The 217,005-nt window shown below is 63.7% G+C and carries 247 protein-coding genes, 2 tRNA genes, 3 pseudogenes and 2 riboswitches (2 of these 254 cut by a window edge); of the genes and pseudogenes, 123 read left to right on the top strand and 129 right to left on the bottom strand.

Annotation, left to right across the window (positions count from 1 at the left end; all coding sequences use genetic code 11):
• The 4 genes from LB529_RS01830 to LB529_RS01815 all read right to left on the bottom strand — a co-directional run.
• Positions 1–105, bottom strand: the beginning of a protein-coding gene (locus tag LB529_RS01830; RefSeq protein WP_411962412.1) for a dihydrofolate reductase family protein. Its footprint begins 282 nt before the window's first position; 105 of the gene's 387 nt are visible here — the first part of the coding sequence; it begins with the start codon at positions 103–105; the stop codon falls past the left edge of the window.
• Positions 106–209: 104 nt separating this feature from the next.
• The gene (locus LB529_RS01825; protein ID WP_224709992.1) at positions 210–464 is read right to left on the bottom strand and encodes a DUF2934 domain-containing protein; all 255 of its coding nucleotides are present in this window, start codon (positions 462–464) and stop codon (positions 210–212) included.
• A gap of 107 nt (positions 465–571) precedes the next feature.
• A complete protein-coding gene (locus tag LB529_RS01820; protein WP_095768291.1) occupies positions 572–781 on the bottom strand; it encodes a hypothetical protein in 210 nt (69 codons plus the stop codon).
• Positions 782–909: 128 nt separating this feature from the next.
• Positions 910–1,209: a DUF1236 domain-containing protein gene (locus tag LB529_RS01815; protein WP_140541659.1), complete on the bottom strand. Its 300-nt coding sequence runs from the start codon at positions 1,207–1,209 to the stop codon at positions 910–912.
• 215 nt (positions 1,210–1,424) lie between these two features.
• On the opposite strand from LB529_RS01815, the gene LB529_RS01810 reads away from it, so the two are divergent.
• On the top strand, positions 1,425–1,775 hold the full coding sequence (locus tag LB529_RS01810; protein ID WP_095768289.1) for a DUF982 domain-containing protein: 351 nt from the start codon (positions 1,425–1,427) through the stop codon (positions 1,773–1,775).
• 202 nt (positions 1,776–1,977) lie between these two features.
• Here the strand turns inward: LB529_RS01810 and LB529_RS01805 are convergent, their stop codons facing one another.
• The gene (locus LB529_RS01805) at positions 1,978–2,199 is read right to left on the bottom strand and encodes a hypothetical protein (protein WP_140541743.1); all 222 of its coding nucleotides are present in this window, start codon (positions 2,197–2,199) and stop codon (positions 1,978–1,980) included.
• 215 nt (positions 2,200–2,414) lie between these two features.
• Complete coding sequence (locus LB529_RS01800) at positions 2,415–2,714, bottom strand: DUF1236 domain-containing protein (protein ID WP_224529617.1); 300 nt, start codon at positions 2,712–2,714, stop codon at positions 2,415–2,417.
• A gap of 250 nt (positions 2,715–2,964) precedes the next feature.
• On the opposite strand from LB529_RS01800, the gene LB529_RS01795 reads away from it, so the two are divergent.
• Positions 2,965–3,858 (top strand): DUF1236 domain-containing protein, encoded by an 894-nt coding sequence (locus tag LB529_RS01795; RefSeq protein WP_224709991.1) that lies wholly within the window; start codon positions 2,965–2,967, stop codon positions 3,856–3,858.
• Positions 3,859–4,143: 285 nt separating this feature from the next.
• Positions 4,144–4,491: an exopolysaccharide production repressor protein gene (locus LB529_RS01790; protein ID WP_224529620.1), complete on the top strand. Its 348-nt coding sequence runs from the start codon at positions 4,144–4,146 to the stop codon at positions 4,489–4,491.
• A gap of 297 nt (positions 4,492–4,788) precedes the next feature.
• Here the strand turns inward: LB529_RS01790 and LB529_RS01785 are convergent, their stop codons facing one another.
• Positions 4,789–5,196 (bottom strand): hypothetical protein, encoded by a 408-nt coding sequence (locus LB529_RS01785; protein ID WP_140845421.1) that lies wholly within the window; start codon positions 5,194–5,196, stop codon positions 4,789–4,791.
• Positions 5,197–5,543: 347 nt separating this feature from the next.
• Positions 5,544–6,038: a cytochrome b gene (locus LB529_RS01780; protein WP_224630373.1), complete on the bottom strand. Its 495-nt coding sequence runs from the start codon at positions 6,036–6,038 to the stop codon at positions 5,544–5,546.
• A 243-nt stretch (positions 6,039–6,281) separates the two neighbouring features.
• Between LB529_RS01780 and LB529_RS01775 the strand changes: the two genes are divergently transcribed.
• The gene (locus LB529_RS01775; protein WP_224529647.1) at positions 6,282–6,824 is read left to right on the top strand and encodes a J domain-containing protein; all 543 of its coding nucleotides are present in this window, start codon (positions 6,282–6,284) and stop codon (positions 6,822–6,824) included.
• Between the two features lie 639 nt (positions 6,825–7,463).
• Here the strand turns inward: LB529_RS01775 and LB529_RS01770 are convergent.
• The 6 genes from LB529_RS01770 to LB529_RS01745 all read right to left on the bottom strand — a co-directional run bounded on the left by LB529_RS01770 (position 7,464) and on the right by LB529_RS01745 (position 11,505).
• Entirely contained in the window at positions 7,464–8,306 is an 843-nt protein-coding gene (locus LB529_RS01770; RefSeq protein WP_181174878.1) for a hypothetical protein, read from the bottom strand.
• A gap of 324 nt (positions 8,307–8,630) precedes the next feature.
• Positions 8,631–8,882 carry a hypothetical protein gene (locus tag LB529_RS01765; protein ID WP_224548515.1) on the bottom strand — a complete coding sequence of 84 codons (252 nt, stop codon included), beginning with the start codon at positions 8,880–8,882 and terminating at the stop codon, positions 8,631–8,633.
• Between the two features lie 119 nt (positions 8,883–9,001).
• Complete coding sequence (locus LB529_RS01760; protein WP_224709990.1) at positions 9,002–9,331, bottom strand: hypothetical protein; 330 nt, start codon at positions 9,329–9,331, stop codon at positions 9,002–9,004.
• A 71-nt stretch (positions 9,332–9,402) separates the two neighbouring features.
• On the bottom strand, positions 9,403–9,819 hold the full coding sequence (locus tag LB529_RS01755; RefSeq protein WP_224709989.1) for a TadE/TadG family type IV pilus assembly protein: 417 nt from the start codon (positions 9,817–9,819) through the stop codon (positions 9,403–9,405).
• Entirely contained in the window at positions 9,809–10,258 is a 450-nt protein-coding gene (locus LB529_RS01750) for a TadE/TadG family type IV pilus assembly protein (RefSeq protein WP_224548500.1), read from the bottom strand. Before LB529_RS01750 ends, LB529_RS01755 begins: the two co-directional genes overlap by 11 nt.
• Positions 10,255–11,505 carry a pilus assembly protein TadG-related protein gene (locus tag LB529_RS01745; protein WP_224709988.1) on the bottom strand — a complete coding sequence of 417 codons (1,251 nt, stop codon included), beginning with the start codon at positions 11,503–11,505 and terminating at the stop codon, positions 10,255–10,257. Before LB529_RS01745 ends, LB529_RS01750 begins: the two co-directional genes overlap by 4 nt.
• A 280-nt stretch (positions 11,506–11,785) precedes the next feature.
• Here LB529_RS01745 and LB529_RS01740 point away from each other — a divergent pair, with 280 nt between their 5' ends.
• Complete coding sequence (locus LB529_RS01740; RefSeq protein ID WP_224709987.1) at positions 11,786–13,003, top strand: TadE/TadG family type IV pilus assembly protein; 1,218 nt, start codon at positions 11,786–11,788, stop codon at positions 13,001–13,003.
• Between the two features lie 39 nt (positions 13,004–13,042).
• Here the strand turns inward: LB529_RS01740 and LB529_RS01735 are convergent, their stop codons facing one another.
• Positions 13,043–13,273: a hypothetical protein gene (locus LB529_RS01735; protein WP_140845461.1), complete on the bottom strand. Its 231-nt coding sequence runs from the start codon at positions 13,271–13,273 to the stop codon at positions 13,043–13,045.
• Between the two features lie 72 nt (positions 13,274–13,345).
• A complete protein-coding gene (locus LB529_RS01730) occupies positions 13,346–13,579 on the bottom strand; it encodes a polymerase (RefSeq protein WP_140845413.1) in 234 nt (77 codons plus the stop codon).
• Between the two features lie 379 nt (positions 13,580–13,958).
• On the opposite strand from LB529_RS01730, the gene LB529_RS01725 reads away from it, so the two are divergent.
• From LB529_RS01725 to LB529_RS01710, 4 genes are all read left to right on the top strand, one after another.
• Entirely contained in the window at positions 13,959–14,339 is a 381-nt protein-coding gene (locus LB529_RS01725) for a cupin domain-containing protein (protein ID WP_224709986.1), read from the top strand.
• Between the two features lie 270 nt (positions 14,340–14,609).
• On the top strand, positions 14,610–15,872 hold the full coding sequence (gene dinB, locus LB529_RS01720) for a DNA polymerase IV (RefSeq protein ID WP_224709985.1): 1,263 nt from the start codon (positions 14,610–14,612) through the stop codon (positions 15,870–15,872).
• A gap of 224 nt (positions 15,873–16,096) precedes the next feature.
• Positions 16,097–17,335: a patatin-like phospholipase family protein gene (locus tag LB529_RS01715; RefSeq protein ID WP_224709984.1), complete on the top strand. Its 1,239-nt coding sequence runs from the start codon at positions 16,097–16,099 to the stop codon at positions 17,333–17,335.
• A 161-nt stretch (positions 17,336–17,496) separates the two neighbouring features.
• Positions 17,497–18,201, top strand: coding sequence for an SDR family oxidoreductase (locus LB529_RS01710; protein WP_224709983.1), 705 nt, complete (start codon positions 17,497–17,499; stop codon positions 18,199–18,201).
• A 38-nt stretch (positions 18,202–18,239) separates the two neighbouring features.
• On the opposite strand, the gene LB529_RS01705 is transcribed toward LB529_RS01710, so the two are convergent.
• Entirely contained in the window at positions 18,240–18,470 is a 231-nt protein-coding gene (locus tag LB529_RS01705; RefSeq protein WP_095768274.1) for a hypothetical protein, read from the bottom strand.
• Between the two features lie 156 nt (positions 18,471–18,626).
• Positions 18,627–19,070: an SRPBCC family protein gene (locus LB529_RS01700; protein WP_095768273.1), complete on the bottom strand. Its 444-nt coding sequence runs from the start codon at positions 19,068–19,070 to the stop codon at positions 18,627–18,629.
• Positions 19,071–19,643: 573 nt separating this feature from the next.
• Between LB529_RS01700 and LB529_RS01695 the strand changes: the two genes are divergently transcribed.
• Genes LB529_RS01695 through LB529_RS01685 form a run of 3 tightly spaced genes read left to right on the top strand, consistent with a single transcriptional unit; the run spans position 19,644 to position 24,139 of the window.
• Entirely contained in the window at positions 19,644–21,068 is a 1,425-nt protein-coding gene (locus LB529_RS01695) for a family 16 glycosylhydrolase (protein WP_224709982.1), read from the top strand.
• Positions 21,069–21,080: 12 nt separating this feature from the next.
• Entirely contained in the window at positions 21,081–22,826 is a 1,746-nt protein-coding gene (locus LB529_RS01690; protein WP_224709981.1) for a type I secretion system permease/ATPase, read from the top strand.
• Positions 22,823–24,139: an HlyD family type I secretion periplasmic adaptor subunit gene (locus LB529_RS01685; RefSeq protein ID WP_224709980.1), complete on the top strand. Its 1,317-nt coding sequence runs from the start codon at positions 22,823–22,825 to the stop codon at positions 24,137–24,139. The genes LB529_RS01690 and LB529_RS01685 overlap by 4 nt, the downstream gene beginning before the upstream one ends.
• A gap of 116 nt (positions 24,140–24,255) precedes the next feature.
• Here the strand turns inward: LB529_RS01685 and LB529_RS01680 are convergent, their stop codons facing one another.
• The 4 genes from LB529_RS01680 to LB529_RS01665 are packed head-to-tail and all read right to left on the bottom strand — an operon-like array spanning position 24,256 to position 29,313.
• Positions 24,256–26,034: an ABC transporter ATP-binding protein gene (locus LB529_RS01680; RefSeq protein ID WP_224709979.1), complete on the bottom strand. Its 1,779-nt coding sequence runs from the start codon at positions 26,032–26,034 to the stop codon at positions 24,256–24,258.
• Positions 26,031–27,050 (bottom strand): glycosyltransferase family 2 protein, encoded by a 1,020-nt coding sequence (locus LB529_RS01675; protein WP_224709978.1) that lies wholly within the window; start codon positions 27,048–27,050, stop codon positions 26,031–26,033. Before LB529_RS01675 ends, LB529_RS01680 begins: the two co-directional genes overlap by 4 nt.
• Positions 27,047–28,156: a glycosyltransferase family 2 protein gene (locus LB529_RS01670; RefSeq protein ID WP_224709977.1), complete on the bottom strand. Its 1,110-nt coding sequence runs from the start codon at positions 28,154–28,156 to the stop codon at positions 27,047–27,049. Before LB529_RS01670 ends, LB529_RS01675 begins: the two co-directional genes overlap by 4 nt.
• 2 nt (positions 28,157–28,158) lie before the next feature.
• A complete protein-coding gene (locus LB529_RS01665) occupies positions 28,159–29,313 on the bottom strand; it encodes an acyltransferase family protein (protein ID WP_224710117.1) in 1,155 nt (384 codons plus the stop codon).
• Positions 29,314–29,770: 457 nt separating this feature from the next.
• Here LB529_RS01665 and LB529_RS01660 point away from each other — a divergent pair, with 457 nt between their 5' ends.
• Genes LB529_RS01660 through LB529_RS01645 form a run of 4 tightly spaced genes read left to right on the top strand, consistent with a single transcriptional unit; the run spans position 29,771 to position 33,780 of the window.
• A complete protein-coding gene (locus LB529_RS01660) occupies positions 29,771–30,649 on the top strand; it encodes an ABC transporter permease (RefSeq protein ID WP_140700386.1) in 879 nt (292 codons plus the stop codon).
• Positions 30,646–31,488 carry an ABC transporter permease gene (locus tag LB529_RS01655; protein WP_224709976.1) on the top strand — a complete coding sequence of 281 codons (843 nt, stop codon included), beginning with the start codon at positions 30,646–30,648 and terminating at the stop codon, positions 31,486–31,488. The genes LB529_RS01660 and LB529_RS01655 overlap by 4 nt, the downstream gene beginning before the upstream one ends.
• A complete protein-coding gene (locus LB529_RS01650) occupies positions 31,485–32,627 on the top strand; it encodes an ABC transporter substrate-binding protein (protein WP_224529705.1) in 1,143 nt (380 codons plus the stop codon). The genes LB529_RS01655 and LB529_RS01650 overlap by 4 nt, the downstream gene beginning before the upstream one ends.
• Entirely contained in the window at positions 32,620–33,780 is a 1,161-nt protein-coding gene (locus tag LB529_RS01645) for an ABC transporter ATP-binding protein (protein WP_224709975.1), read from the top strand. Before LB529_RS01650 ends, LB529_RS01645 begins: the two co-directional genes overlap by 8 nt.
• A 32-nt stretch (positions 33,781–33,812) precedes the next feature.
• On the opposite strand, the gene LB529_RS01640 is transcribed toward LB529_RS01645, so the two are convergent.
• Positions 33,813–34,154 carry a hypothetical protein gene (locus LB529_RS01640; protein WP_224709974.1) on the bottom strand — a complete coding sequence of 114 codons (342 nt, stop codon included), beginning with the start codon at positions 34,152–34,154 and terminating at the stop codon, positions 33,813–33,815.
• A 188-nt stretch (positions 34,155–34,342) separates the two neighbouring features.
• Here LB529_RS01640 and LB529_RS01635 point away from each other — a divergent pair, with 188 nt between their 5' ends.
• From LB529_RS01635 to LB529_RS01615, 5 genes are all read left to right on the top strand, one after another.
• Positions 34,343–34,588 (top strand): DUF1127 domain-containing protein, encoded by a 246-nt coding sequence (locus LB529_RS01635; RefSeq protein WP_224709973.1) that lies wholly within the window; start codon positions 34,343–34,345, stop codon positions 34,586–34,588.
• 237 nt (positions 34,589–34,825) lie between these two features.
• Positions 34,826–35,404, top strand: coding sequence for an OsmC family protein (locus tag LB529_RS01630; protein ID WP_224529713.1), 579 nt, complete (start codon positions 34,826–34,828; stop codon positions 35,402–35,404).
• 57 nt (positions 35,405–35,461) lie between these two features.
• Positions 35,462–36,688, top strand: a complete 1,227-nt coding sequence (locus LB529_RS01625) for a flavin-containing monooxygenase (protein ID WP_224709972.1) — start codon at positions 35,462–35,464, stop codon at positions 36,686–36,688.
• Positions 36,689–36,699: 11 nt separating this feature from the next.
• Positions 36,700–37,977 carry an NAD(P)/FAD-dependent oxidoreductase gene (locus LB529_RS01620; RefSeq protein ID WP_224709971.1) on the top strand — a complete coding sequence of 426 codons (1,278 nt, stop codon included), beginning with the start codon at positions 36,700–36,702 and terminating at the stop codon, positions 37,975–37,977.
• On the top strand, positions 37,974–38,429 hold the full coding sequence (locus LB529_RS01615; RefSeq protein WP_224639850.1) for a MaoC family dehydratase: 456 nt from the start codon (positions 37,974–37,976) through the stop codon (positions 38,427–38,429). Before LB529_RS01620 ends, LB529_RS01615 begins: the two co-directional genes overlap by 4 nt.
• A gap of 19 nt (positions 38,430–38,448) precedes the next feature.
• Here the strand turns inward: LB529_RS01615 and LB529_RS01610 are convergent, their stop codons facing one another.
• The 5 genes from LB529_RS01610 to LB529_RS01590 all read right to left on the bottom strand — a co-directional run bounded on the left by LB529_RS01610 (position 38,449) and on the right by LB529_RS01590 (position 44,251).
• Positions 38,449–40,002, bottom strand: coding sequence for an alpha/beta fold hydrolase (locus tag LB529_RS01610; RefSeq protein ID WP_224709970.1), 1,554 nt, complete (start codon positions 40,000–40,002; stop codon positions 38,449–38,451).
• Between the two features lie 184 nt (positions 40,003–40,186).
• The gene (locus LB529_RS01605) at positions 40,187–41,143 is read right to left on the bottom strand and encodes a DMT family transporter (RefSeq protein ID WP_224709969.1); all 957 of its coding nucleotides are present in this window, start codon (positions 41,141–41,143) and stop codon (positions 40,187–40,189) included.
• A gap of 104 nt (positions 41,144–41,247) precedes the next feature.
• Positions 41,248–41,529 (bottom strand): hypothetical protein, encoded by a 282-nt coding sequence (locus LB529_RS01600; protein WP_224630349.1) that lies wholly within the window; start codon positions 41,527–41,529, stop codon positions 41,248–41,250.
• Positions 41,530–41,741: 212 nt separating this feature from the next.
• Entirely contained in the window at positions 41,742–42,914 is a 1,173-nt protein-coding gene (locus LB529_RS01595; protein ID WP_224709968.1) for an NAD(P)/FAD-dependent oxidoreductase, read from the bottom strand.
• A 17-nt stretch (positions 42,915–42,931) separates the two neighbouring features.
• Positions 42,932–44,251 (bottom strand): aspartate aminotransferase family protein, encoded by a 1,320-nt coding sequence (locus LB529_RS01590; RefSeq protein ID WP_224709967.1) that lies wholly within the window; start codon positions 44,249–44,251, stop codon positions 42,932–42,934.
• Between the two features lie 588 nt (positions 44,252–44,839).
• On the opposite strand from LB529_RS01590, the gene LB529_RS01585 reads away from it, so the two are divergent.
• Together LB529_RS01585 and LB529_RS01580 are read left to right on the top strand one after the other, a co-directional pair.
• A complete protein-coding gene (locus LB529_RS01585) occupies positions 44,840–45,685 on the top strand; it encodes a hypothetical protein (protein ID WP_224709966.1) in 846 nt (281 codons plus the stop codon).
• 57 nt (positions 45,686–45,742) lie between these two features.
• Positions 45,743–46,513 (top strand): hypothetical protein, encoded by a 771-nt coding sequence (locus LB529_RS01580; RefSeq protein ID WP_224709965.1) that lies wholly within the window; start codon positions 45,743–45,745, stop codon positions 46,511–46,513.
• Between the two features lie 33 nt (positions 46,514–46,546).
• Here the strand turns inward: LB529_RS01580 and LB529_RS01575 are convergent, their stop codons facing one another.
• A complete protein-coding gene (locus tag LB529_RS01575; RefSeq protein ID WP_224709964.1) occupies positions 46,547–47,527 on the bottom strand; it encodes a GlxA family transcriptional regulator in 981 nt (326 codons plus the stop codon).
• Between the two features lie 302 nt (positions 47,528–47,829).
• Between LB529_RS01575 and LB529_RS01570 the strand changes: the two genes are divergently transcribed.
• The 6 genes from LB529_RS01570 to LB529_RS01545 all read left to right on the top strand — a co-directional run bounded on the left by LB529_RS01570 (position 47,830) and on the right by LB529_RS01545 (position 53,475).
• Positions 47,830–48,690 carry an FAD binding domain-containing protein gene (locus LB529_RS01570; protein WP_224709963.1) on the top strand — a complete coding sequence of 287 codons (861 nt, stop codon included), beginning with the start codon at positions 47,830–47,832 and terminating at the stop codon, positions 48,688–48,690.
• Positions 48,690–49,166, top strand: a complete 477-nt coding sequence (locus LB529_RS01565; RefSeq protein ID WP_095768250.1) for a (2Fe-2S)-binding protein — start codon at positions 48,690–48,692, stop codon at positions 49,164–49,166. The genes LB529_RS01570 and LB529_RS01565 overlap by 1 nt, the downstream gene beginning before the upstream one ends.
• A gap of 2 nt (positions 49,167–49,168) precedes the next feature.
• Positions 49,169–51,433, top strand: coding sequence for a xanthine dehydrogenase family protein molybdopterin-binding subunit (locus LB529_RS01560; protein WP_224709962.1), 2,265 nt, complete (start codon positions 49,169–49,171; stop codon positions 51,431–51,433).
• 172 nt (positions 51,434–51,605) lie between these two features.
• Positions 51,606–51,851: a MoaD/ThiS family protein gene (locus LB529_RS01555; RefSeq protein ID WP_095768248.1), complete on the top strand. Its 246-nt coding sequence runs from the start codon at positions 51,606–51,608 to the stop codon at positions 51,849–51,851.
• A gap of 975 nt (positions 51,852–52,826) precedes the next feature.
• On the top strand, positions 52,827–53,003 hold the full coding sequence (locus tag LB529_RS01550; protein ID WP_224548393.1) for a hypothetical protein: 177 nt from the start codon (positions 52,827–52,829) through the stop codon (positions 53,001–53,003).
• Between the two features lie 283 nt (positions 53,004–53,286).
• Positions 53,287–53,475 (top strand): hypothetical protein, encoded by a 189-nt coding sequence (locus LB529_RS01545; RefSeq protein WP_224709961.1) that lies wholly within the window; start codon positions 53,287–53,289, stop codon positions 53,473–53,475.
• Between the two features lie 182 nt (positions 53,476–53,657).
• On the opposite strand, the gene LB529_RS01540 is transcribed toward LB529_RS01545, so the two are convergent.
• The gene (locus tag LB529_RS01540) at positions 53,658–57,095 is read right to left on the bottom strand and encodes a class I SAM-dependent DNA methyltransferase (protein ID WP_224709960.1); all 3,438 of its coding nucleotides are present in this window, start codon (positions 57,093–57,095) and stop codon (positions 53,658–53,660) included.
• 306 nt (positions 57,096–57,401) lie between these two features.
• On the opposite strand from LB529_RS01540, the gene LB529_RS01535 reads away from it, so the two are divergent.
• A complete protein-coding gene (locus LB529_RS01535) occupies positions 57,402–57,845 on the top strand; it encodes a hypothetical protein (protein WP_224709959.1) in 444 nt (147 codons plus the stop codon).
• A gap of 49 nt (positions 57,846–57,894) precedes the next feature.
• On the opposite strand, the gene LB529_RS01530 is transcribed toward LB529_RS01535, so the two are convergent.
• From LB529_RS01530 to LB529_RS01520, 3 genes are all read right to left on the bottom strand, one after another.
• On the bottom strand, positions 57,895–58,317 hold the full coding sequence (locus LB529_RS01530; protein ID WP_224709958.1) for a DOPA 4,5-dioxygenase family protein: 423 nt from the start codon (positions 58,315–58,317) through the stop codon (positions 57,895–57,897).
• 584 nt (positions 58,318–58,901) lie between these two features.
• Complete coding sequence (locus LB529_RS01525; protein WP_224709957.1) at positions 58,902–61,037, bottom strand: ABC transporter ATP-binding protein/permease; 2,136 nt, start codon at positions 61,035–61,037, stop codon at positions 58,902–58,904.
• Between the two features lie 108 nt (positions 61,038–61,145).
• Entirely contained in the window at positions 61,146–63,068 is a 1,923-nt protein-coding gene (locus LB529_RS01520; protein ID WP_224524658.1) for a putative bifunctional diguanylate cyclase/phosphodiesterase, read from the bottom strand.
• 415 nt (positions 63,069–63,483) lie between these two features.
• On the opposite strand from LB529_RS01520, the gene LB529_RS01515 reads away from it, so the two are divergent.
• The 4 genes from LB529_RS01515 (at position 63,484) to LB529_RS01500 (ending at position 65,799) form a co-directional block, all read left to right on the top strand.
• A complete protein-coding gene (locus tag LB529_RS01515) occupies positions 63,484–64,632 on the top strand; it encodes an amidohydrolase (protein ID WP_224709956.1) in 1,149 nt (382 codons plus the stop codon).
• A 41-nt stretch (positions 64,633–64,673) separates the two neighbouring features.
• Positions 64,674–65,231, top strand: a complete 558-nt coding sequence (locus LB529_RS01510; RefSeq protein WP_224709955.1) for a DNA-3-methyladenine glycosylase — start codon at positions 64,674–64,676, stop codon at positions 65,229–65,231.
• Positions 65,232–65,313: 82 nt separating this feature from the next.
• Complete coding sequence (locus LB529_RS01505; protein WP_224607495.1) at positions 65,314–65,613, top strand: DUF2934 domain-containing protein; 300 nt, start codon at positions 65,314–65,316, stop codon at positions 65,611–65,613.
• A 6-nt stretch (positions 65,614–65,619) separates the two neighbouring features.
• Positions 65,620–65,799 carry a hypothetical protein gene (locus LB529_RS01500; protein WP_224709954.1) on the top strand — a complete coding sequence of 60 codons (180 nt, stop codon included), beginning with the start codon at positions 65,620–65,622 and terminating at the stop codon, positions 65,797–65,799.
• Positions 65,800–65,853: 54 nt separating this feature from the next.
• Here LB529_RS01500 and LB529_RS01495 read toward each other — a convergent pair whose 3' ends face one another.
• The gene (locus LB529_RS01495; protein ID WP_224709953.1) at positions 65,854–66,168 is read right to left on the bottom strand and encodes an EthD family reductase; all 315 of its coding nucleotides are present in this window, start codon (positions 66,166–66,168) and stop codon (positions 65,854–65,856) included.
• Between the two features lie 201 nt (positions 66,169–66,369).
• Here LB529_RS01495 and LB529_RS01490 point away from each other — a divergent pair, with 201 nt between their 5' ends.
• Positions 66,370–66,729, top strand: coding sequence for a hypothetical protein (locus LB529_RS01490; protein ID WP_224709952.1), 360 nt, complete (start codon positions 66,370–66,372; stop codon positions 66,727–66,729).
• A 21-nt stretch (positions 66,730–66,750) separates the two neighbouring features.
• On the opposite strand, the gene LB529_RS01485 is transcribed toward LB529_RS01490, so the two are convergent.
• Entirely contained in the window at positions 66,751–67,362 is a 612-nt protein-coding gene (locus LB529_RS01485; RefSeq protein ID WP_224709951.1) for a dihydrofolate reductase family protein, read from the bottom strand.
• Between the two features lies 1 nt (position 67,363).
• Positions 67,364–67,894, bottom strand: coding sequence for a cupin (locus tag LB529_RS01480; RefSeq protein ID WP_224709950.1), 531 nt, complete (start codon positions 67,892–67,894; stop codon positions 67,364–67,366).
• Between the two features lie 80 nt (positions 67,895–67,974).
• Here LB529_RS01480 and LB529_RS28935 point away from each other — a divergent pair, with 80 nt between their 5' ends.
• The 8 genes from LB529_RS28935 (at position 67,975) to LB529_RS01445 (ending at position 75,464) form a co-directional block, all read left to right on the top strand.
• Positions 67,975–68,097 (top strand): hypothetical protein, encoded by a 123-nt coding sequence (locus LB529_RS28935; protein ID WP_263497044.1) that lies wholly within the window; start codon positions 67,975–67,977, stop codon positions 68,095–68,097.
• A 129-nt stretch (positions 68,098–68,226) separates the two neighbouring features.
• On the top strand, positions 68,227–68,805 hold the full coding sequence (locus tag LB529_RS01475) for a TetR/AcrR family transcriptional regulator (protein WP_224709949.1): 579 nt from the start codon (positions 68,227–68,229) through the stop codon (positions 68,803–68,805).
• 38 nt (positions 68,806–68,843) lie between these two features.
• Positions 68,844–70,142, top strand: a complete 1,299-nt coding sequence (gene fabF / locus LB529_RS01470) for a beta-ketoacyl-ACP synthase II (protein WP_224709948.1) — start codon at positions 68,844–68,846, stop codon at positions 70,140–70,142.
• 57 nt (positions 70,143–70,199) lie between these two features.
• The gene (locus tag LB529_RS01465; RefSeq protein ID WP_224709947.1) at positions 70,200–71,015 is read left to right on the top strand and encodes an oxidoreductase; all 816 of its coding nucleotides are present in this window, start codon (positions 70,200–70,202) and stop codon (positions 71,013–71,015) included.
• Positions 71,016–71,161: 146 nt separating this feature from the next.
• Positions 71,162–71,890 (top strand): sulfotransferase, encoded by a 729-nt coding sequence (locus LB529_RS01460; protein ID WP_318012539.1) that lies wholly within the window; start codon positions 71,162–71,164, stop codon positions 71,888–71,890.
• Positions 71,891–72,313: 423 nt separating this feature from the next.
• On the top strand, positions 72,314–73,141 hold the full coding sequence (locus LB529_RS01455) for a transporter substrate-binding domain-containing protein (protein ID WP_140847683.1): 828 nt from the start codon (positions 72,314–72,316) through the stop codon (positions 73,139–73,141).
• A gap of 51 nt (positions 73,142–73,192) precedes the next feature.
• On the top strand, positions 73,193–74,473 hold the full coding sequence (locus tag LB529_RS01450) for an NAD(P)/FAD-dependent oxidoreductase (protein WP_224709946.1): 1,281 nt from the start codon (positions 73,193–73,195) through the stop codon (positions 74,471–74,473).
• A gap of 19 nt (positions 74,474–74,492) precedes the next feature.
• On the top strand, positions 74,493–75,464 hold the full coding sequence (locus LB529_RS01445; protein ID WP_224638408.1) for an amino acid ABC transporter permease: 972 nt from the start codon (positions 74,493–74,495) through the stop codon (positions 75,462–75,464).
• A gap of 3 nt (positions 75,465–75,467) precedes the next feature.
• Here LB529_RS01445 and LB529_RS01440 read toward each other — a convergent pair whose 3' ends face one another.
• Positions 75,468–76,280: a PfkB family carbohydrate kinase gene (locus LB529_RS01440; RefSeq protein WP_224709945.1), complete on the bottom strand. Its 813-nt coding sequence runs from the start codon at positions 76,278–76,280 to the stop codon at positions 75,468–75,470.
• A gap of 38 nt (positions 76,281–76,318) precedes the next feature.
• A complete protein-coding gene (locus LB529_RS01435) occupies positions 76,319–77,332 on the bottom strand; it encodes an SIS domain-containing protein (RefSeq protein WP_224710115.1) in 1,014 nt (337 codons plus the stop codon).
• 184 nt (positions 77,333–77,516) lie between these two features.
• On the opposite strand from LB529_RS01435, the gene LB529_RS01430 reads away from it, so the two are divergent.
• The gene (locus tag LB529_RS01430) at positions 77,517–78,248 is read left to right on the top strand and encodes a GntR family transcriptional regulator (RefSeq protein ID WP_318012365.1); all 732 of its coding nucleotides are present in this window, start codon (positions 77,517–77,519) and stop codon (positions 78,246–78,248) included.
• A 58-nt stretch (positions 78,249–78,306) separates the two neighbouring features.
• On the opposite strand, the gene LB529_RS01425 is transcribed toward LB529_RS01430, so the two are convergent.
• From LB529_RS01425 to LB529_RS01415, 3 genes are all read right to left on the bottom strand, one after another.
• Positions 78,307–78,672, bottom strand: coding sequence for a hypothetical protein (locus tag LB529_RS01425; protein ID WP_140847696.1), 366 nt, complete (start codon positions 78,670–78,672; stop codon positions 78,307–78,309).
• 130 nt (positions 78,673–78,802) lie between these two features.
• A complete protein-coding gene (locus LB529_RS01420) occupies positions 78,803–79,549 on the bottom strand; it encodes an SDR family oxidoreductase (RefSeq protein ID WP_224709944.1) in 747 nt (248 codons plus the stop codon).
• 34 nt (positions 79,550–79,583) lie between these two features.
• Complete coding sequence (locus LB529_RS01415) at positions 79,584–80,045, bottom strand: VOC family protein (protein ID WP_224709943.1); 462 nt, start codon at positions 80,043–80,045, stop codon at positions 79,584–79,586.
• Positions 80,046–80,180: 135 nt separating this feature from the next.
• Here LB529_RS01415 and LB529_RS01410 point away from each other — a divergent pair, with 135 nt between their 5' ends.
• The 10 genes from LB529_RS01410 (at position 80,181) to LB529_RS01365 (ending at position 89,549) form a co-directional block, all read left to right on the top strand.
• On the top strand, positions 80,181–81,068 hold the full coding sequence (locus tag LB529_RS01410) for a transcriptional regulator GcvA (protein ID WP_224709942.1): 888 nt from the start codon (positions 80,181–80,183) through the stop codon (positions 81,066–81,068).
• Positions 81,069–81,579: 511 nt separating this feature from the next.
• The gene (locus LB529_RS01405; RefSeq protein WP_095768463.1) at positions 81,580–81,807 is read left to right on the top strand and encodes a hypothetical protein; all 228 of its coding nucleotides are present in this window, start codon (positions 81,580–81,582) and stop codon (positions 81,805–81,807) included.
• Positions 81,808–82,119: 312 nt separating this feature from the next.
• Positions 82,120–83,118, top strand: a complete 999-nt coding sequence (locus LB529_RS01400) for a L,D-transpeptidase (RefSeq protein ID WP_224709941.1) — start codon at positions 82,120–82,122, stop codon at positions 83,116–83,118.
• 145 nt (positions 83,119–83,263) lie between these two features.
• Entirely contained in the window at positions 83,264–85,702 is a 2,439-nt protein-coding gene (locus LB529_RS01395) for an FAD-dependent oxidoreductase (protein ID WP_224709940.1), read from the top strand.
• Between the two features lie 53 nt (positions 85,703–85,755).
• Entirely contained in the window at positions 85,756–86,865 is a 1,110-nt protein-coding gene (locus tag LB529_RS01390; protein ID WP_224634570.1) for a mandelate racemase/muconate lactonizing enzyme family protein, read from the top strand.
• Positions 86,866–87,271: 406 nt separating this feature from the next.
• Positions 87,272–87,601: a DUF2934 domain-containing protein gene (locus LB529_RS01385; protein ID WP_224524699.1), complete on the top strand. Its 330-nt coding sequence runs from the start codon at positions 87,272–87,274 to the stop codon at positions 87,599–87,601.
• Positions 87,602–87,910: 309 nt separating this feature from the next.
• Entirely contained in the window at positions 87,911–88,228 is a 318-nt protein-coding gene (locus LB529_RS01380) for an ArsR/SmtB family transcription factor (RefSeq protein WP_224709939.1), read from the top strand.
• Positions 88,225–88,710: an SRPBCC family protein gene (locus tag LB529_RS01375; RefSeq protein ID WP_140847962.1), complete on the top strand. Its 486-nt coding sequence runs from the start codon at positions 88,225–88,227 to the stop codon at positions 88,708–88,710. The genes LB529_RS01380 and LB529_RS01375 overlap by 4 nt, the downstream gene beginning before the upstream one ends.
• Before the next feature lie 59 nt (positions 88,711–88,769).
• Positions 88,770–89,183, top strand: coding sequence for an MAPEG family protein (locus LB529_RS01370; RefSeq protein ID WP_224709938.1), 414 nt, complete (start codon positions 88,770–88,772; stop codon positions 89,181–89,183).
• A gap of 81 nt (positions 89,184–89,264) precedes the next feature.
• On the top strand, positions 89,265–89,549 hold the full coding sequence (locus tag LB529_RS01365) for a photosystem reaction center subunit H (protein WP_095770076.1): 285 nt from the start codon (positions 89,265–89,267) through the stop codon (positions 89,547–89,549).
• A gap of 212 nt (positions 89,550–89,761) precedes the next feature.
• Here the strand turns inward: LB529_RS01365 and LB529_RS01360 are convergent, their stop codons facing one another.
• The 4 genes from LB529_RS01360 to LB529_RS01345 are packed head-to-tail and all read right to left on the bottom strand — an operon-like array spanning position 89,762 to position 92,452.
• On the bottom strand, positions 89,762–90,949 hold the full coding sequence (locus tag LB529_RS01360) for an MFS transporter (RefSeq protein WP_224709937.1): 1,188 nt from the start codon (positions 90,947–90,949) through the stop codon (positions 89,762–89,764).
• Entirely contained in the window at positions 90,950–91,363 is a 414-nt protein-coding gene (arsC, locus tag LB529_RS01355) for an arsenate reductase (glutaredoxin) (protein WP_140544977.1), read from the bottom strand.
• Positions 91,360–92,052 (bottom strand): aquaporin, encoded by a 693-nt coding sequence (locus LB529_RS01350; protein ID WP_224709936.1) that lies wholly within the window; start codon positions 92,050–92,052, stop codon positions 91,360–91,362. The genes arsC and LB529_RS01350 overlap by 4 nt, the downstream gene beginning before the upstream one ends.
• Before the next feature lie 49 nt (positions 92,053–92,101).
• Positions 92,102–92,452: an ArsR/SmtB family transcription factor gene (locus LB529_RS01345; RefSeq protein ID WP_224709935.1), complete on the bottom strand. Its 351-nt coding sequence runs from the start codon at positions 92,450–92,452 to the stop codon at positions 92,102–92,104.
• Between the two features lie 42 nt (positions 92,453–92,494).
• Between LB529_RS01345 and LB529_RS01340 the strand changes: the two genes are divergently transcribed.
• Together LB529_RS01340 and LB529_RS01335 are read left to right on the top strand one after the other, a co-directional pair.
• Positions 92,495–93,019, top strand: coding sequence for a DUF6428 family protein (locus tag LB529_RS01340; protein WP_411962411.1), 525 nt, complete (start codon positions 92,495–92,497; stop codon positions 93,017–93,019).
• A gap of 271 nt (positions 93,020–93,290) precedes the next feature.
• Positions 93,291–93,758 (top strand): methyltransferase family protein, encoded by a 468-nt coding sequence (locus LB529_RS01335; protein WP_224709933.1) that lies wholly within the window; start codon positions 93,291–93,293, stop codon positions 93,756–93,758.
• 3 nt (positions 93,759–93,761) lie between these two features.
• On the opposite strand, the gene LB529_RS01330 is transcribed toward LB529_RS01335, so the two are convergent.
• Together LB529_RS01330 and LB529_RS01325 are read right to left on the bottom strand one after the other, a co-directional pair.
• Positions 93,762–94,034 (bottom strand): PilZ domain-containing protein, encoded by a 273-nt coding sequence (locus tag LB529_RS01330; RefSeq protein WP_140846743.1) that lies wholly within the window; start codon positions 94,032–94,034, stop codon positions 93,762–93,764.
• A gap of 151 nt (positions 94,035–94,185) precedes the next feature.
• A complete protein-coding gene (locus LB529_RS01325; protein ID WP_224709932.1) occupies positions 94,186–94,758 on the bottom strand; it encodes a histidine phosphatase family protein in 573 nt (190 codons plus the stop codon).
• Between the two features lie 83 nt (positions 94,759–94,841).
• Positions 94,842–94,991, top strand: a riboswitch (adenosylcobalamin (AdoCbl) riboswitch).
• On the opposite strand from LB529_RS01325, the gene LB529_RS01320 reads away from it, so the two are divergent.
• The 3 genes from LB529_RS01320 to LB529_RS01310 all read left to right on the top strand — a co-directional run bounded on the left by LB529_RS01320 (position 94,983) and on the right by LB529_RS01310 (position 96,885).
• Positions 94,983–95,192, top strand: a complete 210-nt coding sequence (locus LB529_RS01320; protein WP_095770085.1) for a CbtB domain-containing protein — start codon at positions 94,983–94,985, stop codon at positions 95,190–95,192. It overlaps the preceding riboswitch by 9 nt.
• A 220-nt stretch (positions 95,193–95,412) precedes the next feature.
• Positions 95,413–96,153 (top strand): CbtA family protein, encoded by a 741-nt coding sequence (locus LB529_RS01315; RefSeq protein ID WP_224709931.1) that lies wholly within the window; start codon positions 95,413–95,415, stop codon positions 96,151–96,153.
• A 252-nt stretch (positions 96,154–96,405) separates the two neighbouring features.
• Entirely contained in the window at positions 96,406–96,885 is a 480-nt protein-coding gene (locus LB529_RS01310; protein WP_224709930.1) for a hypothetical protein, read from the top strand.
• A gap of 14 nt (positions 96,886–96,899) precedes the next feature.
• On the opposite strand, the gene LB529_RS01305 is transcribed toward LB529_RS01310, so the two are convergent.
• From LB529_RS01305 to LB529_RS01295, 3 genes are all read right to left on the bottom strand, one after another.
• Entirely contained in the window at positions 96,900–97,547 is a 648-nt protein-coding gene (locus tag LB529_RS01305) for a dienelactone hydrolase family protein (protein WP_224709929.1), read from the bottom strand.
• A gap of 74 nt (positions 97,548–97,621) precedes the next feature.
• Positions 97,622–98,947 carry a cation diffusion facilitator family transporter gene (locus LB529_RS01300; RefSeq protein WP_224709928.1) on the bottom strand — a complete coding sequence of 442 codons (1,326 nt, stop codon included), beginning with the start codon at positions 98,945–98,947 and terminating at the stop codon, positions 97,622–97,624.
• 7 nt (positions 98,948–98,954) lie between these two features.
• Entirely contained in the window at positions 98,955–99,221 is a 267-nt protein-coding gene (locus LB529_RS01295) for a metal-sensing transcriptional repressor (RefSeq protein WP_318012314.1), read from the bottom strand.
• 309 nt (positions 99,222–99,530) lie between these two features.
• On the opposite strand from LB529_RS01295, the gene LB529_RS01290 reads away from it, so the two are divergent.
• On the top strand, positions 99,531–99,866 hold the full coding sequence (locus LB529_RS01290) for a hypothetical protein (RefSeq protein ID WP_140846805.1): 336 nt from the start codon (positions 99,531–99,533) through the stop codon (positions 99,864–99,866).
• 48 nt (positions 99,867–99,914) lie between these two features.
• On the opposite strand, the gene LB529_RS01285 is transcribed toward LB529_RS01290, so the two are convergent.
• On the bottom strand, positions 99,915–100,064 hold the full coding sequence (locus tag LB529_RS01285) for a hypothetical protein (protein WP_095770090.1): 150 nt from the start codon (positions 100,062–100,064) through the stop codon (positions 99,915–99,917).
• A gap of 248 nt (positions 100,065–100,312) precedes the next feature.
• Here LB529_RS01285 and LB529_RS01280 point away from each other — a divergent pair, with 248 nt between their 5' ends.
• The 3 genes from LB529_RS01280 to LB529_RS01270 all read left to right on the top strand — a co-directional run bounded on the left by LB529_RS01280 (position 100,313) and on the right by LB529_RS01270 (position 101,246).
• A complete protein-coding gene (locus LB529_RS01280; RefSeq protein WP_036258067.1) occupies positions 100,313–100,495 on the top strand; it encodes a hypothetical protein in 183 nt (60 codons plus the stop codon).
• Positions 100,496–100,554: 59 nt separating this feature from the next.
• Positions 100,555–100,935 carry a YkvA family protein gene (locus LB529_RS01275; protein ID WP_224607402.1) on the top strand — a complete coding sequence of 127 codons (381 nt, stop codon included), beginning with the start codon at positions 100,555–100,557 and terminating at the stop codon, positions 100,933–100,935.
• Between the two features lie 155 nt (positions 100,936–101,090).
• Positions 101,091–101,246, top strand: a complete 156-nt coding sequence (locus LB529_RS01270) for a hypothetical protein (protein ID WP_224709927.1) — start codon at positions 101,091–101,093, stop codon at positions 101,244–101,246.
• 21 nt (positions 101,247–101,267) lie between these two features.
• Here LB529_RS01270 and LB529_RS01265 read toward each other — a convergent pair whose 3' ends face one another.
• The gene (locus tag LB529_RS01265) at positions 101,268–101,483 is read right to left on the bottom strand and encodes a hypothetical protein (RefSeq protein ID WP_224543958.1); all 216 of its coding nucleotides are present in this window, start codon (positions 101,481–101,483) and stop codon (positions 101,268–101,270) included.
• 394 nt (positions 101,484–101,877) lie between these two features.
• Positions 101,878–102,063, bottom strand: a complete 186-nt coding sequence (locus tag LB529_RS01260) for a hypothetical protein (protein WP_224543959.1) — start codon at positions 102,061–102,063, stop codon at positions 101,878–101,880.
• Between the two features lie 560 nt (positions 102,064–102,623).
• Between LB529_RS01260 and LB529_RS01255 the strand changes: the two genes are divergently transcribed.
• Together LB529_RS01255 and LB529_RS01250 are read left to right on the top strand one after the other, a co-directional pair.
• Entirely contained in the window at positions 102,624–104,021 is a 1,398-nt protein-coding gene (locus tag LB529_RS01255; RefSeq protein WP_224607395.1) for a sensor histidine kinase, read from the top strand.
• Positions 104,018–104,662, top strand: a complete 645-nt coding sequence (locus tag LB529_RS01250) for a response regulator (RefSeq protein ID WP_224524745.1) — start codon at positions 104,018–104,020, stop codon at positions 104,660–104,662. Before LB529_RS01255 ends, LB529_RS01250 begins: the two co-directional genes overlap by 4 nt.
• Before the next feature lie 141 nt (positions 104,663–104,803).
• On the opposite strand, the gene LB529_RS01245 is transcribed toward LB529_RS01250, so the two are convergent.
• A complete protein-coding gene (locus LB529_RS01245) occupies positions 104,804–105,310 on the bottom strand; it encodes a hypothetical protein (protein WP_224633252.1) in 507 nt (168 codons plus the stop codon).
• Positions 105,311–105,427: 117 nt separating this feature from the next.
• Between LB529_RS01245 and LB529_RS01240 the strand changes: the two genes are divergently transcribed.
• Positions 105,428–105,658 (top strand): hypothetical protein, encoded by a 231-nt coding sequence (locus tag LB529_RS01240; RefSeq protein WP_224709926.1) that lies wholly within the window; start codon positions 105,428–105,430, stop codon positions 105,656–105,658.
• A 483-nt stretch (positions 105,659–106,141) separates the two neighbouring features.
• Here the strand turns inward: LB529_RS01240 and LB529_RS01235 are convergent, their stop codons facing one another.
• From LB529_RS01235 to minC, 5 genes are all read right to left on the bottom strand, one after another.
• Positions 106,142–106,648, bottom strand: a complete 507-nt coding sequence (locus tag LB529_RS01235; protein WP_095770097.1) for a hypothetical protein — start codon at positions 106,646–106,648, stop codon at positions 106,142–106,144.
• Positions 106,649–107,035: 387 nt separating this feature from the next.
• Positions 107,036–107,923: an EamA family transporter gene (locus tag LB529_RS01230; RefSeq protein WP_224633250.1), complete on the bottom strand. Its 888-nt coding sequence runs from the start codon at positions 107,921–107,923 to the stop codon at positions 107,036–107,038.
• Positions 107,924–108,261: 338 nt separating this feature from the next.
• Complete coding sequence (minE, locus tag LB529_RS01225; protein WP_042638296.1) at positions 108,262–108,534, bottom strand: cell division topological specificity factor MinE; 273 nt, start codon at positions 108,532–108,534, stop codon at positions 108,262–108,264.
• Positions 108,531–109,346 (bottom strand): septum site-determining protein MinD, encoded by an 816-nt coding sequence (minD, locus tag LB529_RS01220; RefSeq protein WP_095770099.1) that lies wholly within the window; start codon positions 109,344–109,346, stop codon positions 108,531–108,533. The genes minE and minD overlap by 4 nt, the downstream gene beginning before the upstream one ends.
• Before the next feature lie 162 nt (positions 109,347–109,508).
• Positions 109,509–110,399: a septum site-determining protein MinC gene (gene minC / locus LB529_RS01215; RefSeq protein WP_224709925.1), complete on the bottom strand. Its 891-nt coding sequence runs from the start codon at positions 110,397–110,399 to the stop codon at positions 109,509–109,511.
• Positions 110,400–110,660: 261 nt separating this feature from the next.
• Here minC and LB529_RS01210 point away from each other — a divergent pair, with 261 nt between their 5' ends.
• Together LB529_RS01210 and LB529_RS01205 are read left to right on the top strand one after the other, a co-directional pair.
• Complete coding sequence (locus LB529_RS01210; RefSeq protein ID WP_224709924.1) at positions 110,661–111,101, top strand: hypothetical protein; 441 nt, start codon at positions 110,661–110,663, stop codon at positions 111,099–111,101.
• 340 nt (positions 111,102–111,441) lie between these two features.
• Positions 111,442–111,690 (top strand): DUF982 domain-containing protein, encoded by a 249-nt coding sequence (locus tag LB529_RS01205; RefSeq protein WP_095770102.1) that lies wholly within the window; start codon positions 111,442–111,444, stop codon positions 111,688–111,690.
• A 203-nt stretch (positions 111,691–111,893) separates the two neighbouring features.
• Here LB529_RS01205 and LB529_RS01200 read toward each other — a convergent pair whose 3' ends face one another.
• The 8 genes from LB529_RS01200 to LB529_RS01165 form a co-directional block, all read right to left on the bottom strand.
• On the bottom strand, positions 111,894–112,043 hold the full coding sequence (locus LB529_RS01200; RefSeq protein WP_181181241.1) for a hypothetical protein: 150 nt from the start codon (positions 112,041–112,043) through the stop codon (positions 111,894–111,896).
• A 118-nt stretch (positions 112,044–112,161) separates the two neighbouring features.
• Entirely contained in the window at positions 112,162–112,350 is a 189-nt protein-coding gene (locus tag LB529_RS01195) for a hypothetical protein (protein WP_224709923.1), read from the bottom strand.
• 74 nt (positions 112,351–112,424) lie between these two features.
• Positions 112,425–112,697, bottom strand: a complete 273-nt coding sequence (locus LB529_RS01190; RefSeq protein ID WP_140846928.1) for a DUF1488 domain-containing protein — start codon at positions 112,695–112,697, stop codon at positions 112,425–112,427.
• Positions 112,694–113,011 (bottom strand): hypothetical protein, encoded by a 318-nt coding sequence (locus tag LB529_RS01185; protein ID WP_224709922.1) that lies wholly within the window; start codon positions 113,009–113,011, stop codon positions 112,694–112,696. The genes LB529_RS01190 and LB529_RS01185 overlap by 4 nt, the downstream gene beginning before the upstream one ends.
• 8 nt (positions 113,012–113,019) lie before the next feature.
• Entirely contained in the window at positions 113,020–113,256 is a 237-nt protein-coding gene (locus LB529_RS01180) for a hypothetical protein (RefSeq protein ID WP_140846944.1), read from the bottom strand.
• 66 nt (positions 113,257–113,322) lie between these two features.
• Positions 113,323–113,679: a hypothetical protein gene (locus LB529_RS01175; protein WP_224610459.1), complete on the bottom strand. Its 357-nt coding sequence runs from the start codon at positions 113,677–113,679 to the stop codon at positions 113,323–113,325.
• 811 nt (positions 113,680–114,490) lie between these two features.
• Positions 114,491–116,062 (bottom strand): FAD-dependent oxidoreductase, encoded by a 1,572-nt coding sequence (locus tag LB529_RS01170; protein WP_224709921.1) that lies wholly within the window; start codon positions 116,060–116,062, stop codon positions 114,491–114,493.
• 91 nt (positions 116,063–116,153) lie between these two features.
• Positions 116,154–117,026, bottom strand: a complete 873-nt coding sequence (locus tag LB529_RS01165) for a ferritin-like domain-containing protein (protein WP_224709920.1) — start codon at positions 117,024–117,026, stop codon at positions 116,154–116,156.
• 199 nt (positions 117,027–117,225) lie between these two features.
• Here LB529_RS01165 and LB529_RS01160 point away from each other — a divergent pair, with 199 nt between their 5' ends.
• A complete protein-coding gene (locus LB529_RS01160; protein WP_224709919.1) occupies positions 117,226–118,605 on the top strand; it encodes an FAD-binding oxidoreductase in 1,380 nt (459 codons plus the stop codon).
• A gap of 101 nt (positions 118,606–118,706) precedes the next feature.
• Here the strand turns inward: LB529_RS01160 and LB529_RS01155 are convergent, their stop codons facing one another.
• The 3 genes and pseudogenes from LB529_RS01155 to LB529_RS01145 all read right to left on the bottom strand — a co-directional run bounded on the left by LB529_RS01155 (position 118,707) and on the right by LB529_RS01145 (position 121,675).
• Entirely contained in the window at positions 118,707–119,564 is an 858-nt protein-coding gene (locus LB529_RS01155) for a BA14K family protein (RefSeq protein WP_224709918.1), read from the bottom strand.
• 376 nt (positions 119,565–119,940) lie between these two features.
• Positions 119,941–121,043: pseudogene (locus LB529_RS01150) on the bottom strand (KamA family radical SAM protein).
• Between the two features lie 242 nt (positions 121,044–121,285).
• Positions 121,286–121,675, bottom strand: coding sequence for a VOC family protein (locus tag LB529_RS01145; RefSeq protein ID WP_095767204.1), 390 nt, complete (start codon positions 121,673–121,675; stop codon positions 121,286–121,288).
• 136 nt (positions 121,676–121,811) lie between these two features.
• Here LB529_RS01145 and LB529_RS01140 point away from each other — a divergent pair, with 136 nt between their 5' ends.
• The 3 genes from LB529_RS01140 (at position 121,812) to LB529_RS01130 (ending at position 125,463) form a co-directional block, all read left to right on the top strand.
• Positions 121,812–122,618, top strand: coding sequence for a helix-turn-helix transcriptional regulator (locus LB529_RS01140; protein WP_224709917.1), 807 nt, complete (start codon positions 121,812–121,814; stop codon positions 122,616–122,618).
• A 198-nt stretch (positions 122,619–122,816) separates the two neighbouring features.
• A complete protein-coding gene (locus LB529_RS01135; RefSeq protein WP_224709916.1) occupies positions 122,817–124,478 on the top strand; it encodes an acyl-CoA synthetase in 1,662 nt (553 codons plus the stop codon).
• A 91-nt stretch (positions 124,479–124,569) separates the two neighbouring features.
• Positions 124,570–125,463 carry a hypothetical protein gene (locus LB529_RS01130; RefSeq protein ID WP_224709915.1) on the top strand — a complete coding sequence of 298 codons (894 nt, stop codon included), beginning with the start codon at positions 124,570–124,572 and terminating at the stop codon, positions 125,461–125,463.
• Positions 125,464–125,570: 107 nt separating this feature from the next.
• On the opposite strand, the gene LB529_RS01125 is transcribed toward LB529_RS01130, so the two are convergent.
• From LB529_RS01125 to LB529_RS01105, 5 genes are all read right to left on the bottom strand, one after another.
• Entirely contained in the window at positions 125,571–126,995 is a 1,425-nt protein-coding gene (locus LB529_RS01125; RefSeq protein WP_095767142.1) for a hypothetical protein, read from the bottom strand.
• A 443-nt stretch (positions 126,996–127,438) separates the two neighbouring features.
• Positions 127,439–127,948: an Hsp20/alpha crystallin family protein gene (locus LB529_RS01120; protein WP_224513219.1), complete on the bottom strand. Its 510-nt coding sequence runs from the start codon at positions 127,946–127,948 to the stop codon at positions 127,439–127,441.
• An 88-nt stretch (positions 127,949–128,036) separates the two neighbouring features.
• Positions 128,037–128,513, bottom strand: a complete 477-nt coding sequence (locus LB529_RS01115; RefSeq protein WP_224709914.1) for an Hsp20 family protein — start codon at positions 128,511–128,513, stop codon at positions 128,037–128,039.
• Between the two features lie 242 nt (positions 128,514–128,755).
• Positions 128,756–129,028, bottom strand: a complete 273-nt coding sequence (locus LB529_RS01110) for an usg protein (protein WP_140546471.1) — start codon at positions 129,026–129,028, stop codon at positions 128,756–128,758.
• A gap of 13 nt (positions 129,029–129,041) precedes the next feature.
• On the bottom strand, positions 129,042–129,389 hold the full coding sequence (locus LB529_RS01105; RefSeq protein ID WP_224524793.1) for a hypothetical protein: 348 nt from the start codon (positions 129,387–129,389) through the stop codon (positions 129,042–129,044).
• A 330-nt stretch (positions 129,390–129,719) separates the two neighbouring features.
• Here LB529_RS01105 and groES point away from each other — a divergent pair, with 330 nt between their 5' ends.
• The 6 genes from groES (at position 129,720) to htpG (ending at position 134,709) form a co-directional block, all read left to right on the top strand.
• Positions 129,720–130,034, top strand: a complete 315-nt coding sequence (gene groES / locus LB529_RS01100; protein ID WP_224709913.1) for a co-chaperone GroES — start codon at positions 129,720–129,722, stop codon at positions 130,032–130,034.
• Positions 130,035–130,095: 61 nt separating this feature from the next.
• Positions 130,096–131,724 (top strand): chaperonin GroEL, encoded by a 1,629-nt coding sequence (gene groL / locus LB529_RS01095; RefSeq protein ID WP_095767138.1) that lies wholly within the window; start codon positions 130,096–130,098, stop codon positions 131,722–131,724.
• 76 nt (positions 131,725–131,800) lie between these two features.
• On the top strand, positions 131,801–132,013 hold the full coding sequence (locus tag LB529_RS01090; protein ID WP_224709912.1) for a hypothetical protein: 213 nt from the start codon (positions 131,801–131,803) through the stop codon (positions 132,011–132,013).
• 61 nt (positions 132,014–132,074) lie between these two features.
• Positions 132,075–132,473: a helix-turn-helix domain-containing protein gene (locus LB529_RS01085; protein ID WP_224627700.1), complete on the top strand. Its 399-nt coding sequence runs from the start codon at positions 132,075–132,077 to the stop codon at positions 132,471–132,473.
• The gene (locus tag LB529_RS01080; RefSeq protein WP_224709911.1) at positions 132,454–132,756 is read left to right on the top strand and encodes a DUF982 domain-containing protein; all 303 of its coding nucleotides are present in this window, start codon (positions 132,454–132,456) and stop codon (positions 132,754–132,756) included. Before LB529_RS01085 ends, LB529_RS01080 begins: the two co-directional genes overlap by 20 nt.
• 60 nt (positions 132,757–132,816) lie before the next feature.
• Positions 132,817–134,709, top strand: coding sequence for a molecular chaperone HtpG (htpG, locus tag LB529_RS01075; protein ID WP_224709910.1), 1,893 nt, complete (start codon positions 132,817–132,819; stop codon positions 134,707–134,709).
• A gap of 58 nt (positions 134,710–134,767) precedes the next feature.
• On the opposite strand, the gene LB529_RS01070 is transcribed toward htpG, so the two are convergent.
• Complete coding sequence (locus LB529_RS01070; protein ID WP_224709909.1) at positions 134,768–136,390, bottom strand: ABC-F family ATP-binding cassette domain-containing protein; 1,623 nt, start codon at positions 136,388–136,390, stop codon at positions 134,768–134,770.
• A gap of 217 nt (positions 136,391–136,607) precedes the next feature.
• On the opposite strand from LB529_RS01070, the gene LB529_RS01065 reads away from it, so the two are divergent.
• Positions 136,608–136,934 (top strand): GYD domain-containing protein, encoded by a 327-nt coding sequence (locus LB529_RS01065; RefSeq protein ID WP_224524808.1) that lies wholly within the window; start codon positions 136,608–136,610, stop codon positions 136,932–136,934.
• A gap of 24 nt (positions 136,935–136,958) precedes the next feature.
• On the opposite strand, the gene LB529_RS01060 is transcribed toward LB529_RS01065, so the two are convergent.
• From LB529_RS01060 to LB529_RS01045, 4 genes are all read right to left on the bottom strand, one after another.
• Positions 136,959–137,702 carry a 2OG-Fe(II) oxygenase gene (locus tag LB529_RS01060; protein ID WP_140846994.1) on the bottom strand — a complete coding sequence of 248 codons (744 nt, stop codon included), beginning with the start codon at positions 137,700–137,702 and terminating at the stop codon, positions 136,959–136,961.
• 261 nt (positions 137,703–137,963) lie between these two features.
• On the bottom strand, positions 137,964–138,488 hold the full coding sequence (locus tag LB529_RS01055; protein ID WP_224709908.1) for a hypothetical protein: 525 nt from the start codon (positions 138,486–138,488) through the stop codon (positions 137,964–137,966).
• A gap of 5 nt (positions 138,489–138,493) precedes the next feature.
• Positions 138,494–138,916: an OsmC family protein gene (locus LB529_RS01050; protein ID WP_140846122.1), complete on the bottom strand. Its 423-nt coding sequence runs from the start codon at positions 138,914–138,916 to the stop codon at positions 138,494–138,496.
• A 231-nt stretch (positions 138,917–139,147) separates the two neighbouring features.
• Positions 139,148–140,680: an acid phosphatase gene (locus LB529_RS01045; RefSeq protein WP_224709907.1), complete on the bottom strand. Its 1,533-nt coding sequence runs from the start codon at positions 140,678–140,680 to the stop codon at positions 139,148–139,150.
• A gap of 261 nt (positions 140,681–140,941) precedes the next feature.
• Between LB529_RS01045 and LB529_RS01040 the strand changes: the two genes are divergently transcribed.
• Together LB529_RS01040 and LB529_RS01035 are read left to right on the top strand one after the other, a co-directional pair.
• Complete coding sequence (locus tag LB529_RS01040) at positions 140,942–142,153, top strand: cytochrome-c peroxidase (protein ID WP_224710114.1); 1,212 nt, start codon at positions 140,942–140,944, stop codon at positions 142,151–142,153.
• A 138-nt stretch (positions 142,154–142,291) separates the two neighbouring features.
• Positions 142,292–142,543, top strand: coding sequence for a hypothetical protein (locus tag LB529_RS01035; protein WP_095767128.1), 252 nt, complete (start codon positions 142,292–142,294; stop codon positions 142,541–142,543).
• Between the two features lie 54 nt (positions 142,544–142,597).
• On the opposite strand, the gene LB529_RS01030 is transcribed toward LB529_RS01035, so the two are convergent.
• Together LB529_RS01030 and LB529_RS01025 are read right to left on the bottom strand one after the other, a co-directional pair.
• The gene (locus LB529_RS01030) at positions 142,598–143,185 is read right to left on the bottom strand and encodes a dihydrofolate reductase family protein (protein WP_224709906.1); all 588 of its coding nucleotides are present in this window, start codon (positions 143,183–143,185) and stop codon (positions 142,598–142,600) included.
• A 15-nt stretch (positions 143,186–143,200) separates the two neighbouring features.
• Complete coding sequence (locus tag LB529_RS01025; RefSeq protein ID WP_224709905.1) at positions 143,201–144,088, bottom strand: NmrA family NAD(P)-binding protein; 888 nt, start codon at positions 144,086–144,088, stop codon at positions 143,201–143,203.
• Between the two features lie 97 nt (positions 144,089–144,185).
• On the opposite strand from LB529_RS01025, the gene LB529_RS01020 reads away from it, so the two are divergent.
• Positions 144,186–144,602 carry a winged helix-turn-helix transcriptional regulator gene (locus LB529_RS01020; RefSeq protein ID WP_095767125.1) on the top strand — a complete coding sequence of 139 codons (417 nt, stop codon included), beginning with the start codon at positions 144,186–144,188 and terminating at the stop codon, positions 144,600–144,602.
• 48 nt (positions 144,603–144,650) lie between these two features.
• Here the strand turns inward: LB529_RS01020 and LB529_RS01015 are convergent, their stop codons facing one another.
• From LB529_RS01015 to LB529_RS01000, 4 genes are all read right to left on the bottom strand, one after another.
• A complete protein-coding gene (locus LB529_RS01015; RefSeq protein WP_141245335.1) occupies positions 144,651–144,866 on the bottom strand; it encodes a hypothetical protein in 216 nt (71 codons plus the stop codon).
• A gap of 539 nt (positions 144,867–145,405) precedes the next feature.
• Positions 145,406–145,552 (bottom strand): hypothetical protein, encoded by a 147-nt coding sequence (locus tag LB529_RS01010; protein ID WP_095767122.1) that lies wholly within the window; start codon positions 145,550–145,552, stop codon positions 145,406–145,408.
• A gap of 150 nt (positions 145,553–145,702) precedes the next feature.
• Positions 145,703–145,936 carry a hypothetical protein gene (locus tag LB529_RS01005; RefSeq protein WP_224709904.1) on the bottom strand — a complete coding sequence of 78 codons (234 nt, stop codon included), beginning with the start codon at positions 145,934–145,936 and terminating at the stop codon, positions 145,703–145,705.
• A 402-nt stretch (positions 145,937–146,338) separates the two neighbouring features.
• Positions 146,339–146,761 carry a hypothetical protein gene (locus LB529_RS01000; protein ID WP_224709903.1) on the bottom strand — a complete coding sequence of 141 codons (423 nt, stop codon included), beginning with the start codon at positions 146,759–146,761 and terminating at the stop codon, positions 146,339–146,341.
• Between the two features lie 224 nt (positions 146,762–146,985).
• Here LB529_RS01000 and LB529_RS00995 point away from each other — a divergent pair, with 224 nt between their 5' ends.
• On the top strand, positions 146,986–147,147 hold the full coding sequence (locus LB529_RS00995; RefSeq protein ID WP_224709902.1) for a hypothetical protein: 162 nt from the start codon (positions 146,986–146,988) through the stop codon (positions 147,145–147,147).
• A 219-nt stretch (positions 147,148–147,366) separates the two neighbouring features.
• Here LB529_RS00995 and LB529_RS00990 read toward each other — a convergent pair whose 3' ends face one another.
• Positions 147,367–147,930, bottom strand: a complete 564-nt coding sequence (locus LB529_RS00990; protein WP_224709901.1) for a cytochrome c — start codon at positions 147,928–147,930, stop codon at positions 147,367–147,369.
• Positions 147,927–149,435, bottom strand: a complete 1,509-nt coding sequence (locus tag LB529_RS00985; protein WP_224709900.1) for a multicopper oxidase family protein — start codon at positions 149,433–149,435, stop codon at positions 147,927–147,929. The genes LB529_RS00990 and LB529_RS00985 overlap by 4 nt, the downstream gene beginning before the upstream one ends.
• A 189-nt stretch (positions 149,436–149,624) precedes the next feature.
• Here LB529_RS00985 and LB529_RS00980 point away from each other — a divergent pair, with 189 nt between their 5' ends.
• The 4 genes from LB529_RS00980 to LB529_RS00965 all read left to right on the top strand — a co-directional run bounded on the left by LB529_RS00980 (position 149,625) and on the right by LB529_RS00965 (position 155,805).
• Positions 149,625–151,481: a DUF4396 domain-containing protein gene (locus LB529_RS00980; RefSeq protein WP_224709899.1), complete on the top strand. Its 1,857-nt coding sequence runs from the start codon at positions 149,625–149,627 to the stop codon at positions 151,479–151,481.
• A gap of 231 nt (positions 151,482–151,712) precedes the next feature.
• Complete coding sequence (locus tag LB529_RS00975; protein ID WP_224709898.1) at positions 151,713–152,177, top strand: DUF2231 domain-containing protein; 465 nt, start codon at positions 151,713–151,715, stop codon at positions 152,175–152,177.
• 610 nt (positions 152,178–152,787) lie between these two features.
• Positions 152,788–154,314 (top strand): tlde1 domain-containing protein, encoded by a 1,527-nt coding sequence (locus LB529_RS00970; protein WP_224709897.1) that lies wholly within the window; start codon positions 152,788–152,790, stop codon positions 154,312–154,314.
• Between the two features lie 249 nt (positions 154,315–154,563).
• A complete protein-coding gene (locus LB529_RS00965; protein WP_224709896.1) occupies positions 154,564–155,805 on the top strand; it encodes a glycosyltransferase in 1,242 nt (413 codons plus the stop codon).
• Between the two features lie 2 nt (positions 155,806–155,807).
• On the opposite strand, the gene LB529_RS00960 is transcribed toward LB529_RS00965, so the two are convergent.
• Entirely contained in the window at positions 155,808–156,566 is a 759-nt protein-coding gene (locus LB529_RS00960) for a DUF4239 domain-containing protein (RefSeq protein ID WP_224543998.1), read from the bottom strand.
• A 201-nt stretch (positions 156,567–156,767) separates the two neighbouring features.
• Here LB529_RS00960 and LB529_RS00955 point away from each other — a divergent pair, with 201 nt between their 5' ends.
• Both LB529_RS00955 and LB529_RS00950 read left to right on the top strand, forming a co-directional pair.
• Positions 156,768–157,553 (top strand): ThuA domain-containing protein, encoded by a 786-nt coding sequence (locus tag LB529_RS00955; protein WP_224709895.1) that lies wholly within the window; start codon positions 156,768–156,770, stop codon positions 157,551–157,553.
• 100 nt (positions 157,554–157,653) lie between these two features.
• On the top strand, positions 157,654–158,712 hold the full coding sequence (locus LB529_RS00950) for a Gfo/Idh/MocA family protein (RefSeq protein ID WP_224709894.1): 1,059 nt from the start codon (positions 157,654–157,656) through the stop codon (positions 158,710–158,712).
• A gap of 140 nt (positions 158,713–158,852) precedes the next feature.
• Here the strand turns inward: LB529_RS00950 and LB529_RS00945 are convergent, their stop codons facing one another.
• From LB529_RS00945 to LB529_RS00935, 3 genes are all read right to left on the bottom strand, one after another.
• Positions 158,853–159,575 (bottom strand): 3-keto-5-aminohexanoate cleavage protein, encoded by a 723-nt coding sequence (locus LB529_RS00945; protein WP_224544001.1) that lies wholly within the window; start codon positions 159,573–159,575, stop codon positions 158,853–158,855.
• 171 nt (positions 159,576–159,746) lie between these two features.
• Positions 159,747–160,679, bottom strand: coding sequence for a dimethylarginine dimethylaminohydrolase family protein (locus LB529_RS00940; protein ID WP_224544002.1), 933 nt, complete (start codon positions 160,677–160,679; stop codon positions 159,747–159,749).
• Between the two features lie 30 nt (positions 160,680–160,709).
• Entirely contained in the window at positions 160,710–162,302 is a 1,593-nt protein-coding gene (locus tag LB529_RS00935; RefSeq protein WP_224544003.1) for an amidohydrolase, read from the bottom strand.
• An 82-nt stretch (positions 162,303–162,384) separates the two neighbouring features.
• Here LB529_RS00935 and LB529_RS00930 point away from each other — a divergent pair, with 82 nt between their 5' ends.
• The 5 genes from LB529_RS00930 to LB529_RS00910 all read left to right on the top strand — a co-directional run bounded on the left by LB529_RS00930 (position 162,385) and on the right by LB529_RS00910 (position 167,357).
• A complete protein-coding gene (locus LB529_RS00930; RefSeq protein ID WP_095767109.1) occupies positions 162,385–163,281 on the top strand; it encodes a LysR substrate-binding domain-containing protein in 897 nt (298 codons plus the stop codon).
• A gap of 129 nt (positions 163,282–163,410) precedes the next feature.
• The gene (locus tag LB529_RS00925; RefSeq protein ID WP_224524848.1) at positions 163,411–164,505 is read left to right on the top strand and encodes an ABC transporter ATP-binding protein; all 1,095 of its coding nucleotides are present in this window, start codon (positions 163,411–163,413) and stop codon (positions 164,503–164,505) included.
• Between the two features lie 69 nt (positions 164,506–164,574).
• Positions 164,575–165,690: an ABC transporter substrate-binding protein gene (locus LB529_RS00920; protein ID WP_224633206.1), complete on the top strand. Its 1,116-nt coding sequence runs from the start codon at positions 164,575–164,577 to the stop codon at positions 165,688–165,690.
• Between the two features lie 21 nt (positions 165,691–165,711).
• Positions 165,712–166,545, top strand: coding sequence for an ABC transporter permease (locus tag LB529_RS00915; RefSeq protein ID WP_095767106.1), 834 nt, complete (start codon positions 165,712–165,714; stop codon positions 166,543–166,545).
• 5 nt (positions 166,546–166,550) lie between these two features.
• Entirely contained in the window at positions 166,551–167,357 is an 807-nt protein-coding gene (locus LB529_RS00910) for an ABC transporter permease (protein ID WP_224709893.1), read from the top strand.
• A 416-nt stretch (positions 167,358–167,773) separates the two neighbouring features.
• Here LB529_RS00910 and LB529_RS00905 read toward each other — a convergent pair whose 3' ends face one another.
• Positions 167,774–168,133, bottom strand: a complete 360-nt coding sequence (locus tag LB529_RS00905; protein ID WP_095767198.1) for an ArsR/SmtB family transcription factor — start codon at positions 168,131–168,133, stop codon at positions 167,774–167,776.
• A 430-nt stretch (positions 168,134–168,563) separates the two neighbouring features.
• Between LB529_RS00905 and LB529_RS00900 the strand changes: the two genes are divergently transcribed.
• The 3 genes from LB529_RS00900 (at position 168,564) to LB529_RS00890 (ending at position 169,582) form a co-directional block, all read left to right on the top strand.
• Positions 168,564–168,758 carry a hypothetical protein gene (locus LB529_RS00900; RefSeq protein ID WP_095767104.1) on the top strand — a complete coding sequence of 65 codons (195 nt, stop codon included), beginning with the start codon at positions 168,564–168,566 and terminating at the stop codon, positions 168,756–168,758.
• A 107-nt stretch (positions 168,759–168,865) separates the two neighbouring features.
• Complete coding sequence (locus tag LB529_RS00895; RefSeq protein WP_224709892.1) at positions 168,866–169,210, top strand: DUF982 domain-containing protein; 345 nt, start codon at positions 168,866–168,868, stop codon at positions 169,208–169,210.
• A 129-nt stretch (positions 169,211–169,339) separates the two neighbouring features.
• Entirely contained in the window at positions 169,340–169,582 is a 243-nt protein-coding gene (locus tag LB529_RS00890) for a DUF982 domain-containing protein (RefSeq protein WP_095767102.1), read from the top strand.
• Positions 169,583–169,687: 105 nt separating this feature from the next.
• Here LB529_RS00890 and LB529_RS00885 read toward each other — a convergent pair whose 3' ends face one another.
• Together LB529_RS00885 and LB529_RS29120 are read right to left on the bottom strand one after the other, a co-directional pair.
• Positions 169,688–170,647 carry a glycosyltransferase family 8 protein gene (locus LB529_RS00885; protein ID WP_224524858.1) on the bottom strand — a complete coding sequence of 320 codons (960 nt, stop codon included), beginning with the start codon at positions 170,645–170,647 and terminating at the stop codon, positions 169,688–169,690.
• A gap of 20 nt (positions 170,648–170,667) precedes the next feature.
• Positions 170,668–171,249, bottom strand: a complete 582-nt coding sequence (locus LB529_RS29120) for a CatB-related O-acetyltransferase (RefSeq protein WP_318011872.1) — start codon at positions 171,247–171,249, stop codon at positions 170,668–170,670.
• 169 nt (positions 171,250–171,418) lie between these two features.
• Here LB529_RS29120 and LB529_RS00875 point away from each other — a divergent pair, with 169 nt between their 5' ends.
• Positions 171,419–172,204: a hypothetical protein gene (locus LB529_RS00875; RefSeq protein ID WP_224524863.1), complete on the top strand. Its 786-nt coding sequence runs from the start codon at positions 171,419–171,421 to the stop codon at positions 172,202–172,204.
• Positions 172,205–172,219: 15 nt separating this feature from the next.
• Here the strand turns inward: LB529_RS00875 and LB529_RS00870 are convergent, their stop codons facing one another.
• Positions 172,220–173,062 carry an FkbM family methyltransferase gene (locus LB529_RS00870; protein ID WP_224524866.1) on the bottom strand — a complete coding sequence of 281 codons (843 nt, stop codon included), beginning with the start codon at positions 173,060–173,062 and terminating at the stop codon, positions 172,220–172,222.
• 141 nt (positions 173,063–173,203) lie between these two features.
• Here LB529_RS00870 and LB529_RS00865 point away from each other — a divergent pair, with 141 nt between their 5' ends.
• Positions 173,204–174,130 (top strand): hypothetical protein, encoded by a 927-nt coding sequence (locus LB529_RS00865; protein ID WP_224524869.1) that lies wholly within the window; start codon positions 173,204–173,206, stop codon positions 174,128–174,130.
• A 93-nt stretch (positions 174,131–174,223) separates the two neighbouring features.
• On the top strand, positions 174,224–174,412 hold the full coding sequence (locus LB529_RS00860) for a hypothetical protein (protein ID WP_095816414.1): 189 nt from the start codon (positions 174,224–174,226) through the stop codon (positions 174,410–174,412).
• Between the two features lie 24 nt (positions 174,413–174,436).
• Here LB529_RS00860 and LB529_RS00855 read toward each other — a convergent pair.
• Together LB529_RS00855 and LB529_RS00850 are read right to left on the bottom strand one after the other, a co-directional pair.
• Positions 174,437–174,513 (bottom strand) — tRNA-Arg (locus tag LB529_RS00855).
• Between the two features lie 55 nt (positions 174,514–174,568).
• The gene (locus LB529_RS00850) at positions 174,569–174,874 is read right to left on the bottom strand and encodes an ETC complex I subunit (RefSeq protein ID WP_095767098.1); all 306 of its coding nucleotides are present in this window, start codon (positions 174,872–174,874) and stop codon (positions 174,569–174,571) included.
• A 248-nt stretch (positions 174,875–175,122) separates the two neighbouring features.
• On the opposite strand from LB529_RS00850, the pseudogene LB529_RS29180 reads away from it, so the two are divergent.
• From LB529_RS29180 to LB529_RS00825, 5 genes and pseudogenes are all read left to right on the top strand, one after another.
• Positions 175,123–175,683: pseudogene (locus LB529_RS29180) on the top strand (NADPH-dependent FMN reductase); the annotation flags it as partial.
• Positions 175,657–176,091 (top strand): nuclear transport factor 2 family protein, encoded by a 435-nt coding sequence (locus LB529_RS29175; protein ID WP_176477007.1) that lies wholly within the window; start codon positions 175,657–175,659, stop codon positions 176,089–176,091. The pseudogene LB529_RS29180 and the gene LB529_RS29175, both read left to right, overlap by 27 nt.
• 135 nt (positions 176,092–176,226) lie before the next feature.
• Complete coding sequence (locus LB529_RS00835; RefSeq protein ID WP_224627782.1) at positions 176,227–177,402, top strand: flavin-containing monooxygenase; 1,176 nt, start codon at positions 176,227–176,229, stop codon at positions 177,400–177,402.
• Positions 177,403–177,476: 74 nt separating this feature from the next.
• Positions 177,477–177,553 (top strand) — tRNA-Pro (locus LB529_RS00830).
• A 65-nt stretch (positions 177,554–177,618) separates the two neighbouring features.
• Complete coding sequence (locus LB529_RS00825) at positions 177,619–178,341, top strand: hypothetical protein (protein ID WP_141245331.1); 723 nt, start codon at positions 177,619–177,621, stop codon at positions 178,339–178,341.
• A gap of 16 nt (positions 178,342–178,357) precedes the next feature.
• Here LB529_RS00825 and LB529_RS00820 read toward each other — a convergent pair whose 3' ends face one another.
• The 5 genes from LB529_RS00820 to LB529_RS00800 all read right to left on the bottom strand — a co-directional run bounded on the left by LB529_RS00820 (position 178,358) and on the right by LB529_RS00800 (position 181,951).
• Positions 178,358–178,741 carry a type II toxin-antitoxin system VapC family toxin gene (locus LB529_RS00820; protein ID WP_140846093.1) on the bottom strand — a complete coding sequence of 128 codons (384 nt, stop codon included), beginning with the start codon at positions 178,739–178,741 and terminating at the stop codon, positions 178,358–178,360.
• Entirely contained in the window at positions 178,738–178,995 is a 258-nt protein-coding gene (locus tag LB529_RS00815) for a type II toxin-antitoxin system Phd/YefM family antitoxin (protein ID WP_140846092.1), read from the bottom strand. Before LB529_RS00815 ends, LB529_RS00820 begins: the two co-directional genes overlap by 4 nt.
• 473 nt (positions 178,996–179,468) lie before the next feature.
• The gene (gene hdaA / locus LB529_RS00810) at positions 179,469–180,173 is read right to left on the bottom strand and encodes a DnaA regulatory inactivator HdaA (RefSeq protein ID WP_224709890.1); all 705 of its coding nucleotides are present in this window, start codon (positions 180,171–180,173) and stop codon (positions 179,469–179,471) included.
• A gap of 1 nt (position 180,174) precedes the next feature.
• Positions 180,175–181,422 (bottom strand): AI-2E family transporter, encoded by a 1,248-nt coding sequence (locus LB529_RS00805; protein ID WP_411909027.1) that lies wholly within the window; start codon positions 181,420–181,422, stop codon positions 180,175–180,177.
• Positions 181,334–181,951, bottom strand: coding sequence for a CDP-alcohol phosphatidyltransferase family protein (locus tag LB529_RS00800; RefSeq protein ID WP_224709889.1), 618 nt, complete (start codon positions 181,949–181,951; stop codon positions 181,334–181,336). The genes LB529_RS00805 and LB529_RS00800 overlap by 89 nt, the downstream gene beginning before the upstream one ends.
• Before the next feature lie 377 nt (positions 181,952–182,328).
• Between LB529_RS00800 and purM the strand changes: the two genes are divergently transcribed.
• From purM to LB529_RS00785, 3 genes are read left to right on the top strand one after another with little or no spacing between them, the layout of a single operon-like run.
• Complete coding sequence (gene purM / locus LB529_RS00795; protein WP_095767195.1) at positions 182,329–183,408, top strand: phosphoribosylformylglycinamidine cyclo-ligase; 1,080 nt, start codon at positions 182,329–182,331, stop codon at positions 183,406–183,408.
• Positions 183,405–184,112, top strand: coding sequence for a phosphoribosylglycinamide formyltransferase (purN, locus tag LB529_RS00790; RefSeq protein ID WP_224709888.1), 708 nt, complete (start codon positions 183,405–183,407; stop codon positions 184,110–184,112). Before purM ends, purN begins: the two co-directional genes overlap by 4 nt.
• Before the next feature lie 8 nt (positions 184,113–184,120).
• Complete coding sequence (locus tag LB529_RS00785) at positions 184,121–184,636, top strand: SixA phosphatase family protein (protein WP_140846086.1); 516 nt, start codon at positions 184,121–184,123, stop codon at positions 184,634–184,636.
• Between the two features lie 70 nt (positions 184,637–184,706).
• On the opposite strand, the gene LB529_RS00780 is transcribed toward LB529_RS00785, so the two are convergent.
• The 3 genes from LB529_RS00780 to LB529_RS00770 form a co-directional block, all read right to left on the bottom strand.
• The gene (locus tag LB529_RS00780; RefSeq protein ID WP_140846085.1) at positions 184,707–184,955 is read right to left on the bottom strand and encodes a DUF680 domain-containing protein; all 249 of its coding nucleotides are present in this window, start codon (positions 184,953–184,955) and stop codon (positions 184,707–184,709) included.
• 273 nt (positions 184,956–185,228) lie between these two features.
• Positions 185,229–185,435: a DUF680 domain-containing protein gene (locus tag LB529_RS00775; RefSeq protein ID WP_095767086.1), complete on the bottom strand. Its 207-nt coding sequence runs from the start codon at positions 185,433–185,435 to the stop codon at positions 185,229–185,231.
• A gap of 56 nt (positions 185,436–185,491) precedes the next feature.
• Entirely contained in the window at positions 185,492–185,731 is a 240-nt protein-coding gene (locus tag LB529_RS00770; RefSeq protein ID WP_095767085.1) for a DUF680 domain-containing protein, read from the bottom strand.
• A gap of 480 nt (positions 185,732–186,211) precedes the next feature.
• Here LB529_RS00770 and LB529_RS00765 point away from each other — a divergent pair, with 480 nt between their 5' ends.
• On the top strand, positions 186,212–186,889 hold the full coding sequence (locus LB529_RS00765; RefSeq protein WP_224709887.1) for a response regulator: 678 nt from the start codon (positions 186,212–186,214) through the stop codon (positions 186,887–186,889).
• The gene (locus LB529_RS00760; protein ID WP_224544016.1) at positions 186,886–188,253 is read left to right on the top strand and encodes a sensor histidine kinase; all 1,368 of its coding nucleotides are present in this window, start codon (positions 186,886–186,888) and stop codon (positions 188,251–188,253) included. The genes LB529_RS00765 and LB529_RS00760 overlap by 4 nt, the downstream gene beginning before the upstream one ends.
• Before the next feature lie 315 nt (positions 188,254–188,568).
• On the opposite strand, the gene LB529_RS00755 is transcribed toward LB529_RS00760, so the two are convergent.
• The 6 genes from LB529_RS00755 to LB529_RS00730 form a co-directional block, all read right to left on the bottom strand.
• Complete coding sequence (locus tag LB529_RS00755) at positions 188,569–188,859, bottom strand: type II toxin-antitoxin system ParD family antitoxin (protein ID WP_140846080.1); 291 nt, start codon at positions 188,857–188,859, stop codon at positions 188,569–188,571.
• A 100-nt stretch (positions 188,860–188,959) separates the two neighbouring features.
• Positions 188,960–189,835, bottom strand: coding sequence for an ABC transporter permease (locus tag LB529_RS00750; RefSeq protein WP_140846079.1), 876 nt, complete (start codon positions 189,833–189,835; stop codon positions 188,960–188,962).
• Between the two features lie 13 nt (positions 189,836–189,848).
• The gene (locus tag LB529_RS00745; RefSeq protein WP_095767079.1) at positions 189,849–190,703 is read right to left on the bottom strand and encodes an ABC transporter ATP-binding protein; all 855 of its coding nucleotides are present in this window, start codon (positions 190,701–190,703) and stop codon (positions 189,849–189,851) included.
• A gap of 159 nt (positions 190,704–190,862) precedes the next feature.
• Positions 190,863–191,822, bottom strand: a complete 960-nt coding sequence (locus tag LB529_RS00740) for an ABC transporter substrate-binding protein (protein ID WP_224638422.1) — start codon at positions 191,820–191,822, stop codon at positions 190,863–190,865.
• A 218-nt stretch (positions 191,823–192,040) separates the two neighbouring features.
• On the bottom strand, positions 192,041–192,817 hold the full coding sequence (gene dapB, locus LB529_RS00735) for a 4-hydroxy-tetrahydrodipicolinate reductase (RefSeq protein ID WP_224633188.1): 777 nt from the start codon (positions 192,815–192,817) through the stop codon (positions 192,041–192,043).
• Positions 192,818–193,012: 195 nt separating this feature from the next.
• Positions 193,013–194,500 carry a winged helix-turn-helix domain-containing tetratricopeptide repeat protein gene (locus LB529_RS00730; RefSeq protein ID WP_224709886.1) on the bottom strand — a complete coding sequence of 496 codons (1,488 nt, stop codon included), beginning with the start codon at positions 194,498–194,500 and terminating at the stop codon, positions 193,013–193,015.
• Between the two features lie 170 nt (positions 194,501–194,670).
• Here LB529_RS00730 and LB529_RS00725 point away from each other — a divergent pair, with 170 nt between their 5' ends.
• Entirely contained in the window at positions 194,671–194,883 is a 213-nt protein-coding gene (locus LB529_RS00725) for a hypothetical protein (RefSeq protein ID WP_224709885.1), read from the top strand.
• A 32-nt stretch (positions 194,884–194,915) separates the two neighbouring features.
• Here LB529_RS00725 and LB529_RS00720 read toward each other — a convergent pair whose 3' ends face one another.
• Together LB529_RS00720 and LB529_RS00715 are read right to left on the bottom strand one after the other, a co-directional pair.
• Positions 194,916–197,021, bottom strand: a complete 2,106-nt coding sequence (locus LB529_RS00720; RefSeq protein ID WP_224709884.1) for a molybdopterin oxidoreductase family protein — start codon at positions 197,019–197,021, stop codon at positions 194,916–194,918.
• An 84-nt stretch (positions 197,022–197,105) separates the two neighbouring features.
• The gene (locus LB529_RS00715; protein WP_224709883.1) at positions 197,106–198,983 is read right to left on the bottom strand and encodes an ABC-F family ATP-binding cassette domain-containing protein; all 1,878 of its coding nucleotides are present in this window, start codon (positions 198,981–198,983) and stop codon (positions 197,106–197,108) included.
• A 136-nt stretch (positions 198,984–199,119) separates the two neighbouring features.
• Here LB529_RS00715 and LB529_RS00710 point away from each other — a divergent pair, with 136 nt between their 5' ends.
• From LB529_RS00710 to LB529_RS00700, 3 genes are all read left to right on the top strand, one after another.
• On the top strand, positions 199,120–199,356 hold the full coding sequence (locus LB529_RS00710; RefSeq protein ID WP_224709882.1) for a hypothetical protein: 237 nt from the start codon (positions 199,120–199,122) through the stop codon (positions 199,354–199,356).
• Between the two features lie 201 nt (positions 199,357–199,557).
• Positions 199,558–200,268, top strand: coding sequence for a lysozyme inhibitor LprI family protein (locus tag LB529_RS00705; RefSeq protein WP_224709881.1), 711 nt, complete (start codon positions 199,558–199,560; stop codon positions 200,266–200,268).
• Positions 200,269–200,558: 290 nt separating this feature from the next.
• Positions 200,559–200,759, top strand: a complete 201-nt coding sequence (locus LB529_RS00700) for a hypothetical protein (protein WP_095767070.1) — start codon at positions 200,559–200,561, stop codon at positions 200,757–200,759.
• 115 nt (positions 200,760–200,874) lie between these two features.
• Here LB529_RS00700 and LB529_RS00695 read toward each other — a convergent pair whose 3' ends face one another.
• From LB529_RS00695 to LB529_RS00675, 5 genes are all read right to left on the bottom strand, one after another.
• Positions 200,875–201,171 (bottom strand): hypothetical protein, encoded by a 297-nt coding sequence (locus LB529_RS00695; RefSeq protein WP_224709880.1) that lies wholly within the window; start codon positions 201,169–201,171, stop codon positions 200,875–200,877.
• 3 nt (positions 201,172–201,174) lie between these two features.
• Positions 201,175–201,624 (bottom strand): MucR family transcriptional regulator, encoded by a 450-nt coding sequence (locus LB529_RS00690; protein WP_095767194.1) that lies wholly within the window; start codon positions 201,622–201,624, stop codon positions 201,175–201,177.
• A 356-nt stretch (positions 201,625–201,980) separates the two neighbouring features.
• The gene (locus LB529_RS00685) at positions 201,981–202,202 is read right to left on the bottom strand and encodes a hypothetical protein (RefSeq protein ID WP_224524908.1); all 222 of its coding nucleotides are present in this window, start codon (positions 202,200–202,202) and stop codon (positions 201,981–201,983) included.
• Positions 202,183–203,232, bottom strand: a complete 1,050-nt coding sequence (locus LB529_RS00680) for a DMT family transporter (RefSeq protein ID WP_224710113.1) — start codon at positions 203,230–203,232, stop codon at positions 202,183–202,185. Before LB529_RS00680 ends, LB529_RS00685 begins: the two co-directional genes overlap by 20 nt.
• 59 nt (positions 203,233–203,291) lie before the next feature.
• On the bottom strand, positions 203,292–204,125 hold the full coding sequence (locus LB529_RS00675; RefSeq protein ID WP_224627644.1) for a hypothetical protein: 834 nt from the start codon (positions 204,123–204,125) through the stop codon (positions 203,292–203,294).
• A 113-nt stretch (positions 204,126–204,238) separates the two neighbouring features.
• On the opposite strand from LB529_RS00675, the gene LB529_RS00670 reads away from it, so the two are divergent.
• A complete protein-coding gene (locus LB529_RS00670) occupies positions 204,239–205,207 on the top strand; it encodes a LysR substrate-binding domain-containing protein (RefSeq protein ID WP_140846067.1) in 969 nt (322 codons plus the stop codon).
• A gap of 268 nt (positions 205,208–205,475) precedes the next feature.
• Here LB529_RS00670 and LB529_RS00665 read toward each other — a convergent pair whose 3' ends face one another.
• Positions 205,476–205,658 (bottom strand): hypothetical protein, encoded by a 183-nt coding sequence (locus tag LB529_RS00665; RefSeq protein WP_140846066.1) that lies wholly within the window; start codon positions 205,656–205,658, stop codon positions 205,476–205,478.
• A 134-nt stretch (positions 205,659–205,792) separates the two neighbouring features.
• Here LB529_RS00665 and LB529_RS00660 point away from each other — a divergent pair, with 134 nt between their 5' ends.
• The 3 genes from LB529_RS00660 (at position 205,793) to LB529_RS00650 (ending at position 208,673) form a co-directional block, all read left to right on the top strand.
• Entirely contained in the window at positions 205,793–205,960 is a 168-nt protein-coding gene (locus tag LB529_RS00660) for a hypothetical protein (RefSeq protein WP_181165039.1), read from the top strand.
• 145 nt (positions 205,961–206,105) lie between these two features.
• On the top strand, positions 206,106–208,187 hold the full coding sequence (locus LB529_RS00655; protein WP_224709879.1) for an ATP-dependent helicase: 2,082 nt from the start codon (positions 206,106–206,108) through the stop codon (positions 208,185–208,187).
• A gap of 183 nt (positions 208,188–208,370) precedes the next feature.
• Complete coding sequence (locus tag LB529_RS00650; RefSeq protein WP_224544031.1) at positions 208,371–208,673, top strand: DUF982 domain-containing protein; 303 nt, start codon at positions 208,371–208,373, stop codon at positions 208,671–208,673.
• 63 nt (positions 208,674–208,736) lie between these two features.
• Here LB529_RS00650 and LB529_RS00645 read toward each other — a convergent pair whose 3' ends face one another.
• Complete coding sequence (locus LB529_RS00645) at positions 208,737–209,552, bottom strand: sterol desaturase family protein (RefSeq protein ID WP_224709878.1); 816 nt, start codon at positions 209,550–209,552, stop codon at positions 208,737–208,739.
• Positions 209,553–209,793: 241 nt separating this feature from the next.
• Here LB529_RS00645 and LB529_RS00640 point away from each other — a divergent pair, with 241 nt between their 5' ends.
• Entirely contained in the window at positions 209,794–210,213 is a 420-nt protein-coding gene (locus LB529_RS00640) for a hypothetical protein (RefSeq protein ID WP_224709877.1), read from the top strand.
• Between the two features lie 8 nt (positions 210,214–210,221).
• Here LB529_RS00640 and LB529_RS00635 read toward each other — a convergent pair whose 3' ends face one another.
• From LB529_RS00635 to LB529_RS00625, 3 genes are all read right to left on the bottom strand, one after another.
• Positions 210,222–211,007: a GGDEF domain-containing protein gene (locus tag LB529_RS00635; protein ID WP_095767192.1), complete on the bottom strand. Its 786-nt coding sequence runs from the start codon at positions 211,005–211,007 to the stop codon at positions 210,222–210,224.
• Between the two features lie 379 nt (positions 211,008–211,386).
• Positions 211,387–212,199: a hypothetical protein gene (locus tag LB529_RS00630; protein WP_224710126.1), complete on the bottom strand. Its 813-nt coding sequence runs from the start codon at positions 212,197–212,199 to the stop codon at positions 211,387–211,389.
• 209 nt (positions 212,200–212,408) lie between these two features.
• On the bottom strand, positions 212,409–212,918 hold the full coding sequence (locus LB529_RS00625) for a DinB family protein (protein ID WP_224524924.1): 510 nt from the start codon (positions 212,916–212,918) through the stop codon (positions 212,409–212,411).
• A gap of 61 nt (positions 212,919–212,979) precedes the next feature.
• On the opposite strand from LB529_RS00625, the gene LB529_RS00620 reads away from it, so the two are divergent.
• Together LB529_RS00620 and LB529_RS00615 are read left to right on the top strand one after the other, a co-directional pair.
• Positions 212,980–213,672, top strand: coding sequence for a glutathione S-transferase family protein (locus LB529_RS00620; RefSeq protein ID WP_224709876.1), 693 nt, complete (start codon positions 212,980–212,982; stop codon positions 213,670–213,672).
• Positions 213,673–213,696: 24 nt separating this feature from the next.
• Positions 213,697–213,993: a DUF1905 domain-containing protein gene (locus tag LB529_RS00615; protein ID WP_224709875.1), complete on the top strand. Its 297-nt coding sequence runs from the start codon at positions 213,697–213,699 to the stop codon at positions 213,991–213,993.
• Between the two features lie 53 nt (positions 213,994–214,046).
• Here the strand turns inward: LB529_RS00615 and LB529_RS00610 are convergent, their stop codons facing one another.
• On the bottom strand, positions 214,047–214,280 hold the full coding sequence (locus tag LB529_RS00610) for a hypothetical protein (protein WP_140842289.1): 234 nt from the start codon (positions 214,278–214,280) through the stop codon (positions 214,047–214,049).
• Positions 214,281–214,437: 157 nt separating this feature from the next.
• Here LB529_RS00610 and ndk point away from each other — a divergent pair, with 157 nt between their 5' ends.
• Positions 214,438–214,860 (top strand): nucleoside-diphosphate kinase, encoded by a 423-nt coding sequence (gene ndk, locus LB529_RS00605; protein WP_224709874.1) that lies wholly within the window; start codon positions 214,438–214,440, stop codon positions 214,858–214,860.
• A 163-nt stretch (positions 214,861–215,023) separates the two neighbouring features.
• Positions 215,024–215,272, top strand: a complete 249-nt coding sequence (locus LB529_RS00600) for a hypothetical protein (protein ID WP_224709873.1) — start codon at positions 215,024–215,026, stop codon at positions 215,270–215,272.
• On the opposite strand, the gene LB529_RS00595 is transcribed toward LB529_RS00600, so the two are convergent.
• The 4 genes and pseudogenes from LB529_RS00595 to LB529_RS00580 all read right to left on the bottom strand — a co-directional run.
• Positions 215,247–215,591 (bottom strand): DUF190 domain-containing protein, encoded by a 345-nt coding sequence (locus tag LB529_RS00595; RefSeq protein ID WP_140700021.1) that lies wholly within the window; start codon positions 215,589–215,591, stop codon positions 215,247–215,249. The genes LB529_RS00600 and LB529_RS00595 overlap by 26 nt on opposite strands.
• A gap of 32 nt (positions 215,592–215,623) precedes the next feature.
• Entirely contained in the window at positions 215,624–216,046 is a 423-nt protein-coding gene (gene crcB / locus LB529_RS00590) for a fluoride efflux transporter CrcB (protein ID WP_411962410.1), read from the bottom strand.
• 126 nt (positions 216,047–216,172) lie between these two features.
• A pseudogene (gene crcB / locus LB529_RS00585) lies at positions 216,173–216,562 on the bottom strand (fluoride efflux transporter CrcB); the annotation flags it as partial.
• A 98-nt stretch (positions 216,563–216,660) separates the two neighbouring features.
• Positions 216,661–216,722, bottom strand: a riboswitch (Fluoride riboswitch).
• Between the two features lie 220 nt (positions 216,723–216,942).
• On the bottom strand, positions 216,943–217,005 hold the 3' end of the coding sequence (locus LB529_RS00580) for a hypothetical protein (protein ID WP_224709871.1). 207 nt of this gene lie beyond the right edge of the window; 63 of the gene's 270 nt are visible here — the last part of the coding sequence; the start codon falls outside the window, past its right edge; the stop codon is at positions 216,943–216,945.

Here is a 217,005-nt window from a genome sequence, read left to right as displayed (position 1 = left end):
TGCGATCGAGCTTCCACCGCTTGAGCTCTGCCGTTCAGGAAAACCGCCCGTCGACATTCCTACCGGCCCTACGACATATCCGTCGACCGACATGGTCATGATCAAGACGGCTTTGCGTATGGTCGGTATAGCCTCCGGGCACAGTTCTCACACGGAGCGTCGCACCGTCACATGATCCGGTGGAAAGGGGTGCAGGCCTTGGCTGGCGGTCAGCCCTTGGTCTTCTTGGCGGGGGACTTTGCCTTGGCCGGGCCCTTGGCGGGCTTCTCCGCCTTGGCCGCTTTCGGCTTGTCGGCCTTGGCGGCGGCGGCCTTTTTCGGGCTCTTGGCTTTCGGCTTGCCGGCCGCATCGACTTCGGCCGTCGCCTGGTCCCAATGCTCCTTATGAGCGCCTTCGGGCCGGCCGGTCTGCTCCCAGATCTCGTGCGCGCGCTGGCGAATGCGTTCGTGCCTGTCGTCCGTCACTGTCGCCTCCTGATGTTGGGACGGTTCCCCGGCGCGAACATTAGCCGAATTTTCGCGTGTCGTCTTCGGTATCACGAACAAGCGACCGACCTGGACGGCAATTTCGCTCAGTGTCCGTCGGTGACGACCGCGATGCCCAGATGCGCTGCCTTTTTTGTAATCAATCCGGCTAAATCCGCGTCAGAGCGGTCGGTCCCCGTGCGCTGGCGCAGCAGGGTAATCGCCTCGTGCATCGACAGCAGGCCAGTCCTATGTTCGGCCAAAAGCTTGTCGACTTGGCGTGCGATGTCAGGTGATTCGACGTGTGGATGATGCATGGCAACGACTCCTTCCGCGCTTCGTTGCCTCCCAAACCACTGCCCTATCTTAGGCCTTATGCCCGGATGCGAAAAGAGCCCGATCCTTGTCCAGTGCTTCGGAGGATCGGGCTCTTCCAGGGCTGGATCTACTCGATCACCTGAACAACGCGGCGCGTGCCGGGATCGATCAGCACGGTATGGTCGTTGACGACCGCATAGCGGTACTGGACGTCCGGAACCTGCTGCAACTCGACGGTGTCAGGCACGGTCGAGCCGACGCCAAGCTCAAGGCCGAGCACATTGACCGAGGCGATCGGATGCTTGTGAACATATTCCTTGACCACGGTCTGCTGCTCGGGGGTGACGATCACCTCGTCCGCGGCCGCGATGCCGATGCCGGCCATCAGAGCCAAGCCGGCGACAGCTGGAATGAGGGTGGTTTTCATCGTTTCTCTCCTGTTGCGTTGGTGAGCTCCGCCCTGCCTCCGCAGGGGCGGAAACACGAGCAGGTCGAACATGGGAGCTCCCGGGGCAAACGCCGCCGGCAGGGTGTTGTTCCGTCAGCGGCGACTAAATGATTTGGCGGAACCTTCGCATCGGCTCCGCATTTGGAAGGCATTGAAACTGCCCAAGTCTTTGAAATCCTAAGGATGCCGCAGTCATGCAGGAAGGCTCCATCAGAAGCGACATCGAACTTCGCCCCCCCGTGGCCATCGCGGTGGGTGCCGGCTTCAAGCGCGAGATCGCCTCTCTTACCGCGATGCAGAACTTTCTCAAGGAATGGCCCCAGGCCATGCGGGGCGGCAGCTACGCCAATGCATTCCGCGCCTGTGAGGCGGCGCGGAGCGGAGAGATCGATCTGGACAAGGCGCGACAGGCGTTCCTGGTCTTCGCGCGGAAGGCCGGGATCGAATGGACGGGCGCCGATCCCGTCGCGGTGCTGCGCGAAGCAAAGATCAGGCGAATCCGGGCACGCGAAAGCCGGGCACCAAACCGGCACGTGCCTGGCTAGGCCCAGCCTCGACGCGTTCGGCACACCATGTGATCGGCGTTGTCCTGCAAGGTGATCGGCGTTGTTATGCAAGTTTTGGGATTTGCCGGCCGATCCTGGGAGGAAGCTCGGCGCCTCCTGGCGTCCATCGTGCCTGCCGACCGCCGCCTTCCCGGCTGACGGTCGGGCTGAAACGATCCGGGATCTCGACTGGTAGCCGCTGTCAGTTCGGTGCCGATTCGCCCAGCGCCTCGGCAACGAAGGACGCAGCGATCAGATCGTCGGCCTCAATGCGTAGGGAGCCCTCGCCGCCCCCCATGATCGCCGCGACCTTCTGGAAAGCCTTCATTTCATGCTCGGTGATCCGGGCGTCTTGCATCCTGGCTTTGAGATGGGCAACACGCATCCCGAGCGAACGGGATGTTCCGATTTCTCGTTTCGACATGTTGGTAAACTCCTCCTCGCCCCGCCGTACTGTTCGCCACCGCCCGTATTTTCACGTTGCCACTGGTTTGTGTTGTCTATGAGACAACGTGAACCAGAGCCGGTAACTCAAGCGCTGAGGGAAGGTTCCGTTAGCACATGGTAACAAAATAATAATCGGTTAATGGCCCGTCGCCGTAACCAGGCGGCGGGCCATCCGATTTGATGCGCTATCGATCAATCGAGGACCTTGACGATCTTGCGGGTACCGGGGTCGACGATCACCGTCCGGTTATCGACGACGACGTAACGGTATTTGACGTTGGGCACTTCATGTAATTCGACCGTGTCGGGAAGCGTGCTGCCGATATTCAGCTCGACGCCCGGAACCTTCACCGAGGCCAACGGCTGTTTATGCACGTATTCCTTGATCACGGTTTCCTGCTCCGGCGCGATCACGACATCCTGCGCGGCAGCCGCGCCGATACCAGCAAGCAGCAGGAAGCCAGCGGCGGCGGAGGTGAGGTGCATTTTCATTGGTCGTCTCTCCTATGTGGATCTGAATCGAATCGCCTGAATGCTGCGCCTGCGATTTTCCACAGCGGGTCGGCATTGCCGTAACGCCGTTCGCCTACCCTTGTTCCTGCAAAACTGGACCGGTGCCTGCAAAAACAACCGCCGCCGTGTTCCGCGACCATCGCTTCCGACCGTGGCACCAATTTCGGAACAATGCGTTTCGGGCTGGGTTACCCATGCGAAGGGACCGACTTTCCGAGGAGAAAATCCAATGAAACATCTGCTGATCACAAGCATGATCGCGCTCGGCGTCGGTTGCGGCGCCGCGATGGCGCAGACCGAGTCCGCGCAGCCGAGCGGCGGCGACAATAATTGCACGGCCGGGACGGCCGATTGCCAAAAGGGCGGCAAGGCGGGCGGCCAGGCTCAGGGTGAGATGAAGTCGCAAACCCAGCAGAACGCCCAGGGCAAGGCTGGCGCAAACACCGAAGAGCAGGCTCAAGGCAAGACCAAGATGAAGACCGAAGAGCAGGCTCAGGGTCAGTCAGGCGCCAACACTGACCAGAACGCCCAGGACAACACACAGCTGAAGAAGAAGCAGCAGGCGCAGGGCAAGACTGGCACCAGCACCGAACAGAACGCCCAGGGCACCACCAAGATGCAGACTGAGCAGAACGCCCAGGGCAAGACCGGTACGACCACCCAGCAGAATGCCCAGAACAAGACGAAGACCCAGACCGACCAGCAGGCTCAGGGTAAGACCGGCACGACCACCGAGCAGAACGCTCAGGGCACCACCAAGATGCAGACTGAGCAGAACGCGCAGGGCAAGACCGGTACGACCACCCAGCAGAACGCCCAGGGCAACACCAACGTCGAGACCGACCAGAACAAGACGGCGTCGATCAATAACGTGACGGTGGAACAGAGGACGCAGATCACGCAGGTCATTCATGAGAGCCATGTCGAACCGGTTCGCGACGTTAGCTTCGACATCTCCGTCGGCGTCGAGGTGCCGCGCCACAAGGTGCGTCTGCACCGTCTGCCGGCCCGGATCGTCAAGATCGTTCCGGCTTATGAAAACTATGAGTATTTCGTCTTGGCCGATGGACGCATCGTCATCGTCGACCCGGACACCTACAAGATCGTAGTGATCCTGAGCTGATCCGGTCAGCATAGCGGATAAGGGCCCGCCCAGGCGGCGGGCCTTTCTGCGTGGAGAGGCATCTTAAACCCGGCAGGCAGTCGCCCGCATGCGCTGCGGTCCATTAGGCATGACTTGAATGTCGCCGGCTCGGGAACGATCCGGCGCAATTGCCAGTTGTCACAGCGGAAGTCCTGCGCCCGTGGTCCCTGTCGGGGCCGGACGAAAGGGCAATGGGGCCGCCGGCAAACCGTTCAAGCTTGCGGTCCACTCGGAAAAGGTGCATGGGTCAAAATGGGTAGAGATATGGGCGAGATCGCTGATGGCCGAATATGGTCGCGGCGCTCGGTTGGGCAAATGTATTTTCCGCAGTTTCTTGTGGGAATGGTTGGCACGCTTCTAGTGATCCTCGGCTGGACCTTCATGTCCACGGGATCTGTCTGGATGGCGATCGGTTGGACATTCCTGGCGGCCGTGGCTCTGCAGGCCGGCTATTTCGTGGCCGTGCTCTGGCTCGTGCACAGTGAGACCCGCGTAACCGACGAAGGCAAAGCGGACGTAAGCGCGGCACCCGCCAAGATGCCCGGACCGTTCGAGCGCGATGGCATCATCCACGCCCTCATCTTGCGGCTGTTCCCGAAACTGCTTCCCTGATCGCTTTGCGTCGGTTCCGGCCGCGGACCGATCATCTATTGCTTGTCGACAGGCATCCACGCCGCAATAGCCCGGCACGTTGCCTCTTCAATTCGACCGCAAAGGCCATGCTTCACCTCGGCGCCAGGGCCCGAGGCGCCATCCGTTGCATCGGAGCCGATAGACCGCCACTAGCTTTGCATCAGCGATGGGCCGCCATCAACAAAATCGATGCGGCGCAACCAAACGCCGGCTGCAGCTCTCCTTGATCGGAGGCTGTAGCCGGCGCGCCTGAAATCCCTGCTCGGTTTCGCCCAGCTAGCGCGCGGTGGCCGGTGAGGCCGAGCGCACCGTTTCCGTCGACGAGAAGACGACGAAGCCGAAGACCAGCACCGCGGCGGCCACGATCAGCGAGCCGATTGCCACGACCGGCTCGATCTCCGGGTGGCCTCCCGCCAGCATCCAGTAGAGCGCCGGCAGCATGATCACGATGCCGACCGTATAGAGGCCGTAATGGATCATGGCGATGCGGCGCTCGGCCTTGGCCGGGTTGAGCGCATAGTAGCCGCCGAAAATGGCGCTGGTGACCCAGCCAAGAAGGTTGATGTGAGCATGCGCCGGAAAGGCACCGTGATCGCCCGAAATCGCCATCTGTAGTCCGGCGGCGACGCCCAGGACGAGAAAGACGATGGCCGTCTTGAAGAAGAGTTCCGATACCCGTGGCATTTGTTGTCCTCCCAATGCCTCTGTAAACCCGACTCTGCGCAGTCTACATCGTGCGAGCGATATTAGCCATGACGCACCTAAGTCGGTGCGGCCTTCGGGCGAAAGCCGCGAGGTTTGGCGGCGGTTTTGCAAAAAATGGCTCGCCTCTTTCGAAGCGAGCCGAAAAGGGAGCCGGGCTTGAGGTCGGCTCCATCCAGGTTGCCACCTGAATTCCAAGCAGAGCTAGCGTAACAAAGCTCGGAATTTATTCCACCGCAACGGGGCAAAGGTTTTTCCGACACGCGGCCGCTAGCCTTTGCCGATCGGCCATCGCACAGAAGACGCCGCCGGCCCGCATATCTCCCCAATCAGCCGGCGGGCGAAAGCATGCGCTTCAGCGTCCCGTCCCTCAGCCAGAACTGATGGTAGAGCGCCGCCACGACGTGGACAGCGATCATCACGATGAATGCCGGCTTGGCAAGCGAATGAATGTCACCCCAAGGGTCGCCCAGATAGAACGCCAGAAGCCCGATTGCCGGCGTTGCCAGCAACAGCACATAGAACAGGCCGTGCGATACATGCGCGGCGACCCGCATCCATCTCGATCCATGACCGGCGGGGGCCGGCGCGCCGGATACCAGCCTGAGGACCAGTCGAACAAGCACAAGCGCAAGAACAGACAGGCCGACCCAGTAATGAGCTGAGCCCAGCGCCTGGTCGGTGGCCGATACCGGCTGGCCGTCTTCGGCGGCGTCCACGACGACCGTCATGCTCTCACCGAAGAAGAGCTGAAATAAAACCAGCGCTGCAATCAGCCAATGCAGCGCGATCTGAAAAATTGAATATCCACGTCTGGTTTCCATCGCGACCGTTCCCTGAATACAAGGCGTCCCACGCCTTAACGTTGCTGAATAGTCGCGAGGACGATGGCCGAATTTGGCTCGAAAGCTCCCGTAATTGTGGCCACAATCTTACATTTTCGTATGGCGAGCATTCGCGCCGGCCTTGGCGGTTCGAGACTAGGACCGGCACCTTGCAAGCGCGCAGCATTTGGGCAATGCTTGGGCCTGGGGGAGTGGTTTCCGTAATTTCGGAAGCGCGATTACATGTTCATCGACTACTACGAAGTTCTGGAAATAAGCCCGAACGCCAATTCCGAGACCATCGAGCGGATTTTCCGCTACTTTGCCATGCGCTATCACCCCGACAATCGGGAAACCGGCAATGAATCGCGCTTCAGCGAGATCGTTGAAGCCAACAATACACTCCGCGACCCCGTCAAGCGGGCTCAATACGATATCCTTTACCGCGAGCATCTGGGTCTTCGTCATGAACTCACCGAGGGAGCGCGCGACGGCGGCGGCATGGAGCGCGATTCCGTCATCCAGGCCAACCTGCTGTCGCTTCTCTATGTGAGGCGCCGGCGGGACGTCAACAATCCGGGCATCGGCGACGACGAACTCGAGCGCCTGTCCGGTTGCCCCCGCGAGCACCTGGAGTTCCACCTGTGGTACCTCAAGTCGAAGGGCTTCATCGGCAGGACGGAGAACGGCACGTTCGCGATCACCGTGGAAGGCATAGATCACGCCGGGGTTAAGCAGGGCCGGAATCGCCCTGACGCCACCCGCCTGCTCGATCACGCCGAATGAGCCGGTTTGCGTCGCCCTGATCGTCAAAGGTCCGCCTGCTGGCCTGAACCAGCGGCGGGCACGACGAAGGAACAGCTACATCCCGCAGGAATCGACCGTCCTCCTCTCCTCACCTCCCCGTATCTGGGCGGTTCCACCGGGGCCGCGGAGCATGCCATGCGCCTTGGAGGGCAGAACAGCGTCGGTGACTTAGGCACTGTGCGCCCTCGAACACAAGGCGACTGAGGTCTGGCGCACTGCCGCAATTGGCACGGCTTGCGACGGCAAATGCAGTCGCGAATGCAGGCACCGCTGGAGCTTGCTCTTGTGTGACGCAGTCCGTTCCTGGCCGGTGCGAGATCAAAGGGATTGCCTGCCCGCCGTGCCGGCGATAAACATGTCGCAGCACGATATATTATCCCGCGGCGCGCAGTAGAGCGTCCGCAAGCCGGCGTCTCGGTTTCGACCGCCGGCCACCCGGAAAACAGGTGGCAACCTGGTGCGGGATCAGCACCCGGCAATGGCGCTCCCGCTTTGGCTCGTCTCGACTGAGGCGAGCCATTTTTCTGCCGGAGACGGCGCGCCCGTCGCCCTGTCAACAAAAAACCGCCGGGCGAGGCCCGGCGGCTTTCGCTCGCCCTCCGGTCGGTTCGTCCGGCCTTATGGGGTTGTTGTGGTTGTCGCCGTGGCCGCGGCTTGCGCGTCGATCTTGCCCGCCAAAGTATCCTTGGCCCAGGCGGTGACGTCGGCGTCGACTGGCTTGTTGGCCATGTCGGCAAGGGCAGCGTCCAGCGACGCATCGGTGGGAGGCGGCGCGTTGTCAACCGCGGCCTGCGCATCGGCGATCGCCTGGGCATCAGTGGTGCTGATCGTGGCGTTCTGGGCGTCAATCTGTCCCTGAACGTCGGCGATCTGCGCATCGAGAGCCGCCTGCTGTTCGGGCGTGAAGCCGGTTGTGTCGGTCGCGTTGAGGTCGGCGAGTTGCTGAGTGAGGTCGGCGAGCTTGCTCTGGTCGGCGGCCAGTTGGGCGTTTGCCGCGTCGAGGTTGGCCTGGGCGTTCTTGGCTGCCGCGGCCTGCGTCACGTAAGCCTGGACGCCGGCGAACTTCTTGCTCTTGGAATTCATATAAGCGTTGATGTTGCGCTGCAGCGAGTTCAGCCGGCCGAGCTTGGCGTGAATGTTCTTGTCCTTGGGCGTGGCAGACGTGGTCGTATCGTCAGTCGTCGCGTCATCGGTCGAGTTGTCATCCGACGCGCTGGCATCGGCGCTCTTGTTGTGGCCCGGAGCCGAGGCCGAGTTGCCGTGCGAGGCGCCGCTCTTGCCGCTGCCCCCGCCATTTCCATGACCGCCACCATTACCGTTACCGCCGCCGTTTCCGTTGCCGCCGCCATGGCTGCCGCCATTGCCGTGGCCGCCGCCGTTACCGCCGGCGCCCGCAAGCGCGGGGGCGGTCGCAAGCGCGAGAATGGCCAGGGATGCCAGAAGTGTCTTTCGCAATGTCATTGTGCTTCTCCGCAGATGAATCGTCACTATGGCCCAACCGCTAGGCAGCCTCTTATGAGAATTTCCTAATGGCGTCGGATAAACTTTAAGCAACTGCGGTCGCGAAATGAGAGCATAGCCGCGGCCTCTCCGCAATTTTCCCAAAACACCAGGTTAACCCGTTGAAATTTAACGTAAATACAAAGGGCTTAGCATCTGTGGGCCGTTTGGAACAAAGAAGGCCCTTGTCTCGCCAGACCATGGTCCCAAGAGGCAATTGCCGCCGCGACAATCCCCTGCAATCGGGATCACCTGCGCCTTTGGAACCCTGCCGAAAGGTCGGGGTTAAACAAGCGAAGGGACGTTGCCTAAAAGGACAGTCACCATGAAACGAATTCTTCTCGTTGCCGCCTTTGTTGCTTTGTCCGGTGGTCTGGCGACGGCGCAGTCGGGCACGACATCGGGCAGCTCATCGACATCGTCATCCACCACAACGACGATGCCCAGCAGCCAGGGCACAGACACGACCACGACGAACTCGACCAATTCGAATTCAGCGAAGGACTGCGCGCCTGGGCAACAGACCGGCAGTGCCAAGCAGGCGGCCCCTGGCCAACAGGATACGAGCGCCAAATCCAACGCTCCCGGCCAGATGAAAACCACAACGGAAGGCTGCTAGCCACCAGGCACAAGCGGGCCTGGCTTTTTGCCGGCCATCAAGCGGAAGGATTTGGATCTTCCGTGCCATCAGTCTCGGTCGGCGTGCCGGTTGCCGTCTCCGGCTCCTGACCCTCGCCCGAACCGGTCGGGGAAAGCACGGTCAGGTCCATTCGGGCGATCCGGGATGCGGATTTTCCTTGGGCATTCGGCTCGCCTATGTCCGTCTCAAAGACCGAGGCTTTCGCGAGGTGGCCGACGCTTTCGGCGCGCTTGCCCGGGAAAGTTTCCGACGCCTGGGGTCTGCTCGCTTGATGCACGGCGCCTGGGCCGTGCTGGCTTCCAACAAGAGAGGTCATGGCTGCGCTCCTGATATTGGATGGCAGCAACCCCTAGCATTCCTGGCTGGCGCCAGCCTTGCAGCTTTTTAGAGAATCCTAAGGTACATCCGTTCGTCCCCCTAGCTGCTGACCAGGGGCACGGCTACCGAGGTAGTGTAGCTGATCGGGTAATTGCTGAAATAGGGAAAGCTGATGACAAAGGCATAGCTGGCGTTGACATGTGCCATGCGGAACCCGCCGCTCGCCGGATCGGTGGTGATGGTGACGTTCACATTCCGCAGGCCAAGCGCCTGAAGCTTCTGTGTGGCGATGACCTGGATGTCGGCCTGCGTCAGCGTGTTGTTGAGCTGCAGGGAGCGCGCCGAGGCTTCGAGCGCGTAGCGCACGCTGGATACGCTGTTCATCGACCAGCCGAAGGCGAAGATGCCGAACAGGAGCATGATGAGAAAAGGCGCGACCAGGGCGAATTCGAGACCGGCGCCGCCCGCCTCATTAGCCGCAAATGCCGAAAGCCGGAGCCTTTGTTTAGCGCACACGGACCACCTGCACATGGCCGATCGCGGTATTGTCTGGGTATGGACCAAAGGTGAAGGGCGGGATCCAGGTGCCGGATGCCTGAATCTGGACGTAGACGGACGGCGCTTTCGGTCCACTGCATAAGGTCGACGCATCGACCACGGTGGTCCCACACTTATAGATGCGACTAATCGTAACCTGCGCGTCGGAAGGCTTGTTCTCCCAGCTCGCCAGCGCGACAGTCTGGGTCGCGCTGTCGTCAGCGGAGCCAGCCATCACGAGGTTGGCCGCCGTTTTCACACCGGCGCGCATCGACAGCGAACCCGCGACATAGGACCAGCCGTCCATGATTCCGAGCAAGGCCGCGCACAAGACGGGCAAAACAAACGCGAGTTCCACCGCGGCGATGCCCGATTCATCGCGAATGGCTGGCATCAATCGACGGGCAGCGGATTTCACTCGACCACCGCAACCGACTGAGCGGCCGGGATGTCCTTCATCCCGAGGCTCGAGCAGTCCTGGTTGATGGTCGAGTTGCCCGACCACTGGATGGTATCGGCAACGACCTGGGTGCAGCCATTCACGCCCGAGAAATTGCCGAGATAGTTGACCTGTTGCCTGGGGAAGTAGATCGCGCCGGTCAAAAGCGAAGTCGCGGTGCCGTTGAAGGTGCTCTGCGCGGCGGTCCCCGTCCGGTCGCCATAGAACAGCACGCCGGAATAGGTGCCCGTAGTCGGGGCGGCCAGCGTCACGGTGGCGTTGCCGTTCATGCTGACAGTGTTGCTGCCGGCCATGAAGATCGTAACGTCGCTGCCTTGGATGACGGCACCCGCATTGATCTTCAAGTCGCCCTGGACGACGTAGACACCGGGGGAAAGCGTGATGTTGCCGTTGAGGCTCATGCCGCTGCAGTAGGTCCCGGGCTGGATCGTTTGCGTCGTCTTGTTGCCGTTGATCTTCTGGCATGGGGTCGTGGTCGCGGGAGCCGGCAAGCTGGCGAACGGATCGGCCGCCGGCAGCGCCTGGGTGATCGGGGCCTTGCAGACCATCGGCACCGGATTGTTCAGCACGACGCCGCCGGCCGAAATCAGGCAATCGGCCTGAAGCCCCGCCGACCCCTGCACCTTGATGGCATCGTTGGCGATCGAATTCGCCATGATGACGCAGCCGGCCAGTTTGACGCTGGTGCTGCCGGAGAAAAGTGCTGCCTGGGAGGCCGACGGATTGAGCGCTTCGATGCAAGCTTTGGAGGCGTCGGTGATCAGCGCCACCGCCCTCGCCCGCTCCGGTACTTTTGTCTGAGTGAAGATGGACGTGAAGATCCGGTCGAGATCCTGGTTGAGGATGACCTCGACCGCCTTCTTGGCCGTGTTCGGTCCCGACGCCGGCGGGGTGTTGACGACAATGGTGCCCGCACCAAGGCCATTCGAGGCGGCCGATGACGCGGCGGCGGCGGTGATGGCATCCGTGTTGGATCCGGCGATCTTTTCCAACGCGCCGGCATAGGCGGCCGCGTCGGCGATCGCCTGCAGCTTCAGGCTCGAATAGTACCAGTAGGAGGTCTCGACGCCGAGCCCGGCGCCGCCGACGACGACCGGCAGGGTGAGCGCGAAAATGGTGGCGACATTGCCGCTCTTGCCTTCGCAAAAGCGTCGAGAGCCGCGTCGAGAAAAAAGATTTCTGATGAACCGACCTGAAAAGGCCATGGCCGAGCGCACCCAAGCTATCCCAGCCGTTACGTCATCATCGCCGTATGAACGAATGCCTAATTATTTCGCTCGATTTTTGCCGGTGGGACCCTAGCGCTCCGCTGCCCCCGCCTTGCGCCGCACACACTAAGACTTAAGGCCCATAAAGCCTCGGACTTAAGGTTTAAGCGTCGGTAAAACCGTGCATTTTAGCTCTCTCTGCATTTTATCTATTTTGGAAATCGACCGTAGAGACGGCGCGCATATCACTCTCGGACATATGACGAGGGCGAGCTCCATGTTGGGACGTTTTTTGGCATCGAGGCGCGGCAACTTTGCGATCGCAGCCGCGGTCGCCATGGTGCCGCTTATGCTTGGCGTGGCGGCATCCATCGACCTGATAGGCACGAGCGACGACGCCGCGCAGTTGCAGAACTCGCTGGACGCGGCCGGCTTGGCGATCGGCACGAAATACCTGCCAGGCATGTCGGCAAGCGACGTGCAGCAACTCGGCCAGACCTTCTTCGCCGCCAATATGAGCGCAGCCGACGCGCAGGAACTATCGGGCAGCCTCGCCGCCTTCCAGGCCAGCGCGAGCGGCGATCCGGGCGCCTATTTCATTTCGCTGTCGTCGAGCATCAGCCGGCCGGCCTTCGTCGCCGGCATGCCGGCCTGGCAGGCGACGCGCACCGCCTCGGTCAAGCTCAAACCCGGCGCGCAAGCCTGCGTGCTCGCGCTCAATCAGCACGCCGACGGCGCGGTCAACCTGCAGGGCTCGACCAATGTGGCGATGAACGGCTGCGTGATCGCGGCCAATTCAGACGCGCCCGACGCCGTCAATCGCGGCGGCTCGGCGATCGTCAGCGCCGGCTGCGTCTCGACAGTCGGCGGCACGCAAGGGCTGACGCCGCCAAACGCCACGCTTTCCTGCGGCGCGCCGCATGAGAACCAGTATGCTTCGTTCGATCCGCTGGCCGACGTCGTTCCTCCCGCCTATACGCTGTGCCTGCCGGTGCCCAATGGCAAAACGGTGACGCTCTCGCCGGGTACCTATTGCGACAAGACCTTGTCGGGAAAGATCACCCTCAATCCGGGCACCTACATCATGCGCAATGTCACCATAAAGCCGGGCGGCAACGGCAGCCTGAGCGGCCAGGGCGTGACGATCTTCCTGATGGAGAACTCACAGCTCTATATCAACGCCAACGAACAGGTGAACCTGTCGCCGCCCACCAGCGGCCCCTACGCCGGAATCACCGTCTACCAGGCTCACGGCAACACCCAGGCGCTGACGCTGAACGGCGGATCGGGCTCCGTGGTCAGCGGCTTTATCTACGCCCCGGACGCCGTCATCACCTATGCCGGAAATTCGGACATGAACGCCCAGGGCAGTTGCCTGCGGCTGGTCGGCGATACGATCTCGATGACGGGGAACTCGGCCGTGAAGTCGGATTGCACGGCCGAACTCGGAGGCCGGGCGGCGTATGCGGGCCGGATGATCACCCTGGCGAAATGAGCACCAACCTCCTCCGCCAGGAGGAGGACGAGATTGCGCCTAGCCGACAATATCCGCGCCCGCTCGCTCGTCGAAGAGCACGGCGCAGCCGCGCTTGAGCGCGACCTGCGTCAAGGCGTTGGCCGCATCCTCATCCGACGAGACGAAATCGCCGGTCAGGACGCGCAACTCCTCGACGGCCCTCGACATCGGCACGATACGGCCGGCCGAACGGTCGCTCACGCAGGCGTCGATGACGCACAGAAGATCGATGAGTTCGAAATTGTCCATGGCGGCCTCCGCCAGCGCCATCCCTTCGCTCCGTCAACGGCCCGGGGCGCGGACTGGTTCCCGCGCCCGGCTTCATCCGCGCGGCCTGGCGGGCGCGAGCTTGAGGTCGAAGCGGGCCGGCAGGCATGGCTCGAGGCAGGCTCGGCGCAGCGATCCGGTCGCAATCGTATCGACCGGGAGAAGGATCACCATACGGGCCTGGCGCTCGGGCCAGAGCGGCCTGCCGAAGACGAAGAAGACGCCGCCGACCAGGCCGGCCAGAAGCAGTGCGGCAAACAGATTGGCGATCATCTTACCGGGTTGCACGGCCCTCAACTCCAGGAGCGGTTTCAGGGAAAGGCGTGCCCGCCATATCGCAGGAATAGCGGGCACGCCGTGGTCAACCGCCGATGAAGGGACTTTGTCCGGCGGCTTGCTAGCCAATGATTTTGGTGCCGTCGTTGTTTCCTGAAAATAGGCGTGTCGGGCCTCTGCGTTCGTGCGATGGGACTTCGGTCCGAAGATGGCCCGGGACCGTCGCCCGAGGGCCTGGAATATCCACCTTCCACGACAATGCGCCAAGCGTTCGGCTGAGCTCGCGGTCACCTCTATTAATTAGCAATCGCTCATAATAAGGCTTATGAATACACTCGCGGTCGCCGACGATCGCAACGTCAGGCGCCGCTTCACACATGGGAGGGATACCATGGCCGAAGTTGCAATGAAGGTGACGAAACTCGAATCCAGATCGCACAACAATCCCGACGAGGTCCGCGCGCCCGCAAAGACGCGTGTCGAGATCGTCCGGCTCCCGGGCTATACGCTCGGGCGAATGAACATGCAGCCGGGCTGGAAATGGTCCGAATGTGTGAAGCCGGTGGTCAAGACCGACAGCTGCCAGGTCTCGCATGTCGGCTATGCCGTGTCCGGCTCGATCACCGTACGGATGACCGACGGCACGCAAAAGACCATCGAGGCCGGCACTTCCTACACCATCCCGCCCGGCCACGACGCCTGGGTGGAAGGCAACCAGCCGTTCCAATGCATCGAGGTGCTGAGCGCCGAAGAATACGCCAAGCCGGCATAGCGCAGACAGTCGCAATTTACGTTCAGAAGCGAAGGAGGGATCGCCTCGCGAGGCGATCCCTCCTCAGCCTGCGGCGGCGTGTCCCGCGCAAAGGTCATTCGCACAACCGGCGCTCTATCTGTGGCTGCGCCCCCAGTTGTGGAAACCTGCACGGCCAAGCGTGGTGGCTTGACAGAGAGCTTCTTTTGTTCTCTTTATGTTCCGTTAATTCCCCTTACAAAAGACGCAGCTAATGCTGCAATGCCACACAAATGGCCATGGGAGCGCGCGATGGCCGCCACGAACACCGCCGCGGCCGCCACCATCCTGCATGCCGACCTCGACGCCTTCTACGCCTCGGTCGAGCAACTGCTAGATCCGTCATTGCGTGGCAAGCCGATCGCCGTCGGCGGAGGCGTGGTGCTGGCGGCCTCCTATGAGGCGAAAATCTTTGGCGTGCGCGGCGGCATGCCGGGCCGCAAAGCGCGCGAGCTCTGCCCTCAGCTCATCTTCGTCGGCGGTCATTTTTCTGAATACCAGCGCCTCGGCGACGCCGCGATCAAGGTGCTCGACGATTTCACGCCGGCGGTCGAGCGCATCTCGATCGACGAGGCTTTTGCCGACGTCGCCGGCTGCACGCATCTGTTCGGATCACCGCAAGAGATCGCGCGAAAAATCCGCGAGCGGGTGAAGGCCGAGCTCGGTCTGCCGATCTCGATCGGCGTGGCGCGGACGAAGCATCTGGCCAAGATCGCCTCGCAGGTAGCCAAGCCCGACGGGCTGGTGGTGGTCGAGCCCGACAGCGAGCTCGCCTTCCTGCACGACCTGCCTGTCACGCTGATGTGGGGTGTCGGCCCGGCGACCAAGGCCAGGCTGGCCGAGATCGGTGTCGAGACGATCGGGCAATTGGCGCGCACCCATAGCGGGGCGCTGGAGCGGCTGATCGGCCATGCCGCCGGCCAGAAGCTTGCCGCGCTCGCCTGGAACCGCGACCCGCGAAAACTCGAGGCACACCGCCGCGCGCATTCTGCCGGCGCGCAATCGGCGCTCGGCAGGAAGCCGGCAGTGCCGCGCGTCTTCGTGCCGACGCTCCTGCATCTGGCCGACCGCGTGGCCAGCCGGTTGCGCGCCAAGGACCGGCCCGGGCGCACAGTGACGGTGCGGGTTCGCTTCGCTGATCTGCGCGCTGTGAGCCGCTCGATCACGCTCGACCAGCCGATCCAGGCGACCGCGATGCTGGCGGAGATCGCCGAGGAACTGGTGCGCGGCGTGCTTGCCGCCCATCCGGGCGAGAGGGACATCTCGCTGCTCGCCATCTCTGTCTCGCATCTGGAGGAGCGTGCCGAGCTGCAGCTCGAACTGCCGCTCGGGCTGGCGGACGAGAAGCTGAGGCCCGGCAGCTGCAAAGGCCTGGCGCGCTTCGGCGCCGACCGGGCGGTGGACAAGATCCGCCAGCGCTTCGGCAAGGAGGCGGTCGGCTACGGCACGGTAGCGCTGGAAGGTCCGCGCTCGGTGCCGGATGGGTTTAGGGAATTGGCCGAGAAGGAGCTGTGAGTGGCTGAGGCATCTCCTCTGACGCCATTGGAGATTGACGAAAGCCTACGCGCCGTCCGTGCGCTGCGTACCAACCGCTTCGGGTAATCTCCCCGTCCGTCGGCGCGGGCCGATTTCCAATCTGTGAAGGTACGCGTTCCCCCCACTTGCAAGAATGTCGGTGCTGGGCTCGATTGCGCAAAGCCAGGCTTAAGGACGCCGGACGGACAGGCAAGGGGGCCGCGATGGAGCCGATTGCGGCTGGATCACCACCGGACGCGGATGGCAGCGCGCCCGAACGCTATGATCTCGGCCTCTGCCTGTCGGGCGGCGGCTACCGCGCCATGCTGTTTCATGCCGGCGCGCTATGCCGCCTCAACGAGGCCGGGCTGCTCCAGAAACTCGACATGGTAAGCTCGGTCTCGGGCGGCTCGATAGCCGCCGGGCTGCTGGCGGTGCTTTGGCCGCGTTTCGCCTTCGTCAACGGTGTCGCCGCCAATTTCGATATCTATCTGGACAGGATACTGGAGTTCTCGCAGGTCTTCCTCGACGCGCCGTCGATCTTCAAGGGCCTGCTCAACCCGTTTTCCGGCGCGGCGCGCGAAGTCGCCGCCTGCTACGAGAGACATTTGTTCGACGGCTCAAGGCCGATGCTGAAGAGCCTGCCGGAAAAACCCTGGTTCGTGTTCTGCTCCAGCAATCTCGGCACCGGCTCGCTGTTCCGGCTGTCGCGGCGCTACATCGCCGACTATCGCATCGGCGTCGCCTACCAGGCCGACCTGCCGGTGGCTCTCGCGGTTGCCGCCTCCTCGGCCTTTCCGCCTTTCCTGTCGCCGCTGCGGCTCGACCTCACGCCCTTCGCGTGGAAGAACGACAAGCTCGACCCCTCTGTCGGCCCGCCGGTGCCGCCTTCGCGCGCCGTGCTCACCGATGGCGGCGTCTACGACAATCACGGCATCGAGCCGGCGCTGAAACGCTGCCGCTGGCTGCTGGTCAGCGACGCCGGCGCGCCGTGGCAGGCTTCGAGCGCCGGCTATCGGAACTGGTTCTCGCAGTTGAAACGCGTGCTCGACACCACCGACAACCAGGTGCGCTCGCTCAGGCGCCGGGATCTGGTGGCGCGCTTCCAGGCGGCCAAGGACGCCGACGATCGTGGCCTGGCCAATGACGCGACCCGGCCCGGCTATGCGGCGACGCGCGGCGTCTTCTGGTCGATCGCCAGCAAGCCCGACACGGCCGAGCCGGCCTTCGTGCAAACCGCCGCCACCGCACCTGCCGATATCGGCACCTCGCTGCATTTCCTGGGCAGCGAAGAGACGGTCGATTTGGTGAACTGGGGCTATTGCGCCGCCGACCAGGCGCTGCGGGGCTGGTACGAGCCGGCAGTGGCTGCTGGCAAGGGCGTGCCGCTGAAAGCGGGCGACGTGAAGCCCGGCCGCTGCGCGCGAGTGTCGAGGATGGTGATGAGTGGCTTCAAGGTTTGAGGGTGCTCGAACTGCCAATTTCCCCCTTGTGGGGGAGATTGGCAGTTCCGCCGCCCTCGCCAATTATCAATCGCCTTGGCGCAATCCAATCCGGTTCATCCCCTGCCCAGCGCATGCTAACAGGATCACTTTCAACCCAAACACCCGGGATGGACAGCGACATGGCGATAGACAAAGTAGCTTTGGTGACGGCGGGCGGCAGCGGCATGGGCGCAGCGGCGGCCAGACGCCTGGCGGCGGACGGATTCAAGGTCGGCGTGCTGTCCTCTTCCGGCAAAGGCGAAGCGCTGGGCAAGGAGCTCGGCGGCTTCGGCGTCACCGGCTCCAACCAGTCGAATGAGGATCTGAAGCGCCTTACCGATGGCGCGGTGGAACGCTGGGGCCGCATCGACGTGCTGGTCAACAGCGCCGGCCACGGGCCGCGTGCGCAGATCATCGAGATTAGCGACGAGGACTGGCACAAGGGCATCGACACCTATTTCCTCAACGCCGTGCGCCCGACCCGGCTGGTGACGCCGGTGATGCAGAAGCAGAAGGGTGGCGTTATCATCAATATCTCGACCGCTTGGACGTTCGAGCCGAGCGCGATGTTCCCGACGTCGGCCGTGGCGCGCGCCGGGCTTGCCGCCTACACCAAGATCTTCGCCGACACTTATGCCCCCGACAACATCCGCATGAACAATGTGCTGCCGGGCTGGATCGACAGCTTGCCGGCGACGAACGAGCGCCGCGACAGCGTGCCGATGAAGCGCTACGGCACTTCGGATGAGATCGCCGCGACGATCTCGTTCCTGGCCTCAGACGGAGCCGGCTACATCACCGGACAGAACATCCGCGTCGATGGCGGCATCACAAGAGCAGTGTGAAAGGAGCGGTGTGAGGCAAAGAGGACGCCGCCCCTAGATCATCCGGGCCTGCGGGAATTGAGAACCCACAGAAAGACTATCGAGGCGACCAGGACGATCGAATTGCCGACCACGATGTTCCAAAAGCGTGTCGGATCGTCCGCCAGAGCGACCCAATGCAACTTGCCGCGGACTTCGCCTGTCTTGATGCCGCAGGCAATGTTGTAGATCGCGATGGCGGCGAGCGCCGCCATCAGGACAAACAGGTCATTGTTCTTGTTGCGATCCATGGAAGCGGCTTTAACAGCACTTGGTGAAATTTTACTTACCTTGGGTAAGGCGGCGGCCGGAAGACCGACCGCCGCCCGCTCTCATCTTGACGCAATTCCAGAAGGTTACGGCGAAGGCGCCGGAACCTACGCACTTTTCCTGGAATTGCTCCGACCTTACTGGTTGATCTCGGGCTCGACGAGCTTGGCCAGGTTGCGCAGCGATTCCTGCCAGCCGAGATAGCAGGCCTCGGCGGGGATGGCGTCCGGGATGCCGGCCTGGGTGATGTTGACCTCGGTGCCTACCGAAACCTTCTTAAGGATCACGGTCACCTCTATCTGGCCCGGCAGGTTGGGATCGTCGAAGCGGTCCGTGTAGCGCAGGCGCTCGCTCGGAACCAGCTCGACAAATTCGCCGCCGAAGGAATGGCTGTCGCCGGTGGTGAAGTTGCGGAAGGACATCTTGTAGGCGCCGCCGACCTTGCCCTCGAACTCGTGGACCGTGCAAGTAAAACCGTTTGGCGGCAGCCATTTCGCCAGCGCATCGGCCTCGACGAACGCGCGGTAAACCTTCTCCGGCTTGGTCGCCAGGACGCGGTGCAGTTGAATGGTGCTCGGCATGTCTCGATATCCTCTCTTCGTTGATCGATGCCCCAAGGACGGGCAGCCCTCAGCCGATCCGACAGAGGCTGTCAAATTTTGTGGCCCGCGGCTACCCTGCCACCCTTGCAGCGGAGGCTGCGGACATGAGCGCTTCGATCAGGCTGGGCATCGTCGGCGGCGCGGGCTGGCTGGGCGCAATGTGACGCGATGTGCGACGTCGTTGGCCATCGCTGTTCGTTCGGTCGATCGCTTTGTCGAGCAAACCGAAATCGGATTCCGGCTCGAATATCCAACGTCGAACATATGGCGACTCAGCCCTTGCTCACCGCGCGCAGCCGCGCTGGTCGATTGCGGTCACGCGCGGCATCTTGCCCATATTTCAGCATGAGCCTCGCAATATTGAGTAAAATTGAGTAATTCGAGGTGTAATTATCCCGCATAAATTGTATTAGAAACCCCTTGTTATGTCTATTTCTAATCATTATCGATCAGCGGTAATTTTTTATCTGTACTGTGACGCGAATCCTTGGAACCATAGGCCGGCTTGCAGGTTGGCCTGAAAATCAGCCGCCACCAAGAAAGGAGTGTCCGATGGGTTTCGTCGTCAACGCGGTAGGCGTTCCTCTTTATTATAGCGGCGCTTCCAACCATTGGTTTTCGGCAACGTCCGGACCGACATTCAACGGCAGCAGCGGCAACGACTCAATCTGGGCTTCCAGCGGCGTCAACGTCACCATGTATGGCGGCCAAGGCGACGACATCTATTACCTCTATTCGGCGGGCAACAAGGTGGTCGAGTACGCCGGACAGGGCATCGACACGATCAACACATGGATGAGCTACACGCTGCCGGACAATGTCGAGAACCTCGTCGTCACCAACGCCCACAACTATGCCTTCGGCAATGCGCTAGATAACATCATCACCGCCAAGGCGGGCGGCCAGACGATCGACGGCGGGGCGGGCAACGATGTGCTGATCGATGGCGGCGGCGGCGCGGATGTTTTCATCATCGCGAAGGGCAACGGCAGCGACTCGATCGTCAATTTCGCCTCGAACGATGCTGTGCGGCTCGATGGTTACGAATTCACTTCGTTCGCCGCCGTCCACAACGCCATGATCCAGGCGGGGCCTAATGTGGTGCTGAACCTCGGATCGGGCGAAATCCTCGAATTCAAGAACACCACGATCGACAAATTCCAGCCCAACCAGTTCCAGCTGCCGATCGACAAATCCGGCATGACGCTGTCCTTCAGCGACGAGTTCAACACGCTGAACCTGCACAACAGCCAGGGCGGCACCTGGGATACCAACTTCTGGTGGGGGGCTCCGAACGGCAGCACGCTGACGCGCAATGGCGAGCTGCAGTGGTATATCGACGCCAATTACGCCCCGACCAGCTCGGTGCATCCGTTCAGCGTGCAGGACGGGGTCCTCACCATCACCGCGGCGCAGGCGCCGGCCGACATCAAGCCGCTGATCAACAATTACGAATACACCTCCGGCATCCTGACCACGCATGACTCCTTCTCGCAGACCTATGGCTATTTCGAAATGAGGGCCGACTTGCCGGAACACGCCGGCGCCTGGCCGGCCTTCTGGCTGCTGCCGGAAGACGGCTCCTGGCCGCCGGAGCTGGACGTGATGGAGATGTACGGGCAGAAACCGAATTCGCTGCTGATGACCGCGCACACCAATCAGACGGGCCAGCACACCACGGTCGGATCCACCGTGAACGTCATGGACACCGCCGGCTTCCATACCTATGGTCTGCTGTGGACCCCGGACAAGCTGGTCTGGACCTATGACGGCGTGCAGGTCGCGCAAGCGGCGACTCCGTCGGACATGAACAAGCCGATGTACATGCTGGTCGATCTCGCGATCGGCGGACAAGCCGGCGCGCCGCCCGACCATCTCGCCACGCCGGCCCAGATGAAGATCGACTATATCCACGCCTATACGCTGGATGAGCTGCAGCAGAGCCATTTGAACGTCACGGGCGAACACACAGCCTAGGCGGTCGAGCCAATGTCACAGGAGAGCGCTCCGGGTGCGATCAGGCAGGCCGGCGTGCGGCCGATGTTCCTGCGCGCCGTAACCGATGTCGGGCTGTTCTCGCTGCTCATCAACCTTCTGCTCCTGGTCATCCCGCTCTACCTGCTCCAGGTCTATGACCGGGTGCTGCCCTCCTCCAGCGTCGAGACGCTCGTCTATCTGTCGGTCATCGCGGTCGCGGCGCTCGGTTTCCTCGGCTTTCTCGACGCCGTCCGAGCCGTCTACACGCAGCGCGTCGCGGCGACGGTCAATGACAGGCTTGGCGCAAGAGCGTTCGCCGCTTCGCTCGGTTCCGGCAATGCGCCGTCGCCCCTCACCGACCTTGCCTCGGTCTGCGCCTTCATCCGCTCGCGCGGTGTCTCGGTGCTGTTCGACCTGCCCTTTGCGCCGGTCTTCCTCGCCCTGCTCTACCTGATCCATCCGCTGTTGTTCTGGGTCACGCTCGGCGGCGAGGCGCTGCTCGTCGTGCTGGTCTTCGCCAACCAGCTTGCCATCGGCAGGAACGATGCGCTCTCGGCGGAGCGTTCGGCCTTGGCCAGCCGGGCCGAGCAGGTCTTTGCCCGCAACGCCGACACGCTGCGCGCCATGGGCATGGTGGAAAACGCCGCGCGCGCCTGGGGCCGGCATGTGGCGGAAGCGCTTGTCCTGCACGACCGTTCGGCCGGCGCCAACGCCGTCTTCAGCGGCGCTTCGAGAGCGCTGCGCATGATGCTCCAGCTGGCGATCCTCGGCACCGGCGCCTGGCTGGTGCTCAAGGGCGAGATGACGGCCGGCATGATCTTCGCCTCCTCGCTCGTGTCGTCGCGCGCGCTGCAGCCGCTCGACCAATTGATCGGCTCCTGGCGGCAGCTCGGTGAGGCGAGGCGTGCCTGGACGCGGCTGGGGACCGCGCTCGCGGCGCAACCGGCAGAGACGCGCAAGCTCGTCTTGCCCGACCCGACCGGTGCGATTTCGGCGCAGGATCTTTTCTTCATTGCGCCAAATGCCGCCTTTGGCGTCGAACCGATTCTCAAGCGATTGAGTTTCGCGATTCAGGCCGGCGAAGCGGTGGCGATCGTCGGCCCGAGCGGTGCCGGAAAGTCGACGCTGGCGCGGCTGCTCGTCGGGGCCGCCCAGCCGAGCGGCGGTACGATCAGGATCGACGGCGCGGAGCTCAGGACGTGGGACGAAAACCAGCTCGGCCGGCATATCGGCTATCTGGCGCAGGAGGTCGAGCTTTTCCCCGGCTCGATCGCCCACAACATCGCCCGCTTCGACGCGCAGGCCGATGACGCCGCGATCGTGGAGGCGGCAAAGCGCGCTGAGGCGCATGAGCTGATCCTTTCGCTGCGTGACGGCTATCAGACGATGATCGCCGGGACGCTGTCGGGCGGCGAACGGCAGCGGATCGGACTGGCGCGCGCTTTCTACGGCAATCCGCGCATCCTGGTGCTGGATGAGCCGAGCACGCATCTCGACGGCGCCGGAGAGACGGCACTGGAAACGGTGCTCGCGGCGGCCCGCGCTGCGGGCGTCACCACGATCGTGATCACGCATCGCCCTTCGATCGCCACGGCTTGCGACCGTGTGATGGTCTTGCGCGGCGGCGCGATCGAGGCGTTCGGACCGAGCGCCGAGGTGCTGCGCCAGCCGGGCAAGCAGCGGAACACGGTGGTCACAGGATCGTTCGCGCCGACCATCCGCGCCTCGCACGGCATCGCCACGGGTCCTGGACGATGACGCAGAGCCTCATCCTCGAAAGCCGCCCGCGCACCGACTTCCGGCGCACGGCCTTCGCCGGCTATGCGGCGACCGCGCTGATGGTCGGCGGCTTCGGTTATTGGGCGGCGAGTGCGCCGCTGGCAGGCGCGGTGATCACGCAAGGCACGATCGCGGCGACCAGCGGCAACATCCTCATCCAGCATCGCGAGGGCGGTATCATCAGGCAGTTGCTGGTGCATGAAGGCGACCGCGTGCGGGGGGGCCAGGACCTCATCCTGCTCGACCGGACCGCCGCGGAAGCCGATCTCAACCGGCTGACAAGACAATGGATCGCGCTCAAGGCAAGCGCGGCGCGGCTGGAGGCCGAGCGCGACGGCCTAGCCACGCTGGCGCCGATCGCCGACCCCGCGCCGGCGCCGTTCCAGCAGGATTTCGAAAACCTCATCCGCGAGCAGCAGAAGGAATTCGACGCCAAGCTTGCGCGATTCCGGTCGGAGCAGTCGATCCTGGCGCAGCGCGTCGCCATGCATCGCGAGTCGGTCAAAGGGCTGAACGCGCAGAAGGCCGCAATCGAGCAGCAGGCCGAGGTGGTGAAGAAGGAGCTCGGCATCAAGACCGACCTTCTGAACCGGGGCCTTACCGACCGCAGGGAATATTCGCAGCTTTTGCGCTCGGAGGCCGACCTCGTCGGCCAAGCCGGCGCGCTCGAGGCGGACCTCGCCTCGGCCAGCACGCAGATCGTGGAAGCGGTGGCGCAGACCGAGCGCGCCACGACGCAGCGCGTCGAAGAAGCGCTGACGAAGCTCGACGATGTGCGCATCAACCTCGCCGACATCGAGGAGCGGATGCGCGCCGCGCAAGCGGTGCTGAAGCGCACGACGATCACTGCGCCGGCGGCGGGCATCGTCGTCTCCTCGACCTACAATTCGCAAGGCAGCGTGGTCGCACCCGGCGAAAAGATCATGGAGATCCTGCCCACGACCTCGGGCCTGGTGGTCGACGCCAGGCTGCGGCCGAAGGACATCGACCAGGTGCATGTCGGCCAGCAGGCAAAGCTCCGGCTGTCGGCGCTCAACGCGCGCCTGACGCCGGAAGTCCCGGCGACGGTGAGCGAGATCTCTGCCGACCGGTTGATCGACGAGGCCACCCACGAACCCTATTTCCGTGCCAGGCTGAAAATCGCTGATGCCCTGCCCCCCGGCGTGAAGGCGGACCAGCTCTATCCCGGCACCCCGGTCGACACCTTCATCAGCACCGGCAACCGGACCTTCTTCGAATATCTGGTACGCCCGATGATGGACTCGTTCGCACGGGCGTTCAGGGAAAGGTAGGGCAGCCCTTCCGGCCGCCTCGGAACGCCGCTTGGCGCCAGAACCGTCCTCGCTTCGGCACATAGGAGGAGGAAGTGATGACGAAGAAGATGCGGGCGAGCCCCTGCTCGGGCTCCTCATTCCGGCCGATACAACTCATCCATACTAAGCTTCGCCATCTCAGTGAACGGCGCCTGTTTCTTCACTCTACCATGCTCCAGGATCACCAGGTCGTCGCAGAACGAGATGGTGCTGCGGTGGTGGCTGATGACGATCGTGGTGCGGCGGCCGGCGCGCGACTTCAGCGTCTCGACGATCGCCGCTTCCGAAAGCCCATCCACCGCGTTGGTGGCCTCGTCGAGGATCAATATGTCGGGGTCGCGTACAAGAGCGCGGGCGAGCGCGATGCGCTGCCTTTGCCCCGCCGAAAGGTTCACCCCGCGATAGCCGACCACCGTCTGGTAGCCTTGCGGTAGCGTTTCGATGAAGCCGTGCGCCTCGGCAAGCTCGGCGGCGCGGCGGGCCTCCTCGAACGTCGCCGTGTCCTTGCCATAGGTGATATTGTCGAGGATCGTACCGTCGACCAGCTCCAGCTCCTGGCTGGCCAGAGCGATGTGGCGGCGCCAGTCGGCCGGGTCGATCTCGCCGAGCGGCGCGCCGTCGACGAGGATCTTGCCTGCATCCGGCTCGACGAAGCGACAGAGCAGGTTGACGATCGTCGTTTTGCCGGCGCCGGAGCGGCCGATCAACGCCGTCGAGTGCCCGCTCACGATGTCAAAGCTTGCCGCGCGCAGCACCGCCGCGCGCTGCTCCTCATTGGCATAGCTGAAGCTCACGCCCTCGAAGGCGATTTTTTTCGTCAAGGTGGCGAACTGCCGGCTGCCCTCGGGCGGCGCGGGCTTGCCATCGGGATCGAGCAGCCAGGTCACCTCTTCCAGCGAGCCGGAAAGACCCTGCAACTGGCTCCAGGTCATCTGCAAGGTTCTGACATGCGGCTGCAGGCGGTAGAGCAGGATGAGGAAGGCGGCGACCAGCGGGAAACTCAAGCCCGCAAGCCAGGCGCCGATCACCACCGCCAGGAACAGCATGGCGTGCAGAACTTCGGTCAGCGGCCCCAGCGCGCCCTGGCGGTTTGAGAGCAGGAAGGCCGCGCGCCGCACGCCGTCGGATGCCTTTTCGAACGCCGCCTTCTCACGCGCCTCCTGGCCGAAGATGCGGATCAGCCGGCCAGCATGGACGAGATGCAGCATTTGCGAGGCCAAGGCGCTGTTGCGCGCCGAAACATTGCGGCTGGGTGCCCTGAGATGCGCCGACAGCGCCATATGCGCCGCTTGCACCAGCGCCAGCCCCAGCATTACCAGGAGCGTCATCGGCCACGAGAGCAGCAACAAAAAGGCGAGCAGGATGAGCGCCGCCGAGGCGCTGACGATCGCGCTGAGCATACCCTGGATGGCATCCGACGCCCGCCAGGATTCGCTGGAGATGATGTTGAGCAAGCGGCCCGGGCTTTGCCTGAGAAAGAAGGAATAGCCGACATTGAGCAGCCGCTCGGCCAAGGCGCCGCGTATCGCTTGGCTCGCCTTGCCGTAGATATGAGCGGTCAGCACCGAATTGGCGAAGGCGAGGAGGTTCTTGAGCAGGATCGAGCCGAGGATAGCGGCCGAAATCGCAATCAGCCGCTCACGCTCGCCTAGCCCGGCGCCGACCTTCTGCAGGAGAGCGGAGAGGCCGGCCATGCCGGTCGTCTCGCCACGGCCCATGATGATGCCAAGCAGCGGGATGATCAGGCCGATGCCGAGCCCTTCGAGCGCGGCACTTGCAAGTCCGAGCACGACGACGAGGGGCATCAGGCCGAGCTGACGCCGTCCGAGCGCGCGCTGCAATATCGACAAGATAGGGGCTTTGGGTTCGATCATCGCGCGCCGGCCTCGGCCCTGGCCTCGGTGGTTTCCTGAGCGGGCCGCTCCTGCCGGTCAGGCCGCCCGGCCAGCACCAGGGCCATGAACTTCGCCGCGCCCGCCAGGTTCATCAGCACGATCGGCCAGTGCGACAGGCTGAGCTCCTGGTCGAAACGCGGACCGCCGAAGAGCTCGCGCGTGGCCGCCCGCGTTGCCCAGTAAAAGTGACGAAGCAGCCACGGGGCGCGGCGCATATGTTTCAGGCAGAGCGCACCGTTGCCGAAATGATAGTCGCGGTGCAGCCGTTCGATCGCCCCGCGGTCGCGCCTTCCATGATGGTGGAAGATCGTCATATCCGGCACATACTCCACCGCCATGCCGGCCAGCATGGCGCGCACCAGGTAATCCGTATCCTCGGCCGAGCGCAGCGCTCCGCCGGCGCCGAAGCGTTCGTCGAAGGGACCGATCAAGGCGGCAACATCGCGATGCATGGTCATGTTGCAGCCGAGCACGAAGCCGCCCGGATGGACGGCGCGCGTCAGCCGCTTGCGCTTTTCGCAGCGATTGATGGTGAAGGGCAGGTCCCCGGCGTCGCCGATCTCGACGCGGCCGCCGCGGATCAGCCATTTCTCGCCACTCGCATAATGCCGCTCGAGATCGACGAGATAGTCGCGGTCGAGCCGGCAATCGTCGTCGACGAAGACCAGCACGCGCCCGCGCGCCCGCGCCATCCCGGCATTGCGCGCCGCCGCCAGTCCGGGCCGTGGCTCACAGATAGCCGTCAGCACTATATCGGACGCCGTGGCGATCCGCGAGAGATAGTCGGCCGTACCGTCGCGCGAGCCATTGTCGACCACCACCAGCTCGGCGGCGAAGGCAGGATGCGTCCGGCAGGCGGCGCGGATCGAATCGATGCAGGACTTCAGCACCGCCGCGCGATCACGCGTGCAGACGATGAAGGAGACCTCAGGCCGCTGGTTCGGGCCGGGAGGCGAGTGTAGATGCTGCAGCAGCGGATGGCGATCGGCGTTCATGCCGCCCCCATCCGATAAGGCGCAAGCACGGACGCCGCCGGCGCGGATTTGAAGCGATAGGCGATCCTGTCCGCGCGTTTGCCAGCCCATATCGAAGCCTGGCTCAGCCAGGGCGCCCAGGCGCCGGCGCGCAGCGCGTATTTCTCGCGGCGGCGGATGACGTCCCACTTCGCCGTCAGCGTCAGCAACTCATGCGCCAACGCCGGCCGCTGCTGGTCGTTGACGAGCTGGTAGAGGAAATAGAACAGGTTCAGCGCGCCGGCGTCGAAGCTCGGCCGCGATGCAGCCGGCAACTCGGCGATCCGCTCCTCCAGGCTGCGGATGAACACGGCCGCGCGGCGCACCGTATCGAACGAAACACTATCGCCAATGGCGCGCAGATCCTGCGTTTCGTCCGCCAGCCCCTCGCGCTCGAGATTTTCGCCGACAATCCGGAGGTGCGTGCGCCGCATCTCGCTTGTATGCAAGCTGGTCACGCTGCCGGGATGCAGGCGGTAGACGAGCAGGCTTTCCGGCATCAGCGCCGCCGGATAGCGGTCGGCCAGCCGCCGGAAGAGATCGAAATCCTCGGCATGCCGGTAGCGGCCATCGTAATACAGGTCTGCCTCGCCGATGACCCGCCGGTTGTAGACCACCGTCGGGTGCATGAAGATCGTGAAGAACTTCGACAGCACCGGGAGGAGACCGAGGCGGAACACCGGATCCACCCTGCCCCGTGCGACGCGGCCGTGCAGCAGCGTGTCGACAAGCGAGCCGCAGAAGCCGAGTTCGGGCCGCGCGGCAAACAGGGCCGCCTGGCGCGACAGGCGCCAAGGATAGGCAAAGTCGTCGGCATCCATCCGCGCCACCAACTCGCCCCGGGCGATTGACAGCCCCTCGTTGAGGCTGGCGACGAGGCCGCGATTCTCGCGCGAGATTATGGCTACGCGGCCGTCCGCCTTGCGGAAGCGCTCCAGGATTTCCAGCGACCTGTCGGTCGATCCGTCATTGATGGCGATGATTTCGAGCCGGTCGTAGTCCTGCCGCAGGATCGATTGGATTGCAGCGCCGACATAGAGCTCGGCATTGTAGATCGGCAGCACGACGGAGATGAGCGGGCGTATCATTGTCAGCTCCGGTCCGTCGGCTGCAGATCGAGCGCCGCTTCCGCGCCGGGATATGTGGCGCCGAACCGCCGGGTCTCGCTCGGCGCACGAGCGCGTGGCCGCGCGATATAGGGAAAATAGTGCTTGAAGCTGTTGAGCGGCTTTTCGAACAGCGCCCAGGACAGCGAGGCGACAATCAGCGTGGCGGCGCCCGCGACCAGGAAGCGGCCCGGCCCCTCCTCCGAGACGTTGAGCGGGATCCACGGCTGCGCCTTTACGGTGTAAGCGAGGAGGATCGCGTGATAGAGATAGACGCCGTAGCTGATGCGGCCGAGGAAAAGCAGCGGAGGCAGTTCGGCCAGCCAGCCGAGCGTGCCGGGAAGGCCGTTCGAGCACATCGAGACGATCGCCACCAACGGCACCAGCGGCAGCACCTGCACCAGGAGCCAGCGCGGCCATTCCCATGTCGAGTTCGCCGGCCCCGGATCGGACAAGACGACGAGTAGGAAGAGCGCCACGAAGGCCGGCCAGCCGAACCGCATCCAACGCGGCACGCCGGCGCCCCTGGCGCGACGTACGGCAAGGAGCGCGCCGCAGGCAAGCGCATCCATCGAGGCCGGCGGCAACAGGTCTCGGGCCAGCGCCGGGTTGGCGGCGATCGGCCAGTAGAAGCGGTAGGCGAGCGAGAAGCAGATGAGGCCAATGGTGATCGCCTCGATGCGCCTGCGCGGCGCCAGGAGCACGATCAGCGGCCAGGCGATGTAGAACTGCTCCTCGATGCTGAGGCTCCAGAAATGGCAAAGCAGCCAGGGCGTCCAGTCGTTGCGATGCGCGTACCAGAAGTTCGACAGATAGAGCGCGTGCCAGACGAGCGACGATCCAGCCTGCTCAAGATCGGTAAACCAGACGAAGGCCAGTACCGCGAAATAGGGCGGGAATATTCGGATCGCGCGCCTGGCATAGAAGGAGCGCAGCGCCGATCCAGCCGCGAATTGATCGGCGTCGCGCGCCTCTAGCAAAAGCCTGGTGATCAGGAAGCCGGAAAGCACGAAGAACAGCCGCACTCCGAGATGGCCAAGGAAGGACGTGCCGCCGGGCGCGAAGAAATGCGAATAAAGCACAAGCGTGACGGCAGCAGCCCGGAGCGCGTCAAGCTGGAGGTCGCGACCGCCGGGCATCATTCGCAGCCGCTGGTGCTGACGACATGGCCCGGGCCGGCGGCCGCAACATCCGTGCCGGTCAACGGAAAACGCAAGCGTGCCGACTCCTAAACCGTATATTCGCCTACGCTAAAGGACTGCGGCACAAAATGGTGCGGTGCAACACAGAATAGTTATCAGCCTGAATGAAAACGTGACCGTTCGTTCCAGGAAATGACACGTCTATGCCGCTATTCTGCCTTTTTTGGCGAAGCGGCAGGCTCCAACCAATGCGGATGCATCAAGCTCTTCGAAGCTTTTGGAGAACCGCTCAGACAACGCCACAATGTAGCCCGGCGACATACCAAAAGGGGTTACCCTCCTCGGTTCCATCTCTCTGGCTCAATCACCGCCTGTAGACATCGCGGCGGCAATGAAACAATCTTCACTGCGGGAACAAAAGCGCTTCGAAGAAAGCGCGGACCTTCGGGTGCGCATGAAAAATCGATGGACCTTGTACGATCCACGCCTGGCCTGGATGCTCGTTGCACCGGTGCTTCTGCTGCTGATCTTCTTCCTGGTGCTGCCGATCGCGGTGATGGCGGCCTATACGTTCTTCACCTTCGTCACTGCCGGCGTCGAAACCAGCGCGCTGACCACCGCCAACTGGCAGGAATTCTTCACCGACAGTTATTATTCCGGCTTCCTGCTGAAGACGTTGAGGGTCGGCGCGATCACCGCGCTGCTGTGCGGCGTGCTCGGCTACTTCCCGGCCTATTTCATCTGGGCGACGAGCTTCAGGCACAAATGGCTGCTCTTGCTCCTGCTCATCGTGCCGTTCTGGATCAGCTTCACCATCCGCACCTTTTCCTGGATCAACATCCTTGGCGAACAGGGCGTCATCAACGTCGCGCTGCTCAAAATGGGCATCATCAACGCGCCGCTGCCGATGCTCTACAACGAAGGCGCGGTGATCCTGGGGCTGCTGCATTTCCTCCTGCCCTACATGATCCTCAACGTCTATGTCAGCCTCGAGGGCATCGACCGAACGCTGATCTCGGCGGCCCGCTCGATGGGCTGCACCAGTGCGCAGGCGTTCCGCGAGGTAACGTTGCCCCTTTCCTTGCCGGGTCTCGCGGCGGGCCTGCTGCTCTGCTTCGTGCTGGCGGCCGGCAGCTATGTGACGCCGCAGTTGCTCGGCTCGGGCCGCGACGCGCTGTTCGGCAACCTGATCTACGACACCATCATGAGCGAATTGAACTGGCCGATGGGCGCAACGTTGTCGATCGTGCTGTTCCTCGTGCTCGGCTTCTTCGCCGCCATCTACACCCGCTACATGGGCATGTCGCAGATCGTGAAGGGGTTGGGCGGATGAAGGCTGCGCGGCCGAACAACGAGGGCAAATGGGCCTGGCGGCTGACCGGCTTCGTCACGCTCTGCGTCTACATCTTTATGTTCGCGCCGATCGTGGCGACCGTCATCCTGTCGTTTAACGCCTCGATGTTCGGCGGCTTCCCGATGACCGGCTTTTCGCTGCAATGGTACGCCAAGCTGATGAATAATGACGCGGTGCTCGCGGCCTTCCGCACCTCGCTGTGGATCGCGCTGGTCACCGCCGCCGTCACCACGGCAATAGGCGTCGTCACGGCCTTCGCGCTGGCGCGCTTCGACTTCCGCGGCAAGCAGGCGCTGAGCACGCTGGTGATCCTGCCGGCGCTGGTGCCGGAAACCATTCTCGGCGTCGGTCTTCTGGTGCTGATGAAGGCGATCGACCAGCCGCGCACAATGCTGCTCCTGGTGCTCGGCCATATCCTGCTTGCGGTGCCCTATGTGGTGCTGATCGCGCAGGCGCGCATGATCGGCATAAGGCGCGTCTATGAGGAGGCGGCGCTCTCGCTCGGCGCCTCGCGCTTCTCGTCCTTCCGCGAGATCACGCTGCCGCTGCTCATCCCGGCGGTCGTCGGTGGCGCGCTGCTCGCCTTCACCATTTCGTTCGACAACACGTCGGCCAGCCTGTTCTGGCGGCCGGCAGGTGTCGAGACCATGCCCACCCAAATCCTTTCGATGCTGAAAATTTCGATCAGCCCGGAGATCAACGCGCTCGGCACTGTGATGATTGTGGTGACCGTCGGCATCCCGCTGATCGGCGGGGTGCTAATGCAAGGCCTGACAAAACTGAGAAGACGCGGCGAACCCAAGGAGGAAGCACGATGAAACTGACCACCACCAAGCGGCTGGAGCGGCTGCACGACCGCTATGTCAACGGCGATCTCAGCCGACGGACGTTCCTGAGCCTGACGGCGGCTGCCGCGGCCTCGGCCGGCCTCTCCATGCCATGGATGAGCCGGGCGCTTGCCGCGGTCGAGCAGGTGCGCTTCGACGGCTGGGGCGGAACGGTGCAGGACGCGATCGACAAATATGCCTTCCAGCCCTACACGGCCAAGACCAAGATCAAGGTGGTGCAGGGCACGTTCGGCGACGAGAACGAGATCATCACCAAGATCAAGACGGCCAAGCCCGGCGACTTCCAGATCGTCCATTCGTCCGGCGTCAACTACTACATCAAATATATCAATGCCGGGATGAACTCGGAGATCAACGAGGCCAACATTCCCAACATGGCGAATGTGCTGCAGCCGATGATCGAGCCGTTCCGCAAGCTGACGCCGAAGCTGTCGGCCGTGCCTTACGACTACGGCACCACCGGCATCGCCTACAACACCAAGGTGATCTCGCCGGAGGAAGCCAAGGAAAAGGGCGCCGGACTTCTGCTCGACAAGAAATATGCCGGCAAGGTCGGCGGCTATTCCGACATGACCACCCGCGTCTGGTACGCGGCTCTCGCCACCGGACAAGATCCCAACAATCTCAAGGACATGGACGCGATCTGGGCCAAGGTGCGCGAGACGCGCGATCTCGCCAAGAAGTTCTGGAGCTCCGGCGCGGAGTTGATGGACCTGCTCTCCAAGGGAGAGATCGTGGTGACCGACGCCTGGTCGGGCCGCGTCGCGGCGCTGCAGGACCAGGGCCACCCGATCGGCTATCTCGATCCAGCCGGCTCCTATGCCTGGATGGAGGACATGCTGATCCTGAAAGGCTCGCCGATGGCCGAGTGCGAGGAGCTGATCAACTTCATGCTCGATCCGGCGACCTCGATCGCGGTGGCCGAAGGCCAGAGCTATCCGCCGTCGCTCGACCCGAACAAGGTCAAGCTCACCGACAAGATCGCGAAGCTGCCGGCTTTCGATCCGACCGGCACGATGAAGGCGTTGACCTTCGCCGATCCGGTCTATTGGGCGACCAACGAGGACGCCTGGACCAAGCAGTGGAACAGGATCTCGAAAGGTGCCTGACAGCCAGGGCACGACACTCAATCCCCGGCCGGCCTCGGCCGGGGCGGAAGGCGCGAGCGCGGGCGCCGGGGCGAGCAGCCCGGCGGTCGAGTTCCGCAACATCGACATCGCCTACGGCAAGTTCGTCGCGGTACGCGATTTCTCACTGTCGATCGGCAAGGGCAGCTTCGTCACGCTGCTCGGCCCTTCGGGCTGCGGCAAGACGACGATCCTGCGCTCCATCGCGGGGCTGGTCGATATTTCTGCCGGCCAGATCATGATCGGCGGCCGGCGGGTCGACGACGTGCCGATCTACAAGCGCAACATCGGACTGGTGTTCCAGAGCTATGCGCTGTTTCCGCACAAGAGCGTGTTCGACAATGTCGCCTTCGGGCTGAAATACCGCAACGTCGCCAAGCCCGAGATCAAGCGCAAGGTCGGCCAGGCGCTCGACATGGTGCGGCTGCCGGGCAGCGAGAAGAAACTGCCCTCGCAATTGTCGGGCGGCCAGCAGCAGCGCATTGCGCTGGCGCGCGCCATCGTCTTCGAGCCGCAGGTGCTTCTGCTCGATGAGCCGCTCTCAGCGCTCGACGCCAACATGCGCGAGGAGATGCGCGTCGAGATCAAGAAGATCCAGAAGGAAACCGGCATCACCGCCATCTTCGTCACGCACGACCAGGAAGAAGCGCTGTCGATGTCGGACCGCATCGTGGTGATGAATGCCGGCTCAGCCGAGCAGGTCGGCACGCCGGAAGAGGTCTATGAGCGGCCGGCCACCGCCTTCGTCGCCGACTTCCTCGGCAAGGCCAACATGCTGTCAGGCACGGCGAGCCGATCCGACGGGCCGACCATTGTCACGCTGACCAGCGGCCAGACGATCAATGTCCTGTCACCCAGGCCGCTGCCGCAGGGAAGCGCCGTTACCGTCGTGGTGCGGCCGCAGAAACTCGCGGTGGGCGCCAAGGCGAGCGCCAACCGGTTGCCCGGCCGGATCGTGTCGGCCTCCTATCTCGGCGGCAGCGCCATTTACGAGGTCGACATCGGCGGCAAGGCGAATATCCGCGCCAACGCCCCGATCGATGGTCGCGTGCTGCGCGAAGGAGAAGCGATCGAACTCGGCTTCGACGCCGACGACTGCGTTTTGCTGGACGAGGCCGGGCTGCGGATTTCCTGAGGGCCGCGACTGCTGCTGCCCCGCAAAGTGCCTCAGTTTGAATTTTCAGGGAACAACACAATAGATCGGTCGCCATGATCAACATGCAGGCGACCGGTCGCGTGGTTCAGCCTCAAGTGATACAAATAAGGCACCGACATCCCCTCGGGAAGCGCGCCGGCTTGTTCCATTCGTCCGAGTTCGGCCATGGATTTTCGCAAAATCTTCTCGATCTCGGACGTGCGGCGACTGCGCTCGGCGAATAGAGACCGTTCGAGCAACTCGGGGCGGCGGTTGGCCACGGCCGCGAACAGTACTCTGAGATCGTCATAAGATCGGCCATCAAGTTGCTCCAACGCGGCAACAAACGGCTCAAGCAGGCGATGCCGCCTCATTCCTCGCGCTCTCTTCTATACGACCCGCGCGTCCCCAGCCGCGCTAACTCGATGTTTCTGCAAGCCTACAAAATCTCTATTTCCACGGCAATTTCGACGCCCGCTCCAACGCTCGTTCCCCCGGTCGTAAGCCACAAGTCCGCCCATCGACGACGCGAACGGTCGCGCCGCAAAAGATGGAGACGACGATGACGACTTTGGAACACACCGCCCATGAAACCAGCCGATCGGGTCTCGGCCCGATCAATTTTGCCGGCCGTGCGCTGCGCCTTGTCTACCGTGCAATGAGGATGCGCAGCGACCGCGCCGCCATGCAGGCCATGCCCGACTATCTGCTCAAGGACATGGGTATCGCCCGTTCTGAAATCGATCATTACACCTCGATGCGCTACGCCTCCGACGCCGGCGGGATGGACATCCGCAACGCCCACTGACCGCGCATGGCGATCGTCGCCACGCCGTCGACAGGCCCCGGGCTTCCCCACGCCCGGGGCTGTTGCGTTCCGGCGCATTCGGGTCAAGACACTTCGTTTCAAACGATACGCCCGACGCAATTTCCACGGTAGGCGTATGAAAAATTCCACGGTCTCATCCACTCTCGTTCAAACGCTCCATCGGCAAACAGAGGCCGTCACGGCAACCAAGCCGCAAACGAACCTTTGGAGATGAAGATGCAACCCAACACCAAACCTGCACGGCTTCCGCTCAATGGCGTCGACACGCCGAACCTTTTGGCGACGATCAATTTCGTCGCCGGGCAGCCGGAGCTGGCCAAGTTCCAGTTCCGTGCTCACAACGAGTGGATCGAGGGCACGCACAGCAAGACCGTCATGAACGGCTTCTTCGGCGCAGGACAGGAGCAGAAGCACGAGAAGCCGCATTATGCCGATGCCGATCACCCGGCGATCTTGTGCGGCGCCGACAATGCGCCGACCCCGGTCGAGTGGCTGCTGCACGGGCTGGCGGGCTGCCTGATGGCGGGCGTCGCCAACATCGCCGCCGCGCGCGGCATCAAGCTCACCAAGGTGAAATGCTCGGTCGACGGCGACATCGACCTGCGCGGTATTCTCGGCATCTCCGACGAGGTCCGCAATGGTTTCCAGAACATCCAGGTGTCGTTCGAGATCGAAGGCGACGCGCCGGCCGAAAAGCTCCAGCAGCTGGTCGAGCAGTCGCGCGCCCGTTCGGCCGTGTTCGACGTGCTGACCAAGGGCGTGCCGGTCACCGTCGGCATCAAGACCATCCAGTAAGCCGGCCGGCGGTCCGGAGCCGATCCGGGCCGCCGCCGCCCGAGACGGAAATGAACCATGAGACGCTCGGACGTCGTCATCATCGGCGCGGGCCAGGCCGGGCTCGCGCTCAGCCATTGCCTCGGCCAGGCCGGGATCGACCATGCCGTGCTGGAGCGCGGCCGCATCGGCGAGCGCTGGCGTTCGCAGAGCTGGCGCTCGCTCAGGCTGCTCACGCCGAACTGGCTGAACGCCCTGCCCGGCTCGCCCTACGGGGGCGGAGATCCGGACGGCTTCATGACCAAGGAGGCTTTCGTGGAAAGCCTGGAACGCTACGCCTGGCAATGGAATGCACCCGTCGAGACCAATGTCGAGGTCATCGCTGCCAGGCGGACCGTCGAAGGCTTTGCCTTGCGCACCAGCGCCGGCGAGCTGTTGGCGCGAGCGGTCGTCGTCGCGACGGGACATTGCGACCGGCCGGTCATCCCTTTTTCGGCTGAGATGCTTTGCGGGCCGCTCAGCGTCCACGCTTCGCAATATCGCTCGCCCGGCGAGCTGCCGGGCGGCGGTGTGCTGGTTGTCGGCGCCTCGTCCTCCGGCGTGCAGATCGCCGACGAGCTCGTCCGCGCCGGGCGGCGCGTGGTGCTTTCGGTCGGCAAGCATACGCGCCTGCCCAGAACATGGCGCGGCCAGGATATCTTCTTCTGGCTTTGCGAAATGGGCTTGATGGCACAGCGCCTGGAAGACCTCGCCGATCCGGAAGGCGCCCGGCGCCAGCCATCGCTGCAGCTCGCCGGCCGGCCGGACAGGGCAGATGTCGACCTCGCCACGCTGCAGGCGCTCGGCGTGGAACTCACCGGGCGGGTGCATGGCGTCGGCGACCGCGAGATCGGCTTCGCCGGCGATCTTGGCCAGCACATCGCGGCAGCCGAAGCGAAGCAGGCGCGCCTACTCGACCAGATCGACCGCTTCGCGGGTATGGCGACACCGTACCGGCCCGAGCCGGTGGCGACGCCGGCGACGTGCGCGGTGCGGCTTTCGCTGACGGACGGATCGATCCGCAGCATCGTCTGGGCAACCGGCTATGCGCGCTCGTTCGGCTGGCTGGAGCCGCTGGCGCTCGGCGCCGATGGCGAGCTGGCGCATCAGGGCGGCGCCACCAGCGTGCCGGGTCTCTACGCGCTCGGCTTCCGCTTTCTGCGCAAACGCGATTCCAACTTCATCGGCGGCGTCGGCGCGGATGCCGAGGCGATCGCCGCTGAAATCTCCCGTTATCTCGATTGCAACGGCCGCAAGGCGGCCTGAGGACATTGAACATGGCAAACAACCTCATCTCCCTGATGGCCGCTCCGAAGCATGGCCATTACGACGCTATCGTCGTTGGCGCGCGCTGCGCGGGCGCGGCGACGGCGATGCTGCTTGCGCGCGCCGGCCTCAAGGTGCTTGCGATCGACCGCAAGCCTTATGGATCCGACACGCTGTCGACGCATGCGCTGATGCGACCGGCCGTGTTGCAGCTTTGGCGCTGGGGTCTGCTCGAGCCGCTGCTCAAAGCCGGCACGCCGCTCATCGAGACGACGACCTTCCATTATGGCGACGAGGAGATCACCATCCCCCTTGCCGCTAGCTCGGACCTCCCCGGCCTCATCGCGCCGCGGCGCACCGTGCTCGACCGCATCCTGGTCGATGCGGCGCGCAGGGCCGGCGCGGAGGTCCTGCACGAGGTCGCGGTCGGCGGTCTTTTTGCCGACACGCGTGGCCGCGTGCGCGGCATCGAGATCCGCGCCGCCGGCCGTACTGCCGTGCGGGTCAGCGCCGATATCGTCGTCGGCGCCGATGGCATCGGCTCGCTGGTGGCAAAATGCGTCGACGCCCAGCCCTTGCGGCGCGGCGCGGTGTCGGCTGCCCATGTCTATGGCTATGCGCCAGTCGAGCCGGGCGCCGGCTATCACTGGTACTTCCGCGACGGGATCGCCGGCTCGTTAATCCCGACCAATGACAGCCTCGCCTGCATCGTCGCTTCGGTGCCGACAGGCCTGTTCGACCAGCGCTTCCGCCTCGGCCACGCCCGCGCCCGGATGGATGTGCTCGAGACGCTTTCCCCGACACTGGCAGCACAGGCGGCCCGGGCACCCAAGGATGCGCGCCTGCAGGCGTTCCGCGGCGTGCCGGGCTATATCCGCCAGCCGCACGGCCCGGGCTGGGCGCTGGTGGGCGACGCCGGCTTCTTCCGCGATCCGATCACCTCGCACGGCATTTCCGACGCGCTGCGCGACGCCGAGAGCCTCGCGCGGGCAATCCTCAGTGGGTCCGAGGCAGCATTCGCGGTCTGGCAGCAGCAGCGCGACATGATCGCCAACCAGATCCTCGACACCACGGACGCCATCGCCGGCTTCGATTGGACGCTTGACGATCTCGGCGAGCGGCATCGCCGATTCAGCGCCGTCCTGAAGGCCGAGGTGCAGGCGCTGGCCGGGCAGCCCATTCCGGCCCGCCGCGCTGCCGCATCGAAGCCCTCGACCTATCGAGCGCCGGCCAACGAGGACGAGCCGCCGGCCGAGCTTTCCCGCAATCGAACCGGAGCAAGACCATGACTGTGCCTGTGATGAAGGACGGGTGGGTCGGTGTCATCAAGGGCCGGCCAAAGGTGGGCGCCTTTGCTGAACGCTCGCGGCGCACGCAGCCGCAGGATATCGATGCCTTTGCCGAGATGACCGGCGACCGTAATCCGCTGCATTACGACAAGGCGCTGGCCGAGGCTTCTGTGTTCGGCAAGCTCATCGTGCAGGGCGGCGTCACTTCCGGCATCCTGAACGCGGTGGTGGCGGAAGACCTCCCCGGCCCCGGCTCGGTGTTCCTCGAAGTGTCGTGGAAATTCGTCAAGGCCGTCGGCGTTGGCGAACTGATCACCGGCCGCGTCGAGGTCAAGGAGGTGCGCGCCGACAAGCCGATCACGAAACTGGAGACATCGGTGCGCAACGAAGCGGGCGAGCTTTGCCTCACCGGCACCGCGACGGTGTTCACCGTGCCGCTCATCAGCGGCTGAGCGCTTCGCAAGTACCTGGTTATCCGCCCGTCGTCTCGGCGATGAAGGCGCGGACGTGGTCGATGAACTCCTCGAAGGCGGGCTCGCCTTCGAGGAGGATGTGGTTCTGGCTATCGAGCTCGATGAAGCGCGCGCCGGGAATGCCGGCCGCCATGGTGCGGCCCGACTCCACCGGCGCCACGTTGTCGTCGCGCGCGTGCAGCACCAAAGTTGGCACACGCACCTTTTCCAGCAAGTCGCTGACATCGATCACCGAAAAGGCGTTCTGAAGACGCCAGGCATCGTCGGGCGAGACGGTGCGCAGCATCAAATCGTCCATCCAGGCGAAATGCTCGTGCGTGGCGCCGGGAATGAACATGGAGCAGAAGGCCTGGCGAAACATCGGGTTCGGCTTGCCCCAGCTCTCGCGCATCAGTGTCGCCACGGCCTCGCGCGTCGCGATCTCGCCCGCGTCGCCGCGCGCCCGCCAGCCTTTCACGTAGCCGCCGTAGAGGATCATGCCCGACACTCTCTCGGGGTGGCGGATGGCATAGGCGATCGAAACCGCGCAGCTCTGCGACAGGCCGAGCAAGGTGAAGCGGTCGAGCCCGGTTGCGTCGACTACGCATTCGAGATCCGACACCATGGTTTCGAACGAGATGTCGACGACGTGCCTTTGCGACAGGCCATTGCAGCGCTCGTCATAGCGCACAAGGCGGTTCTGGCGCGACAGTTCCCGCATCCAATGCCGCCAGATCGGGCTGTCCCAGTCGAAGGTGAGATGCGACATCCAGTGCGCGGCGCGCAGGATCGCCGGGCCACTGCCGGTGCTGGCATGGGCGAGCCTGGTGCCGTCGAGAGCCCGGCAGAACTGCACGGCGCGGCCGGGATCCTGCGGCGACGCAGCAGGCCTCGACGGCGCCTGCCGCGGCTTGGACGAAGCAGGTTGCTGCGCGCGGCCGGTGGCTTGGGCGGCGACCGACCGGACCTTCTCCTCCAGCGCCTCGATCTCGGCGGCGATGCTGGCGTCGTCGGGTGCCAGGCGGCGCAGGCGCCGGGCGAACGGCAGCGCGCGTCGCGGCTCATTCCCCAGGCGCTCGACCAGCTCGCGCAGGATGCCAAGCTCGACGATCTCGACCTCGCTGGCGATGGCCTGTCGCCAGGCTTCATAGTCGAAGCAGCGTTCGAGCGAGAGATCGGCGAGAAAGCCGCCTCGGATCGAGGACAGGGCGGCTTCGAGCTCCTCGGTCGAGCGTGATGAAAGATCGGCCTTCACCAGCGGCGCCAGCCGCGCATAGTCCGTCTCGACATTGAGCGCGACAGCATTGCGATCGGCGGCAAGAACGGATTCGTCGGCGCCCAGCACCTGGCGGATCTTGGACAGGCTCCAGCGCAAGGCGCCGCGCGGATCGTCCGGGATGTCCCAGAATATCTCGCACAGCCGCTCGCGCTGGTGCTGCCTGGCGGTGACGGCGAGGTAGGCGAGCAGCGCCCGCGTCTTGCGCGATGGCGGCAGGTGAAGCGGCTCGCCGTCGCGCGTGACCTGAAAATCGCCAAGCACGCGCAGTTCCAGCATGTGCTGACCGCCGTTCATGCGTCCACGCGCTTGTCGATCGCCATGATCCCCTTCGGCCTTGGCCGACGCTGCGAAGGGGCAGCCAATAGCAAAATTGGCTAATTTAGGAAAGCTTGGTCCGGACGGCTCACCGCCCAAGGAACCGGATCGACTTGGCGGCTCGGGCAGCCGCATATGTCTATCAAGGGACGTGGCCGCTCGTTCACGCCTTTGCCGGAACCGGCCTCGACTTGATCGCCGTCGCCAGCACGACCCCGACCACGATGAAGGCCGCGCCGAGCAGATCGTAATCGTGCAGGCTCTCGCCGAGCAGCAGGTAGGCGAGCACGGCGACGAACAGGGTCTGCAGATAGAGCAACATGCTTGCCCGGCTGGCGCCGAGGGTCTCCACGCTTTGGTTATAGAGATAGTACATCAGCGCGCCGCCGGGACCCGCCAGATAGGCAAGCGCGAGAAGGCCGTCGGCATTCAAGGCGGAGCGCTCGTCGTTGACGATTTCCCAAAGGTGGAACGGCAGCGCCACCAGCGCGCCGGCGCCAAGCAGAAGGACCACCAGCGGCAGGAGCTCGAGGCCGAATTTCGAGCGGCGCAGCAGCACCGTATAGAGCGCCCAGCAGAAGGCGCTGCCGACGATCCACAATTCGCCGATGTTGAAGCGCAGTTGCACCAGCGCGTCCAGCTCGCCATGCGCGACAATCACAAGCATGCCGGCAAGTGCTGCAACCGCGCCGAGCGACTTCCAGAGTCCGAGCGGCTCGCCCAGCACGAGACGCGCCAGCACCATGGTCATGATCGGCGACATCGCCATGATGATGCCGGCCGTGGCGGCGTCGGTGTCGTTCAGACCATGGTAGATCATCCCTTGGCAGAGCGTCAGGCCGATGGCGCCGACGGCGACGATCTCCAGCGGCCGCGATTTGAGCAGCGCCAGCATCGCGCCGTGATGGCGGTGCACGATCGGCAAAAGAATGAGGCAGGCGAGCGCCAGCCGCCAGAAGCATAGCCCCCAGGGCGGCATTTCCGGCGCCACCCATTTGGCCGCGATATAGACGCCGGCCGAAAGCAACCAGCACAAGGCAGCGGCGGGATAACCAGCCAGCGACGGTATCGCTCGGGCGACCGGCGCTTCCGCCGGATGCGCTATCGGTATCGCCTGCATCGCATGTCCCCCACTCCATGAAGGTCAGCCCAGTCGCGGCCGACAGTCTATCTCATGACGGGAGTGTTACATAGCCGGCCCGGCAAAAGCGCACGCGGCAAGGATCAATGCGACGTGTCGCCGGCCATATGCAGAAGATCCCATGCCGAGCCGACGCGACCGTGGAACTGCGATGCGAAGCGTTTGGCCTCGATGTCCTCGAGGCCGTCCTCGACAAGGGCCTCGATGCTCCGCCGCAGCAAGGCGAGCTGCATCTGCCGCGCATGTCTTGCGTCGGTTTCGCGCATGATGGCCGTGACGTGATATGCCACGACCGGCTGGCCAAGACAGGACAGGAGCGCGCCTGACCCTGCCGTCGCTGCAGTAACTGCTTCCTCGATATTCATTCCGGCGCTCCTCATCAAAAGATGCTGGGCGCCTCCCCGGCAGAATGGCGACGGTGTCAGTCGCTTCTTTTCTCATTTCGGCCGTCGTGAATTCTTCGCTCGCGGCCGAAATCAGTATCCTCCAGAACCCTATTAAAGGCGACCGGATAGTTAATCGATGGTTAACGGGGACGCTCGCATCTTACGCGTCAGGGGCCAGCTTGATGCATCGGTCAGTGACCGAGGACGTTGCGCTCGGCCGACGGCGCCAGGCTCTGCGAACCGGGCACCGAAACCGGCGCACCCTGAAGCACCCAGTCGGCCGCGATCTGGCCGATCACAGGGGCGAGCTGGATGCCATAGCCGCCGGCGCCGGCAGCGGTGATCAGCGTCGGCTCCGAGGCATCGAATGGTCCGACGAAGGGGCGATGGTCGGCGGTGACGGGATAAAGGCCCGCCCACCCCCGGCCGAGTCGCGCGCCCGGCAGGTCGGGCACGCGTTCCAAAAGCAGCTCGGCCAGATCGACCTTCGACTGCTCCTCGCACTGGTCGTTGTAATTGTCGGGGTCCTCCGGCGCGATCGAATTCACTTTGTGGATTTCGGCGATCAGCTCGCCTGGTTTTTCGTGGCGGAAGTTGAGCCCGCTGCCTTCGCCGTTCACGAGGTCCATCACCATCGGCATCGTGTAGCCGAGCGGCTCGTCAAGATGGATGACGACGGCCTCGTGGCGCTCGGGCCAGATGTGGAGGCGCTGGCCGAAAAGCGCGGCGACCTGCGGCGCCCAGGCGCCGCCCGCATTGACCACGACATCGCAATCGATCAGTCGTCGCTCGCGATCGACCGGGCCGCCATCGGTTTCCAGCGTGTAGCCGCCCGGGCGCCGTTGCACCCCGACCAGCTTGCGGTACTGACGGATTTCGCCCCCGTTGGCGCGGATGATGCCCGCAAGGAAATTGCACATCTCATGCGGATCGAGAAAACCGTTGTCGGGCCCGAACAATCCGCCTTCGAGGCCGTCGGGATTGATGTGCGGAACGATTTCCGTGAGTTCGTTGGCATGGATCAGGCGCGAACTAAGACCCGCTTCGCCCTGAACCTCGACCGATTTGGCGAAGAGCTCCATCTGGGCGGGCGTGCGGGCCAGCCGCAGATAGCCGATATGATTGAAACGAAGCCCCTCGCCTTCCCATTCGCGGAACCGGCGCAGCGAATGGACGCGCAGCATGATCTCGAACGGGTCGGTGAATTGCGATCCGACGACGCCGACTGACCGGCCGCTCGACCCGGACGCAATCGACTGCGTTTCGAGCACGGTCACGCGCGCGCCCTGCTCGACGAGGTTGAGCGCCGTGCACATGCCCAGCGTGCCGGCTCCGATCACCACGACATGAGGAGAAGCTGTCATCTGTGGTCCGCCTGCTTTCACGACTGCGCGGCGACGTCGCCCAAGGTCTCGTCGATCGCTTGAAGAATGGCGCTGGCATCTTCCTCGGTCATCGGCGTCGACAGCGCGAACAGGCCGTAGCTGGCGGACAGGACGCCGCGACCAACCAAACCCTTGTGGAAGGTGTCGAACTTCCTGTGCTCGACCGGCCCTGGGTAGATCGAGCGGTAATCCGTGACGGGATGCGACGTGAAATGAACCTTGAACAGCGAGCCAAGGCCGACGCATTGGCCGGCAAGCCCATGCTTTTCGAATGAGGCGGTAATCCCTTCGCGCAACGATGCGCCAAGCCGATCAAGATGGGCAAAACTTTCTTTCGTCAGCGCCCGCATCGAGGCAAGGCCGGCGCGCATGGTCACCGGATTGGCGGTGAAGGTGCCGCCATGCGGCAGTGCGGGCTTGCCTGCGGTCGGATCGAACACCGCCATGATATCGGCGCGCCCGCCGACGGCGCCGACTGGAAAGCCGCCGCCAATGATCTTGCCCAGCGCCGTCAGGTCGGGCTCAATGCCCCACAGCCCTTGCGCGCCAGACCATCCCAGCCGAAACGAGATCACCTCGTCGAAGATGACGAGCGCACCTGCGGCATGGGCGATCTCGACCATGGCGTGGAGGTAGTCGCGGCGCGCCGGTATGAGGCCGGCACGGTTGGGCATCGGGTCGATCAGCACCGCCGCGATGTTGTCACCCTCGGTGGCGAAGACGGCGCGCAGTGCCTCGCTGTCGTTGAAGGGCACGGCGATCACGTCCTCCAGCACGCCGCGCGGCGTGCCCCTGGCATAGGGCGTGGATCTCGGCAGATCGCCCCAATTGGCGGGCGATGAGTCCAGGCTGACTTCGGCGAAATCGTAGGATCCGTGATAGGCGCCTTCGATCTTGACGATCTTCGGCCGCGCGGTGAAGGCGCGCGCAGCCTTGATCGCCATCATCACACCCTCGGTGCCGGAGTTGGTGAAGCGGATCTGGTCGACGGAGGGCAGCCGCTCGACCAGCAGCTCGGCAAGCTCGATCTCGCTCAGCGTCGGGGCGCCGAAAGCGGTGCCGAAGGGCAGCTGCTCGACGACGGCCGCGGTGACATCGGGATGCGCGTAGCCATGGATCATCGCGGTGAAATTGTTGATGCAGTCGTAATAGGCATTGCCGTCGACGTCCCAGACCCTGCACCCCTCGCCGCGCGCGGCGTAGATCGGAAACGGATCGACGAAAACCGTAGTGCGCGTATTGCCACCCGGCATCACCTTCCTGGCGCGCTCGAACAGGGTTTTCGATCCAAGCATGGCGTCGGGATAATGCGGCATGGCGTTCCGAAGGCGAATTCGACTGTTGAAACAGCGGCGCGCTGCTCGTCACGAAGCTACGGCTCGTTTGCGCGCCGGCGCAATCGGCCAGACCGGTCATGCGACCCAACCAGGGTCATCGCGGACCCTCATCATTTTGCGCAGCAGCAACCGCGCGCTTAGACTGCCCGACATTGATCAGCTCGCCATCGAGAAGTTCTGCTTCGAGACGATCAATCATGACATCTAGTCCATTTGGATGATGCATCCTGCCCCTAAAGGCGTACCTGGTATAAGCAGCCCGTCAACTGCGCAAAATACAAGTTGTCCAAGCTGTAGATGGAGTTCAACACGGAGCGAACCGCCAAGACCGAGAATCTTAATTTTGCGCACGCACAGCCGCTATGACGTGTTTCTTGAGCATCGCGAAGAATACCGGCAGACAGAGGACCGTGGCCAGTGACGTCCATACATGGATCTTACGAGGAGTTCGAAGACGACCCGCGCCCGGCGTGGGTTCGCTTCAGCATGCGCCACTGGAGGTGGAGCGCCATTCCCGGATGCATCCTCCTCTTGGCGGCGGTATCTCCCCCAGACAACAGCGCCGAAATGCAGCAACAGATCGCGGCGGCGCGAGGCGAACTGGCGTCGACAAAAGCGCAACTGGGCCTGAGTCAGGATGCCGAGCGCACAGCAAGCGCCCAGGCAAGGCTGTTGGCCAGCACCTCCGCACAGCAGACAAAGGCCCTGAGAGAGGCGAACCAAAGCAACGGAATCCTCAAACTCGATCTGGAAGCGGCGCAGCGCGTCATCAAAGACCTGAAGGCACAGTTGATTTCTGCAAACGAAGCACGCAACGCTGTGGAAGCGTCCCTGGCCGAGGCAAATCAATCGGTTGCCGAAGAGCGCCATAAGGTCGAACAATTCGAGCACGAACTCGCCATGGCTCGCCAGGCCGGCGAGGCCGATCAGAAACGCGCAAATTTGGCTGCGGCCGAGCGGGCCACCGCCCTAAGGGACCTCCAGCTGGCGGTTGCTGCCGCAAAGCATGTCAACCAGGTGTTGGATCTGGAACACACGCGCGCGGTTTCGGCCGCAAGCGATGCCGATGACGCCCGTCGGGAAAGAGACGCTGCGAAGCAGGCGTCTGCCGACTTGAGCGCAGCGCTGGAGCAGGAGCGGCAAAAGCTGACCGACATGTCCGTCGCTCTCACCGCTGCGCGAAAGGCGATCGATCTCGTCAAGGCGCAAAGTGCGCGCCGCACAGCGCAGATGGAGCGCGCGCCCGGGTCGCGTTCCGCCGCGGTTCCACTTGCCAGCCAGAATGGCCAAGCTGTCCGCCGAACAGGCTTGCAGGATAAGAACAGAGCGAAGATCCCAAGATCACCGAAACGGGTTCTGGTGGCGACGACGATCACTCTCCCCGACGCGTTGCTTCCGACCCCGCCTCGATGATGATGGTCAGCAGTACATTTGGATTGGCACGAACGCATGCCCAGGAGGGGTCCTGAAATGGGCAAATACGTGGCGGTCGCCCTGATGATCGCAGCCGCTACCGGACCGGCGGCCGCCCTTGATGTCGGCGGTGGCGGCAAGGTCGGCGGCATTGGCGTCGGCGCTGGACTGGGCGCCGGCTCACAAGGTGTCTCCGCTGGCTTGGGGGCAAGTGTCGGCGGCTTGGGCGGCGCAAGCGTTGGCGCGTCGGTGAGCTCAGGCGGCGTCAGCGTTGGCGCGTCGGCAGGCGCAGGAGGAGCAAGCCTTAGCGCGTCCGCAAACGCTGGTACCGGGTCCATCGGCGCCAGCGTTTCGACGGGTGACGCTGCAGGCAGCGCAAGCGCGGGCGTGTCGACGGGTGCCGGCACGGCAACGTCAGGCACCGGGGATACCGCGCCCCCCGACAACCCCACCGTTTTCTCTGCAAAAAGCGCAACAGCCGCGATCAGCCTGCCATCCGTCCTCAAACCTTCCAGCGCACGTGGCGGGGAGTTCGGGCGGTTTGGAGCGGGGTATCCTTTTGCGCCCCTTGTATCGCTGAAAGCGAAGCCAGGCACGCCGCCCAAAGTCGTGAGCGCTTGCCGCGCGGCGATCATGTCGGCCACGACGCCGCTTGGTGCTGTGCGCGTATACGCGGTCAGCGCCGGTCCGATGCGCCAACGCAAAGCCGGTCTGGCGGCGCCGATCGAGGTGCGAATAAACTATGCGCTTCCAGGCGGCATCCAAGTGCGACAAGCGAAGGTCCTGTGTCGCCTTGGTGCGACGGGGAAAGTCATCGCCGTGACATAGAGACCAGCTTGCCGAGGTCGTCCACAGGGACCGCTACTTGGCAACGTCATTCACCAAAACCCGATTCGGGTGCCTGAGATTGGTCGGCGTGATGCCGGCCTGTTGGCGAAAGACACGGCTGAAATGGCCGGCATTGGCAAAGCCGCAGCGATAGGCGATCTCGCCGATCGCGAGGTCGCTGCCTTCCAGCAGCGATCTGGCATAGTGAACCCTGAGCGCCAGATAGGCGGCCATCGGGCCGATGCCGAGCTCGGCGCCGAACAAGCGCTCGAGCTGGCGGCGCGAGCAGTTCTGCCTGGCGGCGATCTCGGCGATCGGGATCGGCTCCTGCAGATTGCTTTCCATCAGAAGCAGCGCCCGCTTCACCGCGCGGCTCGCGGCCGCTGGAAAAAGATCGCCGACCGGCTGCACGTCGCGGCTGGAGCGGATGCGGTCGAGCACGAGGATCTTGGCCGCCTTCTCCGCCGCCTTCCGGCCGATGAATTGCGAGACGAAATAGCCGGCAAGGTCGGCCGCGCCCGTGCCGCCGGCGCAGGTGGCGCGGCCGCGGTCGACGGAATAGAGGCTGTCGGCATGGGCGTTCACATCGGGGAACTCGGCGCGAAAATCCTTGATGTGGAACCAGCTGACCGCGGCGCTGTAGCCGTCGAGCAGGCCGTAGCGCGCCAGCACGAAGCTGCCGGTGCAGAGCGCGGTGAGCGGCACGCCCTTCTGCGCGGCGCGCAACAGGAACGCCTCCTTTTCCGAACTCAGCTTGCGGCTGGTGTCGAGCAGGCCGCCGACCACCACGACATTGTCGAAATCCTCCGGATTGCCCATCGCTCTCGTCGGCAGCAATTCGACGCCGCAGCTGGCGCGGATCGGCAGGCCGCGCTCGCCGACGATCTCCCAGTCGAACTCGATCCTGCGGCTGCGGTCGCCCTCGTCGCCGGCGAGTCTCAGCGTGTCGATGAACAGCGACAGCGGCGACAAGGTGAAATCGCGCACCAAAAGAAATGCGAACTTCTTGGCCATGCTTTTGCGAGCCGACGCCCCCTGCCTTGTCTCAAAGCCATTTTCGACCATTCCGCACGGTCGGCGCTGCTTCGCCAACGCCGCCACGCAGGCAATAGGCGACGCGCGTGGCGTTAATCGCATGAATGGCTCCGCCTGGGCGATTGCCGCATCCGGCTCTGTCGCGCGGTCTGCCCCTGGCCTGCCCTCTGGGCGCATCTGGAATAGGGCTCTGGCCCAACCCGGACATGCACGAACGGGATGGCCATTATAACCAGACGCTTTATAACGGGCGATCCGATTATGACCACCAAGGGGAGACGATGCGTTACATACGTCCGCTTTCAATCGAAGATGCCGTTGGCGAGCTCGCCAAGGCAGTAGGCCCGGCCGCGATCCTGGCCGGGGGCAGCGACCTTTTGGTGAGGATGAAGGGCGGCTTCATCGAGCCCGAGCTGATCGTCGACATCAAGGCGATCGGCGGCCTGGCCGACATCACCGAAACGGCCGACGGTTTCCGGATCGGCGCCGCGGTGCCCTGCGCGGTGCTGGGCGAGAACAAGGCGCTCAAGCAGGCATGGCCCGGCGTCGTCGAGGCGGCTAACCTGATCGGCTCCAAGCAGGTGCAGGGCCGCTGCACCATCACCGGCAATCTGTGCAACGCCTCGCCCGCCGCCGACAGCGTGCCGGCGCTGGTCGCGGCCGCGGCACAAGCGGTCGTCGCCGGGCCTTCGGGCAAGCGCACGATCGCCGTGGAAGCCGTGCCGACGGGACCCGGCCGCACATCTTTGGCCAAGGGCGAGATCATCGAGGCGATCCTGCTCGACAAGCGGCCTGACCATGCGGGCGACGCCTATCTGCGCTTCATTCCGCGCACCGAAATGGACATCGCGGTGGTGAGCGCCGGCGTCAACCTGACGCTGGATGACAAGGGCGCGATCAAGACTGCCCGCGTGGCGCTCGGCGCCGCCGCACCCACGGTGCTGCTGGTCGAGGAAGCCGGGCAAGTGCTGGTCGGCTCGAAGCTCGACGAAGAAACGCTGGAGCGGCTGGCGAAGATCTGCGCCGGCGCTTGCCGCCCGATCGACGACAAGCGCGGCACCATCGAATTCAGACGGAAAGTCGCGGGCGTGCTGGCACAGAGAGCCGCAACGACCGCCTACAAGCGTGCGGGAGGCAAATAATGGCCGGTATAGCTGTATCAACCACGATCAACGGCGACGCCGTCGAATATCTGTGCCAGCCCGATGAGACGCTGCTGGACGTGCTGCGCGACCGGCTGGGGCTGACCGGCGCCAAGGAAGGCTGCGGCACCGGCGACTGCGGCGCCTGCAGCGTCATCGTCGACGGCAGGCTGGTCTGCTCCTGCCTGGTGCTGGGCGCGGAAGCCGAGGGCCGCAAGGTCGAGACCATCGAAGGCATGGCGCATGGCGACCAGCTGCATCCGCTGCAGCAGAAGTTTCTGGAGCATGCGGCCTTGCAATGCGGCATCTGCACGCCGGGCTTCCTGATCGCGGCCAAGGACCTGCTGGAGAAGAACCCCTCGCCCACCGAGGAGGAAATCCGCTTCGGGCTGGCCGGCAATCTCTGCCGCTGCACCGGCTATGACAAGATCGTACGCGCCGTCCAGGATGCGGCAAACGTGATGAAGGGAGCCTGATCATGAACTTCGATCCGCGCTACTCCGGACGCAATTTCTCCTCGGTCGGCACGCGACCGGTCCGCCCCGACGGCGTCGACAAGGTGACGGGACGCGCCCGCTATGGCGCCGACTTCAACATGGCTGGCCAGCTGGTCGGCCGGATTCTGCGCAGCTCGCACGCGCATGCGGTGATCAAAAGCATCGATACGTCGAAGGCGGAAAAGCTCGCCGGCGTGAAGGCGGTGATCACGGCCAAGGACTTGCCCGACCTCACCGACGGCGATGCCGCCATGTACGACATCCTCGACAACTGCATGGCGCGCAAGAAGGCGCTCTATGACGGCCATGCGGTGGCCGCGGTGGCGGCGATCGACGCCCGCACCGCCCGCCAGGCGCTGAAGCTGATCGAGGTCGACTATGAGGTGCTGCCGCATGTCACCGATGTCGACGAGGCAGCCCAGCACCACGCGCCGCTGATCAACGACCAGGTCTATACCGAGGGCCTGGAGGAAAAGCCGGCCAAGCCCTCCAACGTCACCAAGCGCACCCAGTTCGGCCATGGCGATGTCCACAAGGGTTTCGCCGAGGCCGATTTCATCGTCGAGCGCTCGTTCAAGACCGAGCAGACGCATCAGGGCTATATCGAGCCGCATGCCTGCGTTGCGAGCGTCAACCCGGACGGTACGGCGGAGCTCTGGGTCTGCACGCAGGGCCATTTCGTCTATCGCCAGCATTGCGCCCAGCTGCTTGGGCTCGAAGCCTCGAAGCTGCGCGTCACCTCGTCGGAGATCGGCGGCGGCTTCGGCGGCAAGACCCATGTCTGGGCCGAGCCGGTGGCGCTGGCGCTGTCGCGCAAGGCCGGCCGCCCCGTAAAACTGGTGATGACCCGCGACGAGGTTTTTCGCGCCTCGGGCCCAACCAGCGCCACCTCGATCGACGTCAAGATCGGCGCCAGGAAGGACGGCACGATCACCGCGGCGGAAGCGACGCTGCGCTACAGCTGCGGCCCCTATGCCGGCTCCTGGGCCGAGATCGGCGCCATGACGGCCTTCGCCTGCTACAAGCTCGAGAACGTCAAGACGGTCGGCTACGAAGTGCTGGTCAACCGGCCCAAAACCGCGGCCTATCGCGCGCCCTCCGCGCCGATGGCCGCCTTTGCCGTGGAAAGCGCGGTGGACGAGCTCGCCAAGGAGCTCGGCATGGATGCGGTGGACTTCCGCATCAAGAACGCCGCGCAGGAAGGCACGCGCTCGTCCTACGGCCCGGTCTACGGACCGATCGGCATCGGGCCGACGCTGGAGGCGGTGAAGAGCCATCCGCACATGAAGGCGCCGTTGAAAGCCAACCAGGGACGCGGCATGGCCTGCGGCTTCTGGTTCAACTTCGGCGGCCAGACCTGCACGGATCTGAACATCGGCATGGACGGCACGGTCTCGCTGGCCGTCGGCACCGTCGATGTCGGCGGGTCCCGCGCCTCGCTGTCGCTGGTGGCGGCGGAGGAGCTCGGCATCGACTACTCCAACGTCAAGGCGATCGTCGCCGACACGTCTTCGCTGGGCTACAACGACATGACCGACGGCAGCCGCGGCACCTTCTCCTCTTCGATGGCGACGATCTCGGCCGCCCGCAACGCGATCAAGATCCTCAAGGATCGCGCCGCGCAGATGTGGGATATCCCGGTGGAGGACGTTACCTGGGAAAAGGGCCATGCGATCGCCAAGGGCGAGAAATATGGCAACCTCTCGCCGCTGTCGCTGAAGGACATCGCGGCCAAGTCGGGCACGACCGGCGGGCCGATCGCCGGCCATAGCGAGCTCGTCGCCGACGGCGCCGGCGTCTCCTTCGCCACCCATATCTGCGACGTCGAGGTCGACCCCGAGACCGGCTCGACCAGGGTGATCCGCTACACGGTGGTGCAGGACGCCGGCAAGGCGGTGCACCCGACCTATGTCGAGGGCCAGTACCAGGGCGGCGCCGCGCAAGGCATCGGCTGGGCGCTCAACGAGGAGTATATCTACGGCAAGGACGGGCGGCTGCAGAACGCCGGCTTCCTCGACTACCGCATCCCGGTCTGCTCCGACCTGCCGATGATCGACACGCAGATCCTGGAAATCCCCAATCCCAACCACCCCTATGGCGTGCGCGGCGTGGGCGAAACCTCGATCGTGCCGCCGCTGGCGGCGATCGCCAACGCGGTGTCGAACGCGGTCGGCGTGCGCATGACCCACATCCCGATGTCGCCGCCGCGCATCCTGGCGGCGCTGGAGGCGGAGCGGGAGGGCTGAGAGGTATCCAAGCTAGGGCAAGGTGTGTTGAGATTCAGGTCAGGCCGAGCCGAGAATGATGGCTTCCGAGAACCGGAGCGGAGCGTACTTGACGTACGTGAGCACCGGAAGCGCAGGAAGCCGTCATTCGCAGGCGGGCCTCACCTGAATATCGATACACCTTGAGGCGCTGATGGTCGAGGTCACCCTCTGGGGCTCGCTCAGCGCCGTCGCCGGCGGCAAGGCCAAGCACGAGATCGAGGCCAAGGACATCAGGGAGCTGTTCCGCAAGCTGGCGGAACAGTATCCCGGGATCGAGCCGTGGATCGATCGGGGAATCGCCGTGGCGATCGACGGGACGATCTATCGGGATACGTGGAGCAAGGAACTGCCGGAGGGGGCGGAGATTTTCCTGCTGCCACGGTTGGCCGGGGGGTGAATGAACCGGCGGCTGGCCGTCACACGCCCACCATTGGCTGTCGAGCCCCTCACGCAGTTCCCGCTGCTGTTTGATTTCGGCGACGGGCGGCGAAGAATGCATCGACAGAACTGCAGCAGCACGCAGGCGCCCAGACATAGGCGAAGATATCCGCAGCCACCTCCAGCCGCGGGTTTCCTTGGCTGGCGCCATGATATTGGCACTGTCGAATTTGAAACCGGCATGTCTGGCGACCGTGCCGGCCGCTTGGGGCTTACCGTCTAAGCCCGAAAAAGCTCAAGATGGCGAGAATGACGACGACGAGGCCGATGAGATAGATAATGCTGTGCATGGCAGGTCCTCCTATGGAGGATTAATAATTAGCATGCACTAATGTTCCCGGCGGGCGGCTGCTCCAAGCGTCCTTCGTTCGGCAGGCGCCCTCCGTTCCCGCCGATCAGGCCCGGCTCGCGGACACCACCCGCTTTCGAGCCGCTCATGACTATCGGGCTGTTATCGGTTTGGCCGGTCTTCGCGCACGACGTTGTAGAGAAGAAGCCCCGCGGTCAAAGACACGACCGCACCCAGCATGTCGGGTCCGGTCAGCCCCGAATAGTACACAAAAGCGAATGCCAACTCGGCCATGGTTCCACCTGCAATCCTTGCTGAGAGAACCCTTAGGGCGCGCTAATGTTCCTATGGTTCGGAATGGATCTGAAAGGTCCAGACCCCGCCTGCCCACGATAGGCGCCGAAGAACGTTGGGTTCCACAGATGGGCCCTCTCTCCGACTGAGGTCCCATTCGCCAGCGCATTGGTCCATCGCGCGAAACATAATCCCTGCAATCTCATTAGGGCTGCGCTGACGAGCAATCAGTCCCTTCATCGTCAGTTGGCTGGATCGCCCGCCACCTGCTCCCAGGTGGTGGGCATCCGAAGAAAGAACAGGGGCTGGGGACAGAGGTGGACAATGTCGATTTCCGAGGAGTTGCGGGACGTGAGTCTTCGCTATGAATGCCCGAATTGCCGCCGGCCGATCATCAGGAACGGTTCATGGTTCAAGTCGGTGAGCACCTTCCGGTGCGATGCCTGCAAGACCAAGCTCAGGCTTGGCTATTCGGCCAAGCTGGCGCTTTTCGAACGCCACGGCAAGGCGGCGTTTTCGGGGGTGTGACCTATGCGGATGAGTTCCCGCGAACCCTTTGCCGAGCAGCAGCTTCCATTCCGAGAGCGGTGGGAGATGCCCCCGACGGCCGTAAACGACAACAGCGCGCTCCATCACCGCGATCTTTCCATCCTCGTCCCGGCCGATGACGGTCTAGCAAAGGTTGCCGCGAAAGCGGAGCGGATGGGCATTGCGGCAGCCGTAGTCATCAGCCTTTTCATCGGGCCGGTCGTGTTCACGTGCCTGATGCTGAGCGTGTGGAACGCAGCGTTGGACAGCAACGGAGGCAAGCATGATCGAGACTTCCAGGATCCTGGAAACCAAGGTGGCGGGCTTGCAAGACAGGCTGAGGGAAGCCAAGCTCAGCATGGATGACATGCTGGCCTTTCAAAAGGTCGCGGACGTGCTGGACAATGGCCATGGCGGCATCGACATCGACGACCTGATCGCGCTTTCCTTTGTGGTGGAGGAGGAAGGTTGAGGGCGTGGGCGGGGCCGGTCTAATCTGGTTGAAGTCACCCATTGGGGCTCGTTCAGCGCCGGCGGCACGGCCAAGCACGAGATCGAGGCCAAGGACATCAGGGAGCTGTTCCGCAGGCTGGCGGAACAGTATCCGATTTGAGCCGTGGATCGATAAGGGCGATAGGTGCCACCGCAGAACATTTATGCCGCTCGGAAGAAGCTCTTTCCAGCGTCGTAGCTTTCTGCTTGGCCGAGCCGGACCAAAGACTGCAAAACGTCTTGCACATCAGAAAGGGCCCTTTCTGGAGATGCGAACGTTGCGGCAATTTCCTCCGCCGAAAGAGGTGCTTTAGCCCGACCCATAATGTCGAGCACGGCCTGAGCCTGCTCCACGCGTGCGGCAGGAAATGCTGCTCGTCGACCCAGCGTTTTAGCAGAGAGAATCGCCTGCACGCGGTCCCCACGATGTGCTAAAGGCCCAACCCTTTCGATCTGATACTCCGGACGCAACCATTTGATGAAGCCGCGCCGCTCTTCACTGACTCGAGTTTCGTTTAACTGCACAAGGCCACTGAGGATTTGCTCGACGTCAGTACCAACCTGCCATCCGTAGGACTTCAGAACCGCGGAATCGAGCCGGTCATGGAGTTCCCGTAGGATGAGAACAAGGCCACGGTTTCGGATGTCCAGGTCCTTACGAGATAGGCGAGTACCCGCGACAACGGATTCCAGGACGTTGTAAAGCAGTGTCAAGGTTATGTCGGGATGTTCCGCAAGAACCCGTTTGCGTGTTTCGTCAAGTTCCTCTGCAATCGCAGCGATCTCAATTCGAGCAGACGCGGTAGCGTCAGGAAAGGGGAATGGATCGAAGCACTTGGATTTTACATAGACGGGATCGTTCCCAACTCCTAGCCGGCCGCCGGTAGCCAGAGCCCAAGCCACATGTACACGTGATGACAGCACGCCGAGCGAGAAAGCGTCATCGAGCGCTATTACCACTAGCTTGTTGTCTGGAAGCACCTTGCCGTCGATGAACTGAAATATCCGATGCTTCATCGTTTCCACGGTGCCGATGTAACGAGGCAGACCTTCGATAGCGGGCCTGAGTTCCCGTCGAGGCTCACCGAACCACCACCATTTCTCTCGATACGAAGCACGATTGTTTCGGTCCCGCTCTGGCTTCACGGTAGCTAAGAGGTGCTGATAGATTTCCGGAAAGTTCCGTCTAACTTCATCAGACGAAGTGCCGAACAAGTCTATCACCATCACTCCGCGCGGCCGCGATGTCAGATCCTTGCCGTTGCGGTATTCACGGACATATTTGTCAAGGCCGGGTCGCCTTCCAAGACCGAGTTCAACCGCCTTCTCTTTCGCGACGATGAAGCCACCGCCCATCAATTGAACGCCTCGATAGCCAATTGCGCTGTTACTAACAAGGTCTTTGGTTTTGTCTGTATTCGTGCCGATCGACAGGTCAGCATTGATCCTGCCCTCGCGCTCAAAGAACTCAATTGAGGGCTCATCGGTATCGAGACCTTCTTCGCGGGTAACGATGCGTACCGCACCATCTCGCTCGCCGACTTCAGCTACGGTCATCGCGATCCTGACTGCGGCAGCATCCTTCGACGCCTTGGTCCAAGGATGATTCGGAATGGCGAGAACAAGTGAAATTGCTGGGGTGCCCTGCAGATATCTCTCAAGTACGCGCCGCTGAAATACTTGAGTTATGGAGTTCGTTGTGACGAAGCCAAAGCGACGCAGTCGAGTACTTCTCCTGGTCAGCAGATCCGCTGAGCGGTCCCACCAGTACATGACGAAATCTGCCGCAGGGTTCATCTGCGGATTGGCGGCCCACAGGGCTTCGGCATAACCACTCCCAAGCCGCCCACGAATATCCTTTCCGCCGATAAACGGTGGATTCCCGACGATGAAGTCGGCTTCCGGCCAGTCCGCGCTAATTGCGTTCGGATAGACGTAGACCTCGTTACCTTGACCGTCAGCCACAGGCCTTCCCGCCCCGTCGCGCTTTAGCTGCGGGTGCGGATAGCCTGACCAAGTGAGCAGTGCGTCCTTCGCTTGGACATGGTCGCTACTCCCCAATACAGGTTCAGGGGGCATAGTGGAGCGGGTTCGCATGTGCCACTGGATAAATCCTATCCACAGGACCAGTTCAGCGATCTCGACGGCTCGCTTATTCAGTTCCATGCCGAAGAACTGTTCCGGCTTCACGGAGATATGCTCAACCCGAGCGATAGCCTCATCGCCTCCGATGTCATGCAGTTGCTTAAGCGCCTCGCCCTCCAACTGTTTCATGCGACGCAGAGCAACATAGAGGAAATTCCCTGTACCGCATGCCGGGTCGAGCACCCGTACCGACGCCAGGCGGCGCAGGAAATCTTCTATCTCGCGAATAGCGGCCGCCGTAGAACCATCGCGGATTTCGCGAGCGGCGGCAGATTGATGACCGATCCAATCTTTAGTTAGTGGCTCGATGATAGTTGCGTCGACAACCCTTTCGACATAGGCGCGCGGCGTGTAATGCGCTCCCAAACGCTTTCGTTCACCGGGGTCTAGCGCCTGCTCGAAGAGCGCACCGAATATAGCTGGCTCCAAATCACGCCAATCTGCGTCCGATGCATCGCGAAGCAAACGTATTTCGCCCTCCATAAGCGGGAGGGATGCGGCATTCTTAAATAGCTTGCCATTAAACCGAAGCAACCTCTCGCCGATCCCGGGGGAATAGTCTCCGCGATCCATGTGTCGCCAGAGGTCATCAATTTCAAAGGTAAACCGCTTGGGATCGTCGAGGCACTTCGTGAGAAGCTCGGTGAAGCCCTTCTTGCGAAGAAGGCCAACGTCTTCAACGAACATCGTGAAAAGACAACGCATGAGGAAGACGGCAACGCTGCGAGCTTCAAAGCCGCGTCCCCCGAGGGCCTTGGATATTTCAGCGAGCCGCCCGGCAATCTCGCGAGTGACTTTCGCTGTCCTCTGTGCAGGATCCAAGGATTGGGGCTGTTCCCATACAGCACGAAGAAGCTCCCGTGTCTCAGGGTTTGTCAGTTGACCAAGCTCGATCCGGAACTGTCGCGCATCGGGAAACTGCGCATAGTGGCGCCCATGACCAGAAAAATCGGCGTACAGTTCGATAGCGCGTCCCACATCGCAGGCGATGATAAACGGCGGATAAGGGTGATCCGCCGGCAGAGACGCGGCATATCGCTCTGCCTGCCGGCGCGCTTGAACCATAACGTGGTCGAGGCCCGACGATGCGTCGCCTAGAAGACTGTTTTCTGCCGTTGCGAATAAGTCAGCCTGGCCTTCTGCTTCAGCTTTCTTGCCGCCACGTAGGCGGCTCTGCTTTGCCTCCAGAATAAAGCAGCCACGTTTATAGAGATCGATACGACCTGCCTCCGTCGTGCCATCTGGGCGCTTTCGTTCGACGCGCCGTTCGAATACATAGTCGTTGAAATCATGCGCAGCCAAAGCCGGGTCGGGTCTTTCTACCCCAATCAGGTCGCAAAGCTCCGCCAAGAAAAGCGAGTAATTGGCGCGCTCTTGGCCGCCGTCGAGATTAGCCCACCGCCCGATGAAATCGGCGACTGGTAATCCTCTATTAACATTCTTCCCCTGTGCCATGCATTATACTGACACCGCGTAGTTATTAAAGTTATAATTGCTTCGATGCTCGCGCTTGCACTAGTTTCTACGAGTTAGATTGGTCCATTTTCGAGGCTATCCAATAAATCAAGGATCGCAGTCGATCGGCACTCACTCCGCCTCTCACTCTCCAAGCGCCGGCTCGGTATTCACCAGTGGCCGTATTAGGTATGGGCGTGATAGCGGGCGATCTCCGGTCATGAATCGACCGTTTCTTTGTTCAATTGGAATCGACCCGCTCGCAAACCTGTGCTCTAATTTCTCAGCCTTGGGAGGGGAGCACAAATGTATCGGACTGTCTTTTTGACCGCCGCGCTGGCACTTGCTGGCTGCGCGACTACATCAGAAATGCCGCTGGCCCCAAATGTGGTACGGTTGGATACTCACGCAAGCGGGGCGCTTTTCACCGGATCTGCCGGTGCGATCACGATGAAGAAGGCAGCCGAAGCGACGTTGTCTCGCGGCTATACACATTTCCGTTTTGACCAAGCCTCAACTGCTTCCGGCTCTCGGTTTGTCGGCATGTCCAGCAATACGTTTGGAAGCGCCAATGCAACAGTCGTGGGCAACACGGCCTTCGGCAACTATAGCGGCACGACGATTTCCACGCCTATGTATGCGCCGACAGCTGACATTGGTGTCACAGTGGTGATGTTTCACGCCAATGAGCCTGGCGCCCAAGGCGCATTTGATGCGGCTGAAGTGCTGAAGAAGGGCGGACGGGTATAAGAGAGGCGGATCAAGAACCGCTAACAGAAGCAACTCATTCGGTACTCCCTCACACCCCCAGCGTCGGCTCGGTATTCACCTCCAGCGCTTCTTCCGCCTCGTCCTCCTCGCCGAGCACCTCGCCCTTCACCGGCAGCGCGCGGCCGATCCAGATCGGGTCGATCAGGTGGTCGCGCTTGGGGTTGGTGGTGTTGGGATGGATGAGGATGCTGAGGCCGCCATGGTTCAGCATCAGCCAGGGGACCAGCGTGGCGAAGATCTCGGTGGCGAAGGAGACCTGGTACATGGCCTGCTGATGCGGGCCGACCGGCTCGTCGCGCCAGTTGCCGAGCCTCACGCGAAAACGCTCGCCGATGCGCTGGCGCAGCCATTCGGCATGCTGCCGCTGCGCCTCATCGCCGTAATAGATATGGGCGTGATAGCTGGCGATTTCCGAAAGCGGTCTCGGATCGTGCGGCCTGGCTTGGTTCATCGCGATGCTCCCCTCCCCGATGGTTCCAGTCTGTCGTGCGGAACTCTAGGCGGTTCTTCGGTTCATGGAAACGGCGAGCCGCTCTACAGACTGTTCAGTGTGGGCGCATTTGGCCGTAATCGCAGACGCCGGCCCGCTCCGTCTCGGCGCTGCGCGCCGAGCCACCTCTCCCCACTTCGTCTACGGCATGCACATTTCCAAGCGGCTGGCCTTGGCGATAGCGTGCATGGCAGCTTGGCGCATGCATTGGCTAATGTAGCGCTGGTCGACCCCCACTCCGTCTCGGCTTCGCCGAGCCACCTCTCCCCCGATCGACGGGGAGAGGAAAGGCGCCAAGCTTTCAACGCCCGTCCAGCAAGGCTCCCTTCCTTTCCCTCCGGAGGGGGGAAAGGTGGCGCTGCGAAGCAGCGACGGATTGGGGGAACCACCTGGCAATCAAGCTTCAGGTCGATCAGTCATGCCAGTCACAGAAGATGTGCATAGCGTAGCCCACTTTGTGGGGCGAGGAACCCAGGCTTGCGAAGGCCGCGCGCTTGGCGATTAGGGGAGCGCCGCCGGCGATTACGCACAACGTCAGAGTGCCGCTACCCCTTATCGCCGCCGCTGCCCCACAGCGCGCGCTGCAGCAGGCCCGGCGCGCGCTTCTTCGGCGCGAGCTCGACATCGCTCACCAGCCGCGCCCCGCCCTCGCGCCTCTCCAGCGTGATCTTTCGCGTGTGGAAGGCTTCCAGCTCGGCGCGGTGGGCGACGCTGATGATGGTGACCTGGGGCAGCACCTTGATCACCGTCCGCATCATCTTGTCCTGGCTCTTCTCGTCCAGCGCCGAGGTCGCCTCGTCGAGCACCACGATGTCCGGCGCGTGCAGCAGCAGGCGGGCAAAGGCGAGACGCTGCTTCTCGCCGCCCGACAGCGTCTGGTCCCACGGCGCCTCTTCCTCCAGCCGGCTCTTCAGATAGCTCAGGCCGACCTTGTCGAGGGCCGCATTGATCTCTTTCGTCTTCCAGTTCTCGGCGGGGGCGGGATAGGCGGTGGCGCGGCGCAGCGTGCCGGACGGGATGTAGGGGCGCTGCGGCAGCATGAAGAGGCGCTTGCCCGGGTGAAAATCGACGCTGCCGCTGCCCCAGGGCCAGAGGCCTGCGATGGCGCGCACCAGCGTCGACTTGCCCGAGCCGGATTCGCCCGAGACCAGCACGCGCTCGCCAGGCGCGATCTCCACCTCGGTTTCCTTGACCACGGCGGTGCCGTCATCGAGCGTCACGGAAACATTGTTGAGGCTGAGCATCGCGCCGTCTGCGGTCTCGCCGCGCTGGATGCGGCCGAGCTTGTCGTTCTCCTCGGCGCGCTCCAGCCCGTCCAGCGACATCATCAATGAGGCGATGCGGTGGGCCGAGGCGTTCCAGTCGGCCAAGCGCGGATAATTGTCGACCAGCCAGCCGAAGGCGCCCTGCACGATGGCGAAGGCGGAGGCCGCCTGCATCACCTGGCCCAGCGTCATCGAGCCGTCGAGGAATTTCGGCGCGCACAGAAGCACCGGCACCACCGGCGCGAACAGGCTGGAGCCTTGCGAGACCAGTGCCGTGCGCATGTGCTGGCCGGTGAGCCGCGCCCAGCGGCCAAGCACGCCGGCGAAGGTGCGGTCGATGCCGGCATTCTCCTCCTCCTCGCCGCCGAGCAGCGCGATGCTCTCGCCATTCTCGCGCACGCGCGTCAGCACGTAGCGGAACTCGGCCTCGGCCTGGTTCTTGTCCTCGGAAAGCTGGACGAAGCGGCGGCCGATGGCGAACATCGAGGTCGAGGTGATCGCCGCGTAGATGACCGCGGTGACGACGAGGAAGCCGGGCACGGTGATGGTGGAACCGCCCAGCGAAAAGCTCAGCGCGCCGCCGATCGTCCATAGCACCACGATGAAGGTCGAGGCCGACAGGAAGGCGTTGAGGACACCGGCGATGAAGTCGACCGGCGATTCGGTGGCGATGCGCAGATCCTCGGTCAGGCGGGCCTCCGGGTTGGCATGGTCGCCCTTGACGAGGTTGAGCTGGTAGTAGCGGCCGCTGGCCAGCCAGCGCTGGATGACGGCCGTGGTCAGCCAGGAGCGCCAGCGGCGCTGCATGGTCATGCGCAGGTACACTTGCGCGACCACCAGGCTGATGCTGCCGGCGACCAGCGGCAGGAAGACGGCGCTCAACCAGTAGACGGTGTGCGCGTCGCGCAGCTCGATGGCGTCGAAGATCGCGCGGTTCCAGCGGTTGATGCCGTATTGGAAGCCGACATTGACGCAGATCAGCGTGAGCAGTCCGATCGTCAGCGGCCAGGCAAGCCTGTCGCCGCGCAAACCCCAATAGCCGCGCCCGCTGATCCAGAAGCGCCGCAGCAGATATCTCTTGCGCGCCCGCACGGCCTCCTCGGGAGAAAGCTCGGGATCCGGCTCGATCGCCTCGGGCGGCGGCGACCCGGCATGGCCGATGGCTTCCGGCGCGGCATCGGCGGATGCCTTTTCTTCGGCCTCGCCGGCCTGCGGCTTGCGTTGCTGCGCCTTGTCGTCTTTCAGCCGGTCTTCGTGCCGTGTGTCTTCCCGCGGCCTCTCGGCGCGCGACTTAGTGGCGCCACGCGGTTCCGACTGGCGCGGCTTGTCCTGGCGCGGCGGCGCCGAACGCGGCTTGCTTGCACCGCGCTGCGTGGCGCTGTCGGCCGGTTTCGGTTTGTGCTTGGCCGGGGACATCGCGCCACAACGGCCCAAAAATCAAAAGGTTTCACGCTGGCCGCGGCTACCCTGTCCTTCCGACGCCGGTTGCCCGCCAAGTCAATGAATGCCCTTGGCGGTGGCCAATCAGGCGGCGCTGCCGCTCTTGGGCGTGCGCCGTGGCTCGAAAAGGGCCTCGGTGGCGGAACTACCGGTCGCGTCGAAGGCGAGCGCATCGCCCAGGGGGAGCGCGGCCGAGAAAAGATAGCCTTGCCCAATCACGCAGCCCAGCGAGCGCAGGATCATACGGTCGGCGTCGGTCTCGACCCCCTCGGCCATCACCTCGATGCCCAGCGTCCGGCCGAGGCCGATCACCGCCTCGACCACGGCCTGGTCCTCGAGGGATTTCGCCAGGTCGCGCACGAAATCCTTGTCGATCTTGATCTTGCGGATGCGGCTGTCCTTGAGTGAAACCAGGGTCGAGAAGCCGGTGCCGAAATCGTCGAGCACGATCGATATGCCCGCATCCGCCAGACGCCCGACCTTTTCGTCGACCCGGTCGCGGTCGACCGGCGCCTCCTCGGTGATCTCGATCTCGAGCATCGCGGCAGGCACGTCCTTGGCCTTCAGGCCGTCGAGGATCATGTCGTCGACATTGCCGGCCTCGAGCTCGCGCGGCGAGAGGTTCATCGCGACGCGAACATCGCGGCGCCCATGCTTCACGAGCTCTGCGATGATGGCGCAGCAATTGAAGAACACCGTCTCGGTCAGAAGCGAAAGCAGCCCGGTTTCGCGCGCGGCAGTGACGATCTCGGGTGGCGAGATGGCGCCATGGACATCATGGTGCCAGCGCAGCAGCGCCTCGAAACCGACCACCGCGTTGGTATCGAGCCGCACCAAAGGCTGGAACCAGGAGCAGAGCGTGCCGGTTTCGATGGCGCCGCGCAGGTCGCGCTCGATGCAATTCTTGCGTTCCAGCGCGGCGTCCAGCCCGGCGTCGAAGAGACAATATTCGTTCCTACCGCCGCGCTTGGCGGCATAGAGCGCGAAATCCGCCTTGAGCAGCATCTCGGTCAGTCGCGGCTTTTCCGATTGGTAGATGCCGATCGAGGCGCCGACGCGCACCGAATTCAACTCCGGATCCGGATTGGCGATGGCAGCGATGATGGCGGATGCAAGCTCGCCGGCCGCTTGCTGCGACCTGCCGGCGGAGAAAAGCAGCACGAACTCGTCGCCGCCGATGCGCGCGATCGTGGCACCTTGCGGAGCGTGGTCCTCGATCCGGCGCGCCACCCTGACCAAAAGGTCGTCGCCGATGTTGTGGCCATAGGTGTCGTTGACGGATTTGAAGCCGTCGAGGTCGATCAGCATGGCCACGAACGGGCCGTCGGAGAGCCCGAGCTTGGCAATCGCCTGCTCCAGCCCATAGCGGTTGAGCAGATTCGTCAGCGGGTCGCGCCTGGAGTTGCGCTCCATCTCGGCGGCGAATTCGCGCGCCTCGTATTTGAGCCGGCTCGTCTCGCGGAAGCGGAATTGCCCGAGCAGCGCGCTCCTGACCATGCCGCCAAGGAAAAGCAGCACGGTGAAGGCGAGCACGTAATTTTCAACGCCGCCCTTTGCAAGCACGCAGCCGGCGGCGGTGAGGAGCGGCAGGATAATGAAATTGATCGAAGCCGGCGCGTAGGAGGTGCCGTAGGTGACCGAACCGGCCGAAGTGCCGGCGAGCACGATCAGATAGAGCGGCGCCTGGCTGGTCGTGTATCCGTCGCTCAGCAGCGCCAGAAAAGACCAGGCGACGCCCGAGGCAAGCGCCATCAGGCCATAAAGCGAAAGCCGAGCGCCCACCGCCCTCGGGTTGTCGCCGGCGGCTTCCGATTGGGTGACGGCAAGCGCTACGCGCGCGCCGTTGATCAACGCGATCGCCACGAACCACAGCACCGCGGCAAGGCCGCCCCCCGACAAGAGCTGCACCGCCAGGATCAAGGCCGAGAGCACCGTGCCGATCGGCATCGAGATGAAGACGCCCTTGCTCAGATCCGCAAGCTGGTCGCGCAGGATGCCGGCTTCCACGGCTTCGCTCCTTCCCTCGGATGAGGGACCCGACACCAGCCGCTCGTCATGCCTTTTCATATCTCTAATGGGTAGGCGAGCGGAATGAAAATCGTGTTAAGGATTTCAGCGGTTTACGTGGCATTTCTTGATTGAGTCTGGCCGATGCCGGGAGCTAAAAGAAAGCCGCGCGACGGCTCCCTATCAAGACGGGATCATCGGGCAACGGTTCTGGACTTTTGCGGAGCGTTGCGGGTGGACAGGACGAGCGTCGCCTTCGTCCGATCAGCCGCGACCTGCCGCAGGTGAAGGCGGGGAGATAGCGGCATTGATTTCGCGGAGGCCGATGGCCCATCCGAATTGATCCGCATGGCACGGCGCGAGAAAAGCCCTATCGTGTTTGGTGTGACCCGCAAGCCGATCGGAGCCCCAACCCATGACCCTGACCAATCGAGACATCGTCGAGCTCACCGAATGGCGGCGCAAGCTGCACCGGCAGCCGGAAATCTCGAATGAGGAGGAAAGGACCGCGAAGGAGGTGGTGAATTTCCTCGCCGATACCGGGCCCGACAAGGTGCTGACCGGGCTCGGCGGCCACGGCGTCGCGGCGGTCTATGACAGCGGGCAGGTCGGGCCGACGGTGCTGTTCCGCTCGGAGCTCGACGCGCTGCCGATCGAGGAGCTTTCGGGTGTGGCGCATGCCTCGCAGGTGCCGGGCAAGTCGCATATGTGCGGCCATGACGGGCACACCGCGATCCTGGCGGCGCTCGGTCGCCAATTCGGACGCGAAAGACCGGCGCGCGGCCGCGTCGTCTTGATGTTCCAGCCGGCCGAGGAAACCGGCAACGGCGCGGCCGGGGTGGTCGCCGATCCGCGCTTTGGCGAGATCGCGCCGGACTTTGCGTTTTCGCTGCACAACCTGCCGGGCGTGCCGTTCGGCGAGGTGCGGCTGAAGGCCGGCACCGTCAACTGCGCCTCACGCGGCATGCGCATCGTGCTCGAGGGCAAGACGGCGCATTCCTCGATGCCGGAGACCGGCACCTCGCCGATGCCGGCGGTGAGCGAGCTGATGCCGGCGCTGCCCGCGCTCGGGCGCGGGACCTTCACCGACGAGGATTTCGGCATGGTGACCGTCACCCATTGCGCGATGGGCGAAGCCGTGTTCGGCATCGCGCCCGGCTATGCCGAAGTGTGGGCGACGCTGCGCACCCGACGCGACGATCGCATGGCCGAGCAGGTCGCCGCCGCGGAAGCGCTTGCCAGGAAGATCGCCGCGAAGCACGGCCTTTCGGTGCGCTTCGACTATCACGAGATCTTCCTCGCCAGCGTCAATGCGCCGGACGCAGTGGAGCATCTCAACCGCGCCCTCGACGCGGAAGGCATTGCGCGCAGCGAAGAGGCGCTGCCGATGCGCGCCTCGGAGGATTTCGGCATTTTCGGCCACAATGCGAGGTCGGCGATGTTCTTCCTCGGCGCCGGCGAAAGGCACCCTTCCCTGCACAACCCCGACTATGATTTCCCGGATGATCTCATCCCGATCGGCTCGCGGATCTTCATGCGCGCGGCGCGCAATCTTTTGGGCTGAGCGGACGCCGATGATGAGCTGTCCGAACGACGCCGATCGCCATGCCGCCTAGTGTCGGGCCCGATTTCTTCGCCCGCGACGCGGTTATCGTCGCACGCGCGCTGATCGGCGCCAGGCTTGGGCTCGCCGGCGTCGGCGGGATCATCGTCGAGACCGAGGCTTACCGGCCCGACGACCCCGCATCGCACAGCTTTCGCGGCCGCACGCCGCGCAACGCGCCGATGTACGGCGTGCCCGGCACCGCCTATGTCTATCGTTCCTACGGGCTGCATTGGTGCCTGAACGCGGTGTGCCTGCCGGGCAGCGCCGTGCTGATCCGCGCCATCCAGCCGCAATCCGGCATCGCCGCGATGCGCGAGCGGCGCGGAACGGATGACGACCGGCTGCTCTGCTCCGGTCCCGGCAAGCTCTGCCAGGCGCTGGACATCGACGGTTCGCATAACGGGCTCTCGCTTACCGCGCCGCCGTTCGAATTCGCCCGTTCCGAGGCCGACCCGGCCGCGATCCTCGCCGGTCGCCGGATCGGCCTCACCAAGGGCGTGGAAGCCGAGTGGCGCTTTGGCCTCGGCGGATCGGCCTATCTCAGCCGCAGGTTCTGAGCCGCGACCTATCCGTTCCCTGTCCCCGTCACGGATCATTCGCGGCCAGCGCGCGTTTGAACAGATGACAGAGGATCGGACAATGGCGACCGACAAATACGAACGCATCAAGCGCCGCGCCTATGAGATCTGGCAACGCAGCGGCGAAGCGAATGGCCAGGACGAGGAGCACTGGCATCAGGCTTGCGAGGAAATCGAGCGCGAGGACAACGGCTTGGGCGAACAGCCGGGTGCTGCGATGCCCGGCGCGGTCACGATACCGGCCGGCAATCCGGACCGGTCGGCGGCCGAGGCGCTGGCGCGCAAGGCCCTGGCAAATCGTCCGGACAGGCCGGCGGCCGACGATCCGGCGCCGAACAAGCGCAGCCGGCGCAAAGGCTGACCGGCCATGGTCAAAAACGTCGAACAGGCATTGGACGACGCGTTGCTGGCCATGCGCATGCTTCGCAAGTCGATCGTCGATCACGGCCATCTGGAAGCGATGGCCGATCTGGATGCCGCGATGGAAACCGCGATCGCCGCGGCGGAGCAAAAACGCATCGACATCGAGCGGAAAAAGTCGACGTGAGCAGCGATGCGGCCGCGATTCTCGGCGGCCGATCGTCCTGTCTCGGCCGCGGGCTCAAACTTCCCTGCTGTCGAAGAGGAACATCTGGACCCCCGATTCATCGGGTGCGTAAAGCCGGCGGTCCGCCCCGGCCGCCTTTCCCTCCGGGCTTGCGAAAGCCCTCTTCATCGCTTCGAGATCGTCAAAATAAAGCGTCCCGATCAGGTAGACATCGGATGGTCCGGCCACCGCCGTGATCGGCCCTTGGCTGACCTCGTATTTCCTCACACCCGGGATCTTCTTGGCCAGCGGTATGTGCGTCTCGAAATAATGCTTGTCGAACGCCTCCGCGTCAGCCGGCTGCTTGTAGATGACGACCATTCCAGCCATTGCGGTTCTCCTCTTTCGTTGGGACGGAACCAAGGACGAAATGGTGGGGGCAAACGGAACGGGACGTTGAAAAAATCTCGGGAGCGCAGAAGGACGACGATGGCGGCTGTCGCGCCCTGCCCGTTGCTTTTCGCCGCTATCTCGCTTGTGCGAAGGAGCGTTCTGTGTTCTCTCCGCCTTGAATTAGCAGGGACTCAAACGATGAGAATTGCGGTGGTCGTGGCGCTCTGCGCGGCAGTGGCTGGATGCGTGTCCTCTGCCGCCGATAATGGCGCTTCGCTGTCGCAGCAGGATCCGAAATGGGCATCGCCGGAATGCCAGCAGGCCCGCGCCGCGGCATCGGACTATGCCCAGCGCGAGAAGGACCATCCCGGCTGGGGGTTCGGTGTGCTGCTTGGCCCTTACAGCATGGGGATGGTGGCGGCGGTCAAGGAACATGAGCACCAGCAGCGACGGCTTCTTGCCCGCCAGATGCACCTGCAATGCTCGAGCAAGCCGCTGCCGAAGGAACTCGATTTCGATCCGGCAAGCTACGCGCCGAAGAAAACGCATTATCCATAGAGGAAGGACCGCGGGTTCCGGTTATTCTGGCCGCTCCGCGGCGGCCTTGCCGTCGAATGCATAAGTGAGGATCGCCACCCCCGTCGCGGTCGACACCTGGTTGGACAGCTTCAGCATCGAGGTCGCCTGCCCCGGCTCGAAAAGGCGCGAGCCTGTGCCCAGCACCAGAGGGTGGACCATCAGCACCAGCTCATCGACAAGCCCGTGCCGCATCAGCGCGCGCAGCAGCTTGCCGCTGCCGAACACAATCAGCGCCTCGTCGTGACCTTGCTTCAGCGCGCGCACCGTCTCCCCGGCATCGCCGGCAAGCAGCGTCGAATTCTCCCAGCGCGGCTCATAACCGGCGTCATGCGAGGCGACGAACTTCCGTGCGCCGGTCAGCGCCCTGGTCATCGGACTGGCCGGCTGACGAACAGCCCAGGCTTCGTGAAGATCCTCATAAGTCGTGCGGCCGGCCAGCAACGACCAGCCGCCGGCCATGGCGCGTCCGATGACCTCCTGCATCTTCGGGTCGCTGCCTGGATTGCCCCAACCGCCGTACGCAAAACCATTGCGCGTGTCTTCGTCGGCGCGCCCCGGCGCCTGGAAGACACCGTCCAGCGTCACATGCTCGATGGCGACGATGCTTGCCATTTCAGCCTCCGCTCCAGGCTTTCAGCAACGAGCCGTCGCCGCCGAAGAGCGGATCCTTGTCGGGCCGGCCGACCTTCGGGATCGTGCGCAGCGCCTCGGCGTGCTGCTCCGGGCTCCGGCACAAATCATAGGTGCCGAAGGGCGGATAGGCGCCGACTACGAGAAGATCGGCCGAGCCGGACAGGCGCTGATGGCCGGTGCCGGCCGGCAGGACCGCCACGTCGCCCGCCTTCACCTCCAGCACCTTGCCTTTATCGCCGCCGAAACGGACCTCGGCGGTGCCGCGCGCGATGCCCAGCACCTCGTGAATGCGCGAGTGATAGTGGACGAAGTCGTAGATGCCGTTGCGCCAGCTGTCGCCCCAGCCATTGGCGCCGAAAATATCCTCAAAAACGGCAGCCGGATCGCTTTCGTCCGGCAGCTGCACGGCGCCGGGATAGAAGAGCATGGGCCAGCGCGGATGATTGGGCACCAGCCCATCATCGGCGAAGCGGAAGGCGAGCGGTTCCTGTTTGTCGACAGATTGTGCCATCCTTGCGGTTTCCTGCATGGTCTTAATGGGACCTAACGGTTTCCCGCGGATTTTGCTCCGGCCGGTCTGAGGAGGTCACAATGGCTGCATTTCGTCTTTCGGCAATCGGCCTTTTTGCATCGGCACTTGCCTTTGCCGCCGTCGCCGCCGGCAACGCCGAGACGATGGCGGTGATCGTCGCAGCGCTTCGGCATCGAAAATGATCTAGGCCTGCCGCAGGCACATTCAGCCCGTAGCAAACCGCCACGTGGGACGCCGCCCATTGATAGATTGCGTTCGGCTTCTAACTGAATTATAGATGTCTTACATAATCTAAAATATGGAGGTCGACGATGCGCGTGAGCCGCATTCAGGCTGGGCGGAACCGGCAAACCGTGATCGATGTCGCAAGCCGGCTTTTTCGAGAGCACGGCTTTGACGGTATCGGCCTTAAGGATTTGATGAAGAGCGCCGGGCTGACCCAAGGCGCTTTCTATAAGCAGTTCGCGTCAAAGGAGGACCTTGCGGCGCAAGCTTCCAGGCGCGCGATGGAGAGCGCTGCCGACAGATGGACGGCGGCGACCGCAGCGAATCCCGGCGATCCGCTTGGGGCGGTGATCGAGTTCTATCTCAGCATGGGCCATCGCGAGGAAAGGATGGACGGCTGCCCGGTCGCGGCGCTCGGGTCGGATGCGGCCAGACAGGGGACCGAGGTGAAAGCGTCGTTCGAAGTCGGCATCAAAGCATATCTTGAAGTGCTCGGCAGGATGATTGCCAGGACTGAGAAGGAGGAAACCGGTGAAAAAGCCATGGTCGTCCTCTCGACGATGGTCGGTGCGGTGGTTCTCTCGCGCATCGTCAATGATCCCGACCTCGCCCAGGCCTTTCTGGATGCAGCGGCCGAACAGGTTCGCGACACCGTCAGCGTCTGACCGGCGCGGGCTGGCTACTCAGTTCGATAGGAGAATAGATGCGACGGATTGTTATCACGGGCATGGGCGCGGTCACGCCCCTTGCCGCAAATATCGAGGCGTCGTGGTCGCGTCTCCTGGCCGGCCGCTCGAGCATTCGAAGGCTTCCCGAGGACATGGTGGAAACCCTGCCGACAAAGATCGGCGGAACGGTTCTTTCCCTGGAGGAGGATCCCGAGGCCGGCCTCGATGCGAATGCCTTCCTGGCGCCGAAGGATCAGCGCAAGATCGATCGCTTCATCCTATTCGCGCTGGCGGCGGCGGAAGAGGCGCTTGCCCAGGCGGGATGGAAGCCGGAGTCGGAAAAGGATCGGCTTCGCACCGCGACGATCATTGCTTCAGGTATCGGAGGGTTCCCCGCCATAACCGAGGCGGTGCGGACCGTCGACCAGCGCGGCGTTCGGCGTCTTTCGCCGTTCACGGTGCCGTCTTTCCTGGTGAACCTCGCCGCCGGCCACATCACGATTCGTTACGGCTTCAAGGGCCACATCGGCGCGCCGGTAACGGCGTGCGCCGCCGGCATTCAGGCGATCGGCGATGCGGCGCGCATCATCCGCGCCGATGAAGCCGACATCGCCGTGTGCGGCGGCACGGAAGCCTGCATGAACGTCGTCAGTCTGGGCGGCTTCGCGGCGGCACGCTCGCTTTCAACCTCCTTCAATCACCGTCCCGATCAGGCCTCGCGTCCGTTCGACGTCTCTCGGGACGGCTTCGTCATGGGCGAAGGCGCCGGTATCCTTGTCATCGAGGAATTGAACCATGCACTGGCGCGCGGGGCACAACCGCTCGCCGAGGTCGTTGGCTACGGCACGACGGCGGATGCGCATCACGTCACTTCCGGCCCTGAAGACGGGGACGGCGCGCGCCGCGCGATGGAGATCGCGATTGCCCAGGCCGGCATTTCACCGCACGAGGTCCGCCATCTCAACGCGCACGCGACCTCCACGCCGGTGGGCGATCTGGGAGAAATCGAAGCGATCAAAACCGTCTTCGGCAAGGATTTCTCCATAGCCGTCAGCGGAACGAAGTCGGCGACCGGACACCTGCTCGGTGCCGCCGGCGGGATCGGCGCGATCTTCACCATCCTGGCGCTGAGGGACCAGGTGGCGCCGCCGACCCTCAATTTGAGCGCCCCCGATCCGGCCGGCGACGGAATAGACTTCGTCGCAAACCGGGCCCGGCCGATGGAGATGGACTACGCGATCGCCAATGGCTTCGGCTTCGGCGGCGTCAATGCCAGCATGCTGTTCCGGCGCTGGGACGGGCACGGCGTAAACGGTCGAGCCGCTCGTGATTGACGCTCTTTGCTCCAGCCTTTCCTGCTTTTCCAGTCCAACCCAAAGAAAGTGATCTCCATGAACAGGATCAATCCTGGCGTCGCCATTGTCACGGGGGCATCCAGCGGAATTGGGCACGCAACGGCCAAGGCCCTGCAGAGCGCCGGCTTTCGCGTGTTCGGAACCAGCCGTCGCGCGGTCTCCAAGAAAAGCGACGGCATTACCATGCTGACCTGCGACGTGACCGATGACGCCTCCGTGGCGAAGCTGGTCGATGAGGTGCTGGCCGATGCCGGGCGCATCGACGTGCTGGTCAACAATGCCGGCATCGGCCTGCTCGGCGGCGCGGAGGAATCCTCGACTGCACAGGCCCAGGCTCTGTTCGACGTGAACGTCTTCGGTGTCATCCGTATGATCAACGCGGTCCTGCCGATCATGCGACGTCAAGGAAAGGGCAGGATCGTCAACTTGAGCTCAGTGCAGGGGTTCATCCCCGCCCCCTATTTCGCGCTTTATTCATCGACCAAACATGCCGTTGAAGGCTATTCCGAATCGCTTGACCACGAAGTGCGGCCGTTCGGAATTCGCGTTGCATTGGTCGAGCCGGCCTATACCCAGACTTTGTTCGAAGACAATCTGGCCAGGCCGGACCAGGTGCTCGACGTCTATGACGCCGCGCGCGCCGGTATGACCACAGCCGTGCGTAAGGCGATGGAAAAAGGCGATACACCCGAAGTGGTGGCCAACACCGTTCTGGCGGCTGCGATCGATCCCGCTCCGAAGCGGCGCTATGCGGCGGGAAAAACAGCGCGCCAAGTCAGTTTCCTGCGCCGTTTCGTCCCCGCATCCGCATTCGACAAGAGCATGCGAAAGCAGCTCGGGCTGCCGGCCTGACAACGGAGCCTTTCACTCCAGCCACCCTGCCTCCAGGTCAAAGCGCCGGCAGCAATTAGCTGTTCGTCACTGACCGCATATAGGCATTCCCTATTGCAATCCCCGGAAGAAAAAGGTTGTTTAGAATCTCCGGGGGAAACGAAATCGTGAATAGAGGCGTGGTGCGGCTTCTTCCGAAGCCCAAGGTTTCAATATTCATTTGCGGATGCGGGCATACGGGGTCAACTTTGCTCGCCCGGATACTGGCTGCGCATCCGGAAATTTTCTCTATCCGCCGCGAGACAAGCGCGTTTGTCTCAAGCGATGGGGCGCGATGGACCAAGCTAAGCGCGGTTTTGCTGCAGGCAGCCATTTCACGCCGCAGCGTCTGGATCGAAAAGACCCCGAACCATATCCACTATACGAGGCAGATCATCGAGACGATCCCGGGCGCGCGCTTCATCGTCGTCACGCGCGACGGCAGGGACATCGTGGCCTCGCTCGGGCAGCGTTACGAGGGCGATTTCGACAAGGCTTTCCAAAGATGGATCGCCGACAGCAAGGCCTCGATGGAGCGCATCGAAAAGGGCGAAAGCATCCTGTGGCGTTATGAAGACTTCATCGAATCGCCTGCGCTTTCCATCGAACGGCTATGCCGCTTCATCGGCGTGGCCTTCGATCCAGGCATTCTGAACTATCACCAGCAGCCCGTCATATGGGGGCGCGAAAAGGCGGTGCGCACGCCGCATTCCGCTCGCCGGCACGCCCAGGTAAACCAGCCGATCACCGACTATCGGGGCAGCTGGCGATCCAGCCTGCCGATGGAAGTGGCTTGCCGTTTCGACGCCGGCGAAGCGCGGGAAATCATGGGCTATTTCGGATACGCGCAGGCCTAGCGTCCGGCGGGTGTCGATCACCAGACCTAAGCGTAGTCGAGAAGCGACCTTTTGTGCTGCGACAGATCGGAAGCAACCGTCCGAGAAGCAGCAGCCTGCGCCGACGAATTGGCGAGCGCCCGCGCCTGCCATGAAATGAGCAACGCCTTCAGCATGGATTTTGGCGCGCCCAACGGGCCGGTAATCAGCAGCGAGCGGCGAGAACTGGTGGCTGCCCGACTGATCCGCGAATTCGCACAACGGCCGGCTGCCGCGGCCGATTGCATAAAAGTCCAGGAAATTCGACCAATGCCGATCCGGTCAACGGCGGGAACGCGTATCGCAGGCCAAACTCGACGATGCGCCGACAAAGACGCTTGACTCACCCTCCCCCTTACGGACAAGTTGTGTTGTCAGACATCTTACATACGAGAGGGAGGTTTCGTGAGGAGATTTATCGCTTGTTTCGCGCTGGCTGCCGGCGCGCTCGCATTTGCGTCGGCAGCGTGGGCGGGAGAAACCCTGGATCGCGTCACAACCAAGAAGGCCATGGTGGTCGCGACCAACAGCGGCTGGCCACCGCAGAGCTTTCTCGACGAGAGCAACCAGTTGGTCGGCTTCGACATCGACGTCTCGAAAGAAATCGCCAAGCGCCTCGGCGTCGAGGTCAGCTTCGAGACGCCTGATTGGGCGACCATGACCGGCGGCCACTGGCAGGGCCGCTATGATCTTGGCGTCGGCTCGGTGACGCCGACCAAGGCCCGGGCCAGGGTGATCGATTTCGCCGGCATCTATTATTACAGCCCTTATGTCTATGTGGTCCACAAGGACAGCAAGGCAAAATCGGTGAACGATCTGAACGGCAAGGTGATCGGCGTCGAGACCGCCACCACTTCGGAAGATTTTATCCGCCGCCAATTGGAGATCGACGCTCCCGGCCTTCCGCCAATCGAATACAAGCTGCAGCCTGGCGAAATCCGGACTTTCGCCGATTCCATGCTGCCCTTCGACGATTTGAGACTTGGGGACGGCGTGCGGCTCGACGCGGTCATCGCGCCCGAGCAGACCGCTCAAAACGCCATCAAGAACGGTTATCCGCTGCGCATCATCGAGGGCGACTACGCCTTCCGCGAGCCGCTGGTGGTGATCGCCGACAAGGGCGATGCCGAGTGGACCACCAAGATCGGCGGCATCATCGACCAGATGAAGAAAGACGGCACGCTCGCCACGCTGACCACCAAGTGGTACGGCAAGAACTACAGCGCCGATTGACGCTCATCGCGGGCGGCCCCTCAAGGCCGCCTGCTTCCGTCAGAACCTATCATGACTTATCCCGACACCTATTATCGCCGTACACTTGCCGACGAGAAGGTCAGACCACCGCTCGCGGGTCCGGCCGAATGCGACACGGTCATTGTCGGCGGCGGACTGGCCGGTCTGACGACGGCGCTGCAGCTGGCGCGCGCCGGGCAGCAGGTCGTGCTGCTCGAAGCCGAGAGTATCGGCTTCGGCGCCTCGGGCCGCAACGGCGGCTTCGTCAGCCCCGGCTTCGCGACCGGCAGCGACAACATCGCCGCGATGGCCGGCGCGGCGGCGGCACGAGAGCTGCATCGGCTGTCGATCGAAGGCGTCGATTTCGTGCGGCAGACGATCAAGGATCTCGACATCACGGCAGCGAAGCCTCGCCCCGGAATCATGGGCGTGCTGCGCCATGACGGCGGCGCCGAACTGAGGGCTCATGCAGAGAAACTGGCGCGGGATTTTGACTATCCGCTCGAATATCTCGAGCGCGAGCAAGTGCGCGCTGTGCTGCGTTCCGAGCGTTACTACCAAGGCCTGCGCGATGCCAACGCCTTCCACATGCATCCGCTGAACTATCTGCGCGCCATCGGGGCGGAGATCGAGCGGCTGGGCGGCAGGATTCACGAGGGCTCCAGCGCGATCGAGGCTAAACTCGATGGCCCGCACAAGACGCTACGCACCGCAAGCGGCGAAGTACGCGCGCGGCAAGCGGTGTTTGCCACCGGCGGCTATACAGGACCGCTGGTCGGTCGGCTGAAGCGGGCCATGTTGCCGATCGCGACCTATGTGATGCTGAGCGAGGAAGCCCCCGATCTTATCGCCGGCGCCATCGCGACGACGGATGCCGTCGGCGACAACCGCCGGGCCGGCGACTACTACCGCGTGGTGGAGGATGGAAAGCGGCTGCTCTGGGGCGGGCGCATCACCACGCGGGCCGCTTCGCCGGCGGCGCTGGCCAGGGAATTGCGCCGGGAGATGGTTGGAACCTACCCCCAGCTCGCTGCGCTCAAGACCGAACTAGCCTGGTCGGGGCTGATGGCCTACGCCCGCCACCTGATGCCCCAGATCGGGCAGCTGCAGCCAGGCGCCTGGTATCTCACCGCGTTTGGCGGGCACGGCATCAACACGACGGCCATAGCCGGCAAGGTGGTCGCCGAGGCGGTACTCGGCCAGTCGGACCGCCACCTTCTGTTCGCGCCGTTCGGACTGGCCTGGGCAGGCGGACCGGTGGGGCTTGCCGCGGCGCAACTCACCTATTGGAAGCTGCAGGCGCAAGATTGGTGGCGCGAACGAGCCCGCTAACCGGAAGGGAGATCGACAAGTGATCGGCAGACTGCTGCTCAACTATCCGGACGCCGCACGCCGCATTGGCGTGTGCCTGGCGCTCGCCGCTTTCGCCGCGGGCCTCTACGGTCTCGGCATCAAGGCAGACTGGATCGGCAAGCTGATCCCGAGCTCGATCGAATGGCTTGCGGCCAATCCCGTGGTGGCGCGAGCCGTCTCGGCGGTGCTGATCGCGCTGATCGTGGCCGCCAACTGGAAGGCGCTGCAGCAACTCGGGCGCAAGCAGCAGATCGTGGCGGTATGGATCGAGCTGTTCGTGCTGCTGATGCTGTTCTTCTATTCCTTTGACCTGTCCTTTTCTTTCATCGCCCGGAAGATCGGTTTCCTCATCTCGCAGGGCGTGGTGACCACGCTCTACATCTCCGCCATTTCGATCGCCATCGCGACAGTCATCGCCTTCATCGGCGCCATAGCCAAGCTGTCCAAGAACGGCATCGTCTATGGCCTGGCCACGTTCTACACTTCGCTGTTTCGCGGGCTGCCATTGCTGATGCAGATCTACATCATCTATCTCGGCCTGCCGCAGGTCGGCTATGTGATCGGGGCCGTGCCTGCCGGGATCATGGCGCTGTCGCTTTGCTACGGCGCCTATATGACCGAGATTTTCCGTGCCGGCATCGAAAGCATCCCGCGCGGCCAGACGGAAGGCGCCACCGCACTTGGGCTCAGCCCCAATCAAACGATGTTCCTGGTGATCCTGCCACAGGCGATGCGCGTCATCGTGCCGCCGACGGGCAATCAGTTCATCGCGATGCTGAAGGACTCCTCCCTGGTCTCGGTGGTCGGGGTCTGGGAGATCATGTATCTGGCGCGCACGCAGGGCCAGACCGAGTTCCGGCATATCGAGATGCTGATCACCGCCTCGATGATCTATTGGCTTTTGTCCATTGGGCTCGAATTCCTGCAGTCCCGCATCGAGGAACGGTTCGGCCGCTCGCTCAAACGCTGAGCTTCAATGGGGCATCCCCTCCTGGGGAAAGCCGCCGAGATGGCAGCAGGCCAGAGCGGCATGATCGCGGCCGCTTTCGAGGCACAGCAAGAGCGGCTTCCTCGCCAGCCAGGCATGCAGGAAACCGGCGATGAAGCTGTCGCCGGCGCCGGTCGTGTCGACGACCTGGACCGGGCGGATGCCGGTCTCGGCGCGCTCGCGGGCCGTCAGCGCCATCGACCCCTCGGCACCGCGCATGATGACGGCGCAGCCTGCGCCGCGCGACAGGAGATCGGCGGCCATCGCTTCCGCCACGTGGCGATTTTGGCCGGTCGAGCAGAAAACTATGCTCAAACCCTCCACACCGAGATCGGCGGGATCGGCGTTGACCGAGATATCCTGCGAGACGCTGACCCCGGCCCGCGACAGGCGCCTGCGTAAAGCGCCGCCGTCATCCAGCCAGCCGATATGGACGTGATCCATCGTCCCCAGGATCGCCAGTTCGGCCTGGTCCGGCGCATAGCCGGCGCAGGCGCCGAAATCCTCGGCAGCGATCAAACGCTCGCCGGACGGCAAGACTTTGATGTCGGTCCAAGCGGTGTTGCGCTGGCCTACGCGCAGGTGCTTGACCGCCACCCGATTGGCTTCGAGCTCAGCGCGGGTGCGTTCGCCCTCTGCGTCGCGGCCGACCGCGCCGAAATAGAAGCTGTTATGGCCAAGCCGCGCGAGCTGGACGGCAACGTTGAGCGCGTTGCCGCCGACCAGCGAGCGCCCGATCGGCGCTTCGAGGCGGTCGATGCAGTTGTCGCCGACGGCGGCAAATCGAAGGCTGCTCATATCCTGCGCTGCGATCAAGCTGACGCCGAGAGCTAAGCTCAATAGGCAACGCGCTTATAGTAGCGGCGCGTCGTCAGCGGGTGGTTACGGATCACCTCGAGATGCGCGCTGACCCGTTCGAGGGCGGTCGCGAGCACGATCGGCGAAACCAGCGCGCGCACATCCGGCGAAATGCCGGGCAATTCGAAATCGGCCGTGTCGAGCACCGTCAACTTGTCCGTATAGGTAGGGGCGAATTTCTCGACGCGATCGGCCAGCGGCCGGGCGCTGTCCTCGCCCTTGAAGAGCACCACGCTGACGTCTTTGTCCACCAGCTCCAGCGTGCCATGGAAAAAGTCGGAAGCATGCACGGGGCGGGTCCGGATCCACTGCATCTCCTCCAGGATGCACATGCCATAATACCAGGCCTGCGGCCAGACATTCCCGGCGCCGGCTATGATGTGATAGTCGGAGGCGGCGAGTTTGTGCGCGAAGCCGGCGGCTTCCTGTTCATAGCTCCGCTTCACCTCCAGTAACAGTCGCGGCAACTGCTCCAGTTCGGCGAAAATGCGTTCGGATTCGGCGAGCTCGCCGCGATGCTTCAGCACTGCAAGCGCGATGAAGAGCGACTGGAGATAGAAGGATTCGCAGGACGTGTCGTCCTCGGCGAAGTTGACGAAGACATGGTCCCCGCCCTTGCCGAGCGGCGTCTCCTCATGTCCGACCAGCGTGATCACCGTCGCCCCGACGTCCTTGATCCGGGACAGCAGTGCCACGCTTTCCTTGGTCGTGCCGGAGAGCGAGGGCAACACGACGATCGATTTGTCGGTCAGGTGCACGGATTGGACCAGCTGCAGCTCGGCGGTGATGTCAACGAAGGCCGGAAAGCCAGATCGGCGCTGCAGCAGTTGCGCCGCCGGATGCATCAGGATCGCTGCACCGCCGGTGCCGAGAAAGAAGATGTTTTGCGCGTCGGCGGCGAGGCACTGCGCCACGACGGCTTCAATGCGCTCGCGCAAGGCCACCGCCCCCGATTGGATACGTATAAACCGGGCTTCATCGAAATTGAGCATCGTTCCCTCGATCAATTCAGTTGTAAGACAACTGACATCTGCGGGAGCGCATTTCAAGAGAAATTTTGCGGATAGGTTGCATGCGTTGCCTATACGACATGCGATCGCCACCGCATGCCTCCGCTTGACCTGGGCGCGATTGTCCGACAACAAAAGGAGAGTTGGCACAATGGGGAAGAGGGACTTGGACGAGCCGCTTCGGGACGCGCGCACATTGGCGGTTCAGCTGCGCGACCGCATGGCCGACCTCATCAGGACCGAAGGGCTCAAGCCCGGCGACCGGCTGCCAACTGAATCCCAGCTGACGCAGCGCTTCCGCATCTCGCGCCCTGCCCTGCGCGAAGCGCTGAAGCTTCTCGAACAGGACGGCATCATCTCCGTCACTCATGGTCTCGGCCGCTTCGTGACCGCGAACTCCGCCGTCCAGGTCGACCGTCCAATCACGGTGTTCGAAAGCGTGACCGACATGTCGCGCCACTATGGCTACAACACCGTCAACAAGGTTCTTTCCATCGCCGAGGAAACGCCTGATCCATTTATCCAGCAGCAATTGCGGCTAGCGGACGGAGAGCGCGTCATCCGGCTTGAACGGCTGCGGCTGCACAACGATCTGCCCCTCATCTATTCGCTCGACTACGTACCGCGCAGCTTTTTGCCGGGGCGCCTTTTCGACATCGAATGGAGCGGCTCGCTGCTCGCCCTGCTGGAAAAGCACCGCCATCAGCCGCGTATGTCGGCCGCCTCCGTTGCAGCCGTAACGCTGCCCGAGGAAATCGTGCAGCGCAACGACTTGCGCGACTTTGGGCCAGCCCTGCTCATTACGGAAACCTGTTTCGATGGGACCGGAGCCCCGGTCGTCCATGCCGCCGTCTATCACCGCGGCAGCCATTTCACCTTCAGCTTCGCACGAAAGTGAAAGCTCAAAGGGTGGCGATGACCAGTGTCAGGTGCCATGTAGATGTCGAGGGCCGTGACTAGCGCGGGAGCAGTCGGGAGACCTTGAGCCGCGGCGCGAAGAAGCAGCGCAGATAGGGCTGGTTGGTTATGACGTAATGGTTCTCGCAGATATGGTATCGGCCGTCCGGCGATTCCTGCACGCGATCTGGCGGGATGTTGAAGCCATCGGGTAGATAGACATAGCCGCCGTCGGCCCCGGATTGCACGGCAGACTCTGGGATGGGGCGGCAATCCGTGCCGCCGCAACATTTGAAGTTGGTCACCGGGTCGACCTTGTTTTCGTACCAATCATGGGCGTCGGCGCCTGTCGCGGCGACAATCCACATGACTGTGACGATCACCCTTCGCATGGCGTTCCTCGACGGTGCGGAGGCGCTGCTCATTCGAGCATCATCTATATTAGCGTTCCGCCGAAAACGCCATTGCTCGGCGAGGGTCTGGAAGGCAGCGCCCGGCCTTGTGGACGGCAATAGGTGAAGCCGGAACCTTCAAATCGAGGTCCGGCTCTACCGCTCACACCAGCCTTTGCCCGCCGTCGATATGGACGGTCTCGCCGGTCATGAACTCGTTCTGCATCAGGTAGAGATAGGCCGGCGCGATATCGGCGGACCTGGCGATCTTTCCGACCGGCAGTCGGGCGCCCATCTGCTCGAAATAGCCTGATTTGGCGGCGCCGACGATCTCGTCCCACATTTCGGTATCGACCCAACCGGGCGAGACGATGTTGACGCGGGTTGGCGCAAGTTCCAGCGCCAGCGCGCGGGCGAAATAGGTGAAGGAGCCGGCGACCGCCGCGACGACCGAGCCGCCGGGGACCGGCGGGCGGTCCTTGTTGATGCCCGAGGTGAAGATCATCGAGCCAGGCTTGTTCAGCGTGCGCACGGCGTGCTTGGCCAGCATCACTGCGCCGATCAGCTTGCCGTCGGCAAATTGGCGTACGAAATCCATGTCGGTCTCGCCGATCGGATAATTGGGCGGCGGCGTGCCGGCCGTCGCCACCAGATGATCGAAAGCGCCGGCTTGCTCGAACAAGCCGGACACCTCGGCCTCATTGGCCATGTCGGCGGCGATGCCTGTCACGCGCCCTGCCCCGCCGAGCCGCTTTTCGGCGGCCTTCAGCTTTTCGGCCGAACGGCCGGCGATCACCACCTCCGCGCCGCTTTCAAGCGCCGCTGCCGCGACGCCGAAGCCGATGCCGGAGCTGCCGCCGACGACGATGATCTTCTTTCCATTGAGCGATGTCGTGGGGAGATTGGTCATGGGTCTTCTCCGTCTTTCCGCGATGGGTTCAAAATCAGGCGCGGCCGGCGTGGGCTGCTTCGATATCGGCGAGGATGATCTTCTTCATCGAATACATCGCCTGACGCGCCCGGTCGGCCTTGGCGCGGTCGGGGTCGTTCATCAGGCGCAGCGCCGGTTCGGGAATGACCAGCCAATAGACGCCGAACTTGTCCTTCAGCCAGCCGCAGGGCTGCTCCGAGCCGCCGCCGGCGGTCAGCGCGTTCCAAAAATAATCGGTTTCGGCCTGGTCCTTGGTTTCGATGTAGAGCGAAATCCGCTCGTTGAAGGGCGGCACTCCGCCGGCGTTGAGCGCGGTGAAGCGCTGGCCTTCGAGCTCGAAATCGAAGATCGCATGCGGCTTGTCGGTGAACTCGATGGTCCGCAGCGCGCGGCTGTTCTTGAAGACCGAGAGATAGAAATCTCGCGCGGCTTCGGCATCGAGGTTGAACCAGAGGAAGGGATGAACGGTGGCCATGATGTCCTCGCAGGTTGGATCTTAAGTGAGTATTGATCACAAATTCTGTGAGGATTTTTGATTGGAAAAGGCTCGACAGACAAACCAAAATTCGGCAAGTATTTGTTACCATAACTCACAAATGGCTCTATCGTCATGGCCCGCAGACTGCCGCCGCTCAACGCCTTGCCGGCCTTCGAGGCCGCTGCACGGCATTTGAATTTTTCGCGGGCCGCCGACGAGCTCAACCTCACCCATGGCGCGATCAGCCGGGCGGTGAAGCATCTGGAGGACCAGCTCGGCGTGCAGCTTTTCGAGCGGGCGACGCGTTCGGTGCGACTCACCCCGGTCGGCGAGCCTTATGCGGTTGCCGTGCGCGAGGTGCTCGACCAGCTCACGCTGGCGACGCAAACCGCGACCTCGCGTCATTCCGGCTCGACGCTCAACGTCAGCACCTCGGACGGCTTCGCCGGAAAATGGCTGGTGCCGAGGCTCTACCGCTTTCATCGCGCGCATGGCGATATCGACGTGCGCGTCTCGACCACCGGGCGACTGACCAATTTCCGCGGCGACGGCATCGACGTCGCCATCCGCTACGGCGCCGGCCACTATCACGAGCTGACGTCGGAATTTCTCACCGGCGAGGAAGTCTTTCCGGTCTGCAGCCCGAAGCTTCTGGAAGGGCCGCATCCGCTCAAGCAGCCGCAGGACCTCAAGCACCACACGCTGATCCGCGACGGCTACCGCATCGACTGGGCCGCGTGGCTGGCCAGCGCCGGCGTCGAAGATGTCGACCCGAATAGCGGGCTCACTTTCGATTCAGCCACTTTCGCGGTGGAGTCGGCCGTGCAGGGCGAAGGCGTGGTGCTCGGCCGGACCATGCTCGTCTCGGCCGATCTCGCCACCGGCAGGCTGGTACGACCCTTCGACCATGCGCTGAAGGCGGTCTCCAGCTTCTATCTGGTCTACCCGCCGGAGGCGATCCGCCAGCGCAAGGTGAAGGCGTTTCGCGATTGGTTGTTTTCGGAGATCGAGCCGCTTTAACGGGCGAGCTCCGGGCTCGACAGCCAAAAGCCGGACGGCTTTCCGCCAGCTCGATTCGCCTTGCGAAGACCGCTGGGCGGATAATGCCGCCGCGGAGCGCCTAGCCAGTCAAAACCGAGTTGAAACTTTCGGCGGCCCTTCTAGTTCGGTTGGAAGGAGGATCTTGATATGACTGAACCCGGTGAAGGGAGTTCCCACGGTCGAATTGACGACAAGCAGCTCGTCATTCTGCTGAAAGAGAAAACCGGCATCTCGGAGGCTCAAGCCAGAAGGCTGATAAAGGCCGTTGGGCGCGACCGACCGTCGCTTCTGCGAGAAGCACGCATCATAAGGGCGCGTGTTCAGACGTCTACCTCAAGCCGCGTGTGACCGGCTGAATGCGGCGGATGCCCGTCGGATCTGGCGGCGGCATTTCGCGACCGGCTGCTTTCGAAGATCGACCCGGCTGAAGCAAAGCTCGCCGGAAATTCCCTGCTTGCGAAGACGTGCTTGTTGCGCGATGCTCCGCAAAATGGCTGGCGAATATCTGGACCACAAACTGGAATGCCCGTTTTGCGGCACCATTCGTCTGCAGATCCCGGCCGATGCCCAGCCAGCAACACCGATCCATTGCGCCGAGTGCGGCGCATATCTCGGCACGTGGGACGAGCTTCAAACCGACTTCGAGCAGCAAGGCGGTACCGACGGCGTGTTCCGGCTGGATAAGGGACGTATCCAGAAGCTTAATTCCAGCCGATGATTAGCCGCTGCTGACGCAGCCGTCCGGGCTCAGAAAAGCGCGCAACAGGGCAACCGACGGCATGGGCGGGGGGTGTTGGGGAGCCGCCGGTTACCAGGACAAGGGGCCATGGAATAAGAAAATGCGCAGGCCCTGAGACCATAATGCCAGTTCTCTGCATTCATGGGAACTGGTTTCCAGCTTAAAATTCAGACATATATGGGAGAAAGCGCACACTCGTGATGATCTTCGTGCGGCTCCTCGCGACAGGAACCACATCGGCCGTGCCGCGTCATAGAGACAGGCTCTTGCCGCGATCCTGGAGTGACGTCGATGATCAGGCTGCTTGTTATCGCTGGATTGGCGCTGGTGCTCGCGTGCGGCGGGACGCTGGCAGCCAAGCTCGACCTCGCCGCTGTCAACCAGGCGCAATTCAGCGAGGGCGAGCCGAAGGGCGTCGATCCGATGGTGCTCAGAGCGCAGATCCTTCTCGATCGCGCCCGCTTCTCCCCCGGCCTGATCGACGGCCGCCTTTCCGACAATTTCTCCAAGGGCGTCGCAGCCTTCCAAGCGGCCAACGGACTGCCCTCCGACGGCAAGCTCACCCGCGAGACCTGGGACAAGCTCGCGGCGACTTTCGCCGGGCCGGTGCTGATAAACTACGAGGTCACGGCCAAGGATGTGCGCGGGCCGTTCACCAGGCGCATTCCCGCCCGCATGGAGCGGATGGCGCGTCTGAAGCGGCTCGGCTATCGCAACGCGCGGGAAAAACTGGCGGAGCGCTTCCATGTCAGCGAACAGTTGCTGAGGCTGCTCAATCCCAAAGCCGGTTTCAGGAAGGCCGACACCACGTTGGTGGTGCCCGATGTCGGCCGTGGCGATCCTCCCGCGGCCGTCGCCAGCGTCGAGGTCGACAAGGGTGCCCGCCAGGTGCGCGCGCTCGATGCTTCGGGCAAAGCGCTCGCGGTCTATCCTGCCTCGATCGGCAGCGAGGAAAAGCCGGCGCCGAGCGGCACGGCCGAGGTCAAGCGTGTGGTGCACAATCCGACCTATCGCTACAACCCGAAATTCGCCTTCAAGGGGGTGAAGACCAGGCATCCCTTCACCATCGCCAAGGGGCCCAACAATCCCGTCGGATCGGTGTGGATCGACCTCTCGATCGAAAGCTACGGCATCCACGGCACGCCCGACCCGGGCAAGATCGGCACCACCTTCTCGCATGGCTGCATCCGGATGACCAACTGGGACGCCGAGGACCTCGCCGCCATGGTCAAGCCGGGCACCAAAGTCGACTTCAAGGACGAGACGGCGCAGGACGGGCAAGTGCAGTGAGATGCCGGGTCGCGATCCGCCAATCGCGGATCGCTGCATAAGCTCAATTTATCGTCATCCTCAGTTTTTCAGAACGTTACACCGCCTTGCCTCGCCTGTAGCTTCGACGGCGCGGTTTGGAGAATGGTCCGGATTTGGTGGTTCGATGCAAGCACATGCGCGGGTGGTGATCGTCGGCGGCGGATGCGTTGGCGCGGGTATTCTTTATGGCCTGGCCAAGCGCGGCTGGACCGATGTCGCGCTCCTCGAGCGCACGCAGCTCACCGCCGGCTCGACCTGGCATGCGGCGGGGCTGATTCCGTCCTATTCCCGCAACATCAATGTTGGGCGGATGATCAAAAAGACGATCGAAATCTATGAGGGTCTCGAAGCGGAGACCGGGCAGCCGGTCGGATGGCACAAATGCGGACAGTTGCGCATCGCCAATTCGAGAGACCGACTCGACGAGTTCAAGAGCTATATGAGCGTGGCCGAGGTGCAGGGGATGCGGGCGCAATTGCTCACCCCCGACGAGGCGCGCAAGCTCTGGCCGCTGCTCGACAACAAGGACATGCTCGGCGCGCTCTACCATCCCGATGACGGCCATATCGCGCCGGCCGATGTGACGCATGCCATGGCCAAGGGCGCGCGGGATCTCGGCGCAAAAGTCTATCTCAACACGGAGGTCACCGGGTTCAAGCGGACCGCTTCCGGCGAATGGCTGGTCGAGACCGACAAGGGCGACATCACCTGCGAGCATGTTATTTGCGCCACCGGCAATTACGCGCGCCAGACCGGCGCGCTGCTTGGCTTGGAGATCCCGGCGATCCCCATCCTGCACCAGTACTGGATCACCGAGGCGGTGCCGGAGGTGGTGGAGCGCAAGCGCGCCGGCCGGCCCGAAATGCCGATCCTGCGCGACGAGGGTTTCGAGGGCTATCTGCGCGAAGAAGGCGACGGGCTGATGTTCGGTCCCTATGAGCGCACCGAACACCTGAAACTCTTCGCCGAGAATGGCGTGCCGTCCTGGTTCGGCGCCGATCTGCTGGAAGAGGATTTCGAGGCGGTGTCGTGGAACTGGGAGCAGGCGCTGCAGCTGGTGCCTGCGCTCGGGCGCGTCGGCATCAAGGCCAATGTGCGTGGCCCGTTCCAGATGACGGCGGACGAGCTGCCCTTGATGGGGCAGGCTTGCGGCCTGCCCAATGTCTGGCTGGCCGAAGGCGTGCCGGGCGGCATCCTGTGGGGCGGAGCGATCGGCTACTATTTGTCGGAGCGGATCGTCGAAGGCGGCAACAGTATCGATACATCCGATCTCGACCCGCGCCGCTTCGGCGACTACGCCAACAAGGAGTGGACGCGCGAGAAGGTGCGCGAGGCCTGGGGCACGCATGCCGAACAGAAATACCCGGGGCAGGACATGCCTGCCGCGCGGCCGCAGAAGACCGCGCCTTCCTATGACCGGCTGACGGAACTGGGAGCGGTCTGGGGCGTGCTCAATGGCTGGGAAATGCCCAACTGGTTCGCGCGCGACGGCGTCGAGGCCAAGGACCAATATAGCTGGCGCTGGACGCCCAAGGGGAATCTTGTCGGCGAGGAAGTGCAGGCGGTACGCAGCGCCGTCGGCCTGGTCGAGATGACGCCGATGACCAAGTTCGAGGTGTCAGGTCCCAGCGCGGCCGCCTGGCTGGACCGGATCATCGCCAACCGCCTGCCGGCCGTCGGCAAGGTGACGCTGGCGCATCACCTCACCACCAGCGGTGGCGTGCAGGCGGAATATATGGTGGCGCGGCTTGGCGAGGACCTGTTCTACCTGATCTCGACGCCGCGTGCCGAACGCTGGAACTTCGACGACCTTTCCAGACTACTTCCCGCCGACGGCAGCGTATCCTTGAAGAACGTCACCAACGACCGCGGCTGCTTTACCGTCGTCGGACCCAAGGCGCGCGAGGTGCTGCAGCCGCTGACCGAGATCGACCTTTCCAACGAAAATTTTCCGTGGTTCGGCGTCAAGACCGGCAGCGTCGCCTTGGCAAGCGACGTGCGGCTGCTGCGGGTGAACTATGAAGGCGAGCTCGGTTGGGAACTCTATCATCCCCTGCCCTACCAGCGGCGATTACTCGACGCGATCCTCAAGGAAGGCGAGAAGCACGGCATGCGGCTGGTCGGACTGCACGCGCTGGAGTCGCTCAGGCTCGAGAAATCCTATCGCGCCATGTATCGCGACATGAACCCGGAGCTCAACGCGCTGGAGAGCGGGCTGGAGCGCTTCATCCGGCTCGACAAGGGCGACTTCGTCGGGCGCGACGCGGTTCTGAAATACAAGGAGCGAAACGACCAGCGGCGATCCGTGACGCTCAGGATCGAAACCGACGGCGCCAGCACGCTTGCCAATGAAGGGCTCTATAGCGACGGCGCGCTGGTCGGGCGCATCACGTCGGGCGGCTATGGCTACGCGCTCGGGCATGACGTGGCGCTGGCGCTGCTGCCCGAGCGGTTTTCGAAGCCGGGCACCAAGCTCGACGTCGCAATCCTGGGTGACTGGAAGGTCGCCGAGGTGATCGCGGATTCGCCTTACGATCCGACCTCGGCCAGGGCGCGGATGTAATCGGCGGGGCTACAAAGGCCCCGTTGCCGACGTGTCCTTCGGAGGGAAGCCCTATGCGTATCGATCGGATCAACGTCTATTCGGCGCAATTGCCGGTCAAAGGCGGCGTCTACCGGATGGCCAGCGCCGATGTGGAGGCGCTGGACTCGACGCTGGTCGAGATCGTTACTGATGACGGTTTTGCCGGATGGGGCGAGACCTGTCCGATCGGACCGGTCTACCAGCCGCATCATGCGCTGGGCGCCCGCGCCGCGATCGCCGAAATCGCCCCGGGGCTGATCGGTTCGGAGATCGCCTCGATCAGGCTGCTCGCCAAACAGATGGAAGAGCGGCTCAACGGCCACGGTTATGCCAAGGCCGCCTTCGACATGGCGTTCCTCGACCTGCTCGGCCAAAAACTCGGCGTGCCGGTCTCGATGCTGCTGGGCGGCGCGCTGACCGACCGCGTGCCGGCCTATTATTCGCTGATCGTGGGCGCCCCGGACGAGACGGCGAGGATCGCCGCCGATAAGGTGAAGGCCGGCTATCCGCGCCTACAGGTGAAGATCGGAGGCCGCAACCTGGAGGAAGACGTCGCCGTCATCCACAAGGTCTGGGAAGCGGTCGGTTACAAAGCGCGCATCGCGGTCGACGGCAACCGAGGCCTGACGGTGGCCGCAGCGATCCATCTCGACCGGGTCTGCCAGCAAATTCCCTTCGTCTTCGAGCAGCCCTGCAACACGATGGACGAGATCGCGACGCTGAAAGGCCGCATGACGCATCCGATCTATCTCGACGAGAGCACCGAGGATCAGAACGCGGTGCTGCGGGCGATCTCGCTGGGCATCGCCGACGGCTTCGGCTTCAAGGTGACGCGCCTGGGCGGATTGACGAAGATGACGACCGTGCGCGATCTCTGCGCCATCCGCTCGCTGCCGCACAGTTGCGACGACGCCTGGGGCGGCGACATCATCGCGGCGGCCTGCGTGCATCTGGCCGCCACCGTCGAGCCGCGCCGCATGGAAGGAGCCTGGATCGCCCAGGAATACATCAAGGGCCATTTCGACCAGAAGCAGCCGGTCGTCATCAAGCAAGGGCACATCGCCGTGCCGCAACGGCCGGGGCTCGGCGTAAAGCCGGAGCCTGGCATGTTCGGCAAAGCGGTGGCGATATACGGGCCGTAAGGGGCAAGCGGCGGGCAGCCAGGCTTACTATTCGGATCGGAATGGCCGCGGACGTGGCCGATAATTTTCAGCGCCGTCCCCCACTCCGTCTCGGCTTCGCCGAGCCACCTCTCCCCCCTCCGGAGGGAGAGGAAATGCTGACCGGCAACGTCGCGACCTCGGCATTGCTATTTCCTCTCTACTTGGCGATTGCCATTGCTCGCCTCCGGCGATTGGCGTTTCCTCTCCCTCCGGAGGGGGGAGAGGTGGCTCGGCGCGCAGCGCCGAGACGGAGTGGGGGAACCACCTGCGCGATTGTCGCCGCGCCCGGCATGTTAACCGGCAGCACAGCACCCGATCACCTTCGCGATGCCACGGATCGTTCTGCCCTGTCCTGCGTTCTTGTGACACGCAAGGAGGAACGGCGATGGACGACGATCGGACCGAAAAGATCAGGCAGCGCGCCTATGAGATCTTTCAGCGCGAGGGCGGCATCCTGGGCAATCATGAACGGCACTGGCATCAGGCGGAGTTGGAGATCGACCGCGAGGCCGCCCTGCCGATGACGGCAGACGATGCGCTGCCAGAAACGCGCGAGATCGACAGCGCCGATGTGCTGACGGTGGAGGCGCTTGCCATGCGCACCGGCATTTCGGGCGACGAGGCGCAAGAGCTGCTCGACAGGCTGGGCAACGACCGCGCTGCGATCGAGCAAGCGGCGCGCGATCTGCAAGCACGCAAGCGCGGTGTCGATTAGTGGCACTGCATTGAGATTTTGACCGGTCGGCTCTGTTTGCGTTGGCAGGTGGCACGCGTTGGAGATTGGCCGAAACGCCATCGCGATCGTCATTTCTATAGTCTGCGCCGCGTCGCTTCGCTCCTTGCTCCGCCATAGAATGACGAGGTTGGGGCGGCCTCCACCAATCCCCGGCGTTTGCGCTGATTCACGGAAATGAACGGAAAAATCTTGCATCAAGAGGCGGTTGGCCAGCCAATCGGACCGGCCACAGGTGGCACTCTCCATCCGGGTTGACAGGTCAGACGCACCGTCCTAGTTTTCGCGTTAGTGGCCACTAACGCGAAATACTGGACTGCGCTCGGCGATCAGACGCGACGCACGATCTTCGAACTGCTGGTCGACCGACCCAGTTCGGTCAGCGGGCTCGCCAATCTGTTGCCGGTCACGAGGCCGGCGGTCTCGCAGCATCTGAAGGTGCTCAAGGATGCCGGGCTGGTGGCCGATACACGCTCCGGCAAGGAGCGCATTTACCGGATCGATCCGGACGGGCTCGCGGCGTTTCGCGCGGAGATCGACCAGTTCTGGGTGAAGACGCTCGCGGCCTACAAGCTGGCCGTCGAGCAACCGACAAAGGACGAGACATGATCAAGCAACCGGCACCTGCTCCCGTAAGGCATTCCGTCGTCGTCGAGGCGCCGATCGCGCGCGCCTTCAAGGTGTTCACCGAGGATTTCGGCAGCTTCAAGCCGCGCGAGCACAATCTGCTTGCCGTGCCGATCGCGGAAACGATCTTCGAGCCGCGCGTCGGCGGCCATGTCTACGACCGTGGCGTCGACGGCTCAGAGTGCCGCTTCGCCCGCGTGCTGGCCTACGATCCGCCCGACCGGCTGCTTCTGAGCTGGGACATCAGCCCGCGCTGGCAGATCGAAACCGACCTCGCCAGGACGAGCGAGTGGGAGGTCCGCTTTACGGCCGAGGCGGAAAACCGGACCCGGGTCGAAATCGAGCACCGCCATATCGAACGGCATGGCCAAGGCTGGGAAGGCGTACGCAGCGGGGTCGACGGCGATCAGGGCTGGCCGCTCTACCTGCAGCGGTTCCAGGCGCTTTTTTCCCGGGCGGCCTGACAGCGGCACCCCCTGGGGGCATGGCCCGCATGGTGGCGATCGGAGGAGCACTGGAAACAATGGAAGCCTATTGGTTGAGCACCCTCGGCGTGCTTGCGCTCTGCCTCCAGTCGGTCGCGCTGGCGATCTACTCAGGCTCGTCCAAGGGTTTTGCAGGCAAGCTTTCAGGGCCGGTGATCCCGGCGGACGACGACAACTCTCTTTACCGGATCGATCGCGTCCACATGAACTCGGTCGAGGCGCTCGCGCCCTTCGTCGTGCCCGTGTTGCTGGCGATGATGGTTGGCGTCGAGCCGGTGACGCTCGCCGTGCTCGTCTGGGTTCACTTGGCGCTACGTCTCGTCCACATGATCATCTACCTGCGCGGCGGAAATGCCGCCAAGGGCGGCAGCGTCAGGACGATCCTCTATGTCTCCGGAGCGGTGGTCACGCTTGTCCTCGTCCTCGTGACGGGCTGGGCAGCGCTTCGCTGAGCAGCGCTCGCTTTTCGCTCCGTTGGCGGAACCCTCGCCCCGATCAGAGGTTCATCCCTGTACAACCACAGGAGATGCGCCATGGACCACACCAGCCACGTAAGACTGACCAGTGCCGAGCTGACGCCCGACATCCTCGAAGGCGCCACCATCTACGGCCCGGATGACGAGAAGATCGGCTCGGTCGACCACCTGCACGGCAGCCAAGTCGTCATCGATGTCGGCGGCTTTCTCGGCATCGGCGCCAAGCCGGTGGCCGTCACAGCCAGCCAGCTCGATTTTATGCGCGACGAGGACGGCGACGTGCATGCAGTCACCAGCTGGACGAAGGATCAGCTCAAGGCGATGCCGGAGCATCGCGACTGAACAGGGACGCCTCGCGACTGTGAATCAGTCAAGGGAATCCGGCCCGGCAATTGCCGGGTCGGGTTTTTTGCGCGGCGCGGTATTCGTTTGTCGCCCGACGAGCGTCACGCGGATTGCCGTCGCGTCAAAAATGTGTGGCGGGTTCCCTCTGGAGCGGCGAGAAAGCCCGGGACAGGTCGGCGATTTCGTGGGGCGATGAACCGCTTCAAGGATCAGCGGCGCATGCTCGCAAGCAGGCAAATACACAGCCCCGCGTTGAGCGTTGCCGCGAGCGCCAGCGTGGTCAGGATAAAATTGGCGCCGCCCGTGCCAAGAAGCAGCGCTCCTACGGACGGAGCCGCCGCCTGGACGATGAGGCTGGGCGTCGCGAGCTTGCCCATCAGCACCGCGTATTGCTGCGGATCGAACAGCACCAGCGGCAGCGCGCCGCGCGCGATCGTATGGATGCCGTTACCCGCGCCATAAAGGATCAAGGCGAGAGCAACGAAAGTCTGGCTCGTCAGCAGCAGCCAGATTCCGGCGGCAAGCAGCGTCACGGATGTCAGCATCGTCCAGATCGGATGGTGCCGGTTGCGGCCGATCAGCAGCTCCGCCACTCTAGCGCCGACTTGTGAAGGGCCGACCAGCGCGCCAAGTCCGACGGCGGCTGCCAGGCTCGCGCCGCGCAATTGCAGCAGCGTCAGCAGATGCACGGAGAGCATGGACGCGACCAGTGCGGCCAAGGTCTGAATGGAGGCCAGCAGAATGAAGCGCGCCCGCGCTCTGCCGGTGGCCGATGCCTCTTTCGACCTGTCTTTGACCGGCGCAGGCGCGGCGGCCGGAGGCGACGGTATTATCCACAGATGGAGCGGCAAGCAGATTGCCAAATGGATCGCGGCATAGGCAAGGCAGGCGGTGCGCCAGCCGCCATGCTCGACAAGGAAGGCGCTGATCGGCCAGCAAATGGTGCTGGCAAAGCCGCCGAAAAACGTCAGGTTGGTGATGGCGCCGCGCGCGCTCTGTCCATAGAGGCGGCCGAGTGTGGCGAAGCCGGCATCGTAGAGGCCGCTCGACATGCCCAAGCCCATGAGCAGCCATGCAGCCAGATAAAGAGGATAGTCGGTCGCCGTCGCCAACAGCAAATGCGCAGCAGCCAGCAGCAACGAGCTGGCGGCAAGCACCGGCCGCCCACCGTGGCGCTGGATCAGCCGCCCGGTGACGGGGGACACCAGCCCGGCAAGCAGGAGCCCGCAGGATAGCCCGGCAACGACCGAGGCGAACGACCAACCGGTATCTCTAGCAATCGGCGCGGCAAGCACCGCGGGCAGGTAGTAGGATGATCCCCAGGCGAGAATCTGCGTGATGCCAAGAGCCGTAACGAGGACGCGGCGGTTGTGTGCGATGGGCGCGGTGGCTTCCAATCAGGCTTGCCCTGGCGGATAGGCGACCTTCTCGCCATCCTCCTTGACGAACTCCCGCACCGGATTGTCGAGCAGCGGCAGCACCGCTTCCGACGGCCTGCACAGTTTTGTCCCTTTCGGCGTCTCGACGATGGGCCGGTTGATAAGGATCGGATGGGCGAGCATGAAATCGATCAGCTCATCGTCGCTCCATTTCGGATCGGCGAGGCCGAGTTCGGCGTAAGGCGTGCCCTTCTCCCGCAACAACTCGCGCGCAGAAATCCCCATCGCGGCGATCAGTTCGAGCAGCCTTTCGCGGCCCGGCGGCGTCTTGAGGTATTCGATCACGACAGGGTCTTCGCCGCTGGCGCGGATCATGGCGAGCGTGTTGCGGGAGGTGCCGCAGTCGGGGTTGTGATAGATCGTGACCGTCATGGCTCTGCTTTCAAGGGTTGCGAAATGGCCGCGGGCCGCAGCAGCCAGCCCATCAATGCGAGCGCGATCAGGGCGCCGAGCAATTCGGCGACGACGAAGCCGGGCAGATCGAGCGGCCTGATGCCGGAAAAAGTGTTGGTGAGTGAGCGCGCCACGGCGACGGCGGGATTGGCGAAGGAAGTGGATGCCGTGAACCAATAGGCCGCTGTGATATAGAGCCCGACCAGCCACGGCACGGCCCGCCGCTCGAAGCGGAGCCCAGCGAGAATGACGGTGACAAGGCCGAATGTCGCGACCACTTCCGAGAACCATTGCGCCGGCCCGGCACGCAGTTTCGTCGCGACCTCCAGCGCCGGTAGAGCGAACATGAGATGCGCGGCGATCGTGCCGGCGATTCCACCGACGACCTGCGCGAACAGATAGGCAGGGAGATTGCGAGCAGGCAGCGACCGGTTGAGACAAAACACCAGTGAAACGGCCGGATTGAGATGCGCGCCGGAGATCGGCCCGAGGATGGTGATCAACACCACCAGCATGGCGCCGGTTGCAAGCGTGTTGCCAAGCAGCGCCAGCGCGGTGTCATGCGTCAGCGTCTCGGCCATGATGCCGGAACCGACGACGGTCGCCACCAGCAGACCGGTGCCCAAAGCTTCAGCCGCAAACCGGCGCGGCAGATCGAAAGTGTTCATCGGTCGACCCTGGATTGGACAATGGGGAGTTGGATAGCGGGCGTGACGGTCATTGCCGGGCCTCCTCGCCCGGCTGGCAGCAAGATGCCGCAAGCGCCGACGCGCAGATTTCCGGCCGGCCCGAGCAGCAGTCCTCCATCAGGAAGCGGATCAATCCGGACAGCGCGTCGAACTCGGCGCTGTAGACGATCGAGCGGGCATCGCGCCGCGCGGTCACAAGACCGGCGCGCTCGAGTTCTTTGAGGTGGAAGCTGACATTGGACGGCGAGACCTCGACCTGCTCGGCGAGCGCGCCGGCGGCAATGCCTTCCGGGCCGGCAACGACCAGCAGCCGCAGCAGGCGCAGCCGTGTTTCCTGCGACAGCGCGCCAAAGGCGGTCAGGGCTTGACGTTCATCCACGTTTCAACAATCCTTGAAATATTGAAATGAGGAATAGCCGACATGCTCTCTTCTGACAATCGGAAAAACATCGCTCCTATGGATCCCTCCGACCTGACCATCGGCGATCTGCTGATGGCGCTGGCCGATCATAAGGACAGGCCACTGGTGTTCCGCTATGACGGGCGGCCGGTAAAGCCTGGCTACCACGTCACCGAGGTGAAGGCGGGACAGTTCTCGGCGCTGGATTGCGAAGCGAATCCGGAATCATGGTCGGAGATATTCGTCCAGCTGTGGGACGTGGACCAAGGCGGACCGGTCCATATGCCAGCCGGCAAGTTCGCCGCGATCATCCGCAAGGTTTCGGACCATGTCGCTCTCGATCAGGCGGCGAAGCTGACCTTCGAGGTCAGCGACGGCGTGCGCCCCATCGAACTGCACCGGGCAGCCCAGCCGAGCCTTGTTGGCGGGACGGTTGAGGTCGAGCTGTCGCCACGGCCGTCAAGCTGCAAGCCGCGCGACCGCTGGCTGGAAGAACAGAAGGCAGCGAGCGGGTGCGGAGGGAGTCGCTGCTGTGGAGCCCGCTAATGGTGACGCGCCGCCCTGATCAGAACCGGATCATGCCATTGGCCTGCAACAAATAGAGGCCCACGAGAACGATGGCGATCAGCGCCACCCAAACGGCTGTCTTGCTCATCCGCGCAATCCCTGTCGATCGGCGATAGTGAACGCGCGCGCCACGGTTGTGTTCCCGATATGCCGGGCTGCACATCGCCTAGGCAGGATCAAGTCACGAATTGCTGGACGATGCGCGTCCGTGCATAGTGGCGGCAATGGCGCCTGGTCGATGAAGATGGCTATGGATGACAAAGCGGACAATCCGGGCGTGGTGGTGTTTCCGCCGCTGCTCTTTCTCGTGGCGCTGATCGCGATGCTGGCGCTGCGCTATGTCTGGCCGCTGGCGATCGGCGGCCGCCCGCTGACCATCGTGCTCGGCGTAGTGCTGGCAGTACTGGCGGTTGCGATCATCGCTTGGGGACGCTCGACGATGTTGCGCGGCGGCACCAATGTGAACCCGACGCTGCCGACCACCGCGATCATCACCGGCGGCCCGTTCGGCTTCACCCGCAACCCGCTCTATGTCGGCTTGATGGGACTGCTTCTCGGGATCGGGCTGCTCTTTGACAGTTGGTGGGCCGTCATCGCGACCATCGCGAGCTTCCCCATCCTGCATTACGGCGTGGTGCTGCGCGAAGAGGCCTATCTGGAACGCAAGTTCGGCGAACCCTACCGCGCCTACAGGGCGGGCGTGCGCCGCTATCTTTGAGCATCAGTCCTTTGGCGCGTTGCTGTAGAGCGCCACGCCGACGCGGTCGTTGCGCCGCCATCGCACCAAAGCGCGATAGGCCGTATCGTCGGCCGGGACCTCGAGCAGAAAGCGGTCCGGGATCTCCACATTGGCGCCGACGCGCAATTCCGCGCCCTGCTCGTGCTGATTTCTGACCGAGCAGCCGATCCTGACGCCGGCGGCGATGATCGTGGCTTCCTTGAGCACGAATTCGCGCGCATGAAGACGGCGTTCGATCTCGGGAAAATTGGCCATATCCGGCGGGCTCCTCAGGCAAGGTCCTCCTTGCCATGGGGCAGCACGATAGCAGCGAGGCGTTTCCGTTCCGTTAGCGATCACTGAAACAGTGGTGTGCCGGCTTGATATGCCGGCCGGGTTCACGGATGGAGCGTTCACGCCCGGGCGTTCAGCCGGCGACAGTGACGCCGCTCGCGCGCAGCACCCAGCGGCGGCCGTCGCTGCGGAACTCGGTGAGCGACAGCGGCTCGATGTCGATCTTCCAGACCGAGGAAAGCGGCGCGCCGAGCACATGCGCCATGGCGGCGCGGATCGGCATGGCATGCGTCACCGCGACGGTGTGACCGCTTTCGCCGGCCAGCCGCTCCATCAGCGCAGCACCCCGCCGGGCGACAGCGGCGAGCGATTCGCCACCGTGGGGCGCGGCGCCGGGATCGGAAATCCAGGCCGCCATGCCTTCGGGATCCTCGGCCTGCACCTCCTCGAAACCTTTGCCGGCCCAGCGCGCGAAATCCTGCTCGGCAAGCAGCGGCTCGACCGTCGCGTTAAGGCCGAGCGCCTCCGCCGTCCGCCGCGCGGCCAGCGCCGGGCTTGTCCAGACACGGTCGGCGCGACGCAGCGAAGCGGCCAGCGCGCCGGCGCGATCGAGGGCGCGCGGCTCCGGCGGCTCATCGTTCGGAAAGCGGCCCTTGCGCATCCCGGGCGTCGCTCCGCTTGCGATCATCGTCAGGCGGACAAGCATGAAAAACTCCGTGGCACAGCGAAAAACAGGCCTCACGAAGCCGTGCCGCCATTACATGTCGTTGACAGGCGAACGAAGTACTGACAAGTGTCTTAATGCTATACGGGATTGGAAGCCGGTGCGAGTCCGGCACGGTCGCGCCACTGTGATCGGCACCAGCCGAAAGTCAGGCCTTATTCCGCAGCACTCGATCAACGGGACGCAGTATCCCAAGGGAGGTCAATATGTCCGACACCACCTTCGCCCCCAGCTACGGCCCGGTTGCGATTCCGGTCCGCGAGCTTCTGCCCTGGGCCATCCTCGGCGGGCTGCTTTTGATGCTGGCGATCTATTTCGTCGGCGCGGAAGAAGGCGCCACTTCGCTGATCCGCGGCACCTATGTGCACGAATTCGTGCATGACGGCCGCCACCTGCTCGGCTTCCCCTGCCACTAAAGCGGTTCGGCATCGCTGAACCCGCTTTCGATTCTGATCCAACGCAATTCCGGACGGAAAACCGCTACGCACTTTTCCTGGAATTGCTTGGTTGGCTTAACGCAATTCCGGACGGAAAACCGCTACGCACTTTTCCTGGAATTGCTTGGTTGGCTTAACGCAATTCCGGACGGAAAACCGCTACGCACTTTTCCTGGAATTGCTTGGAGGGATTGGTGACATGGTTGGAAAACTTTTGCTGCGCGGCATGCTTGTCGGGCTGGTCGCCGGGATTCTGGCGTTCGCCTTCGCCCGCGTCTATGGCGAGCCGCAGGTCGACAAGGCGATCGCCTTCGAGGAACAGCAGGCCCAGGCCGCCGGCGAGGCGCCGGAGCCCGAGATGGTCAGCCGCGCCACGCAGGCCGGCATCGGCCTGGCGACCGGCGTGCTGATCTATGGCGCCGCGCTTGGCGGGCTGTTCTCGCTGGTCTTCGCCTACGCCTATGGCCGGCTAGGCTCGCTCGGACCGCGCGGCACCTCGGCGCTGCTGGCGTTGCTCGGCTTCCTGGCCGTGATCGTGGTGCCCGGTCTCAAATATCCGGCCAACCCGCCCGCGGTCGGCAACGCCGAGACCATCGGCTACCGCACCGAGTTGTTCTTCATCATGATCGTCGTCTCGATCGCGGCGATGGTGGCGGCGGTCGGCCTGGCGCAGCGGCTGTGGAACCAACTCGGCGCCTGGAACGCCTCGATCGTCGCGGGCCTCGCCTTCCTCGTCGTCTTCGCTTTGGTGAAGGCGGCGCTGCCCGACATCAACGAGGTGCCTGAGAACTTCTCGGCGACGGTGCTGTGGCAATTCCGCGTCGCCTCGCTCGGCATCCAGCTGGTGCTGTGGACCGTCGTCGGGCTCGGCTTCGGCGCGGTTGCCGAACGCGTGGTCGCGGTGCGCGACCAGCGCAGCCCGGCACGCCGCTACGCCTGAAATCCGATGCGTTGGCCGCCACGGTTCAGCGCCCTGGCGGCCAACGCGGCTCAACGGTCGGTACGACCGCAGAGCCACTTTGGTCTTTCGTTTTCTCGCAATTCCGGACGGAAAACCGCCGCACACTTTTCCTGGAATTGCTCGGTTGCGGCGCTGCTCGCATTTCTGGCCGCCACATCCGCGCAAGCGCATGGCGGGTCCTCGGCCCCGCCTCCTCCCGGCATCCAGATCCCCAGCCTAACCCACGGCCAGATGGCCGTCATCGCGCGCTATCGCGGCGAGATCCTCGACCTCGCCCAGCGCCAGACCGCGACCGACCCGACCTTCCGGCGGCTCTACAATCACGGCAATCTGCAATTCACCTATTGCCTCTGGGGCTTGATGCCGGGCAGCCTCGGCGACGAGGAAAGCCCGTTCAACGAATGCAGCCACGCCTATCTCGCCGCCGCCAAGGCGCTGCTCGCCCATATGGCCACGATGCCCTCGGCCGAACGCAACGCGAAGGCGCTGATCTCGGACATCGATGCCGAGATGGTGCGTAGCGGCGCGTCGTGGATCCTGTGCCAGTATAGCGGCGAGGCCTTCAGCACCGGCGCGGTCGTCGAGCCCAGATGGCGCGACATCTTCTTCCACTTGCCGAGCCTTGCGGTGATCCTCGCCATGGTGGCGGCGTTCGGCGCCGCCGCATGGTCGATTTTCCGTTCACCCGCTCCGCGAGCCGGCGCTGCTTAGAACGGTTCAGCGTTTCACGGAATCACCGAACCGCTCCCGGTCTTGCGTGCGATCGTTTTCAGGAAAGCCTGAACGCGCAACCATGTCAGCTCGGCTGCGGACGCATCGTAATCCGGCAGCGCTTGATCGGTGTAGAAATGGCCGATCCCCGGATAGGTGAAAATTTCTGCCCTGACGTGGCAGCGCTTCGCCGACGCCGACCAGTCGGCAACTTGTTCTGGCTGAGCAAATGCATCTGGGTCGGCGACGTGGACCGCGACCGGGACGTGTCGGCGAACATTGCTGGGAATATCAGCAAGGCCATGCAGCAGCACAATGCCGGCGGCAGCGACTCGTTCTGACCAAACGGCACTGATCACGCCAGCTCCCATGGAATGGCAAGCGAGCACCGCGTCTGGAGAAGTCTGGAGGAGCGCCACCCTGGCGCGGTCGCAGATGGTTTCCCACCCAACATGGCTCATCAAGTCAAGCCCGTCGTCGACCGATGCCGCAGTCAGCCCTGCGTAGAGGTCCGGCGTCACAACATCGTACCCCGTGTTTCGCATGCGCTCAGCAGCTTGATGCTCCACCGCCCGAAGGCCCAGCGCCGAGTGAAAGAGTACAATAGCAGCCATCCGCTTTCCCTTCGGCGTCGCCTGGCCGATCGCGTTGAGCTCGGGCAATGATCGTCTTTTATCCGGCTTATCGAATCCCCACCACCAGCCATGCCCTTTCCGAAGCCTGCGCCGTCACCCTCTCATCCATGCGCGCGCTCGTGATGGTGACCTTGCGGTTCGGCCATGGCGAAGGGCAAATCCTCGGTGTCGGGACCGGCCGCTAGTTGCAGCCTGACGCTGAATTCATGCGGTTCGGTCGGCGCGACCAGGCTCTGCAGATAATGATGGTCGCCGCCGACCGGAGACAGCGGCAGGCTTTCGACCGCACCGTCCGCCCTTTCAATAGGGACGTTCGCCCGCAGGCCCTCGGCGTGACGCGACAGGCGCAGCCGCATGCGCTCGCCCTGCGGCGTGTCGACGATTTCGAGCAGCCCGCTGGCTAGCTTGCCGTCGACAAGGAACGGATCCGGCGCATGATGGTGGCCGGCCTCCGTCTCCAACTCGGCAAAGTGCACCGTGGCGACGTCGAGCGCCGGGATGTGCGCGAAGAGCTCGGCCTTGAGCGATGCGGCGATGTTGTTCGCGGCGGCAAGCAGCAGGCCGTCATTGACGGCGATCGTAACATCGACATGCAGCTTGTGGCCGAGCCAACGGGCCTTGACGTCGGCTAACTTTTCGATCCCGGCGACATGGTCGGCAGCATGGTGAATCTGGTCAACGAGGCCGGGCTCGACGCCGTCCAGCATGCGGGTCAGCACCGAGCGCGCCGATTGCCAGACGATAGCGAAGATGGCGACGGTGATGAGCAGGCCGATGATTGGATCGGCGAGCGGAAGACCGAGCCAGACGCCGGCCGCGCCGGCAACGACGGCCAGGCTGGTGAGGCCGTCGGTGCGGGCGTGATAGCCGTCGGCAACCAGCGCCGCGCTGTTGATCTGGCGACCGACGCGGATGCGAAAAACCGCCACCGCTTCATTGCCGAGGAAACCGATGATGCCGGCGACGGCCAACCAGCCAAGGAAATGCACCGGCTGCGGGTTGAACAGGCGATTGATCGCCTCGTATCCGGCCACCAGCGCGCTGGCCAAGATGATGAGCACGATGATGATACCGGCGAGATCCTCGACCCGGCCGAGGCCGTAGGTGAAGGCCCTTGTCGGTTTGCGGCGCACGAGCACAAAAGCGATCCAAAGCGGGATGGCGGTGGTCGCGTCGGCGACGTTGTGGATGGTGTCGGCAAGCAGGGCCACGCTGCCCGAGAGCATCACGACGACGATCTGCAGCGCGGCCGTGACCGCGAGGATCACGAACGACCACTTGATCGCCCAGATGCCGCGGTCTGTGGTGGCGATAGTCCCGTCGATCACGCCATGAGTATGGCCATGCGGCCCAAGGTGGTCGTGGCCGTGGCCGCCATGATGTCCGTGCGCACCGAAGCCGAACCAGTCGAGCGCTTTTTCCCACATCGCCGCCTCATAGATATTTGGTGAGCTGCTTCAGCTCTTTGAGCGTGTCCCTGGTCGGTTCGCCGCCTTCGACAAGGCAATGCTCCATATGGTCGTGGATCAGCTCGCGCTTGGCATTGCCGACCGCGCTTTCGACGGCGTGGAGCTGTTGCGCGAGGTCAAGACAGGACCGACCCTGCTCGAACATGGTGAGCACGGCGGCGAGATGGCCATGCGCTCGCTTGAGCCGGGCGATGATATCGGGATGGGAGCTGTGTATCGTCATGGCAAACATCCTATCCCCCTGGGTAGGATATTGCCAACAGACAATACGCCTCGAACTCTCGAGGCTAGCCCGCGGCAGGGCTGGACTCGCCGCCCAGCCGAGCGTGCCCGCTGGCAGATGCTCGCCGACGCAGCAGGTCCTTGGCCCGCGGGGCAGTCTCTGCCGCGAAATCCCGATTTCATGTGATCAACCGGCTGCGGCGAGCGGCAGCCCCGCGGCAACCAAATGCTTGGTTTGCCGTTTATTTTAGCGGCTGCCGCCACCTACCGTGGGGCCAGGCGGCTCTGGCGGCCAGAGACCGCGCGAAAGGAGGCCGCAATGACACGGCCCGCAGTGGAGATAGGCGACCGGGTGGCTGTCATCGCCACCGTGATCGAGCGCATCAAGGACCGCGTGATGCTGAAGCTCGACGGCGATGGTCATAATTATTCGATGGCCGAGCCCAATGCCAAGCCAGGCGACAAGCTCAGACTCGAAGGCGACGTCGTGCATGTCGACGAGGATCTCGGACGCACGACCGTGCAGGTGCTGGGACGCGTGACGGTCGACACCAACTCGGTCGAAATGGTGACGAGGCGTTGCGACCTCGACCATATCGGCTCGAACGTGCCCGGCCACCCTCGCCCGCGCACCCCGCCGAGACCACACGGGTAAACCGGTAGCAGAGGCGCGATCCTCCTCGCCGTGAAGCGGTGGACTGCCTTAGTGACGCTTGAAATACTGCACCTCGCGTTCGTGCTTTTCTGCCGCTTCGCGGGACTTGAAGGTGCCCAGGTTGCGGCGCTTGCCGGTTCTGGGATCGACTTTGCGCGAATAGAGCCGGTATTCACCGGATTTCAGCTTGCGGATCATGGCGGTCTCCTTGTGAATCAGGACTCTAATCCGCCTGGGGCCCTCGCGGTTCCGAGCAGGGCCTTGCCGCCCAGTCACGGCCCGCCGGCAAAAAAAGCGCTGCTGTCGGTGAACCATTTCACGGACGCAAACGACCCAATGTCGGAAGCGACACCGTAACGACACGATTGAGTCGGATTATTTGTATTCAAATGACTTTCGCGACGTTATGCCGATGTCGCTGAAGTGCCGGATCTGAGGAGGGTGAGATGGTTACGGCGAAGCTTCACGGCGTTGAACTCGTCAGGGGCCAGAAGTGGACGGTGCGCGTCACCGCCTACGGCACAACGCTCATCTTTCCATTCGAAGCCGAGCAATATGCGCGCTCCTATGCCGATGGCCAGGCCTTCCGCCTCGGCGTCGAGGTTGTCGAACTGAAGGATTGCGCCTGAGGGGCCGAGCCGGCCATCGCTGAATGGCCTCAAGACCCGCACAGCTATAGAATAGGCGCATGTCGGCTTTCGACTCGGCAAAGCAATGGGCGCGAGGGATCAAGCGCGATGTGATGGCGCTGTGGATTGCGGCCCGCGATCCGCGTGTCCCCTGGTATGCAAAAGCCACAGCGGGTGCGGTTGCGGCCTATGCGCTGAGCCCCGTCGATCTTATCCCGGACTTCATCCCCATCATCGGCTACCTGGACGACTTGGTGATCGTGCCCGTCGGCATCATGCTCGCGGTCAGGCTGGTCCCGCCCGATCTGATGCAGGAATTCCGCGAAGAGGCGGTGCGACGCGAGAAGCCGGTGAGCAAGGCCGGGCTCGCCTTCATGATCGCGCTCTGGGTGCTGGCGGCGCTGGCGCTCACTTGGCTGTTCTGGCCAAAGCCGGCCTGAATGCTTCGGGGCCGACCAGACGGCCTCGATTGCATCGGCCTGTCGCGGCCATCTTTAGATTAGCGACATCTTGTAATTATTGTAAATCAGGGTCATGCTTTTGGCGCGCGCGAAGCCACATGCGCAGTGTGCAGGGTCAAAAAGGGTCAGGCGTGATGCAATTCGCAGTTTGCTACGACCACAGCGGGTTCGATCTGGCGCGGTCGATCCTCTTCGATGTCACGGCGTTCTTTGCGCTGATGGCGCCATTGGCGATCGCGCGACTGATCGAGATATCGCGACAGGACGCCGCCCGGCTCCAGCCCGCCTGAAGCCTGAAAAGCACGGAATTCCTAACCGTCGCCGGCGACCTTTCGGATCGGCAGGTCGCCGAGCAATGCCGAACAGTCGATCACCTCCTGGAAGTGAGCCTGCGGATCGAGCACGAGCCATGAAGCGTGGGTGCGAAGATCCTTCAGCCTGGCATTCTTTTGCGCACGCGCCAGGCGCTCCGCCTCGGAAGCCTGAAAAGGGCTTTCGGCCTTGTGATGGTGAGGAGTCCTCGACATCGCGGCGGAAAACGCGCCGACTCCCCTTTTCGTTCCGCGAAAGCGGATGACCCTCTGCGCATTGCAATGACCCGTGGGGCCAAGGCTGCCAGCTGCTACCGATGGGACAAACGAGCTGAAAGTGCCGGACCGGCGGTTGGGGTAGCCCGGCTTGCCTTGGCGGTAAAAGAGTACGGCTCTTTGACTGGCAAGCCGGGCTGAAGCGCCGACCTTTGGGTTTCCTTGGGGGGAGCCGGCGCAGGGATAGAGTGTCGGTTTCCCGCTGCGCCCGCAATTGTTGCTGAGGTCCTATGCGCCGGCGCAATGGTCCGACCGGTTGGAAGCCGCGGTGCCGCAACTCCAAGGCTGAAAAACGCGCAGACTTTTCCTGGAATCGCTCCAGGCGCCCGAACGCTCAAACTCGTGTAAGACGGCCGTCTTCTTGAAGCGCTCTTTTGACGAAAAGCTCGGCGTGTTGCGCCCATTCCGCTTCCGCGACGTCATTCTCGCGAACGGACTGCCTGAAAGCTTCCCGCAGTGCCTCGAGCTCAAAAATCGACAACCGCTGGTTTGTTTTTTGCTTTTTTTTGCCGACGTCCATACTGCGTTGCCAACAGCGTGATGAAGCCCATTGTATATGCGGCGGTTGTTCGACCCATCAACAGCTTGATCCTGACTTCTTTTGGGGGCAAATTTTTGCCGCGACGTCCGCAGTTCATGTCGGGAAAGAGCGGCCCGCCCGCCGATATGGACGGGTTGCAAGCCGGGCCGCCCGCGAGAGGTCGCCGCTATATGTCTACATCCACAACGATCGATGAAGAGACCGCGCCAGGCCAAGGCATCAGCGGTGTGGCGCTATATCCCGCGGGGCATATGCCGTTGGTCTGGAGCCGGGGCTTGATTGGTGGTTGTGTCGGCATTGCAAAAGAACCTGTAATTTCAAGTGGCAGCCGGCCCGCGTCTCCTCCGTCAACAGGAATGGCGCTGGCTTTGCCGCCCGGCGGAGCAAGCAGCCTCCTTGCTTGCGAATCAAAGCCCGCCCGTCGGCGTGCGCCCAAACCTGCTCTGCCATTAACCTTTCCCACGGGCACGGACCAAGGTCGGTGTCGCAATTGCCTCCCCTCACCTATACTGTCGCGGACGGGTGGGTGAATGGTGCCGATGTTTGGGAGGTATTTAACACGACCTGCACGAATCTGGAGCGGGCTCTCTCTGGCCTGGCAGTTCGTGATCGCGGGCGGTATCGGCCTTCTGGCGGTGATGCTCGTGGTCGGGCTGTGGGTGACATCGCAGATTCGTGACGGGGTCCTGCACAATTCCGCCGCCACCACCGCGCTCTATGTCGACAGCGTGATCGCACCCTTGCTGCCCGATATGCGCAAGAGCCAGGAACTCGACGACACCGTCAAGCGCGCGCTGGACGAGACGCTGGGCCAGGGCGCGCTCGGGAAAAGGCTGGTCTCGTTCAAGCTGTGGCGGCGCGACGGAACGATCCTCTACTCCAAGGATGCCAGCCTGATCGGCAAGCAGATCAGGCCCAACGCCAACCTCATCGCCGCTTTCGCCGGCAACGTCATGGTCAAATACAACAGGCTCGAGGACGAGGAAGACGACAAGGAGCGGTCGATGGGCGTTCCGCTGCTCGAAATCTACAACCCGGTGCGCGAGCCGTGGTCCGGCGAGGTCGTGGCTGTCAGCGAATTCTACGAATTATCCGGCGACTTCGAGGAATCGCTCCACTCGGCTCTGCTGTGGACATGGCTGGTGGTGGCGGCCGCCACCGCCGCGGCGCTCGCCCTGCTCTCTGGCATCGTTTTCCGCGGCAGCCGCACCATCGTCACGCAGCAGGCTGCGCTCGAGGCCAAGGTTTCCGAATTGCAGACGGCCCTGGCGCAGAACTCGTCGCTGCGCCAGCGCGTTCAACGCGCCTCGCGCCGCGCCACAGCGATCAACGAGCGGTATCTGAGGCGCATCGGCGCCGACCTGCATGACGGACCGGCGCAACTGGTGGCGCTTGCCGCGCTGAGGATGGACAGCCCGGCGCTGGTCGACCCGGCCACGTCCAGCCAGCTGCGCGAAGCCGAGATCGCCGGCATACACAAGACGCTCGGCGAAGCGATGCGCGAGATACGCGGCATCTGCAACGGGCTGGTGCTGCCGCAGATCGAGGCGCAGGCCATCGCCGACATTTTGCGGCTGGCGGTAGCCGAGCATGAGCGCCGCACCAGCACCAAGGTGTTGCTAACCCTGCCTGAGCGCTTGCCGGAACTCGGCACCTCGGAAAAGATAAGCGTCTATCGCTTCGTGCAGGAAGGCCTGAACAACGCCTTCCGGCATGGCAAGGGCAAGGGCCAGCAGGTCAGAGCCACGACGAAAGGCGGCAAGCTTTTGGTCGAGGTGATGGATTCCGGTCCCGGCTTCGACCCGGCCCGAAGCGAGGGCCTTGGGCTTGCGGGTCTCAGGGAACGCATCGAAAGCATAGGCGGGCAGTTCGAGACGCTGTCCGGCCCGGAAGGAACAAGACTGGTGATTGCCTTGTCTGTCGAGGAGCAACCGTGAGCACATCCATCCGCATCGCAATAGTGGACGACCACCCCCTGTTTCGCGAGGGCGTGGCGCGCAGCCTCGGCGAAATCGGCGGCTTCGAGCTTGTCGGCGAAGGCGCCAGCGCCGAGGACGCCGAAAGGCTGGCGCGCGCCAGCGCGCCCGATATTCTCCTGCTCGACATCAGCATGCCGGGCGGCGGTCTCAACGCGCTCGCCAGTATCCTTTCAGCGATGCCCGAACAGAAGATCGTCATGCTCACGGTATCGGAGACCAATGCCGATGTCGCCCAGGCGCTGAAGGCCGGCGCGCGCGGCTATGTACTGAAAGGCGTGGGCTCCAAGGCGCTGGCCGAGATCCTGCGCGATGTCGCCAACGGCCAGAGCTACGTATCGCCGAGCCTTTCGGCCAGGCTGCTCTCCGACCTTTTGCAGCCCACCGGCAGCAAGCCCGATCCGCTCAGTCAGCTCACCGGCCGCGAGGCCGAGATCCTGAAACTGGTCGCCGAAGGATTGAGCAACAAGGAGGTGGCCGCCCGGCTGTCGCTGCAGGAGAAGACGGTCAAGCATCACATGACCAGGGTGCTCGCCAAGCTCAACGTGCGCAACCGCACCGAGGCGGCGCTGCTGATGCATGAGGCGAGGGAAAGGCACTAAGGTACTGGGGAATTGAAGAATTGAGGAATTGAGGAATCGGGAAACTGGATAAGACAGGACTCTTCAGTTCTTCAGTTCTTCAGTTCTTCAGTTCTTCAGTTCTTCAGTTCTTCAATTCCCCAGTTCTTCAACTCTCAACGCTCACAAGTTCAGCAGGCGCGACAGGTCCTCCTCCGTCGCCTGCCGTTCGATGATGGTGCGGCCTTGCGCATCCGTCATCTCGAAACGGCCGTTCTGGACCTGCTCCTTCATACCGTTGCGATGAATGACGGTGACCTTATCGCCGTCGATCGAAAGCGTGTCGCCGGTCGCGGCATTGGTGTAGCTATTCTTGCCGCCGGGATTGGTATTGCCCTTGCCGCTGTTGTTGCCCGGCCCGGCATTGGGGTTGCTCGCGCCGGCATTGCTATTGCCGTTGTCGCCCTGGCCATTGCTGTTGCCGTTGTCGCCACTATTGCCGGAATTCGAGCCGCCGGCGGAACCCGAATTGCCGCCACTGCCATTGCCGCCGTTCCCGCCTCCATTGCCATTGCCGTTGCCGGCATAGGCCGTGGCGGCGACGATCCCGGGCACGCCACCAAAGGTGACATGCCATGGCGCAAGCACCAGCGCCAGCGCGCTCGAAGCGCGCAGGAAAAACCAGACCATCCTGAATGACCTGGTCGCCTTCATGGCCTAGTTGGGCGCGATCAAAGGCGCAACGGCGCCGTCGTCGTTTTCGCCCTGATCATCATTGTCATCACCCTGATCGTCGGCGGTTTCGCCATGATCATGTTCGCCGTGGTCGTCGCCATCGCCATCATGGTCGCCACCCTGGCCATCATGGTCGCCGCCGTCATGGTCGGCGCCGTCATGGCCGCCGTCGCCACCACCGTCATGGCCGCCATCGCCGCCACCGTCATGGCCGCCATCGCCGCCACCGTCATGGCCGCCATCGCCGCCACCACCATGGCCACCTTCGCCACCGCCACCTTCGCCCTCTGCGTAAGCCGCTGACGGGACCAGCTTGGCGCCATCGAGCGCCAGGTGATAGGGCGCCACGGTCAGCGCCAGTGCGGTCGAAGCGCGCAAGGCGAACCAGACGAGCTTTCCGAAGGGAAGGTTTTGCATCTTTTCTCCTCGTTCCGGTTCCGCCTCGGCATGCCGAAATTCCGCTCGCGGCATGCCGAGGCGGAACCGGTGTGTTGATCCGGCGAGAATTCACATTCCGGCGGGGCGACGAAAGCGGCCCACGACCCTTGCCCCCACCCGTCGGACCATTTCCGGCGCCATAGCTGACCAATGTCGCAACGGACAGGCTTTCCCGGCGCAAAAAATTACCCCCGCACGAAGGCGGGGGCAAGGTGAGTAGCCAAGTTCCATCGCAAGACGATCAGGACCGCAGAGACGAAGCAAAAGGTGGCAACCTGATTTTGCAGCGCTGACCTTCGGTCCCTTAAGATCTAATCCGGATAAAACCTCACTCCCACAAACTCTGTCTCACAAGTTCTTCAGGCGATTGAGATCGGCCATGGTAGCCCTGCGGTCGACGATGGTGCGTCCGTACTTGTCTTCCATCCTGAACCGGCCGTTCTCGATCGTCTCCTTCATTCCATTGCGGTGCGTGACCTGGATGCTGCTGCTAGTGGCCTCGACCTTGTCGCCGGTAACGGCGTTCACATGACTATCGACATCCGCGGTGCCTGCCGCGCTGCTGCTCGCGCCGTTATTGCTCTTGCCGTTGTTGCTGCCGCTATTGCTGTTTCCGTTGTTGCCGCCGCTATTGCCGTTTCCACTGTTGCCGCCGCTATTTCCGCCACCGTTCCCGCTGTTGCCGCCGCCGCTTCCGTTTCCACCACCGCTGCCGCCATGACCACCGCCGCCTTTGTCGGCATAGGCCTTGGTCACGACGAGACCATCGACGGAGAGACTGACAGGCGCGACGACAAGCGCCAACGCAGCCAGCGCTGGCAAGACTAGCCTGCAGCCCCCGCGCGATGTGCGCATTCGGTTCTCCCCATGCCAGCCCTTCAGCCCGTCGGCCGAACTACCCCACCGGCAATATCGCAGCATAAGCATCCCCAATCAGCAGTGCATAAGGAAGTGGCCCACGACCCATGTCTTGTCCATTCGGACCTATTGCAATTTTGCTATAGGACTTAGGTCTTATTTCAACCACCGGATGCGGTCGGATGTTGCCGCCACGGGGGTGTTTTTCCAAAGCCAACCAACCCCTTAACGAGCTGCGGGTGCCGAAGCGGTTCACCGTTTCACGGAAACGGCAAACCATCGCACGTCCTTGTTTCGAAGCAGCTCAGGATGGATTACCGCTGCGAGGCGCCGAGCCTGCCGTCTCGCGCATTTTCCGGGATTGCCCCGGTCCGAAAGATGGATTCAGGCCGGCAAAGGCACCGGCCGCCGCGCCGCGACTGCCGTGCCGAAGGCGGCAGCAATGACGGCAGCGACGCCCGCGCATTGCAAAAGGTTGAGCTTCTCGTGCAGAAACAGGAAGCCGGTCAGCGCGCCGCCCGCCGGCTCCAGGCAAACCAGCATGCCGTAGACCTTGGCCGGCATGCGCGCCAGCACCAGCATTTCCAGATAGAAGGGCAGCGCGCTGGAGAACAGGCCGACCACGGCCGCGCCCGCCATGATGTGCGGGTCGGCGAGATAGGGTTGAGCGGCGCTGAAGCCGAAAGGCAGCGCCAGCACGGCGGCGATCGCCATGCCATAGGCGGAGGTGCGCACGCCGAGCTCGGCGCCGGCCTTCTGCGCGAAGATGATGTAGAGCCCCCAGCAGGCGCCCGCTGCGAGCGCCAGCACCACCCCCAGCGGATCGAGCCCGCTTCTGGCATCGGCAAAGGGCGAGAGCAACACGATGCCGGTTATCGCCAGCGCCACCCAGACGAGGTCGAGCATGCGCCGGGAGCCGAGCATAGCGACGAACAGCGGCCCGGTGAATTCGAGCGCCACGCAGATGCCGAGCGGAATGCGCTGGAGCGCTGCGTAGAACAACATGTTCATGGCACAGACCGTGATGCCGTAGGCGGCGAGCCAAGGCAGGGTTTTCCGCGAGGGCAGCACCTTCCAGGGCCTCAGCACCGCCGCCAGCATCAGCGCGCCGATGGCGAGCCTCAGCATGGTCGTACCTTCCGAGCCCAGCACCGGGAACAGCCCCTTGGCAAAGGCGGCGCCGACCTGAACGGACAGGATGGCGCCGAGCAGCCCCAGAACGGGCATTGCGCCGACATGGGTTTCCGGCTTCGCGGTCTGCGTCGAGGTCAATCCTGGCTCCATCCCTGGTTCGGGAATGGAGATAGGGCGCGGGCACCGCGCTGTCGTGAGGCAGTGCGGGGCGGATGGTGGGACAAGAGAGTGAGGTTTACGCCTTCGTCATCCTGGCGCGGAGCAAGGAGCGAAGCGACGCGCAGACCCAGGGTCATGCCATGGCGCTAACGCGTTGCAACGCGTACGGAATTCTGGACCGCCGCGCTCCAAGTCGAAGGTACGGCGTGAATCCTGGGATCAAGCCGAGGATGACGAAGCGTAAGCGCTGGCCCCACTCCGGCCGCAGCACGGCCACCTCTCCCCCGCCTTTGGCGAGGGAGAGAAATGCGCCGGCGTTATCCCGCCATGGCGAGCGGCGCGGCACTCTTGTTGGGGATCTGGATGTCGATCTCCAGCGTCGACATGGTCGCGCCGCGGTCCATCGAGACCTGGAGGTAGTCCTGGTCGATCTGCACATGCTTGGCGATGACCGCCATGATCTCCTCGCGCAGGATGGAGACGAGATCCGGCTGGCCGCGGCTCTGGCGCTCATAGGCGAGCAGCAGCTGCAGCCGCTCGCGCGCCACCGGCGCGCTGGTGCGCCGCTTGAAGAGATCGAGGATGCTCATGCGGCCCTCCTTCCGAGAAGCCGGTCGAGGAAGCCCTTGCGTTCGAAGGGGACGACCACCGGCAGGTCCTCGCCTTCCAGGCGTCTTGCCGCTTCGAGGTAAGCCTTTGCGGCACCATTGAGCGGTTCCGAGAGCGTGACGGGCGAACCGAGATTGGAGGCCCGCAGCACATCCTGGCTTTCCGGGATGATGCCGAGTAGCGGCGTCGAGAGGATCTCCAGCACGTCGTCGATCGACAGCATCTCGCCGCGCGCGGCGCGCGCCGCGTCATAGCGCGTGACCAGCACGTGTTTTTGCACCAGCTCGCCCTGCTCGGCCTTCATGGTGCGAGCGTCGAGCAGGCCGATGATGCGGTCGGAGTCGCGCACCGACGAGACTTCCGGATTGGTGACGATGACCGCCTCGTCGGCGAAGCGCATGGCGAGCTGGGCGCCGCGCTCGATGCCGGCCGGGCTGTCGCAGAAGACATAGTCGAATACCGATCGCAGCCGGGCGATGACTTCCGCCACACCCTCTTCGGTCAGCGCGTCCTTGTCGCGCGTCTGCGAGGCGGGCAGCAGGTAGAGAGTCTCCAGCCGCTTGTCGCGGATCAGCGCCTGCGAAAGCTTCGCCGTCCCCTGGATAACGTTGACGAGGTCGAACACCACGCGGCGCTCGGCGCCCATGATGAGGTCGAGGTTTCTCAGGCCGACGTCGAAATCGACCAGCGCCACCTTCTTGCCTGTCCTGGCCACGGCGGCGCCGAGCGCGGCCGTCGAGGTTGTCTTGCCGACGCCCCCCTTGCCCGATGTGACCACGACTACCTTGCCCATATATCCAGCCTCCATTGGCGGTTTTTATTCTCTGGCCGTGCCAGGCACGGCGGGATCTTTCGCTTTTGGTGCACATCGTTCTCCCAAGACCGCTGCAACTGGGGGCGACATGCACTGATAACCTTCGCACGCGAAACCGGTCCGAAGCTTGCGGCCAAGAACTCAGCCGAGCGGCACCACGCACAACGCATCATTGTCGAGGAAGGCCTGCACGGCCTTGCCGCGCGACACCCCTTCCATCTCCTCGGCCGTGGTGTACCAGCCGTCGACGGCGAGCAGCTCGGCCTCGTTCTTGCGGCAGAAAATGCGCGCCGAAATATTGCCTTCCGAGCCGGCGATCGCCCGGCCGCGCAACGTGCCATAGACATGGATCGAACCGCCGGCGACGATTTCCGAGCCGGACGCGACCGAGCCCAGCACGATCACGTCGCCATGCGGATGGAAGACCGACTGCCCGGAGCGGATCGGCGCCTTGATCATCAGCGTGCCGGCGGCAGGCGCCGGCACGGCGCCCTGCCCTGGCTTTTCCGGTTCGGCCTGAGCCGGCTCGATCCTGACCGCTTCCAGCCTTGCCAGTTCGGGATCCACCGGCTCATCGCCGGTCGCCTGCAGAACCTCGGCGGGCGCCGCCGCCTGGATCGTTTCCCGGGTCACTTCGGCCCGCTCCCCGGCGACGGCCATTTCCAGCTCTTCCGCCCGCGCCTTGCGCGCGGCCCGGCCAAGCAGCCCCTCGGCGGTCGCCTCCTTGGCGCCGGCCAAGAGCGGGGGCAATTCAGACCCGAGCTCGGCGCCTTCGAGCTCGATGGCATAGACGCGGATGCCGCGCGAACCGAGCACGCCGACAAGCGCTGCGATCTCCTCCGGCCCCGGCTGCAAGGTGTTCAAATCCAGCACCACCGGGCGGCCGTTGAAATAGCCGGGCGAATTGGCGATCCAGTGATCCAACCCCTCCAGCCAGTCGGCGATCGGCGCTTCCGGCGTCAGCGTGAAAGCGACGAAGGAACGGGCGCGAAAGCGGATCGATTTGTTGTGCAAAGGGGCGGCGAAGGTCACGTCCGGGCGAATCCTTACTCAATGGTTAAAGGGTGCCGGGCTAATGGTTAACAAAAGGTTAATTTTGGGGATTGGAGCCGTTAATAGCTGACGCGGCTAACTGCTGTGGCCGGGCGGTCACAAGACCAGCCGCCGCCCCGCAATTCGCCGAAGATCGAGGCTCCGACGAGCCAGGCGTGTGAAGCGCCTAATATACGAAGCGACGCGCGCGAACCATCTTCTTACCCGGAACTTTCCACTCTCTTCAGGGAGGAGACGGGCATGGGCATTGACCGGCTAGACAGCAAGCGAGCAGGCAAGACAGGTGCCGCAATGGCAGTCCTGATGGTGTTTGCAGGATGCATGACGCACCAGCCGAGCGGAATAGACGCATACCAGACGAGCAGCACAGACCAATGGCTGACGACCGCCGACGCGGACAAGGTCGTCAGCGCGATGAGCGCCAAGGGAATGATGCCGGCGACCATCGACTGCCGGTTCGACAACACCACGCCAGGCCAGGTGGCCTATCGCTCGAAATTCACCTGGAAGCAAGCGCCTGCCAACACGCGCTACCACTGGGAAGTCGGCGACCCGACCTACCTCGCAAGCAAGGATGTCGCATCCAACCGGACCGGCCTGCGGCGGGTGTATGCGAAGACGGTGCGGGATACAGCGACGGGGCAGAAGGTCGGCTGCTCGATCTGGGCGAGCAGCAGTTGAGAAGCGAATTGCCGATCGGCGATCGAACCTCTGCACAAGTCGCGGTCGGCAGCTCAACGGCTCTCATTTGCTGCGGTTTTGCTGGCCAGACAGGAAACAAAGGCGCACGATACGATCTCGCTGGTGCGGCGAGGACAGTCCGGCTTGATCTCTTGCTGAGTAGGTCGGGCTGTCCAGGAGCCTCTCCTTGGTCTTGCATGCGAGCGGGGCTTTTGGTTGCGGCTGGTTTCCCGCCGACTGCCTAGACATCGCGTCATTCAAGCTGCTTCCCGTTCGCCCACCCGATAGTCCCACTACAAACAGTGCTTGCTATGTTGCGCGCCGCGGCCTAAGCGCAGTGATGGCAAATGAAAAATTCGACCAGTCGGTGACGATCATCGTTGATCCGGCCGGCGGACGGGAGGCAATAGGCGATGCCGCCGCCTGTCTGGATTTCCTGCTTCGAAGATGGCGCGGCAAGCGAAGCGACAAGCACCGTGCAGCCATTCAGGCCTGCACGGACGTAAACAGCGGGCGCCGGCCGGCTTCATTCGCGCGCAAAGCGTTCATAGCGGCCGCCCGGGAGGCGGCTATTCTTGTGACGCCTTAAGGCTGCTCGCGCGGTCTGAAATTCTTACTTTCGATGTCGATGATCTCGCCGCAATTTTCACACTCCATCTGGGTGTGAGCGCGTATCCAGCCCACACGCGTTTTCGCCTGGTGATGACACCGCGGGCACTCCACATCGATTTCGAAGTGATCGGACTCTCGTTGTGTCATTGCGGCTCCAAGGCTGGCCTGCCTAACGCGAAATTATCGGTTGTCAGTGCTCCCCTCCCGCTCGTCTTCCGGATCCACCACTTTCTCTTTCGCCACCTTGGCCGCGAGCTTCGCCTCTTTCTTTGCCGCCTTCGCCTGATCGCGTTTGCTGCGCTCGTATCGGTAGTTGGGTTTCATCGCCATGGTGTTTCTTCCGGTTTAGGCAATTTGCGCCTTGGGATTTGGACATGCCCAGGAGCGGGAAAGACAGTTCGCGAGACATAAGGCCCAAGCAAGAGGCACTTGTCAGGCGGCCATCATGTCAAATCAGGCGATTGCGTTCTGCGATCTGACGTGCCCGCCGCAAGGTGCCGTCAGTGTCGGCGAGCTTGCGCCTTGCTGCCTCGTCCTTCCTGACCGTCAGCCGCGCGGACATGATGATTGAGGACCTGACGATCGGCTTGATCGCGGCGGGCGGGGTCTCGGGGGTTTTCATGAAACGCATCGGCATTATCCTTTCTTGTAGCAGCCAAGGCCGAGGCTATTCGCGGCTGCGCGCTTTTGCCTGCGACATTGGCTTCCTGCCTATCGGAAGCCGGAAGCCGTGAGCGTGTAGGAGTTTCGGCGCTCGCGCGCATATGCTTTGCTGGCGGCATCCTGGATGGAACTGCGCAAGGCGTCGAATGCCGAAAGATATGCCATCTCGGCCGTTTCCTTGCCCCCAGCATCGCCAAATGTCCCAAGGACCTCGACCTCGACGAAGAAGCGGACCTGGAACATACCGTCATGGCCAATGAAGCAGACGGCGCGGCGCGTTTGATCGAAACTCCGGCTGGGATTTGGAAAGGCGAGCGTCATGGGTTGCCCACCCGTGTTTCAGGGTGTTCAGCTGCTGCCGGCCGGGTTCTATTCCATTCCTTTCGAGCCTCGACATTGCGACGGTTGAGATCCAGCATGCTCGTCGTCGCATGCGCACGCGTCAGCCCGACCATCGGAGCGCCGTCGACATGCGCCGGAATCCCGGTGAAGACATGGTAGACGGTCCAGGAATGATCCGCTTCGACACGGCGGCCGTATTGATGATCCCTGAAGGCGTGACCCGACAAGCCTCTGTTGTTTGGGGAACAGCCGGATACGGCCTTGTGGCCTGCCTCGGTCTCGCCGTTGGCCATGGACCTGTTCATACCTGTCTTTCCTCGCCTGCCTGCGCGGCGACAATCTCCGAATAAAGCGCCGCGCCGTCAGCTTCGGAAATCGTGACCGCATCCGGCCACTGCGGCATGTTCAGCGTCCTCGCCAGAAGCCGCGCGATCTCGATTGCATCCTCGAGACCCGTTGCCAGCACCGTCTCGCGGCCGATGACGGCATGCGCGTCATCGCTGACGCGCGTGCGATAGAATTCGATCACGACCTTCATCGAGACCCGCCGCGCGATGGCATAGAGCCCTTCGCGCCGAGGCCGGCGCCTTGATTGAACGGGCTCTCAGGCCTGGTCGGAATTCTTCCCTGCTTCGGCGTCCTCATTTCGCGATTGGAGCGTTGCCGTCCCTTGGCCATGTCCGAACGTCCTTTCGATCAGCATCAGGCCGGGATCCGAGGCCGGGGTTCCGGCCGATTCCAGCCTGTCCTCGGTCACCACGCGCTCATGAGGTTCGGTGTCGCTGCGGATGCGGTATTGCGGCGAGTTTTCTTTTGGCGGCAGCGTGCCGGTGACGTGGTAGACCTCCGAGGTCAATGTCCGGAAATCTCCCTTCAGACGGACCGCCTGTCCGATGTCGAACAAGCGCGGCGGGGCGCCGTGCCGTATCGGCCGTGTGTTGCGCTGCATAAGGCTTGTCATGGTTGTCTCCGGTCGTCTTCAGCGCCGCCTCGAGAGAGGCCGGTTGATCGATGCTTTTACCGTGCGAACCCCATTGTGCGGAGGATCGCCGGCAGGTGAATGAAAGAGGCCGCGTTGCGTCGCGGGAAAGACCCTTCCGGGCCTCCTCCTCGAGATCGGTAGATACTCTGCGGTCGCGGCGCGCCTGAAGCGCGGCAGCACCAAGGAGAGCCGAAGCAGACGACGACGGTGGACGCGATGCGAATGGCCACAATTGCAGCTTTCCCGTGAAAACATGCTAGGATGGACTTCCGCTTTATTCAGTCGAACCGCTGGAACGATTTGCGGTGCTGCCAGTACATCCGTGGTCAGCGCCCTGCGTCGTTCCAGGGTTCAAACGAGCAAGCTGCCGCGCCGGACCGGCGGAACGCTTCGCTGTCGAAAATTCGGAAAGGATTGGCGCGGCTCCGACGGGGCGAAAGCCAAACTCAACCAAATCAACACTTTTTGTATGCGCCTCAATTGCGCTCAAAGCAAGACTTACACGTCTATTATTTTTTTCCCGGGTAAATAGAAATCTCGGATCCGAGCCTGAAACAGCGGTAAATCGATTTCTGGGCGCTCGCCTAAAATCTTCGGATTATTTCACCCAAACATTTTTGAGCTTCCCTGGAATTATGTTTTCACTCCTATCCGCCACAACCAAAGCCGTCCACACGACGACAGGTTTGGCCAGAAAAAAGCACCGAAAATCCTGGCACATAGCGGCTATATGGTCGTCCGGCCACCGCTTCCTCCGAGGTGTTTGCGTTAAACGGTGAACCGCTATAGGTCACTCTCCGGACGCCACCTTGGGCTCCGCGCGAGACCCGCGACCCTCCGACCGGGCCAAGCCGCGGATGGCAGGGCCGTTGAGCACCGTACCGTCCGGCGCGAACTGCGAGCCATGGCAGGGGCAATCCCAGCATTGCTCGGTCGAATTCCAGTGCACGAGGCAGCCGAGATGCGTGCAACTGGCCGAATGCCGGTGCAGCTTGCCGTCGCGGTCGCGGCATACGGCGAACTTGCTCAAGCCGTCCTGAAGGATGCCGCCTTCGCCAGGCTTGAGGTCGCCGGCCGACTTGACCTCACCGGGCAGCAAGTAGCCGGCGAGGTTCTTCACTGTTGTAAGGTTCTCATTGACGTAGTGCGCGAGCGCGGCGGGCGGCTTCCGGTCGGGGGCGTAGACGGCTTCCCAGGGGTTTGATCCATCCACGATCAGATCGCGGATCAGCAATCCAGCCAATGCACCATGCGTCATGCCCTGGCCGGAATCGCCGGTGGCCATGAAGACGTTGCCGTTTCCGGGGCTTCGGCCGATGAAGCCGCAATAATCGATCGTTTCGAGAACCTGACCGGACCACCGCGCTCTTTCCGCGCCAAGATCGGGCACCAATGCCCTGATCCATGCTTCAAGCGCGGCAAAGCGCGCCTCGCCGTCATCCGCTTCGCCCGATTTGTGATCGCGGCCGCCGGCGATGAGACAGTCCGTCTTGCCGGGGCCGGGATTGAGGCGGACGTAATAATAGGGATCGTCCATGTCCCAGTAGAGGGCATCCGGGAGGGTTCCCCTGGCGATCTCGAAAGCCATGGCATAGGTGCGGTAAGGCGCCATCTTGCTATGGATCTTGACCCATGTGTTGATCGGGGAATTGGTGGCAAACACCGCGTTCGAAGCGGTAACGGTGGAGCCGCCATCGCATTTCAGGCGAATCTGCTCCCCCTCCTCGATCTCGATGACGGCGCTGTCGGCGAATGCCTTGCCGCCTCGCTTCTCGAAATCAGCCAGCAGGGCGCGCAAATATTTCAGCGGGTGGAAGGCGGCCTGTCCGGGGTAGCGCAGGATGGGCGCCGATTCATGACCCTTGAGCGGCACGCCTTTGCCATGTTCAGCCTCGGCGCCGATCTTTGCCGCAGCCGCATACTCCTTATTGCATTCTCTGGCGGCCTGCTTCTCGTCCATCCATGCGGCCGGGAAAAGGAAGCCGTCCAGCCGCCGGAAATCGCAGTCGATCTCCAGGCTGGCAACGTGCCGTTCGATGCGGTCGACGGCGGCTTGCTGGCTCTCCTGAAATCCGCGCGCCAGAACCTCGCCGCGCATGTCGATCAGCGCGCTCAAGCCATCGTCGCAGATCGGCGCCAGATGGGCGGTCGTGCGCGATGTCATGCCTCCGAGCAACGGGCCGCGATCCACGAGCACCACCTTGCGTCCTGCCAGCGCCAGTTCATAGGCAATCGAAACCCCGGCGATGCCGGCACCAACGACGGCCACGTCGCAATGTTCGTGCCGATCGAGGCGGGGCGCGCCGGGCAAGCTGGCGTCGAGCATCCAAAACGATCTGGTCGCTTCGCTGCTGACGTTCATCGCGTGCCCCGTCGAGACGATATCGGACGGCCGGCGGCCAATGCTGCGCAGCGCGGGTTGTAGGTCATCATGACCGGCTCCATCCTCGCGGCTAGGTGCTCTTGAGCGTTCCGTTCATCCCGTTCGGGTAAAAGCCGCCCTTGCTCACACCCGATTGGTCGGTCAGATAAACAATGCGCAGCACCTCCTGCGGCGTCCTTGTGAAGGCAATCGCATCCGGCGTCGAAGGAACGAAGTTGGCCTTGCCGTCGACGTGAATGCCCTGGTCCTTGTCATCGGGCCCGTCGATCTTGTCGCGTGCGTCGGAAATCGCATTCGCCGCCTTCCAGGCCTTCTCGCCCATGCGATAGAGCGACGACCTCGCCATCCCCATGTGGTAGGCCTCGACCGCGAGAATTCCAGCCGCGGCTGCCAGGAATTCCTTGTTCTTCAGGACGGTTGCCGCACCGGCGTAGGCGGTGACGCCGACATCCTCGAACAGCATGCCGCCAAGCACGAAGTTCATCTGGTTGCCGAAGGGGTCGAAGTCGGCACCGAGCCCGGCCGCCTTGGCGACCGCGGCAAAGCCGGCATCAAAATCGATCGCCGGCCGGTCCACCGCATTCGACGCCAGTGTCTTGCGGTAGAACCTGACATGGGCAAGTTCATTTTCCGCGACTTCCCGCAAAAATTCAGCCAGTGCGGGTGTTTCGAAGGGAACCTTCTTGCCGCCGACGACGTCGCCGGGCTTGGAACCGGCATCTGAATCGTCGATGCCTTTTCCTGTGGTGCCCCGGAGGTAGTATTCGGCCTCCATGTATTCCAGGTTCAGCGCGAACCGGAAAATGTCTTCGTCCTTTATGTCATCCTGTGCGAAAGCAGGCGAAACGGGGACGACGCCGGTCGCTGAAGCGAGCGTCGCTCCAAGACCAATTTGCAATGCGCCGCGGCGAGAAACATGAAGTGAAGGCGTGGCACGGATCATAGCTTCCTCCCGAAGCCCGCCATGAACCGGTGTGGCCTCAAACGAGCGGGCCGTCCTGTCAACTCCGCCAAACGCGGAATGTTCCTGAACCGAGCCGGTATGGTTGTGGACCCGGGCGATTCGATGGGCGTGCCGGCGTGACTCCCGGGCTGCGGTTCCTCTATAGGACGAGCTTCACGTCCGACGCCGGATCCATTTCATGGCCCTCCTCCCCTCTCTCCGCGCCGCCCTCCCCAACGCCACCATCTGGGACGCCGCCGAGCTCGCCTCGCGCGATCCTGGCTTCGACACCCGCAATTTCGGCGCCTCGGCTCTGGTGCGTCCGCGCGATGTCGAAGAGGTCGCGGCGCTGGTGAAATTCTGTTCGGAGCGTGGCATCAGTCTTGTCGCGCAGGGCGGGCGCACCGGGTTGGCGGGCGGAGCAGCCACTTCCCAAGGGCAGGTGATCTGCGACCTTGGCGGGCTTAACAGAATAGAGGACATCGATCCGTTCACGCGCGTGGCGATCGTGCAGGCGGGCGTGACGCTGGGCGCGCTGCAGGAGGCGGCAGCCCAGCATGGGCTCGACCCGGGCATCGACCTTGCCGCGAGCGGCAGCGCCACGATCGGCGGCATGGTTTCCACCAACGCCGGCGGCATCATGGCCTTTCGCAACGGCACAATGCGCCACCGCGTGCTTGGCTTGGAGGCCGTGCTGCCGGACGGGCGGTTGTTTTGCGATCTCACCCGGGTGCTGAAAACCAGCGCAGGCTACGATCTGAAGCATCTCTTCATCGGCGCGGAAGGCACGCTCGGCATCGTCATCCGCGTGGCGCTGCGGCTCGATCCGGTGGCCGGGGCGAGTGCCACCGCGCTTGTCGGCGTGCCGAATGCGACCAGCGCCCAGCACATCGTGCGGCATTTTTTGACCTCGACCAGCGCGAGGCTCACCGCCGCCGAGATCCTGTGGCGTAATTATGCGTCCCTCATGCAGCGGTCGCTGAACTATGCCTCGGGCAGCCTGCCGCTCGATGCGCCCTGTCTGCTGGTGCTGGGCCTAGGCGCCGACTCGATCGAGGCGGCGAGAAGCGCGCTCGAGGGCGGGCTGGCGGCGATCTGGGAAGAGGTCGGCATCGTCGACGGGCTTGTCGCGAGCTCCGAGGGCCAAGCAGCAGCGATGTGGCGGCTGCGCGAGGAGACCGTTGAGATCGAGCGCGCGCACCCTATGGCGCCCTCGTTCGACGTCTCCGTGCCGGCCGGCGCGCTGGACGCCTATGTGGCGCGCATTGAGGCCGGGCTGAAGAAGATCGATGCCTCATACGCACCCTATGTCTACGGCCATCTCGCCGACGGCAATCTGCACATCTCCATCAATTGCGAAGGGCCGGTTCCACATGAGCGGCATGAGGCGATCGAGGACGTGCTCTACGAGGGGCTGCGCGAGGCCGGCGGTTCGTTCTCAGCTGAGCATGGGGTGGGGCTGGAGAAACGCGAGGCCTATGAGCGGCATGCTGATCCGGTGAAGCGGGATTTGGCGAAGGCGATCAAAGAGTTGATCGATCCGGGCAATGTGATGAATCCGGGGAAGGTCGTGGGCTGAGTTTGGCGGGGGAGCGCGAGGGGCTAGAACGAACCTGCCTGTGTCGCAGCCCCTCTCCGGTCGTTTCGCGATCACCTCTTCGCTGTCGCGGGCCAGAAACACTACTCGCACTGGCGGCGCGGGCCGCCGTCGAAGGGCTGGTAGGTGTTGTCCTGCGGATCGTAGGAGCGGTAGCGGCTGAAGCAATCGTCGATATGGGCGGCCGAGATCTGCCGGCCCTGTGCCCGCACGGCCCCGGCCTCGGGCGAGATCTCTTCCTGCGGGCCGCCATAGGTGGTGACGTAGCCGTCGCCCGACGGGGCGTAGCCTTCCATCTCGGCCTGGTCGTCGCTCGTCTGATCATCGGCCGCGGCGGTTTGCCGATCGGTCCCGACGGCTTGGCCACCCTGGCCTTGCCGATCGTTTGAGCCGGTCGAGGCGGTGCGGTCGCCCATCGGGTCGTAATAGGGTGAGATGCAGGGGCGCAGCTCGCCGCTGTAGGAGCGGTAGCTGTTTTCCGCCGGACGGTAGCTGCGATAGCGGGCCGAGCACCATTGCAGATGAGCCACGGGCAATTGCTGCTCGGCCTGCTGATCGGCCGGAGCCGGCTGGGAAGGCTGGGTCGCGTCAGGCTCGGCCGCGGGCTGGTTCGGCTGAGCGGTCGTGGGCTGCAACTGCTGCGGCTGCGCGGGTGCTGTCGGCGCCGCGAGCGTCGCCGTCTGCACTGCGCTGTCGGTCTTGGCCGGCTCGCCCCCTGGGGCGGGCGCGACGGCAGCCTGCTGGGCGGGAATGCGCTGAAGATTCTGCTTTTGCGGATCGACCGGCTGAGCGTCCTTGGTCCAGAGCTCGGAAACGCCGATCGCCGGGGTCGCCTGGCGCACTGGCTTGGCGGCGAGCAGCCAGGTGGCGAAGGCGAGCCCGCTGGCGAACACGGCAAGAGTCAGCACGAAGCCGCCGACAATTCCCAACAAAGCCTTCATGCCGAACTCCTTTAGTCCCCGCTGATAGAATGCGAGGCGCGGAATCCGGTTCCCACAGCAAGAGGGCGATGTTGCGACCCGGCGGTAACAAACGAAGGGCCCCGCGTGCTCCGGGGAGGAGCACGCGGGGCTTCGAGAGGATCGCTAGGTGAACCCAGCTGGGGACTAGGCAGCTAAGGGACTTTACGATGATCCAAACGGATCGATGACAGTGTCGCGCCTTTGGTACGACGCTGCATCGTGCAAACAGAGGAATAAAAGCAGGTCGTTCACATGGCAGTCCCACGCCTCGGAGTCGCAGCCGGCGGCGGCCGGTCAGGCCCGGCAGAATGCCCCAACGAGGCGGCCGGGCCGCGCCCGAGCGGCATGCGGGCACTCAGCAGTCCGCCACCACCTCGCTGTAGCTCCTCGCCTTCCCGTCCTGGCTGCGAATGCGCCACGTTTCGCCGTCCCGCCCCTCGATATGGCTCGCCGCCAGCGGCACCTTGCCGCCGCCCTCCGGCAGGTCGATGACGTAGGTCGGGTTGCAGATGCCGGAGAGCCGCCGGCGCAGCTCCGCGACCAGCGCCTGGCCTTGGGCAATCGTCGTGCGGCGGTGCGCCATGCCGCGCGCGAGGTCGCCGTGGTGCAGGTAATAGGGTTTTACGCCGAGACGGTACATCAGCTCGCGGCAGAGCTCCTCCAGCACCTCGACCTTGTCGTTGACGCCTTTGAGGAGAACGCTCTGGTTGAGCAGCACGAAACCTGCCTGGCGCATCGTGCGGCAGGCCGCCTCGGCTTCGGCGGTGAGCTCGCGCGGATGGTTGAAGTGGGTCACCACCGTCACCATCAGACGGCCCTGCAGCGCCTCGACCAGGCCGGAGGTTATGCGCGACGGCAGCGCCACGGGCACGCGGGTATGGATGCGCAGAAGCCTGAGATGCGGGATCGCCTCCAGCCGGGCGCGGATCTCGGCCAGCGCCTTGTCCGGCAGCGACAGCGGATCGCCACCGGTCAGGATTACCTCGCGGATTTCCGGGTGCCCGTCTATGTAGACCAGCGCCGGCTCCAGCGCTTCGCTTGTGTAGCCGCGGCCGATCGAGGTCAGCGATTCCTTGCGGAAGCAGAAGCGGCAATAGACCGCGCATTGATAGGTCGGGAACAAAAGCACGCGGTCGGCGTGGCGGTGCGTCAGGCGCGGCACCGGGCTGAAGGCATGATCGCCGATCGGGTCGTCGAGCTCGCCATCGGCGGTGACGAGCTCGCCCGGCGACGGGATCACCTGGGCGCGGATCGGATCGTTGGGGTCGCTCCAGTCGATAAGATCGAGATAGGGTTTGGGCACGCGCACCTGTGCGCGGTCGCGGCTTCTTGCATGACGGCGCGCTCGGCGGCCGAAAGCGGCAGGGACGCGAGGTCGCGGACATGGCGCACGCCGGCGCGGATGTCGGCTTGCCAGGCGGCGTCGGGGGCGGCCGGCTGTTTGAGATTAGTGGTCATTGCGGTTCTCTGGTTCGCCGTCCCTATCGGCCGGATGGTCGATGTGGTCAACCGCATACCGCCTTACGCCGTGTTGGGAACTTGGAACTCTCACCGCTTGAGCTTCGCAATCGCCTCCGCCGTCGCCGGCGTGAAGCAAGCAGCTCGGCGAAATCCTCGGTGTAGACCGTGAGCTTGATGCCCGTGACTGTCTCGTAGAAGTCGACGAGCCGCTTGACGCAAGGCATTCAACTGCCGCAAGGCTAGATATCGGCGTAGATCTCCAGCACATTGCCGTCGGGATCGCGAAAGAACAGCGTGCGGTGACCCCAGGGCCGGTCGGTCGGCCCACTTTCGATCGCCACGCCCTTCTCACGCAACGTCTCGGCGCATTGGTCAACCTGGCTGGGCGTCACCCGGAAGGCGAGCTGCATGGAGAGCGCGCCCGCCGGGGTCGGCAAGTCGTTGAACATCACGCCGCGCTCAGTGAGCGCCAGCAGGCACGAGCCGACCTGGTAGGCGATCCAGCTCTCGCCCAGGCTGGAATGGACGCGAAAGCCCATCACGTCCTCATAGAAACGCCGCATCTCCTTCATGTCGCGGGCGAAGAGGACGGTGTAGTCGATATTCCTGATGTTTTTCAGCGCATTCATTTGCGGAATCCTTTGTCTGGCGCCGCGTTCCGACGCGGCGTGATTGTCGATGCGCTGGCCTCATTATACTGGTAGCAAAGTGGTACAAGATGAGCGGCGCTGCTAGTAGCGTCGCCACCCCCTTCGAGGCACGAGCATGCTGGAACAGACCACTGAGATGGACAGGCGTAAGGAACTCGGCCGCTTCCTGCGCGCCATGCGCGAACGCGTCGAGCCGTCACGGCATGGCATCCGCACCGGCACGCGACGGCGCGCAAGCGGGCTGCTGCGTGAGGAAGTCGCGCTGCTCGCAGGGATCAGCGCCACCTGGTACACATGGCTGGAACAGGGCCGCGAGGCCAACCCTTCCGCTCCAGTGCTCAATGCGCTGGCCGACGTGCTGGGCCTCTTGCCCGTGGAGCGTCAGCATCTGTTCAAGCTCGCAAAGCCGGAATGGCTGCCCGAGGCGATTGCGCCCGAAGGCCCCTCGCCCGATCCGCGCATTGCCGCATTGCTCGCCACGCTCTCGCCCAATCCGGGCTATGCGCTCAACCGCGCCTGGGACTTCATTGCCTGGAACGACGAGGCGGCAGATCTGTTCGGCGGCTTCGATCCCGACGAGCCAACGAAGAGCAATCTGCTCAAGCGGCTCTTCCTCGACCCGGCCTGGCGTGCGCTGTTTGCCGACTGGGAGGTTGTGGCTCGCTCAGCTATCGGTCAGTTCCGCGCCGCGACCGTCGGCTATGCGTCGGCGGCCGACATTCGCGCCGTGCTCGACCCGCTCAAGGCGCTAAGCCCGGACTTCGCGCGCCAATGGGCGGAGATGCGGGTGGAGGAAGCCTCGATCTGGTCGAAGGGGCTGGTCGGACCAAGCGGCAAGGTGGCGACCTATGACTACTTCATGCTGGCGCCCGCAGGCGTGGGCAAGGACATAACGCTGAGCCTTTATCGGAAGCGCGGTTAGGCGGTTCAGGTCCTGATTCCGATATCGGGTCCAGCTTGTTGATCGGAAACGCTTAACGCCGCGGAAGCCAGCCGTCTTTCATGGGCCGGCCTTGCTTGACTGCCACGACTTTCGCCGCAATCGACCAGCGCCATCTTTTCGGGCAATCTCTCTCGGCGGCGATCATTGGAAAATGACCGCCGCCGAGGGAGGATTGCCATGACCGACACGCCAGCGGCGCTGCCGCGCTATGAGGATGCCGTTGCGCAATTCCGCATCGAGGACGAGATCGCGCGCCTCCACGGCGATCCGGCGACCGGCATCAACGCCTATGTCGAATGCTGCGGCCGCTATACCGGCGAAAACCGGCTGGCGCTGCGCGCGATCTCGGCTGCCGGTGAATTGCGCGAATACTCCTTCGACGATCTGGCCGACATGGCGGGCCGCGTCGGCACCCTGCTCAAAGGTCTCGGCGTGCGCCCTGGCGACGTCGTCGCCGGCATGCTGCCACGCATCCCTGAATTGGTGGCGCTGATCCTCGGCACATGGCGAGTCGGCGCTGTGTACCAGCCGCTGTTCACCGCTTTCGGGCCGAAGGCTGTCGAGCATCGCCTGAACTACAGCAAGGCGAAGCTGGTGGTGACCAACCCCGCAAACCGCGCCAAGCTCGACGAGGTGGAAAACCGTCCGCGCATCGCTACCATCGTTGGGCCCGGCGACGCCCTTGCAGCAGGCGACGTCGATTTCCGCGCGGCGCTCGCGGCTGCCTCCCTCGATAGCGAGCTGGTCATGCGCAAGGGCACCGACCTGTTCATGATGATGTCGACCTCCGGCACGACCGGGCACCCAAAGGGCGTGCCGGTGCCGCTCAAAGCGCTGCTTGCCTTCGGCGCCTATATGCGTGACGCGATCGGGCTTCGGCCCGACGACATCTTCTGGAATATCGCCGATCCCGGCTGGGCCTATGGGCTCTACTACGCCATCACCGGGCCTTTGCAGCTCGGCATCGCCACCACCTTCTACGAAGGCGCCTTCAACGCGAAATCGACTTACGACATCATCGAGCGTCTCGGCGTCACCAGCCTGGCCGGCTCGCCGACAGCCTATCGCCTGCTAATGGCGGAAGGGCCCGAGGCCGCGGCCCGCGTCAAGGGCATGCTGCGCGTGGTGAGCAGCGCCGGCGAGCCGCTCAATCCGGAGGTGATCCGCTGGTTCGACGCGCATCTTGCAGCGCCGATCCACGATCATTACGGCCAGACCGAGAATGGCATGATGGTCAACAACCATCATGGTCTGGCGCATACGGTCCGCGCCGGCTCGGCCGGCTTTGCCATGCCCGGCTACCGCATGGTGGTGCTGGACGAGGCAGACAACGAACTCGGCCCCAACCAACCCGGCGTGCTGGCGGTCGATATCGCCAACTCGCCGCTGCGCTGGTTCGACGGCTACCACCAGGCGGAAACGCCGGCGATCGCGGGCGGCTACTACCGCACCGGCGACACGGTGGAATATGAGACGGACGGCTCGGTCTCCTTCATCGGGCGGGCCGACGATGTCATCACCTCGTCCGGCTACCGCATCGGACCCTTCGATGTCGAAAGCGCGCTGATCGAGCATCCGGCGGTCAACGAGGCGGCCGTCGTCGGCGTACCCGATCCGCAGCGCACGGAGATCGTCAAGGCGTTCGTAGTGCTGGCGCCCGCCTTCAAGGGCAGCGAGGCGCTAGCCGAGGAACTCGCCCAGCATGTGAAGAAGCGGCTGTCTGCGCATTCCTATCCGCGCGAGGTCGAGTTCGTCAGCGAACTGCCGAAGACACCGAGCGGCAAGATCCAGCGGTTCTTGCTGAGGAAGGCCGAGGTGGAGAAGCGCAAGGCGGAATAAAGATTTGGCTCTCCATGATTTCCGCCACGCAAAAGCCGCCAAGTCGGGCGATGGCTCCCAAGGGCTTTGATCGCTAATTTGGGGTTGCAGCATGCGGTTGGTCTTGACGCTTCTCATTGCGCTGGCGGGCAACGCGGCATATGCCGCCTCGCCGGAAGATGATTATATCGTCGCGCGCGACAAGGCGATCGCCGATATCACCGCGCAGGAAAGCGCCAATACGGCGATCGAAACTATCGATGCCCAGAACGAGAAGGCGCTGGCAGACCTCCAGCAGCGCCTCGCCGCCATTCTCGGTCCGCTCTCCGTCAAAGGCTTTTCGGCGACCGGTACCATCAATGTTCAAAGCCTCAACGCTTCCGATATCGGCTACGGCATGCTGGACGGGCTACGATATGCGCAGAGCGAGGACGGCCCAAGCATCGTCGCCTCGACTCGCGGGTTGACCGAGCGCTGGCTCAAGTCCAAATCGTCCGAAGCGGAAGCGGATTTCAAGCTGCCCGCCGACATCGGAGCGGCGTTGAAGCTCGACAGTTTTTACACCCAGGCCATCGGCAGCGACGCGGCATTCTCGGGCACGCTCGACTTTTCGCTGAAGAAGCCCGACGGCGCCGATGCGGTGGTCGCGCGGCTTGGCGGCTGGACCCAGGACGTCGGACCGATCTACGATCAGCACGTCGTCGTGGCAGTCGTCAAAGGTGACCGCGTGCTGATTGCCGAGGCACCCGCCTCGCCCGCCGTGCCGAAGATCGCGGCCTGCGATTCAATCTGGGCAGCCGCCGACGCCGCCGCGCAGAAAGCCCAGCAGGCCGACCAGGGTTCGGACCAGGACGATCCGCAGGCCTCTGATCCCGCCAACGCCGCCTGGGAAAAGGGCGACGCCGACTACCGCGCCTGCATGGCCCAGCGCCTGCCCGGCGACCCGTCCTTCCCGGCGCTGCTCAAGCAGGCGCAGGACCTTGCCGACGACATGGCTGGAAAATAGTCCGCCAGGGCAATTCCAGAAAAGCGCAGCGGCTCTCGAAGTGAGCGGTTTCAAACCATGAGAGATAGAGCGGGCCGGCGCTGTCGAAGCCGAGCCGCTCGAAACCCTCAGCCTCCGTTCGCCCGCATGTTGCGCCGAGAAACGCGCCGCGCGACGGGGCGCGCCGCTTCCGCGATGATCCCGTTGGTTTGAGGCGCGGCATCCATGCGCGACCTTGCGTCGGTCACCCGATGCAGGCGCTCATAAGGCAGCAATTCCCGGATGCGGGCGTTGAGCGCTTCGACTTCGGCGCGCAAATCCTCGCATTCCTGCTTCTGGATATCGAGCTGGATCTGCTCCGACGCCTGCTGCAGCGAAAGCCGTGAGAAATTGGTGCTGACCTCGGACAGGTTCTTCTTGTCGGCTTCGCTCTCGTCCTTGAGAACGGCGAGCCTTTTCTCCGCAATCTGGCGTTCGGTGACGGCGTCGTTCAGCTGCGCCTTTAGCCTGGTGATCTCGTCCGTGGCTTCGCCATTGTCGGTCGAGACCTTGTCCAGACGCGACTGCAGTTCCTGGATCTCGGCACGCAAACCGCGCATTTCCGCGTGGCTGCGTGCCAATTCGGCGGTGCTGTCGCTCTCGGCGATCCGCGCCGCCTCGATTGTTTCGGCAAGCCTGGCCTGCGCTGCCTCGAGCGCTTTCTGCAGCCGGGTTTCTTCCTTTTCGTGGTTGCCGATTTGAGCCATCAGCTCGGCGATGTGGGCGGTTTCACTGGCGTGGGTTGCCGCGAACTCGTCGAACTTGTGCCGGGCCTCCGCCTCGCGCTTTTGCGCCTGCTCCAGATCGACGGAAAGGCCGACCTGCTTTTCGCGCAGCAGCTTGTTCTCGGCGCCGCGCCTGTCGACTTCGACGGTCTTGGCCGTCAGGGCTTTAACGATCTCGCCGAACTCCGTCTCGCGCCTGGCGGTCTCATTGCCCATCTCCACCAGCTCCAGGCGCACCGCCGCAAGCGCCGAGCGCAGCTGCTCCCGGTCCTGGACGAGGCTCGCCTCGCGCTGCTGCCACGCTTCGGCCGCGCCGTCGCGTTCGCGCTGCCGGCGGGCGGCGTCAAGCAATTGTTCCGACAATGTCTTGTGTTCGGCGGTGAGAGCGAGATTTGCCAGCTCCAGCTCGTTGGAGCGCAACACGTCGCGATGGAAGACGTTGAGGACTTCGCGCGTCATATGATGCGCAGTGGCGATCTCCGCCAGCTTTGCCTCGATCTCCTGCAGATGGCCCTGCCCGTCCCGGAAAAGCCCGGTGACGGCCTCCAGGGCGGCCAGCCGCGTCTGGGTATGCGGTGTCAGCCGCGATGCCGATGCGTCGGACGGCTCTTCGGCCGGCGGATTCTCGTCGCTTGCAACCAGTTCCCGACCGGCGACGGCGTCGTCTTCCGACGGCGGCTGTTCGTCATCTTTGAGAACGTCCTCGAACGCCTCCGCCAGATCCGATTGGAGTTCCTGAAATTCCTTATCGACGTCCTCGGCCCGCTTGATCAGAGACTTGAAATTCATCACGGCACATCCCTTACGCTCGACGACACATCTTTTACGCTCGCCCCCGGGCGTACTTAACGAATTACTAATCTATCGCGTTACCTTCCGTTCGGGAAGCCTGTGCAAAGGAAACCAAAATTAAGGTTATCGCCGGTCCCAATCTGATGCGGATCCGCGCTAGGTGAGCCCCTCTCCCGTTCCTAACATATGTTAGCTTTCTCTCCGGATAGGTGCTGAAAGCATGCGCAGCAGAAGGGAAAGACAGCGAGCTGCTTGTCATCATTCAGATGAGCGATGCGAAGACTTCTGGACGGAAAAAAGAAGCTCCCGCCGTATAAATTTTCTCTTCCTCGGCCGCCCATGATCGATCGAGTGGAGTTGCTTGCGCGAGCATCCGATTGCCGTGGCTCTATGGGAGGTCGACGCGGGAGGCGGATGGGCCGACCTCCCGCGTCGGTGCATCAACTCTTGATGTCGATGCGCTTGACCTGCGACTGCGCCTTCTCGCTCTTCGGCAAGGTGACGGTCAGCACGCCGTTCTTGAAGCGGGCATCCACCTCGTCTTCCTTGACCTCGTAGCCGACCGGGATGCGGCGCTCGAAGCGGCCGTAATAGCGCTCGGAGAACTGCCTATCCTTGTCCTCCGTCTCGGAGCGCTTCTCGCCTCTCAGCGTCAGCACGCCGTCGTCGAGCAGGACCTCGATGTCTTTCTGTTCGAGGCCAGGCACCTCGGCCATCACCTTGATCTCCTTCTCGCCGTTGGAGATCTCGACGCTCGGCCAACCGGCGCCGAGGGCGGAGACACCGCCAAGTGACGGCAACCGACTGTCGAAGCCGCGGAAAACGTCGTCAAACAGGCGGTTCACCTCGCGATGCAGCGACAGGAACGGATCGCGCTCACCGTCGCGGAATATGCTTGGAAGCTGGTTGCCGTTGCTCCGGCCCCAGGGGATCAGATCACGGACACTCATGGTTTGCTCCTTTCTGTTCATCGGCTCGAAAAGCACCTACGCGCCGGGCAGTGCCCGGCGCATAGCGCGGATGCGCTCACAGAAGCCCTTAGGCGGCGTGCTTCTCGGCTTCGATCTTCTTTGTCGTGCCTTTGAGCGTTGCCTTGTCGGCCGCGATCTCGATCCGCCGCGGTTTCATCTCTTCTGGAATTTCGCGCTTCAGATCGATCGTCAGCAGCCCATTGACCAAGCTGGCGCCAACGACCTTGACGTGGTCGGCAAGCTCGAAGCGGCGCTGGAATGCACGGCCGGCGATGCCACGATGCAGGTACTCGCCCTTGTCCTCGCCGGCTTTCTGGCCAGAGACCATGAGCATGTTCTGCTCCTGGGTAATGGCCAGTTCGTCCTGCGAGAACCCAGCCACCGCCATACTGATGCGGTAGTCGTCGTCTGCGGTCTTGGCGATGTCATAGGGTGGCCAATTGTCGACGGTCTCGATCCGGCTCGCCGTCTCGAGCGCGTTCAGCATTCGATCGAAGCCGATGCTCGACCGGAACAGGGGACTGAAGTCAAACGTGGTTCTCATAGCTACATCCTCCATTGAGCAACATAGATACGAGGAGCGCCAAGGAAGCGGCGCCCCTTGACCTTGCCGGTCTCTCTCAAGCACCGGCGTAATCGATCTGGGAATTCAACACGGGCACGTCAAGGCCCCGCTCCGAAGCCGCCTTCAAGGTCGTGAAAGTCAGTCCCTTCGTCTGCATGCAGGCAGGCAAATCATGAGTTGGAGGCGGCCGCACAACCACGACCGCCTCGGGGAGCTGATCTTCAATGGATCGCGATGATCCCGTCGACGGCCCGCCACTCCGACGCCCTGATGAGCCGATGGTGAGCGACACGGACAGAATGCAAGGCGCCAGCCAGCTCGCGCTCCCAAAAGCCCAGAAAGCCCCTCAGCGCCGGGAAATCCGGGGCAAGATCATAGTCCTGCCAGACGTAAAGCTGGAGCAGGCTGGGATGGTCGGGCAGATGATAATGGATCTCGGCAGTGGTCAAGCCATAGCCATTCATCTGCAAGCGGAATTCCCTGCTGACCGCCATCGCCTTCGGGCCTTCACGCGCTCAGCCGGTCGACCACCTGCCGGTGGTCGTCATCGGCAGGGCCGCTGGGCGGCGGAGCCAGCGCATCAAGCCGGCGCAGCGCATCCATGATGTCGTCGAAGGAGACCGGCCGCTCGGTGCCCGGCGGCTGGCGCAGCGCCGGCATCGATTCTACGGCGCAAGCATCGGACGCCCAGGACGAAAGGATCGCCCGCTTTTCCCATATATCGAGCGAGCCGTCCTCCAGCACATCCCGCGGGTGCTGAAAATGCCTGGCCGGCGACAGCAGCCGGTCGAGCGAAAGGTCTGATAGTTCGGGAGCTAGGGAAGGAATGATCGGCGAAAGCGTCTGTCGGTCCATTTCTGTCCTCCGTCTCCAAAAACTCCTTGCTTCGGGTTCCAATTTCTCAGCGGTCCCGGCGCTGCCGGGCACCGATAATCTTGTTCAACTCAATCGCGAATTCAAGCCTCTCCGTTATCGGAGCGGGCCAATTTACCGCATGTTTTCAGCGCGCTAGCACTCAACGGTCGAGAGTGCCAAAAAATTTGCGGTACCCCCTTGAAAGTAGATGAAGGCAAAATTAGCTCGACATGCGCGCGATGCCGAAAGGGTCGCGCGAGCCCCGCTCCGGTCCTGCCGGTCCGGAGCGGAGGAACTGCTCGCAATCTGTTTGTCCTGAAGGAGAACGATATGACGTTCCGTCCATTGCATGACCGCGTGCTCGTGCGCCGCATCGAGGCCGAAGAGAAGACGGCCGGCGGTATCATCATCCCCGACACTGCCAAGGAAAAGCCGCAGGAAGGCGAAGTCATCGCCGTCGGCCCGGGGACCCGCGACGAGGGCGGCAAGCTCGTGCCCCTCGACGTGAAGGTCGGCGACCGCATCCTGTTCGGCAAGTGGTCCGGCACCGAGATCAAGCTCAACGGCGAGGATCTGCTCATCATGAAGGAAAGCGATGTGATGGGCGTGATCGAGCAGGCCGCGACGCTGAAGAAAGCCGCCTGACCGGGGCTTCGATAGAACCGCAACCCAGTCAATGAAAGCTGCCTAAACAAGGAGTGATCCAATGGCTGCCAAGGAAGTCAAATTCCATTCCGACGCCCGCGAGCGCATGCTGCGCGGCGTCAATATCCTCGCCGACGCGGTGAAGGTGACGCTCGGTCCGAAGGGCCGCAACGTCGTCATCGACAAGTCGTTCGGCGCTCCGCGCATCACCAAGGACGGCGTCACCGTCGCCAAGGAGATCGAGCTCGAGGACAAGTTCGAGAACATGGGCGCCCAGATGGTCCGCGAAGTTGCTTCGAAGACCAGCGACCTCGCGGGCGACGGCACCACGACGGCCACCGTGCTTGCCCAGGCGATCGTTCGCGAAGGGGCCAAGGCCGTTGCGTCGGGCATGAACCCGATGGATCTGAAACGCGGTATCGACAAGGCGGTGGATGCCGTCGTCGCCGAACTCAAGGTCAACGCCCGCAAGATCACCAGCAACGACGAGATCGCCCAGGTCGGCACGATCTCGGCCAATGGCGATGCCGAGATCGGCCGCTTCCTGGCCGAGGCTATGGAAAAAGTCGGCAACGAAGGCGTCATCACCGTCGAGGAGGCCAAGACGGCCGAGACCGAGCTGGAAGTCGTGGAAGGCATGCAGTTCGACCGCGGCTATCTCTCGCCCTATTTCATCACCAACCAGGACAAGATGCGCGTCGAGCTCGAAGAGCCCTATGTGCTGATCCACGAGAAGAAGCTCGGCAATCTGCAGGCCCTGCTGCCGGTGCTGGAAGCCGTGGTGCAGTCCGGCAAGCCGCTGCTGATCATCGCCGAGGATGTCGAAGGCGAAGCTCTGGCCACGCTCGTCGTCAACAAGCTGCGCGGCGGGCTTAAGGTCGCCGCCGTCAAGGCTCCGGGCTTCGGCGACCGCCGCAAGGCCATGCTGGAGGACATCGCCATCCTGACCGGCGGCACGGCCATCAGTGAGGATCTCGGCATCAAGCTGGAGAACGTCACTCTGGAGATGCTCGGCCGCGCCAAGAAGGTCGCGATCGAAAAGGAAAACACCACCATCGTCGACGGCGCCGGCAAGAAGGAGGAGATCCAGGGCCGCATCACGCAAATCAAGGCGCAGATCGAGGAGACCACCTCCGACTATGATCGCGAGAAGCTGCAGGAGCGGCTGGCCAAGCTCGCCGGCGGCGTTGCCGTGATCCGCGTCGGCGGCGCCACGGAAGTGGAGGTCAAGGAGAAGAAGGACCGCGTCGACGACGCGCTGCACGCCACGCGCGCGGCGGTCGAGGAAGGTATCCTGCCCGGCGGCGGCGTTGCCCTGCTCAGGGCGGCCAAGGCGCTCGACACAGTCGCCGTCGACAACCCGGACCAGAGATACGGCGTCGACATCGTGCGGCGCGCGATCGAGGCTCCGGCGCGCCAGATCGCCGAGAACAGCGGGTCGGAAGGTTCGATCATCGTCGGCAAGCTGCGCGAGAAGACCGAATTCGCCTATGGCTGGAACGCCCAGACCGGCGAATATGGCGACCTCTACAAACAGGGCGTCATCGATCCCGCCAAGGTCGTGCGCACCGCGCTGCAGGATGCGGCCTCGGTTGCCGGACTGCTCGTCACCACCGAGGCCATGGTGGCCGAGAAGCCGAAGAAGGAGGCCGCTCCGGCCATGCCGGCCGGCGCCGGCATGGACTTCTGAGACGCCGACGGGAGCCCGCTTCTGGCAACGGGAGCGGGCGTTTCGAAACGCACGATGGGAGGCCCTTATGGATATGATGAGCGGCAATGGCTCGGTTCCGGCACCGACGCGCCCGGCAAGCGAATTCCTCGCTTATGAAGCCGAATGCCGAAGCGCATTGAAGCCGCTGCTGGCAGGCTTGCTCGACACGGCCGAATCCGCCGGGTGGAACCGGCGGACCGTTGCCTCAACGCTGATGTTTCTTGCCGCACAGCACGTGTCGGCCACCGAAACATCCAGGGGCGGCTAGCGAAGGTCGGGCCTCGCCTCCAAGGCGGGGCCCATGTGACTGCGAACGGACGAGGATTGCCATGATTGCAGGACGATTGCGCGAATGCCTGAGAATCTTGCGATGGGAAGCTGCCGACGTCGCCGAGGAACTTGGCTGGCCCAGAAACGACGTGACGCGCTGGCTCGAGGGGCGCGCGCCGGTGCCGCTGGCGGTCGCCGCCTGGATCGAGGCCCTCGCCAAGGCACACAAGGCGCTGCCCCCGCCGGGCCTTAACCGGCAGAATTCAGCGACGCACACGCCGGCAGGCCCGGTGGTTGTGCAGACGTTCAACGGCATAGGCCAGCCGCGGCCGCACGGCGTCGTCCTGCAACCGCCCTACCCGCGCCGACATGTGCTGGCCGGGACGACCGGCCATCGTCCCGGCGCCATGAGCATCCACCCGAATGAGGGTTCTGACCATGAACCACGACCGCTTTGAAGAGCCTGTCACCATCCTTGTCGGAATGGGTTTGCCGGTCCGGCTCGAGACCGTGATGGAAGCCTATGCCCTGCTGCAGGATTGGCCGGCCGCGAGCAGGAGCAGCGCGCATGCGATCGCGCTCAATTCCTGCAAAGCCGGCATTGCCGGCGAGATCGACGCGGAAACGGTGCGGGCAACCCTTGTTGCTTTCGCCCACCGCCACGATATCCTGGCGCCGGACCTGGTTTCTCTGGCGCCTGCGGCGCTGGCAGGGAGCGCATCCACAAGCAACAATGGCTGAAAATTTGAAACCCGGCGCGTGCTGGCGCGGCGGACAACGCAACGAGCGCAGGAATTCTGAATGACGACGGACACCAAGGCGAAGGAAACCAGGACATTCGAGGCGGACGTCTCGCGGCTGCTGCACATGATGGTGCACTCGGTCTATTCGGACCGAGACGTTTTCCTGCGCGAGCTGATCTCCAATGCGGCGGATGCCTGCGAGAGGCTGCGCTTCGAGGCGGTGAGCCGGCCAGAGCTTCTGGGCGACGATGCCAAGCCGCGCATCACGATTGCCGCCAATCCGGACAACAAGGAGCTTTCGGTCGAGGACAACGGCATCGGCATGAGCCGCGACGAGATGGCGGAGGCGCTGGGCACGATCGCGCGCTCCGGCACCCGCGCCTTCATGGAGCGCGTCGAAGCCGGCAAGGCGGCCGAAGACACGCAGCTCATCGGCCAGTTCGGCGTCGGGTTTTATTCGGCCTTCATGGTCGCAGACCGGGTCGACGTCATCAGCCGCCAGGCCGGCAGCGACGAGGCCTTCCGCTGGTCGTCCGACGGCAAGGGCACCTACGAGATCGCGCCGGCGCCGCTCGAGGCAGCACCCAAGCGCGGCACGCGCGTGGTGCTGCATCTGATGGAGGACGCCTCGTCCTACACCACGCCCTATCGGCTCGAGGGCTTGGCGAAGTCGCAGTCCGGGCATGTGCCGGTGCCAATCACATTTGTCGAAAAGCCCGGCGCCGAACCGCGCGACATCGCCGACGGCACGGCGCTTTGGGTGCGGCAAAAGAGCGAGATCAAGCCAGAGGAATATACCGACTTCTACCGCAGCATCGCCGGCCAGTATGACGAGCCCGCCTCGACCATCCATTTCCGCGCCGAGGGCCGGCAGGAATACAGCGTGCTCGCCTTCGTCCCGGGATCGCGGCCGTTCGACCTGTTCGACCAGGACCGCAAGGGCCGCATGAAGCTCTATGTCCGGCGCGTCTTCATCACCGACGAAGCCGATCTGCTGCCGCGCTACCTGCGCTTCGTGCGCGGCCTGGTCGATTCCGCCGACCTGCCGCTCAATGTCTCGCGCGAGATGATCCAGGAAAGCCCGTTGCTCGCAGCGATCCGCAAGGGCGTGACCAACCGCGTTCTCGGCGACCTCGCCAAGACGGCCGAAAACGATGCCGAAGCCTACGCCAAAATCTGGGAAAATTTCGGCGTCGTCCTCAAGGAAGGTCTCTATGAGGATTACGAGCGACGCGAGCAGCTGCTGAAGCTTGCCCGCTTCCGTTCGACGACCTCAGGCGAAGGCTGGCGCCGCCTTGCCGACTATGTCGCAGCGATGAAGGAAGGACAAAAAGCGATCTTCTTCATGGCCGGTGACGATCGCGCCCGGCTCGAAGCCTCGCCCCAGCTCGAAGGTTTTCGCGCACGCGGCATCGAGGTGCTGCTCCTCACCGATCCCGTCGACAGCTTCTGGGTGACGATGGCGCCGGAATTCGACGGCAAGCCGTTCAAGTCGGTGACGCAAGGCGCGGCCGAGCTCGCCGACATTGCGCTGCCCGAAGATGCGACGAAGCCCGACGCGGAGACGTCGTCGGATATCGCCGCCTTCCTGGCTTTCGTGAAAACGACGCTTGGCGAGGAGGTTTCGGACGTGAAGTCCTCCGACCGGCTGACCGAAAGCGCCGTGTGCCTCGTCGCGCCGGAGCATGGCCCGGATCGCCAGTTCGAGCGCCTGCTCAACGCCGCCGGCCGACTCGACAAGGCGGCCAAGCCAATCCTCGAGATCAACCCGCGCCACGAGCGCGTGGCGGCGCTGGCAAAGCTCGGCGACGACGAGAAGGCGTTCAAGGAAGACGCCGCGCATCTGCTTTACGACGAGGCACGTGTGCTCGACGGCGACAAGCCGGCCGACGCCAAGGCGTTCTCGGCGCGGCTTGCGCGGCTGATCGATCGCGGGCTGGCGAGGGGGTAAGCGCCGGCGCTCGCCCCGACAGGGGGAATGCGCCGCCGCCAATTGCGTAGGTCTCGCCCTACCCTCTCAGCCCCGGCGCCTCCTGGCCGGTGCGGGCGACATATTCGGTGTAGCCGCCGCCATAGGTGTGGACGCCGTCGGGCGTCAGCTCGAGCACGCGGTTCGACAGCGCCGCCAGGAAATGGCGGTCGTGCGAGACGAAGAGCATCGTGCCTTCATATTGCGACAGCGCCTCGATCAGCATCTGCTTGGTGGTTATGTCGAGGTGGTTGGTCGGCTCGTCGAGCACCAGCAGGTTGGGCGGATCGAACAGCATCAGCGCCATCACCAGCCGGGCCTTCTCGCCTCCGGAAAGCACGCGGCACTTCTTTTCGATCTCGTCGCCGGAAAAGCCGAAGCAGCCGGCCAAAGCCCTGAGCGGCGCCTGGCCTGCCTGCGGAAACGAGTCCTCCAGCGTCTGGAAGACGGTGCGCTCGCCATCGAGCAGCTCCATGGCGTGCTGGGCGAAATAGCCCATCTTGACGCTCGGGCCGCGCGCGACGGAGCCTTCGTCCGGCTCGGAGGCGCCGGCGACCAGCTTCAGAAGCGTCGACTTGCCGGCGCCGTTGACGCCCATCACGCACCAGCGCTCGCGACGGCGGATCTGGAAGTCGAGGCCCGAATAGATATTGCGGCTGCCATAGGCCTTGTGGATGCCCTTCAGCGTCGCCACGTCCTCGCCGCAGCGCGGCGCCGGCTGGAACTCGAAAGTCACCGTCTGGCGGCGCTTCGGCGGTTCGACACGGTCGATCTTGTCGAGCTTCTTCACCCGGCTCTGCACCTGGGCCGCATGGGAAGCACGCGCCTTGAAACGCTCGATGAAGGCAATCTCCTTGGCCAGCATCGCCTGCTGGCGCTCGAACTGCGCCTGCAGCTGCTTGTCGGCCAGCGCGCGTTGCTCCTGGTAGAATTCGTAATTGCCGGAATAGGAGGTGAGCGCACCGGCGTCGATCTCGATGATCTTGGTGACGATGCGGTTCATGAACTCGCGGTCGTGCGAGGTCATCAGCAGCGCGCCGTCATAATCCTTGAGGAATTTCTCCAGCCAGATCAGGCTTTCGAGGTCGAGATGGTTCGACGGCTCGTCGAGCAGCATGACGTCGGGCCGCATCAGGAGGATGCGGGCGAGTGCCACGCGCATCTTCCAGCCGCCGGAGAGTTTTGAGACGTCGCCGTCCATCATCTCCTGGCTGAAGCCGAGGCCGTCCAACACCTCGCGCGCCCGACCGTCCAGCGCATAGCCGTCAAGCTCCTCGAAGCGGTGCTGCAACTCGCCGTAGCGCTCGATGATCTGATCCATGTCGTCGGCGCGGTCGGGATCGCCCATGGCGTGCTCGAGCTCGCGCATTTCGGCGGCGACCGCGCTGACCGGCCCGGCGCCTTCCATGACTTCGGCGACGGCGCTCAAGCCGCCCATATCGCCGACATCCTGGCTGAAATAGCCGATGGTGACGCCGCGATCGACCGAGACCTGGCCTTCATCGGGCTGCTCCTGGCCAATGATCATGCGAAACAGGGTCGTCTTGCCGGCGCCGTTCGGGCCGACCAGCCCGACCTTCTCGCCCTTCTGCAAGGCGGCGGAAGCTTCGATGAAGACGATCTGTCGGCCGTTCTGCTTGCCGATATTTTCGAGACGGATCATGGGACGGTCCGGGAAACTGCGCTGACGTGGCGGGGATTTGCCCGGGGCATTACGCGAATGCGGGCACGAGGGGAAGAGGCAGAAGCGCCGCATGCCGCGCTCGGCGTATTCCCTTTGAGGCAGACCAGCCGAGGTAAAATTGATTCGCGTCGCCGACAGATCGAGCGCTTAGTGCTGGAGCCAACCACTTGATGGGCTCTGGCAAGGGAGGTCAACCATGGCCATGTACCTGACGCGCTTCAGCTACACGCCCGAGACATGGGCGCGAATGATCGAAAACCCCGAAGATCGCCGCAAGGCAGCCAGCTCATACATAGAATCGGTGGGCGGAAAGCTGCACGGGTTCTGGTACGCGTTCGGCGAACACGACGGCTGGAACCTGTGGGAGGCGCCGGACAATGTTTCGATGGCGTCCGTCGTGCTCGCCATCGGTGCCGGAGGGGCGCTCAGCTCCTGCGAGACCACCGTCCTCCTCAGCGTCGAGGAGATGATGGACGCGCTGGGCAGGGCGAAATCGATCCGTTATCGGCGGCCGGGAGCGTAGAAAAAAACGCCGCCTCGGGGAGTGTCACCTCGCGTCATGGAAGATGATGCCGAGCGTATGTCGCCCGCCTGAGCGCAGGCGGCTAACGCCGTGGCGCAGGTTGACGCGATAGTAACCTCGCGTGCCCTCCACCGGCCGGTTGTGCACGGCGAAGATTACCGCATCGCCGCGCTTGAGCGGCACCACCTCGGCGCGGCTTTGCATGCGCGGGCGCTGCTCGGTGAGCACGAATTCGCCGCCGGTGAAATCCTCGCCGGGCTCGGACAGCAGGATCGCCACCTGCAGCGGAAAGGCAAGCTCGCCGTAGAGATCCTGGTGCAGGCAGTTGAAATCGCCGGGGCCGTATTGCAGCAGAAGCGGCGTCGGCTTTACCTGGCCCTCATCGTGGCAGCGTTTCAGGAAGGCGGCGTGCTCGGCCGGATAGCGCTGGGCAACACCCATCTTCTCGTTCCAGTCATTGGCGACCGTGGCGAGGCGCGGGTAGAGCGTGGTGCGCAGGCCCTCGATCAGGTCCGGCAGCGGATATTTGAAATACCGATATTCGCCCTTGCCGAAGCCGTGGCGCGCCATTACGACATGGCTGCGGAAATGCTCTTCATGCGGGTAGAGCGCGGCGATATCGGCGCATTCTTCCGCCGACAGCATGCCGGGCATGACGGCACAGCCATGGGCGTTGAGTTCAGAGACCAGCGCGCGCCAATCTTGTGCTGCGACGCGGGATTCGGCGGAGCGGCTGGCGCGCTTGGTGTTGAGGGAATGGATGGTCATGGGTTGGCTCCTTCGCTTGGTGTCAAAGTGGGGCGATGGATGAGCATCGGCCACCCGATTCCTGCGGGGGTGGGCGCCGGCTTTCCCTTCTCCCCTTGTGGGAGAAGGTGGCCTCGCGCAGCGAGGTCGGATGAGGGGTGCTGGAAGGAATGAGGCGGCGGCGATTTCAATCTTATCGCCAAGCTGGAACACCCCTCATCCGTCTCGGCGCTAACGCGCCGATCCACCTTCTCCCACAGGGGGAGAAGGAGAAGTCGCGCCTCACTGCCTCCGATACATCTCCAGCTCCGGATCGAGATCCACCTTCACCGCATTGGTGAACACGCAGGTCGCCACCATGATGCCGGCGAAGGCGGTGAGATTGACGAGCAGCGTCTCGTCGTAGCGCGCCTTGAGCGCGGCCCAGGTTTCTTCCGGGACGGCATTGGCATCGGCGGCGATTGCCATGCCGAAGGAAATCAGCAGCGTCTCGTCGGCGGTCGGTTCGATCGCTTCGGGGTCGAGCCCGTTCTCGATTAGGGCGCGGCGAAAGAAGGTCACGGGAATCTCGGCGCGCATCGTTTCGGCGACCGCTTTCGACAACAGCCAGATGGCGCGGTCGTCGAGTGTGGGCTTGAGAAGGTCGCGCAGCGTGAACCATTCGGCGTAGATGCGGTGGGCGGCCGGCGAGTGGAGCAGGATGCGCTTCATGTTGGTCATGCGGCCGCGCAGCGCGAGCTCGCGGTCGTGCTCGGCGCGGATGTCGTCCGAGGCGGTCGCGTAGTCGATCGGCGAAAGATACGCCATTGCGCTCACCCCAGCGTGGAACGAAGCGCCGGCGCGCCGCGCAGCGTGTTGGAGACGGTGCAGATGTTTTCCGCGTCCGCCAGGATTCGCTCTTTCGTCGCGTCATCGAGGTCGCCGGCGATCTCCAGTTTGACGATGAATGTCTCGACCCGTGAGGGCTCGTCCGTCGCCTTCTCGCCGCTGACATCCGCCCTCACCTCGCCGAGCCGGTCGGCGACGCCGAGGCGGGTGGCGGCGATGCGGGCGCTGAGCACCATGCAGGCGGCCAAAGAGGCATGGAGCAGGTCGAGCGGGCTGAAGCCGGGCGCGCTGACCTGCGTGACCACATCGACCGTGCCACCGGTCGGCGTCGTGATCACCGGCAGCCCGCCCGGCGGCAGGACGGCGAGCGCGCCGGCATTGCGGGTTCTGATTTTCAAGTCTGCCATCGTGTCGCCTCCAGTTTGGAGGCCATTGATAGCGGACGGGAATTCACTGAGGCAATCGCCGAGGCAGGCCTTGGGCGATTGGCGTTTCCTCGCCTCCATGAAATGGGGGAGAGGTGGCTCGGCGAAGCCGAGACGGAGAGGGGGAGCGCCCTGCGAAGCCCCCTCGCCGTCCACTTTGCGGACACCTCTCCCCCGGCTCTGGCGGGGGCGAGGAACCCGGGTTCTGAGAGGCTACTTCGTCAGATCGAGCGCTGCCGTCAGATCGCCCATCGGCGGCTGGTCGTTGTTGCGCAGCGCCTTGTCGCGGGCGACGATGCCGGGCAGCACAGGCAGGTCGTAGCGGGCGGTGATGAAACGCAGGATCGAGGTCGTGTCGTACTGCGTGTGATCGACCATCCCCATCTTCGCATAGGGCGAGATGATGAAGGCCGGGATGCGGTTGCCCGGGCCCCAGCGATCGGCCTTGGGCGGCGCGACATGATCCCAGAAGCCGCCATTCTCGTCATAGGTGACGAGCACCAGCATATGCGCCCATTGCGGGCTCTTCTCCAGATGCGCGACGAGGTCGGCCAGATGCTGGTCGCCGGAGGTCACGTCGGCATAGCCGGCATGTTCGTTGAGGTTGCCCTGCGGCTTGTAGAAAGAGACCGCCGGCAGCTTGCCGTCGTCGATCGCCTTGATGAACTCGGTGCCGCCGAGCCCGCCATCCTTGATGTGCTCGGCCCGCGCGGCCGTGCCCGGCGCATAGGCCGCGAAATAGTTGAAGGGCTGGTGGTGGAACTGGAAGTTCGGCACAGGCGTCGCGTTCTTGCCGTCGAGCGCCGCCTGCCAGGCGCCCGAATACCACGCCCAGGAAATGCCCTTGAGCGACAGCAGATCGCCGATGGTGATCTCGTGCTGCGGCGGCAGCGTGGTCGGCTGTGCCGGATCGGCCAGCGCCTTGTCGCCACCCTCGGCCGGCTTGTTGGCGCTTGGCTGGTAAGGCGGCTGCATGGTGTTGACGGCGTAGAAGTCGGGCGTGATGGCGCCGTCATTGGTGAATTTCGGCACGCCGCCCAGCGCCGAGGGCGGCGAATTGTCGGCCGGTTTCAGCGTCACGCCATCCGGCTCGACGACGGCAATCTGGGCCTTCACCGGGCTGGTGTCGGCATTTGGATAGTAAGGCACGCAGGCGCAGGCCAGCATGAAATGGTTGAGGAAGGAGCCGCCGAAGGCGCCCTGGAAGAAATTGTCCGCCAGCACGTATTTTTTGGCGATCGCCCACATCGGCAGGATCGAGCCGTCATAATGGCCCATCACCAGCGCGCCGGAATCGGCCCAGGCGACGAACTTGTCGTTCCGGCCGCCGTCGATCTGCATCTGCTCCTGATAGAAACGATGCCACAGATCATGGGTGATGACGCCGGTATTCTCGTTGAAGCCCTTGGGATCGTCGATGGCGAATGTCGCATTGGGCAGATGCGCGCTCTGCGCCTCCGTCACCGCCGGCGTGACGCCCTTGCCGGTCAGTCCGCCCCAGGCCGGCGGCAGTTCGGAAAGCGGCTTGCCGTCGCGGTCGAGCTGGCGCGCCTGGTCGGGCGAAACGTTGGCCAGGCCGTTGGCGCCGGGGAAGCCGCCATAAAGGTTATCGAAGCTGCGGTTCTCGGCGTAGATGACGACGACGGTGTCGATCTTGTCGTAACCGGCAGGCGCCGCTTGGGCAGCGGCAGAGAGCGATGCCAGCGCCGTGGAGGCGAGGCAAAGGGAGAGAAAGGACCGGATCATTGGAAAATGCCTCGTGGCTTGGGAATGGCTGGAGGACGGCAATGCAGGAACGCAGCTGCATCAATGCCCAGCTACTTCGACGCCTTGTCACCTTTGTGACAGTTCGGCCCCGGCCGAACACGGTTTCGTGAGCGAGAAGACCGGTCATCAATCCGTTGCACTCGATCCTTACGCCGCCAAAGAAACCGGGCGAAGAAATCAGGGATATCGCCGAAGACGATGGGACGTCGGAAAAATCACGCGATCGCCATTGCAGCGGCCATGATCGTGGCCTCCACCGCGCCCGCCAACACCGAGGAGCCATCCGGTGTCCATCCCGGCCCGATGACGCGGCAGGAAGCCTTCGCCCGCGCCGAGGCGCTGACGGCGCTGGGGCGACAGATGTTCTTCGACACGTCGCTCTCGGCCTCGGGCAAGCAGGCCTGCTCGTCCTGCCACGATCCCAACCACGCTTTCGGGCCGGCCTCGGCGGCGCCGGTCGAAATGGGCGGGGCCAGTCTTGACCAGCCCGGCGTTCGCGCCGTGCCGTCGCTGCGCTACCTGCAGGCGGCGCCCGCCTTCACCGAGCATTTCTACGACTCCGAGGACGAAGGCGACGAAAGCGTCGACAATGGCCCGACCGGGGGGCTGACCTGGGACGGCCGCGCCGACCACGGCAAGGACCAGGCAAGGATCCCGCTGCTGTCGTCCTTCGAAATGGGCAACAAGGATGCGGCCGAAGTGGTCGCCAGCCTGCGCAAGGCGCCTTATGCCGGCGCCTTCAAGGCGGCCTTCGGCGCCGATGTCTTCGACCATCCGCAAGACGCCTTCGACGCCGCTGTGGAAGCGCTGGGCACCTTCGAGCAGAGCAGCGCCGATTTCTATCCCTATTCCAGCCGCTACGACGCTTTCCTTGCCGGCAAGGCGCAGCTCTCCGCGCAGGAATTGCGCGGCCGCATGCTGTTCGAGGACGCAGCGAAGGGCAATTGCGCGAGCTGTCATCTCAGCGAACCGGCCAATGACGGCGAGCCGCCGCAATTCACCGATTACGGCCTGATCGCGATTGCCGTGCCGCGCAACCCGGCGATCTCCGCCAATGCCGATCCCAATTATGTCGACCTCGGCCTGTGCGGTCCGCTGCGCACCGATCTCAAGGACCGCGCCGAATATTGCGGCCTGTTCAAGACGCCGACGCTGCGCAACGTTGCCTTGCGGAAAAGCTTCTTCCACAACGGCTATTTCCACACGCTGCGCGACGCGGTCGCCTTCTACGCCAGCCGCGATACGGATCCCGGGCGCTGGTATCCGAAGAAGACCGACGGCACGGTCGACAAATTCGACGACCTGCCAAAGGCTTACTGGGGAAACCTCAACACAGACCCGCCCTTCAACGGCAAAAAGCCCGGCGACAAACCGGCGCTGACCGATGCCGAGATCGACGACATCGTCGCCTTCCTCGGCACGCTGACCGACGCCGACCAGGCGGGGCAGTAGGGCAAGCAGCCAAGGAGATTGGTGGCTTGCAGCCGCAGCGGTGCTATCCACCGTAAATGTGTGCCAATGTGAACCACGTCATAGGAACGCCAAGTCGCGCCTGCTATATTGCCCATCTCTTCACAGATGGAGTCTCCGATGAGGTTCGTCCCGGTGCAGGAGCCGCCTGGCAGCAGCTGGACGGTGTTCGATGCGGCCAATGGCGCGCCGGCCGAATATGCCGGCCGGGTGCTTATCGGCCTGACATCGTGCGAAGCCCGCTGGTTTGCCGCCGTGGGCAACGGCCGCGCCGCTTGGCAGCGGTCCATCACGCCAGGCGTGCAGCTGCGGCTGGTCAGCGGGGGCGGTTGCCAACCCATCCGGGAAAGGCATGGCCAGACAGGTAGTTAGGACGCCGCGCTGCCAGATTGATTCAGGCAGAGCGATCTCCCATCGATTACCTTCTCACCTCGTTGGCGCATAGCGGCTCACCACCATGCCGCAGGCATAGGGCTTGGAGCCGAGGAGCCTCAGCCTGCCAAAGCCGCCCTTGTCGAAAATGCGGCGACCACTGCCCAGAACGGCCGGATTGATGAAGAGCTGGAACTCGTCGACAAGGCCGGCGGCGATCAGCGCCGAGGCGAAGCCGGCGCCGCCGAACACGGCGATGTCGCCGCCCTCGCCTTGCTTCAGCGCGTTGACCTCACACGGCAAGTCGCCGCTTACGACGCGCGTTCGTTCCCAGCGCGAGGCCCCGAGCTTATCGCTCGCCACCACCTTTTCGGCCTCGACGATGCGCTGGGCGAAGGCAAAGAAGCGGTCCTTCGGATATTTCCTCGCCGCGTTGCCCCAATGGGTCAGATAGCCTTCCTCAGCCATCTTGCGGCTCAACAGGATGGTGTCGATGGTCGTGAAAACGGCGTTGAAGTCCCGTTTAAGCTCCTCGTCCCATGCGCTGTCGTCGCCCCATTCCCAAAGCTGCCAGCGATGGCCCTCATTGGCGCCGACAAAACCGTCGACCGACATCTGCATCTGCAGGATAAGCTTCTTCATGTCCGGTCTCCCTCGTCAGGAATTGCTGCCTGTGAAGGCTCGGGCCGCGGCGGGCGAACGGGCGAAAGCCTGCGCCCAGGCTTCGAAGCTGGTCGGGGTGGCATTTTCGGCTGAGGGTGCTTCCAGCGCCCAGCGCTCGCCTCTGTTGAAGCTTGCCGCCGTCTCGCCCAGCGCATCGGCAAAACTCGCCGATATGCCATTGGCGACCATACCGGCCCGCGCATCGGCGAACGGCGCTTCATGGTAGGCGACCTCCTTGCCGATCGCCCTGCCCAGGATCGCGGTAGCCTGTTCGAGCGTGTAGGAGCCGCCGCCGTGCAATTCGACAACGCGCTGGATCGGAAAGTGTTCGGCACTCAATAGAGCGGCGGCGCGTTCGCCAACGTCCTTGGCGGCAATCAGCGGCATCGGCAGGTCGCCGCGGAATGGCGAGGCGAAGACGCCGGACGCCGCCTGCTCGACGAAGCCCATGCCCTTGACGAAATTCTCCATGAAGAAGGAGGCGCGCAGATAAACGAGTTCCTCCAGGCCTAGCACTGCGAGCCGCTCTTCCATCAGCGCGGCGCCAAGCGAAGTGCCCATTCTGAGATGGGCATTGAGGCCGCTGAGCAGCACGATCCGGCGCAGGCCCGCCTTGGCGATGGAGGATGCCAGCCGTGCGCCGACCTCGTCCTCAAAGTGATGCAGATCGGGCGCAGTGACATCGAAGGGGATCATCACGTAAGCGCTGTCGGCACCCGAGAAGGCAGCGTCGAGCGCCGCCTGATCGTCGAGTGCGACGCCGAGGCTCCGGGCGATGTTGCGCACCTTATGCCCTGCCCCGGTCAGTCTGGCCGAGACCTCGGCGCCCACTTCGCTGGTTGCGCCGACGACCACCATCGTACGCTTGACTTGCCGGTTCATATCGATCTCCTCTCTCAAATGATTTACTTCTGGAACCATTTGACGCAAGGCAAGAACGATGTCAATAGTAAAGTGATTTAAAAATGGAACCATACTGATGTCGACCAAGGAACGATCCGGCTGCCCGATCAGCCTCTCGCTCGAACTACTCGGCGACCGCTGGACGCTGCTCATCATTCGCGACCTGGCCTTCGCCGGGAAAAGGCACTTTCGCGAGTTCCTGCAATCCGACGAAGGCATCTCGTCGCGCACGCTGGCCGAGCGGCTGCAGACGCTGGTCGACGAAGGCATCCTCACCCGCAGCGACGACCCGAGCCACGGGCTGAAGGCGATCTACCGGCTGACCGAGGCCGGCATCGACCTTTTGCCGGTGCTGGCAACGCTCGGCGCCTGGGGCAGCAAATACCGCAAGGCCGACGATAAGCTGGCCCGGGTCGCCAACGATCTGGCGGCCGGCGGTCCGCCGGCGCTTGAACGGATGAAAGAGAGGCTCAGAGCCGAGCATCAGGGATAGGTCTGTTCCGACCTCAGCGATCGGCGTGGTCCGGCTACTCCTCGCCCGTCAGCGAGCCCGCCCGTGTGGGAGCGGTCCGACCGGCTCTTCGGCCGGCGGCTCGCCCGGCAGCCCCAGTCGCAGCCGCTCCTCCTCGGCGAAGATCTCGGCCTGCGCGTGAATGTCGAACACTTGCTGCTTCAGCCTGCCGCCGTCGACGACGCGCACGATCCATTGGCCATTAACGGTTTTTACGCGGACACTGTCTGGCTCGCTTGTTACCATATACAGCTCCTGCTCTTCATTCGAAGAACTGCCTATCTCCGACCCACAATACAATCTAGCGCGTCTGGAATTGCCGAAAAGCGTGGCTTATTGTTCTTTAGTGCAAGAGCACCCGCCGTTATTCGGCATATTTGCGAGTTTCACGAATAAAAGCGAGCATGGCGGCGAAGACATGCCATTGCGCCTAGGTGCAGCCGAGTTCGACTTCCACATGGCGTTCGGTCTGCGAGACGATGCAGCACGGAATTCGAAGGCGTCCGAGCGGTACTGCAGATTTAGGCAGTGCGGCAGTTGGCCGTGGGCGAGCGCGGAAGAATTCGCCGCATAGGCGGCGGCCCGGCAGCCTTTGGGGGGGTGATACTGGGTTCGGCGGCCGGGCCTGACCGGAGTTTGCGAGGCCGCCGGCTGCCACCAGCATGCGCTTGGGCCCGGCCAAGGACAAGAACGACCTAGGCCCTAGGACCAAAGCTGCAAGGAGGATGGTCGGGACGACAATTGCACTTGGGCCGGCTAGAAATAGCGTGCCGGACGCCGACCCGTCAAAAGCCGAAGAAATGCCGGCCGATGAGATAGCCAAGCGCCGCGACGAGCAGCGGAAACAATGCCGGCGCGGCCTTGCCGAACAGCGAGGGGTTCATCTCCTTGGCAGGAGCGCTGGGTTTGGCATTGCCGAGGTTCTTGGTCATGGGCTCATTACCGGTTGGGGCTGGGGTAATTCCGGACGGAAAACCGTGACACACTTTTTCCTGGAATTGGCTCCAGCTGCCGGCTGAGCCATTAAATTAGAGGCCGCTTATTAAATTTCCGGCAAGCCCAAAACTACAATTCGCGGCAATTTATTCCGATTGCTGGGTACGCTCGGCAAGCGCGAAGGCCTGAAGGTGGCGCGACTTGCCGGGATCCTGGTCGGCGTTGGCGATAATGGCGTGGAAGGCCGCGCGGGCAATATCCCTCTTCTTGGCGTCCGGGTGCAGTTTTCGCACCGCCTTGAGCAGGTCTTTCGGTTTCATATCGGGGGTGACGACGCGCATCAGCGTATCGCCTATGGCCTGCAATTCGCTGGCATCCATAATGATGAACCCTGCTTTAGCGCATCCAGCCTGGCATATAGCGGTGAGAGCGCGTCATTTTTGTGATGCCCCTCGCGGACTCGGAGCCGCCTCTCTCAGAATCGCGAGGGGGCGCCAAGCCGCCGGCAGACGCTACGCGGCGGCCTGGAGGGATTGTTCACAATGCGCCCATGTCGCCGCGGTCATCGCCCGGCTGGCCCTTGGCCCCGCCGGCGCCGCCTTGATAGAGGCGGCGCTCCGCAATGTCTCGCAAGCGCTGACCTTGGGCGCACAACAGCGGCAAGACGAGGTTGGTCCCTGGTTCGGCTAAGGCGCGCCTCGAGCATCGTCTTCCGCGCGAATTTTCCCAAGCCTCGGCTGGACTGGCGATGGCAACCGATCGTCCGGCCGGATGCCGGTCTCCTAGGCAGGTATCAAGACGGCGATGCGATGCACGCCCACCTCCTTGCTTGTATTCGTCGCCTCGTCGGTCTTGCCCTTGGAACAGGTGTACATGTCGCCTTCCTTGAGCTTGAATTCCTTGTCCTTTTTCTTGATCGTGAAAGCGCCCGACGTAATCGTGCATACCATGTCGTTGTCCATCACCATTGCGGGCGCGTGGGCTCCGGGCTGGAAGACCACGTCGATAATTGAAATGCTCTTGTAGGCGGGAATGTCGGAATTGCCGGTGCCGACCTCAACCACTCTGATGCCGGGCGCTATCTCCTTGCCATCCTTCGGACCGTATTTCTTGGTCTTTGCGGATGCCATCAGGGTGAACAAGGGCGTGACCGCGGCGGCCGTCATGCTGAGAGCAATTGCAGACCTGCGATTCATGGTTTTCATCGCATCCTCCCAATATGTTGGCTACGCACGAAAGTGCGTAATCGTTATATATTAGCACAGACGCAAGTATGATGCTGGGAATTCGGAAGCGCAGGCCCGCACCGTATTGGTTAGGAACATTCCGCTAAAAGCCGCGTCCTGACGTGGGTCGGCCAGTCCGTTGGTCGGCGCGGCGTTGGGAACCCCGGCATTGTCGCCGAGTTTAGAGTCCGAGGCGAATTGCCATGGAAGACAGACCGCCAGCCGAAAACCCGAGAAGGACCCTCGTCACGGTGCTGGCAATCTGCGTTCTCATCATCATCCTGTTTTTTATCGGCTTCAAATTTTCGGGACCTGACCAGGGCGCTCTGATCGTGCCCGGGGCAGTACAGCAAGGCAGCAAGTGAATGACTGGCGAGCACCGAGGCCCGACCAAGCTAGGGCGAGCGCCTACCAATCCTCGACGATTTCGCGCGGCTGCGAGGCCAGTGAGGTCGGGCTGACTGCTCTGTGCCGCACCGAGCTCGCCCCGCGTGCGGCGAGGATGACTTCTTTTGGGGCAAGCCGACTGCCACCGAACCCCTCTTCGCCTCGCCCACAGGTCTTGCAACTGAACGCATCCGGCCTCATTCGATTTTCCGCCGGAACTTCGAATGGCAGCTCGTGCAGTCCTGCAGAATGAGGTGCAGGAGATGCTCCGCCGGCATTTTTGCGGGATCGGCCTCGACGACGCCCGGGCGCTTGCCAAGCAGGCTGCCGCCGTCTACGGGCAATCCCGTCATTCGCATGTCGGCAGTAATCTCGGCGGGCGCGTTCCCGGCCTTGGCGGCGAGCGCATTGGCAAGCCGGCCGATATGGCGGGCGAGCGCCTCGAACTCCGGCCGGGCCTGGTCGATCTCCGGTTTGGCGGCCGACGGCGCGCCAACTGTGCCCCGCGGGAATTCTGCAATCAGAGCACCGCCGGTGCGGGCGCTGAGTGTGCCCGCCGCTGCCTTGAAGGCCGCCCGCTCATAGGCGCGCTTGCCGTCGAACATCTCGGCGATCGCCTTGGCTGCGGCGGCCATCTCCTTCATCGCGGCCTGGCGCGTCGTAACGATCGCGTTGTCCGGGTCCCGAGCCAGCGACGGTGCGGCTACCGGCAACACGGCGAGGGCCAGCACCGCCGCCGCGCAAACGATGCCAGACCTCATGCCTGCACGTCGACGACGCCCATCATACCCAGCTGCTCATGCTCGAGGATGTGGCAGTGATACATGCGCGTCCCTGGCCGCTCCTGGCGCGTGACGAGCCGCACCGTCTCCCCGCGCGCCACGTTGACCGTGTCCTTCCACGCCAGATAGGGCGGCTTCGAGACCTTGCCGTCGCGCTCGCGCTCGATGAGCTGGAACTGTGTGCCGTGGAGATGGAAAGGATGGTCCATGTCGGCCTGGTTGACGATCTCCCAGAGCTCGGTGTCGCCGGCCCTGGCGACGATATCGACGCGCCCCATGTCGAACGCCAGGCCGTTGATCAGAAAACCCATCTCCATACCGGTGGGCTTCATCGCCATGATCTCGGTGAAGACGAGACGGCGGCTAACCGTCGGCTGGCCAAATCGCGCGATCGGCCGCAGCCGCTCGGGCAGCGGCGGCATCGGCTCGGCCTGCGTGTCCGAGACGTCGGCCGTCAGCAGGGCGAGCCCCTTGTCCTCCGGCCGGCCCGGCCCCATCCAGCCGCGGTCGTAGTCGAGCGTGGTGAGGATTGCTGTCCCCGGCTTGTCGAAAGCGACGACCAGCTCGACGCGCTCGGCCGGGCTGAGCAGGATCTCGTCGGCCGCCACCGGCGCCTCAATCAGGCCGCCGTCGCTGCCGATCAGCGTCATTGCCGCGTTGACGAAAGCAAGCCTCAGGAAGCGCGCATTGGTGGCATTGTAGAGCCGCAAGCGCCGTTTCGTGCCCATTGCCACGGCGAGCCGCGGGTTCTTCTGGCCGTTGACCAGCACGTGATCGCCGACGCGGCCATTCATCATGTCGGTCATGGTGTTTTCGGGCATTGAACCGTCGGCGGCGAGGCGAAGGTCGGTTAGGAAGAGCGTGGTGTCTCCATAGGCGGCCGGGATCGGATCGGCCTTGGCCTTGACGAGGAACGCACCGGCAAGGCCGCGATAAACCTGCTCGGCCGTCCGACCATGCGGATGCGGATGATACCAGTAGGAGCCGGCCGAGCCTTCGGGCAGTTCGAAGGCGTAGACACGGTCGGCGCCCGCCGCCACCGGGTCCATCGGATTGCCATCTTGGTCCGCCGGCACCGGCATGCCATGCCAGTGGATGGTGCTTGGCTCGCCCTCGATCCGGTTCGAGAAGGTGATCTCGACGCGGTCGCCCTCCTGGGTCTCGATCAGCGGTCCTGGGCTGATCCCGTTATAAGCAAGAATCGGCGTGTCCCGGTCGGCGGCAAAGCGCGCCGTGGCCGACTCTGCTGTCAGCCTCGCCTTGAACAGGCCGGGGCCGGCCGCTTCATTCGCCAGCAGCGGCAATTCGCGCAAGGGCTGGTTCTGGGGCAGCGCCACGGGGCCTTGACCCATCGCGCCCATGTCATGGCCGGCATGGTCCATACCGGGCATGTTCGACATGTCGTCCATCTTCATCTGCGCCAGCGCGCGCGGGCTCGCCAGAACCGTCGCCAGGCTTGCCGCCAGAAAACCGCGTCGATGCATTTTTCGCTCCTCGATCTCGATTGAGAGCCCGCCGCAGGCCTCGCCGCCGACGCTAAGGGTTCCAGTTGCTGGAAGGTCAAGCTCGATCGAAGGCTGGAGCCGCAAATTCCGCAAGATGGATCGTAGTGGCCTCGGCCGCGTTCATCCGCGGGGATGCAACCAGCCGTTTCATCGAGCAGAGGCCGCATCATGCTCATCCAACCGATCGATTATTTCCTCGTTGCCTGGTTCGTGCTCGCGGCCGCTTCGACGCTCTATGTCGGGTTCGACCAATACCGCAACAATCCCGAGCCGGTGGTGATGAAATGGGGCTTCATCCTGGTGACGCTCTATATGGGCCCGCTCGGCCTGCTGCTTTATGTGCTGGCCGACAAGGAACCGCGCCCCGGCGAGCATGAGGCCTTCACAAAGCCTCTTTGGAAGCAGGGCGTCGGCTCGACCATTCACTGTGTCGCCGGCGACGCCACCGGGATCATCCTTGCCGCGGTCGTCACCGCCACGCTCGGCCTGCCGATGTGGCTCGACCTCATCGTCGAATATCTCGCCGGCTTCGCCTTCGGCCTGTTCATCTTCCAATCGCTGTTCATGAAATCGATGATGGGCGGCAGCTATTGGGAGAATGTGAAGAAGAGCTTCCTGCCCGAGTTCATCTCCATGAACTTCATGATGGCCGGCATGGCGCCGGTCATGAGCTTCCTGATGATGGGCCGCGACATGCGCGCCATGGAGCCCACCGAACTTCTGTTCTGGGGCGTGATGTCGCTGGGCGTCATCGCCGGCTTCACGCTGGCCTATCCCGCCAATGTCTGGCTGGTCGCGCGCGGCCTCAAGCACGGGCTGATGACCGAGCGCCCGCAACCGGCCGAAGCGAGCGGGCACGGCCATGCCCGGCAGGGCCACGAACCGGCGGGCGAACAGCGCGCCGCCGGCCATCACATGCGCTCTGACGCGACCACACCGCAAATCGCGGCGCTCGGTACGGTTTCCGCTCTGGCCCTGGCGATCGGCATGGCGGCGCCTGCGAACTGGCTGAACCTCAGGCTCTCGGCCCGCGACGTCGGCGGAGTGATCATGCCTCAGGGCATGATCATGGACCGCGACACGCCGGCCGATACCATGCGCGACATGGCGGCGGCCGATCCTCGGCTGGTGAGCGCGTCTTACGGTCTGGCTGCGAAGGGCGACCAAGACCTGCCGTTCCGCATGGAAAACGGCGTGAAGGTGTTCGATCTCAGGCCGTCGGTGATCCGCTGGCACATCCTGCCGGACGTGACGGTCGACGCCTATGCCTATAACGGTCAGATTCCGGGCCCGCGCATCCACATCCGTCAGGGCGACCGGGTGCGCATCAACGTCACCAACGCCTTGCCGGAGGAAACAACGGTGCACTGGCATGGCCTGATCCTGCCCAATCAGATGGACGGGCCGGCCGAGATCACCCAGGCGCCGATCAAGCCCGGGCAGACCTATTCCTACGAGTTTACCGCCACCCAGCACGGCACTTACTTCTATCATCCGCACGCCAAGCCCGACCGCACCCAGGCACTCGGCCTCTATGGCGCGCTGATCATCGATCCCGCCAGTCCCGCCGACGAGGTCGCCGCCGACCACGACTATGTCATCGAGCTGCAGGAATGGCTGGTCCGCGAAGGCCTGACCTATCCTGCGATGCCGATGGACGGCGGCATGCCGAACTTCTTCACCATCAACGGCAAGGCCTATCCGTCGACAGATACGATCCATATGAAGGTCGGCGAGACGCTAAAGGTCCGCTTCATCGGCAGCAACAACGGCTTCATACACCCGATGCACATCCATGGCGGCCCGTTCGAAGTGGTCGCCCGCGACGGCGAGACGATTCCCGCCGCCGCACGTTTTCTTGCCGATACGGTCAATGTCGGACCGGGCCAGCGATATGACGTCGTCTGGACAGCGAGGCGTCCGGGCAAGTGGCTGATTCACTGCCACATCCCGCATCACACCACGAATAACAATACCGAGGAGAAGGGCGGCGGCGGTCTGATGGTCGTCATCGACGTTCGCTGATGAAGACCGGACCGTCGGTCTGCTACATTGGGGACCGAACCGAGCACCGAAAAGCTTCTGCCGACAAACAGCCGAGCTTCGCGGTTCATTGGCGCAACGGCGTCGGCGCGGCTGCGAGCGGCCGGCGCGCAATGGAACATTCCACCGCCGCCGGGGTTTCATGTTCTCTGTCGCGGCTGGCCAGCTCCGTTGGGCAGGGTCAGTCGGCCCAGCTAGCTTGGAGGCGTCGCCATGACCCACTATCCGCGCAGCACGGCAAGCATCGGCGGCCATCCGATCCACCCGATGCTGATCCCCTTTCCCATCGCGTTTTTCGTCGCCACCTTGGTCTGCGACCTGATCTTCTGGCGAACGGGCAATCCCGGTTGGGTGACAGGCTCGCTGTGGCTTCTCGGGGCCGGTCTGATCATGGCGGCCCTGGCCGCTGTTGCCGGCCTGACTGATGTGCTGGGCGATGACCAGGTCCGCAATCTTCGGGATGCATGGCTTCACGCCGGCGGCAATGTGATTGTCGTCCTGATCGAGCTCTACAACTGGTATTCGCGCTATGTTCATGGCGCGGCTGCGGTCATTCCGATCGGTCTAATACTGTCCCTGCTCGTGGTCCTCATTCTTCTGTTCACCGGATGGAAGGGCTGGGAGATGGTCTATCGGCACCATGTCGGTGTCGCCGACAGCCCTGACGAACGGCGCTGACGTTTCCGGCTTTGTCGCTGCTCGGTCGGCAACCAACCCCACGGTAACGGCAAGGCCGCAAGAGTCGGTTGGCGTTCAGATCGCCCGCAGTCAGCGGGTGGCTTTTTAGGGCGATCCTCGCAATAAGGAGACCGCGCCGGCCGCCGGCACTCCCCAAAACCTGGTCCAAGGTTTTGCGAATGGCTTGTTCCGCAATTCTTCAGACCGTCGCATTTTGACCCCAATCGGCCTCTAGCCGGCTGGAGATGCTGCGGTTCCAGCCTTCACGTTTTCTTGACAGAGGCCGGAAAAACGGGCAGCAAAGCGGGTGAGGAAGAGCATTTTTACCGTGGCATAGATCATGGAGGGCTCTTTTTTCGTATGGACCGTCGCCAAATCGGCGATTGGTGGAGGGATTGGTTAACCAACTTTGTCCATCTTTTGAATCAATCGGCAACAGACGCGTGAAGGTGCAGGGGGCACCAGCGAACTGTGATCGTGACGGGTGCCAGGTCCGCAAACCGGCATGCCGATTGAGAGTGGTCGTATGGCGTTTTTGCGTTTGAAGAACCGGGGTGACGCTCCTCATGGGGGGGTAACTTCGCAAAAGTCTGGTCATCGTTGGGTCGTGGTGCCTGCTGTCGGCGCCGCCCTCGTGCTGTGGTCCGCCGCGACCTTGGCGGGGCTCCATTCGGTGAGCGCCTCGCTGACCGCCGCTTCCAACGGATTGCCGCAAGGCCTGCTTTCGCCGCGCAACATCGCGCTTGGCGACCAGCGCCGGCAGATCGCCAACGCCTGGGCGCCGCACCTTGCCGTCAATGGCGGCTACAAGGCAGGCTCGCTCACCGGCGGCTGCGATTCCGGCTGCTTCAGCCTCGCGACAAGCTTCAGGCATGACGGCCAAGCTCCTGAAAAATTGAAGAAAGAAGGCCACGCCGGCAAGACGGCGCGCCTCAAGCTGCCGGCGCCGGATAGCGTCGCGCATGAAAACGTCGTGGTGGCTTCGGCCGCCGGGGCCGTCGACCGCTTCGACGGCGTTGTAAAGCGCGCCGCGCTTTCGCCGCAAAAGCTTGCCGATGCCTTTGCCCGTGCCGAGAAGGCGCCGTTCCTGCTGGCCAGCCTGCCTACGGCGAGCCGCTTCGGCGGCGCGCTGCCGGGAGCCCCGGCGGAAGCCCGCTTCGGTTCGCGGCCGGCCGAAATCGCCGGCGCTTCCGACTTGGCGCTGGCGCTCGCCAACATAGCGCCGGAGGACACGGCCGACCTTCCGACCGCCGTCGCGCTCGAAAACGCCGACGCGCCCGATGTCGCCGCCAAACCGGACAACGGCAAGGACGGCACGTACCAGGTCGCCTCGCTGCCGCCGCAGGACGATCTGCCCGACACCATTGCCGTGCCCGGCCTTCGCCCGCGCGCCACGCTCGAACGCGCCACCGAAGCGCCCGAAGAAAACGCCGCCAGGACGCAGAAGCCCGAAGCCGCGAAGCCGCCGGTCGCTAGGGCCAAGCCGCAGCCGGCCGCTGCCGATACCGCGCAAGGCGCGCCGACGGCGGTCTCGCCGAGGAACGGCGACCAGGCCCTGCCGGGCGTGACAGGTTCGAAACCGCTCGTGACCGACTCCAAGCCAGGCAAGCGCAAGGCGCAGGCGTCCGAGATGCTCGCCTATGCCAAGCCGGACACGCCGGAGCGCGGCGGACTCGGCAGCGCGTTCCGCAACCTTTTCAATGGCCCCACGACGGGCAATGGCGTTGCCGTCTACGATATTTCGGCGAGGACCGTTTACATGCCCGACGGCTCGAAACTGGAAGCGCATTCAGGGCTGGGCTCGATGGTCGACCAGCCGCGCTTCGTCAACCGCAAGAATGTCGGCCCGACGCCGCCCGACACCTACAATCTGTCGATGCGCGAGTCGCGCTTTCACGGGGTCGAGGCAATCAGGCTCACGCCGACCAGCGGCAACAACAAATACGGCCGCAACGGCCTGCTTGCGCACACCTATATGCTGCGCGGCGGCCGTGCGGAATCCAATGGCTGCGTCGTCTTCAAGGACTATCACCGCTTCCTTGCCGCCTACAAAAACGGCAAGATCAAGCGTCTCGTCGTCGTCCCGCGCCTCACAAGCTCCCCCACCCGGGTCGCCCAGGAAGGCCGCCAGGGTTAAACCCTATCCGGCCGGCGAGCCTGTCGCCGGCACTGGCCGATCCCCACTTGCCGATCCGAAGGGCTTCGCGCCGATCCGCGCGGATGCTTGGTATGTCGTCGCCGCTTCGAATAGCAACGCGATCGCGACCTCAACCGCAGACGCGATAACGACCCTTCCCATAGGGTAGATATGGCGCAGCCCCGGCTTGCGGCAAGCCCCTGGCCATGGCGTATCAACACTGCTCCGAAAAACGACACGGAGCATGGAATGCGTATCTTGTTATCGACTTACGGCTCGCGCGGCGACGTCGAGCCTTTGGCGGCGTTGGGCGCAGCGCTGCAGGCGCATGGCGTCGAGGCCAGGGTCAGCGCGCCGGGCGACGAGGAGTTTGCCGCCCTTCTGGCCCGCGCCGGCGTGCCGCTGGCACCGGCCTTCGCGCCGGTGCGCGAATGGGCGAAGGAAATGGTCAACCGGTCGCGATCGGCCTCGCCCGAGGACCGGGCCCGGCTCATTTCCGGCCAGGCGGCCGAGATCGTCGCCAGGCAATATGAGGCGCTGAGCGCGGCCGCCGAAGGCTGCGATGCGGTGGTGGCGTTCGGCCTCTTCCCGTCCTGCGCCGCCGCGCGGCTGGTCGCGGAACAACGCGGCATGCGTTACATGCTCGGCACGTTCTGCCCCATCTGGCTGCCCTCGCCGCACAACCGGCCGCATGAATATCCGGGCCATCCGCTGCCGGCCGGCGTGACCGACAACCGGCTGCTGTGGGAGCTGGACATCCGGACCAAGAACGCCCTCTTCGGCGAGGCGATCAACGGCCATCGCGCATCGCTCGGACTGCCCCCGGTGGAAAATGTCCGGGACTATGTCTACGGCAATCCCGTCCTGCTCGCCTGCGACCCGACGCTGGGACCTTGGCCAGGCTCGGACCTGATCGACGCCGTGCAGACCGGCGCCTTCATCTTGCCGGACGAGCGGCCCCTCCCCGACCGGCTCAAAGCCTTCCTCGATGCCGGCCCGCGGCCGGTCTATGCCGGCTTCGGTTCCATATCGGTCGCGAGCGAAGCCGGCCCCGCCGCCATCGAGGCGATCCGCGCCAAGGGCCTCCGTACGGTGCTCGCGCATGGCTGGGCAGAGTTGGGCCCCGTCGACGATCGCGACGACTGCTTTGCCGTCGGCGAGATCAACCAGCAGGCGCTGTTCGGCCGCGTCGCCGCCGTCATCCATCACGGCGGCGCCGGCACGACCGTCGCCGCCGCACGGGCGGGAGCGCCGCAGGTGATCGTGCCGCAGATCGGAGACCAGCCCTATTGGGCAAGACGGGCGGCCGAGCTCGGCATCGGCGCCGCGCATGACGGTCCGATGCCGACGGCGCAGTCGCTGTCGGCGGCGCTGGAGACGGCGCTGGCGGCCGGCGCCCGCGCGAGCACTATCGCCGGCATGATCCGCACCGACGGCGCCAAGGCAGCGGCGAGACTGCTGGTCGAATTGCTCGGCCAGCCCGGCCGGTAAACTCATTGCGTCGTCAGTTCAGCCAGCGCCCGTTGCAGGGGCGCCGGCGAGACCTGGATCGGGCCTGAGAACGGGCTGTCCATGTCGACGATCAGATAGATCGCCGCGGCGGCCAGCGCCCCGGAAACGAGGCAGGTGAAGACGATGGTGCCGTTGCGCGGCGCCCGGAAGCCGAAGCTGGCGAAGATCAGCGTCAGCCAGGCGACGAGCAGAACGATCAGTGGCGCGGGTATGGCGCCCTCGGACTGTTCGGCCAGTATCCAGCGCTGCTCGATCAGCTTCTGCAGTTGCTGTGTCGCGGCCTGTTGTGCGGCGGTCTGCCTGGCATCCGCCGGCGTCAATCCCGCCAGAATGTCGCCGACCTGATTGAGCAGCAGTTCCGCCAGCCTGTTCGGGACGACGGTCGTGTCGCTGTCGGCGGCAGAGGTGTCGACGACGCGCTGGACGTATGCGGTCAGCGATTGCCGGGCGCTGTCCGCTTCCGGTCCGTAACGTCGAAGCGTACGATCAAGCAGGATGAGATCGGTGGCGAAGGTGTGGACGTTGCCGTTGATGGCCTCGAATGTGTTCTTGGCTGAATTGATCATCAGGCCGAGCATAAGCGACGACATCACCACGAACAGGTTCGCGGCAAGCCGCACCACTGCGCTGGTGTCGTCCTGAAGGTGGTGAGCAGGGAAACGCTCGTGCACCATCAGGCTGACCAGCGAGGCCCCGGCCAGACAAGCAAAGATCGCTGCGCCTACAAGCACTTCGCCCATGGCCAATATTGCGCACGGGAAGGGAAGCTTGCCAATCGGCCTCGCGAACTCATCATCCAGCGCGAAGCAAGGAGCGTGGCGGCGCAGACCACAGGATGATGACTCCGCCGGCATTCACCGCATTGCGAAAACCGCTTCCAATGCCGGGCGAAGGCGCTATCTATGGCGCGGGGCGGCTCCCAATCACTCACGAGGCAATCCATGACAATTCGCGCTGTCGTCTGGGGCGAGAACATCCATGAGCGGACCAATGAGGTGGTGGCCTCGATCTATCCGGAAGGCATGCACGCGACCATTGCCACGGCGTTGAGCACCGACGCAGGCATATCAGCCTCGACCGCGACGCTGGAGCAGCCGGAGCACGGCCTGCCGCAATCCCGCCTTGCCGAAACCGACGTGCTCGTCTGGTGGGGTCACAAGGACCATGGCGCGGTGGCCGACGAGGTGGTCGAACGCGTAGCGCGCAGGGTCTTCGAAGGCATGGGGCTGATCGTGCTGCATTCCGGCCATTTCTCGAAGATCTTCAAGCGGCTGATGGGCACGCCCTGCACGCTGAAGTGGCGCGAGGCCGGCGAGCGCGAGCGGCTCTGGGTGACGAGCCCAAGCCATCCCATCGCCGAAGGCATCGGCGAGTTCTTCGAGCTCGAGAACGAGGAGATGTATGGCGAGCAGTTCGCCGTGCCCGAGCCGCTGGAAACCGTCTTCATCTCCTGGTTCCAGGGCGGCGAGGTGTTCCGCTCGGGCCTGACCTACCGGCGCGGCGCCGGCAATGTCTTCTACTTCCGCCCCGGACACGAAACCTATCCGACCTATCACGACGCCACCGTGCAGAAGGTGCTGCGCAATGCGGTGAGATGGGCGCACAACCCGCAAGGGGCGAAGCCCGCCATCCTCGACGCGCCGAACGTGCCGGTGGAAAAGGCGCTGGAGCCGATCGAGGAGCGCGGGCCCAGGCTGCATGCGCATGGCGAGGCCGGCTTCCGCTAAAAAGCGCCTCTCCGCTTCGTTTGGGATTGCGCCAAAACAGCGCCCGGGTCACATTCTCCCCCCGTTATTGAATCGAACCAAATCGCTCAAAGGGACAAAAATGCGGCTTTTGATACTCGGTACCGGCTGGATGGCGCAGGAACATGCCCGCCGCTTCGGCGCGATCGAGGGCGTCGAGATCGTCGGCGCCGTCGATGTCGATGCGGCCCGCGTCGGCGAATATGCCGACACCTACAAGATCCCGAAGCGCTTCACCTCGCTGGAGGCGGCGCTCGACTGGGGCGATTTCGACGCGGTCGCCAATGTCACGCCCGACCGCATCCATCATCCGACCACCATGGCGCTGGTCGCCGCCGGCAAGCCGGTACTGTGCGAGAAGCCGCTGGCGGAAAATTTCCGCAAAGCTAGCGAAATGGCCGATGCCGCAGAATCCGCCGGCATCGTCAACATGGTCAACCTCACCTATCGCAACGTCGCCGCGTTGCAGAAGGCGCGCCGGATGGTGCAGGCCGGCGAGATCGGCACGGTGCGCCATGTCGAGGCGTCCTACCTGCAGAGCTGGCTGGTGTCGAAATTCTGGGGCGACTGGCGCACCGATCCGAAATGGCTGTGGCGGCTGTCGCGCGGCCACGGCTCGAACGGCGTGCTCGGCGATGTCGGCATCCACATCCTCGATTTCGCCAGCTATGGCGCGGCGCTCGATATCGACCATGTCTTCTGCAGGCTGCGCGCCTTCGACAAGGCGCCAGGCAACCGCATCGGCGAGTACCAGCTCGACGCCAACGACAGTTTCGCCATGACGCTCGACTTCGCCAACGGCGCCTTCGGCGTGGTGCATGCCAGCCGCTGGGCCACCGGCCACATCAACGAGTTGCGCCTGCGCATCCATGGCGACAAGGGCGGGATCGAGGTGGTGCACAATCTCGACGGCTCGATGCTCAAGGCCTGCGTCGGCGACAATGTCGAGAACGCCAAATGGGAAGAGCTCGACGCCGGCACCGTCCCGACCAACTACCAGCGCTTTGTCGAGGCGGTGAAGAGCGGCGCGCAGACCGAGCCGACCTTCCGCCACGCGGCGGGTCTGCAGAAGGTGCTGGATCTTGCCGTTGTGTCGGATGAGAAGCGCGCCGAGTTGAGGGCCATCGCGGATACGCAGTAGCGCTTTCCTCGCCCCCGCCAAAGGCGGGGGAGAGGTGTCCGCGAAGCGGACGGAGAGGGGGTCTCCGTAGGGCGCTCCCCCTCTCCGTCTCGGCTTCGCCGAGCCACCTCTCCCCCACTTCGTGGAGGCGAGGAACAAGATCACCGAGCGCGGTAAATCGCCACCGCCGCAGCCACCAACGCGGCGTTGCCGTCCGCCACGCTTCCATCCGGCAATTCCTTGCCGTCCTCCAGCCCGACCCGCGTCGACAACTTCCGCGCGGCCGCCCTTTCCACGAATGGCCAAACCGTGGCGTTCTCGCCGTGCAGCAGGATGGAGCGGCGGATGTCGGCGCGTTCCAGCACAGTCTCGATGCCATCTGCCACGGCAAAGGCTTCATCCAGCGCCTGCTCGGAAATCTCGACCAACACGCGCAGCACCCGCCCGCCATGGTCGAGACCGACGAGACGCTCGGCGTCGGCAATGGAAGCGAGCCCGGCTTCGATGGCGATGCCGCGCTGGCGCAGGCTTTCCATGACGACGGGCGCCGCCGTCTCGCTGAGATTGACCGAGGCATAATCGGGCAGCTCGCGCCAGCCGGAAATGGCAACCAGCGTGCGCAAATCGTCCTTCTCGATCCAGGCGCCGGTGGAGACGCCGATCAGCGTGCCTGGACAGGCGCGGCGGAGTGCTGCGACCGTGCTGTCCATCGCCTGCGGCGCCAGGCTCTCCCGACCATCGGCGCTGCGCGCGTGCACGTGCAGCTCGGCTGCGCCCGCCGCGATCGAGGCGGCGGCGTCGCGCGCCATCGCCTCGGGATCGAGCGGCAATGCGGGGTGGAAGCCAGCGGCTCGGGCGCCGTTGATGCAGGCCTGGACGATCATCGTTGCGGCAATCCTGTTTCGGCTGGCCGGAGCCTAGCGTAGGGCCAGGATGATCGGAACGGATATGACGAAGTCTCCTGACAAGCCGGGACTGCAAAAGAAATATCTCCCTGGCCCGACCGGCCAGGGCGTAGGCGTTCCCCTTCTGGAATTTCGGAGCTTCGAAATCCGTTACGCCGGCACGCGCTTCAGCGCCTGCGCCATGCAGTGAATGCCGCCGCCGGTCTTGGAGATTTCGCTCATGTCGACAGCGGCGACCTCAAAGCCGCGCGCCTTCAGCTGGCCGATCAGCGTCTTGCTCGACGTCGGCGCGATCACCCTGTCCTTGCCGAGCGACATGAAGTTGCAGCCGAGCGCCATCGTGTCCTGGAAGGGCACGTCGATGATCTCGTGGCCCTTTCCCTTCAGCCAGTCGACAATGCCGGGCTCGGTGCAGGCGAGGCAGACGGCGGTGAGCTTCTCGGCAATCGGCACCACCATCAGGTCGATATGGACGTAATATTCGTCGATGAAGGCGAGCCGCGTCTCCCAGCCTTCCTTGTCGAACCAGGCCTGCACCTGACGCGCGCCTTCTTCCTGCGTGCGGGCGCCGCCGCAGCCGATCAGCACCACGCCCTCCTCGATTACGTTGAAATCGCCGCCCTCGAAGGTGCCGGCGGTCACCATGTCGTAGATCGGGATGCCGAGCTTCTCATACGTGCGGATGGCCGCATAGTTCTCGCCGCGCCGCCACCAATTGGCCATGGCGGTGATGAAGGCGCCGTAAGGAGTCATCACGCTGGAATCGCGCGAATAGACCTGCATCGGCAGTTCCGGCGTCGGCTCGTGCCAGTGGATGTTGACGCCGAAATGCTCATAGGCCGCGACAAGGTCCTTGTGCTGCGCCTGCGCGATCTGGATGTTGCAAGGCGCCTCGCGCAGATGCTTGCGCGACAGCGAGCTGGTCGACAGGTGACGCAGGAAGTTCGGCGAGCCGAGCAGCACGTCGGTCAGCACATCAGTCTCGTTGGCGAAGCCCCAGGCGGTCAGCGGCTTGGTGCCGCCATTGGGGTTGCGGCGCTGCAGCGAGAACGGCTCGGCGACGATGCGGTCATGGACGGTCATGGTGTTCTCCTCGGGATGGTTTGTTTCGTGTCATGAGATGGAGGCGGCCGGGATCCACCAGTCGCGCCCGCGCGGCGTGGTGACATATTCGGGCCAGCGGAAGTTGATCGGCGGTTCGTAGTCGCAGAGCGGCGCGATCCAGTTCGAGCCGCCGACGCCGCCGCCGGTTCGCTTGACGAATTCGTCCATCGCGGCGTCGCGCGCGGTCTTGTCCTCGAGCAAGCGCAGGGCGGTGAGCGCAACCGTCTTCGCGGCGCAGGTGACCATCGGGTCGATGGTCGCCGGAATGCCGCCCAGCGCGTTCATCACCCAGGCCGGATAAGCATGGCCCTTGGCCGCGCGCAGCGCCGGACGGGCGACATAGAAGCGCGATGTCGGCGCATGCCAGCTCATGTCGGTGTAATCGTCAGATGTGGAGTTCACCTGCGATGGCGGCAGGTCGCGGCGCAGGATCGCCTCGGCGTCCTGCGGCGAAATCAGCCGCTCCAATTCGTCGATGAACGGGTTCTCCGTCGCCTCGCCGCCGGCATTGACCTGGACCTCGCGGGCGATCGCCCTCGCCTCTTCGTTCCAGCGCGGCGCACCCACGGTCGAAAGCGCCTGATAGGTGATGCCGGCCATGGCGTGATTGGCCAATCCCGGGCGCGACTTCGACACCCAGCGGCGCTCATGGCGGCAGCCGCTCATATTTGCCGCGGCTTGCGCGTTGCGGTCGAGAACGGCAGTCACCTGCTCGGCCATGGCAATGGTCGGCACGCGGATCATGTACTGGATCTCGGCAAGGCCGGCCGGAAGGTTGTCAGCGGTCGCCTGCCCCGCGGTCAGGATTGCCTCGCTGATCGACCAGCCGCCCTGATGCGTCAGCATGGAATCGCGCAGCGCCTTGGACGCCATGTACATCATCATCAGCGCGTCGTTGGCGCCGGGCGCCCGGACCGCCGAATGCGCTTGCGGGATGGGTGCTGCGTCGCTGGCGCGAACCCAATTTTCCGGCTCGTCGCAGACGAAGCGGTAGATCATCGAATAGGCGGCGCCGCAATGCGTATCCCAGCGCGCGGTGTTGCAGAGCGGCAGCATGTAGAAGGGATGGAAGGAGATCATGCCGGCAAGGCCGTCATAATAGCCTTTGGCCGCATGGATCGGTTTCGACCCCCTCACCTTCTCGGCCGGCTCGCCGGTGAAGCGCAGCGTGCCCTTGATGCCGTGTTCCAGCATCGCCGCCTTGGTGGCCAAAAGCCCGCCGAGGCTGCCGATGCCGAGGCCCGAATGCGGATCGGTATGGCCACCCGCCTCCTGCCCAAGGCCCGGCCGCGCGCGTTTCACCGTCGCTGCGTCCTGGCAATTGCCGGGCACGGCGTCGTATTCGCCATACATGCCGATCACGGGGCCGTCGCCATTCGTCCAATGGGCGCAGAAGGCAGTGGGCATGCCGCCCGAGCCTTCCTCGATCGAAAAGCCTTCGCGCTTCAGCCGATCCACATACCAGGCCGCCGACTGGTACTCGCGCCAGGCGGTTTCGCCAAAGTCGAAGATGGTGCGCGTCCAGGCCGAGAGCAGCGGCTGGATGCTGTCGATGCAGGCTAAAGCGGTTTCTTGCGCCGAGGTCGTCACCGGTTTGTCCATGCCTAAAAGAAAGCAGTGAAGCCGCGCATCAAAAAGTGATATGTTTTCCCGGCTCGTGCAAATTCGGTTCACCTGAGGCCTCTTGCGAATACCATCCACGCAGGCGCTGCGCGCCCTCGACAGCTTCGCCCGTCACGGCAGCGTCTGGCGCGCCGCCGACGAACTCCACCTCACCCGCAGCGCCGTCTCGCATCAGTTGCGGCTGCTCGAGCGCGACCTCGGCTTCGATCTCCTGCAGCGCATCGGCAAGGGCGTGGCGCTGACGCCGCGCGGCCAGCGCTACGCGGCCGACGTCCGAAAGGCGCTGACCGTGCTTGGCGATGCGAGGACTCAGAACAGCGGCGCCGGCGTCGGCGGCTCCTTCGCTATCTCCTGCCCGCCGGGCTTCGCCTCAATGTTTTTGTGCACGCATATCGGCGAGTTCCAGCAGATGTACCCGGACGTGACGCTCTCGGTGCTCACGCCGCGGCGGCTCGACGATGTCAGCAATCCGGATGCCGACGCCTTCATCGCCTTCGGCGTCGGCAACTGGCCGAACCGGGCGGTGGAACTGCTGTGCGAGGTCTCCTTCACGCCGCTTTGCAGCCCGAGACTGCTCAACAAGGTCGGCGGTTTTTCCAAACCCGCCGACGTGCTGCGCGCCAACCTCCTGCATCTTTCCGACACCGAGGACTGGGCGCGCTGGCTGGCGCTGTCCAAGGTGGAAAATCCCGATACCGAAGGCGGCATCTTCTTTTCCGATATGAATCTGGTCTTTTCGGCGGCAATCGCCGGCCAGGGGATTGCGCTCGGCGACGAGCTGACCGGCCGCCAGGCGCTGAGCGAAGGCCGGCTGGTCAAGCCGTTCGAGGCGACCGTCCCGTCGCCGCGCTCCTATTTTCTGGTCTTCGAGCACGCCAAGGCGGGGCACCCGGTGCTCAATGCCTTCGGCGACTGGCTGAGGGCGAAGCTGTCGGAGAGCAGCCTGGCTAAGTATTGAGATCGGCGCTGCCGCGTCGCCGCTCCGCACCACGCGTGAATCAAATTTGCCGATCAGGCGAAAACTATTCGGTTGCGGTGAGCCGCAGCCGTGCCTACGATTTGGCTTGACGGTGAGGATAGAGGCAGGATGCAGCAACCCGGCCGGGCCGCAGAGATCAAGGCGAACGGGATCGGCAAGAGCTTCGGCTCGTTCCGGGCGCTGGATAATCTGACGCTCGATATCGGCCGCGGCGAATTCCTGACGCTGCTCGGACCATCCGGTTCCGGCAAGACCACCTTCCTGATGATCCTCGCCGGCTTCGTGCAGCCGAGCGAAGGCAAGCTTTTCAGCGACGGTGTCGACATCACCAACCGGCCGGCCGAGCAACGCGCCGCCGGCATGGTGTTCCAGGGCTATGCTTTGTTCCCGCATATGAGCGTGGAACAGAACATCGCCTTCCCGCTCAAGGTGCGCAAGAAATCCGCCGCAGAGATCAAAAGCCGTGTCGGCGAGATGATCGAACGCGTCGGACTGAAAGGCCATCAGAAGAAGCTGCCGGCGCAGCTTTCCGGCGGCCAGCAGCAGCGTGTGGCGCTGGCCCGCGCACTGGTGTTCGAGCCGGGCGTGCTCTTGCTCGACGAGCCGTTCTCGGCGCTGGACAAGAGCCTGCGCGGCCAGATGCAGGCCGAGATGAAGCGGCTGCACCAGGAGACCGGCACCACCTTCGTCTTCGTTACGCACGACCAGAGCGAGGCGCTGGCGCTGTCGTCGCGCGTCGCCATCTTCAACCACGGCAAGCTGTTGCAGGTCGGCAGGCCTGACGAGGTCTATAACCGGCCTACCAACCGCTTCGTCGCCGAGTTCCTGGGCGAGATCAACATGCTGCCGGTGAAGGGCGTGCGCCCCGCCGACAATGGCGCGACCGGGCTCTGCGAAGACCGCGCGGTCAACATGCGCTGCAAGGCCGAGGCGATCAAAGGCGACGCCATCCTCGCCATCCGCCCCGAGGACATGTCGATCGCGCCGGAAGCGTTCGCCAACCAAAACGGCATCGCGGCGACGGCCGTCGCCTCGACTTATCTCGGTGCCGCGACCAAGCTCGACCTCACCACGCGCCAGGGCGCCAAGGTCACCGTATCGGTGCCGAACGAGGTCGCGGCCGCGGCGTTGAGCAAAGGCAATTCCGTCTGGCTGACCTGGCCGGCGGAAAAGGGTTTCCTCCTTCCGGACGGAGGACAATAGAGAGCGCCGCCGCGGCCTTAATTCGCCGCCCGGCTTCCGGTTCAATCAACGACAACAAGGGGAACTGACATGACGAACGAAACCAAGAAACAAACAATCGAATCCCTCGCCGAGCGGACCAGGCGCGGCGAGATCTCGCGCCGGCAGTTCGCGCAGCTTGCGGGCCTCGTGCTCGCCGGCACGCCGATGCTTTTGCGCTCGACCGGCGCTCAAGCCGAGACCAAAGGGCTGGTGCTGGTGAACTGGGGCGGCGACGCCATAACGGCTTACGATGCCGCTTACGGCCAGGCCTTCACCAAGGAAACAGGCATCCCGGTCAAGATGGACGGCTCGGGCCCGACCGAAGGTGCTATCGCCGCGCAGTACAAGAGCGGCGCGCCGACCTGGGACCTTGTCGACGTCGATCCGTTCTCAGCCATCACGCTCGGCGGCCAGGGCATGCTCGAGCCGATCGACTACAAGGTCGTCGACAAGAGCAAGATGCGGCCGGGCTTCGGCTGGGAATATGCCGCCTCGACCTACTTCTTCTCCTATGTGATCGCCTACGACTCGCAGAAATTCGGCTCCAACGCGCCGACCGGCATGGCCGACTTCTTCGACGTCAAGAAATTCCCCGGCAAGCGCTCGCTCTACAAATGGGGCGTGTCGAGCTGGGAAGCGGCGCTGCTGGCCGACGGTGTGGCACCCGCCTCGCTCTATCCGCTGGACCTGAAGCGCGCGCATGACAAGATCGCCGCCTTCAAGGAAAACGTCGTCTCCTATTGGGGCGGCGGCGCCGAAAGCCAGAGCGTATTGCTCAACGGTGAAGCCTCGATGGCGATCGTATGGTCGACCCGCGCCTCGTTGATCGAGCAGGACTCCGGCGGCCAGATCAAGTTCATCTGGGACCAGGGCCTGATCTCGCCCGGCGCGCTGGCGGTGCTGAAGAACAATCCCGGCGGCAAGGACGCGGCGATGAAGTTCATCGCCAGCACCCAGGATCCGCAGAAGGAGCTGGTGATGTTCGACAAGCTCGGACAGGGCCCGGCCAATCCGGCGGCCGATGCGCTGATCCCGGCCGACAAGAAGCGCATCAACCCGGTCGATCCGGACAACATGAAGAAGCAGATCCCGCTCGACATGGAGTGGTACGCCAAGAATTACGGCGCCGCGCTCGACGAATACACCAAGATCATCTCGGCCTGATCAGGCCGAGATTTCTGACCGATGAGAGGCCCCCTCTCCGACAGGATGGGCGCGGCGCTGTTGATGGCGCCGCTGCTCCTGTTTTTGATCCTTGCCTATGCCTGGCCCTTCCTCGGCGTGGTGAAGTGGAGTTTTACCCTCCCAACACCAGGCCTCGGCCAGTACCACGCTTTGCTCACCGACGACCTGGTGCAGTCGGTGTTCATCCGCACGCTGCGCATCGCGGCGATCGTCACCGTGGTCTCGGTCACCGCCGCCTATGCCATCACCGTGGTCTGGGTGCGCGGCAGTCCGGTGCAGCGTGTGCTGGCCGAGTTCTGCATCCTGGTGCCTTTCTGGATCTCGGTGCTGACGCGCGCCTTCGGCTGGGTCGCGCTGCTCTCCAACCGCGGCCTGATCAACACCTGGCTGCAATCGGTCGGCTTCATCTCGGAGCCGCTGACTTTGGTGCGCAACGAGTTCGGCGTCATCGTCGGCATGTCGCATTTTCTCATTCCTTTCGCGGTGTTCCCGCTGGCATCCGCCATGCGCAGCCTGGACGAGCGCGTGCTGCTTGCGGCGCGCGGCCTTGGCTCCAGCCGCATGCGCACCTTCTGGACGGTGTTCGTGCCGATGACGCGCTCCGGCATCATCGGCTCGGCGCTGATCACCTTCGTCTTCTCGCTGGGCTTCTTCGTCACGCCGGCAATCCTCGGCGGCGGCCGCAGCGTCATGATCGCGGAGCTCATTTATCTGCGCATCTTCCAGAGCCCGGACTGGGGGCTGGGCGCGGCGATCAGCGTCGTGCTGGTGGTGTTCGTCGGCGCGCTGATGGCGCTGCTGTTCCGCTACGTCAAACCGAAGCAATTGGTGTAGCCAAGATGCCGACCTACCGTCCCGGCCCCGTCTCGCTGCTCCTCGCCGTGGTGGTGGCGCTGTTCCTGCTGATGCCGCTGCTTGCCGTCATCCCGGTGTCGCTGACGCCGAGCCGGATGCTGACCATGCCGACGGGTGAACTGTCGCTGCGCCACTACCGCTCGCTGATCGAGGATCCGCGCTGGTTGGACTCGATCCTGCTTTCGCTCAGGATCGGCATCGTCAGCAGCATCCTTTCCACCGCGCTTGCCCTCACCTTCAGCCTCGGCGTGTGGATGTTTCAGCCGCGCTTCACCGCCGCCCTTGTCGGCTTCGTGCTGTTGCCGATGGTGGTGCCGCCGGTGGTCTCGGCGGTGACGCTCTATTTCCTGCTCACCTCGGTTTCCGGCATCACCTCCTTCTTCGGGTATGATACCTGGTTGGGCGTCGCCATGGCGCATTCGGTGATGACCGTGCCTTTCGCCACGGTGCTCATCCTGGTGTCGCTCAGCCAGCTCGACCGGCGCATCGACCTTGCCGCGCGCGGGCTCGGCGCCAGCGTGTGGGAGCGCGCGACGCACGTCATCATGCCCAACATCAAGTTCGGCATCGTCACCGCGGCGCTGCTCTCCTTCGTGCTCTCCTGGGAGGAAATCGGCGTGACGCTGTTCATCACCTCGGTCAACGCCATCACCCTGCCGCGCCTGATGTGGATGGGCCTGCGCGACAACATCGACCCGGCGATCGCCGCGCTCTCGGTGATCCTGATCATCATCACCGTGCTGGTGCTCGCCGTGCGCAGCGTCATCACAAGGCAGCGCAGCGCACGCTAGAGCGATGCGTCGGCGGGCGGCAAGGCACATCGTCGACCCGAAACGAAAGAGGCCCGCCGGAGCGGCGAGCCTCTTACGGAGCCGAAGTGGAAGCTTGGCGCCGTCATGATCCGGGGGTGTGGATCGACTCGATATTTAGCCAACAGCGCCCGACCAGGCGACTTACAAATCTGTAATCTTCGGCTGAGCCAGACCCCGCTCATACACAAAAATCATTTACTATCAGCTGCCTGCAGCGGAAATCGGACTTCCAAGCGTCGCCTCTCAAACAAACGTGATGAACCGCCGGGCGAGCGGCATGACAGGAGCAAGGAAACGTGGGCGGGTCATGATGCGGCCGCTTGCACGCAGTCTGCGCCATGGCAGTGCCGCGCCGGACGAAGGCCCCCCGGCCTCGTCCGTGCGTGCCAGTCTGTTCAGGCGGCTTGCGGCCGCCGCATCCTTTCGACCAAGGCCTGCCTTGCCGGTCCGGCGAGCGGCTTGTCCGTCGTCAGCAGGCCATCGAGCAGTGTCAGAAGCTCGCGCGCTGCCGAAGACTTGCAGGAATAATAGACCATCTGACGATCGCGGCGGGTTTCGACAAGACCAAACCTGCGCAGTTTGGCCAGGTGTTGCGACAGCGCCGACTGGCTGAGTTCGACCTTGTCGGCGAGCACGCCGACCGAGAGTTCGCCCTCAGCGAGGTAGTTCATGATGAGCAGACGCTTCTCGTTGCCCATCACCGCAAGAAAGGCTGCCGCGCTTTCTGCGTTGGCGGTAAGTTTCTTGGTGACCATCGATTTCCCCATGGTTCATGCTCTTCCGAAGGCCATGGGGGCAATGGCTTCGGAGTTCCAGAGCGTTGACGGGCCAGCCCCGATTTGGACGGGACCTGCCCTGCTTCTTTTCGACCAGAACCCCTTCGTAACCCGGTTGCCACCACGTCGGGGTTGCTGGTCTCGGACAGAACGCACGGCGCTTTTCTCGACGCAAGTCAATGCAGACTCGGAAAAATTCCGCGCTGCTAATGCGTATCAGCGCAGCGCTCATTCGGCAAGAATATAACGAGGCCGGCAAAACAGCGGTCAGCCGCAGCCGCGGAAGCAGGCCGGCCGAGGCGCCTGACCAAAGAGGCCTGCGGCTATGTACCGGCGACTCACTCCCGATCTTGAAGCATGCTAATATGTTAGCCGGGGCAGAGAGGGGCCGGGCTATTAGGAGGAAGCCATGACCGCTGTGCGCAACACATTCACCCCTGACGAGACGGCCATGCTTGGCCGTGTCTACGCGAACGGCAATGTCGAGGGCGAGACCGCCGAACAGAAGGAAGCGCGCGCTTCGCGCATCATCGCCAATTACATGGCGGGCATCACCGACGAGGCGGAATTGATGGAGCTTTCGCGGCGGCCGCTTGGCAGATGAGCAGCGTGCGCCGCCTTCGTGAGACGGCTTCACGGTAAGTTGACGTTCCGGATCGGAACCACGCGGCAAAATTTCGTGTTCCGACATATTTCGGGAGAGCTTTCGCGATGATCCAGGGATGGTTTTCCAGGCCAGTCGAAGTCGCCGTCGGCGTTTCCGGCTCTATCCGGCATATATCCAACGCGGAGCAAGCCGTCGAACTGCTGACCGGCCAATGGCGCGATGCCGGCAGCGCGCTGCATGGCGCGGCGCTGCGCGCCTGCCGCCGGGCGATCCCGCGGCGACATCGCGGCGGACAACGCCAGGGAGGCCTTTATCGTCGCCGCGCGCGAGGCGCATGTGCTGGTGGAATAGAGCGTTTTAAAGGCCCTTGGTCGCGCGATTTAGCGGCCCGGATCGCGCGCCAACCGGTGCCCATGAGCCGGTCCGAACGCGGCCTGTCGCCACCTTAAGATTCTTCGGAACCTAATGCGCGATGGTTGGTTAACGCGCGGGTTCCGCATCGCCTCGCGAACCTGCATCGGGCGCCCATCCGGCGCCGATTGCTTGCTCTAAAGACAATCACAAGAACGGAGGAAGTGATGAACGATGTCTGGTTTTCCGAACCAGTCGTGATCGATTTCCAGCCAAACGGCCAGCGCAAGGTATCAAGCTGTTTCGAGGCGATGGAATGCCTCGACCAGCGCTGGCCGGGGCCGGCGCGCGGCGGCGCCTGGCGCTCGGCAAGCCGTGTCTGCCGCGATGCGCTCGATGGCCTGCGCAGCCCGGTGGAAGCCCGCAAGACACTGCGCAAGGCGGCCAAGGTCGCCGGCCTGCTGGCGTAGCCCTCGATTTTCCAATGGCGTCCCATCAGGGGCGTCGCCAAGCCCGTCACGGTTTCCCATTGCCGCGGCGGGCTTTGTTTTCAATGAGGGCGAAGCGACGCCTGATCAGGCGAAATCGCCAAGCACTTCGGGAAACTGGACCGCCATTGCTCCTTCATCCGCCTGCCGGGCGTAGAGCCGATGCATCTTCGTGCCGTCATATCTGGCCCGGCGGCGCTGCACGTCCTTGCCGAAAAGACCGGCAACAGCATCGAAGCGCCGGAAGAAGCGCTTCATCACGCCGCGCTCGAAGGGTATGCGCTGCTCGAACGGCTTGCCCCAAGGCGTGTCCTTTGCCAGGTCGCGCCATATCCTGAGAGCTTCGAGTTCGACGCCGACCTGATTGCCCCACGGCTTACCGCCCGCGAAATGCCTGGCCCAGGCTTGCGAGAAACGAAAATCTCTCGTTCCGAGCGATTGCAAATTCCAGTTGGGGTGCATCGTCTGCCACTTGCCCTCGAAGACGACGTTCAGGGCATTTTGATCATTCATCTGGCCATGAATGGCGGCCTTGCGCGTCTGCTCCAGCAGGGCGCTCTCCCGGACAGCGTTCATGTCGAAGACGACGACACCGGAATTGAAATACGGCGCGCCGGGCGCCAGCTTGAGCTTTTGCCGGTATGAAGGCCTGAAATACATGTAGTCGTCATGCGCGGCGAGCAGCGGTGCGTGCAGCCGCTGGCCGGCCAAGTCATTGATATCTCTGTTGAAGAGAACATCGCAATCCGTGTATGCGATGCGATCGTACGGCTCGAAAACCGGAAACTGATCGGCGAAAAGCCGAACGTAAGCGGCAATGCTGTATGTTCCAAAGCGAAAGCCGAAATTCGTCATGAAATCCGTGACATCGACCAGCTCGACCTTGGCTTTCAGCAGATGGCGGGCGACTTCAAGGTCCGTTGCGCTTGCACCGGTGTAGAGCAGAAAGCCGTCGATGGGCGTGGAGACATCAATTATCCGGCGCGCCGCCAGGCAGGCATACGGAAAGTAGTTGGCATCGGTCGCCAGGAAGAAACACGACTTCATTTTCCGCTAACCGCTAACCGTCACCTCGTTGTGGTGACTGACACAAAATGCTTTTCGGTGAAAGTCTCGATCGGGCCGGTAAGCGTGTCCGCCTCGGCTTTTATCTTCTTGTCGTCCCAATGCCACCATTGGATGGCGAGCAGCTTTGCGATGATGTCCTGCGAGAAGCGATACCGGATCAGCGCCGCCGGAGACCCGCCGACAATGGCGTAAGGCGGCACGTTCTTCGTGACCACAGCCCCTGCCCCGACGACAGCGCCATCGCCGATCTCGACGCCCGGCAAAATAATGGCGCCGTGGCCGATCCAGACATCATTGCCGATGGTGATGCCGCCCGGTCTGCCGCCATTAGCGATCGGCTCGCGCTGCTTCAGCAACCGGCTATGGATCGGAAACGAAGTTGCCCTGTCGGTCGGATGCTGGCCAGAGCACATGAAAAGCACCTGGCCGGCGACCGAGCAGAAGGCACCGATCTCCAGCGGAGCATCCTTCGAGGGAAAAAGCACCTTCCGCCACGTCACGCCGTAAGTGTGGCGGCCGATCGTGACGTGCTCCGGCAATTTGGAGCGCACATCCCTCAGCCATTTGGAAAGCGCCGACATTCAATATCTCCCCAACGCTCCCGCGACATAGCCTCGGATCGGCCGAACCATCAACAAAGAAACGTGCGAACAGGTGCAAGGAACCGATCCATCGAGGAACTTTTGAGTGGATTGCACAAGCGCGTGTGGTAGTGGGAGGACTTCAGACACTTCTCCCATTTCAGGTCGAATGGACGACGTTTTTGGTTATATCGCGTATGGCGATAACGAGGTTTATCACTTTGGCGCACTGCTCAGCGCGCTTAAGCTTTTGCACAATTGCCCAAGCGCCAAAATAATCGTCGCAACCGACAGACCCGAACTCTTTCGTCAATACCCCGTAGGGACGATCGCTATAACCGCCGACCAGAAAGAGCTGATGTCTTTCGGCTGGCGCTATCATTTTGGTATCAAGGCGGCGTCCTTGATCGAGATTCTGAAGCACGCGGACCGCCTCATCTTCATGGACTCCGACCATTACCCTTATGTCGATCCATCCAGAGGGTTTCGCCAGATTTCTCCGACCCGTTCTTTCATGCGCAAGTGTGAGGGCGAGCATCGGCTTTACCCGGTTCTCACAGGCAAAGGCGTCAAGATCGGAGACTATACCCTGACTGGGCACGAGCCGATGTGGCAAAGCGGAATCCTTGGCATTCATAGAGCCAATGCCAGTGCATTGACCGAGGCCTATTCCGCGATGTTGGCCGTACGCGAATTGACCAACACAGACGCACCGGAGCAGTTTTGCATCGGCGTCGCGCTCTCTCGAAATGGCTTGGCTCTGAGCCGACACCGTCTTCCGGTCAGCGACTACAACACACGCGGCAAAAAGGCTTTCGCCAGTCCGCGCGTGCTGCAGTTCTTCAAGATGTACAGCGACGCTCCAATTGCCGAGCAAATAAGAAGAGCCGGCTGGTATCGCTTGTGGCGAACTCCCATGGACCTGTGGCGCCAGCGGGACAGGTGGTCGCTCTAAGTTGGCTATGAGAGCTCAGGGCAGAAGAAGAATGTCTCGCTGATCGAACACATCGCGAATATTCATTTCCTTTTCGGTTTTGCCACCGAAGACAATACATCGCCTGTAGTGGCTGGAGAGATATTCGGCCATTTCCTCAGTTTTTGCCGGTCCATACCGCCAAGGGCCGTATTCCATGAGAATGGGCACTCGAAGCCGCACCAGTTCAGCCATGGATTTCAGCGCTTCGGGCTCGGCGCCTTCGATATCCATCCATACCAGGCCAACATCCTCAAGGTTGACCTCGGCATCAGCCAGGATGCCGTCCACGCGACGAAGCTGCACCCGAATCGATCGTGAATGGCCATTTGGCTTAACTACGCTGCTCGCGCCAAAATTGTCATCGCCGAAATAGAGATCGATAGAGCCCTCTCTGTCGCCAGCGGCGCATTCAAAGACAGTCACCAGGCTCGAAAGCTCATTGAGCGATAAATTGTGCTTCAGTAGCTTGAGGTTACGTGGATCCGGCTCCACCGAGACTGCTCGATCGAACTTGCCGCTGCGCATTAAATAAACGGTGTGCGTGCCTATATTCGCGCCGAGTTCCAGCAACACCCTTCCCTTCGGAACGCCGACAAGGTCAAGAACCCGATTGGCCAAATCGCGTTGGTAGTGCCCCTTCCGGAACAGGTCCTTGCCGATGGTTTCTCGAGGCGAGAATGTTAGAATGTGATCGTCAAACTGTTTCGTAACGAGAATGACGTCGTCCTTGAGAGCCAGCAGGCTGATAGTCTGAAACCAGTCGAAAGATCTGAGTTTTGCGAACAAACTGTCGCGCAGATGACGGATCGCTTCTTCCACTGGCACGAAAATCTTCATGCAGCCGCTTATGGCTGCAATTTCCCCGTTTGCAAGCGTTCAAGCGAAGCGGCTGTGCTTCAAGCCGTCACTAAGGCCGGGGCATGAAGGGATTTGAAGGACGGACTTCCCTTCCACTTGGCGTCAAGTTATGCACGCCAAATGGGCCTGAAGATTGTCGATATCATAACCAGAGCGCCGGCAGTCATCGCGGCGAAGGAAGCCAGAAATGGCTTAGTGTACAAGGCTTTCGAGCACAGGGGCCGAGCTGCCGGACGCAGTTTTGCAGACCGCCTGAAAGCCACTGGTGCATCGCGTGTCTGTTTTACGGTGGCGTTCAATACACCCTGGGTCATAGATGCGCTGGCCAAGGCATGGGAAATGCACCCGCCGAGAATGACCCTGGCCGTTGTCGACAATTCGACCGATCAGGCGTCGAGACAGGCAATAGAAAGCATCTGCAAACTGAGAGGCGTTCCTTATTTGGCGCTTCCGATGCGGGTGGAAAAACATCTGTCCAGATCGCACGGAACCGCGATAAGCTGGACTTATCATAACATCATACGGCACTTGGAGCCTGAGTTATTCGGCTTCATTGATCATGACTGTTTTCCGGTAATGCCGTTTGACATTCCGGCCAAGATGGAAGGCAAGGCTGTCTACGGCAAGCTGTTCCTTCCAGGTCGAAATCATATCCACGAGCCGAGGCCGACCGATCGACACTGGAATCTATGGGCAGGCTTCTGCTTCTATCGCTTCTCCGCCACGGCGGGACGAAAACTGAATTTCGAACCCCGCTTGAAGATGGGGCTTGATACTGGCGGCGCAAACTGGAACGTCCTTTACTCGCATTTGGACAGGACAAGTGACGTCGCGGTAGCCATCGCTCGGGAAAATCCGATGACGATGGCGGGCGCGGTCGGACACCATGAGATCATCGAGGAAGCATTCTTCCATGTTGCCGGCGTATCCTACCCTGACCGTCCCAGTTATCACCGCAGAACAACCGAGCATCGAAAGCTGATCCGCGACTACGTCTGGAACACATATCTTGGTGGCGCGAGCGGCAGGGTAGCCGAAGACTTTTAAGCGCTGACCAGATCTTCGGGCTTGTCCGCCCGAAAACGCAAGCCAAGCGACACGTCCATGAGTCGGTCCCGCAGAAATACCCCGATCGTCGGCATGACCACAGCCGACAGCGACAAGGCATTCAAGCAAGCCGAGCATCGGCGCGAGCGGCGGGCTGTGAAGGTGCGGCTCGAGTTTGACGAGGAACCGTTGCCCACCAAGGCCTTCGGCAATCCGTGGGCCAGTGAGAAAGACGGCAAGCAATGGCTGACCGAGCCCTCTCCTAAGCTGATGCGGAAGTAAGTCCGCGCAAAACGGCGCCAAAAATGGCGATCCCGGCAGGATTCGAACCTGCGACCATCGGCTTAGAAGGCCGGTGCTCTATCCAGCTGAGCTACGGGACCGTCGGCCGGCCGGGCCGGCTGAGGCGGGTTACGCCAGGCGACGCAAGACCGGGAGTCAGTGCGTCCAGGGCGTCCTGCGGTCATAGCGGAAATTGTCCGAATAGGAAATCTGCCGGCGCTTGGCTTCCTTCGGCTCTTCCACGCGATAGGCGATCTTTTGCTTCTCGGCATAAGCCACAGCCTCTTCCTTCGTCTCGAAGGTGAGCTTCACCTGGCTCAGCATGTCGCCCGAGGTGGTGTAGCCCATCAGCGGATCGATCTTCTTGCGCTGGGCGGGGTCGAATTCCAACACCCAATGTCCTGTCTTGGCCTTGCCGGACTGCATCGCGGTTTTGGCTGGACTGAAAATACGCGCGGACATGACCACCTCTTTGCCGCCCGAAGACCGGGCACCTTTGTTCGGCGCAATATCCGAGACCCTGCAGGATGCCTGAAATCTCGCGCCAATCCGTCATTACTGTGCAATGGCCGCGGCGGCAAGGCCGCAAGCGGCCAGGGGCCCGCCATGACGTAGGGAACCTCACTGGGCTGGCGACATTATCGAAAGGTCGGGCGGCCGGCCCGAGCCGGTCCTACCCTGTGAGGCAAATCAGAACCGGACGTTTCGCCATGACCAATGCAACCGAACACGCCGTCCTGCAGCTTGCTGTCCTTGTCGGCAGCCTGCGCGCCCAGTCCTTCAGCCGCAAGATCGCCAAGGCGCTCGCCGCCCGCGCGCCGGATTCGGTGCGCTGCCGCTTCATCGAGATCGGCGACCTGCCGCTTTACAACGAAGATCTGGATGGCGACAGCCCGCCTGCGGCGTGGTCGGCTTTTCGTGCGGCGATACGCGAATGCGACGCGGTGCTGTTCGTCACCCCGGAATATAACCGCTCGATCCCGGGCTGCCTGAAAAACGCGCTCGATGTCGGCTCGCGTCCGCCGGGCAAGAGCGTGTTCAAGGACCTGCCCGCCGGAGTCGTCAGCGTCAGCCCGAGCAAGATCGGCGCCTTCGGCTCCAACCAGGCGCTTCGGCAGACCTTCGTCTTCCTCGACATGCCCGTGATGCAGCAGCCGGAGGCCTATATCGGCAATGTCGCGGAGCTGCTCGACGATAAGGGCGCCGTCACCAATGCCGACACCGCCGCCTTCCTCGAGAATTTCATGGCCGGCCTGGAAAGCTGGATCAGGAGGGTGCACCCCGGCGGCTCGTCCTTCGATGCCTTCATGAAGCAGCGCGAGAAGATCGCCGAGGACTATGTCAATGGCGATGCCACCTCGCTGAAGGCGATCGTCACCCACGCCGGACCGGCGACGTTTTTCTCGCCGCGCGGCGACCATCTCGAAGGCGCCGAAGCGGTCGCCGGCCGCTACGAACGCGACGCTGCAAGCTTCCACAAGGGCGGCAACACCGACCTTGAGGTGCTGCAGGCTTCGGCAAGCGGCGATTTGGCCTTCTGGAGCGGCTTGCAGCACGCCAAGGCGCGCATCGGCAAGAACGGCGAGGCGACCGAGATGACCCTGCGGGTGACGGAAGTGTTCCGGCTGGAGGATGGCGCGTTCAAGCTGGTGCATCGCCACGCCGACCCGGCTCATTAGCCGGCGCTTGTAAAAATCCGCGACACAATGCCGGACGTCTCGCAACATCCGCCTATTCCTTTTGGCACGTGAGCGGCATATGTCAGATACATGGCCGTGCCAGTTGAAGGCATGATGGCGACGATAAAGACACCAATGGACGCGGAAGCGAAAGTCTTGCCGTCGGGGGTCGGCGAACCAGCGATACTGGAAGGCGCGATGGTCATCGGCGCGGGCGCCGCCGGGCTTGCCGCCGCTTATGCGCTGGCCAAGGCCGATGTGACGGTGCAGGTCCTGGAACGCGAGCAACGGCTGGCCGAGCCCTGGCATCGCCGCCACGACAACCTGCACCTCAACACGCATCGCGACCTTTCCTCGCTGCCGGGCGTATCCTTTCCGGCAGGAACGCCGGCCTTCCCGCACCGCAGCGCCGTCATCGGCCATCTCAACGATTTCGCCGAGAGGCACCGGCTGCCGATAGCCTTCGGCGTCAAGGTCGATGAGATCGAATTTCGTGGCGACCGCTGGCTGCTGCGGACAAGCGCGGGCTTGAAGGCGGCGCGCTATGTGGTGATCGCCACCGGGCGCGACCGGCAACCCTTCATCCCGGCCTGGAAAGGCATGGAGGATTTTTCGGGATCGATCATCCACTCGGCCGATTTCGGCAGGGCGAGCGATTATGCCGGCAAGACGGTGCTGGTGATCGGCGCCGGCAATTCCGGCTTCGACGCGCTCAATCATCTTTCCCGCGTCGAGACGGGCCAGATGTGGCTTTCGGCGCGCAACGGACCTTCGCTGCTGCCCAAGCGTATCGGCAAGATCGCCGTGCACCGCATATCGCCGCTCATGGCGAGCCTACCGACAAGGCTCGCGGACGCGGTGATGGCGGCAACGCAGCGCCTGGTGTTCGGCGACCTTACCAAACACGGCCTGCCCCCCGCCCCGGCGGGCGGCGCAAGCCGGCTCGGCTCCGACTATACGGCGATCGCCGCCGACGACGGCGCGGTCGATGCCATCAAGGCCGGACGCATCATCGTGGTGCCGCAATTGCGCGAATTCAGGCGCGACGGCGTCGTGCTGGACAATGGCCAGACGATCGCGCCCGACATCGTCATTGCCGCCACCGGCTACCGCACGGGGCTGGAGACGATGCTGGGCCGGCTCGGCGTGCTCGACGCCAAGGGCGTGCCGTTGTTCAACGGCGCCGCGAACGACCCGAAGCTGCCCGGACTCTGGTTCACCGGCATGCGGCCGAGCATTCGCGGCTGCTTTGCCAATGCAAGGATCCAGGGCGCTGCGATCGCCAAGAAGATCGCCGGCCAGCAACGCTGAGCCGAACGGTCGCTTTTTGACCTCCGTTTTTGTGTTGCCTTCCGGGCGTGCGCCCCCTATACGCCGCGAGACGTCGGAGTGTAGCGCAGCCTGGTAGCGCACCTGATTTGGGATCAGGGGGTCGCGTGTTCGAATCACGCCACTCCGACCATCATTTCCTTCCCGGAAAGAACCAAGCCGGTCCCGCCCCGGCATCTGGCCAGAGGGGGCTCTCATTTGGCAGCCGTGGTCGTGGCGATCCTCGACAGGGACAATTGGGACGCCAACACAGACATCATCGTCGTCGTGGATGGCGCCAGGCGGCGGCTGACATGGGTGCCGCGCGACTTGTGGTCTCCCCTCATAAGCGACCGCATCAACGCGGCTTTCACCATCGGTGGCGGAAGCTTGCTGCTCGATGCGCTTGCTGAACTGGGATTTGCGGCGCAGAGTGCGATCTGCCTCAGGCGTGGCGCAAGCGAAGCCGCGCTTGCCGAAGCCAGCGTCAGGGTGCCGATCCCCGCGCCACTCGATTTCTGGTATCCACTGACACCGACAAGCCGCATCGAAGACGGGCGCCAACAGGTTTCCTTCCGCCCGCCCGCCGAAACGCTAAGGGGCGCCCGTCTTCATCAGTGGATCGGCGCCCGCAGCATGGTCAACGGACAGGGAAGCGACTTCCACCGCATGCGGCGCCAGATCGTGTTCCTGCGCGCGCTCATCGCCCAGGATTTCGATTTCTGCCTTTTGCTGAAGGATCCGGAACTGGTGCGGATCAGCGGCGGCGATCCGCTCTCCCTGCTTGCCCGCGTCTCAACCAGCTGGCGCATGCGGGTGCATGACTGGGTGGACGACGCCGTCATCGACGGCAAGATGGTCCTAGTCCCGCGCAAGCCGAAGCCATGGTGGCGGCGGCAACTGCGCCGGCTACGGGACAGGCTCAAGGGAAAGCCGACCTAGCCCATTTCCGGATCGCTCAAATCGCGCCTTCGACATCCGTCTTGGAGAAATCCTCGCCGACATAGAGCAGCCGGCAAGCGCGGTCCTTCGCCACCTCATAAGCGAAGCAGTCGCCGAAGTTGAGCGCCGCGGGGTGGATGCCTTTGCCCCATCGTGCGTAAGCCTCGGCAACACGCCGAGCCGCGCCTTCCGTGACTGGCGCAATCTCGAAGCCGAGCCCGTCGAGCAGGGATTGCACTTCCTCGGCCACGCCGCGTCGTGCGGCAACAATCAGGAGCTCGGCTACGGTTCCGGCCGATATCAGAAGTTCGTCTTCCGTTTCAAGCGTAGCGATACAGGCGTCCGCCGCCGGCTCGTCGAGGACGATGGCGATCAAGGCCGAGGTATCGACCGCGATCATTCCGGCAGGCCGTCATCGCCATAGAGGAAATCCTGGCTGCGCGCCGCAGGCGGGCCGGCACTGGCTTTCGCGGCGCCGGAGGCCCGGACGGCCTGCAGCAGGCTCCGGCGGTGCTTCCGGTCCGGCGCGGACCGTACCGGGACGAGACGCACGGCCGCGTGACCGTGGCGGGTCAGGATAATCTCATCTCCAGCCTCGGCGCGCCTCACCAGTTCGGTCAGTTGCCCCTTGGCGTCTGTCACGGATATCTGCATGACAACCCTATATGGACCATGATTTGGTCCATTAAATAGACCATTTGATAGTCTAGCTCAAGGCCGCAGTTCGGAGGAACGGTAAACCCGCCGGGCGAGAACCCCAACACCTCGAGCCCGGCGAGCCTACAACCCGATCAGGAACGCGACCGGGACCGGGATCAACCGGCATTGTCTGCCTTGCAAGAGCGATGCCGGAAAGGCTGTTCCGAAATGGGACGGCTAGGCCGCTGGCTCCCACGGGTTGATCACGGAACACACCGGCTGTGGCTTGAATAATCCCTCGCTTCCAACTTTGTCGCCGGTGGAACAACCGGCCGAGCAAGAGACCGGGTGGCGTCGCGCGGTCGCGGTCCCCCAGCCTGATGTTTTTCGTCCTTGTCGCCGCCTGTTACATCGCGGCGCACAGGCGTGTATCTTCTGGCCCAGCATCTGACCGGGCTATGGGCGTAACCGCCGGGCGCTATCGGTGGCTAAATATCGAACTCGCCCTGCCCTTCGTCCATGGCGCTCACGGTCTCGGCGGCCAAGGCGCGGGTGATCGGCGTCTTGCGTTCGAGTGCGGCGCGGTCGAGGCGCTCGACGACGCGCATGGCGGTCGCGAGCGAGCGCTCGATGCGACGCACCAGATATTGCACCACATGCGGCTCGACCTCGACCTGGCGGTCGGCGAAGAGCTTGGTGATGACGCCGGCGAGCAAAAGGTCGTCGGGCTCGTGGATCTCGACCGTCGACGCCGCCTTCAGCCGCGAGATGAGATCGGGCAGCGCGACGCGCCAGGCGGAGGGGAAACGCCGCGCCGTCAAAAGCAGCGTCGAGCCCGCGCCGCGCACGGCGTTGATCAGGTGGAACAGGCCCTGCTCGTCGATCGCCGCCTTGTCGATGTCGTCGATGAGCGCCGGCCTGCTGCCGAGCCCGGCAATGTGCTCGCCGATCCGGCCGGGATCGATGGCGACGGCATGCGTCCGATCCTGCCAGATCCGGGCGAGGTGCGTCTTGCCCGAGCCGGGCGGCCCGGCCAGCACGACCACCGGCGACGGCCAGTCCGGCCAGCGGTCGATCAGCGATGCCGCTTGAGCATTGGTGCCCGAGACGACGAGCTCGTCGCGCGAATAGCCGGTGCCGTGGCCGAGATCGAGCGGCAGCTGGCGCGGCGGGTCGGCTGACTGAGCCGTCATTTCAGCCCCGCGTCGAGCGATGGCCGCCGCCGCGGTCGGCCGGCAATTGCGGCGCGGGCAGTGTGCCGTTGCCCTTGTAAAGCGGCGATTCCAGATAACGGGCGATGGCGAAGCGCACCAGCACGGCAATCGCCGCCGAGGCCGGCACGGCAATCAAAAGGCCGACGAAGCCGAACAGCGCGCCGAAGGCAAACAGCGCGAACATCAGCCACACCGGATGCAGGCCGACGCTCTTTCCGACCAGCCGCGGCTGCAGGATGTTGCCCTCGATGAACTGGCCGACGAAGAACACGCAGGCCACGGCGACCACCATGGTCCAGTCCGGCCAGAACTGGACGAAGGCGACGCCGACGGCGAGCACCAGCCCGGTCAAAGAGCCGACATAGGGGATGAAGGAGATCAGCCCGGCGAAGAAGCCGATGAGGATGGCGAAGTTCAGGCCGGTCAGCGTCAGGCCCGTGGCATACATGGCGCCGAGCACCAGGCAAAGCGTGCCCTGCCCGCGTACGAAGCCGGCAGTGGCGGTGTTGATGTCGCGGGCAAGCGCGCGCACCGTCTCGACATGATCGCGCGGCACCCAGCCGTCGACCTCGGCCACCATGCGGTCCCAGTCGAGCAGCATGTAGAAGGCGACGACCGGGGTGACGACGAACAGGCTCACCACCGAGACCAGCGCCACGCCGGAGCTCCAGATCGAGGTGAAGACGGTGGTGAGCAGGCTGAAGCCGGAGGTGAGCAGCGAATTCAGCCCGTCGCGCAGACCGGCGGCGTTGACGCCGAAACGCTGCTCCAGCCATTTCGGGTCGAAACTGGTGATCAGCGATTGCAGGCGGGTGAGATATTCCGGCAGCTTGCGGGCGAAATCGGCCATCTGGGTGGCCAGCACCGGCACCAGGATAACCAAGGCCAGCACCACCACGACGATGAAGGCAATCAGGATCACCACGGTCGCCATCAGGCGCGAGAGGCCGAGCCGCTGCAGCCAGTCGGCGACCGGGTCGAGGAAATAGGCGAGCACCATGCCGGCGACGAAAGGCAGGAGGATGCCCGAGAAAATGTAGAGGAACAGCGCCAGCAGGACCGCCGTCGCCAGCCAGAAGAAGACCTGGCGGCGAAGCCCGCCCGAGCTGTCGTCGGCCTCAATCACCGCGGCTTCGCCGTCAGGCGCCCGTGTTGGAGCCGCCCGATTTGCCGATGCCCGACTTGATGTCGCCGGTTTGGGAGTTGCTCGTTCGGGAGCCTTCGCCATAGCCGCTCATATGCCTTAGCCAGGCCACGAGATAGGCTGCGGCCGAAGCCACGGTCAAGACCCCGGTCAGCAATATGAGTGCGGTCCGCAACGGGTCCAGGTGCACGGCAAAGGCAAGTTCGCCCAGCACAAGCGCCGCCAGCACGATCTGCGCGGCGGTGTTGGCCTTCGACACGAAGAGCGGCTTGACCTCGACCGGATGGCTCATCACGCTGGACAAGAGCACGGCGCAGACGATGAGCCCGTCGCGCGAGACCACGGTCACCACCAGCCAAAGCGGCAGTTCGCCGGCAAAACCCATGACGACGAAGACCGAGACCAGCAGAAGCTTGTCGGCGATCGGATCGAGATAGGCGCCGAGGCTGGACGACTGGTTCCAGCGACGCGCGATAAAGCCATCGACGCCGTCGGAGATGCCGGCAACGAGAAATCCGGCAAAGGCCAAGTCCCAACGCGCCTGCAGCATGGCAAGCACCACCGCGGGCACGAGCAGCAGCCGCATGATCGTGATCATGTTGGGAAGGGTCACGTGAGATCCCGTCGCGATTTTTATTGGAGAATAGATGAGGGAGATACGTAAATTGGGCAAGGGAGGAGCGGCGCTGAAGCTGCCGATCTCCCCTTGCGGGGGGAGATGCCTGGCAAGTCAGAGGGGGTGCTGTCCCTGGGCATCTCGGAGTTCTTCTTTCGCCGTGTCGGCAGAACTATTGCCGACGCTGATGTTCCTTCACACCCCCTCTGTCCTGCCGGACATCTCCCCCGCAAGGGGGGAGATTGGCCGCCATCTCGGCCTTCGCCAATCGCCTGCTCACTTTCCAAGCTTTTGTCGGCAGAAACGACCGTCATCCTTGCTCCCCGAAACCATTCATGCGAAGAGCCGGCAATGGAAACGAGGACGAGCCGACGATGAGCAAGGGCGACAAGGCCGAGCGCAAAAACGGGCTCACCTACGCCGAGGCTGGCGTCGACATCGATGCCGGCAATCTGATGGTCGAGAAGATCAAGCCGCTGGTGCGCGCCACGCGCCGGCCGGGCGCCGATGGCGAGATCGGCGGCTTCGGCGGACTGTTCGACCTGAAGGCCGCCGGCTTCACCGATCCGGTGCTGGTCGCGGCCAATGACGGTGTGGGCACCAAGCTCAAGATCGCCATCGATGCCGGCAAGCACGACACGATCGGCATCGATCTCGTCGCCATGTGCGTCAACGACATCGTCGTGCAGGGCGCCGAGCCTTTGTTCTTCCTCGACTATTTCGCCACCGGCAAGCTCGACCCGGACCAGGGCGCTTCAATCGTCGGCGGCATCGCGCAAGGTTGCCGGCAGGCCGGCTGCGCGCTGATCGGCGGCGAGACCGCCGAGATGCCGGGCATGTATCACGACAAGGATTACGACCTTGCGGGCTTCGCCGTGGGCGCCGCCGAGCGCGGCCAGCTGCTGCCGACCGACGACATTGTCGAAGGCGACGTGCTGCTCGGCCTTGCCTCGTCCGGCCTGCACTCCAACGGCTTTTCGCTGGTGCGCCGGATCGTCGCCGCGAGCGGCCTTAGCTGGAGCGATGCGGCGCCATTCAACGAGGAGCTCAGCCTCGCCGAGGCGCTGCTCGAGCCAACACGCATCTATGTGAAGTCGATCCTGAAAGCGATCCGCAACACGCATGGCATCAAGGCGCTGGCCCATATCACCGGCGGCGGTTTCCCGGAAAACATTCCGCGCGTTTTGCCCAAGGATTTTTCCGCCGAGCTCGACCTCGAAGCTATCGACGTGCCGCCGGTGTTCTCGTGGCTGGCCAAGACCGGCGGCGTCGCGCCGGAAGAGATGATGCGCACCTTCAACTGCGGCATCGGCATGATCCTCGCCGTCGCCTCCGGCCAGGCGGCGCAGGTCGCGGCGGTGCTGCAGGAAGCCGGCGAGACGGTGACACCGATTGGCCGCATCGTCCCGCGCCGCGACGCCGGCGTTATCTATCGGGGCTCGATCGGCCTATGAGCAGGAAACGAACGGTCGTCCTGATCTCGGGACGGGGCTCCAACATGACGGCGCTGATCGCGGCCGCCGCCGATCCAACCTATCCGGCAGAAATCGTCGGCGTCATTTCCGACCGCGCCAACGCGGCCGGCCTCGGCATCGCCCAGTCGCGCGGCATCGCCATCAAGGTCATCCAGCGCGCCGACCATCCGAGCAAGGATGCCTATGACGCCGCGCTCGACGCCGCGCTTGTCGGCTTCGGCGCCGACATCGTAGCCCTTGCCGGCTATATGCGGATCCTCGGCCGCGGCCTGGTCGAGAAATGGCAGGGGCGCATGGTCAACATCCACCCTGCCCTGCTGCCGGCCTTCAAGGGTCTGGACACGCATGCGCGGGCCATCCGCGCCGGTGTTCGCATCCATGGCTGCTCGGTGCATTTCGTCACGCCCGAGATGGATGACGGCCCGATCATCGCGCAGGCCGCCGTGCCGGTGATGGTCGGCGACAATGAGGACACGCTTGCCGCGCGCGTGCTGAAGGTGGAGCACCGGCTCTATCCGCTGGCGCTGGGTCTGGTCGCCGAAGGCAAGGCGCGCATGGAAAAGGGCCACACCGTGCTTGCCCATTTCGCCGACGACGCCGACAACGCCACCTCGGTGGTGATGGCGCCCGACCCGCTGCGCGAGGAGACCGACCTCGAGCAGCTGGCGCGGATCACGCCGTAGAGGCTGCAATGCCCCTGAGACAACTTCTTATCCTCCGCCACGCCAAGTCGAGTCGGGACGATCCCAAGCTTGAGGATTTCGACCGGCCGCTAGCCGCGCGCGGCTTAAAGACGGCGCCGCTGATGGGGCGGGAGCTTGCCCAGCGCGGTTGGCTGCCGGATCTGGCGCTGGTGTCGCCGGCGCTGCGCACGCGCGATACCTGGCGGCTGGTTGCGGCCGAACTCCCGAAGAACGTGCCGGCGCAATTCGCCGACGAACTCTACGAGGCGGCTGCCGGTGCGATCCTGGCGCGCGTGCGGCAGGCCAAGGCAGCGAGCCTGATAGTGATCGGCCACAATCCCGGCCTGCAGCACTTTGTGTTGCGGCTGGCCGGCCCCGGAACGGATGAGAGCGTTTTCAAGAAGATCGAAGCGAAGTTTCCGACGGCAGCTCTTGTCCGGTTCACGCTGGACAAGGATTGGGCCGATCTCGACTTCCGTGGCGCCCGACTGACGCATTTTGTTCGGCCGAAGGATTTGACGTAGCCCGAAGCCTGGCGGCCCATAAGCAAGGCGGCGGGCAAGCCCGCCGCCTTCAATATTTTCAAAGACGAGCTCAATTGCCCCAGTTATCCGATGGCGGACCCGGCCAATCCGCAGCGCCGGTCGCGCCAGTCTTCATCTCGGTATCGACCTTCGGGGCCGGCTTGACTGTGTTGTGCTTCGGGATCGAAGCCGTGACGCTGGTGTCGGAGCCAACGGTGGCTGCCTGGTTGACGCCATCGGCGCCGTAGTGGTCGCTGCCGGCGAAGGCGGAGCCCATCGCGAGAAGCATTGCGACAGTGGTGAGAGCGATCCTGGTCATTTCGGTTTTCCTTGTCCGTTTGGTTTCGTCGGGCGATGGCCTTGGGAGGATGGCCCCGCTGCCGAAAAGACCCGCGGCGGCCTGGGTTTATTCCCGGCGCGTTCGCTTTTCAGCTGCCATGGCAGTGTCGGATCGGACTTCGCTCAGAAAAAGGCGAACGATTACAAATGCTTGTGATGACAAATACTTGTGATGCGATTCAAACGGCGTTAGCCGGCTGCAGAAAAACAGAGCGGCGGGACAAGCCCGCCGCCTGCTTTTTTCCGGGTCGGATCAGTGGTTGCCGAACAGGTTGTGATCGGTGCCCTGCACCACCGGCCTTCGGACATCCGCGTCCGACTTCGCGATCGAGGTCGTCACAGTCCGGTCGATGGTGACAGCCGGCTGTTTGGCATTGGCCGCTCCGTAATTGTCCGAGCTGGCGAAAGCGGCGCCCGTGGCGACAAGCAGGGCGACGGCGGTAAGAGCGATCTTGGTCATTTGAGTTACTCCAGATTTGAAGGTTATTGGTTGAAGCGGGTTAGGAGGCGCGCTGGCTAGCGGCCCCAGATGCCTTGGCCCGACTGCGGCTGGTTCTGATCAGGTGTGATGTGGAACTCGCGCTGCTCGAACTTGTCGAGCTTGCGGATCGAACCGGTGACGGTGTTGTCGACGTTGCCCGCGGGGGCCGTTACGGCCGGCTGGTTGACATTGTCGGAACCGTAGTGGTCGCTGCCAGCGAAAGCGCTGCCCGTGGCAATGAGGAAAGCAGCGGCGGCAAAAGCAATCTTGTTCATTTCAGATACTCCAGATTTCAAAAGTCGTGTCCGTCTAGTGGCGTGCCGTAATGGAAATTCGCGTCGCTCGGACCACCCCGAAATGGGTCGGCCCTGTTGCCATTTCCAATCACAAAAAATTGTGAACTGAACCGTTCGGTTCGATCTTGGAATTAGGTGAACTACGCAGCGGCCACATTCTTGTCGTTTGATATCAAACGGTTACGGGGGTCATCGCGCGGTGCGGCACCTGGATAACAGGTCCGGTGTTGACCCTGGCAATACGAACCGTCAACATTAGTTGAACCGAACGGTTCGGTTTTATCGCTTGCGCAACCGAACAGGTGGCTCGGCAGGCACCATGACCGGGGTGGCGGTCGCCGAGAAACCACGTTTGCCTTGCGCGCGGATCGATACTATCGGTTGCCTCGGGACCAATTTGGACGCCGCCTGCCGCCCTTTGGCGAAGGTCGACGCCGTTGGGAGGAACAGCGACGAACGATGCGGCTGCTGCTTGTCGAGGACAATCGCGAACTGGCCGATTGGCTGAGCAAGACGCTGCGCCAGGCGAGCTATGTCGTCGACGTCGTGCATGACGGCGGGGATGTCGAGCATGCTTTAGCCGCCGGGGATCACGCTTTGATCATCCTCGACCTTGCCCTGCCCCGCATGGGCGGCATGGAGGTGCTGAAAAGGCTGCGGGCGCGTGGCAACCCGGTGCCGGTTATCGTGCTTACCGCCAATGCCAGCCTTGACGGCCGGGTCAAGGGCCTCAACGAAGGCGCCGACGACTATCTGGCGAAACCATTTCAGATCGAGGAGCTGGAAGCGCGCATCCGCGTGCAGCTGCGCCGCGCCAACGATCGCACCGCGCCGGTCGTTTCCTGCGGCGATCTCACCTTTGATACCAACACCAGGCTGTTCTCGCTTGCCGGCGCGACGCTGTCGCTGACGCCGCGTGAGCACGCGGTGCTGGAACAGCTCGTCGTCAAGGCCGGTCGCACGGTGAGCAAGGCGGCGCTCTCGACCGCGATCTACGACTTCGACACCGACGCCGACCCCAGCGCCATCGAGATCTATGTGCACAGGCTGCGCAAGAAGCTTGAGGGATCGCGCGTCCAGATCGCCACCTTGCGCGGCCTGGGCTACCTGTTGCGCCACGACGATCCGGCGCCATGAAAATCGACAGGCTCCGGTTCGGCAGCCTTCGCCTGCAGTTGCTGGCCTGGGTGGTGCTGCCGCTGGCTGGGCTCGCCGCCATCAATCTGTGGACCAGCCAGCGCAACGCGCTGGCGACGGCAGACCTCGTCACCGATCGCATGCTGGTCGGCTCGGCACGCGCCATCGCCGAGCAGGTGGCGATGGCCGACGGCGCGCTCGACGCTACCGTGCCGCCGGCGGCGATCGAGATGTTCGACACCGGCGACCGCGACAGCGTCTATTATCGCGTCGAGACCGCCGGCGGGCGGCTGCTGAGCGGCTATCCGGACCTGCCCGAGGCGCCGGATCGCGGCAGCGTCGAAGCCACCTACCGCGATCACCCGCTGCGCCTGGCAACGCTCAGCCATGCCGTGATCGGCGCCGGCAGCGATTCGCCGATCAAGGTCACGGTCGGCGTCACGCTTGCCGGACATGACGCCATGGTCAAGCGCCTGTGGCTCAGCGCCTTCGCCCAGCAGCTTGCCTTGGTGGCCATTGCCGGCGTGTTCGTGCTGCTTGGCCTGCGCCGCGGCCTGGCGCCGCTGATCCGGCTGCGCGATGCCGTGCGCTCGCGAAGCCGCAGCGATCTCGATCCGGTCGAGGTCCCGGGCGCGCAGAGCGAGATCCGGCCGCTGATCGAGGCGCTCAACGCCTATATGGAGCGCGTGCGGGCGCAAATGGCGGCGCAGCGACGCTTCATCGCCAATGCCGCGCACCAGTTGCGCACGCCGCTGGCGCTCTTGTCGACGCAGGCAAGCTATGCCTTGCGGGAAACCGTGTCCGATCGGCGCCAGGAGGCGCTGGTCGCGTTGCAAGCGAGTTCCGGCAGGCTGGCGCGGCTCGCTGAACAATTGCTCACGCTTTCGCGCGCCGAGCCCGGCAGCCGGCGGCCACGCGCCGACCGCATCGACCTCACCGAGGCCGCCCGCCATGTGCTGGAAGCGCAGGCACCGGTGGCGATCAAGCGCGACATCGACCTCGGCCTCGAGGAGAACGGACCGGTGGCGGTGATCGGCGACGGCACGATGCTGCGCGAGATGATCGTCAATCTGGTCGACAACGCGCTGCGCTACACGCCGGCTGGCGGCGCGGTGACTGTCAGGCTGGCGATGGTCGATCGCGAGGGCGTGCTGACGGTGGCCGATACCGGCCCCGGCATTCCGGCCGAGGAGCGGGAGCATGTCTTCGAACGCTTCTACCGCCTCGCCGGCTCGGCAGAGGAAGGCAGCGGGCTCGGCTTGGCAATCGTGCGCGAGGTGGTCGAGAATGCCGGCGGCAGCGTCACTGTGGGCGACGCCGCCGCGGGCGGGCTCAAAGTCGAGGTCCGGCTGCCGCTGGCCTAAGGCCTACCTCAATGTTCGGACTCTTCGTCCGGCAATTCGAGCGTACGACCCGAATAAAGAATCCGGAGGATGACCACTTTGTCATCCACGATTTCGAACGCGATCGTTGCGCGTCGGCGCCATCCTACCGTGCGCAAACCCGGTGCGATTTCGTCATGACGCGTGCCCCGCTCCGGAAAATTTCAAAGTCGAGACAATAGTCGACAATGCGCCCGACAAAACGCAAAGCAGTTGCCACGCCAGCCTTTGGCGCGAGCTCGCTCAGCAACTCGGCAATGTCCCGCTCGGCGGCAGCATGGAACCTGACCTGATATTTCATGCACCGGAGCGCGGTTTGGCGGCGATCGCGTTGATGTGCTCAGAGAGATTGCGGCGCAGCTGTTCGGCCGTCAAAAGCTTCTCAGGATGGGCGCGCGCATCCTGCATCGTCGGCACGACTGCCTCGCGCAGCCAGCGTTCAATCGCCGCGTCACGGGCAGCCAACGTACGCAGGCCATCACGGATGACTTCGCTCTCGGTGGCGTATTCGCCTGAGGCAACTTTATTTTTCACCATCTGCGCCATCTCGAGCGGCAGTGTGATCGTCAGGGGCTGGGAGTTTCGCATGGCTCGTCTCCTCGATACCCCTCAGTATAGCACAGGGCGGGTGACTTTGTCATACACTAGGTGAAGCCGCACACCAGACATGATGATGTGCGGTGATTGCTCAGGTCCCCTGCTCGTTGAACGGCGCCGGGCGCCACTTCACCACATAGTTCTCGAAGCGGGTGATGATGAACTCCACCACCAGCGCCATCACCGCCAGGATGATCATGGCGGCGAAGACGCCATTGGCGTTGAAGGCGCCCTGCGCGGTGGAGATCAAAAGGCCCATGCCCTGCTTGGCGCCGAGGAACTCGCCGACGACCGCGCCGACAAGGGCGAAGCCGAAGCTGACATGCAGACTGGCGAGGATCCAGCTCATCGCCGAAGGAATGATGACCGAGGTGGTGATCTGGAACGGCGAGGCGCCGAGGATCTGGGCGTTGGCAATCATCGCCCTGTCGGCCTCGCGCACACCCTGGAAGGCGTTGGCGAAGACGACGAAGAACACCATGACGACGGCCAGCGCCACTTTGGAAGCCATGCCCAACCCGAGCGCGATGATGAACACCGAGCCGAGCACCACGCGCGGCACGGAGTTCGCGATCTTGATATAGATCGAGAACACATCGGCCAGCAGCTTGTTGCGACCAAGGATGATGCCCGCCACGATGCCGCCGACGGCGCCGATAGCGAAGCCGAGGAAGGTTTCCTCCAGCGTCACATAGATCTGCAGCCAGAGCGGCCCCTGCGAGGTGCCCTCGGTGATCCAGGACCAGATCTGTTCCCAGATGCCCGACGGGCTGGAGAAGAAGAACGGGTCGATGATGTTGTAGTCGGCGCAGAGTTCCCAAAGGCCTAGGAAGACGACGAGGATCGCGAGGCGCAGGCCGATGACCAGAGCATGGCGTTTGCGCAGTCGTGCCCTCGCCTGCGCTTCCGCGGCGACGATCGAGGTGGCGCGGGCTGCGGCCTGATCGGTTGGAGAGATGGCGGTCATGGCAAGTCTCCTTTCAATGGCTCGCTTGCAAGCCACGGCTTTGGCCGAGCTGCACTTCCTCACGCAGATCGTTCCAGATCACCTTGGCAATCTCGATGAATTTCGGGTCGTAGCGAATGTCGGACATGACGCGCGGGCGCGGCAGGTCGATGTGGTAGACGCTCTTCACCGTGCCCGGACCGGCTGTGAGCACATAGACCTTGTCGGCCAGCGCCACCGCTTCCTCGAGGTCATGCGTGACGAAAACGACGGATGATTTCAGCCCCGACCAGAGGTCCAGCAATTCGTCCTGCATTGCGGTGCGGGTCTGCATGTCGAGCGCGCTGAAGGGCTCGTCCATCAACAGGATCTTGGGCTGGTTGATGAAGGTCTGGGCAAGCGCCGCGCGCTTGCGCATGCCGCCCGAAAGCTGGTGCGGATAGTGCTTCTCGAACCGCGAAAGGCCGACCCGGCCGATCCAGTCGCGCGCCTTCTCGTAGGCTTCTTTCTTCGGCGTGCCGCGGAAGAGCGGACCGGCGGCGACATTGTCGAGGACGCTGCGCCACGGAAACAGCGCGTCGGCCTGGAAGACGAAGCCGATATCCCGGCTGATGTCGGTGACCGGATTGCCCATGACGCGGACATTGCCGGTGGTCGGACGCAACAGGCCGGTGACGAGGTTGAGCGTCGTCGACTTGCCGCAGCCGGTCGGGCCGACGACGCAGGCGAACTCGCCGCGCGCCACCGTCATGGTGAAATCGCGGATCGCCGTCATCATGTGGCCGTCCGGCGTGACGAAGCGCAGCGTCACATCGTCGATGGCTATCGCGGCGTCAGCCGGCGGCGCGGCGGGAGACAGTTTCTCCGCCGCCATGGTCTGCGATTGCATGGCACACTCCTGTTGTGGTGGTGCGGGATGGCGCGATCCGGGCCCGCGGGCCTGCTCGCCGGCATCCGGAAACACGGCCGCCGAATTGATTCAGGCGGCCGACGCAAGCTCTTGCTTTTCAAGGGCGGACGGGGTCCGTCCGCCCTCGCCCGCCGGCGCTTACTTCGCCGCGTCGACGAACTCGGTCGTGTAGGTCTTCGATAGGTCGATCTGCTTGCCCTGCAGGCTCTTCGAGAAGGTCGACAGAACCTTCAGCACGGTCTGCGGTCCATCGGCCGGCATGCGGCCATCCGGCGTGAACATCGCCTTGCCGCCTGCCAGGCCCTGAACATAGAGGTCCTTGCTGCCGGCATAATAGTCCTTCGGCATCTTGTCGGCGATCTCCTCGGCCGAATGGCCGGCGATGAACTTCATCGTCTTGACGAAGGCGTTGGCGAGCTTCTGCGCCTCGTCCTTGTGACCTTCGAGCCAGCTCGACTGGACGTAGAACGAGGCAGCCGGGTAGTCGCCGCCGAGCGCCGCCTTGGTCTTTTCGGGCGTGCGCATGTCGACCAGGACCTTGGCCTCGCCGGTCTGGAGCAATTTGGCGATGGTCGGCTCGGTGGTCATGCCGGCCTGGATCTGGTCCTGCTTGACGGCGGCGATGAAAGTGTTGCCGGCGCCGACGGGAAGCAGCGTGTAGTCGCCCGGCTTGAGGCCGCTGCGAACCGCGAGATACTGCGTCAGGAAATCGGTCGAGGAGCCGAGGCCGGTGACGCCGAGCGTCGCGCCCTTGAAGTCGGCCGGCGACTTGATTTCCGGGTGCTTGGCCGAGACCAGCTCGACCTCGCCCGGCGCCTGGCTGAACTGCACGATCGACTGGATGTATTTGCCCTTCGACTGCAGGTCGACGGTGTGATCGTAGAAGCCGACGACGCCCTGCACGGCGCCGGCCAGCAACTCATTCTCGGCCTCGACGCCCGCGCGGGAGTTCACCAACTCCACGTCCAGCCCCTCATCCTTGAAGTAGCCGAGTTGCTGGGTGAGCACGGCCGGCAGATAGATCTGCTTTTCCATGCCGCCGACGATGATGGTGATCTTGTCGGCTGCCGATGCCGTCGATGCGCCAGCGCCAACCATGGCAAGCGTCAGCGCCACTGAACGCAGGGCGCGTTTAGAGATGAAACGGGTCACTAGTCTTCCTCCACTGGGCGGCGCGCCGCGCCGCATTCCTCCTGTCGGCCGCTCCCAGGCCGTTCATGTGGCGACCGCCACAAAACTGTCATGGCATGGCCAAGCTTTCAGCTGGCTTTCAGCCGTTTTAGCAGCCGTGGAATGGAGTCCGGCGGGGTTACCGGTCACAAGGCAGTGAAGCCCAGCACATCGCGCATGTCGTATTCGCCGGGCGGCCGTCCGGCGACCCAGAGCGCAGCCGCGATGGCGCCGCGGGCGAACATCGAGCGGTCGCCGGCGGCATGCGAAAGCGTGAGCCTCTCGCCGTCGCTCAGGAAGCTGACGCTGTGCTCGCCGACGATGCTGCCGCCGCGCATAACGGCAAAGCCGATCTCGCCGGCATTGCGCGGACCAACGAGGCCATCGCGGGCGCGTCTCGCCACATCGTCCAGCACGACGCCACGTCCTCGCGCGGCCGCCTCGCCCAGCATCAGCGCCGTGCCCGACGGCGCATCGACCTTCATGCGATGATGCGCTTCAAAAATTTCGATGTCGCAGTCGTCGGCGGCAAGCGCCCTTGCCGCCTGCTCGGCCAGGCCGGTCAGCATGTTGAGCCCGAGCGAGTAGCTGCCGGAGCGCATGATGGCGACTTTCTTCGCGGCGTCGGCAATCGCCGCCAGTTCCGAGGCGCTGAAGCCGGTCGAACCGATTACCAGCGCCGGACCGCCGCGCGCCGCGCAGGCCTTGGCCAGTTCGGCGGAAGCCGCGGGCATGGTGAAGTCGACGACCACATCGGCAAGCGCCAGCGCTTCGTCGCGCTCGACCTGCCCCTCGCCCATGCTGCCCGGTCGATGGAAGCGCGCGACGAGCTGCAGCCGCGGATCGGCCGCGACGGCTTCCGCCATCTGCCGGCTCATGCGGCCGAGCGCGCCGGCGATGGCTATCCTGAGCGGCTGCGGCATGGCGGTCCTGTCGAAAACTGAGTCGGAACAATCCTCTAGCACGCCGCCTTGGCAAATTGATTCAAACGACTGCAGGCCACGGCAAACGGGGCGAGACGAGAGCGAACTGTACACGAATGTGAAGGCGGCCGCGGACGAGATCAAGACGCTGGACGCGCAGGCGGCGAAGTAGCAAGGCTACGGGCCGCGACGGCGCTATTGCGCCTTGTCAACATGATCGAGGATCGCGCGATAGCGCCCGCATATGGCGGCATCCTGGTAGAAATCCACTTCGGTATCGATGATCTGGTCGAGGCTTAGTCCGCGATAATGCGCCTTTACCTTTGCCAGGACCTCTTGCGCTTGCCTGATTTCGCCGAGTTCGGAATGGCAGATGACAAGACGGATGAGCGACCACGGTGTTACAGTCGCCATTTTCGCGTAGCAGACGACTGCCTCGCGATATCGTCCGGCCGTCGTCAGAAGGACGCCACGGAAGTCGTCATACCATCCCACGGCGTATGGGTCGCGACGCTGGGCTTCGGCTATCTCATCAAGCCCCTCCTCCGGCCTGCCCGTGTGATTGAGGAAAATAGCGCGGATACTAAGAATGAATGGATCGTTCGGATTGAGCGCGACGGCCCGGTCAAGGCTGAATTCAGCCTGTTTGAACTGGCGCAGGTACAAGTGAGCGAAGCCGGTGGCGAGATGCCCATAGGCCTCGTCGGGATCAAGGTCCAACGCCGTTCTTGCGATCGCCAGTCCGGAATGCAAATGGCCGGGATTGTTGTAGTCCCAATAGTACTTGATCGACTCCACAAAGCTGAGCATGGCGTGGGCGGCAGCAAACTGCGGATCGAGCTTTGCCGCTTGGCGCAGAAATGGTTCCGCTTCGAGCACAGTGTCATAGACCGCGGCCAGTTGCAGCGCCCGCAGATAAAACTCATAGGCCGACATGTTGTTGGTCGGGCGGCCTCTGGCGCGCGACGAAATCGCGGTTCTGGCCTGCCGAGCCAGACGCGCCGCGATCATCCGGGCGATTTCATCCTGGATGGCGAAAATGTCGTCGAGTTCCCGGTCGTAGTGTTCGCCCCAGATATGAGCCATCGACGACGCATCGGTCAGCTGCACGGCGATCCGCACCCTGTTGCCGATCTTCCGCACGCTGCCTTCGACGACGTATTGGACGCCAAGCTTGCTCGCCACCTCCGCCGGATCATGCGCCTTGCCGCGGAACTGGAAGGAGGAGTTCCGCGCGATGACCAGAAACTCCTTATACTTGCCAAGCTCGGCGATGATGTCCTCGGTGATACCGTCGCTGAAATAATCCTGCTCCGGATCGCCGCTCATATTGTCGAAAGGAAGTATGGCGATGGACGGTCTGAACGACCGCGTAACATCCGCCTTAACCGCGAAGGGCCTGGGGCCTGCATATTTATAGCCGCGACCGTGCACGGTTGCGATAATCTCGGCAGACAGCAATTTTCGCAGCGCCGAAATGTGGACCTGCAGCGTATTCTCCTCCACCACCACGCCGGACCAGACCGCATCTAGAAGTTCGGTCTTGCCGATCACCTCGTCGGGTCTGTCGAGCAACATGGCGAGGATGTCGAAGGAACGCGCCGAAAGCTCCACCGGCCCTTTCGGGCCTAGCAACTGCCGTTCGGCTCGTCTCAAACGATAGTTCCCAAACTCCAAGTCCATTGGCCACCACCCTCGCGGGGAGGATAGTCCAAGATAACCCTGAAGGCGAACTTCAGGGCCGTTCGGGATTCTTCGCGTCAGGCAAATTCAGAGCCGTGCAGGTCTCTTCAGGTTCAAGCCAAGGACCTGCGTGGGAGGCAGCACCATTGTCGCCGTTACAGAAGGACATCATGGCTGACATCCTCACCACAGGCCCGATCATAGTCCGACGCCTTAAACTGCTGCGGCGAGGCTTTCCGAGGCTCGGCGCATCGCTCAATGCCATGTCCGGTTTGGTAGGCGACGCACTCAAGATGGCTTACGTGGATCCCTACGCCAGTCTTGATCGCGAATCGCGGGTCGTCCCGGACGATGATCTCGAAGGCCGAGATCCCACTTGGTGAGCCACCAAAGCAATCGCAGACCGCGAAGTGGGTCAAAGCGCCCTGAGCCACACCTTGTTGTCATGGACGGCGGCGCCGCCATAGGGCGCGGGCGCATCGGCGCCGGTCAGCACGTTGATGCCTTCGCCGCGCTCATGCGCGCTGTTCGGCCAGATGCCTTCGGCGATCACCACACCGCGCTTCACACCGTCGAAAAATTTTGCGTGCAGCACCACGTCGCCGCGCCGGTTGCCGACCTCGACGCGGCCGCCATCCTCGATGCCGAGCGCCACGGCATCTTCGGGATGGAGCAACAATTCGGGCCGGCCTTCCCTGGCCCTCGACACTGGCGTCTCGGCAAAAGTCGAGTTCAAAAAATTGCGCGCCGGCGAGGTCGCCAGCCGGAACGGATGCTCCTCGTCCGCGACCTCGATCAGTTCGACATGATCGGGGAATTCCGGCAGCCGTCCCAGCGGGCCGAACAGACCCATGCTTTTCGGCGGCCGGTTGGGCGCCGATTGCCCGGTCCAGTTGGGCCGGAAGTGGAACTTCTTATCGGCATGGCCGAAGCCGTTGATGAAATGCGCGTCGTCGAAGTCGGGCTGCAGGTCGACCCACTTCTCATCCTTCAGGCTATCGAAGCTGCCTAGCCCGCGCTTGCCGAGGATGATGTCGATATGCTCGCGCTCGGTCAGGCCGAAGCCCGGACGGTCGCCGACGCCGAGGCGCTTGGCGAGCTCCTCATTGACATAGTGGTTGGTTCGCGGCCCCTCCGGCGGCTCGATCAGCTTGGGGCCCAGCGTGATGTGCTGGTTGCCGCCGCCCTTGTAGATGTCGTCATGCTCCAGAAACATCGTCGCCGGCAGCACGACGTCGGCGAGCTTGGCCGTGTCGGTCATGAACTGCTCATGCACGCAGGTGAACAGATCCTCGCGCAGAAAACCCTTTCTCACCAGCCGCTGCTCCGGGGCGACATTGGCCGGATTGGTGTTCTGGATCAGCATCGCCGTCACCGGGGGACCGCCATAGAGCGCGTCGGCCGCGCCCGTCAGCACCGGGCCGATGCGCGAATGGTCGAGATAGCGCACCTTCGGGTCGCGCATCGCGGTGCCTTCCAGCACATCCTGGTTCAGCTGGAAGATGCCGGAGTTGGAGTGGAAGGCGCCGCCGCCCTCATACTGCCAGGCGCCAGTGACGGCGGCGATGCAGGAGACGGCATGCATGTTGACGGAGCCGTTGCGCTGGCGGGCAAAGCCGTAGCCGAGGCGGAAGTAGGTCTTCTTGGTCTTGCCGACGAGATGGGCGAATGCCTCGATCTCGGCGACGGATAGCCCGGTTATGGCGGCCGCCCATTCGGGTGTGCGCGTCCGCAAATGTTCTTCCAGCCCACGCGGATCATCGGTGTATTTCTCGAGATAGGCGCGGTCGGCCAGCCCGTCGCGGAACAGCACATGCATGACCGCGCAGGCGAGCGCGCCGTCGGTGCCGGGCTTCAGCACCAGGCCGAGATCGGCCTGCTTCATCGTGGCGTTGTCGTAGATGTCGATGACGACGATCTTGGCCCCACGCTCCTTGCGCGCCCTGGTCGCATGGGTCATCACGTTGACTTGGGTGACCACGGCATTGGTGCCCCAGATCACGACGCAGTCGGATTTCGCCATCTCGCGCGGATCGGGACCGCGCAGCGCGCCCGCTCCCATCATCCAGCCGGTCCAGGCGAGATTGGTGCAGATCGAGCCGAAGAAGCCCGAGTATTTCTTGGCGTGGCGCAGCCGCTGGATGCCGTCGCGCTGCACCAGCCCCATCGTGCCGGCGTAGAAATAAGGCCAGACCGTCTCCGAGCCGTATTTTTCTTCGGCTGCGATGAATTTTTGCGCCACGAGATCGAGGGCTGCTTCCCAGCTGGCTTCCTTCCAGGTGCCCTCGCCCTTGGCCCCGGCGCGCACCAGCGGCTTCAGCAGCCTATCGGGATGGTGGACGCGGTCGGCATAGCGCGCGACCTTGGCGCAGACGACACCCGCCGTATAGCTGTTCGCCTTGGCGCCGTGGACGCGGCCGATGCGGTTGTCATCGAGCAGCTCGACTTCGAGGGCGCAGGTGGAGGGGCAATCATGCGGGCAGGCCGAATGGCCGATCCGGAGCTTGGCGTGCTGGTTCATGCGGGGTGTGTAGCGGGTTTTAGGGACGAGGTGTAGGGCCAGATGGGCTCCCCCTTCTCCCCCTGCGGGAGAAGGGAAATCGCGCTAGTCCGCGATCCCTTCCTCATACTCCGCCGACATCGTCAGCCACTTGTCCTCGTTTTGCGCCAGCGTCTGCGCCAGTTGCGAGCGTTCCTTGGCGAGCTGCGTCGCGGTCGATGGGTCCTTTTCGTAGACCGCCGGATTGGCAAGCTCGTCCTCGATCAGGTCGATGCGCTTGCGGATGCGGTCCATGAGCGCCTCGGTGGCGCGGATTTCCTTGGCTAAAGGCTCTAGTGCCGCACGGCGCTGGGCCGCCTCGCGGCGGCGATCGGCCTTGGACGCCTTGTGCGCCTCCTTCTGCTCACGGCGGTTGGCGGAAACGCCGGTGACCAGCGTCTTATAATCCTCGAGGTCACCGTCATAGGGATTGACCGCGCCGTCCTTGACCAGCCACAGCCGGTCGGCCGTCGCCTCGAGCAGATGCCGATCGTGCGAGATCAGGATCACGGCGCCCGGAAAATCGTTCAGCGCATGGATCAGCGATTCACGGCTGTCGATGTCGAGGTGATTGGTGGGCTCGTCGAGGATGAACAGGTTCGGCCCCTCGAAGGCCGACAACCCCATCAACAGCCGCGCCTTCTCGCCGCCGGACAGATCCTTGGCTGCGGTGTTCATCTTCTCGGTGGTAAGCCCAAACTGGGCGACACGGCCGCGCACCTTCGATTCCGGCGCCTCCGGCATCAGCCTGCGAACATGCTCGTAGGCGTTTTCCTCAGGCCTGAGATCGTCGAGCTGGTGCTGGGCAAAGATCGCCACCTTCAGCCCAGGCGCTACCGTCATCGTGCCGGCCTCCTGCTTCAGCCGGCCGGACAGAAGCTTGGCGAAGGTCGACTTGCCGTTGCCGTTGGCGCCGAGCAGCGCGATGCGGTCATCGGCATCGATGCGCAAGGTCATCTTCTTCAGGATCGGCTCACCGGGCGTATAACCGACACTGACGTTGTTGAGCGCAACGATCGGCGATGCCACCGTCTTCACCGGCTCCGGAAACGAGAATGGCCGCACCGTGTCGTTCACGATCGCCGCGATCGGCTTCATCTTTTCCAGCGCCTTGATGCGCGACTGCGCCTGCCTGGCCTTGGAGGCCTTGGCGCGAAAACGCTCGACGAAGGATTCCATATGCTTGCGGGCGGCTTCCTGCTTGATGCGGCCCTTTTCCTGCTGTTCCCTTTGCTCGGTGTACTGGCGCTCGAACTGGTCGTAGCCGCCGCGCCAGAAGGTCAGCTTCTTCTGATCGAGATGGACGATCGAGTTGACGGCGCGATTGAGCAGGTCACGGTCGTGGGAGATCAGCAGAACCGTGTGCGGATATTTCGAGACGTAATTCTCCAGCCAGAGCGTGCCTTCGAGGTCGAGATAGTTGGTCGGCTCGTCGAGCAGCAGAAGGTCAGGCTCGGAAAACAGCACTGCGGCCAAAGCCACGCGCATGCGCCAGCCGCCCGAGAAGGAGGAGGCCGGGCGGCGCTGCGCCGCGTCGTCGAAGCCGAGGCCGGCAAGGATGGTGGCCGCGCGGGACTCGGCCGAGTGGGCGTCGATGTCGGCCAGCCGCATGTGGATGTCGGCAATGCGGTGCGCGTCGGTCGCCGTCTTTTCCTCTTCGAGCAGCGCGGTGCGCTCAATATCGGCCTTGAGCACGATGTCGATCAGCGGCTCCTCGGTGCCGGGCGCTTCCTGCGCCACCTGGCCGATGCGGGTGCTTTTCGGCAGGCTGATTAAACCGGTCTCCGAAGGGAAATCGCCGGTGATCGCCTTGAACAGCGTGGTCTTGCCGGTGCCGTTGCGGCCGACGAGGCCGGCCTTGGTGCCGGCCGGCAGCGTCAATGAAGCATGATCGAGAAGCAGCCGCCCCGCCATGCGCAGCGTAAGGTCGTTGATGATAAGCATGGCCGGCTTTTGCACGGGAGATCGGCGCTTCGCAAGAGCCAGGGCCCGGGATGAGACCCCCGCTCGCTGTCTTTGGCCGTTCAGCAAAAAACTCGAAGGACTGGAACCAGTTGTCGGCCGAAGCGTTTGGACGCCCGTGATCCGCTATCTCGCCCTGGCTTTCATTTTCTTCCAGGTCGCCACGACAACCGCGCTGGCGACGCAGGTGGTTCTGTTCGAAGACGAGACCGCTCACATTGCTCTCGCCGCTGAACCCGCGAGCGGGCTGCAGGGCCAACCAACCTCGCCCCAAGCGGCCAAGATAGCGAACCGGCTCGAGACGCGGGAGCCGGAACACCTGTTGATCCAAATCGATTCCGGAAAATCATCTTAGACTTGTGATTGACGAAGAGGCTGGCGGACACGCCCCTCTATCCTGCCGGAATGTCTTCCCTCAAGGAAGGATTGTTCGTTCCTCCGCTTTCACCAATCACCGTCACACTTTGCTTGCCACGTCACAGATTTGGCGTTGATCGCCGCTGTTGTCTCAACCTATGCTGGCGCGAGCGGCGGGTTCAAGCAGAGGACAGATCAGATGTCAGCCAAGACCTCGCTCCTTTCGGCCTCGCTGGCGGTCGCGATTTTCGCGGTCGTCGCCGGGCTGACCATGCTTCCCACCACCCCCGCGGCCCGTGCGGCAACCATCGACTGCGCGGCAGCGAAGACGCAGGCCGACCTTGCGACCTGCACGGCCGCGAATGCCGCTTCGGCGGACGCGGGGCTCAATGCAGTCTACAAGGAGCTGGCGGGACGTCTGGCTCCCGCCGACCTGAAGCGCCTGCGCGAGGCGCAGCGCGCCTGGATCCCGTTCCGCGACAAGGAATGCGCCTTCCGCACCGAGCCCTATGCCGATGGCTCCGCGCATTCGAGCCTGATCGAGTCCTGCAAGGCGGAGTTGACCAAGGTGCGGCTGGCGCAGTTGCAGCACCAGTTGCAATGTCCCGAAGGCGACCTCTCCTGCGTGCCGCAAACCGGCGGCAGCGCCGCGCCCGCGACGGCTGGCACGGCGTCTGCGAAACCCGCCGCTGCACAGGCAAGCCGGAACGACACGCGGCCATGCGTGCAATCCGCGGGAAAGGCGAAGTCGGACCAGTATGTCTCGCAATGCGTCCAGGTGTCGCCGGCGACCCATCCGCCCTGCAACGGGCAAAATGCATGCAGCATGATGATCGACGAGATCAAGCGCGGCTGCGCCATGATCGGCAACGACAACCCGCCCGCCTTTTGTTCCGCCTACAAGAACTAAGCCGCACCCGACGTCGCTCCTGACTGCCACGGCGATCAACATTCCCGGAGAAAGATCAACCCGTCGCAAGCAGACAACCGCAAGTTTGCCTCGTGCTCAATATTGATGCAGCAAGCGACGATACCACCAAAAAGGCAGCGAAATCTTCTGACCCAAGCATGATGCTTATCAAAAATTGATTTCAGTTTTTATCGCAAACCTGCGACCTTGCCGATGCGCCGTGAGTCGTGAGTTGGCGCCAACGATAACTTGATCCAAGAAAACTTGGCTCTGGCATTCAGGAGCTCACGATGGGCGCGGCGATCAACGATCCACGCACGTTGCGATATGTCGCGGAAATCACGCGCAAGCTGGCGAAGATGCTCTCGCGCACGCGCTACAACATGCTCGTCTATCTTCTTGAGATGACGGCGGTCGAGGCGGAAAGCCTGGCCAACGAGCAGGACCCCAAACAGGTCCGGCCGGCGGAGCCGCCTCAGGTCCTCGGCTGAGCGCTCGCCATAAGGCGGTCCAGAGCGTTTCACCGTTTCGAGGAAACGGTAAATCGCTCTATCTCCCTGTTTTGACGCAGTTCCGGGCGGAAAGGCTACGCCGAAGTCGCCGAGCCTAACCGCTCACACTTTTCTGGAATTGCTCAAGGACTGCGAGACATTCCAGCCTGTGCGCCTCGATCACCGGCGGAGCGTCGCATTCGATGATGGCGCGCTCGAACCGGTCGAGCGCGTCGAGCGCCGCAAGCAGGCCGCCGGACGGACTGCCCAGCGAAAACAGGATGCGCCGCGCCTTGACGCCGTGAGCCGCACTCACTGAGCACTGCGCGGCGACCCCGCGGCGCAACGCGGCAAGGTCGGCCAGACGGTCGCGCCATGGCCATGGCGCGACATCATCCGCTGCGGGCAACATGCCTCAGGCCTTGGCCTTGCGCTTGCCCTTGCTCCTGGCCGCGTCGCCGCCGGCCGGCTTGCGGCCGAGGCCGGAGGATTTGGCCAACGCCGAGCGGGTGGCCGAGTAGCTCGGCGCCACCATCGGATAATCGGCGGGCAGGCCCCATTTGGCACGATATTCGTCCGGCGTCAGGTTATGATCGGTCGCGAGGTGACGCTTCAACGACTTGAACTTCTTTCCGTCCTCCAGGCACACGATGTGGTCGGGGAAAACCGAGCGCTTCGGGTTGACCGCGGGCGTCTGCGCCACCGCCTCCTTGACAACGCTGCCGGTGGCGAGCCTGCGCACCGACGCGCTGACGCTGGCGATCAGATCGGGCAGGCCGGAGGCAGGGAGCGGATTGTTGCCGACATAGGCCGAGACAATGTCGGCGGTCAGTTCGATTGCAGTCTTGTCGTCGATGTTGGACAATTTTTTCACCTTCTGCTGGCCCTCAAATCGCCAGCTCTTTTTTTAAGACTTTCGTCGGTGTATCGAATTGGACCTGTCCCCCAACGGACCGTCCAGAGTCAGTAAAGCTACGAGACTCAATACCAGGCGATGTTTCTACACGGACTGGAAACGCGCAAGTTAGGAATTCTAATAGCTATAGCGCACGCTTTATAGCACCGGCCGCCCGCCTGGATAGGTAAAAAGGGCTATAGCACTTCAACCTACGGTAGGAGTTGCTGAAAAATCGAAGTTCAGGCCAAGTTCCAGCACGGCAACGGCAATCCCCCCGCCGGATGCTCGACCATGCGCGATTCGGCGGCCCCATGGCAAATCGCTCATCCGGCGGCGATACCGCGCCTGAGCTCGGCAGGCGGCCTCTCCGCGAGGATCTCCAGCACGCGCTTCCAGCGCGCGCAGCGGCTAAAGTCCTTCTGCTCGATGGCCTTTTCGGCCTTCATGGCCGCATAGAGCGGCGCCTCCGCGCCAAACTCCCTGACCAGCCAGTGCGCCTCCTGCCTGGCGCGGCGTTCGTCCTCGTCAACGGCCATTTTGGACATTGTGCCTGCTCTCCGTACCTTCGATGCCGACCGCAAGGCAGCTGCCAATGACGAGGACGGCGCCGGCAACAGCCGTCATCGACAAGCTTTCGCCCGAGAGCGTCAGCAGAAACGTGGAAGCTATCGGCGTCAGATAGGCGACGACCGCTATCCTGCCGCCGTGGTCGAGCTTTGCCGCGCGCGACCAGAAATAATAGCCGAGCCCCATCGGGCCGGCGCCGAGATAGAAGCCGAGCAGAAGATGCGCGCCGGTCGGGCGCACGACGCCATCATGCAGGCACCAGGCGAAGGTGAGCGCGACACCGATCAGCGCCGAAGGCAGGAGCAGCCGCTCGGGCGACACGGCGAGGCGGCCGACAGCGAACGAGTAGAAGGCCATGCAGAGCGCGGAGCCGAAAGCGGCGAGATAGCCGACAAGGCTGCCGCCTTCGAACCATGCACTGTTGGACCAAAAATGCGCTCGGCCGCCGGAGATCACTAGCGCCACGCCGACGAAACCAAGCGCCGCCGCCAGCCCGAGCAACAGCGGACGCCGCGGCCTGCCAAGCAGGATGACCGCCGCGGCAGTCATCAGCGGCCAAGTATAGGCGACAAGGTTCGCCTCGATGACCGGCGCCGAGGCGAAGCCGATATATTGCAGGACCATGGTGCCGACCAGGCCGAGGAAGCCAACGAGATAGGCGAGCGCGGCATTTCCCTTCTCCCCTTGTGGGAGAAGGTGGATCGGCGCGAAGCGCCGAGACGGATGAGGGGTGTTGGAAGGAACTCCGGCGTCGGCGATCCGTCCAGCACCCCTCATTCGACCGAGCTTCGCTCGGCCACCTTCCCCCACAAGAGGGGAAGGAAAGAGCCGGATCAGCGCGAAAACCAGGGTCGCGCCGCAAAATTGCAGGAACTGCACTTGCGACACCGGATAGACGGCAAGCAACGTCTTGCCGACCAGGGCGTTGGTCGCCCACAGCGCCACGGCGCCGAGGGCGAAGGCAAGCGCCGCGCCGAGGGCGCCGGAAAGGCTTTGGCTTTCCGGCATGACCGGCCCGAGGCTCAGCGACACTGAAGGCGGCTGACACTCGACCGGATCGTCGGTCATTACCAAGACTCCCTCGCCCCGCCGGAAACCGCTTCCGCCGTCGGCTGCGGCACAGGATGTTCCTCGGCATGGCGACGGTAGGCGGGCAGCTGGTTGGTCCAGACATCCTCGGCCAGCTCGTTCACCCAGGCACGGTCATGGTCGTTGTCGGCGGCGAGGTAGAACATGCGGTTGTCGTCGACATAGGGTTTGGCCGCCGAGCGCTGGTTGAGCACCAGCGTGACGCGCTCGCCGAGCTGGATCGGCGCGGTGCGGTGGAGCACACCGAGGAACTGGCCGAGCGTGGCGTAGTTCATCTTGTGGTCGATGCGCATGATCTTGTTGCGCGGCAGCTCGCGGCCGGATTCCAGAATCGAGCGGCCGGTCTCGGAATCGTCGCAGTAGATTTCCAGATGACCGCCGATGAGAGGATCGCTGATCGACAGCGGAATGAGCTCCGTCACCGGAACGCCGTCGCAATGCCATTCGACCGCGCCATCCCTTGGATTCATGAAGGTGACGGTCGAGCCGACGATCGACAGCGGATAGGGCTCGAGCTTGGTTCCCATCATATCGGACAATCTTTCCAGGCGCAGCTTGTCGTGCAAGAGCTCCTTGATCTCGGGAATATAGCGGTCGGCACCAGTGATGAAGGTGAGGTCGAGGTGCTTGTGCACGGCATGGCTGGCCTTCAATTTGAGCGCCGCTTCTTCGATAGCGGCAAGCAGAGCCGGGTCGTAACCGTGACGATACTGGGCGACGCCGAAACCCGACACTTTCCAGGAGGTCTCATGACCAATGATGGCCTCGCGGCTCATTGCACAGCGCAGTTCGGGAATTGTATGGGCGTTCATTCTATTTTCTCCAAGATGGGGGCAACACTTGGTTAACAGTCATTTAAACGTCTACCCCTGTAAATTTAGGAATGCTGGTGGTAGCGTAAGCCCAGCTTAAGGTCGAAAACCCCGTGCGACTGCTCAGTCAGGTCAACCTCAACTCACTGAAAATCGTGGAGAGCGCCGCGAGGCACAGGAATTTCACGCGCGCCGGCGAAGAGCAATTCATCACCGCTTCCGCCGTCAGCCAGCGCGTGAAGAGCCTGGAGGATCAGCTGCGCTTCAAGATCTTCGAGCGTGGCGGCAACGCGGTGTCGCTGACGCCGGAGGGCGAGACCTATGTGGCGCGCGTGCGCGAGGCGCTGGAGCGGATAGTGGCGGCCAGCATGGAGGCAACCGGCCAGTCGCAGGCGCATGTGTTGCGGATCTGCGTGCTGCCGACCTTTGCGGCGCGCTGGCTGTTTCCGCGGCTTTCGGCCTTCCAGCATCAATATCCCGACATCGAGATGCGGGTGTCGACCTCTTACGCCACCCATGAATTCTCGACTTCGGAATACGACCTCGAAATCCGTTACGGCGACGGCAATTTCCCCGGTCTCACGTCGGAGCTGCTGTTCAAGGAAGATCTGACGCCGGTGTGCAGCCGCAAACTCTTCCATGAGGTGCTGGGCGACAAACCGCTGTCGAAGGTAGTGCCGGAGGATCTGCGCTACTTCACGCTGCTACACTCTGACACGTGCACGCAGAACTGGCAGTCGTGGCTGGGCTTTGCCGGCGCAAGCTTCGTGCTTGGCGAAACGAGGAGCGTCTATTTCGATAGCTGCATGATGTCCTACGAAGCGGCCAATGCCGGCATGGGCTTTGCCGTCGCCAACCGCGCCTATATGGCAAGCGACATCCGCGCCGAGCGGCTGGTGGCCCCCTTCGCGGTCCACCATCCCAACACGGCGGGTTGGTATTTCGTCAGCCCCATCAAGGCGGTCGGCGCCCGCAAGGTCGAGCTGTTCAAGCGGTGGATCATGGCCGAAGCGGCGCTGACGCAGCGCCAGTTGGACATCGAGATCGCCAACGTGCCGGTACGGCGCGTGGCGATGGCGTGAAGGCCAGTCTTCCACGGATGCTCACTTGAGCGAATTCCGCACCTCCGGAGGCCTCGCAATGGCGGGCTTTGCAGAATTTCGTGATTTTCTGTGGTTCCCTAGCCGGCTAGCGTGATCGCGCCATGACGCGAAGCGGAGACTCAGCTATCTTGTGTTGTGCGGCGGGCCTGATTTTCCCGCTTGGCCGGCGCTACCCAGCTTCCTCCCAAGCAGCGCCGGCCTTCTTCGTTTCAGCCCGACGATAATCTCGGCAAGGCCGGCCCTGGCGCTATTGCTTCGGCGGGGTGCCCGGCTGATCGCCGCCGGTGGTCGATTTCGGCACAGGGTTCTTGTCGACCTGTGGGTTCTGGTTGACTTCATCGCCCGGCGCCTTGGTGGGCGGCACGCTGTTGTCGCAGGCGGCGAGCACGAGCCCTGCCGCAAGAGCCAGCAGCACAGGAAGCTTCTTCATGACGACCTCCTCTCGTTCGCTCCTTTGAGGGGCAAACGGGACGGTGGCGGTTTGGTTGCGTTGACCGGCGGGAACCAACCGATCCGAGTCCGGTTGGAATCCCGAGCCAATCGAACGCAACGAGGAAACTGATTATGGTCCGCCTTCTGCTTGCCGGGCTTTTTGCCTACACCGCCTATCGCGTTGCCGTGAGGATCATCGACGAAGTGCCTGGAGACGTCGCGCCGCTGGATATGCCGGGCGACGAAAGGCGCAATTTGCGGCGCCAGTCGGCGGCAATGGGGGTCGAGCCGAAGCGGTAGCGGCTCTTTCGATTGGGAATAGCCCCTTCCGGTGAAGCGTGGATGTCGGCGCTGCCCCTCTCCGGCCGCTTCGCGGCCATCTCTCCCCCCTTGCGCGGGCCGAGGAAATTATTGCGAACAAAGCGGAAACGATGCTTGATGGGCGATGAACATCGCCGCTCGTGATTCGTCCTTCGAGGCGCCCGCCTATCTTGGCCGGCTGAACGACGAGCAGCGGCTGGCGGTGATGCATGGCGACGGCAAGGTGGCGGCGCCGCTGCTGGTGATCGCCGGCGCCGGCTCCGGCAAGACCAACACGCTGGCGCATCGCGTCGCCCATCTCATCGTCAGGGGCGCCGATCCGCGCCGCATTCTATTGATGACCTTCTCGCGCCGCGCGGCGGCCGAGATGGCCAAGCGCGTCGAGCGCATTGCCGGCGAGGTGCTGGGGCGCGACGCGGCAATCATCGCCGACGCGCTGGCCTGGGCCGGCACTTTCCACGGCATCGGCGCGCGACTGCTGCGCGACTATGCCGAACAGATCGGCCTCGACCCGGCCTTCACCATCCATGACCGCGAGGATTCGGCCGACCTGATGAACCTTGCGCGGCACGAGCTGGGATTCTCGAAGACCGAAAGCCGCTTTCCCACCAAAGGCACCTGCCTGCAGATCTATTCGCGCGCGGTGAATGCGCAGGCGCCGCTGGGAGAAGTGCTTGGCTCGGCTTTCCCCTGGTGCTCAGGATGGGCGGACCAGCTGAAAGAGCTGTTCGCGGCCTATGTCGAGGCCAAGCAGGCGCAGAACGTTCTCGATTACGACGACCTGCTGCTCTACTGGGCGCAGATGGCGGCCGAGCCGGAGATCGCGGCGCATCTCGGCGGCCGCTTCGATCACGTGCTGGTCGACGAGTACCAGGATACCAACCGGCTGCAGGCCTCGATCCTTCTAGCGCTGAAGCCGGACGGCGCCGGGCTGACCGTGGTGGGCGACGACGCACAGTCGATCTATTCCTTCCGCGCTGCCGAAGTGCGCAACATCCTCGATTTCCCGAAACAATTCGCAAAGCCCACCGAGATCGTCATGCTGGAGCGCAACTACCGCTCGACCGAGACGATCCTGGCCGCCGCCAACAAGGTGATCGGCGAGGCCAGCGAGCGCTTCACCAAGAATCTGTGGACCGAGCGCCGGTCCTCGCACAAACCGCAACTGGTCAGCGTGCGCGACGAGGCCGAGCAGGCCAACTATGTATGCCAGGCGATCCTGGCTGAGCGCGAGGCGGGCACGGCGCTGAAGGCACAGGCGGTGCTGTTCCGCACCTCGAGCCATAGCGGGCCGCTGGAGGTGGAGCTGACGCGCCGCAACATTCCCTTCGTCAAGTTCGGCGGGCTGAAATTCCTCGATGCCGCGCATGTCAAGGACATGCTGGCGATGCTGCGCTTTGCCGAGAACCCGCGCGACCGCGTCGCCGGTTTTCGCGTGCTGCAGCTTATGCCGGGCATCGGCCCGTCCGCCGCCTCGCAGATCGTCGACGCCATGGCGACATCGCTGGACGAGACACTGGGCCTCGCACGGTTCCGGCCGCCGCAGCGCGCGGCGCAGGACTGGCCGGTCTTCCTCGACATCTATGGCGGTTTACGCGCCGGCGCGAAATGGCCGGCCGACCTCGAGCGGATCAGGCTGTGGTACGAGCCGCATCTGGAGCGCATCCATGAGGATGCGATCACGCGCCGGGCCGATCTCCTCCAGCTTGAGCAGATCGCATCGACCTATCCGTCGCGCGAGCGGTTCCTGACCGAGCTCACCCTCGACCCGCCCGACGCCACAAGCGACCAGGCCGGACCGCCGCATCGCGACGAGGACTATCTCATCCTATCGACCATCCATTCGGCCAAGGGCCAGGAATGGAAGAACGTCTTCGTGCTCAATACCGTTGACGGCTGCATCCCGGCCGATCTCGGCGTCGGCACCAAGGAGGACATCGAGGAGGAGCGACGCCTGCTCTATGTGGCGATGACCCGGGCCAAGGACAGCCTGCATCTCGTCGTGCCGCAGCGCTTTTATCCGCACAACCAGGCGGCGCGCGGCGACCGCCACGTCTATGCCTCGCGCACGCGCTTCATCCCGGCCTCGATGCTTTCGGCCTTCGAGCAGTCGTCCTGGGCGAGCGCCGCGCTCAAGGACGACCCGCGCCAGCGGCCGGGCGTCAAGGTCGACCTCGGCGCCCGCATGCGCGGCATGTGGAAATAGGCTGTCTGGCCGTTCCAGCGACTGCAAGGCAAAGAGCCCGATTTGTCTCCGCGCCAGCGGGGAGCACGCCATCCTTGAGAAAACAGCGGCATGCGTGGAACCTCCCGCCGCAAGCCGCGTTGTGTGGCGTCCTTCCCCAGCCAGGGAGGCTCGCCGCCTCCGCAGCCAACTGACGAGGTCCGAATGCACGACAGGACGTTCTTCACACCGGTCGCCCTCAGCGTCGGCGCCGGCCACAAGCGCATGATCGCCTCGCTGTTCGAGATGCATGATTTCCTGACCGAGTTCCCGCCGTCGCGCCGCCGCCTCAGCTATGGCGCCGCGGTGAAGGCCTGCGAGGCCGCGCGGAATGGAGAAATCCCGGTCGAGGTCGCGCGCGATGCGCTGATCACCTTCGCGGTGACGGCAGGCGTCTTGTGGCCTTCGGAGCAGCCGGTCGTCTCGGTCAAGCCGGTGGCGCGCGGCTATGGCGGCTTCGCCGCCTGAATTTTACAATAGAACACCGCCCTCCCGGAAAACCCGCCCTCAGTGGCGGGTTTTTCCGTGCCGTCATTCCGGCTTGGCGGCCGCCGGTAACGTTTCTGCGATCGGCGCGACCGGTTCGGCCGCGGTCACGAAGGGATAGACGAGCTGCTGGTGATAGAGCTGCGGCACCGGCTCGTCGATGCCGTATTTTTCCGGCATATGTTGCGGCATGAACAAGGTGCCGCCGATCAGATCGAGGACGGGCAACTGTCCGGCGAAGTTCTTGTCATAGGCCTGGCGTTCGTTGGCATGGTGCCAGTGATGAAACTGCGGCGAGGCAATCAGCCATCTCAGCGGCCCGAACTTGATGCGGGTGTTGGAGTGAATGAACACCGACTGCCAGTGATAGATCAGCACATGGATGAGAACCGCTTCGCCGGAAAAACCCAGGGCGAAGAGCGGCAGGAACGAAGCCGACTTGGTCAGGATCTGATCCACCGGATGCACGCGGTGGCCGGCCAGCCAGTCCATCTCCTCGATCGAGTGATGGATGGCGTGAAAACGCCACAGGAACGGCACCGCATGAAAGGCGCGATGGGCAAAGTAGAAGCCTATATCGGCGATGAGCAGGGCCTCGATCGTCTGCAGCCATAAAGGCTGCGACCGGACGGCGGCCGAAAGCGCCTCGGGAACGACGCGCGGGATCACCAGCATCGCAGCGCCGATCACCAGCAACAGGCCGAACTTGATGACGATGCCGTTGAAGAGCAGATAGAAGACGTCGTTCAGCCAATGCCGGCGCGCGGCCGATTGCTCGGCATGCAGCGGCAGGAGCTGCTCGAGCGGAATGAAGATGAGGGCGATGCCCAGCACCGCCTTGTAGTCGATGAGATCGAACACGGTCGCTCGCGGATCGGCTGAGGCCAGTCTCCGACACTAGCCGCCAAAGAATGAACGGACCGTTGCTGGCATACGCGGCGCTGCGAAATCGCATGAAAACTTTTCGACGGCTGCGTGAAACACCACACGGACGGTTGCCGTTCACCATGTCAGTTGCGGCGCGCTTTAAGTCTTTGTTTTGATGCATGTCGTTGTCCCGGAACCGTTGCACACTTCCGGGCGACATGCATCGGGAGGGCGGATGTTTCTCGATCGCGAGCGTTTCAAGCCGGCGGCCGAAATGCGGCTTGGCCGGGACAAGTCGTCGATCCGAGCGACGATAACCGATCCGAAGGCCTGCGAACTCGGCGAAGCCGTCTATGCCTGGGTCACCGCCGACGGCCAGGCGGTCAGGATCGGCACCTGCGGCGCCTCGGCGGGCAAGCGCCTGCTTTCCTATCCCGGCTACATCAATCGCAGCCTCACGGGCCGCGGCGGCGCGACGCCTAAATGGGAAGCGCTGAGGTGGCTGAACCTGCTCGCCGAACACGGCATGCTGATGGCGGTGGTGCATCAGCCGGGCCCGACCCCGACCGCGGCAGGCCTGATCAGGCCCTATCTCGATGTCGAGCGCCAGTTGATCCGCCAGCACAGGCCGCTGCTCAACCGCAGCCACCGTTGACCTCGGATTCAGTGGACCGTGCCGGCGGCATCGCCCGCCGGCCCGCCGCGCGGAATCTCGAAGCTCACCTGGTCGCGGCCATTGGACTTGGCCTTGTAGAGATGGCGGTCGGCGACCTGGAACATGTCATGGTAGGTGGTCGGGCCGCTGAAGGCGGTGCCGCCGATGCTCACGGAAAGCGGCCAAGGCCGCCCGCCGGGCGCAAACTCGGCCTCGCGGATGCGGCGCCTGATGGATTCGGCGACCAGAAACGAGCGTGCGGCGTCGGCGCCGGGCAGGAAGACCGCGAATTCCTCGCCGCCGATGCGTCCGACAATGTCGGCGCCGTGCAGTTGCCCCTTGATCGTCGCGGCGATCAACCTCAGCGCCTGGTCGCCGCAATCGTGACCGAGGCGGTCGTTGATCGATTTGAAGTGATCGGCATCGACGATCAGCAGCGCGCCGGTGTCGGCGACCGTTTGGTCGCGCGCCCGCTCGAGATAGGCTTCGACCAGCATCGAGAAGGCACCGCGATTGAAGACCGCCGTCAGGCTGTCGGTCGCAGCAATGACGCCGAGTTCCTTCTGCGTGATGGCCAGCTGGCGCATCTTCCACATCAGGAAGAACAGGAAGGAGCCGCCAAGGACAAGCGGCAGGAAAAGGTCCGTGAGTTGCGCCCAAAGCAGCGCCTGCGGCGACAGCGAGGGGAAATTGAAGGAATCGACGAAGAAAGCGGCGGCAATGAAAAAGGCGGTACCGGCGGCGGTGACCACCACGACCCTGCCCCAACTTGTCGGGGACAAATCGATGCGCATGCCCTTTGCTCCCACTGCAACACGCTTATTGTGGAGCGCGAGCGCAAAAGAAGTCCTAACATATTAGCTTCAATGCAAGTGTGGTTAACACGCCGTCGGCACCGCCTGCGGTGGGGGCAAGCAGCCACGGAAGGCTCTCCGACTGGCCGGAGGCCTCGTCAGGCACCGCCGGCCGCAGCCGGCAACGCGGCAGGAGTGCCGCAGAGCCTCACGGCCGGTCCGATGCTCCCGGTTGGCCGTTGGCTGCATGGTATTGCCCCGCTGCAACCGGTCGATTGTCCAGCGGGAGAACAATATCGGCTTCAATGCAAGCTCGGTGCGCGCAGCAATAACGCGAACGGCAGGCCCGCCTCCACGGCGGCGGGCTCTGCTTTTCCTTTTAGTGGGCTGTCGAGCTGCCCGAACCACCCACGGTGCCACCGATTCCACCGGTCGAGGTATTGCCGGAACCTATGGTGGAGCCGGCGGCCGAGCCGCCGATGCCGGCGTTGAAGCCGCCGGAGCCGCCCACCGTGCCGGTGCCGCCGACGCCGCCCGTCGCACCAAACGAGGTACCAGTGTTGGGGATGATTGTGCCTGTGGCACCACCAATCGAGCCGCTGGTGCCGGCGTTCAAGCCGCCGGCGCCGCCGCCCACGGAGCCGGTACCGACGACGCCACCGGTCGCACCGAACGAGGTGCCGGTGGTTGTATCCATGGCACCGCCAATCGAGCCGCTGGTGCCGGCGTTCAAACCACCGCCGCCTACTGTGCCGACGCCGCCGATGCTGCCCGTCTCACCGAACGGGGTGCCGGTGGTCGTGCCCATGGCATCGCCAATCGAGCCGCTGGTGCCGGCGTTTAAGCCGCTGGCGCCGCCCACCGTGCCGGTGTCGCCGGTCGCACCGAACGAGGTGCCGGTGCCGGTGGTCGTGCCCGCGACGCCTCCCACCGAGCCAGTAGTGCCGGCGTTGAAGCCGCCGGTGCCGCCCACGCCGACGCCGCCGATGCTGCTGCCAAAGCCAGTGCCGAGACCGGTTGAGCCACCCATCGAGGAGCCCGTGCCGGTGCTCACGCCGCCCGGGTTACCCGCCGCGACGCCAGTGTTGCCAATACCAAAGCCGATGTCGAGACCAGCGGCATTCGCCGGCACGGCGAGAATGGCGATGCCGCCGATCAATGTGCCGGCGATTTTTTCTGCGATACCATTCATGGCATTCTCCTTCGTTGCATCTTTTTTCGCACCGCATCGCCGGACTGCCGGGTCCGTGCGCATGCCTGTGCTAGAGGGAATGAAGGGAATACGAACGGGCTCGGTCAGGGTTCCATTTTTCTAAGGAAAAATTCGCTGATTACGCGTCTTCCTTGACGGTTGAGTTTGATCGACAATCGGCTCGCGGAAAAGCCTGGACCATGCAGCGCTCAGGCGTAGGCGCGACCTTCCTCGGAGCGCTGGAACAGCGCCAGGTCGAGCGACACCGAGGGCCGGCCGAGCACCGTGAGCACCATATGCGCCTGGCCGCGATGGTGGGTCTGGTGGTTGAAGAAATGGCCGAGCGCCGGCGAAAGGCGCTGCGAGACGGTGCGCATGTCGACGGTCATGTAGGAGAAACGGCCGGCGAGCGTCTTGTCACCAATCCCGCCCACCCAGTCGACGATCCTCCTGTCCTCGGCCTCGCGCGCCAGCCTCAGGGCCGGCAAGGCGTGGTAGAGCATGGCGGCGGTGTTCGAAGGCGCGTCGCCCTCGCCGGTGAAGCGCTTCATCCAGACGCGGTCGACGGCGAGCAGATGGTTGAGCGTGCCGAGCATCGAGCCGAAGACGGCGCCGACGTCGCGACCGAGCTCGTCTTCGGCAAGATCGGCGGCGGCATCATAGAGACGGCCATTGGCCCATTGATTGTACGCCGCAAACATCATGAAATGCTGCTTCATTCTTCCCACCCGGCTTGACCCGAATCCGGACCCTTCGTAACCCGCAGCAACGGACCCGCCAATGACCATTCTGCTCTATGACCTCGTCGGCCATGACGTCGCCCGCCCGTTCAGCCCGCATTGCTGGAAGACCAAGATGGCACTGGCGCATAAGGGACTTGCCGCCACCAACGTGCCGACGCGCTTCCTGGAGGTGCCGAAAGTCGAAGCCGGCGTGTCGAGGACGGTGCCGGTGATCCGCGACGGCGAGCGGGTTGTCGCCGATTCCTTCGCCATCGCGCTCTATCTCGACGAAGCCTATCCGGAACGGCCGACGCTTTTTTCCGGCGAAGGCGGCAAGGCGATGGCACGCTTCATCGAGCGCTGGTCGCAGCTCACCATACACCCCTACATCGCGACGGTGGCGCTGACCGATCTGCATGCGATGCAGGACGAACCGAACGCTGCCTATTTCCGCGAGAATCGCGAGCAGCGCTATGGCAAGCGCCTGGAAGACATCGTGGCCAACCGCGATGCTGGGCTCCCGGCCTTCCGCGCCGCGCTGGAGCCGCTGCGCTCGACCCTCGCCTACCAGCCTTTCATCGGCGGCGAGGCGCCGCTGTTTGCCGATTACATCGTGTTCGGGGCGCTGCAATGGGGCCGCATCGCCTCGCGCTTCCGGTTGCTCGACGACGGCGACAGCATCGCCCGCTGGTTCGAGCGCTGTCTCGACCTGCATGGCGGGCTCGGCCGGCAGGTCGCGGCGGCGGCGTGAAGTCTGCGAGTGTTGGGGGCTGGCATGTTGCGCTATGAGATGCGGGCCGAGATTTGGGTCTACCCCGGCAAGGGCGGCTGGCATTTCGTGACACTACCGTTGGAGTTCGCGGCACGGATCAAGGCGGCGATGACGGGGCTGGCGCGCCCTTGGGGCTCGCTCGGCATCACGGCGGCGATCGGCAAGGCCAGGTGGCAAACATCACTCTTTCCCGACAAGGCGTCCGGCAGCCTTCTGTTGCCGGTCAAGGCCTCGGTGCGCCAGCGCGAAGGTCTCAAGGCAGGGGATTCGCCGACGCTGACCATTGAGGCCGAGCTTTAGATCAGAGCCGACTGAAGCCGACCGGTCAAAATCCTGTGCAGTGCCATTCGCGTCTACTTTGACGTGTCCTTGTCGCGCGCGTCCCCGTTCGGCGCATTGCCGTCGGCCAGCCTCACGCAGATCGGATCGCCCTGTTCCATGCGCACGCACTGCCATTCCGGGCCGAAGCCGAAATTCTGCTCCGCGCGCTGCGGGAAGAACAGCAGGGCGAAGACAGCCAAGGCAAGAACCACGGCCACTAAGACAATGCCCGCCATGTCGCCGCGACTGAGGTAGGGCCAGTTCATCGCCTCGGCTCCAAGCTGCGTCCAGCGCGTTCGCAGCCGTCCAATTATCCCGCAAAGCGCTCGCCTTGACCAGAAGCCGCCTCCCCTTGGCAAGCCGCCGGGCGGCTTGTATAGAGCCCGCCACTCCAATTTCCATTCCCACAACAAGGACGACCCTATGGCGATCGAACGCACCTTCTCCATGATCAAGCCGGACGCGACCAGGCGCAACCTGACGGGCGCCATCACCAAAATGCTGGAAGACGCCGGCCTGCGCGTCATCGCATCGCGCCGCGTGTGGATGAGCCGCCGCGAGGCGGAAGGGTTCTACGCCGTCCACAAGGATCGCCCGTTCTTCGGCGAGCTGGTGGAATTCATGTCGTCGGCGCCGACCATCGTGCAGGTGCTGGAGGGCGAGAACGCCATCGCCAAGAACCGCGAAGTGATGGGCGCCACCAATCCGGCGAACGCCGCCGAGGGCACCATCCGCAAGGTCCATGCACTGTCGATCGGCGAGAATTCGGTGCATGGCTCGGACGCGCCCGAAGCCGCCGCGCAGGAGATCAAGTACTGGTTCTCGGACACTGAGATCGTCGGCTGAGGCGCAAGCTCGAGTTTCACGGAACGGCCCGCTCCAGCGGGCCGTTTTTGTTTGAAACGGGTGGTCACATCCGCCGCCTGCCCTAGGTTCAGCGAAATTGGCAAAAGTAGCGCTGAGCGTCGGCGGCTGTGAGCCGCGCTTCCGCCGAACCGAGGAGGGAGGCATGATCAAGCCTCATGTTTCTGAAAGTGGCCTTGCCTATCCGGACGATCTTGTCCTGTTGAAGCGTATCTATGACGAGGTCTGCGAGGAGCGCGGCATCGTCTTAGGCAGTCCCGAGGCGTCGGACCTGGCGATAGAAGCGATGAGACTGTTTTCCGCCGGTGTCTTCGATGAAGTGGCCATCGGCCGCCGTCTCCGAGGCGGTGACGTGGAGACCGGGAAGTTCAGTCCCCGTCGCCGTAGCGGATGACTTCCACCTTCTCCCGGGTGATCAGGCAGCTCTTCGTCCTGGTCAGTGCCTTGATCTCAGGGATCAGCGCATCGATCTTCTCCGGCGCGTCGACGATCTCGACGACAATGGGCAGATCCTGCGACAGGCGCAGGATCTTGGCGGTGTGGAGCACGCTGGAGCGGCCGAAGCCGAGCGGGCCTCTCAAAACCGTGGCGCCGGCCATGCCGGTCTCGCGCGCCTTGATGACGATTGCTTCATGCAGCGGCTTGCCGTCGGCCGCCCTGTCATCCTCGCCGAAGAAGATCCTGAGCAGCGCGCATTGCGCGGGAAGTTCCATGTTCTCTTCTCCCTGATCACCTGTGTCGCCCATCACCTATTGGCCGACTGCCTGTCGACCGGCAGGCGGTTGACCCTGGACGCCATAAGGTAGCCCAGCCACGCGGCGGCGAGCGACAGGCCGACCACACTGATGAGATAGGTCGCGGCCAGCGGCAAGTCGCCCTCGAACAGCATAGTGAAGGTGTCGAGGCTCATCGCTGAAAAGGTGGTGAGGCCACCGCAGAAGCCCGCCATGACGAAATTGCGACTGGCGGGACCGACCATCATGCGGCCGTCCGGCCCGGTGAGCGTGGCGAAAACCACGATGATCCACGAGCCGACGACATTGACGAAAGCGGTCGACCACAGCGCGTTCAGGCCGAGCAGCGAGACGATGACATAGCCCGACAGGAAGCGGGCCAGGGAGCCGGTCGCCGCGCCGCAGCCGACCGCCAGATAAAGTCGCATTGCCATCTGTCTGTCCACCATCGCTCAGCCCATAGCCCCGGTGGTTGAGCCAACCACCCAGGTGGTTGACCCAACCACCCAGGTGGCTGACTCAGCCACCCAGGTGGCTGACTCAGCCACCCAGGTGGCTGACTCAGCCACCCAGACCACCGCCCAAAAGCCGAGCGCGACGAACAGCACGCACAGCACCGACGAAGCGACGACGTTGAAGGCGGCGAGCCGCCCCTCACCGTCGACCGCGAGGTTGACCGTCTGCAGGCAGAAGGACGATACCGTGGTGTAGCCGCCGAACAGGCCGACGACGATCAGGTCGCGCACGAGATCGCTGGCGAAGACGCCGCCGACCGAGCGTGCCGCGCCGGCGAAGGCGCCGATGGCCAGGGCGCCGGAAACATTGACCAACAACGTGCCCCAGGGAAAGGTCTCGCCGATGGAACGGCCGACCACGCCGGAGAGGAAAAAGCGGGAAATGCCGCCGAAGAAACCGCCGATCAGGACCAGGGCGCAAGCCGCAAGGGTCATCGCTTCAATGCCTTTCCAAACGCGATCCCAAACCGGAATCACCTCATAAGAACAGGCACGAAGCGGAGCGGAAAAACAAATCCTGCCGCGCGAGAGCACGCCTGGCAGGAGTCATCAGCCCATAAGGGCGGTTTCGGGGAACCCCATCCCCATTTCGAGGGAACCTAGGCGGTTGCAACAGCGCGGTCAATTGCGACGTGCTGAATGACGGACAGAACCGTCGAGACGGTCAGGCCAGCCGGAGCATGATGCCGAAAAGCGTGGAGCGGTTTTCGGACGACATCAGGCTCTGTTGTTTTCGACGCAATTCCGGACCGAAAACCGTGCCCCGTTTTTCCCCGAATTGCTTATAAAACCCGCCGGCTCCCGGCGGGCAGACGTCATTTGGCCTGACGGTCTTTCACATTCGCGTGGGCGTTCGCTGCCTCTGTATCGGTAGACGG

This window comes from Mesorhizobium sp. CA5, from assembly GCF_020165105.1.
Taxonomy (GTDB): domain Bacteria; phylum Pseudomonadota; class Alphaproteobacteria; order Rhizobiales; family Rhizobiaceae; genus Mesorhizobium.
This window is presented reverse-complemented; position numbering and strand designations above follow the sequence as displayed.

Coding starts and splice junctions, on each gene's coding strand:
- LB529_RS00865 (WP_224524869.1), top strand. CDS start 173,204: ATGGGCCTGAAGATTGTCGATATCATAACCAGAGCGCCGGCAGTCATC.
- LB529_RS00675 (WP_224627644.1), bottom strand. CDS start 204,125: ATGAACGCCCATACAATTCCCGAACTGCGCTGTGCAATGAGCCGCGAG.
- LB529_RS01125 (WP_095767142.1), bottom strand. CDS start 126,995: ATGAATTTCAAGTCTCTGATCAAGCGGGCCGAGGACGTCGATAAGGAA.
- LB529_RS00890 (WP_095767102.1), top strand. CDS start 169,340: ATGAACGATGTCTGGTTTTCCGAACCAGTCGTGATCGATTTCCAGCCA.
- ndk (WP_224709874.1), top strand. CDS start 214,438: ATGGCGATCGAACGCACCTTCTCCATGATCAAGCCGGACGCGACCAGG.
- LB529_RS01060 (WP_140846994.1), bottom strand. CDS start 137,702: ATGACCATCCATTCCCTCAACACCAAGCGCGCCAGCCGCTCCGCCGAA.
- LB529_RS01080 (WP_224709911.1), top strand. CDS start 132,454: ATGAACCACGACCGCTTTGAAGAGCCTGTCACCATCCTTGTCGGAATG.
- LB529_RS01310 (WP_224709930.1), top strand. CDS start 96,406: ATGGCCGTCATCGCGCGCTATCGCGGCGAGATCCTCGACCTCGCCCAG.
- LB529_RS00640 (WP_224709877.1), top strand. CDS start 209,794: ATGTTTCTCGATCGCGAGCGTTTCAAGCCGGCGGCCGAAATGCGGCTT.
- LB529_RS01790 (WP_224529620.1), top strand. CDS start 4,144: ATGGGCGAGATCGCTGATGGCCGAATATGGTCGCGGCGCTCGGTTGGG.
- LB529_RS01590 (WP_224709967.1), bottom strand. CDS start 44,251: ATGCCGCATTATCCCGACGCCATGCTTGGATCGAAAACCCTGTTCGAG.
- LB529_RS00650 (WP_224544031.1), top strand. CDS start 208,371: ATGCACGACAGGACGTTCTTCACACCGGTCGCCCTCAGCGTCGGCGCC.
- LB529_RS01200 (WP_181181241.1), bottom strand. CDS start 112,043: ATGGCGATGAAACCCAACTACCGATACGAGCGCAGCAAACGCGATCAG.
- LB529_RS01290 (WP_140846805.1), top strand. CDS start 99,531: ATGACACGGCCCGCAGTGGAGATAGGCGACCGGGTGGCTGTCATCGCC.
- LB529_RS00695 (WP_224709880.1), bottom strand. CDS start 201,171: ATGTTGCCCGCAGCGGATGATGTCGCGCCATGGCCATGGCGCGACCGT.
- LB529_RS00780 (WP_140846085.1), bottom strand. CDS start 184,955: ATGACCAGGATCGCTCTCACCACTGTCGCAATGCTTCTCGCGATGGGC.
- LB529_RS01815 (WP_140541659.1), bottom strand. CDS start 1,209: ATGAAAACCACCCTCATTCCAGCTGTCGCCGGCTTGGCTCTGATGGCC.
- LB529_RS01770 (WP_181174878.1), bottom strand. CDS start 8,306: ATGACATTGCGAAAGACACTTCTGGCATCCCTGGCCATTCTCGCGCTT.
- LB529_RS00915 (WP_095767106.1), top strand. CDS start 165,712: ATGAGAGGCCCCCTCTCCGACAGGATGGGCGCGGCGCTGTTGATGGCG.
- LB529_RS00655 (WP_224709879.1), top strand. CDS start 206,106: ATGAACATCGCCGCTCGTGATTCGTCCTTCGAGGCGCCCGCCTATCTT.
- LB529_RS00815 (WP_140846092.1), bottom strand. CDS start 178,995: ATGCAGATATCCGTGACAGACGCCAAGGGGCAACTGACCGAACTGGTG.
- LB529_RS01035 (WP_095767128.1), top strand. CDS start 142,292: ATGAGGTTCGTCCCGGTGCAGGAGCCGCCTGGCAGCAGCTGGACGGTG.
- dapB (WP_224633188.1), bottom strand. CDS start 192,817: ATGCCGCAGCCGCTCAGGATAGCCATCGCCGGCGCGCTCGGCCGCATG.
- LB529_RS01745 (WP_224709988.1), bottom strand. CDS start 11,505: ATGGCCTTTTCAGGTCGGTTCATCAGAAATCTTTTTTCTCGACGCGGC.
- LB529_RS01440 (WP_224709945.1), bottom strand. CDS start 76,280: ATGAGCAGCCTTCGATTTGCCGCCGTCGGCGACAACTGCATCGACCGC.
- LB529_RS01160 (WP_224709919.1), top strand. CDS start 117,226: ATGGCCCTCCTCCCCTCTCTCCGCGCCGCCCTCCCCAACGCCACCATC.
- minD (WP_095770099.1), bottom strand. CDS start 109,346: ATGGGCAAGGTAGTCGTGGTCACATCGGGCAAGGGGGGCGTCGGCAAG.
- LB529_RS01400 (WP_224709941.1), top strand. CDS start 82,120: ATGATCAGGCTGCTTGTTATCGCTGGATTGGCGCTGGTGCTCGCGTGC.
- LB529_RS00620 (WP_224709876.1), top strand. CDS start 212,980: ATGACCATTCTGCTCTATGACCTCGTCGGCCATGACGTCGCCCGCCCG.
- LB529_RS01780 (WP_224630373.1), bottom strand. CDS start 6,038: ATGGAAACCAGACGTGGATATTCAATTTTTCAGATCGCGCTGCATTGG.
- LB529_RS00595 (WP_140700021.1), bottom strand. CDS start 215,591: ATGGAACTTCCCGCGCAATGCGCGCTGCTCAGGATCTTCTTCGGCGAG.
- LB529_RS29120 (WP_318011872.1), bottom strand. CDS start 171,249: ATGTCGGCGCTTTCCAAATGGCTGAGGGATGTGCGCTCCAAATTGCCG.
- LB529_RS01000 (WP_224709903.1), bottom strand. CDS start 146,761: ATGAAAACCATGAATCGCAGGTCTGCAATTGCTCTCAGCATGACGGCC.
- LB529_RS01050 (WP_140846122.1), bottom strand. CDS start 138,916: ATGGCAGACTTGAAAATCAGAACCCGCAATGCCGGCGCGCTCGCCGTC.
- LB529_RS01325 (WP_224709932.1), bottom strand. CDS start 94,758: ATGCTTGTCCGCCTGACGATGATCGCAAGCGGAGCGACGCCCGGGATG.
- LB529_RS01735 (WP_140845461.1), bottom strand. CDS start 13,273: ATGGACAATTTCGAACTCATCGATCTTCTGTGCGTCATCGACGCCTGC.
- LB529_RS01625 (WP_224709972.1), top strand. CDS start 35,462: ATGAGACGCTCGGACGTCGTCATCATCGGCGCGGGCCAGGCCGGGCTC.
- LB529_RS01210 (WP_224709924.1), top strand. CDS start 110,661: ATGGGCATTGACCGGCTAGACAGCAAGCGAGCAGGCAAGACAGGTGCC.
- groL (WP_095767138.1), top strand. CDS start 130,096: ATGGCTGCCAAGGAAGTCAAATTCCATTCCGACGCCCGCGAGCGCATG.
- LB529_RS00965 (WP_224709896.1), top strand. CDS start 154,564: ATGCGTATCTTGTTATCGACTTACGGCTCGCGCGGCGACGTCGAGCCT.
- LB529_RS01415 (WP_224709943.1), bottom strand. CDS start 80,045: ATGGCCACCGTTCATCCCTTCCTCTGGTTCAACCTCGATGCCGAAGCC.
- LB529_RS01425 (WP_140847696.1), bottom strand. CDS start 78,672: ATGAGCAGCGCCTCCGCACCGTCGAGGAACGCCATGCGAAGGGTGATC.
- LB529_RS00730 (WP_224709886.1), bottom strand. CDS start 194,500: ATGGACTTGGAGTTTGGGAACTATCGTTTGAGACGAGCCGAACGGCAG.
- LB529_RS01105 (WP_224524793.1), bottom strand. CDS start 129,389: ATGGACCGACAGACGCTTTCGCCGATCATTCCTTCCCTAGCTCCCGAA.
- LB529_RS01695 (WP_224709982.1), top strand. CDS start 19,644: ATGGGTTTCGTCGTCAACGCGGTAGGCGTTCCTCTTTATTATAGCGGC.
- LB529_RS01335 (WP_224709933.1), top strand. CDS start 93,291: ATGGATGACAAAGCGGACAATCCGGGCGTGGTGGTGTTTCCGCCGCTG.
- LB529_RS00870 (WP_224524866.1), bottom strand. CDS start 173,062: ATGAAGATTTTCGTGCCAGTGGAAGAAGCGATCCGTCATCTGCGCGAC.
- fabF (WP_224709948.1), top strand. CDS start 68,844: ATGCGACGGATTGTTATCACGGGCATGGGCGCGGTCACGCCCCTTGCC.
- LB529_RS01235 (WP_095770097.1), bottom strand. CDS start 106,648: ATGCGCACATCGCGCGGGGGCTGCAGGCTAGTCTTGCCAGCGCTGGCT.
- LB529_RS01725 (WP_224709986.1), top strand. CDS start 13,959: ATGGCCGAAGTTGCAATGAAGGTGACGAAACTCGAATCCAGATCGCAC.
- LB529_RS29175 (WP_176477007.1), top strand. CDS start 175,657: ATGGCCGGCCTGGAAAGCTGGATCAGGAGGGTGCACCCCGGCGGCTCG.
- LB529_RS01085 (WP_224627700.1), top strand. CDS start 132,075: ATGATTGCAGGACGATTGCGCGAATGCCTGAGAATCTTGCGATGGGAA.
- LB529_RS00760 (WP_224544016.1), top strand. CDS start 186,886: ATGAAAATCGACAGGCTCCGGTTCGGCAGCCTTCGCCTGCAGTTGCTG.
- LB529_RS01140 (WP_224709917.1), top strand. CDS start 121,812: ATGCTGGAACAGACCACTGAGATGGACAGGCGTAAGGAACTCGGCCGC.
- arsC (WP_140544977.1), bottom strand. CDS start 91,363: ATGACGGTCACGATCTATCACAACCCCGACTGCGGCACCTCCCGCAAC.
- LB529_RS00940 (WP_224544002.1), bottom strand. CDS start 160,679: ATGACCGTCCATGACCGCATCGTCGCCGAGCCGTTCTCGCTGCAGCGC.
- LB529_RS01280 (WP_036258067.1), top strand. CDS start 100,313: ATGGTTACGGCGAAGCTTCACGGCGTTGAACTCGTCAGGGGCCAGAAG.
- LB529_RS01040 (WP_224710114.1), top strand. CDS start 140,942: ATGATCGTGGCCTCCACCGCGCCCGCCAACACCGAGGAGCCATCCGGT.
- LB529_RS01805 (WP_140541743.1), bottom strand. CDS start 2,199: ATGTCGAAACGAGAAATCGGAACATCCCGTTCGCTCGGGATGCGTGTT.
- LB529_RS01330 (WP_140846743.1), bottom strand. CDS start 94,034: ATGGCCAATTTTCCCGAGATCGAACGCCGTCTTCATGCGCGCGAATTC.
- LB529_RS00680 (WP_224710113.1), bottom strand. CDS start 203,232: ATGCCGGAAAGCCAAAGCCTTTCCGGCGCCCTCGGCGCGGCGCTTGCC.
- LB529_RS28935 (WP_263497044.1), top strand. CDS start 67,975: ATGGCTGCATTTCGTCTTTCGGCAATCGGCCTTTTTGCATCGGCACTT.
- LB529_RS01710 (WP_224709983.1), top strand. CDS start 17,497: ATGGCGATAGACAAAGTAGCTTTGGTGACGGCGGGCGGCAGCGGCATG.
- LB529_RS00765 (WP_224709887.1), top strand. CDS start 186,212: ATGCGGCTGCTGCTTGTCGAGGACAATCGCGAACTGGCCGATTGGCTG.
- LB529_RS01515 (WP_224709956.1), top strand. CDS start 63,484: ATGACCCTGACCAATCGAGACATCGTCGAGCTCACCGAATGGCGGCGC.
- LB529_RS01505 (WP_224607495.1), top strand. CDS start 65,314: ATGGCGACCGACAAATACGAACGCATCAAGCGCCGCGCCTATGAGATC.
- LB529_RS00995 (WP_224709902.1), top strand. CDS start 146,986: ATGGAAGACAGACCGCCAGCCGAAAACCCGAGAAGGACCCTCGTCACG.
- LB529_RS01620 (WP_224709971.1), top strand. CDS start 36,700: ATGGCAAACAACCTCATCTCCCTGATGGCCGCTCCGAAGCATGGCCAT.
- LB529_RS01070 (WP_224709909.1), bottom strand. CDS start 136,390: ATGATCCGTCTCGAAAATATCGGCAAGCAGAACGGCCGACAGATCGTC.
- LB529_RS01635 (WP_224709973.1), top strand. CDS start 34,343: ATGACGACTTTGGAACACACCGCCCATGAAACCAGCCGATCGGGTCTC.
- LB529_RS01675 (WP_224709978.1), bottom strand. CDS start 27,050: ATGAACGCCGATCGCCATCCGCTGCTGCAGCATCTACACTCGCCTCCC.
- LB529_RS01475 (WP_224709949.1), top strand. CDS start 68,227: ATGCGCGTGAGCCGCATTCAGGCTGGGCGGAACCGGCAAACCGTGATC.
- LB529_RS01640 (WP_224709974.1), bottom strand. CDS start 34,154: ATGAGGCGGCATCGCCTGCTTGAGCCGTTTGTTGCCGCGTTGGAGCAA.
- LB529_RS01255 (WP_224607395.1), top strand. CDS start 102,624: ATGTTTGGGAGGTATTTAACACGACCTGCACGAATCTGGAGCGGGCTC.
- LB529_RS01610 (WP_224709970.1), bottom strand. CDS start 40,002: ATGAACGGCGGTCAGCACATGCTGGAACTGCGCGTGCTTGGCGATTTT.
- LB529_RS01010 (WP_095767122.1), bottom strand. CDS start 145,552: ATGACCAAGAACCTCGGCAATGCCAAACCCAGCGCTCCTGCCAAGGAG.
- LB529_RS01740 (WP_224709987.1), top strand. CDS start 11,786: ATGTTGGGACGTTTTTTGGCATCGAGGCGCGGCAACTTTGCGATCGCA.
- LB529_RS01135 (WP_224709916.1), top strand. CDS start 122,817: ATGACCGACACGCCAGCGGCGCTGCCGCGCTATGAGGATGCCGTTGCG.
- LB529_RS01485 (WP_224709951.1), bottom strand. CDS start 67,362: ATGGCAAGCATCGTCGCCATCGAGCATGTGACGCTGGACGGTGTCTTC.
- LB529_RS01020 (WP_095767125.1), top strand. CDS start 144,186: ATGTCGACCAAGGAACGATCCGGCTGCCCGATCAGCCTCTCGCTCGAA.
- crcB (WP_411962410.1), bottom strand. CDS start 216,046: ATGGCAATGCGACTTTATCTGGCGGTCGGCTGCGGCGCGGCGACCGGC.
- LB529_RS01525 (WP_224709957.1), bottom strand. CDS start 61,037: ATGTCCCCGGCCAAGCACAAACCGAAACCGGCCGACAGCGCCACGCAG.
- LB529_RS01630 (WP_224529713.1), top strand. CDS start 34,826: ATGCAACCCAACACCAAACCTGCACGGCTTCCGCTCAATGGCGTCGAC.
- LB529_RS00725 (WP_224709885.1), top strand. CDS start 194,671: ATGGCTGACATCCTCACCACAGGCCCGATCATAGTCCGACGCCTTAAA.
- LB529_RS01395 (WP_224709940.1), top strand. CDS start 83,264: ATGCAAGCACATGCGCGGGTGGTGATCGTCGGCGGCGGATGCGTTGGC.
- LB529_RS01190 (WP_140846928.1), bottom strand. CDS start 112,697: ATGACGCTCGCCTTTCCAAATCCCAGCCGGAGTTTCGATCAAACGCGC.
- LB529_RS00895 (WP_224709892.1), top strand. CDS start 168,866: ATGATCCAGGGATGGTTTTCCAGGCCAGTCGAAGTCGCCGTCGGCGTT.
- LB529_RS00875 (WP_224524863.1), top strand. CDS start 171,419: ATGGACGACGTTTTTGGTTATATCGCGTATGGCGATAACGAGGTTTAT.
- LB529_RS01385 (WP_224524699.1), top strand. CDS start 87,272: ATGGACGACGATCGGACCGAAAAGATCAGGCAGCGCGCCTATGAGATC.
- LB529_RS01615 (WP_224639850.1), top strand. CDS start 37,974: ATGACTGTGCCTGTGATGAAGGACGGGTGGGTCGGTGTCATCAAGGGC.
- LB529_RS01390 (WP_224634570.1), top strand. CDS start 85,756: ATGCGTATCGATCGGATCAACGTCTATTCGGCGCAATTGCCGGTCAAA.
- LB529_RS01240 (WP_224709926.1), top strand. CDS start 105,428: ATGATCATGTTCGCCGTGGTCGTCGCCATCGCCATCATGGTCGCCACC.
- LB529_RS00950 (WP_224709894.1), top strand. CDS start 157,654: ATGCGGCTTTTGATACTCGGTACCGGCTGGATGGCGCAGGAACATGCC.
- LB529_RS01810 (WP_095768289.1), top strand. CDS start 1,425: ATGCAGGAAGGCTCCATCAGAAGCGACATCGAACTTCGCCCCCCCGTG.
- LB529_RS00955 (WP_224709895.1), top strand. CDS start 156,768: ATGACAATTCGCGCTGTCGTCTGGGGCGAGAACATCCATGAGCGGACC.
- LB529_RS01655 (WP_224709976.1), top strand. CDS start 30,646: ATGAAGGCTGCGCGGCCGAACAACGAGGGCAAATGGGCCTGGCGGCTG.
- LB529_RS01670 (WP_224709977.1), bottom strand. CDS start 28,156: ATGATACGCCCGCTCATCTCCGTCGTGCTGCCGATCTACAATGCCGAG.
- LB529_RS01270 (WP_224709927.1), top strand. CDS start 101,091: ATGCAATTCGCAGTTTGCTACGACCACAGCGGGTTCGATCTGGCGCGG.
- LB529_RS01785 (WP_140845421.1), bottom strand. CDS start 5,196: ATGCCACGGGTATCGGAACTCTTCTTCAAGACGGCCATCGTCTTTCTC.
- LB529_RS01300 (WP_224709928.1), bottom strand. CDS start 98,947: ATGTGGGAAAAAGCGCTCGACTGGTTCGGCTTCGGTGCGCACGGACAT.
- LB529_RS01700 (WP_095768273.1), bottom strand. CDS start 19,070: ATGCCGAGCACCATTCAACTGCACCGCGTCCTGGCGACCAAGCCGGAG.
- LB529_RS01015 (WP_141245335.1), bottom strand. CDS start 144,866: ATGGTAACAAGCGAGCCAGACAGTGTCCGCGTAAAAACCGTTAATGGC.
- LB529_RS00910 (WP_224709893.1), top strand. CDS start 166,551: ATGCCGACCTACCGTCCCGGCCCCGTCTCGCTGCTCCTCGCCGTGGTG.
- LB529_RS01600 (WP_224630349.1), bottom strand. CDS start 41,529: ATGAATATCGAGGAAGCAGTTACTGCAGCGACGGCAGGGTCAGGCGCG.
- minE (WP_042638296.1), bottom strand. CDS start 108,534: ATGAGCATCCTCGATCTCTTCAAGCGGCGCACCAGCGCGCCGGTGGCG.
- purN (WP_224709888.1), top strand. CDS start 183,405: ATGAGCAGGAAACGAACGGTCGTCCTGATCTCGGGACGGGGCTCCAAC.
- LB529_RS00630 (WP_224710126.1), bottom strand. CDS start 212,199: ATGAATGGTATCGCAGAAAAAATCGCCGGCACATTGATCGGCGGCATC.
- htpG (WP_224709910.1), top strand. CDS start 132,817: ATGACGACGGACACCAAGGCGAAGGAAACCAGGACATTCGAGGCGGAC.
- LB529_RS00925 (WP_224524848.1), top strand. CDS start 163,411: ATGCAGCAACCCGGCCGGGCCGCAGAGATCAAGGCGAACGGGATCGGC.
- LB529_RS01705 (WP_095768274.1), bottom strand. CDS start 18,470: ATGGATCGCAACAAGAACAATGACCTGTTTGTCCTGATGGCGGCGCTC.
- LB529_RS00960 (WP_224543998.1), bottom strand. CDS start 156,566: ATGGGCGAAGTGCTTGTAGGCGCAGCGATCTTTGCTTGTCTGGCCGGG.
- LB529_RS01570 (WP_224709963.1), top strand. CDS start 47,830: ATGCGTTACATACGTCCGCTTTCAATCGAAGATGCCGTTGGCGAGCTC.
- LB529_RS01795 (WP_224709991.1), top strand. CDS start 2,965: ATGAAACATCTGCTGATCACAAGCATGATCGCGCTCGGCGTCGGTTGC.
- LB529_RS01145 (WP_095767204.1), bottom strand. CDS start 121,675: ATGAATGCGCTGAAAAACATCAGGAATATCGACTACACCGTCCTCTTC.
- LB529_RS00610 (WP_140842289.1), bottom strand. CDS start 214,280: ATGAACTGGCCCTACCTCAGTCGCGGCGACATGGCGGGCATTGTCTTA.
- LB529_RS00665 (WP_140846066.1), bottom strand. CDS start 205,658: ATGAAGAAGCTTCCTGTGCTGCTGGCTCTTGCGGCAGGGCTCGTGCTC.
- LB529_RS00600 (WP_224709873.1), top strand. CDS start 215,024: ATGATCAAGCCTCATGTTTCTGAAAGTGGCCTTGCCTATCCGGACGAT.
- LB529_RS01180 (WP_140846944.1), bottom strand. CDS start 113,256: ATGAAGGTCGTGATCGAATTCTATCGCACGCGCGTCAGCGATGACGCG.
- LB529_RS00705 (WP_224709881.1), top strand. CDS start 199,558: ATGTCAGCCAAGACCTCGCTCCTTTCGGCCTCGCTGGCGGTCGCGATT.
- LB529_RS00980 (WP_224709899.1), top strand. CDS start 149,625: ATGCTCATCCAACCGATCGATTATTTCCTCGTTGCCTGGTTCGTGCTC.
- LB529_RS00750 (WP_140846079.1), bottom strand. CDS start 189,835: ATGACCGCCATCTCTCCAACCGATCAGGCCGCAGCCCGCGCCACCTCG.
- LB529_RS01110 (WP_140546471.1), bottom strand. CDS start 129,028: ATGGCGGTCAGCAGGGAATTCCGCTTGCAGATGAATGGCTATGGCTTG.
- LB529_RS01420 (WP_224709944.1), bottom strand. CDS start 79,549: ATGACCAATCTCCCCACGACATCGCTCAATGGAAAGAAGATCATCGTC.
- LB529_RS00920 (WP_224633206.1), top strand. CDS start 164,575: ATGACGAACGAAACCAAGAAACAAACAATCGAATCCCTCGCCGAGCGG.
- LB529_RS01090 (WP_224709912.1), top strand. CDS start 131,801: ATGAGCGGCAATGGCTCGGTTCCGGCACCGACGCGCCCGGCAAGCGAA.
- LB529_RS01490 (WP_224709952.1), top strand. CDS start 66,370: ATGAGAATTGCGGTGGTCGTGGCGCTCTGCGCGGCAGTGGCTGGATGC.
- LB529_RS00615 (WP_224709875.1), top strand. CDS start 213,697: ATGTTGCGCTATGAGATGCGGGCCGAGATTTGGGTCTACCCCGGCAAG.
- LB529_RS01650 (WP_224529705.1), top strand. CDS start 31,485: ATGAAACTGACCACCACCAAGCGGCTGGAGCGGCTGCACGACCGCTAT.
- LB529_RS01375 (WP_140847962.1), top strand. CDS start 88,225: ATGATCAAGCAACCGGCACCTGCTCCCGTAAGGCATTCCGTCGTCGTC.
- LB529_RS01480 (WP_224709950.1), bottom strand. CDS start 67,894: ATGGCACAATCTGTCGACAAACAGGAACCGCTCGCCTTCCGCTTCGCC.
- LB529_RS01435 (WP_224710115.1), bottom strand. CDS start 77,332: ATGCTCAATTTCGATGAAGCCCGGTTTATACGTATCCAATCGGGGGCG.
- LB529_RS00885 (WP_224524858.1), bottom strand. CDS start 170,647: ATGAAGTCGTGTTTCTTCCTGGCGACCGATGCCAACTACTTTCCGTAT.
- LB529_RS01410 (WP_224709942.1), top strand. CDS start 80,181: ATGGCCCGCAGACTGCCGCCGCTCAACGCCTTGCCGGCCTTCGAGGCC.
- LB529_RS01065 (WP_224524808.1), top strand. CDS start 136,608: ATGGCCATGTACCTGACGCGCTTCAGCTACACGCCCGAGACATGGGCG.
- LB529_RS00805 (WP_411909027.1), bottom strand. CDS start 181,422: ATGGCGAAGGCTCCCGAACGAGCAACTCCCAAACCGGCGACATCAAGT.
- hdaA (WP_224709890.1), bottom strand. CDS start 180,173: ATGACGGCTCAGTCAGCCGACCCGCCGCGCCAGCTGCCGCTCGATCTC.
- LB529_RS00775 (WP_095767086.1), bottom strand. CDS start 185,435: ATGACCAAGATCGCTCTTACCGCCGTCGCCCTGCTTGTCGCCACGGGC.
- LB529_RS01450 (WP_224709946.1), top strand. CDS start 73,193: ATGACTTATCCCGACACCTATTATCGCCGTACACTTGCCGACGAGAAG.
- LB529_RS00785 (WP_140846086.1), top strand. CDS start 184,121: ATGCCCCTGAGACAACTTCTTATCCTCCGCCACGCCAAGTCGAGTCGG.
- LB529_RS01800 (WP_224529617.1), bottom strand. CDS start 2,714: ATGAAAATGCACCTCACCTCCGCCGCCGCTGGCTTCCTGCTGCTTGCT.
- LB529_RS01315 (WP_224709931.1), top strand. CDS start 95,413: ATGGTTGGAAAACTTTTGCTGCGCGGCATGCTTGTCGGGCTGGTCGCC.
- LB529_RS01575 (WP_224709964.1), bottom strand. CDS start 47,527: ATGGCCAAGAAGTTCGCATTTCTTTTGGTGCGCGATTTCACCTTGTCG.
- LB529_RS00905 (WP_095767198.1), bottom strand. CDS start 168,133: ATGGTCACCAAGAAACTTACCGCCAACGCAGAAAGCGCGGCAGCCTTT.
- LB529_RS01540 (WP_224709960.1), bottom strand. CDS start 57,095: ATGGCACAGGGGAAGAATGTTAATAGAGGATTACCAGTCGCCGATTTC.
- LB529_RS01665 (WP_224710117.1), bottom strand. CDS start 29,313: ATGCCCGGCGGTCGCGACCTCCAGCTTGACGCGCTCCGGGCTGCTGCC.
- purM (WP_095767195.1), top strand. CDS start 182,329: ATGAGCAAGGGCGACAAGGCCGAGCGCAAAAACGGGCTCACCTACGCC.
- LB529_RS01295 (WP_318012314.1), bottom strand. CDS start 99,221: ATGTTTGCCATGACGATACACAGCTCCCATCCCGATATCATCGCCCGG.
- LB529_RS00935 (WP_224544003.1), bottom strand. CDS start 162,302: ATGGACAAACCGGTGACGACCTCGGCGCAAGAAACCGCTTTAGCCTGC.
- LB529_RS01580 (WP_224709965.1), top strand. CDS start 45,743: ATGGGCAAATACGTGGCGGTCGCCCTGATGATCGCAGCCGCTACCGGA.
- LB529_RS01495 (WP_224709953.1), bottom strand. CDS start 66,168: ATGGCTGGAATGGTCGTCATCTACAAGCAGCCGGCTGACGCGGAGGCG.
- LB529_RS01510 (WP_224709955.1), top strand. CDS start 64,674: ATGCCGCCTAGTGTCGGGCCCGATTTCTTCGCCCGCGACGCGGTTATC.
- LB529_RS00715 (WP_224709883.1), bottom strand. CDS start 198,983: ATGCTTATCATCAACGACCTTACGCTGCGCATGGCGGGGCGGCTGCTT.
- LB529_RS01030 (WP_224709906.1), bottom strand. CDS start 143,185: ATGAAGAAGCTTATCCTGCAGATGCAGATGTCGGTCGACGGTTTTGTC.
- LB529_RS01370 (WP_224709938.1), top strand. CDS start 88,770: ATGGAAGCCTATTGGTTGAGCACCCTCGGCGTGCTTGCGCTCTGCCTC.
- LB529_RS01545 (WP_224709961.1), top strand. CDS start 53,287: ATGATCGAGACTTCCAGGATCCTGGAAACCAAGGTGGCGGGCTTGCAA.
- LB529_RS00745 (WP_095767079.1), bottom strand. CDS start 190,703: ATGCAATCGCAGACCATGGCGGCGGAGAAACTGTCTCCCGCCGCGCCG.
- LB529_RS01585 (WP_224709966.1), top strand. CDS start 44,840: ATGCAGCAACAGATCGCGGCGGCGCGAGGCGAACTGGCGTCGACAAAA.
- LB529_RS01535 (WP_224709959.1), top strand. CDS start 57,402: ATGTATCGGACTGTCTTTTTGACCGCCGCGCTGGCACTTGCTGGCTGC.
- LB529_RS01320 (WP_095770085.1), top strand. CDS start 94,983: ATGTCCGACACCACCTTCGCCCCCAGCTACGGCCCGGTTGCGATTCCG.
- LB529_RS01685 (WP_224709980.1), top strand. CDS start 22,823: ATGACGCAGAGCCTCATCCTCGAAAGCCGCCCGCGCACCGACTTCCGG.
- LB529_RS00700 (WP_095767070.1), top strand. CDS start 200,559: ATGGGCGCGGCGATCAACGATCCACGCACGTTGCGATATGTCGCGGAA.
- LB529_RS00740 (WP_224638422.1), bottom strand. CDS start 191,822: ATGGTTGGCGCTGGCGCATCGACGGCATCGGCAGCCGACAAGATCACC.
- LB529_RS01405 (WP_095768463.1), top strand. CDS start 81,580: ATGGCTGGCGAATATCTGGACCACAAACTGGAATGCCCGTTTTGCGGC.
- LB529_RS01680 (WP_224709979.1), bottom strand. CDS start 26,034: ATGATCGAACCCAAAGCCCCTATCTTGTCGATATTGCAGCGCGCGCTC.
- LB529_RS00755 (WP_140846080.1), bottom strand. CDS start 188,859: ATGCGAAACTCCCAGCCCCTGACGATCACACTGCCGCTCGAGATGGCG.
- LB529_RS01530 (WP_224709958.1), bottom strand. CDS start 58,317: ATGAACCAAGCCAGGCCGCACGATCCGAGACCGCTTTCGGAAATCGCC.
- LB529_RS01690 (WP_224709981.1), top strand. CDS start 21,081: ATGTCACAGGAGAGCGCTCCGGGTGCGATCAGGCAGGCCGGCGTGCGG.
- LB529_RS00990 (WP_224709901.1), bottom strand. CDS start 147,930: ATGAGGTCTGGCATCGTTTGCGCGGCGGCGGTGCTGGCCCTCGCCGTG.
- LB529_RS01350 (WP_224709936.1), bottom strand. CDS start 92,052: ATGAACACTTTCGATCTGCCGCGCCGGTTTGCGGCTGAAGCTTTGGGC.
- LB529_RS00850 (WP_095767098.1), bottom strand. CDS start 174,874: ATGTCCGCGCGTATTTTCAGTCCAGCCAAAACCGCGATGCAGTCCGGC.
- LB529_RS01275 (WP_224607402.1), top strand. CDS start 100,555: ATGTCGGCTTTCGACTCGGCAAAGCAATGGGCGCGAGGGATCAAGCGC.
- LB529_RS00820 (WP_140846093.1), bottom strand. CDS start 178,741: ATGATCGCGGTCGATACCTCGGCCTTGATCGCCATCGTCCTCGACGAG.
- LB529_RS00770 (WP_095767085.1), bottom strand. CDS start 185,731: ATGAACAAGATTGCTTTTGCCGCCGCTGCTTTCCTCATTGCCACGGGC.
- LB529_RS01365 (WP_095770076.1), top strand. CDS start 89,265: ATGGACCACACCAGCCACGTAAGACTGACCAGTGCCGAGCTGACGCCC.
- LB529_RS01115 (WP_224709914.1), bottom strand. CDS start 128,513: ATGAGAACCACGTTTGACTTCAGTCCCCTGTTCCGGTCGAGCATCGGC.
- LB529_RS01465 (WP_224709947.1), top strand. CDS start 70,200: ATGAACAGGATCAATCCTGGCGTCGCCATTGTCACGGGGGCATCCAGC.
- LB529_RS01605 (WP_224709969.1), bottom strand. CDS start 41,143: ATGCAGGCGATACCGATAGCGCATCCGGCGGAAGCGCCGGTCGCCCGA.
- LB529_RS00685 (WP_224524908.1), bottom strand. CDS start 202,202: ATGTCCAAAATGGCCGTTGACGAGGACGAACGCCGCGCCAGGCAGGAG.
- LB529_RS01165 (WP_224709920.1), bottom strand. CDS start 117,026: ATGATCCGTGCCACGCCTTCACTTCATGTTTCTCGCCGCGGCGCATTG.
- LB529_RS00945 (WP_224544001.1), bottom strand. CDS start 159,575: ATGATCGTCCAGGCCTGCATCAACGGCGCCCGAGCCGCTGGCTTCCAC.
- LB529_RS01170 (WP_224709921.1), bottom strand. CDS start 116,062: ATGAACGTCAGCAGCGAAGCGACCAGATCGTTTTGGATGCTCGACGCC.
- LB529_RS01025 (WP_224709905.1), bottom strand. CDS start 144,088: ATGAACCGGCAAGTCAAGCGTACGATGGTGGTCGTCGGCGCAACCAGC.
- LB529_RS01340 (WP_411962411.1), top strand. CDS start 92,495: ATGCTCTCTTCTGACAATCGGAAAAACATCGCTCCTATGGATCCCTCC.
- LB529_RS01245 (WP_224633252.1), bottom strand. CDS start 105,310: ATGGTCTGGTTTTTCCTGCGCGCTTCGAGCGCGCTGGCGCTGGTGCTT.
- LB529_RS00975 (WP_224709898.1), top strand. CDS start 151,713: ATGACCCACTATCCGCGCAGCACGGCAAGCATCGGCGGCCATCCGATC.
- LB529_RS00985 (WP_224709900.1), bottom strand. CDS start 149,435: ATGCATCGACGCGGTTTTCTGGCGGCAAGCCTGGCGACGGTTCTGGCG.
- LB529_RS01565 (WP_095768250.1), top strand. CDS start 48,690: ATGGCCGGTATAGCTGTATCAACCACGATCAACGGCGACGCCGTCGAA.
- LB529_RS00860 (WP_095816414.1), top strand. CDS start 174,224: ATGACCACAGCCGACAGCGACAAGGCATTCAAGCAAGCCGAGCATCGG.
- LB529_RS01055 (WP_224709908.1), bottom strand. CDS start 138,488: ATGGCGTATCTTTCGCCGATCGACTACGCGACCGCCTCGGACGACATC.
- LB529_RS01185 (WP_224709922.1), bottom strand. CDS start 113,011: ATGGCCAACGGCGAGACCGAGGCAGGCCACAAGGCCGTATCCGGCTGT.
- LB529_RS01175 (WP_224610459.1), bottom strand. CDS start 113,679: ATGACAAGCCTTATGCAGCGCAACACACGGCCGATACGGCACGGCGCC.
- LB529_RS01820 (WP_095768291.1), bottom strand. CDS start 781: ATGCATCATCCACACGTCGAATCACCTGACATCGCACGCCAAGTCGAC.
- LB529_RS00625 (WP_224524924.1), bottom strand. CDS start 212,918: ATGAAGCAGCATTTCATGATGTTTGCGGCGTACAATCAATGGGCCAAT.
- LB529_RS01155 (WP_224709918.1), bottom strand. CDS start 119,564: ATGAAGGCTTTGTTGGGAATTGTCGGCGGCTTCGTGCTGACTCTTGCC.
- LB529_RS01285 (WP_095770090.1), bottom strand. CDS start 100,064: ATGATCCGCAAGCTGAAATCCGGTGAATACCGGCTCTATTCGCGCAAA.
- dinB (WP_224709985.1), top strand. CDS start 14,610: ATGGCCGCCACGAACACCGCCGCGGCCGCCACCATCCTGCATGCCGAC.
- LB529_RS01130 (WP_224709915.1), top strand. CDS start 124,570: ATGCGGTTGGTCTTGACGCTTCTCATTGCGCTGGCGGGCAACGCGGCA.
- LB529_RS01660 (WP_140700386.1), top strand. CDS start 29,771: ATGAAAAATCGATGGACCTTGTACGATCCACGCCTGGCCTGGATGCTC.
- LB529_RS01045 (WP_224709907.1), bottom strand. CDS start 140,680: ATGATCCGGTCCTTTCTCTCCCTTTGCCTCGCCTCCACGGCGCTGGCA.
- LB529_RS01560 (WP_224709962.1), top strand. CDS start 49,169: ATGAACTTCGATCCGCGCTACTCCGGACGCAATTTCTCCTCGGTCGGC.
- LB529_RS00635 (WP_095767192.1), bottom strand. CDS start 211,007: ATGCGCATCGATTTGTCCCCGACAAGTTGGGGCAGGGTCGTGGTGGTC.
- LB529_RS01005 (WP_224709904.1), bottom strand. CDS start 145,936: ATGGATGCCAGCGAATTGCAGGCCATAGGCGATACGCTGATGCGCGTC.
- LB529_RS00835 (WP_224627782.1), top strand. CDS start 176,227: ATGGACGCGGAAGCGAAAGTCTTGCCGTCGGGGGTCGGCGAACCAGCG.
- LB529_RS00900 (WP_095767104.1), top strand. CDS start 168,564: ATGACCGCTGTGCGCAACACATTCACCCCTGACGAGACGGCCATGCTT.
- LB529_RS01595 (WP_224709968.1), bottom strand. CDS start 42,914: ATGACAGCTTCTCCTCATGTCGTGGTGATCGGAGCCGGCACGCTGGGC.
- LB529_RS01715 (WP_224709984.1), top strand. CDS start 16,097: ATGGAGCCGATTGCGGCTGGATCACCACCGGACGCGGATGGCAGCGCG.
- LB529_RS00660 (WP_181165039.1), top strand. CDS start 205,793: ATGGTCCGCCTTCTGCTTGCCGGGCTTTTTGCCTACACCGCCTATCGC.
- LB529_RS01555 (WP_095768248.1), top strand. CDS start 51,606: ATGGTCGAGGTCACCCTCTGGGGCTCGCTCAGCGCCGTCGCCGGCGGC.
- LB529_RS01120 (WP_224513219.1), bottom strand. CDS start 127,948: ATGAGTGTCCGTGATCTGATCCCCTGGGGCCGGAGCAACGGCAACCAG.
- LB529_RS01260 (WP_224543959.1), bottom strand. CDS start 102,063: ATGGACGTCGGCAAAAAAAAGCAAAAAACAAACCAGCGGTTGTCGATT.
- LB529_RS01195 (WP_224709923.1), bottom strand. CDS start 112,350: ATGCCGATGCGTTTCATGAAAACCCCCGAGACCCCGCCCGCCGCGATC.
- LB529_RS01265 (WP_224543958.1), bottom strand. CDS start 101,483: ATGTCGAGGACTCCTCACCATCACAAGGCCGAAAGCCCTTTTCAGGCT.
- LB529_RS01500 (WP_224709954.1), top strand. CDS start 65,620: ATGGTCAAAAACGTCGAACAGGCATTGGACGACGCGTTGCTGGCCATG.
- LB529_RS00720 (WP_224709884.1), bottom strand. CDS start 197,021: ATGAACCAGCACGCCAAGCTCCGGATCGGCCATTCGGCCTGCCCGCAT.
- LB529_RS01205 (WP_095770102.1), top strand. CDS start 111,442: ATGGCAAATGAAAAATTCGACCAGTCGGTGACGATCATCGTTGATCCG.
- LB529_RS01775 (WP_224529647.1), top strand. CDS start 6,282: ATGTTCATCGACTACTACGAAGTTCTGGAAATAAGCCCGAACGCCAAT.
- groES (WP_224709913.1), top strand. CDS start 129,720: ATGACGTTCCGTCCATTGCATGACCGCGTGCTCGTGCGCCGCATCGAG.